Raw genomic sequence first — 230,686 nt, forward strand, 5'->3', positions numbered from 1 at the left:
CAGTCGAAGCTGAACTCGATGCCTGGGAAGCCGAGCGCGCGAACCAAACCCGTTCGCCCTGAGCTTGTCGAAGGGCGCCTTGTCACCAGCGTTTCGCTCGAGGATGGTCCCCCTTCGACAAGCTCAGGGCGAACGGTGATTGACGATGCCTAGCGCACCCCCAACACCCCCGCCTGCGCTTCCAGCTCCGCCTTTGCGCCCGGGTTCGCCTTCACTGCATCCCTCAACGCCTGTGCCGCCTTGTCGCGCTCGCCGAGCACGGTGCGGCTGCGGATCAGCATCAGCCAGCCCTCGACGTTCGACGGATCGGCCTTGAGCTTCGCCTCCAGGCTCGCGACCATGCCCTGCGCCATCTGGTCCTGCTGAGAGGGCGTCATGCCCTTGGCCGCCTCGAGCTGCTCGGCGCTCGGACCCGGCACCGTCTGCGCGGCAATACTCGGCGCGGGCTGGCGGACTGCGGCGATGCGGCTCGCGACGTCGATCTTGTGGATGCGGCCGACCTGCTCGATCGTGCGCTTCAAATCCGCCTCCCACGGCGCCCCCGGCGGCGTGTCTTCGAGCAGCGCGAGCCAGTCGGCGATCGCACCGTCGTGGTCGCCGCGCAGGTCGCGTGCGACCGCGAGGAAATAGCGCGCGCGCGGGTCCTTGGCGTCGAGCTTGATCGCGCGGTCGAAGGCGTCGAGCGCGGCAGGCGGCATCGGGTCCTGCTCGCTCGCCATCACTCGCGCCTCGCCGAGCGCCGACCAATAGCCGGGCGCCCTGGCGTCGAACTGCACCGCGCGCTCATAGGCGGCGACTGCGCCCGGATAATCGCGCTGGACGAACTTCGCTTCGCCGAGCCGCGCCCAGGCGGCGGGATCGGTCGGCGCGGCCCGGGTGCGCGCTTCGATCGCATCGACCGACTCGGCGGGCGCCGCGCTCGGCGAGGGATCGGGTCCGGGCGCCTCCTTCCCCCCGCGCATCGCCGCATAGACCAAGGACACCGCAAGGATCGCCGCCGCGCCGATCAGCGCCAGCCGGGCCGCTCCTTGCGTCTGCTTTCCGGACTCCATGGCCTCCCCCTGCCCCGCCTTATAGGTGGCGCGGCGCGCGCCGCATGATAATGTTATGCAGGTACCGGCTTGCGCAAGGGGGATGCGGGTGGCGGATCGCGTGCGGATTGCCATCGTCGGGTCCGGACCCGCGGGGCTGAGCGCCGCCGCGCGCGCCGCCGAGCTGGGGCTGTCGCACCTGCTGCTCGAGAAGACCGACCACCTCAGCGACACGATCTACAAATACCAGAAGGGCAAGCACGTCATGGCGACGCCGAGCGCGCTCGTGCTGCGCTCGGACCTCGATTTCGAGGCGGGCAAGCGCGAGGCAGTGCTGGGCACCTGGGACAGGCAGGCGGCCAAGGTCAAGGTCCGCTACCACAGCGAAGTCAGGGCGATCGAAGGCGAGCAAGGCGCCTTCGTACTGACGCTCGCCGATGGGGCGAAGATAGAGGCCGAGACGATCGTCCTCGCGATCGGCACGCAGGGCAACCCCAACCTGCTCGACGTCCCCGGGGTCGAGACCGGCAGGGTCCAGTATCAGCTCGACGATCCCGGCGACTATGTCGACGAGCACATCACCGTGATCGGCTCGGGCGACGCGGGGATCGAGAATGCGCTGGGGCTCGCCGCCGACGCCGCGCAAGGCAACATCGTCACCATCCTCAACCGCTCGGCCGATTTCGCGCGCGCCAAGTCGGCCAACGTCAAGCTGCTCCAGGAAGCCGCCGAGCGCGGGCGCGTCACCATCCGGCTCGAGACGTCCCCTGCCGAGATCCGCCCAGGCGCGCTGGTGCTCGACACGCGTGACGGGCAGGAGACCATCCGCTGCGACCGGATCATCGCGCGGATGGGCTCGGCAGCGCCGCGCAGGTTCGTCGAAGGCTGCGGCATCCGCTTCACCAGCGACGACCGCGAGGCCTTCCCGATCCTCTCGCCCACCTTCGAATCGACCAAGGCGGGCATCTTCGTGATCGGCGCGCTCGCGGGCTATCCGCTGATCAAGCATTGCATGAACCAGGGCTATGACGTCGTCGAGTTCATCAACGGCAACCGCGCGCTGAAGCCCGCCGACGAGCCGCTGCTCAAGGCCAAGTTCGCCAGGTTCAAGGCGAAGCGCAGCGTCGACCAATGGCTCGAATTGCTGCGCAGCAACGTCATGATCCTCAACGAGCTCTCGCCGCTGCAGATGCGCGAGTTCATGCTCGATTCGGAGGTGCGCTCGTACAAGCCGAACGACGTGATCTTCGAGCGCAACGACTCCGGATCGTCGCTGTTCGCGATCGCGCAGGGATCGGTGCTGGTCGAGATCGACCCCGCCGATCCGCGCGTCACCGTGCCGATCCCGCAGGGCTCGATCTTCGGTGAAGTGGGCCTGATCTCGGGCCGTCGCCGCGGCGCCACGATCCGTGCGGGCGAGAATGCCGTGATCGTCGAAGTCTCGCGCACCGCCGCGCTCAAGCTGATGGCCTCGGTCCCCGCCGCCAGGCGCGCGGTGACGCGCATCTCGGTCGAGCGCCAGCTGCTCCAGCTGTTCGGCTCGGGGCTCACCTCCGACGATCTCGCCGACGTGCTCGACACCTCCGAGATCGAGACGGTGCGCGCCGGCCAGCCGATCATCCGCGAGGGCGACGAGGGGCAGGACATCTACGTCATCCGCGTCGGATCGATGATCGTCGAGAAGCTGATCGGCGGGCGTCCGGTGTTCCTCAACTATCTCCCCGCCGGCAGCTATGTCGGCGAGATGGCGCTGATCGCCGGCGGCCGACGCACCGCGACAGTGAAGGCGGCGATCAAGTCCGAAGTCATCAAGCTGAAAGGCGAGGCATTCCGCCGGCTGCTCCGCGACCGGCCCAAGCTGCTCGACAAGCTGAATGCCGACATGGCCGACCGGCAGAATATCAACACCTTCATCGAGAGCCGCAAGGACAGCTTCTCGGGCGTGGTCGACCTCTATTCGCAAACCGCCGCCTTCCTCGTCGAAAACGGTATCGGCGAGGCGACCGACGTGCTGCTGATCGACGAGCACCTCTGCGTCGGCTGCGACAATTGCGAAAAGGCCTGCGCGGACAGCCATGACGGCCTCTCGCGGCTCGATCGCGAGGCGGGGCGCACCTATGCCCATCTCCACGTGCCGACGAGCTGCCGACACTGCGAGCATCCGCACTGCATGGCCGATTGCCCGCCCAACGCGATCCACCGCGGCCCCGACGGCGAAGTCTTCATCGACGAGAAATGCATTGGCTGCGGCAATTGCCAGCGCAACTGCCCCTATGGCGTGATCCGCATGGACTCGGTGCCGCCGAAGAAGCCGCCGCTGCTCAGCTGGCTGCTGCTCGGGCTCGGGCCGGGGCCCGGCGAGCCGGGCAAGGCGTGGAAGTACAAGGACAAGGGCGCGGAAAAGCCCAAGAAGGCGATCAAGTGCGACATGTGCGCCGGCATCAGGGGCGGTCCGGCCTGTGTCCGCGCCTGCCCCACGGGTGCGGCGATCCGCGTCGCGCCCGAGGAGTTCCTCGGCGTCTCGCGGCTCGAGCGGGACGAGCCCTGATGACCTCGCGCGCCAGGCGGATCCGGCCCGGGCGCGAGGCGGCGCTGCACGAGGGCTTCCTGCGCCACAAGCGCTACCGCTACCTCAAGCTTGCGCTGCTCGTATGCGCCGCGGCGACCGCCGGCTATGTCTTCGCCGACATCAAGCCGCGGCCCAATGGCGGGAGCTGGCTCGGCTATACGCTCGGCACGATCAGTGCCCTCTTGGTCCTCTGGCTGACCTTGCTCGGCATCCGCAAGCGCGCGATGACCAAGGGCCATTGGCGGCTGAAGGGTTGGACGAGCGCGCACGTCTACCTCGGGCTCAGCCTCATCGTGCTCGCGACGCTACACACCGGCTTTCAGTTCGGCTGGAACGTCCACACGCTCGCCTATGCGCTGATGATGCTGGTGATCGTCACCGGCATCTGGGGGATCGTCGCCTATGGCACGGTGCCCGCAAAGCTCAGCAGCAACCGCGAGGAGATGACGCAGACCCAGATGATCGAGGGCCTGCGCGCGGTCGACCGCCAGCTCCACGAAGCCGCGCAGCCGCTCGATCAGGCGCAGGCGGCGCTGGTCGAGCGCTCGCTGGCGCAGGACCCGTTCGCGGGCGGGCTGCTGCGGCGGCTCTCGGGCCGCTATCCGGGCGACGCCACCGCGCGGGCGCGGAGCCAGTTGCGCTGCGCCGCGGGCAACCCGGCGGTCGACAAGGTCGAGTCCCTCCTCGAGCGCAAGGCGGCGATGCTGGCGCGGCTGCGCGAGCACCTCCGGCTCAAGGCGATGCTCGAGGTCTGGCTCTACATCCACGTCCCCGCCACCTTCGCGCTGATCGCCGCGCTCACCGCGCACATCGTCAGCGTCTTCTTCTACTGGTGAGGCGATGGCGTTTCTGATCCGCCACATCAGCTTCACCGCCGACCATCGCGAGATCGTGCGCGAGACCCGCAACGACCGGGCGGTGCTCGGCGTCGGCCGCGCGTCGGAGAACGACATCGCGCTGCCCGACCTCAGCGTCGCGCCGCGCCACGCCGAGATCGAGAGCCGCGACGGGCGCCAGCTCAGCGTGCGCGCGACGGGGACGCTCGGCTTCGGGGTGGATGGGCGGATCACGAAGCGTGCCGAGATCGACAGCGCGCGCGGCGCCGAGCTGGCGTTCGGCGGGCATCGCATCACCGTAGGGCGCGACGACGCGGGCGACATCACCCTGGCGGTGCGCCGCGTCGACGCGATCTCCGAGGCCGAGGAGGAGCGCGAAGAGGGCCAGGCCTTCTCCTTGCGCGGCAAGCTGCCGGGCAAGCGCGGGACGGCGTGGCTGCTGCTGGTCGCAATCCTCGTCGGCTTCCTCGCGGTGCCGATCTGGGGCTTCTTCCACAAGACCGCCGACGACCAGCGCAGCATCTACTCGGCACATTGGGACCGGAGCTGGTCGAGCGGCGCGCTCTCGACCGCGCACCACAGCCTCGAGAAGAATTGCAACGCCTGCCATGTCGACGCCTTCGTCTCGGTGCGCGACGACGCCTGTATCGCCTGCCACAAGGACGTGCACGACCATGCCTCGCCCGCGCGGATCGCCGGCGCGCGCGCGGCGCCGACCGCCTGGGGCCGGTTCCTCCGCGGCGTCGCCGACGCCTTCCACAAGCCGGGGCCGGGGGCCTGCGTCGACTGCCATACCGAGCACGAGGGCGCCGGGCCGATGCCGTCGACGCGCCAGGCCTTCTGCACCGAGTGCCATGCGACGCTTGACCAAAGGCTCAAGGCCACCAGGCTGGGCAATGCCGGCGACTTCGGGACGAGCCATCCGCAGTTCCAGCCGCTGGTGAACGGCGCGCGTGTCTCGCTCGACGGGCATCCGATGGCGGCGGACGGGCTGAAGTTCTCGCACGCGCTCCACCTCTCGACCAGCGGCGGGGTGGCGCGGATGGGGCAGACGCTGCGGGGGCGCTACGCCTTCGGCACGTCGCTCGACTGCAAGGACTGCCATGTGAAGACCGCGGATGGGCTGCGCTTCGTGCCCGTCGACTTCGAGCGCAGCTGCGGCATGTGCCACAGCCTGGCCTATGACACGATCCAGGGCACCGTCCGCAAGCTGCGGCACGGCGGTGTCGCGCAGGCGATCGCCGACCTGCGCGCCTTCTACGCGACGCGGCCGGTGCCGAAGCCGATGGGGCTCGACGGCGGGCGGCGGCGGCCGGGGCTCTATGCGGAGGGCAAGCTCTACAGCGCCTATTTCGGCGCGGTCGCGCGGCGGAGCCCCGATGCGGCGATCGCCCAGCTGTTCGATGCGGGCGGCGCCTGCCAGGAATGCCACACGATCGCGCGAGGTGGACCCTATGGCTGGGAAGTCGCCAGGGTCAGCCAGCCGCCGCGCTATCTGTTCCACGGCTGGTTCGACCATGAGGCGCACAAGGGCGAGACCTGCGTCTCGTGCCACGCCGCGGGCGCCTCGGGCAGCGCGGAGGACCTGCTTCTGCCCGGAATCAAGACATGTCGCACCTGCCACGGCGGCGAAGGGTCTTCGGCGAAGGTTCCCTCGTCCTGCGCCATGTGTCACAGATACCATGGCGACGGCGGGGCTCCCTGGGCTCCGCGTCGCAGTGCGCGTGAGGACGCCATTCGCCGCGAGGGCCCCTGAGGAGAGGGCGCGGCGAGGAGGGGGAGACGGAGATGCTGATCGCCCAGATCACCGACCTGCACATCGGCTTCGACGCGGCCGACCCGAACGAATACAACAAGCAGCGGCTCGACCATGTCCTCGCCAAGATCCTGGAAGGGCCAAACAAGCCCGACCTGATGCTGGTGACCGGCGACATCACCGAGCGCGGCGACCCCGAGAGCTACAGGCGAACCAAGGAGCTGCTGGGCGCCTGCCCCTTCCCCTGGCATCCGATCCCGGGGAACCACGACGACCGCACCAATTTCTCGCGCGCCTTCCCCGACGTGCCGACGCCGGGCGGGTTCGTGCAGTACGTGCTCTACCTGGGCGCGCTGCGGCTCATCCTGCTCGACACGCTGGAGGAAGGCCGCCACGGCGGCGCCTTCTGCCAGGTGCGCGCGGCGTGGCTGAAGGCGCGGCTGGAGGAGGACCGCAAGACCCCGACGGTGCTGGTGATGCACCATCCGCCGATGGACGTGGGCATCGACTGGATGCGCACCGATCCACGCGAGCCCTGGGTCCAGCGCTTCGCCGAGGCGATCGAGGGGGCGGGCAACGTCCAGTCGATCCTGTGCGGGCATCTGCACGTGCCGATCACGGCGCCGTGGCGCGGGGTGACGGTGGCGGTCTGCCCCGCGGTGGCGCCGGGGGTGACGCTGGACCTGCGGCCGATGGACCCGGAGAAGCCCGACCTGCGACCGATGGTGGTGGCGGACATGCCGGGCTTCGGGATGCACTGGTGGAACGGCACCGAGCTGGTGAGTTTGTATAACTACGCCGAGGACCCCGTGCCGCTGGCGAAGTTCGACGGGCGGATGCAGGGGCTGGTCAAGCATCTGATGGAGGAGCGGCCTGGGGGGTGATTTTCGGCTGGGTTGTGGGGCCGAAGGTTAGGGAAAGTCAGGCCAAGAACGGGTTTTCGAGCTCGGTGCCTGGGCGCCGCCGCGTCGGGTGAAAAGTCACAAGAGTCATGACCCGTCGCCGGAAATCGGCGGCGGAAAGTCACAAGAGTCACGACCCGTCGCGACGGATCGGCGCGGACGCGGTTGGCCTCGGTTCAATCCTCCCCTGGAAGGGAAGGTGGTAAGCCGCAGGCTTGATTAGGGGGTAGCTCACCGCGAGCGAGGTCGCCCGCGGTGAGCTACCCCTCCACCAAGCTTCGCATGGTCCCCTCCCCCTCCGGGGGAGGATTTGGGAGAAGCTAGCCTAAGCGCAGCCCGGCTGCGCGGAGATGGCGGATCGACGAGGTCAAGGAGCGGGATCGGCTTGGGACCGGTCCAGCAGGGATTGCAGCAGGCGAAATCCTACATTGCAAGACAAGTGGGCGGCGCGAAGCAGAGGCCCTGCAATTCGAGCGCTGCGGCGAAGCGGGTCATGTTTCGGACGACCATTTGCCGGCGCAATAATCGGTGTAGGCGCTGTTGTAGCCTGACTGGAAGAAGGACAGCTCACGCGGGGAGATGCGCTCGCGGGCCATAACCTCGAGCAGCGCGCGCAGATTCGCGACCTCGATGGCGACGCGGGGCTGGAGTTCGGTGTACGCGATTCCGGGACCGGGCTTCCATTCGAGCGACTGGAAATAGCTGGCGATGATATGAGGTTGGAGCGTGTCGATCGTCCCGGCGGATTCGGGATAGATCAGGGTCGACCCGACCTCATTGTTGCGGGGGTCGCGGAAGAAAGCGATGGCGAACTCCGGCGTTTGCACCCGGCATTGCTCGACGCCTTCGTCCTCGATCGACCAACCCTCCGGCCAGCCGCCGAAGAGGCGCGCGATTTCCGGCTGAATCGCAGTGCTGAGGGGGATCATGCGCTGCTCCTTACGCGCGTCGGTGCCGAGAAGAGCCTCGCCGAGCTCACGCCATGTTTGAAACCCGAGAGGCATGGGAGCCAGCATGGGGCAAGCAATCCTAGGTGGGAAGCGCGGTGTAGGGATGAAATTGCGGCACGTTGACTGGGTCCGATTTTTTCTGTAATGTATATGTAGTCATGCATAAGAATCCCGGTCGATTTCCCCGATATTGGTTTCCTTGCCTTTGTCGGAATACCGCGTGGAAAGAGACCAAGGTACAAGGGTGATATTGTTAGGGCTTGGTAGTTACGTCCATAACTCGGTCACTATCGCGGGACGTGCACTGGGGAATTTTTCGATCGGTATCGGTCGGGAGGTTCCTTTGTGCATTTTGGCACTCGGACTTCTCGATCACGGAAAAGTGGCGAGAAGCGAGATGCAAGAAAAGCACGCTCCTTTAGTTCTCTTGACCTTGGCCAAGAGCGGTTCGCTCGCTTTGGGAGTCGGAGGTGCTACAGCCTTGTCCCCATGGCTGGGCGCCCTAGCGATTATTTCTGTCGTCCTGTGCAAGGCGCTCGACAAAGCTCCTGAGATCATAAGAGCTTGGAAAGATGTACCTTCGGCAGCTCCCACCGGAGCTGTGCAAGCGGTCACATTTATTTCGTCGGCCACGCAACCGCAGGCCCCCGCCACCCGTTCGGGTCCACCGCGTCGCTCACCTTGAACACCTGCCCCCGCCGGCTGAGGAACAGCCGTTCCATCTCCTCGCGATTGAACGGGCGTGAACCCAGCCGACCGAACACCGCGATCTGGCCGCCGGTCTCGTCCACTGCCCGGTCGCGGTCCAAGCCCTTGGACAGCGCCAGCGCCGGTGAGGGCGTCCTCGCCCAGGCGATGAGTTCGGGCTTCGGCGCGGGGCTGAAGCCGTAGAAATTGGGCTGGGTGTCGGGAGCGGTGAGCTGGAGGACCTTCAGGCCGTTCCGCCCGTCCGCGACATAGGCGAAGAAGCTCGCATTCGTCGCGCCGACGATCACGTCGCGCGCGTCCGTCAGCTGGCCTCCGAAGGTATAGGCGCCGTACCATTTCGGCTGGGTGGGGTTGGTGACGTTGACCACCACCAGCCCCTGCGCGCCGCCGGCGATGTAGGCGTAGGTGCGCGCGACGTAGATGCGCTTCGCATCGGGCATTGCGATCGTGCCCGAGGGGACCGCCACCGGGTTGCGGAGGTTCGTCACGTCGAAGAGCTTCACGCCCTCGGCATCGCTCACCCAGAGGTAGCGGAACTGGATCGCGCTGGCCCTCGCGTCGCGCAGGGGGCGGACGGCGGCGAGCTTCGGGTGGAGCGGGTCGTGGAGGTCGACGACCACCAGCCCCTTGTCCGCCGCGATGTACGCGATCTCGCCCGCCAGGATGATGTGGCGGGCGCCGTTCAGCACGCCGTCGGGGTTCCAGGTGACCGCGCGCTTGAGGAAGTTGTTCTGGAAGTCGCCGTCGGCCAGCGTCTCGACGTTGACGAGGATCAGGCCCTCGACCGAATCCGTCACCGCGGCATAGCTGTAGATCGGCAGGAACGGCTGTTCCTGGTTCGCCTCGCGCATCGCGGGCGTGTTGCGCAAGGGGTTGATCGTCTGGTTGGTCGGGAGCGCCATGCAGGTGGCGTTGGCGGACTTGACCTGGGTGTTCTGGCCGAGCTTCGAGAAGGGCGCGGTGATGATCGGGTCCGACACGCCCTTGTTGGCGACCGAGGCGACGTCATAGGCGCGGAAACCGCCCTTGCCTTCGGCGACATAGAGATATTCGCCGCGGAGTTGCAGGCAGTTCACCGCGTCGGCCGTGCCGTGGGTGGGATTGCGGAACTGCTCGCGCTCGCCGGTCTCGCCCGAGCGCTTGCGGCCGAAGGTCTTGCCGCGAGTCCAGTCCTTCAGCTCGCGGTGGTTCTGCTCGACGTGGAGCCGCCAGTAATCGGGATAGGCATAGCGCTGGAGATAGGAGCCGAGCACCGCCTGGGGCTCGTTCCATTCGGTGACGCGTACCGCTTCGATCCCGCCCTGCAGGCCGGTCCAGGCGTGGAGCCCGACGAAGTTCACCTGGTTTGTGCCGAGCAGGAGGAGCTGCGCCATGATCGCGTTGTTGTCGTCCTTGGCCGACAAGTGGCAGTCGGTGCAGGTCTTGGTCTCGGTGGTGCGGACGGTGTGGGGGAAGTGCGGGGCGAAGGCCTGGCTCGAGAAGCCGATCGCCGAGATGGGCGGCTGCTGGATGTAGATGCGCTCGCGGTTGGGGTTGGTCGAGGAAAGGACCAGCGCGGAGGAGCTTCGCACCGGGGCGGTCTCGTTGCCCTTGGTGGTCATGTGCTTGCCGAGCTGGAACATGTCGTCGCGCGCGACCTGCGGGTTGTAGGTCGCGAAGTTGCGCGTCTCCTCGCCCTTGAAGTGATGCGTCTCGGTCTTCCAGTTCGCTTCGATCGGGAGATGGCAGCCGCCGCAGCTGGTGGTCCAGCTGAGGTGGCAGGTGAAGCACGCCATCTCGCCGTCCTTGTGCGCGCGATCGGCTAAGGGCACGGCGGGGCCGAAGGCGAAGCTGCCGTCGTCGGCGCCGGTGCGGCTCATCAGCTTGGCGCGCGCGGCCCTGGCGTTGAAGGTCGGGCTCAGCGGATCGACCGAATCCTTCACCAGGTGGATTTCCCAGCTCAGCGAGGGATCGACGATCGAGCGCTGGATGAGCTTGCGGCGGCCGTCGGCACCTTCCACCCATTCGAAGCGGCGCTGGCCGTCGGGGTTGCGGAGCAGCTCGAGGTTCGAGCCCTGCGGCCGCGCGGCGGGGCCCGAGGTGCGCAGCGTCGGGTAAGCGTCGGCAGTGCCGTGGCAATCCTTGCACCCGATCTCGACGGCGTTGGCGACTTCGCCGTAGATGAGGCCGTTGCCGTGGCTGTCCTGCGCGAAATGGCAGTCCGCGCATTGCATGCCCTTCTCGGCATGGATGTCCATCAGGTGGACCGCCTTGCCGGGGTTGGTGCCGGGGGGCACGAACTTGCCCTCGCCTGCCTTGCGCCATTTCTCGGGATCGTCGGGCTTCACGATGTTGCCCTCGGCGTCGAGGAGGTTGCCCTCGCGGTCGCGCTTGAAGACGCCGCGAAAGTTCCAGCCGTGGCTGTGATAGTCGGCGAACTGCGTGTCCCTGAGCCCCGGGTTGAGGTCGTAGACGTTGCGGAGGAACCCGGGGTCGGACCAGTTGCCGCGCACCACCGCGCCCTCGGGGTTACGCTCCAGCGCCTCGTGCTGCTCGGCGATGGTGGGATAGCGCTGGTGCCTGGGCCACATCGCCGGCGCGTCGGACTCATAGTCCCACATCGTGTAGCCGAGGTAGGAGTTCAGGAAGATGTTGGGCTGGTGGAGGTGGCAGCTCATGCACTGGCTGGTCGGGATCGCGCGGGTGAAGGCGTGGCGGAGCGGGTGGCCGGACTCCTTCTGGCCGGGCTGGATCAGGCGGCCGTGTTCGTCGGGCTGCTGGCGCTTGGCGGCGATCGTCGGGTCGACGGTGATGCTCTGCCCGTCGCGGCCATATTGCGCGTAGATCAGGCTGTGCCGCGGCTCGCGGTCGTTGGCGTAGATGACGTGGCAGCCGGTGCAGCCCGAGCCGCGATAGTCGCCGGGCTGGTCGTTGGTGCCCATGAACCAGAGCAGCGGATCGTTGAGCCTTGTCTTGTGGATGTTGAGCACCGGGATCGCGACGCGCAGGCCCGTGCCGGGGCCGCGGTTCGACTGCTTGAGGTCGGGGCGGCCGGGCTCCTCCAGTCGCTGGATCGATCCGGTCGGGTTGGGCAGCCCCACCTCGGCGAACTGCGTGCCGTTGTTGCGCCCGCCGCGCTCGAACACGCGGAAGACGTCGGCGGGCGGCATCACTTGCCAGGTGGGGAGCGGGTAGAGCGCGGCGAGCGCGCCCCTCGCCTGCTCCGCCGGGGTGACCTTGCCCGGGGGATTGCCGGCGGAGACGATCTTCGCGGGCTCACCGTCGCGGGTATAGGCCTCGCCGAAGAGGTAGTTTTTGTACGGGACGATACCGTTGTTGTAGGCGGCCCCTCCCCAGAGCATCGCGGTGGAAGCCATCAGCGAGCGCTCGCTCGCCTCGATGATCTCGAGGTGGCAGGCGCCGCAGGAGTCGCGGACGACGCGATAGTCGCCCGGGTTCACGAAGCGGATGAACTCGGGGGCTTCCTTGTTGAGCAGCGTGTAGCTGCGCTTCGGGTTGGCGCTGTCGGGCCAGTTCCAGCTTTTCGGGTAAAGCGGGAGGATGTGCGCCTTGTCGCGCGCGGCGATGTAGCGCGGGTCCGCGAAGCCGAGATTGGGGTCGCCGCGGACGGTGGCGTCGCCGCCGTGGCAATCGGTGCAGCCGAGGCGGACCGCGGGGGTGGCGTGCATCGAGGCTTCGTCGGTGCGCGTGTGGCAGGAGAAACAGCCTTCGGACTTGGCCGCGGCCTGTGCCTCGGTCTGGCTCATCGGCGCAGGGGGGGCGGCGACATAGACGCGCGCGACGGGCTTCTCCTCGTCGCTCGCCTTGAGGATCGCGGCGGGGACGAGCACGCCGGCGAGGAGCAGCAGCGCGAGGGCGAGGAGGCGGGTCCCGAGGCGCATCAGTAGCTCAGCACCACGTTGGCGAGGACCGAGACGTAGCGGTCGTGGCGCTGGGCGTTGTCGAACAGGTCGCGGAAGCCCTCGCCCGGCTGGAGCACCGCGGCGGAGAGGCGGAACACCATGTTCTGGTTGGCGCGCGGTCGCCAGATCGCTGCGGCGGAGAGGTCCCAGCCGATGTCCTTCGGGATGCTGCCTTCGTTGCGCAGTGTCTCGAGCGTGATCGTGTTGGCGAAGGCGAGATGGTTGGCGTTGGCCGAGACACGAAGCCGGGGCGTCAGGTCGAAGTCGGCGCCGACGCCGAGCAGGAAGGTGCCGGGGTTGTTGAAATTCGACTGCCCCTCCTCCTTCGACGAGCGCAGCGAATTGAGCACGCCGTTGCGCCCCGACAGCGCGACGGCGCGGCCGCCACCGGCGAAGGGAATCGACTGGCGGATCCAATAGCTGGTGTCGGCGCCGGCGAAGACGGGGTTCTCGAAGACGGCGTCGAAGCCGGTCTCCTTGTCGTCATAGGGGTCGCCGTCGCCGGTGGCGTAGAGCGCCGAGAGGCGGACGCGGATCCAGTCGCGGTCGTAGCTCAATTCGGTCGCGCCGAAGAAGGCGCGGATGCTGGCGGGGCGGCTGGTGAAGAAGCTGTTCGAGTCGTGGCCGAGCGCGGCATAGGTCGAGGCCGTGACGTTGATCCGGCCGACATGGCCGTCGGCGTTGTAGCCGAGGTACGCGACGTCGTAATCGTGGCCGCGCAGGTCGCCGAGCAGCGCGGGACGGACGGGGAAGCCGTTGTCGTCGACACGGATGCCATTGCCTTCGCGGTTGCGGTTGAACAGCGCGATGACCTGGCTGGTGAGGCCGGGGACCAGGAAGTCCTGGCGATAGACGTTGGCGACGAAGACGAGGTCGTCGCGCGGGCTCGAGAGGACGCTGTTGAGCCCGGAGTTGGTGTCCTTCTCCAGCCGCCAGAAGACGCCGAGGTTGTACTGGACGCGATTGCCGTCGCGGTTGCCGAACAGCCTCAGCCCAAGCTGCTGGTCGTTGAACAGGAAGCCGCGGAAGTCGCTCTGGAAGGGCTGGATGCCGACGCGGATCGAGTCGAAATCGTAGCGATCCGAGACGTTGCGCAGGTGATAGTCGACGAACAGCTCCTGCACGCCGAGGAAGCTGTCGAGCCGGTGGCTGGGCTTCGAGGGCTCGACGTGGAGGACGCGACGCTCGGGGACCTGCGCGTAGTTGACGTTGAGGGCGAGCGCGATGCGATACTCGATCTCGGGCGGCTTGAACGCGGTCGAGCCCTTGAACAGCGAAGCGCCGAGGATGAAGGTCTGAGAGGCGATATAGCTCGCGTCCTTGCCGAAGACGTCGAGGCTGCCGGGGCGCCGGGTGGTCTGGACGCCGACGGGGATCGGGAAGGTCCGCGGCTCGAAGACGGTGTCCGAGACGGCGCTGGCGGAGAAGAACCAGTCGTCTCCCTTGATCGGGAGCCAGGGCACCTTGGCGCGGTCGATCGGGCGGTCGCCCTTCAGCGTGTTCTGGTGATAGGGGTCGAGCCAATTCTCCTTCACCACGCCGAGGGATTCGATCAGGCGCCAGCGGTCGGGGACGGGCACCTGGTCGGTGGGGAAAGCCTCGGGCGGCGGGGCGCGGACGGCGCCGGGGTTGTCCTGGGTGACGGCTTTAGGGAGCGGCGGGACATAGCCGGGCTTGCGGCGGCCTTCGAGGGTTTCCGACGGGTCGGTGGGGGTGTCGCGCGGGTCGGGCTTTGGAGCGGTCTGCGCGTCCTGCGAGGGGGCTTCCTGCGCCCATCCGCTCGGCATGTCCGTCACCGGCACCGGCGTGACGAGCAGCAGCGCAGGGGCGAGGTCGACGCTCACAGCCCCTCGCAGACATTGTTCGCACTGGAATCGAGGAAGGGCGCGAAGGGGCAGCTGACGTAGCGCAGCCGGGCGCTGCCGCCGCCGCTCAGGGTCACCAGGATGTTGTCGGCCCGGATCGCCGCGGGGGCGTTGCCGATGCCGCCGACCCGCACTCCGGCATTGTGGAGGCCGAGGAAGCTGATCATGTCGTCCTGGTCGATACCGTCGCCCGAGACGCCGATCCCGCCGACGAGCGTGTTGCCGCGATAGACGGGGACCGAGCCGGGGAAGATCTGGATGCCGTTCTGCAGGCGATTCCGGCCGGGCGCGGCATCGGGGATGAAGGTGCAGCGCTGCGGCGTGTCGGTGCCGCTCGCGCCGGTGACGTAGCTGAGGTGCTGGCCGAGGTTGGTGAGGATCAGCGCCGATTGCAGCCCGGTGCTGAACGGATTGAACTGCGCGATCGGTCGCGAGAAGGGCCCGTTGGGGCGGCCGACCTCGCCATCGGGGAAATAGGGGCGCGAGAGATTGCCGTTGGCGCGATCGGTGAAGGCATGGGTGCCGGTGAGCGCGGCGGGGTCGTTGAGGAAGGTCCGCGCGGCGGCGACGAAATGCTGCACGTCGGCGCTGGGATCGGCGAGCATCTGGGCGCCCGCCGCGGCGTTCGAGAAGAAGGCGGCGGTGCGCGCCTTCTGCAGCGAGACGTCGATGCCGAAGATCGGCGCGTCGGGCGAGCGGACGAGGCCCAGCACCGCGCCGTTGGTATCGACCAGGCTGATCGACACCTGGGCGCGGCTGTCGAGGGGCTGGCGGATCTGCGCGCGGGCGCGCGTCATGATCGTGAAGGCTTCCTCGAGGATCGCACGCGCCTCGGCGGCGGAGATGGCGCCCGCGCCGTCGGTGCCGGCGGTGACGGGATAGCGGTCGGCGCCCGCGCCGTTGGTGAGGACGAAGGCGTCGCGGTTCGAGAATTCGGCCGAAGTCGAGGCGCGGATGCCCGAGGCTTCGCTGCCGTATGCCGTACCCGCGGTGATCGTCGCGGCGGTATAGCCGGTGACCGCGACCGGGCTGCCCAGCGCCGGGCTGGTCGCGGCATAGGTGGCGGTGCCGGGCGTCGCGAGACCGGTGTAGGCGACGTCGGTGTAGCGGAGCTGGGTGCCGTCGACATAGATGCGGTCGGCACGGATGCTTTCGGGCGCTTCGAAGCCGCGCGTGCCGGCCAGCGCGATCGCTTCCTCGGCGCTGGCGTCGACGTCGGTCACGTCGGGGTCGAAGCCGTAGCTGCCATCGGTCATCACGCCGACGCCGCCGACCACCACCCCGTCCTTGTAGAGCGGGAAGCCGCCCGGATCGGCGGCGAGGCCGAGCGGCGAGCGCTTCGGCCCGATCAGCGCGGCCGAGCCCGCGGCGCCGAAGCGGGCGGAGAGGTCCGAGCAGGGGAGCTGGCTGAACTGGACGCCGAACAGCGGCCCGCTCTCGAGCCCGGCGGTGACCGGCGAGGGCGGGAAATGCTGCTGGACGATCATCGAGGCGGTGCGGGTCGAGAAGGCATTGCCACCCGAGGAGAGGTACGCGCCGGTGACCGCCTTGGCGATCGCGCCGGCCTCGGCGGGGATGACGAGGTTCTGCGCGTCGATGCTGGCGCCGCCCGGCGCGGGCGTGGTGCGCGCGGTGGCGGCGGCGCCGGTCATGCGGAAGACGGCGAGGATGTTGCCGACGCGGTCGCTCACCGCGATCACCGCGGGGAGCGAGCGCGCCTGCGCCTCGGCGGCGGCGTGGGCGATCACCGCCTGGACGTCGGCGACGCTGAGCGACTGCGCGGCGGGGACGGGATAATTGCCGGTCGCGGGAGTCGGCGTGGGGGTCGGCGTCGCGGCGGGCGACGGGGTGCTGACGCTGCCGCTGCCGCCGCAGGATTCGAGCAGCAGGGCCGAGACGGCGAGGAACGCGGTTACCGGGCGCCGCGTCATCTGAGCGCCCGGATGCTGCGGACCGCGCTGGCGAGCGAGGCGCGGAAGTCGGCGCCGCGATAGGCGTTGGGCTCCTTGACCGCGGCATAGGCGCGATTGATGTCGGCGCGGATGCCGGCCGCCGCGCCGATCGTGATCCGGCCCTGCTTGACCAGCGCGTTGAGCAGGGTGTCGATTGCCATCACCGCCTGCACCGAGCCTTCGTAATCGGTGAAGCGCGGTGCCGAGGCGGGGCCGGCGATGCTGTCCAGGATGCGATACGCCAGGTCGTTGCCGCCGAGCCCGGCGAGCATGCCGGCGAGGCTCTGCGAGGTCTGGGCGAGCCGGCGCGCGGCAGCCACGGCGGCGGTGCGGTCGCCGGCAAGGCCGGCGTGGAAGGCCTTCACGTCGGCGTCGAACCGCGCGGCCTGGCCGGGCACAGCGGCATGGACCGCCGCCGAGAGCAAGATCATGTTCTCGTCGTTGAACGGCGGCATGCCGAAGGGGATCGGGCGGCCGGGGTTGGTCTCGAAGGTCAGGCTGCGATCGGCCTGGTCGTAGATGCGGCGATGGCAGCTGTGGCAGTCGAAGAAGGTGAATTCGGGGAAGCTGCCCTCGGTGCCGCGGTTGCTCGCGAACAGCGTCATCGCGCGGTTGAGCGCCATCGCCTGGCCGGCGGCCCAGGTGGCGACGCTGTCGGTACGGCCCTTGCGCCCGGCATAGTCGGCATCCTCGTCCCAATGCTGCTGCATCGTCGAGAAGAGGTCGAGCTCGAAGCTGATCCGGGGGTGGCCGGCAGCCATCATCCGGTGCGTGACGAACTGACCGGCGCGGGCGCTGCCGTAGTGGCAATCGAGGCACACGCCGGCGCGGACCAGTGGTCGGTCGAGCGGCGTCATGCCATTCGCGACATTGCCCGCGTGGCTGGCGCCGACGGCATAGTGCGAAGCGATCCAGCCCGAGGCGGGGCCGTGGCACGCCTCGCAACTCACCCCGTCGCTGGTGAGGTAGCGCGCGCCCTTCCCGCCGGTGACGGGGGTCGAATGGCAGCCGAGGCAGGCGGGCGCCCGGGCGGCGTCGCCGAGGCCGAGCGTGGCGGTGATCTGCTGCGCGCGGCGGCCGGAGAGGACGGCATAGGCCCGGCTGTGCGCACCGCCGGGCGACGAAGGTTCCTGCCAGCGCATCAGCTCGTCCTGGCGGACGACGGCGCCGTCCGCCTCCATCCGGCCGTGGCAGGTGGTGCCGGCGCAGCTCGCGACGCCTTCGAAGGTCCCGCCGGCAGGCGGCGCGGCGGTGGCGCCGGTGAGCACCGCGGCGGCGGCGAGCAGGGCAAGCGAGGCCCCGAGAGCCCCGCGCATCCAAGCTGAAAATCGACCCCCTACACGCATGCCAGCGCAATCCCCTCGCTCGCGGCGTTCAATCTGCCCGAATCTGCATGCACCGAACAGGCTTAAGTTTGGTTTCAGTCCGTCGGCCTGTCCTAAAGCTGCCACTTCCGCCCGCTCCCCTCTTCGTCATCCGGCGAAAGCCGGGACCCAGGGTTGCGAAGGACGTCGCTCGCGGCCCGACGGTAAAGCTGGTCTTGTCGAGCAGCAGCACCTGCAATCGGCTGGCGCGGCCGGTAAGGATGTCGTTGCCGAGCGACACGCGCTCCTTGAGCATCGCGTGGTGGAGCGTGCGGTTGGCCTCGGTCGTCATCTTGACGTCGTTGACCACCGCGGCGTTGACCCCGACGGCCCGCACCGGCGAGCGCTGCGCCGGGGAAAGATCAGGCCGGCGGCCAGGCGCGGCGGCGTGTGAGGTCGGTCATCATTCCCTCTGGTCGATACCCACAACCGTCATCCCGGCGGAAGCCGGGACCCAGGGCCAAGCAGGACGTCGCTCGCGACCCTGGGTCCCGGCTTTCGCCGGGACGACCGCTGATGTCGGGAAGGCGCGCTTACGCCTCCGCCTTCTCGATCGCGCACTCAACCTCGAACCCGCCGCCGAAGCGCGCCACTGCGCGTTGCCCCGGGTGCATGATGTGCACGCCCGTCACCGCGCCCGAGGAGATCCACTGCCCCGGCTGGAGCGCGATCCCGCGCGCCGCCGCGAGGCCGAACAGGAAGGCGGCCGCGCCGAACGGGCCGTCGAGCATCTCGCTCGCGGGAGCGCGGCCCGCTTCCTCGCCGTCGATCAGCAGCTCCACCGTCCAGTCGATGAAGTCGCCGTTCTGCCAGTTCGGGATCGCGCGGCCGACCACCAGCCCGTGGTTGTTGCCGAAGTCCGAGATCGTCACCAGCGGCCCGTCGGCGTTGATCCCCGGATAGGGCGAGCTCGCGATCTCGATGCCGGCATGGACCGCGTCGATCAGCGCCTTGGCCTCGTGGGGCGTGTATTCGGCCTTCGCCGGATCGGGCGCGGTGCCGATGCGCAGGAGATATTCCGCCTCGGCCGCGCCGAAGCCGCCCTCGAACACCGGCATCGACAGCCCCGGGCGTGCATCGACGATGCGATCGGCGAAGATCGGCCCCGCGAGGCGATTGGTGCCCAGCTCGGCATCGAGCGGCGGGTTGATCCGGCCGACCTTCCAGCCGCCCACCGCGACCCGGCGCAGCGCGATCGCATGGTCCTGGATCGCATAGGCCTCGGCGATCGACTCGGGGCGGCGCCCCGGATAGTCGGCCAGCGCCTGGGCGTCCCGGCGCGCCGCTACGAACGCCTGCGCGATCCGTTCGCCCTCACTCATCCTCGCCTCGCCCACGCTCATTTGGCACCCGTCATTCCTCGCTGCTTATGGGAAACCGGTGTCAGTGACAAGCCATGCTTGTGTCCCGCACATTTGGCGAATGGGACAATGGGCGCTATGTCCTCATGGACATGAGCAAAGCCAGCCAGCCAACGATCAACGACGTCGCGCGCCTCGCCGGGGTCTCGAAGAAGACCGTCAGCCGGGTGATCAATGCCTCCCCGCTGCTCAACCAGGACACGCGCAAGCGAGTGGAGCAGGTCATCGCCGAACTGGGGTACATCCCCAATCCGCAGGCGCGCGCGCTGGCGCTGAGGCGCAACTTCCTGATCGGGCTGATCCACGACAACCCCAATGCGCAGATGGTGCTCAACGTGCAGCAGGGGCTGCTCGAAGTGCTGCGCGACACCGAGTTCGAGCTGATCGTCCACCCGGTCGACCGCGGCTCGCCGGCGATGCTCGAGGAGATCCGCCGCTTCCTCGAGCGGCAGCGGCCGTACGGCATCATGCTGCTGCCGCCGATCAGCGAGAATGACACGCTCGCCGCGCTCTGCCGCGAACTGGGGGTGCGCTATGTGCGGATGGGCTCGGCGCCGCTCGACGAGCCGCCCAACATGGTCGCTTCGAACGACCGCGAGGCAGTGCGCGGCGCGGTGGGACACCTCATCGAGGCGGGGCACCGTCGGATCGGGCTGATCGCAGGGCCGCACGGCTTCCGCTCGGCGATCGAGCGCCAGCACGGCTATGAGGAAGCGCTGGAAGCCGCGGGGATTCCGATCCAGCGGACGATGATCGTGCACGGCGACTATCGCTTCGAATCGGGGATGCGCGCGGCCGACCGGCTGCTCGACCATTCGCCGCGGCCGACCGCGGTCTTCTCCTCGAACGACGAGATGGCGGCGGGGGTGTTCCATGTCGCGCGCCAGCGGGGGCTTTCGGTGCCGCAGGAACTCTCGATCATCGGCTTCGACGACACGCCGATCGCCTCGCACATCTGGCCGCCGCTGACGACGGTGCGCTGGCCGATCGCGACGATGGCGCGCGCCGCGGCGCTCAAGCTGGTCGGCGAAGCGAGCGGCAAGGGCAGCAGCGACGGCGATGCCTCGCTGTTCGTCTCGACGCTGATCCGGCGGGCATCGGTGGCGGCGCCGGGGTCTTGATCTTCTTAAGCCCCTCCCCTTCAGGGGAGGGGTTGGGGGTGGGGCCTGTGAGTCTCACCGAGACCAACGTTGGCATTCGTGGACAGGCCCCACCCCAACCCCTCCCCTGAAGGGGAGGGGCTTGAGTGTGCTGCACCGCTTGACCTCGCCCTCGCCCGGTCGCATCGCGACACTGGTTGAATTCAAACCTGACACCGGTTACCCGAGCGCGACCAGATTCGGAGAGGCACATGTTCGATCGCACCTATTACGCCACGCACCCCGACATGATGGAGTGCGTCTCGAACGACGAGCTGCGCGACCGCTACCTCATCCAGGGCCTGTTTCGCACCGGCGAGTGCGTGCTCAACTACACCCATGCCGACCGGTTCGTGATCGGCGGTGTCGCGGTGGGCGCCACGCCGGTCAGGCTCCCCGACCAGGCCGAGCCGCCCTCGGCCGCGGGCCACCCTTTCCTCGAGCGCCGCGAGCTGGCGATCGTCAACGTCGGCTCGGTCGAAGGCACCGTCACCGTCGACGGCGAAGCCTTCACGCTGGGCAACAAGGACTGCCTCTACGTCACCATGGGCGCCAGGCAAGTGACCTTCGCCGGCGAAGGCGCGCGCTTCTACCTGGCGTCGTGCCCGGCGCACAAGGCGTTCACCACGAGGCTGCTCGGCATCGCCGACGCCAATGCGCTCGACCGCGGCACGCTGGCGGAATCGAACGAGCGGACGATCTTCCAGCTCGTCATCCCCGGCGTGTGCGACAGCGCGCAGCTGGTGATGGGCCTCACCGTGCTCAAGCCGGGCAGCGTGTGGAACACCATGCCCCCGCACATCCACGAGCGCCGCAGCGAGATCTATTTCTACTTCGAGCTCGACGACCTCGCCAAGGACCGCGTCTTCCACTTCATGGGCGAAGGCGAAGCGACGCGGCACATTGTGATGCAGAACGAGGAAGCCGTGATCTCGCCGCCCTGGTCGATCCACATGGGCGCGGGGACGAAGGCCTATGCGTTCATCTGGGCGATGGCCGGCGAGAACCAGGACTATACCGACATGAACGTGCTCGATATCTGCCAGCTGGCCTGACGGAGTTCCAGCATGACCAATCCCTTCGATCTCGGCGGCAAGGTCGCCGTCGTCACCGGCGCGAACACCGGCATCGGCCAGGGCATCGCGCTGGCGCTTGCCGCGGCGGGCGCGAACGTGGCAGCGGTGGGCCGCACCCCGGCGGAGGAGACCGTCGCGAAGGTCCGCGCGCTCGGGCGCAAGGCGGAGATCGTCTCGGCCGACCTGTCGACGATCGAGCCTGTGGGCCGAGTTGTGGACGAAGCTGTGGACAAGCTCGGCGGGCTGGACATCCTCGTCAACAACGCCGGGATCATCCGCCGCGCCGACAGCCTGGACTTCACCGAGGAAGATTGGGACGCGGTGGTCGACACCAATCTGAAGTCGGTGTTCTTCCTCTGCCAGGCGGCGGCGCGCCATATGGTGGGCCACGGCGGCGGCAAGATCATCAACATCGCGTCGATGCTGACCTTCCAGGGCGGCATCCGCGTGCCGAGCTACACCGCGTCCAAGTCGGGGATCGGCGGTCTCACCAAGCTGCTCGCCAACGAATGGGCGGGCAAGGGCATCAACGTCAACGCGATCGCGCCGGGCTATATCGCGACCAACAACACCGCGGCGCTCCAGGCCGACGAGACGCGCAACCGCCAGATCATGGAGCGCATCCCCGCGGGCCGCTGGGGCGATCCCGCCGACCTGGGCGGGGCCGCAGTGTTCCTCGCGTCGTCGGCGGCCGACTATGTCCAGGGGCATATTCTGGCCGTCGACGGCGGGTGGCTGGCGCGGTGACGACGACGCGGCGCGGCCTGATCGGCGGCGCCGCCGCGACGGGCGCGATGCTGCTCGCGCCGCGCGCGCTCGCGCAGGCGGCCGCGCCGGTGACGGCACCTGCCGGACGCTTCCAGGGAATTGTCGGGGCCGGGGTACGCGTGTTCCGCGGCATCCGCTATGGCATCGCCGAGCGTTTCCGCGCGCCGCAGCCGCTGCCGCCCGCAACCGAGATCGTGGCGGCGGACCGGTTCGGCCCGCCCTGCCCGCAGAACGGCAGCCGCTACGGCCTCCAGTCCGAGGACTGCCTGTTCCTCAACATCTGGACCGCCGACGCGCACCCCGCCGCGCGCAAGCCGGTGATGCTCTACATCCACGGCGGCGGCTATTCGGCCGGCAGCTCGACCGACCCCCTGTGCCACGGCCAGCACCTCGCGGCGCGCGGCGACGTGGTAGTGGTGAGCGTGAACCACCGGCTCAACGCGCTCGGCTATCTCTATCTCGCGCGCTTCGACCCGCGCTTCGCCGACAGCGGCAATGCCGGGCAGCTCGACCTCATGCTGGCGCTGCAATGGGTGAAGGCGAACATCGCGGCGTTCGGCGGCGATCCGGCGCGCGTGATGGTGTTCGGCCAGTCGGGCGGCGGGGCCAAGATCGCGACGCTGATGGGCATGCCCGCGGCCAAGGGGCTGTTCCACCGCGCCGCGACGATGAGCGGGCAGCAAGTGACTGCCTCTGGCCCGCTCCACGCGACCGAGCGGGCGCGGGCTTTCCTCGCCAGGCTGGGCGTGTCAGGGCGCAGCCTGGACGATCTCGACGGGCTGCACGTCGGCAAGCTGATGGACGCGCTCGAGGCGACCGACCCCTATCTCGGCGGCGGCGTCTACATGGGGCCGGTGCTCGACATGAAGTGGCTCACCCGCCACCCCTTCTGGCCCGACGCCAATCCGCAGGGCAACGCCATCCCGATGATGCTCGGCAACACCCACGACGAGACGCGCGCGTTCGTCCCGCCCGATTCGCCGAGGGTGCAGGGGCTGAGCTGGGATAACCTCGCCGAGCGGATGGCGCCCGAGCTGCGGATCGACGCGCTGCCGGAGTGGGTGGTGGCGGAATATCGCGCGAAGTTCCCGGCCTGGTCGCCGACCGAGGTGTTCTACGCCGCGACGACGGCGGGGCGGAGCTGGCGCGGCCAGGTGATCGAGGCCGAGGCGCGCGCGGCAGCGGGCGTGCCCGCCTGGGTCTATCAGGTGGACTTCACGTCGCGCACGGACCCGCGCCGCGGCGCCTTCCACACGATGGACATTCCGCTGGTGTTCGGCACGCTCGGCGCCGAGGGATCGCAGACCGGCACCGGCGCCGATGCCCGCGCGGCGAGCCAGGCGATGCAGGAGCGCTTCGTCGCCTTCGCCAAGACGGGCGACCCCAACCGCAAGGGGCTGGCGGCGTGGCCCAGGTACACGCTGCCCCGCCGTCCGACGATGGTGTTCGACGTGGCGAGCGGGCTGGAGGATGATCCGCGCCAGTGGCAGCGCGAACTGTTCGCAAGAATTCCCTATATCCAGCCGGGGACTTAGCCCCTGTTGCGAGCGGCTCGCGATCAATCCGTCAGTGCGGCAACCAGCGCGTGCCGGGCGAGCGGCTTCTCGAGCACGGAATAGAAGCCGGCGACGAGCGCCTGCTCGGTCAGCAATTCGCTGGGGTGGCCGGTCATCAGCACTGCCCTTCCCTGCCAGCCCGCGTCGCGCAGGGTGCGAAGCATCTCGATCCCGTCGCAGTCCTCGAGCAGATAGTCGGCGACGAGCAAGTCGACGGGGCTGAGCGCCGCGGCATCGATCGCCGACGCTGCGCGCGCATGCGCGCGCACTTCGAACCCGCTCCATTCGAGTAGAAGCTGCAGCGAGCGCCGAACGCCTTCGTCATCCTCGACCAGGAGAACGCGAAGTCCGCGCGGCGCGACTCGGGAGAACATCGCTAGGGGCTTCCGGCTCGAGACTCAGACGAGCCATTTCTGCCACTCGGGCCGGCGCCGGTCGTTACGGTATCATCCTAGGTCATGACTACGTAATCTTCCGGATGCGGCTCAATCGCCGAGCCCCGCCGCGAAGGCGATGCGCAGCGCTTCGGAGAGGCTGCGCACTCCGAGCTTGCTCATCAGGTTCGCGCGATGGACTTCGATGGTGCGCGGTGAAATACCGAGGTCATAGGCGATCGTCTTGTTGGGATGGCCGCGCGCGAGACCGCCGAGCACTTCCTGTTCGCGCTGGCTCAGCTCCTCGATCCGGACCTTCGCCTCACGCTCGGTCGCGCCGCTGTCCTCGCCGCGGCTCAGCCGCGCGAAGCCGGTGTCGATCGCCTCGAGAAGATGGCCGCGCTCGAACGGCTTCTCGAGGAAATCGACCGCGCCTGCCTTCATCGCCTGGACCGCGATGCCGATGTCGCCGTGGCCGGTGAGCACGATCACGGGGAACTTGATCTCCCGCGCGTTGAGCTCGCGTTGGACTTCGAGCCCGTCCATCTCCGGCATGCGGATGTCGAGCAGGATGCAGCCCGACGGCGCCGTCGCGACTTCGCGCAGGAATGCCACGCCGGAGGGATAGGTGCGCGTTTCGAGGCCCGCGCTCCTCAGCAGGAAACTGGTGGACTTGCGGACCGATTCCTCGTCGTCGACGACGTGGACGAGCCGTTCCTCACTCATCGATCTCTTCCTCGTTGGCGGACATGATCGTGAAATGGAAGATGGTGCCGCCGCCGTCCCTGGGCTCCGCCCAGATCCGCCCGCCATGCGCCTCGACGATCGTTCGGCAGATCGAGAGGCCCAGCCCCATCCCCTGCTCCTTGGTGCTCGCGAACGCTTCGAACAATTGCGGCGCGACCGACGGATCGATCCCGCTGCCGGTGTCCGCCACCGCGACGCGGATCATTCCGTGGGGTTCACGGAAGGTGCCGACGGTGATCTCGCGCAATTCGCGCTCGCCGATCGCTTCCACTGCGTTGCGAAGCAGATTGACCAGGACCTGTTGGATCTGGATGCGGTCAGCAACGACCGTTTCGATCGTCGGATCGATCTCGAAGATCGTGCGGACGCCTCGCTCGCGCGCGCCCATCAACCCGAGGCGGGCCGCTTCGTCGATCATCGCGGGCAGGTTCTCGACGCGCTGCTCGACTTCGCCGCGCGCGACGAAATCGCGCAGCCGGCGGACGATGTGCCCGGCGCGCAACGCTTCCTTCGCCGCTTCTTCCACCGCCTGATGCAGCATGTCGAGCGGCGGATTCTCCTCACGTTCGATCAAGTCGCGTGCCGCATTGGTATAGTTGGCGATCGCCGTCAGCGGCTGGTTGAGTTCGTGCGCCAGTGTCGATGCCATCGTCCCCATCGCGCTCACGCGCGAGACATGGATCAGCTCGGACTGGAGCTCCTGCAGCTTGAACTCGGCACGCTGCTGAGCGCTCAGGTCGCGAATGAAGCCGGTGAAGATGCGGCGGCCGCCGCTGCTCGCCTCGCCGACCGAAAGCTCCATCGGAAACTCGGTGCCGTCGCGGCGCAGCGCGACGATGACGCGGCCGATCCCGATGATCCGCCGCTCGCCGGTCTTGCGGTAGCGCGCGAGATATTGGTCGTGGCGGTCGTGATCGGGGTTGGGCATCAGCATCTTGACGTTGCGCCCGATGACATCGGCCTCCTTCCAGCCGAACAGCCGCTCGGCGGCGGCGCTGAACGACAGCATCGTTCCCGCTTCGTCGATCACCACCATCGCGCTCGGCACAGTGGCGAGGATCGAGCGGACGTGGAGCTCGCTGTGCGCCAGCGCCTGCTCGGCGGCCTTGCGCGCCGTGATGTCGACGATGCTGATCCCGAAGCCGCGCAGGCTCCGATCGGCGTTGCGGAGCGCGATCATCGTCGTCTCGGCGGCGAATTCGGAGCCGTCCTTGCGGATCCGCCACACCTCGCTGCGCTGCGGCCCGGCCTCGGCGGCGACCGCACGATCGAGCGCCGGCCGGCCCGCGATCATTTCACCGGCCGGATAGAGCCGGTCGATCGACTGCCCCATCATCTCGCCGGCGAGCCAGCCGAGCAACGTCTCCGCTCCTTCCAACCAAGCCGTGACATTGCCGTCGGCATCGATGAGGAGCACGGCCCTATCGGTCGCGCTTCGGACGAAAAGCGCCAGGTCCTCTGCGGTTACGCCGGACTCCTCGGAAGTCAACGCCCCGTCCATACGCTCCTCCGGCATAATCTACATCGAGCAGACTAAGCTCATCCCGATCCGATGAGGCGCTAGGTGAAATACCTAAGGGGGTTGAGTTGCAATCAACAAACGCATCCGACTTGAAGTGTATTATGAAAATCTCGCCGAATTCCGTTCGCCAATATCAAGTTTCGACCGGCCAATGGTGGCACCGGCATGCGCTCCCTTGGCAGAGCGAGGGACCGATTGAGATCGCCGCGACTGTCGTGGCCTACCCGGAGCGCGCGTTCGTTTCGCCCCTGCCCTTCCTACGGCTTCCCCTCGCGCATCGCCTTGTCGCGCGCGCTGAGGTTCTCCTGCACCGGCCCCTTCTGCCCCGGATAGATGCCGCTCTTCGGCTCCATCGTGTCGAGGTTCCAGTCGGCCTCGACGAAGGGCGCCGCGGTCGGGACCTGCACCGGATAGCCGCCGACCTGGCGTTCGTCGTCGATGATCTCGCCGCGACCTTCCGCGACGAAGAACAGCACGCGGATGTCGTGGTCGTCGCGGTCCCAGGGGCGCGCGCCGGCGTTCGCGAGGACATGCGTCTCGACGTCGCGGACCGGCAGCACGTCGAGCCCCGCGGGCCAGGACACCGGCTTCTTCGCTTCGATCAGCCTGGCCTGGGTCTCGCCGTAGCGGCCGAACATCGGCAGCGGCTTGCCGAAGCGGTCCACCGCGATGTTGTCCTTGCCGTAATAGAGCAGGTCGCCGTCGCCGCCGAGCGTGAGGAAGGGCAGCCCCTCGTCGGTCGAATTGCCGCCGCGGAGCACATTGCCGACCGCGGAGAGCTCGCCGGTCTCATAGGCATGGCCCACCCATTCGAGCTCCATCAAATTGTAGTGGATCGCGCGGTGGCCTGGGTCGTAGATGACATTGTTGACCACCGCGGCATGGACGCCTCCCTTCAAGAGCGGGCTGCGCTCGACATTGTGCGCATAGACGTTGCGGTAGATCAGGATGTTGGTCGCATTGTCGTGGATCAGCGAACCCTTCGAATGCTCGCCCTTGGGGTGGCTGGCGTTGGCCAGGCCCTCGGCCAGCAGATTATAGCTGAAGGTCACGTCGTGCGAGGCGTGCTGGCGCCATTCGCTCACGTCCTTGCCGTCGAAGCGCGGGCCCGAGGCGGAGAGATTCTCGTCGAGCGCCCAGGTCATCGTGCAATGGTCGACGATGACGTTGTACGCACCGACGGTGGAGAGCGCGTCGACTTCCCAGCCGCTGAAATGCGCCTGGCCGTCGACGCCGGGGCGGATGCGGATGTGGCGGATGATCACGTCGTGCGTCTTCACGTCGAAGCCGCCGCGGATGAAGGTGACGCCCGGCGACGGCGCGGTCTGGCCGGCGATGGTAAGGAAGGGTTCCCGAATCGTCAGCGTGGTGCGCTGCATGTCGATCACGCCGCCCACCTCGAAGACGATGATGCGCGGGCCCTTGGCCTCGGCGGCTTCCTTGAACGAGCCCGGGCCGTCGGCCGCGAGCGTGGTGACGCGGAGGATCCGCCCGCCGCGTCCGCCCCGGGTGACCGCGGCCCAGCCGACCGCGCCGGGAAAGGCCTTGGCGGTCGCGGGGGCAGCGTCGGTCTGCGCCGCGGCAGGCGCGAGCGAGAACAACGCAGCAGCAGCCAGCGCAGCCAGACGCGCGGCGGCAACGAGCATCAGTCTCATCCTGGAACTCCTCTCCCCGCCGCTTCTTGACACGCGCGGCGGATCATCACAATGTCCTTATGACACCGGTTACTTCAACGCGAAAGCCCGGTGTTTCGACCGTGAAAGCACGGCGAATCGAGAGAGCTGGAGAGGAGATCGCGCGAGCGTCGGGGCCCGAGGGGTCCGTCTCCTCCACAAACGCAGTGCCTGCCCGTATCGCCCTCCAAAGGAGCGAGCCGGCGGGCAGTTTGGTTACCGGTGTCAGCGGGACTGGCACGGCAATTGGGGAGGATGGAATGGGCAATTGGGATCGCGCCGGCCTGAAGACCGCGGCGCAGCTTTTCCTGGCGACCTCGTCGCTCGCGCTCGCCACAGCGGCGCAGGCGCAGGACACGCCACCAGCGGACCAGTCCGCGAGCGCCGACGAGCAGCAGGGCGACGAGATCGTCGTCACCGGCTTCCGCCAGTCGCTGGGCGCGGCGATCAACCTCAAGCGCGAATCGGTCGCGTCGGTCGACGCGATCGTTGCCGAGGACATCGCCAAATTCCCCGACCAGAACCTCGGCGAATCGCTCCAGCGCATCCCAGGAGTCTCGATCCAGCGCGACGCCGGCGAAGGCCGCGCGATCACCGTCCGCGGTCTGGGCGCGCAATTCACGCGCGTGCGGCTGAACGGGCTCGAGACCGTCGCGACCTCGACCGACGGCGCCAGCGCCAACCGCGACCGCGCGTTCGACTTCAACGTCTTCGCTTCCGAGCTCTTCTCGAGCCTGGTCGTCCACAAGACCGCCGAGGCGAGCCTCGACGAGGGTTCGCTGGGCGCGGTGGTCGACCTCAACAGCGGCAATCCGCTGGGCGGCAAGACCGGCTTCACCGCAGTCGCCTCGGCAGTCGCGAGCTACAACGACCTCTCCGAGAAGTTCGGCCCGCGCCTCGCCGGGCTGCTTTCATGGAAGTCGCCCGACGGCACCTTCGGCGTCGCGCTGTCGGCCGCCTATCAGAAGACCAACAACCTCGAGCTCGGCAACAACAGCGTGCGCTGGGCGCAGGCGCGGTTCGACTCGGTCGACGGCACGCCCTGCTTCTACAGCGCCTATGCCGGCGGCACCGCGGTGGTGAATGCCGGCGGCTTCTACCGACCGAGCGCGGCGTGCGACAAGGCGGCGCTGGCCTTCCACCCGCGCATCCCGCGCTACGGCGAGGTCCGCCATGAGCGCGAGCGCCTCGGCATCACCGGCAGCATCCAATGGGCGCCGACCGAAGCGACCAAGGTCTCGGTCGACGCGCTGTTCTCGCGGTTCAAGGAGACGCGCGAGGAGAAGTGGGGCGAGGTGCTGCTGCGTTCGAACGAGCGCTCGATCGACCTCACCAACTATGTCGTCGATTCGACCAACACGATGGTGAAGGGCACGCTCAACGACGCCTGGGTGCGCACCGAGCATTATCTGCGCAAGTCGGATACCCAATTCTACCAGATCGGCGGCAGCTGGGATCAGTCGCTGGGCGACAACTTCCGCTTCACGCTGCTGGGCGGCGTCTCCAAGTCGGATGCCGACATACCCGTAGAGACCACCTTCGTGTTCGACGACCGCGACGCGCAGAACTATCAGTTCGACTATACCGACCGGAACCACCCCAAGCTGACCTTCGGCACCAGCGTGACCGACCCGGCGAACTTCCAGCTTGCCGAGATTCGCGACCGCCCGTCGAACGTCACCAACCGATTCCGCACCGCGCAGCTGCGCACCGAATGGGACGTGGCGGACGATTTCACCGTCAAGTCGGGCGCGATGTACCGGCGCTTCAGCTTCACCTCGGTCGCCTATCTGCGCGACGCGGTTGTGTGCCCGGCGGCGGGCAAGGACGTGGTGCTCGGTACGATCACCTGCTCGGCGACCTCGCTGTTCGGCCCGACCGCGATCTACGGCTATCCGGCGACGGGGCTCTCCGAAGTGTTCAACCTGGGCGACGCGGGCCAGCCCTCGGGCACGACGACGAGCTGGCTGGTGCCCGACATCGACAAGGCCGCCGCCTATACCGGCCTCTACAACCGCACGCCGACGCTCGATGCGGGCAACAACCGCGGCGTGGTCGAGAAGGTGACCGGCGGCTATCTCCAGTTCGACTTCAAGGGCGCGATCTTCGGGCTCGACTATGCCGCCAATGCGGGCATCCGCTTCGCGCATACCGACCAGGCCTCGAGCGGCATCACCAGCGGCACCTTCGTCACGGTCAAGCGCAACTATGACGACTGGCTGCCCTCGGCAAACTTGGTGCTCTACCCGACAAAGGACTTCCTGATCCGCGCCGCGGTGGCGAAGGTGATCACCCGGCCGACGCTGGGCAACCTCACGCCCGGCGGCTCGGTCGACGGGTTCAACTACAAGGTGACCTTCGGCAATCCGTTCCTGAACCCCTATCGCGCGACCGATTTCGACCTGGCGTTCGAATGGTATTTCGCGCCGCAGTCGCTCGCCTCGGTCGCGCTGTTCAAGAAGGACGTCGCGAGCTTCCCGATCTCGGCGGTGACCAGCGGAACCTTCGCCTCGACCGGCCTGCCGCTCTCGGTGATCCCGGCGAGCTCGCCCGCCGCGACCAAGCCCGAGGGGCAGCTATGGACGATCACCGGCAACATCAACGGCGCGGGCGCCAGCCTGAAGGGCGTCGAGCTTTCGCTCCAGGCGCCGTTCCGCTTCCTGCCGGGCTTCCTCAAGAACTTCGGCGGCATCGCCAACGTCACCTTCGTCGACTCCTCGGCGCTCTATTCGCCCGCCGGGCCGACGCTCGTGACCTGCGTGCCGCCGGCCAATCCCGTGACCACGGCCTGCGCCTTCGGTCCCAATGTCGCGGTGCCGGGCGGGCGGACCGCGACGCTGTTCGGCCTCTCGAAGACAGCGTGGAACGCGACGCTCTACTATGAGGATTCGAAGTTCAGCGCGCGCACCTCGATCAGCTATCGCGGGCCGTACATCGACATGAACAGCGGCACGGGCAACGTATTCGAAGGCTATAACAGCGCGTTGAACGTCGATGCTTCGGTCCGCTACAAGGTGACGCCGTGGCTCGAGGTGTCGGTGGAAGGCGTGAACCTGACCGACGATTACCGCGATCGCTACACCGATCTCGATGCCAACCGGAATTACGAATACAACCACTTCGGCCGAACCTTCCTGTTCGGTGCCCGCGTAAAGATGTAGATTTCCCCCTGAAGTCTCTTGTGTCGCCGCGGCCGCCCTGGGTGCCGCGCCGCCGCGAGGCGGCCGCGGCAGACGGCTTGATGTTACCGGTGTCAAAGCCTCGCGCCGCCGCGCGAGCGCGGTGCGGCATGCCGAAGGGTTGGCGCTCCAGAATGTGCGCACGAACGGGAGGGTTGTGGGAGCACCGCAATCGCTCCACACACTCACCGTCATCCCAGCGGAAGCCGGGATCCGGGGTCGCAAAGGGCAGCGCCCGTAGTCCCGGGGTCCCGGCTTTCGCCGGGATGGCGACTGGGGGTGTCGGGAGAATGCGCATGACGATTGACCGCCGCACGATGCTGGGCATGGCCGCAGGCGCCGCAGCGCTTTCGGCCGACGACCGACTGGCGCAGACCGCGCCCAGGGGGGCGCTGCCTGCGGGGCAATGGGAACCCGGCGAAGTCATCCCACTTTGGCCCGGCGCCGCGCCCGGAATGCCCGCGGCGGCGCCGCCGCAGGAAATCGTCCAGCGCAGCCCCGATCCGAACTTCACCGATCGCGCGCTGGTCCATGTCGCCCAGCCGCGGCTGACCGTGTTCCGCGCCCCCGAGCCCAACGGCGCGGCGCTGCTCGCGATGCCGGGCGGCGCCTATCAACGCGTGGTGATCGACAAGGAAGGGTTCGAGATCGGCCGCTGGCTCGCGGCGCGCGGCGTGACCGTCTTCGTGCTCGCCTATCGCCTGCCAGGCGACGGCTGGGCGGCCGGCCCCGATGTCGCGCTTTCGGACGCACAACGTGCGATGCGGGTCATCCGGGACCGCGCCAGGCACTATGCGATCGATCCCCGGAGGGTCGCCGCGATGGGCTTTTCGGCAGGCGGCCACCTCTGCGCAGACCTGCTGACTCGCCACGACGCCGGCACCTACACTGCGGTCGACGCCGCCGACGGCTTCTCGGCCCGACCGCTGCTTGCTGCGCCGATCTATCCGGTGATCACGATGAGCGCGCCGTTCGCGCATATGGGATCGCGGAAGGAACTGCTCGGTGCCGCACCCTCGCCCGAACTCGAGGCAGCGCATTCGCCCGCCGCGAACGCCGCCGAGGGCGCGCCGCCGACCTTCCTCGTCCATGCCGAGGACGACGATGTCGTGCCGGTGGAGAACAGCCTGATGATGCGCGCGGCGCTGCGAGCGAAGGGCGTGCCGGTCGAGACGCACCTGTTCACCAGCGGCGGCCACGGCTTCGGCATCCGCCAGGTCGCCGGCAAGCCCGCCGAGGCGTGGCCGGAGCTGTTCCTCGCCTGGGCGAAGACTCAGGGCCTGTTCTGAAGGGCTGTTCGGAAATGCGCCTCGCGGCGCATGGCGGTGCCGCCTGGAAACTCGCTCTTTCGCGAGTTTCCAAACAGGCTCTGAGGGGCGGTACCGGGATCATTTCGCTACCTCGGAGCCTATGGCCACCCCGCCGGCGCCGGCTCGATGGAGATCCGGAATCGCTGGAGGCGCCGCATGCACAGCGCGCGAGCGGCGGTCCGCTCGCCTGTTTCGCGCCTGTCCCCTCCTCCGCGCCGCGATCGGAGCCGCGGGCGCAACGGATCCCGGGCGATCAGCGTGCAATTCCGCGGCGTACCTTCACTGGCGAATCATACTTGAGCATGGTTGCCGCTCAGCCCCTGTTCAGGCAGGGCGCGCAGAAGAGACGCTCATGAAGAACCTGCTGATTCTCCTCCCTCTCCTCCTCGGCGCCAGCGCCGCCCCCCTCGCCGCCCAAGCTCCCGCCCTGCAGGGCAACGGCTGCCAGGGCCCGCCGAGCGACGTGAAGCTCTATGTCGACGTGAAGGGGCTGCGCTCGAGCAAGGGGCTGGTCGCGGTCACCCTCTATGCCGACGACAAATCGAAGTTCCTGGTGAAGCACGGCTCGATCTATGTCGGCCGCGTCGACGCGCATGCGCCGAACACGCGCGTGTGCATGAACCTGCCCAGGACCGGCGTCTATGCGCTGGGCGTCTACCACGACGAGGACGGCGACCGGCACTTCAAGCGCAACTTCGTGGGCATGCCGGTGGAGGGCTTCGGCTTTTCGAACAATCCGGGCACCTTCTTCGGGCTGCCGCAGTTCACCGCGGTGCGGCTCAACGTGCCTCATGGCGGCTATGAGACGACGGTGAACGTCCGCTACCCGTAAACAAGGCCATTGATTCCCAGCCCGCGGGAGCAACTTCACAGGCGCTTCCGATTGACTGACTCGCGCCCGCACCGCATTGCTCAGACAAATCGCAATCGGCAGGGAGAGGAATCGTGACGCTGCAATTCGGGCACTGTCGGATGCTGGCGCTTGCCCTGCTCGGATCGAGCGCGGCCGTTCCGGCGCAGGCGCAGCTCTACAAGGATCCGCGCCAGCCGATCGAGAAGCGCGTCGAGGACCTCGTCAGCCGCATGACGCTCGAGGAGAAGGCGGCCGAGATGCAGAACGCCGCGCCCGGCATCCCGCGGCTGGGCATCCCGCCCTATGACTGGTGGAACGAAGCGCTCCACGGCATCGCGCGCGCGGGCGAGGCGACGGTCTTCCCCCAGGCGATCGCGATGGCGGCGACGTGGGACCCCGCGCTGCTGCTCGCCGAAGGCCAGGTGATCGCCGTCGAGGGCCGAGCCAAGTACAACCAGGCGCAGCGCGAGCGGAACTACGACCGCTACTACGGCCTCACCTTCTGGTCGCCCAACATCAACATCTTCCGCGATCCGCGCTGGGGGCGGGGCCAGGAGACGCTGGGCGAGGATCCCTTCCTCACCGGCACGCTGGCGACGCGCTTCATCCAGGGGATCCAGGGCGAGGACCCGCGCTATTTCCACGCCATCGCGACGCCCAAGCATTTCGCGGTCCATTCGGGCCCCGAGCCGCTGCGCCACGGGTTCAACGTCGATCCGTCCCCGCGCGACCTGTGGGAGACCTACCTCGCCGCCTTCCGCCGCACGATCACCGAGGGCAAGGCATATTCGCTGATGTGCGCCTACAACGCCGTCGACGGGAAGCCGGCGTGCGCGAACGACATGCTGCTCGGCCAGGTGCTGCGCGGCGCCTGGGGGTTCAAGGGCTTCGTCACGTCGGACTGCGGCGCGATCGACGACGTCACTTCGGGGCACAAATATAGGAAGACCAACCCCGAGGCCGCGGCGATCACGGTGAAGGCGGGGACCGACACGGGCTGCGACTTCAAGAACGAATATCTCGACCTGCCCAAGGCGGTGCAGGCGGGACTGATCGGCGAGGCCGAGATCGACGTCGCGGTGAAGCGGCTGTTCGAGGCGCGGATGCGGCTTGGGCTGTTCGATCCGCCCTCGATGGTCCCTTGGTCGAGTACGCCGATCTCCGAGAACCATTCGGCGGCGCATCGCGCGCTGGCGCTTCGGGCGGCGCGCGAGTCGATCGTGCTGCTCAAGAACGACGGCATCCTGCCGCTCGGCGCCAAGCCGGGCAGGATCGCCGTGATCGGGCCCAACGCCGCGTCGCTGATCGGGCTCGAGGGCAATTACAACGGCACGCCGGTGGGCGGGGTGCTGCCGGTCGACGGGATCGCGGCCAAGTTCGGCGCCGCGAACGTGACCTATGCGCAAGGCTCGCCCTTCACCCCCGAGCTCGCGCTGCCGGTGCCGCGCACCGCCTTCGGGCCGGGGCTGAAGACCGAATTCTTCGCCAACACGACGCTGAGCGGCAAGCCCGCCGCGGTGCGCACCTCGCGCGCGATCGACGAGAATTGGAGCGGCGTCGCGCCCGCGCCCGGGCTCGACCCCAATCGCTATTCGGTGCGCTGGAGCGGCACGATCGCGGTGCCGGCGCCGGGCGACTATGAGTTCCAGGTCGAGGGCTCGCGCTGCAATCCGAAGAGCAACACCGAAGCCTTCACGCTGCGGATCGAAGGCGCCGAGCCGTTCCGGATCGAGAACGGCTGCCGCAATCCGGATGCCGAGACGGGGCGGACGATCAAGCTCCACTTCGCCGACACGCGGCCGCGCACGATCGTGCTCGATTATGCCCATGAGGCACGCCGCAACGCGCCGCATGTCGCGCTTTCGTGGAAGGCGCCGGCAGGGGCGCTGCGCGACGAGGCGCTGACGGCGGCGAAGGACGCCGACGTGATCGTCGCCTTCGTCGGGCTCAACGCCTGGCTTGAGGGCGAGGAGATGCCGATCGACATCCCCGGCTTCCGCGGCGGCGACCGCACTGAGATCGCGCTGCCCAAGGCGCAGGCCGACCTCGTCGAAGCGCTCGAAGCGACGGGCAAGCCGGTGGTGATCGTGCTCCAGACCGGCTCGGCGATCGCGCTGGGTGAGGTGGGCGACAAGGCGCGCGCCGTGCTCGTCGGCTGGTACGGCGGCGAGGCGGGCGGGACCGCGCTCGCCGAAGTGCTGAAGGGCGAAGTGAATCCCTCGGGCCGGCTGCCGGTGACCTTCTACAAATCGGCGAAGGACCTGCCGCCGTTCGAGGACTACGCCATGGCCGGGCGGACCTATCGCTATTTCGGCGGCAACCCCGAATATGCCTTCGGCCATGGGCTGAGCTACACAAGCTTCACTTATTCGAACCTGAAGCTCGGCGCATCGACCGTGGCGGCAGGATCCGAGCTCGAAGTCAGCGTGACGGTGACCAACAGCGGCGCACAGGCGGGCGACGAGGTCGCGCAGCTGTACCTCAGCACGGCCGGCCGCGAGGGCGCGCCGATCCGCTCGTTGAAGGGCTATGATCGCGTCCACCTCGAACCGGGGAAGAGCGCGGTGGTGCGCTTCCACCTTAGTCCTCGCGACATGGCGCTCGCCGACAAGGACGGCGTGATGCGGATCGCGCCGGCGGACTATCGGCTGTGGGTCGGCGGCGGGCAGCCGGGGACGGGTGCGCCGGGCGCCGAGACCGGGTTCAGGGTGATGGGATCGATGGCGTTGCCGAAGTGACCTTCAAATCCTCCCCTTCCAGGGGAGGATTTTGGTTCAATCCAGCGCCTTGAAGCGAATCGCCACGCCGCCGCCCGGAGCCAGGTTCAGGTCCAGCGTGTCGTCGCTCGTCACCACTTGCTTGGCGATCTCGATCGCGAGCGGGCTGGTGCGGTAGTCCGCTCCCGGCGCGTCGCGGTAGATCTGCGCTTCGTAGCGCTTGCCTGGCGTCAGGAAGCCCAGCTTCTGCCTTAGGCTGCGCGCGGTCTCGTCGGTCACGCCGCCGAGGAACCAGTCCTTGCCGCCGCGCGGCTGGCGCGCGACGACGACATAGTCGCCGATCTCGGCCTGGAGCGTGACGCTGTTCTCCCAATCGGTCGGCACGTCGAGGATGAACTGGAAGGCGGGCAGGTTCGCTTCGTAATTCTCGGGCAGGTCCGCGGCCATCTGGATCGGCGAATAGAGCACGACGTAGAGCGCCAGCTGCGTCGCCAGCGTCGACTGGACGCGGCGCTCGACCCGGTCCTGGCCGTGGGCGAGGTCGAAGATGCCCGGCGTATAGTCCATCGGCCCGCCGAGCATGCGCGTGAACGGCAGGATGGTGACGTGCTCGGGCGGGTTGGTCGGGATGCCCCAGGCGTTGTATTCCTGCCCGCGCGCGCCTTCGCGACTCACCCAGTTCGGGTAAGTGCGGCGCAGGCCCGTGTCCTTGACCGGCTCGTGCGTGTCGATCGCGACATGGTTCTTGGCGGCGACCTCGACGACGCGGAGGTCGTGGCGGACCATATACTGGCCGGCAAACCATTGTTTTCCGCCCTCGGCGTCGACGATGTCGCCCGAATGCTTGACGTAGCCGGTCTTGACGACGTTGACGCCGACGCGCGCGTAGAGCTTCATCGCGTCCTCGAGCTGCGCCGAATAATTTTCGACGCCGCCGCCGGTCTCGTTGTGGCCGATCAGCTTGACGCCCCTGGCCTTGCCGTACGCCGTGATCGCATCGATGTCGAAATCGGGGTAAGGCTTGGTGAAGCTGAACTTGTCGCCATGCGCGATCCAGTCGCCGTCCCAGCCCTGGTTCCAGCCCTCCACCAGCACGCCGTCGAAGCCGTATTTGGCGGCGAAGTCCATATAGCGCTCGACGTTGCGCGTGGTGGCGCCGTGATAGCCGCCGCTGCCCCATGTGGTCTTGTTGAGGTGCATCTCCCACCACACGCCGACATACTTGCCGGGCTTGAACCAGCTCACGTCGCCGAGCTTGTTGGGCTCGTTGAGGTTGAGCTCCATCCGGCTGTCGGCAAGGCCGCCGGCGCTGTCGGTGACGAGCAGCGTGCGCCACGGGGTGGTGAAGGCGCCGGTCTTCTTCGCCAGCACGCCGTCGGGCCAGGGCATCAGCTTGGCCGAGAGCCTGCCCGCGCCGTTGCCGGCGAGCAGCATCGAGGGGAAGTCGACCAGCGCTGCCTCGTGGATCGAGAGGTAGAGGCCGTTGTCGCCCTTCAGCGTCAGCGGGGTCTCGGCCAGCGTGATGCGGCGCGCGTCGGTCTGGGTGTAGAGATATTCGTCGCGCTCCTGGCCGAGCGCTTCGTACCACCAGGCCTGGTAGGTGCCGATCGTGTGGAACTGGGTGCGGTCGTTCGTCACCGATACCGCCTGGCCGGCGGGGATGCCGGCATAGTCGTAGCGGAAGCCCAGCCCCTCGTCGAAGAGGCGGAAGGTGACGCCGACCGCCTTGTTGAGCGCGGTATCGCCGGCGAGGGTGAAGCTCAGCTCGTTGTGATGGTCGCGCACGAGGCGCTGCTCGCCCCAGGGCTGTTCCCAGCTCGCGTCGGCCGACGCGCGGCGGACATTGGCGATCGCGGTGTACCGCGCGGCGGGCTCACCCGCGAAGGTGAGGCCCATCTCCGACGGCGCGATCACGGTGATGCCCTTGCGGCGGACCTCGTAGAGCGCGCGCCCGTCCTCGACGCTCACGCACACCTCGAGCACCTTGCCCGGCGACTGCGCGCACTCGCGCGGCGCGGCGTGGGCGGCCGCCGGCAGTGCGAGCGCGGAAATCAGGGCAAGCGTACGGAGAGTCATTCGGGATACTCGCGTTTGAGGAGTCATGACTTGAGCGTCGCGATCTTGAGCTGCTGGCGCAGCATCGCGCGGAACGAAGGGCTCATCGCGCCGAGCGCGCCCTGGAGCGGCTCGGGGATATGGCCGACCGGATCGCCGCCGGTGCGGAAGACATAGGTGTCGAACATCTCGCGCCAATAGGCGCGCTCGCCGGGCGGCAGGTCCTTGAGTGCGAGCAGGGCGGTGAGGAAGCAATCGTTCGGGTTGCCGAGCCCGGCGGCGGTGTCGCCCCACCAGTAATTGACCATGGCGTTGTACGGATCGAGCGAGACGACGTGGTGCCACCAATGCTTGGGCACGAAGATCGCGTCGCCTGGATCGAGCCAGGCGGCGCGCGCGGCGGCGAAGGCACGCGCGTAGCGCGGGAAGCGGTCGAGGTCCGGGTTCTCGGGATCGACGAGCGAGAGCGGCGGCGGATTGTCGAGCGGGCCGACATAGAGGTTGCCGACCTGCTCGGGCGGGAAGAGCAGGAAGCGGCGGCGGCCCGCGATCACGCAGGCGAGATTGTGGTCGCGATCGTTGTGCGTCTGGGTGCGCACGCGGCCGCCGACCCAGAGCCGCGGGCCCACGTCGGCGGGGAGCAGCGGCATCGGGTTCTGCCGCACGAACTCGGGCATGTGCTGCGCGAGCGGGAGCATCTGGATCGCGACATAGGGCGCGCGCGGCTCGCCGATGAGGCGCTCGATCCGGTCGAGCGTGTCGGGCACGCCGGCGCGGCGCTTGGAGAAGCTGAACTCGCGCAGGTCCGCGCCATAGGCGAAGCGCCCGCCGCTGCGCGACGACGCTTCCATCACCGGGGCGGGGGCGCCGCGGTCCATCCCCTTGAGGTAGGCGTTGAGCTGGGCGGAGCCGGCGCGGCCGGCGGCCAATGCGGGCCAACGGTCGAAAGTGCCCTTCAAAATCACCGGGCTTTCGGTGGAGACCACCTTGGCGAAGTCGGCGGGCGACTGGGTCGCGATCGCGGCGACGCGCGGCAGGCTGTCGGGATCGAAGGCGCGCGCGGCGCGGCGGATGCGGACGGCCTCACCCATGCGCGCCTCCTGCGAGCCGGGCGAGATAGGCGTCGTGCGTCGGCTGGCGCAGCACCTGCTCGCGCACGAAGCCGAGCATGCGGCGGAAGGCGGCCTTCATCTCGTCGGGCGAAGTCTTGTCGATCGCCGGGAGCCAGCTCTGTGGGCTCAGGCCATGGCCGGTGAAGAGCATCCGCCAGCTGTCGGGCGCGAAGCTCTCGTCCTCCCAAGGCGCGATCTCGCCGCGCGCCGCGAACAGCGCGACGCGGTGCGCGAGATCGGGCGAGACCCGGGCGGCGCGGGCCTGCGACCAGAAAGGGCCCTCGCCATAGCGGTTGAGCGCGTAATGCGCCGACTGGAAGTCGCGGACGCGCTCGAACGCGGCGCGAGTGACGCGGTTGAACTCGTCGCGCTGCGCCGCATGGCCGCCGCGCGAGGGGAAGCGCGCGAGCAGGTTGATCAGGCCGAGCTGGATCGCATGGAGCTCGACGCCATGGACCGGGTCGAACGCGCAGGCCGCCTCGCCGAGCGCGACGCAATTGCGTGCCCAGCCGGCGGTGCGACGGCCGGGCGCGGAAGCGCGCACCGCGGCGCCGGCCAGCGGCAGCCCGCTCGCCGACGCCGCAGCCTCGAGCGCATGGTCATCCCCATGAACCGCGCTCGAAAAGGCATGGAGGACGTGGGTGCCCGCCTGGCTGGGATAGAGGCCGGTCCAGCCGGTCTCGCTCGCGCGAAGCTCGGCATAGACAGGGAGCGAGGCGAAGCGCGGCGCCATCGCGGCGAGGACGCGGTCGGCGGGGAACATGCCGCGCCAGTCCTCGACCGGCACGCCGAGCGCCTGGCCGATCAGCAGCGCCTCGGCACCGGTCGCGTCGACGAAGAGGTCAGCCTCGACGCTGCGGCCACCGTCGAGCGCGAGGGCGGCGATGTCGCCGGTCTCGGGGTGCAGCATGGCCTGCGCTTCGGTGGCGGCGAGCACCGTCGCGCCGTGGTGGAGCGCGATGTCCTTGAGCACCGCGGTGTAAGCGTGCGCGGGAAGGTGGTAGCCGTAGTCGGCGCGGCCGTAGACTTCGGTGTCGTCGTCGGGGATCAGCAGCCGGCCCTGGCGCGCGGCCGAAGCGGTGAGCGAGAAATCCTCGAGCCCGACCGCGAGGCCGTGCGCGCGCGCCTTGACCCAATAAGCGAAGAAGTCGCGGCCATCGATCTGCGCGCCCGCCGAGCCATAGGCATGGAGGAAGGCGGGCGTGCCGGCGACGGTGTCGACGAAGTTCTGGCCGAGGCTGAAGGCGCCGCCGGTCAGGCGGATCAGCGCATCCTCGTCGATGCGCAGCTGGTTGTGCAGCGCCTCGAGCGGCGGGAGCGCAGCATGGATGTCGGCGGCCGCGAGCGCCGAGGGCAGCTCGACCGCGGTGACGGTGACCCAGCTAGGTCCGAGCGCGCGCTGGAGCACGGCGGCGGAAAGCCACAGCGCCGCGTCGCGACCGAGGACCACGACACGGGTCATGCTGCACCTGCCCTGGCTGGCGTGGCCGCAGCTTCGCCGGGGCAATAGGAAGCGAGGAACTCGGCATGGCCCGAGAGGTCCTGCGCGTTGTCCGCGATCCGTTGGCGCAGATCGGCGAGGCGACGCAGCATTTCGTCCTGCGACAGCGCATTCGCGAGCGGGCTGTAGCCGCGCGGGGTTATCCCCTGCCCCAGCAGCACCGCGAGCCAGCTATCGCGCGAGAAGAGGCCGAGGCGATAGTCGGGCGCGGCGGCGGACTCCTCGAACAGCGCGATCTTGTGCCGGAGGCTGTCGGGCAGCTGCATCGTGCGGACATGGTCCCACAAAGGCTGCCCGTGCCGGCGGTTGGCGGTATAGTGGAGCACCAGGAAGTCGCGCGTGCGATCGTAATGGATCTCGAACAGCCGGTTGAACTCGGCGGCGAGCGCGGCGTCGATCCCCTGCCCCGGCGCGGGGATCAGCGCGGCGAGATCGGTGACCGCGGCCTGGATCAGGAAGATCGACGTCGATTCGAGCGGCTCGAGGAAACCGCTGGCCAAGCCTACTGCGACGACATTCCCTTCCCAGCAGCGCGCGCGGCGGCCGGCCTGGAAGCGGAGCAGCCGCGGATCGGCGAGCGGCTCGCCGTCGAGCGCGCCGAGCAGGGTCTCGCGCGCTTCGTGCTCTTCGATGAAGCGGCTCGAGAAGACATAGCCGTTGCCGGTGCGGTGCTGGAGCGGGATCCGCCAGGTCCAGCCGCCCTTCTGAGCAGTCGAGCGGGTGTAGGGCGTCAGCGGATCGGCGCTGGCGCAGGGTACGGCGAGCGCGCGGTCGCAGGGGAGCCATTCGCTCCAGTCGTACCACGGCACCTCCATCGTCTTGCCGAGGAGGAGCGAGCGGAAACCGCTGCAATCGAGGAAGAAATCGCCTTCGAGGATAGCGCCGGACTTGAGCGTGAGGCTCGCGACATGGCCGGTGCGTCCGTCGCGGGCGACGTCGACAACCTGGCCCTCGAGGCGCTTCACCCCCCGCGCGGTCGCCCAGCGGCGGAGGAAATCGGCATAGAGGCCCGCGTCGAAATGATAGGCATAGGCGAAGGTCGAGCGGATCGACCTGGCGTCCTCGGTCGGGAATTCGAAGCCGTTCGCCTGCGCGGCGGCGATCGCGAAGCTATAGTCGTGGATCGGCCCGACATCCTGGCCGGCGAGCATCGCCCGCGCCCAATGGTGCTGGAAGTCGACGCCCGCCCAGGGCTCGCCGAAGGTGCCGAAGGGGTGGATATAGCGTTCGCCGGGCTGGTCCCACCCCACGAACTCGATGCCCAGCTTGAAGCTGCCCTGGGTCTCGCGCATGAACTGCGCCTCGTCGATCCCGAGCATGTCGTTGAAGGTCTTGATGTGCGGCAGCGTCGCTTCACCGACGCCCACCGTGCCGATCTCGTCCGATTCGATCAGCGTGATCGCATAGTCGGGGCCCGCGAGCAGGTGCACGAGCCCCGCCGCCGCCATCCAGCCGGCGGTGCCGCCGCCGACGATGATGAGCCGGACGGGCTTCGCTGTCGCATCCTCTCGCATGACCGGTTCCTGCCTCCGGGAAAATTTGGCGCCGCCGCCAGGGCGGGCAGCGGCGCCAGTGGGAGGTATCAGAACTTGAAGCGCGCGCCGAAGGAGAAGCGGCGGTCCACCCGGCCCCAGTTGGAGTCCATGTAGACCGGCTTCGCGCCCGGCGTTATCGACGTGTCGCCGAAGACCTGCTGCTGGTAGACCGTGGTGGTGTTCAGCAGGTTCGAGCCTTCGATCGAGAGCTCGACCCAGTCGAACGGCGAGAAGCGGATCGACCCGTCGAGGTAGCCCGCCGCCTTCTGGAACACCGGCAGGCCGATGCAGCAATCGAGGTTGTTGGTGAGGAAGCGCGACCGCCAGTTATAGGCGAGGCGCAGCGCCACCGGGCCCTTTTCGTACAGCGCCACGGCGTTGAACGAGTGCTTCGAGATGCCCGCGAGCATGTGCGAGTCCATCACCGCGCCGCGCCCGCCCGAGACGTCGAGGCCCGCGCCGAAGCCGCCGGTTCCGCCGCCGTCGAGCGCGCCCTGCGTCACCAGGTTCGAGTTGTTGATCCCCGACTGGTCGACATAGGTGTAGTTGAGCTGCGCGCCGAGGCCAGAGAGCAGGCCCGGCAGGAAGGTGAAGAAGCCCTGGTAGGCGACTTCGAAGCCCTTCAATTCACCGCCGCCCGCGCCGTTGCGCGGACCGCGGAGCAGCACGTTCTGGGTCGAGCCGTTGTTGGTGATCGTGCGGCTGAACTCGCCATAGGCGATGCTGCCGTTCAGGTGCTTGTAGAAGAGGTCGACGCTGAACGAGCTGCCGTTGCCGAAATAATGTTCGAAGGTCAGGTCGAACTGGTCGGCGGTGATTGGCTGGAGCCCGGCATAGCCCGATTCCGCACGGAACACGAAGTTGTAGCCGGTGACGTTCGCCGCGGTGTGCGCCGCGGTCGGCGAATTATAGACGATGTAGGGCGAGTCCGGCCCGGTGTTGATCACCGGCGAGTTGATCGAGACGAAGTTGCGCAGCAGGCCGAAGTCCGGCCGCGACATCGCCCGCGAATAGCCGAAGCGGACGAAGCTCTTGTCGTCGAGCCCGAAGCGCACGTTGAAGCTCGGCAGCCATTGGGTGTGGCTGGCCTTGAACGTGTTGGGCGTGCCGCCGCCGTTCGAGAAGGCGAGGATCGCCGGGGTGAGGTAGCAGGACGGATTGACGATCGCCGTGCCCGACAGCGGCGTGCCGCACGGCGCGAGCAGCTGGAGGTTGGTCGAGGTCGGGAAGCCGATGCTGCCGTCGCTGCTGATCTCGGTCTTGATCACGCGGACGCCGGCGTTGCCGCGCACGGTGATGCCGCCGAAGATCGTCTTGTCGTCCCCGCCGAAGCGCGCCATCGCATAGGCGGCCTTGGTCCGCTCGCGAACGTGCATCACTTCGCTGGGCAGGAAGCAATCGTCGACGGTCGCGTCGCTGCGGTCGCAGACCGGTGTCCAGCCGGGCGAAATCGGCGAGTTGGTGGTCGGTCCGCTGAGCGACTGGACGAGCTTGGGGAAGTCCTGGAGCGTCGCGCGGTTGAGATAGACGAGCGGGCCGTTCGAATAGACGTTGCCGTCGAAGAAGCCGTCGCCGAGCGTGGTCGATTCCCATATGCCCGCGCCATAGCCCTTGAAGTCGGGGTGGCCGGCGGCACAGGCCGGATAAGGCGCGGGGCTGGTGTTGTCGATGTTGAAGCCCGGGCCGTTGCAGTTCCACGAGGCCGCGATCGGCGTCCAGTTGAAGGTCGAGTAGCGGACGTTCTGGCTGCGGTTGGCGTAGCGCACGCCGACCTTCAGCGAATCGAGCCAGCTGCCGTCGCCGAACTCATATTCGAGGTCGCCGCGCAGCGCGGTCTCGTGGCCGTCATTGTCCTCGACGTGCGCCTGGATGAACGGCATCCAGTAATTGTGTGGGTTGGCGAGGCCGCCGGTCGCATAGTTGACGTTTGAGCCGGGAAGCAGCTCGACCTTGGGCGTGCCGTCCTCGTTCACGCTGTACTTCATGTTCGCCATCGAGCCGGTGGCGACGAGGATGTCGTTGTTGCTCGTGCTCGCGGTGATGCGCTGGCCGTCGAGGGTGACGTGGAGCCGGTCGGTCGGGTCCCAGCGGACGTTCGCCGAAAAGTCGCGGGTCGATTCGCGATGATCGAAGTTGCGCGCCTCGTTCTGGAAATAGAGGCCGTCGCGCAGCGTCGAGCAGACGTCGGGCGCGGCGCAATTGTTGACGAAGGGCTTGCCCGGGACGGCGGAACCGGTGTTGATCGCGTCCTGGGTGCTGCTCCAGCTGCCCAGCCAGCTGCCATGGCCCTGGGTCAGCACGCCCGAGACGAGCCGGCCGTCCGAGCCGAAGACGAGCGAGCTGCCGTCGGCGGCGCCGAGGATGGTGCTGCCGCGTGGATTGAAGGCCTGCGTGCCGTAATAATTGCCGTCGAAGATCGTGTGCGACGCACGCTCGAGCCAGGCATTGTGATAGCGGGATTCGGTGTACTGGGTAGTGATCCGGAAGTTGCCCGAGTTGTTCTCATACTGGCCCGCGAGCGCGAAGCCGGTGCGGGTGCGGTCGTAATCGACCTGCGAATAGCGGATGCCGTCGGGCACATAGGCCCAGCTCGAGCCGCCGAAGGGATTGCCGGTGCACCCGATCGACCCGTCCGGCTTCACGCCGGTGACGTTGGTGCAATAGGTGTCGATCTTGTCCATGATCACGCTTTCGGTGCGCGTGACGACATGGCTGCGGGCGACGTCGGCGAGCAGGCCGAAGCGGCCGATCCCGGTCTCCCAGGTGTCGCTGATCAGGCCCGAGAATTCGCCGGTCCACTTGTCCGACCGGTCGCCGTAGGTGGCCTTGGCGACGCCGGTGACGACCAGCCCCTTGCTGTCGAACGGCAGGCGCGTGCGCAGCACGACGGTGCCGGCGATGCCGCCCTCGATCATGTCGGCGGTCTGGTTCTTGTACGCATCGACGCCGGCCATCAGCTCGGGCGAGACGTCGTTGAAGTTGAGCCCGCGGGCGCTGTCGGCCGAGAAGCTGTCGCGGCCGTTGAACTCGGTGCGGACCATGGTGAGGCCGCGGATCAGCACGCCGGCGGGCTCGCCCGACGGGTGCGTCGAATCGTCGGTCGACTGGAGGCGCGACACGGTGATGCCCGGCACGCGCTGGAGCGCGCCGGCGACCGAAGTGTCGGGGAAGGCGCCGATATCGGTCGCGGTGATCGAATCGACGATGGTGTCGGCGTTCTTCTTGATCTGCGCGGCCGACTGGAGCGCGCGGCGCACGCCGACGACGACGATGCCTTCGTCGTTGCCCGGCGCGCTGCCGTCATCGGCCTGGGCGGCCGGCGCGGGCTCGTCCTGCGCATAAGCGGCGGGCCCCCAGCCCATCATCGCCAGCGCGGCCAGCGAAACGCTCCCGCGAAGGAGCGCGCTGCGGCCGCGGCTCGAACGAATGTCCTTCATTTCCTACTCCCTGTTGTCTGCCGCTCCTGTCCCCGGAGCCGGTCGAATTCACACGCGAAGATCGCCGGGCCCCTGCGGGTCCGGACTGCCAAGAGATCAGGCTGGGTGCGGTGGTGCCGCGGCACCGGCCTTCGCGGCCGGCGCGCATGGGTTGCGCAGTGTCATCGTCCCCTCCTCCCCCAGCGCCTGGCGATGGTCCCCCCGCCGTGACGCCGATGCTGCAACCGGCCGCAAGTCCCCTGCGGCCTTGAGCGGGAATGCGCAATTTGCATCACCGCCCGTTGATTTGCGTAATTTTGCGTACACTGGGCGAGGCAGGCAAGAGGCAAAAGATTTTGCGCAGCATCGTGGTTTCGGCGCCACATGCACTTTTTCAAGCAATTGAATTATAAGCACTTAAATTTCTTGTTAGCGCTCACAGAAAATGACGAGCGTTGTCATGCCAAACAAAATCTGCTTGGAAACGGCGCGAAATACTGCAATATTTGCATGGAAATTGCGCAACTCGGGGCAGTGTTTTGCGGGAGTGGGCAGAAGAGAAATCGGCGAGTCGAGCCGGTGCGGGTCGCCGTGCCGCGGCCCTCGATTCAGCCGTGGCGCCCCGGGCTTCGCGGCAGCGTGAGCGCGAACAGCGCGGCGAGCCCGAACGACCCCGCCGACAGCGCCAGCGCGGCGATCGCGCGCCCCTCGAACCACTCGCCGACCAGTGCGCCGAGCACGGTCGCCGCGACCAGCTGGGGCAGCACCAGGAAGACATTGTGGATGCCCATGTACACGCCGGTCTTGCTCGGCGGCACGGCGCTGGAGAGCATGGCATAGGGCAAGGACAGGATCCCGGCCCAGGCGATGCCGATGCCGGCCGCCGGGAGCCACAGCAGCGCGGGGTCGCGGATCACGAGGAAGCCCGCCAGCCCGAGCCCGCCGCACGCGAGGCACAGCGCGTGCGTGACCGGCCGGCCGAGCCTGGCGGTCACCAGCGGCAGCAGCAGCGCGACCAGCGAGGCGACGCCGTTGTACCCCGCGAAGAGCACCCCCACCCAGTCGGCGGCTTCGTTGTAGCCGGGCGTGCCGGGATCGGGCGCGCCATAGTGCTGCGCGGCGACCGAGGGCGTGGTGTAGATCCACATCGCGAACAGCCCGAACCAGGTGAAGAACTGCACCACCGCGAGCCGGCGCAACAGCAACGGCATGTGGAGGATGTCCTCGACGATCTCGAACATGCCGATCGAGGCGTGGCCCGCGCGGCGCATCCACACCGCGCCGAGCTGGGCGAGCCCGAACACCGCGGCGAGCACCGCGACGACATAGGTCTCGCGCTCCCAGCCGCCGAGCCCGGCCGCGGCGGCGAGCGCGATGCCGCCGAGGATCCACAGCCAGCCCTGGCGGACGAGCTTGGCGGCGCCCTCGGCGCTGGGGATCAGGTGCGGGTCGGCGGCGGTCTGGGCGGCGCGATCGGGCCTGCGCTCGCGCGTGGTGAAGACGCTCCAGCTAACCGCCGCGACCAGGCCGATCGCGCCGATGGTGAAGGCATAGCGCACCGAATCGGGGACGACGCCGGGCCGGCCCTGCCCATCGATCCCGAACCAATGGGTGAGCATCCACGGCAAGGCCGAGGCGAACACCGCGCCCGCGCCGATGAAGAACACCTGCATCGCGAAGCCGGTGGTGCGCTGCTCCTCGGGCATGGTGTCGGCGACGAGCGCACGGAACGGCTCCATCGCGATGTTGATCGAGGCGGTGAGCAGCCAGAGCATCAGGCTGGCCAGCATCAGGCTCGGCGCGTGCGGCATCGCCCAGAGCGCGGCGCCGGCGAGCAGCGCGCCGCCGAAGAGATACGGTCGCCTACGGCCGAGCGGGGTCCAGGTGCGGTCCGAGAGATAGCCGATCACCGGCTGGACGAGCAGCCCGGCGGCGGGGCCGGCGATCCACAGGATCGCGAGCTCGTCGATGTTCGCGCCGAGCGTCTGGAAGATGCGGCTGGTGTTGCCGTTCTGCAGGCCCCAGACGATCTGCACGCCGAACAGACCGATGCACATGTTCCAGATCTGCAGGAACGACAGCCGCGGGCGTTTCGGCGCCGGCGCGGCTTCTTCCGAGTCCAACGAATTTCCCTCCCCTGGCGGCCGTGTTCGGCCCTATTCGAAGCTTGATCGCAAATGGGCACGACTGGCAACAGCAATACGACGCTCGAGGATCTGGCCCAGCTCGCCGGAGTCTCGATCTCCACTGTCTCGCGCGCGCTCAACGACCATCCGTTGATCAGCACGCGCACCAAGCAGCGCATCTGGGCGCTCGCACGCGAGCATGAATACCCCTTCCGCCACTACATGCCCTCGGCGCCGATCGGAGCGGAGGGATCGATCGCGATCGTGACCCCGCACATGCGCGGCGGGCCGCTGCCGCTCTCGCATCCCTTCTTCCTCGAGCTGCTCGCGAGCATCGGCGAGGCGGCGCGCGCGCGCGACTGCGACTTCACGGTGAGCCACACCACGCCGTCCAAATACGAGGACCTGGTGACCGCGGCGACGTCGAGCCGGGCGAGCGGGGTGATCTTCCTGGGGCAGAGCATGCTCCACGAAGCGTTCAACCGGCTGGCGGCGACCAGTGCGCGCTTCGTGGTGTGGGGCGCGCGGCTGGCGGGGCAGAAATATTGCTCGATCGGCTCGGACAACCTCCTCGGCGGGCGGCGCGCGACCGCGCATCTCGCGCGGCTGGGGCGGCGGCGCATCCTGTTCCTCGGCTCCTCGGACCCCGAGGCCGAGCAGCGGCGGCGCGGCTATTTCGAGGCGCTGAAGGAAGCGGGGATCGAAGCCGATCCCAAGCTGGTGGTGGCAGTGGACTTCGAGTTCGAGTCCGCCGAGGCCGCGGTGGGGCGGCTGCTGCGGCGCGGCGTGTCGTTCGACGGGATCGTCGCCTCGAGCGACCTTATCGCGCTGGGCGCCATCCGGGCGCTGCGCCGCGAGGGGCTGACGGTGCCGCGCGACGTCTCGGTGGTGGGCTATGACGACATGCTGCTCGCCCGCCTCTCGACGCCGACGCTGACGACGATCCGCCAGGACACGCAGGACGCAGGGCGAAAGCTGGTCGCGCGGATCCTGGACCCGAACCCCGATCATCTCTCCGAGCATTTGCCGACCGACCTGATCGTCAGGGAATCATGCGGTGCCTGAGCGCCGGCCGAAATAAAAATAGGTGGAAAAGCAAAATACCCATGCTCCGCCCGCAGTAGAAATATTGCGCGTTTCCAGATTCTTGCTTAGCCTCTCAGTCGCACGGCTTCTTCAGCCGCTGCCTTGTTGGAGGGGGAATTCGATGAAACGGTTCATCACTGGCGCGGCGATCGCCGCGCTTCTTGCCGCGCCCTTGTCCGCGCAGACTGCATCCCAAGCGGTGCAGGCGGCTGCGGTTCCGGGGGCGTCGGGGGTTGGGGCCCCGGAAGGCGAGTTGATGCTGACCAAGGGGACGCCGATCACGCTGATCGTCTCGAAGGAAGTGAACAGCAGCACCCACAAGGAAGGCGACACCTTCCCGCTCGCGGTGCGCGACGACGTGAAGATCGGCGACACGATCGTGATCCCGCGCGGCACGCCGGCGCTGGGCGAGATCACCTGGCGGACGGGCAAGGGCGCGTTCGGCAAGTCGGGCAAGATGGAATTCTCGCGGCGCTACATCGACCTGAACGGCGAGCATATCCCGGTGACCGGCGACTATCGCCAGGAAGGCGAAGGCAACACCGTTGCGACCGGCGTCGGCATCATCGCGGTCGGCGTGTTCGCCGGCTTCATCACCGGAAAGCGCGCGCGCGTTCCGATGGGCCGCGAGCTGATGTCGCAGCTGGCCCAGCCGGTGCCCTTCACCGCCGACGGGCACCTGTCGTCCTCGTTCGACTCCAAGTCGGCCGAGGCCGCTGCCGCGGCGAACACGGCCATCGGCCAGTGCCGCGCCAAGGCAGAGGCCCTGACCAAGGGCAAGCGCGAGAGCGCGCTCAAGGAATGCTACAAGAAGCGCATGGAGTGATCCGGTTCGGGGCGGCGCCTTCGCGGGTTCCGCCCCGCTTTCCGCGTCAGCTCCGGCGGAGCGACGCGCGGAAGAGCGCCGCGTCGGCGCGCGAATAATAGAGCCAGGGGTGGCCGCCGACGAGCACGATCGAGGCAGCGAACACGATGTCGGTGGCGCTGCGGTCCTCGGCGGGCGGCGGCGCGATCAGCGGCTCGATGCAGCGATCGACGACATGGGCATAATCGGCGTCGAAGGCGATCCAGCCGATCCGCCAGCGCGCGTCGTGCGTGGCGCCGTTGTAGAACATCACCGGCCGGTCCTTGTCGCTGGTGAGCAGCGGGCCGGTCGAGAGGTGCCAGGCGTCCCAGCTGTCGGGACGCGGGGCGAAGGGCTGGCGCTGGTGCGTCCAGGGGCCCGCCACGTCCTCGCCGATCGCGAGGCCGATCAGCGAGGCGTCGTTCGCGGCATATTCGTAGAACATCCGCCAGCCGCCGTCCCGGGTACGGTCGACGGTGGCTTCCTTGATGTTGCCTTCGCTCGGCGTCGAGGGCATCGCCACGCCGCGCTTGGCCAGCCGGTCCATCGACGGGCCTTCGGCATAGAGCATCTCGCCGTGCGTGCGGCCGATGTCGACGCCGGTGTAATAGACGACATAGCTGCCGTCGGGCCGCTCGACGACGGTCGGGTCCTCGCAGCCGCCGGCGTCCTCAGGCTCGGGTCCGGGGACGATCGCGGGGCGGTCCGCCGCGGTGAAGTGGCGGCCGTCGTCGCTCGTGGCGTGCCAGATCGTTCCGGTATCGCCCCACTCGCCGGGGCGCGGCACCGCGCGGACCATCATCTGGTAGCGATGGTCTTGGCCGCGCCAGACATAGGGGCTCATCAGGTCGCGCGCGGCGATCCCGGGCGGGCCGTCGAGCGTCACGGCCTCGATCGCCTCGACGTTGAAATCCAGCCGCGCCATGGTCAGGCGCCCAGCGCGGCTTCGAGGCTGAGCCCGCCGTCGATCGGCAGGATCGCACCGGTGATATAGGCCGCGGCGTCCGAGCAGAGATACACGGCGAGGTCGCCGACTTCCTCCGGCCTCCCGGCGCGACCCACGGGGATATTGCGTTCGAGACTCGCGCGATAGGCGGCGTCTTCCTGCGCGCGGCGGTTCATCGGCGTCAGGATCATGCCGGGCGCGATCGCGTTGACGGTGATGCCGAGCGGCGCGCATTCGATCGCCATCGTGCGGGTGAGGTTCTCGAGTCCCGCCTTGGCCGAGCAATAGTCGGCCCCGCCCGCACGCACCGCCTGGCCGTGGATCGAGCTGATGTTGACGATCCGCCCTGGCTGCTTCGCGTCGCGCAGCCCCCGGACGAGCGCGCGCGACGTGAGGAAGGGTCCTGTCAGGTCGGTGCGGAGCATCCGCTCCCATTGCGCGAGCGCCATGTCGGCGACGGGCACGTCGCTCATGTTGAGCCCCGCCGAATTGACCAGCAGGTTCGGCACGCCGAGCGCCGCCCGGGCGGCGGTGAAGGCGGCCTCGACCGCGGCTTCGTCGCCGACGTCAGCCTGGAGGGCGATCGCCTTCGCGCCGGCCGCCTCGACGGCCTGCTTCGTCCGACCGGCGGCGGTCTCGTCGGCGAAATAGAGCATCGCGACTGCTGCGCCCTGGCCCGCCAACGCTAGCGCGCAGGCGGCGCCGATCCCGGAATCACCACCGGTGACCAGCGCGATGCGGCCCTCAAGCAACCCGGCCATCTTCCTCTCCTTGCCTCGTTCGCGGAGGCGCAAACGAACGAAGCGCGCGAAGGACGCAAAGGACTCGCTTGTTTATAACTGACTAGTCAGTTATAAACCGCGCCATGCCCCGCGCGACTCCGCCCGACCGCCGTGACGCGATCCTTGCCGCTGCCCGCAGCGAATTCGCCGAGCGCGGGTTCGCCGCGGCGCGGATGGAGGATATCGCCCGGCGCGTCGGCATCTCCAAGGCGGCGCTCTACCTCCAGTTCGCCTCGAAGGAGGCGCTGTTCCGCGCGCTGATCGACATGCTGATCGGCGCCACCCTGCCCCAGCTCATCCCCCAGGGCTTCGGCGACATCCCCGCGCGCGCGCTGCTCACCGGGCTCGTCACCACCGCGATCACCCGGATCACCACCGGCGACATCGCCTTCGTCCCCCGGCTGATCATCGGCGAAGGGCGCAACTTCCCCGAGATCGCGCGCTATTACCACGACACCGCGGTGTCGCAGGGACTCGGGCTGATCGAACGCGTGATCCGCCACGGTGTCGCGCGCGGCGAGTTCCGCGAGGTCGATGCCAGGCACGTCGCGCGCTCGGTGATCGGCGGGGTGATCCTCGCCGCGATCTGGCGGACCGTGTTCGAACCCGTCGGCGCCGAGCCGATCGACGTCGAAGCGATGGCCGCGGCGCATCTCGACGTCCTCCTCAACGGCTTGCTCAGGCAGGAAGCGCCATGAGACCCAATCCCCGACTCCTCATCCCCGTCATCCTCGTCGTGCTCGCGTTCGCCGGCTGGTTCGGCTGGCGCGCGCTGAACCCACCCGCGCCGGAGCGCTGGCTCGGCTATGTCGAGGGCGAGACGCTCTACATCGCCGCCCCCACCGCGGGCACGCTCGCGGAGCGGCCGGTGGAGCGCGGGGCGGCGGTGAAGGCAGGGGCGCAGCTGTTCACGCTCAACACGGTGACCACCGATGCCGCCACCGCGCAGCTTGCGGCGCAGGCCGAGGCGGCACGCGCGCAGGCGGCCGACCTCACCCAGCAGCGCGAGCGGCCCGCCGAGCTCGACGTTTCGCGCGCAGCACAGGCGGCGGCGCGGGCACAGCTCGCCAAGACCGAGCGGGATTACACGCGCTATGCGGCGCTGGCGGCGCGCGGCTTCGTCTCCAAGTCGCAGCTCGATGCGGCGCGAGCCGCGCGCGACACGGCCAAGGCGCAGCTCGACCAGGCGCTGGCGCAGCAGCGCTCGGGCGAGCTCAGCGCCGGTCGCGCCGACCAGCTCCGCGCGGCGGAGGCGAACATCGCCAGCGCCGACGCCGCGCTGCGCGCCCAGCAGCGCCGCCGCGACGAGATTGCGCCGACCGCGCCCGCCAATGGCGTGATCGAGCAGACCTTCTTCAACCCCGGCGAATGGGTGCCCGCCAATGCGCCGGTGGTCGCGGTGCTGCCCGACGACAAGCGCAAGATCCGCTTCTTCGTGCCGCAGGACCGCGTCGCCAGGCTCAAGGTCGGCGGCACGATCCGCTTCGGCTGCGACGGCTGCGGCGGCATTCGCACCGCAACGATCCGCTACATCTCGCCGCGGAGCGAATTCACCCCGCCGGTGATCTATTCGGACCGGGCGCGCGAGAAGCTGGTGTTCCTCGTCGAGGCCGCCCTCCCCGCTTCCGCCGACCCGCTGCCGCTCGGGCTGCCGGTCGACGTCGAGCCGGTCCGGTGAGCACCGCGATCGACGTCGAGGGGCTCACCAAGCGCTTCGGCGGGCGCACCGTCGTCGATCATGTGGACCTGAAGGTCGAGGAAGGGCGGATCTGCGGGTTCCTCGGCCCCAACGGCTCGGGCAAGACCACCACGCTGCGGATGATCTGCGGGCTGCTGATCCCCGACGAGGGACGTGGGACCGTGCTGGGGCTCGACCTTGCCACCCAGCGCCAGGCGATCAAGCGCCAGATCGGCTATATGACGCAGAAGTTCGGGCTGTTCGGCGACCTGACGATCCGCGAGAACCTCGCTTTCGTCGCGCGCGTCTACGGGCTCGACCGGCGGACCGAGCGGGTGGACGCCGCGCTCGAGCAGCTCGGCCTGGCGACGCGCGCCAACCAGCTCGCGGGCAATCTCTCGGGCGGGTGGAAGCAACGGCTCGCGCTCGCCGCCTGCGTGCTCCACGAGCCGCGCATCCTGCTGCTCGACGAGCCGACCGCGGGCGTCGATCCCCAGGCGCGGCGCGAGTTCTGGGACCAGATCCACGCGCTCGCCAAGACCGGGATCACCGTGCTCGTCTCGACGCATTACATGGACGAAGCCGAGCGCTGCCACGAGATCGCGTACATCGCCTATGGCGTGATGCTCGCGCGCGGGACGACGCATGACGTGATCGCCGGCTCGGGCCTGCATGCGCTGCGCGGCGAAGGGCCCGGCGCCGACCGGCTCGCGGGCGAGATCGCGCACCGGCCGGGGGTGAGCAGCGCCGCGGCGTTCGGGACGACGCTGCACGTCTGCGGCACCGATCCGGCGGCGCTGCGCAAGGCGGTGGAGCCCTGGGCCGACCGCATCCGCTTCACCGAGTCCGCGCCGACGCTCGAGGACGTGTTCATCGACCTGATGGGCAAAGCCCGGGACAACAGCGTGGTGGAGGCCGTCGCATGATCGAGCGCATCCTTGCGGTGATGATCAAGGAAGTGCTCCAGATGGCGCGCGACCGGCTGACCATCGGGATGATGTTCGGCATCCCGATCGTCCAGCTCCTCCTGTTCGGCTATGCGATCAACGGCGACCCGCGGCATCTGCCGCTCGCGATCGAGATGAACGACCATTCGGCGCTCACCCGATCGGTCGACGCGGCGTTGCGCAACACGACCTATTTCGACGTCACCCAGGTGGTCGACCGCCATGACGAGGCCGACCGGCTGGTGCGCGACGGCACGGTGCAGTTCGTGGTGACGATCCCGCAGGACTTCACGCGCGACCTGGTGCGCGGCGAGCGGCCGCAGCTGCTGGTGACCGCCGACGCGACCGATCCCTCGGCGACGGGCAATGCGCTCGCGGCGATCAGCCAGGCGGTGCAGACCGGCCTCGCGCACGATTTGATCGGGCCGCTCGGCAGCCTCCAGCCGGGGCAGGCGCCGGTCGATGTCGTGCTCCACCGCAGCTACAATCCCGAGGGGATCACCAGCTACAACATTGTGCCGGGACTGCTGGGCGTGGTGCTGTCGATCACGATGGTGATGATGACCGCGATGGCGGTGACGCGCGAGACCGAGCAGGGGACGATGGAGAACCTCCTCGCGATGCCGCTCAGGCCGGTGGAGGTGATGGTCGGCAAGATCGCCCCTTACCTCTTCATCGGCTTCATCCAGACGCTGGTGATCCTGGGGTTCGCGACCTTCCTCTTCCACGTGCCCTTCGCGGGATCGCCGGTGCTCGCGATCCTGGTGACGCTGTTGTTCGCGACCGTCAGCCTCGCGCTCGGCTTCACGCTGTCGACGATCGCGCAGACCCAGCTGCAGGCGATGCAGATGAGCTTCTTCTACATGCTGCCGAGCATCCTGCTGTCGGGCTTCCTCTTCCCCTTCCGCGGCATGCCCGGCTGGGCGCAGGCGATCGGCGAGGCGATCCCGGTGACGCATTTCCTGCGGCTGATCCGGGGGATTTTGCTCAAGGGCTGGGGCGTGGCCGATTCGCTGCCGCACATGGCAGTGCTCGCGCTGATGCTGCTCGTGCTGGGGAGCGTGGCGATCCTGCGGTACCGCGATACGATCGGCTAGGAGCCTTTTCCTAAACCGTCATCCCGGCGAAAGCCGGGACCCAGGGCAGCAAAGGACATCGCTCTTGACCCTGGGTCCCGGCTTTCGCCGGGATGACGATTGAGGAGGGGCGGTTCCAACGCTTGCGGTCTGCGCCGCTCCCGGCGAAAGGCGGGGCATGTCGATGGCCACCCGCGCGACGCGCTTCCTCGAGCAGGCGAAGATCGCCTTCACCGTCCACGCCTATGCCTATGACCCCGATGCCGAGCGGATCGGGATGCAGGCGGCCGAGGCGCTGGGCGAGGCGCCGGCGCGCGTGCTCAAGACGCTGATGACGGTCGCGGGCGGCAAGCCGGCGTGCGTGATCGTGCCGTCGGACCGCGAAGTCTCGATGAAGAAGCTCGCCGCGGCGCTGGGGGTGAAGTCGGCCGAGATGATGAAGCCCGCCGATGCCGAGCGCGTAACGGGATACAAGGTCGGCGGGATCAGCCCGTTCGGGCAGATGCGCCGCGTGCCGGTGGCGATCGAGGCCGAGGCGATCGCGCACGCGCTGGTCTACATCAACGGCGGCCAGCGCGGGCTGCAGCTGCGGCTGAGCCCGCGCGATGCGGCAGAGGTGCTGGGCGCCGTGGTGGCGGGGGTTGTGGCGTGACTCTTCTTGAGCCCCTCCCCTTCACGGGAGGGGTTGGGGTGAGGCATGTCCGCGAAGACAAACGTCGGCCTCGGCGAGACGCGCAGGACCCACCCCCAGCCCGAAGTGGAGGGGCTGCGTGTGTGCCGCGAGCCGCTCGCTGTCCGAAGGACGGCTGCTGTTTTCCGCCTCGCGCGCGCGGCCGAGCAGCACCAACGACGCCGACCGGCTACGCAAATATCTCGCGCGCTTCGGGCTCGATTGGGGTGCAATTGGCGCGTCCCGGACGGCTTGAGAAATCCTTGAGAAGTCCGTGAGGACTTCGCGGCCCCGCCCGGCGATCCTCCGCACATCCAGTTAGCGGAGGCGGATCATGAAGGGGAAGGTTCTGGGGTTCACCCCCTCGACGGGCACGGGAACGATCAGCGGCGAGGACGGCGCGCGCTACGGTTTCGGCCAGGGCGAATGGCGCAGCGACAAGCCGATCGCGGCGGGGATCGCAGTGGACTTCGAGCCGCGCGGCAAGGACGCGGTCGACATCTATCCGGTCGCGGGCGCCTCGATCGACGTGGGGGCGCTGGGCGCCTCGCCCGCGGTGGCCAAGGCTAAGTCGCTGGCGATGGGGACGCTGCCCTTCCCGCTCGCGATCATCCTGCTGATCGCCTGCTTCCTGCCCGCGATCAACAGCGCCGGGATGGGCGGGCGCAGCCTCTCGCTGCTGGGGCTGTCGCCGGTGGTGAGCGAGCTGAACGAGCGCGTCCAGGGCGCCCGCGAGATGTCGGCGTCGCGCACCAAGTCGTTCGACGAGCGCGAGGCGCAGATCCAGGAAGTCATCGCCAAGTCGGGCCCGTCGACGCCGGTCGGCTTCTTCGGCTCGGGCCCGACCGCCGGCCAGGCGCTCAAGGACCTGCAGGACGAGCGCGCCAAGGCCGACGACGAACTCGCCAAGGCGACGTCGGGGGCGTTCCTGCTCGGCTTCATCTTCCTCGTCTATGCCGTGCCGGTGCTGGCGCTCGCGGTGGCGGGGCTCGCCTGGACCGGGCGGCTGGTAGCGCCGGCGGCGATCGCCGCGGGGGCGTCGGGCGTGGTCGCCTATGGGCTGCTCTGGAACGTCAGTGCGATGGGGACGAGCTACGGCGGCGTGCAGATGCTGACGCTCGGCTTCGGCGCCTGGGTGCTGCTCGGCGCGGGGATCGCGCTGATCCTCGCGGGGCTCGGCAAGATCCGCAACCCGCTCGCCAGCGCCTGACAGGAGACAGACCGATGCGCCGATTGATCCTGCTCGCCCTGCTCGCCTTCCCGACGGCGTGCGGTGCCCAGACCGCCCCCACGCTCACCCCGATGACCAGGCCGCAGTATCTCGCCGAGTGCGGGGCGCGGCAGAAGCGCGCCGGCGTGGAAGCGAAGTTCATCGCATCCACCTGCGCGCAGGAATTCGCCACCGCCACCGCGACGCTGCCGCTGGCCCGCGCCATCGTAAGGATCGCGCGGACCCCGCCCGCGCAGCTCCAGAGCCAGGCGCAGCTCAAGGCGATCATGCCCAGCATCGCCTGGACCAGGCCGGTCAAGCAGGCACCCCCGATCACGGTGGTGTTCCAGGGCAGCTACGCCAAGGATCTCGCGTTCAGCGCGATGGGCGCGGGCAAGGTCCAGACGATCGCCTGGAACTGGTCCGAGGAGACGGCGACGCTCCCCTATGACGTTCCCGGCGCGCTGCGGCTGCTCGGCGCGAAGGTCACCGCCTATGCGTGCAGCACCGGCGGCGGCGCCTATGGCGACGAGCGCGGGACCGACTATCGCGTCGAAGTGCCCGGCGCGGCGCCGCTCCACTTGTCGATCGGCGGGCGCGACGCCGCGATGGGCGGGCAATGGGGCTTCTGGGGCATCACGATCGAGCCCGGCGCGCCGGTGCCCGGCTATGCCGCACTCGTCGCCAGGGCCCGCGCCGGCGCGGACGGCGACGGCGAGAGCTGGTCGCCCTGCACCGAATGACTTCGCATCTCCCGATCCCGAAAGGCCATGCCATGACCCTCATGCGATCCTCCTGCGCCATCCTCCTCGCCTGGCTCGCGGCCGCCTCGCCCGCGCTTGCCGACTGCGTCCCCACCACGCGCGCGCCAATCTGTGCCGACGACACCGGCGCGCGCCAGATCACCGTGCGCATGCTGATGCCGCGCGCCGACCGGATGTGCGTGCTGCTCGAGAGCAAGGCGCCAAGCGGGCCCTGGGTGCAGACCAACCTCTCGTCGCAATATCCGCTGCTCACCACCACGAGCTACGCCGCCGAGAAGGGCCCCTACAACTATCGCTTCTCGCTGTTCCTGGTCGACCGGACCAACAGCTGCGACCGTTCGAAGCCCGTGCCCGGCGGCGGCGCGGCGTCGGTGGTCAAGAAATAGGTCTGACGTTCCGCTGCCAATCGGCGAAATGCCAAGGCTAAAATCTCGCGAGGCCGCTTGCGTGCCAGCCCGGTGCCGTTCATGCTCAATCCCACGGGTCGACGCCCTGATGCAGCTTTCCGATAGGGCGCGGTTGTCGAGGGGTGGGCATGAGCGCAACGACGGCGGGAAGCCGGCGACGGCGGCGGCGTTGGCGGTTCGCGACGGCAGCCTTCGATGAGGGCAGCTGGGCGCTGGAAGTCGGCGGCACCGCGGTCTCGATCGAGACCAAGCCGCTCGAACTGCTCCACGAACTGCTGCTGCGCGCCGGCGAGGTCGTCACCAAGAGCGAGCTGCTCGACGCGGTGTGGCCGGGCATCGTCGTGGTCGAGGCGTCGCTGCCCACCGCCATCTCCAAGCTTCGCCGCGCGCTTGGCGACGGCGACGGCAAGATCGTCGAGACGGTGCCGCGGATCGGCTATCGGCTGGCCGCGCCGGTTTCGGTCGAGACGCTCGCCGGGCCGCTGATGCCGCGCTTCTCCTTCCAGGCCGGCGAGGAAGTGCCGGGGCGGCCGCAATGGCGGCTGCTCGAGTCGCTCGGCGACACCGGCGCCGACGACGTGTGGCGCGCGGTGCACGAGAAGACCGGCGCGCGGCGCATCTTCAAGTTCGCCGACGCGCCCGATCGGCTACGCGGACTGAAGCGCGAAGCGGCGATCGCGCGGCTGCTGATGGCGTCGCTCGCCGAGGACGGGCCCTATGTCCCGCTGCTCGAATGGAATTTCGCTACCTCGCCCTATTGGCTGGAGAGCGTCGACGGCGGCGCGAGCCTGGTCGACTGGGCGGCAGCGAAGGGCGGGCTCGCGGCGATCCCGCTCGCGCAGCGGCTGGAGGTGGCGCGACTGGTCGCGCGCGCGCTCGAGACCGTCCATGGCGTGGGCGTGCTCCACAAGGACCTCAAGCCCGCCAACATCCTGATCGAGGAGCGCGACGGCGCACCACGGATCCGCCTCGCCGACTTCGGCAGCGGCGTGGTGATGGACGACGACCTGCTCGCCGCGCACGCGATCACGCCGTTCCTTGACGGCGAGAAGGACCAGGGCAGCCGCTCGGGCACGCTGCTCTATCGCGCGCCCGAGCTGGTCGGCGATGCGGTGCCGACCGCCAGGTCCGACATCTTCGCGCTCGGGCTGATCCTCTACCAGCTCGCCGCGGGCGATTTCGGGCGGAACCTCGCGCCCGGCTGGGAAGCCGCGATCGGCGATCCGCTGCTCGAGGCCGATATCGCCGAGGCGGCGGCGGGCGATCCCGAGCAGCGGCTGGGCGCAGCCTCGCTGCTCGCCGACCGGCTCGACCGGCTCGAGCAGCGCCGCGCGGCGCTGCTCGAAGCGACCGAGCGCGACGCCCAGCTCGCTGCGCTCAAGCGCGAGGAGGAGCGGCGCGCGCAGCGTCGACCCTGGGTTCGCGCGGCGGCGGCGGCGGCGATCGTCGGGCTCGTCGGAACCTCGGGCTTCGCGCTCGTGGCGAACCGGCAGCGGCAGGAGGCGCAGCGCCAGGGGCGGATCGCCGAGGCGAGCTACGGCTTCCTTGCGGACGACCTGCTCGGCCGCACCGATCCCACCAGGAGCCAGTCGGCCGCCGAGACGCTCGCCGATGCCGCCAAGCGCGCAGGCGCCGAGATCGACCGGCGCTTCGCTGCCGACCCGCTGGTCGCGGCGCGGCTGCACGCGACGCTCGCCCGCGCCTTCCAGGAGCGCAGCGACTTCCCGGCGATGCGCAGCGAGTTCGACGCCGCCGAGCGCAACTTCCGCCGCGCGGGCGCGCAGAACGGCGAGGACGCCACGGTCGCCCGGCTCACCCGCGCGCAGGCCGAGGCGATGTCGGGGCAGAAGGACGGGCTCGACGCGGCGCAGGCGATCATCGCGGCCGAGCGCAAGCGGCTCGGGCCCGCGGCGGACACCGGCCCGATCGGCTTCGCGCTCGCCCGGGCCGAGGGGATCGCGGGCTTCTTCGGCGACCTCAAGGTGGCCGACGCGGCGTTCACCCGCGCGATCGGCTATGCCAAGGCACACCCCGATGCGGTGAGCCAGCGCGATTCGCTGCGGCTGCGCTCGACGCATGCGCTGGTGCTGATGCGGCTCGGCCAGGGCGAGCAGGCCGAGCGCGAGATGCGCCCGGTGGTGGCGGAAGCGACCGCGGCATTCGGCCCAGACCATCCCGACACGCTCAATGCCCGCCAGGTGCTCCTGAACGCGCTGATGCTCCAGCACCGCGACGCCGAAGTGATCAAGGGCGTGACCGAGCTGCTGCCCTTGTTCGACAAGCGCTACGGCCCCGACCACCGGCTGACGCTGGCGCTGCACTCGACGCGCGGCGACATGCTCGCCGAGCTCGGCCGCTACCGCGAAGCGGCGGAGGATTCGCGGCGCGTGTGGCAAGGCGCGAGCAAGACCTCGGGCGCGGAATCGCACCAGGCACTGGTCGGGCACATCGACCTGGGGATGGACGAGTGCCGCGGCGGCGAGCTGGCGGCAGGCTTGGCCGACGTGCGCGCAGGGTTGCGCGATACCGAGGCCGCGTTCGGGAGCGATTACCCGCTCACCCATGCTGCGCGCTATTACGCCGCCGAGTGCCTGGTCGAGAACCAGCGGTTCGACGAAGCGGCGGCACTGGCGGCGACGGTCGATCCGGCGCTGGTCGGGCAGCTGGTCGGCGATCCGGAGTGGCACGCCGAGCTCGATGCGGTGAAGGCGGAGATCGCGCTGGCGCACGGCGACAAGGCAGCGGCGCGCAAGCTCTACGCCGCGCTGGCGCCGAATACTGCGGGGCTGGATGCCGCGAGCTACGAGCGGCGGCGGCTGGCGCGGATCGCGGCGGCTTTGGGACGGTAACGCTCACCCGATCAATATTTCAATCCTCCCCTGGAAGGGGAGGTGGCAGCCCGAAGGGCTGACGGAGGGTAGCTCTCCATGGGCTTTGAAGCTCGTGGAGAGCTACCCCTCCACCACTCGCTTCGCGAGCGGTCCCCCTCCCCCTGCGGGGGAGGATTTGCATGCTTCGCCGCAGCACAACTCCGTCGTCCCAATCAAATACTGACTTACTCGGCAGTCAGTATTGACACCAACCGTCAGCCAAGCGAATATCCAACCCGTTCGCGGGACAGCGCCACCAAGGCGCGGCAGCGACAAAGGAGGGGATATGAACCGCTTAGCCTATACATCGTCGCTGATCGCGCTGGTCGCCGCCGCGACGCCCGCCGCTGCCTTCGCCAGCACCGCCGCGGCCGATTCGGCCAATCCGCCCGCCGCCGCCAAGCCCGCGCAGGACGATCAGTCCGCCGCCGAGCCGGCCGACCAGAACGAGATCGTCGTCACCGCGACTCGCCGCGCCGAGCGCATCCAGGACGTGCCGCTCAGCATCACCGCCTTCACCCAGAAGGAACTGACCCAGCAGGGCATCGTCGGCTTCGAGGGCGTCACGCGCCAGACGCCGGGCGTGGTGCTCAACCAGGCGAGCGACAACAACGCCCGCATCACTGCGCGCGGCGTCTCGACCAACGGCTGGGGCGCAGGCCTCCAGACCACCACGACGATCTACATCGACGAACTGCCGATCAGCACGATCGGCAACACGGTGACGCTCAACCCCAATCTCTACGACGTCGAGCGCGTCGAGTTCCTGCGCGGGCCGCAGGGCACGCTGTTCGGCTCGGGCTCGCTCTCGGGCGCGCTACGGATCATCACCAAGAGCCCCAACCTCAAGGAAGTCGAGGCCTCGGGCCTCGTCGACCTCGGCTGGACGCCCGACGGCGACGGCATCCGCCAGCGCTACAATGCGATGGTCAACGTGCCGATGGTCAGCGACACGCTCGGCCTGCGCGTCGTCGGCTTCTACCGCAACGAGGACGGCTTCGTCGACAATCTCGGCACCCACAAGAAGAACGCCAACAAGCTGGTCGACTGGGGCGGCCGCGCGACGCTGCTGTGGAAGCCGACCGACCGGCTGAGCATCCGCCTGCTCGGCTCGTACGAGAACAGCGAACCCCGCGACTCGGCGCTGACCTCGCCCAACCTCGGCGACCGCAAGCGCTATTCGACGATCCCCGATCTCTACACGTCGGACACCCAGATCTACAACGGCACGATCGACTATGACTTCGGCGGCGCCAAGCTGACGAGCTCGACCACCTATTCGATCGCCACCGGCGATTTCGACGTCGATCTGGCGGGCACCTTTGCGTCCGCCACGGTGCCGATCCAGAACGCGATCCCGTTCATCCTCGACGACGACTACAACCAGAAGACCTTCGTCCAGGAGACGCGCCTGACCTCCGGCGGCGGCGGCAAGTTCGACTGGGTGATCGGCGGCTTCTACATGCACCGCAACCTCGACCTCAACGGCCGCGACCTCTCCAACCAGGCCTATCTCGATTCGATCCACGTCACCGGCCTGACCGGCGCGTCCTTCGCCGAGTTCGGCAGCATCTCGAAGACCTATGAGCTCGCGGGCTATGGCGAGCTGACCTGGCACATGACCGACACGCTCTCGGCCACGGGCGGGCTGCGCTACGGCAAGTACGGCGGCACGGTGCTCACCAAGCCGGGCTTCAACACCGCCTATTTCACTTACGCGGTGGTCGGCTATCCGTGGTATAATGTTCTCTACGGCTTGCCCACGGCGATCCAGAAGGTGCCCAACGGCGCCGCGACCACGCGCTATCCCTCGGCATCCAAGGCGTCGTGGAAGGCCAGCCTCGCCTATCGCCCGAGCCGCGACCTCACCACCTACGCCACAGTGTCGACCGGCTATCGCACGCCCGTCTACAATGCGCGCGCGGGCACCAAGAGCACCGTCGATCCCACCGACTTGGTGATCCCGCCCGGCGCGGGCTCGGACAACCTCACCAACTATGAGGTCGGCCTCAAGGGCCGCTTCATGGGGGGCAAGCTGACGATGAACCTCGCCGCCTATTACATCGACTGGCGCAACATCCAGGTGCAGGCCAACCGCCAGTCGGACTCGGTGCAGTTCTCGACCAACGTCGGCCGCGCGGCGAGCAAGGGGATCGAGGCGGAGATCGCCTTCTTCCCGACCAAGGGGCTGATGTTCGGGCTCAACGGCTCGCTCAACGACGCCAAGGTGACCGAGCTGACCACGCAGGAAGCGACGATCTCGGGCGCGGTGAAGGATGCCCGCCTCGCCTCGCCGCACGTCCAGGGCTCGTTCTACGGCATGTACAACTATCCGCTGGGCGGCAGCACCAAGGGCTTCACCAGCTTCCAGATCCAGTATGTCGGGTCCTTCCCCAACGGCTTCCCCAACGTGCCCGGCAAGGCCAACACGCCGAGCCCGCTCTACGGCCACACCGACAACTATGCCTTCGTCAACATCCAGAGCGGCTTCACCATCGGCCAGGTGACGACGACCTTCTACGTCGAGAACCTCGGCAACAGCCGGGCGACGACGTACATCCACCCCGAAGCATTCGTGTACAGCCGCTATGCGATCCTGCGGCCGCGCACCTTCGGTGTGCGAGTCAACTTCGGCCTGTGAAGGACGCGGCGCCGATCGCGTTTCCCGGTCCGGCGGGGCGGCGCCGGCGGCATCGAGCGATCGATGCCGCCGGCCTGTGCCGCGTTGACGGCCCTCTCGCGGCGCGGCACGCTGAAACCCTATGACCAGCAACATCCAGACCCGGCTGAAACCGCCGCCGAGCCGCGGCCGCGACCACAAGGCGCGCGTCCGCGAGGCGTCGATCGAACGCATCCTCGACGCGGCCGAACAATTGTTCGCCGAGTTCGGCTATCATGGCATCACGCTGAAGGACGTGGCGGCAAAGGTAGGCGTGAGCTCGACGCTGATCCACTATCACTTCAACGGCAAGGAAAGCCTGTTCGAGGCAGTCTGGGCGCGCAAGGCACCGGTCTCGGCACGCAACCGCCTCGAGGCCATGCGCCGCTATGCCGCCGAAGTGGGCGACGCGGTAACCGTGGAGGGCGCACTCCACGCCTGGATCGACGCCGACTTGAACGTGCAGATCGAGGACACCGACCAGTGGATCGCCTTCGGCAAGATCAGCGCGCAGGCGAACAGCGCCGCGGGCTGGGGCGCCGAGAAGATGACCAAATATTTCAACCCCGTCGTCCTCGCGCTGATCGACCTGCTCAAGAAGGCGATGCCCGAGTGCGACGAGGAGACGATCTTCTGGGGCTATCACTTCGTCTCGGGGGCGATGACCCACAATATGGCGCGCACCGGCCGTCTCGACGAATTGTCGCACGGCCTCTGCTCGTCGGACGATTTCGTCTCGATCCGCAGGCACATGGCGACCTTCATGGCGGCGGGGTTCGAGGCGATCCGCGTGGCTTCGGTCGCGAAGAAGTAAGGGGCGTAGCGCGATCATGACCTTTGTTTCGCCGATCGGCGCGATGCAGCCCTATGCGCTGACGCTCGACCAGTTCATCGACCATGCCGCCAAGTGGCACGGGCGGACCGAAGTCGTGACCGGTGGCGCCGAAGGGGCCGTCTCGCGGATCGGCTATGCCGCGCTGCGGGCGCGCAGCAAGCGGCTGTCGGGCGCGCTGCAGGCGCTCGGGCTGGCGCCCGGCGACAATCTCGCGATCATGGCCTGGAACAGCCAGGCGCACATGGAATGCTGGTATGGCGCCGTGGGGATCGGCGTGGTCTGCCACACGCTCAACCCGCGGCTGACGATCGAGCATCTCACCAGCATGATCGCGCAGGCGGCCAACCCGGTGCTCGCGATCAGCCCCGACCTCGCGCCGATCGCCGAGCAACTGGTGCCGCGCTGCCCGACGCTGCGCGCGCTGGTCGTGCTCGACGAGCCAGGCGCCGACTGCCCGCTGCCCGACTGCGGCGTGCCGGTGTGGCGCTATGGCGAGCTGCTCGAGACCCTGGGCGAAGACGCCGACTGGGGCGGGTTCGACGAGGAGACGCCGGCCGGACTGTGCTTCACCTCGGGCACCACCGGGCTGCCCAAGGGGGTGAGCTACACGCACCGCTCCAACTATCTCCACACCATCCACCAGCTCCAGGCGGATGCGAGCGGGCTTTCGGCGAGCGATTCGCTGCTCGTCGCGGTGCCGATGTTCCACGCCAACGGCTGGGGCTTCCCCTTCTCGGGCCCCGCAGTGGGCGCCAAGCTGGTGTTCCCCGGTCGCCACCAGGACGGCGCGAGCCTCGAGCGGCTGATCAACGCCGAGGGCGTCACCGTCGCCGCGGGCGTGCCGACGGTGTGGCTGGGCCTCGTTGACCACCTCGACCGCACCGGCGGCGACGTGCCGTCGCTCGAGCGCGTCATGCTCGGCGGCTCCTCGGTGCCGCAGGCGCTGATGGACCGGCTCGAGGCGCGGCTCGGCGTGACCGTCCAGACGAGCTGGGGAATGACCGAGCTTTCGCCGCTCGGCACCACCACGCCGGCGACCGCGCCGGTGCGCAGCGCCGCCAAGTCGGGCCGCCCGCCGATCGGCGTCGACTTGCTGCTGCGCGACGCCGAGGGCATCGACCTCCCCGAGCAGCACGGGTGCGAAGGCCGGCTGTTCGTGCGCGGCGCGAGCGTGATCGACCGTTATTTCGGCCACGAAGACCTCGCGACCGACGCACAGGGCTGGTTCGATACCGGCGACCTCGCGGTGATCGACGAGGCGGGCAACATCAGCATCACCGGCCGCGCCAAGGACCTGATCAAGTCGGGCGGCGAGTGGATCAACCCCGGCGAGATCGAAGCGATCGTCGGCGCGCTGCCGGACGTTGCCCAGGTCGCGGTGATCGGGCGCGCGCATGCCAAATGGGGCGAGCGGCCGATCCTGGTGGTCGAACCGCGCAAGGGCGCCGAGCTTTCCGACGAGACGCTGCTCGAAGCGCTGCGCGCGCGGGTAGCGAGTTGGTGGCTGCCCGATGCGATCGTGCGCGTGGCGGCGATGCCGCTCGCGATGACGGGCAAGATCGACAAGATGCGGCTGCGGGCCGAACATGGCTGAGGGCGTGCTGGGCAAGCTGTTCGACCTCACCGGCCGGGTGGCGATCGTCACCGGCGGCTCGCGCGGGCTGGGGTTGCAGATCGCGACTGCGCTCGCCGAATATGGTGCGACGCTCGCGCTGGTCGCGCGCAAGCAGGCCGATCTCGATGCCGCCGTGGCGCAGTTCGGCGGCAAGGCGACCGGCTTCGCGGCGGACCTCGGCACACCCGAGGCGGCAGCAGAACTCACCGCGCGCGTGCTCGACCGGTTCGGGCGGATCGACATACTGGTCAACAACGCCGGCGCGGTGTGGGGCGCCCCCGCCGAGGACTATCCGATCGAAGGCTGGAACAAGGTCATCGACCTCAACGTCACCGGCCTCTTCCTGCTCACCCAGGCGGTGGCGCGAACGGCCTTCCTGCCGCGGGGCAAGGGCGCGGTGGTCAACGTCGCCTCGATCGAGGGGCTGCTCGGCCACCACCCCGACCGGCTCGGCACCATCGCCTACAACACCGCCAAGGGCGCAGTGATCAACATGACCCGCGCGCTTGCGGCCGAATGGGGGCCGCGCAACATCCGCGTCAACGCGCTCGCCCCCGGCTTCTTCCCGTCGAAGATGACCGCCGCGACGCTCGACGCGCACGGCGCCGAGATGCTGCGCCAGACGCCGCTCGGCAAGCTCGGCGGCGAGACCGACCTGATGGGCGCCGCGCTGCTGCTTGCCTCGGACGCCGGCGGGCATATCACCGGCCAGACCCTCGTCGTCGACGGCGGCGCGACCATCATCTGAGAGCTTTCGCATGACCAGCCTGCTGCTCGACCGCCGCGACGTCGATTTCCTGCTCCATGACTGGCTCAAGGCCGAAGCGCTGGTCGATCGCGAGACGGTCGACGCGCTGCTCGACCTCTCGGAGAAGCTCGCCGCCGAGCAGTTCCTGACGCACTATAAGCGGAGCGACGCCGAGGAGCCTCGGCTCGACGAGGGCGGCCAGGTCCGCATCTGCCCGGCGCTCGGCGAGGCGCTCGGCCATTATGCCGAGGCCGGGCTGTTCGCGGCGGGCTTCGAGGAGGAACTGGGCGGGCTCGGCCTGCCCTATCTCGCCTGCGCCGCTTCCTTCGCCTTCTTCGCCGCGGCGAACGTCGCGACCGCGGCCTATCCGATGCTCACCGTCGCCAATGCGCGGCTGATCGCGACCTTCGGCACGCCTGCGCAGGTCGACGCCTTCGCGCGGCCCGCGATCGAGGGGCGCTGGTTCGGGACGATGTGCCTCTCCGAGCCGCAGGCCGGTTCCAGCCTCGCCGACGTCCGCACCCGCGCCACCCCCGACGGCAGCGACGCGCTCGGCAACCGCTACCGGCTGGTCGGCAACAAGATGTGGATCTCCGGCGGCGACCAGGACGTCAGCGAGAACATCGTCCACCTCGTGCTCGCCAAGGTGCCGGGTGCGGACGGAATGCTGCCCGAGGGAACGGCGGGGATCTCGCTGTTCATCGTGCCCAAGATCCTGCCTGACGGGTCGCGGAATGACGTGAGCGTCGCGGGGCTCAACCACAAGATGGGCTATCGCGGCACCGCCAATTGCCTGCTCAACCTCGGCGAGGCGGACGGCGCGATCGGCTGGATCGTCGGCGAGGCGGGCGACGGGCTCCGCCAGATGTTCCAGATGATGAACGAGGCGCGGATCGGCGTGGGCATGGGCGCGGCGGCGCTCGGCTATCGCAGCTACCTGCTCTCGGCGCGCTATGCCCGCGAGCGGCTGCAGGGCCGCGAGCCCGGCCGGCGCACCGGACCGCCGGTCGCGATCGTCGAGCACCCCGACGTGCGGCGGATGCTGCTCCAGCAGAAGGCCTATGTCGAAGGCGCGCTCGCGCTGTGCCTCTATTGCGCACGGCTGGTCGACACCGCCGAGATCAGCGCCGACGATGCCGCGCTGCTCGGGCTGCTCACCCCCGTCGCCAAGACATGGCCCTCGGAACATGGCCTCGCCGCGAACGACATCGCGATCCAGATCCACGGCGGCTATGGCTATACCCGCGACTTCGACGTCGAGCAGCTGTGGCGAGACAACCGGCTCAACCCGATCCACGAAGGTACCACCGGCATCCAGGCGATGGACCTGGTCGGGCGCAAGATCGTGGCGGACGGATCGGGACTGACGGTGCTGGGGCTGCGGATGCTCAAGACCGCCGAGGCGGCGCGCGGCGTGCCGGGGCTCGAGGCGCATGCGGCGGCGCTGTCCGCGGCATGGCGCGGGGTGACCGACACGATCGACGCGCTGCGGGCGGCGGACCGGGGGCATGTGCTCGACAATGCGACGCCCTTCCTCCACGCGTTCGGCCACGTCGTGCTGGCGTGGCTGTGGCTCGACCAGGCGCTTGCGGTGACGGGCGACGGCGACTTCGCCGAGGGCAAGCGCCGCGCGTGCCGCTTCTTCTTCGAATGCGAGCTGCCTCGGGTGGCGCCGCTGCTGGCGTTCGTGGCGTCGGGGAGCGATGTCGCGGCCGGGGCGCCGGCGGGGATTTTCTGACTGGAGCCTCATCCCGGCGAAAACCGGCATGACGGTTCAAGAGCGAAGGCGGAAGCAGGTCCAGGCCGGCGCTCGATAAGGGTCGCGAGATCGTCGCCGACCAGGCCTGCGCTTCAGCGCCCGCGCCGGCGGGGATGGCCGGTGGCGACGCCGTTCGAGAGCCGCGCGACCCAGGGATACCGCGCCGCCATCGCTTCGGTATAGCCGAGGTTGAAGACCGTCGGGCTCTTCGCGGGCCGCTCGGCGCGGGTGTAGAGCGTGCCGAACAGCCGGTCCCAGGCGAAGTTGGTGATGCCGAAATTGCCGTCCTCGTCGTGGAAATGATGCTCCATGTGGCGCGCCTTCATCACCGCGAGCCACCTCGCCCGCGGCTTGTAGGCCAGATGCTGGACGCAGTGCGCGAACTCGTAGAAGCAGGTGCAGAGCAAGCCGGTGGCGAAGCCCGCCGCGGCGCCGCCCACCCCGCCGATCGCATAGCCGGGGAGCGCGGTCACCAGCAGCAGCGTCGGCAGCGTGGTGTGGAGCGCGCCGAACAGCACTTCGAGGTGGTTGGGATCCCGGTGGTGGTCGTAGTGGATCCGCTTCCACACACCGGCGAGCGCCGGGACCTTGAACATCCAATGGCAGTGCAGCAGCCAGCGGTGGAGCCCATACCAGATCAGCGGATAGGCCAGGAGCACCAGCACGATGCTCGCCACCGTCGGCAGCGGCGCGGCCGGATGCCAGGCGTAGAGCGCGATCGAGAGCCCGGTCAGCGCGAGATAGGCGAGGATCGCGTGGTGCTGGACATAGGCCGCGACCAGCTCGCGGAAGGTCATCCGGTCGAGATGGTGCGAGCGTCTCCAGAAGCGCTTCGCCATGTCCGCGGCCATCTCGTCACCTCGTTCGATCTTTCCGGAGCCGCGACTAGCATCACGGCGGGCGGCAGGGTTTGACGGCCGTCAATGCGCCGCCACGCGGCGTCGGCCAGGAGTCGCTTCCGAAGGAGAGCCCGAGTGAGCGAACCCCGTTGGTCCGACGATGCCGTGGTCGTGCCGTTCGCGCGGCGCTGGTGGATGATCGACGAGATCGAGCTGGTGCCGCTGGTCGCCGAACAGGCGCAGCTCGCGATCCTGTGCGACGCGCTCGAGGCCTGCGCCGACGCCTTGCCCGCCGCGCCCGAGGAAGCGGTGGCGGCGCGGCTCTGCGCGAGGCTCGACCAGGTCGCGGCGCGCGGCGAGACGGGCGCGGTCGAAGCGCTCGCCGCGCGGCTCGACACGATCTGCGGTGACCCGCTCGCGCTGGCGATGCTCGATCGCTGCGGCCCCTGCCGCATGGCCGATGCCGTCCACGCGCAGGACTTGGCGGCGATGCTCCGCGCAGGGACCAACGCGGGCATCTCGCCCGACGCGCTCGCCTATATGCTGCGCTGCTTCTTCACCGGCTGCCGCCGTACCATGGACCTCGAGCTGCTCGCGCTGCTCGCGCTCGCCCGCAACCGGCTGACCGCCGAGGCGCGGATGCTGCTGAGCGGCGCGCTTGCTCGCCGCGCGGCCTAGCCGGCCTCGGCGCGGACGGCGAGGCCGGTCCGGTCGGCGATCGTCACCGCGCGGCCGCCGGGAAGCCCGATCACGCCGGCGTTGCGCAGCTTGGTCATCTGGCGGCTCACCGTCTCGATCGTGAGGCCGAGCACATCGGCGATCTGGCCTCGGTTGAGCGGCAGGTCGAAGGTCAGCGGCCCGTCGGGCGTCGCACGGCACCCGCTCGATCCGGCGCGTGACGCCATGTCGAGCAGGAAGCCGGCGATCTTCTCCTCGGCCGACTTGCGCGCCAGCGTGAGCATCCGGCCGCGGGCTTCGTTCAGTGCCAGCAGCGTGCGCTGGAGCAGGAGATGCTCCATCCGCGCATGATCCTCGAGCACGCGCTCGAACGCCTTGCGCGGAAAGACGCAGAGCTCGGCGTCGGTGAGCGCAGTGATCGTGAAGTCGGCCTGGTCGGCATAGAGCTGGCCGACGAAATCGGCCGGATAGAGCAGCCCGACGATCTGCTCGCGTCCGTCGGCGGTCGACGCGACGAGCTTGAGCACGCCCGAGAGGAGGTTGGCGCAGATCACGCTTTCGTCGCCCGCCCAGATCACGCTCTCCCCGCGCGCGACGCGGCGGCGCTGGCCCAGCGTGTTGAGCGCGGACAGCTCGCGATCGTCCAGGCTGCCGCACAGGGCCTGGTCGCGGACCGCGCAATCGGCACAGATGTCCATCAGGGCCATGCCGGTTTCATAGGTCTTGCGCGGCGGCTTGTCGCCTCCGGAAAAGGGACGAATTGTCCTAGCCCAAGGTATTGGCCGAGGGCGATGGTCAGCCCTCGGCTTCGTCCTCGATCGGCAAGTGGAACTCGTGCCAGATGCCGTTGAGGATGCCGAAGCCGACCGCGAGGCCGAGGCCGAGGACCCAGGTGAAATACCACATGGCGAAAGCTCCTCAGTAGAAGTCGGGGTTGGTGCGGACGTCCTCGCTGGTCACGCGGCCGAACATCACCCTGTAGGCCCAGGCGGTGTAGGCAAGCACGATCGGCAGGAAGACCACGGTGACGAACAGCATGATGCCCAGCGTCATGCGCGTGGACGAGGCGTTCCACACCGTCAGGCTCGAATGCGCGTCGATGCTCGACGGCAGGATATAGGGGAACATCGAGCAGCCGACGGTGGCGATGATCCCCAGCGCCGACGCCGAGGAGCCGGCGAAGGCGAGCGGTTCCGAATTGCCGCGGATGCCGACGATCGCGAGCAGCGCGCCCGCGAAGCCGAGGACCGGCGCGGCGACCATCCAGGGGTAACGGCCATAGTTGGCGAGCCACGCGCCCGACACCGCTTCGCTCGTGGTGCGCAGCGGGTTCGACGGGCCGAACGGATCGACCTCGCCGACGACGTGATAGCCGAGCCCGCCATAAGCGACGAACAGGAAGCCGATCGCGAACAGCGCCACCGAAGCGATCGCCGCGATGCTGCCGAACGCCTTGGCGCGCGCCTTCACCGGGCCGTCCTCGATCTTGATCGCGAGCCACGCCGAGCCGTGGAGCACGAGCATCGCCAGCGAGAGCAGCCCGCAGAGCAAGGTAAAGGGCGTGAACAGGCCGAGGAAGCTGCCCTCGTAGAAGGCGCGAAGGTCGCCATCGAGCCGGAAGGGCGCGCCCTGGAGGACGTTGCCCACCGCGACGCCGAACACCAGCGCGGGCACGAAGCCGCCGACGAACAATGCCCAGTCCCAGCGCTTGCGCCATCTGGGGTCGGGCTTCTTCGAACGGTATTTGAATCCGACCGGCCTGAGGATCAGCGCCGCGAGCACGACGAACATCGCGAGGTAGAAGCCCGAGAAGCTCACCGCATAGACGAACGGCCAGGCCGCGAAGATCGCGCCGCCGCCGAGGATGAACCACACCTGGTTGCCTTCCCAGGTCGGCCCGACCGAGTTGATCACCATCCGGCGCTCGGCATCGTCGCGCGCGACCCAGGGGAGCAGCGCGGCGACGCCGAGGTCGAACCCGTCGGTGAGCGCGAAGCCGATGAGCAGCACGCCCAGCAGCACCCACCAGATGACGCGCAGCGTCTCATAGTCGAACATGATCGTTTCCTTCCTGAAGCTCAGGCGGTGGCGGGAATGGCGGCGGGGATCGGGCCCGGCGCGGGTCGATCATCCTCGCGGTCCTCCGGCCCGTGCCGGATCGCCGCGAGGATCAGCCGCACCTCGATCACCGCCAGCCCGCCGTAGAGCGCGGTGAATCCCGCGATCGTCGTCCACAGCGCCGCGGGGCTGAGCGAGCTGTTGGCGAGGAAGGTCGGCAGCACGCCTTCGATCGCCCAGGGCTGGCGCCCCATCTCGGCGACGACCCAGCCGAGCTCGGCCGCGATCCACGGCAGCGGAATCGCCGCCACCGCGAGCCGCAGGAACCAGCGCGAGGTCAGGTGCCGGCGCAACGAGCAGAGCAGGAAGGCGGTCGCGAACAGCGCGATCATCGCGAAGCCGACGCCGGCCATGAAGCGGAAGCTCCAGAACATCAGCGGGACGCTCGGCACCGTGTCCCAGGCTGCGGCGCTGATCTGCTGCGGCGTCGCCTCGCGCGGATCGGCGAGCTGGCGCTTGAGCAGCAGCGCATAGCCGAGGTCGCGCTTGTGCGCTTCGAACTTCGCGCGCGCGGCCAGGTCGTTCGGGTTGGCCTTGAGCGTCTGCACCGCATCATAGGCGAGGATGCCCGAGGCGATCCGCTCCTGTGCGCGCAGCACCAGCTCGGACATGCCGGTGACTTCCTTGTCGAGGCTGCGCGTCGCGATCAGGCCGAGCACCCAGGGTACGTCGACGGCGTAATGGGTGGTCTTCGCTTCGGTGTCGGGGATGCCGATCAGCGTGATGCCGGCGGGCGCGGGGGCGGTGTGCCACATCGCCTCGATCGCAGCGAGCTTCATCTTCTGGTTGTCGGTGAGCGCATAGCCGCTCTCGTCGCCGAGCACGACGACCGATAGCGACGAGGCGAGCCCGAACGCCGCCGCGACCGTGAGCGAGCGCCGCGCGACGGGGACGAACCGGCCCTTGAGCAGCCAGAAGGCCGAGACGCCGAGCACCAGCACCGACGCGATGACATAGCCCGCGCTCACCGTGTGGACGAACTTGGCCTGGGCGATCGGGTTGAACAGCACCGCGCCGAAGTCGCTCACTTCCATCCGCATCGTGTCCGGATTGAAGGTGGCGCCGACAGGGTTCTGCATCCAGCCGTTGGCGATCAGGATCCAGAGCGCCGAGAGGTTGGTGCCCAGCGCCACCAGGAAGGTGACCGCGAGGTGGCCGAGCTTCGACAGCCTGTCCCAGCCGAAGAACATGATCCCGACCATCGTCGCTTCGAGGAAGAAGGCCATCAGCCCCTCGATCGCGAGCGGGGCGCCGAAGATGTCGCCGACATAGTGCGAGAAATAGGACCAGTTGGTGCCGAACTGGAATTCCATGGTGAGGCCGGTCGCGACCCCGAGCACGAAGTTGATCCCGAAGATCTTGCCCCAGAAGCGCGTCGCCGTGCGCCACACCGGGCGATCGGTCATGACATAGACCGATTCCATGATGACGAGCATGAACGACAGGCCGAGCGTGAGCGGCACGAACAGGAAGTGGTAGAGCGCCGTCAGCGCGAATTGCAGCCGCGACAGATCGGTGACCATCAGGTCCATCGGTTTTCTCCTCCGCGAGGCCGAAAAGGCCCGCCGGCGGAGATGCGGATAGGGTCGCGGCGCAAGCGGAACATTGACCGCGGTCAAAGACGGCGCCGCCGCGGCGGGCGACGGCAGGGCATGGCGACAGTGCTCCACGACCCGGTTCACGACAAGGCTTTCGCGCGCGAACGGACGCGCTGGCTCAGGGCGCATGCCGCGCGGACGCGGGCGTCGGCCGGGCTGCTGTTGTTGGATTCGGCGGCGGCGATCGGCTTCGCGGGCGGGATCGCAGGAGCGGTGGTCGCCGCGCCCGCCGGCTGGGCGGCGGCGCTGCCCTGGGCGATGATCGCCACGTTCTCGGGACTGGCTCGGGGGCTGTTCGCGATGCTCTCGCTGCGCGCCGGCGCGGCGGGCGCGGAGGCGGCCAAGCTGCGGCTTCGCCGGCGCGTGGTCGACGCGGCGCTGCACCGGTCGCCGGGCGCGAGGGCAACGGTCGGCACGCTGATGACCGCAGCGGTCGACGAAGTCGAGGCACTCGATGGCTATGTCGCGCGCTTCCTGCCCGCGCGGCAGGCGGCCACGGTGGCGCCGATGCTCGTGCTCGGCGTGACTGCGCTGGCGAGCCCGGTCGCGGCGGGCATATTGGTGGCGACGCTGATCCCCTTCGTCGTCGCGATGGCGTTGGCGGGCGGCGCGGCTGCGGACGAATCGCGGCGCCAGTTCATCGCGCGCGCACGGCTCTCGGGCCGCTTCGCCGACCGGGTCCGCGCGCTGCCGGTGGTGCTCGCCTTCCGCGCGGCGGGCCGCGAGGCGGCGGCGCTGGGCGCGGCAGCCGACGAGCTCGCCCGGCGGACGATGTGCGTGCTGCGCGTCGCGTTCCTTTCCTCGGGTGCGCTCGAATTCTTCGCGGCGCTCTCGGTCGCGCTTGTCGCGGTCTATTGCGGGTTCAACCTGCTCGGGCTGCTCCCCTTCCCCGTCCCCGAGAAGCTCGACCTGGCGCGCGCCTTCTTCGTCCTCGCGCTCGCACCGGAATTCTATGGGCCGCTGCGCCGCCTCGCCGCAGCCTATCACGACAAGCAGGCGGCCGAGACCGCGGCCGACCGTCTGATGGCGCTGCCCGAGCCAGCAGCGGCGCCGCCCGGCACCCCGGCCGACTTGCCCGCGATCGTCTTCAGCGACGTGACGATCCGCTACCCCGGCGAGGAGCGCGACGCAGTCTCGGGCGTATCCTTCGCCGTCGCGCCGGGCGAGACGGTCGCGCTGCTCGGGCCTTCGGGCAGCGGCAAGTCGAGCCTGCTCCACCTGCTCCTCGGTCTCGCGCCCTTGAGCAGTGGGTCGGTAAGCGTCGGCAACGTCGCCGCGATCGCGGCCTGGGCGGGGCAGCAACCGCTGATCGTCGCCGGCACGATCCGCGACAACCTCCTGCTCGCTCGCACCGAAGCGAGTGCGGACGAACTGGCGACAGCGATCGAAGCCGCCGGCCTGGCGCCGATGCTCGCCAACCGCCCGCTCGGCCTCGACAGCCCGATCGACGCGCGCGGCAGCGGGCTCTCGGGCGGCGAGCGGCGACGGATCGCGCTCGCCCGCGCGCTGCTCAAGCCCGCCCCGCTCCTCCTCCTCGACGAGCCCACGGCGCACCTCGACCACGCCAGCGAGACTGCGCTGATCGCGACGATCGCCGCCGCACGCCGCGGCCGCACCGTGCTGATCGCGACGCACAGCGAACGGCTCGCGGCCATCGCAGACCATGTCGTGCGGCTGGGGGGCGGGCGATGAGCATTGAATCGCTCATTGCCGCCGAGCGCCGCGCCCAGCGCCGGCTGCTCGCAAGGGCCGCACTGCTGGCGGCGCTGGTCGGCGCGGCTTCGGTGACGCTGCTCGGGCTCTCGGGCTGGTTCATCACCGCCGCCGCGATCGCCGGCGCGGCGGGTCCGGTGGCGGCGCAGGCGTTCAATTACATGCTCCCCTCGGCCGGGATCCGGCTGCTCGCGATCGTCCGCACCGGCGCACGCTACGGCGAGCGGCTCGCGAGCCATGAGGCGGCGTTCGGCGCGCTCGCCCGCATCCGTCCGGCGCTGTTCCGCGCGCTCGCCGCCGCTCCGGTGGAGCGCGCGCTCGCGCTCGGCACCGGCGAAGCGACCGCGCGGCTGGTGAGCGACGTCGACGCGGTCGAGACGCGCTTCGTCCGCCTCTCCGCGCCCTTTGGTGTCGCGGCGGCGCTGGCGTCGGGGCTGAGCCTGACGATCCTCGGCGGGACCGGTGCGGCGGCGGCCACGCTCGCCTGCGCCGGCCTGACGATGCACTTGGCCGACCGCCTCTCGCGCCGCGTCGAAGCCCCCGGTCGCGCAGTGCAAAGAGCCGTGGGTGAATTGCGCGAGGAATTCGCGATGCTCGTCGACGCCGCGCCCGAGCTACGTTGCTTCGGGCTCGAGGCCTGGGCCGCCGAACGGATCGATACCCGCAGCCGCGCGCTCGGCCGGGCGCAGCGACGCCAGGCGCAGGCGGCGGGCTGGTTCGAGCTGCTCCAGGCGAGCGCGATCGGCATCGCCGCCGCGGCCGCGCTGCTGCTCTCGCTCCACGCCGGCGCGCCGGTCGCCGCGCTGGCGGCGCTGGCCGCGGCGATGACGCTCGACAGCCTCGCGCCGCTGCTCCGCGCGATGATCGAGCGCGGGCGGCTCCGCGAGGCACAGGCGCGGCTCGACGAAGTGCTGGAAGTCGGAGCACCGCCCCCGGCCGTCACGCCGATACTCGACCTGCACCTCATGCCCGGCGAGCGCATCGCCATCGTCGGCCCCTCGGGGATCGGCAAGACGACGCTCGTCGAAACGCTGATCGGCCTGCGCGGTCGGGTGCCCGATCGCCAGCGCGAGCGCTTCGCCTGGGCGCCGCAGGACGCCGCGCTGCTTGCCGGTACGGTGCGCGAGAACCTCCTGCTCGCCGCTCCCGACGCCGGCGACGTGACGCTCTGGGCCACGCTCCACGACGCCGCGCTCGACGAACGCATCCGCGCGCTCGGCGGGCTCGACGCCTGGGTCGGCGAGAACGGCACGCGGCTTTCGGGCGGCGAGCGGCGGCGGCTGTCGCTCGCGCGAGCTTATAGCGCGAGCGCGCCCTGGCTGCTGCTCGACGAGCCCAGCGAAGGCCTCGACGCCGCCACCGAAGCGCTTGTCGCCGAGAGGCTTCAGGCGAGGCTCGACCGGACCGGCCAGAGCCTGATCCTCGTCAGCCACCGCCCGGCGATGGTCGCGATCTGCCCGCGCATCCTCGACCTCGCTGCCGGCACCCCGGCGCTCGCCGCCTAGCCGGCGATCCGCGCCAGCGCCCCGCGGTCGAGCAACCGCACGCGCCGCCCGCCGGGGAGCGCGATCAGCCCGGCGCGCTTCATCGCGGTCATCTGGCGGCTGACCGTCTCGATCGTCAGCCCGAGCACTTCGCCGATCGCGGCGCGGCCCATCGGCAGCAGATACTCCCCGCCTCCACCCACGCGCCGCTCCATGTCGAGCAGGAAGGCGGCGACCTTCTCGGGCGCCTGGCGGCGGCCGAGCATCAGCATCCATTTGTGCGTCTCGGCGAGGGTCGCCAGCGCGCGGCGGAGCAGCAGGCGCAGTGCCGCGGGATGGCGGTCCAGCACGTCCTCGAGCGCCCTGCGCGGATAGACGCAGAGGTCGACCGGCGAGAGCGCCACCACCGTGTCGGTCGCCTGGTCGACGAACAGCTCGCCGACGAGGTCGCCGGGGAAGAGTAGCCCGACGATCTGGGTGCGCCCCTCCGGATCGTCGCGCACCACCTTGAGCACGCCCGAGACGAGGTTGGCGCAGATCGCGGCGGGATCGCCGGCGGAGATCACCACCTGGCCCTCGGGCAGCGTTCGCCGCCGCCCGATCGCGTGGAGCTCGCCCAGCTCGGCATCCGCGAGGGTCGAACAGACCGAGGTGCCGCGCGCGGCGCAGGCGGCGCAACGATCGGGCGGGCAGCCGTCGTTTGCGGGATCATACCGCATGGCTGAACCGCGCCGCGCTCTCGCCGCGATAGGCGTCGAGCGTCGCGGCGATCGCACGGGCGTAGGGCAGGGCGCCCTCCGCGAGCGTGACGCGCGTGCCTTGCCAGGCGATCAGCCCTCGCGTTTCGAACGGCATCAGCCGCGCGCGGACGCAGCCCAGCCCCGCGAGATCGGCGCTACCCTGGCAAAGGATCGCTTCGATCGCGCGGCCGCGGCGGCGATCCTCGGCGGTGCGGTGCAGGCCCCGGGCCGTCGCGAAGCGGCCGCTGCCGATCGCGAGGTGATAGCGTCCGGTGTTCTTCTCGTTCTGGAGCAACCGGTCGGGAAAGGCGCTGATCGCACTGGCACCTAGGCCGATCAGCGCCTCGGCGGGGTCCTCGGTGAAGCCCTGGAAGTTGCGCCGGAGCCTCCCCTGCGCGAGCGCGTCCTCGGGCAGCGCGAAATGATCGAAGCCGATCGCGCGATAACCCGCGCCGGTGAGGAAGCGATGCGCGAGCACGGCCTGGGCGAAGCGCGCCCCGGCATCGGGCAGCGCGCTCGCGTCGATGCGGCGCTGACGGGCGATCAGCTGGGGCACATGCGCATAGCCGAACACCGCGAGCCGATCGGGCTCCATCGCGAGCGCAGTATCGAGCGTCGCGGCGAGGCTGGCGTCTGACTGCCCGGGCAGGCCGTACATCAGGTCGAAGTTGACCGAGTCCACGCCCGCGCCGCGCAGCAGCTCGACCGTGCGGCGGATGTCGTCCTCGGGCTGGACGCGGCCGATCGCGGCCTGGATCGTCGGATCGAGGGTCTGGACACCGAGGCTCACCCGCGAGGCACCGGTGTCGGCGAGCGCCTTCGCCCAGTCCGCATCGAATCCGCGCGGATCGACTTCGACCGACAGCACCGGATCGGCGCAACGGAAGCGCGTCACCACCCGCTCGACCAGCCGGACGAAGGCCGCGGGCGCGATCGCATTGGGGCTGCCGCCGCCGAAGGCGATCCGCCCGACCCGGCCGCGCCCGCCGAGCCGATCGGCGACCAGCACGATCTCCTCGTGCAGCCGCTCGAGATAGGCGGTGAGCCGCGCGCCGCGGTTGGCGGCGCCGGTGTTGCAGCCGCAATACCAGCAGATCTCGTGGCAATAGGGGATGTGGAGGTAGAGCGAGACCGGCTCCTCCGCGCCGACCCGGTCGAGCGCTGCCGCCATGTCGTCGCTGCCCACCGCGTCCCCGAACTCGGCGGCGGTGGGATAACTGGTGTAGCGCGGCACCGGGCGCGCGAGTAGGTCGGCATGGTAGGTCCACATGGGTGTCGGCTTGGCGCCACCCGCCGCGCAACGCCTTGATCCTCGTCAAAACCGCCCTTGGCCGCGGTCAATGTTCCGGGGCGCCACCGCGCCTAGGCCGCTTGCAGACAAGCAAGGAGCAAGACGATGAAAGCGATGACGATGCGCGGGCTCGCGCTGGCCGGCCTGGCGCTGGGCGCGGCGACGCCGGCGCTGGCGCAGGACGGGAAGACCGGCATAGAGGCCGGCGACGTGCTGCTGCGCGTGCGGACGATCGTGGTCGCGCCCAACGAGAAATCGGGCAGCGTCCTCCCCGCCTTCCCGGGCGAGAAGGTGAAGATCAGCGACAGCGTCATGCCCGAGGTCGACGTCACCTATATGGCGACCGACCATATCGGCTTCGAGCTGATCGCCTCGACCACAAAGCACAAGGCGTCGGGCGAGACGGGCACCACCGGTTCGATCGGCCGCCTCGCGACCACCTGGGTGCTGCCGCCGACGCTGACCGCGCAATATCACTTCATGCCCAAGGCGAAGGTGCGCCCCTATGTCGGCGCGGGGCTCAACTACACGATCTTCTGGAACGAGACGCCGTCGAAGGGCCTCGAGGCCGCGGTGGGACCGACCAGGGTGCGGATGCGCGACAGCTTCGGCTGGGCGGCGCAGGCCGGCGTCGACATCGACCTGACGCCGCGCGTCTTCCTCAACCTGGACGTGAAGTACATCGACATCGACACGACCGCGCGGCTGAGCACTACTGCGGCAGGGGTGCAGAAGGTCGACATCAGGATCGACCCGCTGGTGTTCGGCGTCGGGGTCGGGATCCGGCTCTGAGGCTCAGGATTCGGGTGGCGGCGCGTCGCCGGACCAGCGGGCGGACTCAGCCTGTTTCCAGGCGCGGTGGAGCTCGCCGTGCGGCGCGTCGAGGCGGAGACCCGTCATCGCTGCCTGCCAGCCATCGGCCGCGGTCATCACCTTGGCGGTGCCCGGGCTCGGCGAGAGGTCCTCGCTCCAGCTCGCGATCGCGCCGGCGTTGAGCAACGCGAGCGCCGCCGTGGCGAGCCCGATCACGCCCGTGGTCCAGCGCATGGCGCTCGCGCCGCCGTCGGGATCGGCGGGGAGCTCGGTCGGGAAGTCTTCAGCGTCAATCATCGTGGAAGCTCCGGATCTAGAAGCGGAAGTAAATGAAGGGCGCGACGCCTTCGTAGCGCATCGCGTCAACCACCAGCATCAGCACCGCCAGCCCCGCCGCGACCAGCGGCACCGGGAGCAGGCGGATGCGCTCGGCAGCGGCGCGCATCGCGTCGCGGGGCAGCGCGTGCATCGCGAGGCCGAGGACGATCAGCGCGAGCACCAGCGGCGTCACCGTGGTCAGCCCGTCGCTCGCCGGGACGACGATCCCGCCGAGATAGGCGAGCGCATCGCCAAAGCTCGCCGCGCGGAAGAAGATCCAGCCGAGCACCACGACATGGAAGGTCAGCACGATCGCCGCCCAGCGTGGCAGCACGAGGCGCTGCGTCCAGGCCCCGCGCGCCCAGGCGCGCTCGACCGCCAGCGCCGCGCCGTGCAGCCCGCCCCAGATCACGAAGGTCCAGGCCGCACCGTGCCACAGCCCGCCGAGCAGCATCGTCAGGAACAGGTTGCGGTAGACGCGGAAGCGGCCGCCGCGGTTGCCGCCCAGCGCATCGATGTAGAGATAGTCGCGCAGCCAGCGTGACAGGCTGATGTGCCAGCGCCGCCAGAACTCCTGGAGCGATGCCGAGCGGTACGGCCGGTCGAAGTTGCGCGGGAAGCGATAGCCGAGCAGCGCGGCAATGCCGATCGCCATGTCCGAATAGGCCGAGAAGTCGCAGTAGATCTGCACCGCATAGCCATAGGCGGCGAGGACGAGGTCGAGCGACGAATGGCCCGCCGGCGCCTGGAACACCGGATCGACGAACTGCGTCGCGAGCTCGGAAGCGATCACCGCCTTCTTGAACAGGCCCCAGACGATCAGCAGCAGCCCCATCGACACCATGCCGCGGTTGAGCCTGGGCGTCGCCTGGAGCTGCGGCACGAGATCGGCCGAGCGCACGATCGGCCCGGCGACGAGGTGCGGGAAGAAGGACATGAGCAGCAGGAGGTCGAGCATCGAGGCGGGTGCGACGCGGCGCTTCGACACGTCGACGAGGTAGCTGATTCCCTGGAAGGTGAAGAAGGAGACGCCGACCGGCAGGATCACCTGCATCAGCGCGGGATCCTGACGCAGGCCCGCGAGCGCCATCAGGCTGATCGCCTGATCGGCGAAGAAGTCGAAATATTTGAAGAAGCCGAGCACGAGCAGGTTGAGCGTCACCCCGGCGATCACCAGCCAGCGCGCGTTCGCCCGCCCCGCGACGAGTCGGGCGACGCCCCAGTTCATCAGTGCCGAAAGGATCAGCAGCGGCACGAACCGCCAGTCCCAGGCGCCGTAGAACACCCAGCTCGCGACGAGCAGGAGGAGCTTGCGCCATTCGTTCGAGCGGACCGACCAGACCGCGCAGAAGACGGCGAGGAAGAAGAGCCCGAAGGTGAGCGTGGGGAACAGCATCTATCGCTCCGCAGCCGCGCGGTTGAGGTCGTCCTGGAGGAAGCGCGCGATCAGCGCGCCGCCGCCGTTGCGGAAATGGACATGGTCGGCGCGCATCAGCGTCGCGTCGGTCCAGCGTACCGCGCTGCACCGGCCGCCCATCCGCTGCTGCCAGTCCCACCAGGCAAGATCGAGGTCGCCGGCCACCTTGCGCTGGATGGCGCGCACCAGCGCCAGCGCGGGCGGCGCGAACAGCGGGGGTCCACCGCTCTTCGCGCCAGGGCAGCCGGCGACCTCTCCCCCTCCGGCGACGCGCAGAACGGGAGCACTGCGCAAGGCCGGATTGCCGCTCAGCGCATCCGGAGGGCCGAGCAGCAGCAGGGGTACGCCCGGCGCGAGCCGCTGCAGCCGCGCGATCTGCGCGCGGAGCACCGTCTCGTAGCTTTCGCCGTCGAGGCTCGGGCCGAAGCCTTCGTTGGTGCCGAAGGCGACGACGATCAGGGCGGGCGCATAGGCGCGCAACTCCTCGGCGATCACCGCGTCGTCGGTGCGGCCGAAATGCTGGAGCTGCGAGCCGACCACGCCGAGGTTGGAGAGCGCGACTCCGCCCTCGTCGTCGAAGGTCGCCCAGGACGTGATCGTCACCGGGCGGTCCGAGGCAGCGAGCGTGACGCTGGTCTGGGGCGCAAGCGTGCGGATCGTCTCGCAACGCGGGACCTGCGTGGGCGTCTCGAAGATCAGCTGCTGCCAGCTGCCGTCGCTCATCCGCACGTCGAGCAGGCCGGCGGTGGGTCCGGCGATCGCGCAGACGACGAAGCGGTTGAAGCGGTGTCCCGTGTCGGTCACCAGCCCCATGGTGGCGCCCGGGACGGCCGAGGTCAGCGAATAGCTCGACAGGCCGAGCGGCGGGTGGAACGCCGACCAGCCTTTGCCGAAGGTCGAGGAGACCTGCCAGCCCGGCGACATCGCGGTGGTGACGCCGATCGTCAGATAGCCGTCATAGGGCCGCCCGGGCGGCAGCACGCCGCGCCCGCCGTCGCCCGCTTGCGCCTGGAGCAGCTGGCGCCACGCGGCGCTGGTGACGTCCCCCGCAGTGTGGCTGTCGCCGATCTGGAGGATGTGGACCGGCGGCGTGCCCAGCTCGTGCTTCGCCGCTTCGAGCCGGGCGAAATAGGGCGCGAGCGTATCGAAGTTGCAGACCGGCCCGATGCAGGGCGCGGCCTCGGCGGCGGCAGGCGCGAGCACTGCCGCCGCGGCGAGAAGGACGGCCTTCATCGACCGGTCCCGACGGGGTCGCCCGCCGTCTCCCCCTCGAGCTTGCGCGCCGCTTCGACCGACTTGCGGATCCGCTCGCTCAGGTCGCGCGTGATCCATTTATAGCCGGTCATCGACATGTGGATGCCGTCGCCCGCCCGCACCAGGGTGCGCTCGCCGGTGACGCTGTCGTCGAGATAGGCGGCGTATTCGCCCTTGGCGTCCGAGGCGACCGGACGGCTGTCGATGAACGGCACGCCGAGCGCGGCCATGCGCTGCGCGTAGAATTGGTTGATCGCGCCGACATCACGGTCGAGCCCGGCGTCGCGCATCCGCGGCAGCCCGACCCAATAGACCATCGCCTGGTGCGCGCGCATAAGCTTGACGAAGCGGTCGAGCCGCTCGCCAATCTGCGCGCGCCACTTGTCGCTCATCAGCGGGGCATATTCGCCCTTGTCGGTGATGATCCCCTGCGCGTCGTTGGCGCCGAACGAGATCACCGCGATGTCGACCGGATCGGGGCCTAGCTGCTCGCCGGCCTTGGTCTCCAGATTCAAGCGCTTGTAGCGCGTGAAGCCGGTCGCGGGCTGGCTGAACTTGAGGACCTCGTAGCCGGCCTTCTTCGTCAGCTGCTGCTCGAGCGCCCAGGCGACCCCGTCGCCGAAGCTGTCGCCGAACACCGCGACGCGGACGGGCGCGCCGTGCTTGAGCGTCTTGAGCAACTGCGTCGGCGCGGAGGCCGCGCAGGTCGGCGCTTCGGCGGCCTTGACCGGCAATGGTGCGATCGCCGGCAGCGCCGCGCCCGGGGTTTCGACGAAGCTGTATCCGATCGCCGCCCCCGCGCCGACACCGAGCAACAGGACCGCAGCGCGGTCCAGGAGAAGAAATGAAGTCTGCATGTTCGGACCCGTTCTTTCGAGAACCTGCCGATCGTGCCGCAGCGGAACATGTTGCGCGAACGTGATCTTCTTGAAACTTTTTCCCCTATCCTCACGGCCGATGCTTCCAGTACGGATATGTCGGGCCATGTGGGCCTATGGAGGGGTCACTGCGCGACCATGGGCAACATTGGGGGCGACATTGCGGGCCAGCATGACGTAGGCGAACGCATCCGCGAAGGCATGGCGCGGCGACGAATGTCGCGGCTCCAGCTGGCCGATGCGGCGAAGCTGAGCGTGTCGACGCTCGAAAAGGGCCTGTCCGGCGAACGCCCCTTCACCCTGGCCACGCTGATCCGGATCGAGGACGCGCTCGGCGTCCGGCTGCGCAGCGCCGCCGCCCCCGCCGCCTCGCCGCAGGCCGCCGCCGATCTCGGCGCCTATCGCCGCGAGGGTGTCGACTGGCTGATCGGCTCGTACCTGACGCTGCGCCCGAGCTTCGAGACGCCGGGCGCGGTCTACGCCTATCTCACCGAGATTTTCTGGAACGACGACGCCGGCCACCTCGGCTTCAGCGAGAAGGCGCGGCTCGACGCGCAGTTCGCGCAGAAGGGCGCGGTGTCGATGCCCTACCAGTCCGGCCACATCTATCTCGTCACCAACGAGCACGGCCAATACCGGCTGATGACGCTCGGGCGCCCCTCGATCGCCGGCAACATGTATGGCCTGCTGACCACGTTGCGCTCGGCGCGGGGCGGCCGGCTGACGCCGGTGGCGGCGCCAGTGGCGCTGCTGAAATGGGATGCGGCGCGGCGCGGCGAGCCTGCGCTCGGGCTGGTCGCGGAAGGCCATGCCGCCTTCGCCGACTATCGCCGCGAAGTCGACCGCGTGTGTGACGAGGAGTTCAGCGCACTCATCGCCTGAGCGCCAGGCCCGGGTCCCGCAGGCGCAACCGGAGTATCAGCGGATGCCCCCTCCCCGAGCGCGAGCAGACGGGCGACCCGGGCGAGGGGAAGTGGAGATCCTCGGCGACGAGATGGGCTCGCGGCTCTGGCCAGAGGGCGGTGCCCGTTCGGCAATTGATGACGCACCCGAGCTCAGCATGACGCGCCGGCTCGACTTCGGCGCGGCAGGAATGCCCGCTCCGGCTACCGGTCCCCAGGCCCCAGCTTCTCGGCGAAGAACGCCTTCACCCGCGCGGCGAAATCCTCGATGTTCGCCGGGCTGGTGAGGCCATGACCCTCGCCCCAGTAGCGGACATAGTCGACGTCCTTGTGCTGGATATAGAGCGCGGTGAACAGCTCGTCGAACTGGTTCATCGGGAAGTTCGCGTCGAGGTCCGACTGCACCATCAGCAGCGGCGTGGTGATCTTCGCCGAGTTGAAATAGCTGCTGCTGCGGACGTACCAGTCGGGGTCTTCCCAGGGCACCGAATGCGCGGCGAGGGCATTGTTGGGGTACCACATCCGCCGACCGTCGGACCAGATCGTCTTGAGGATGCCGCGCACCGGGCCGAAGCTCGCGAAATCGCTGGCATAGTCGCTCGCCGACCAGCCCGCGACCGCGGCCTTGTAGCGTCCGCTTTCGGTGAGCGTCTTGAGCACGCTGAACCCGCCCTGGCTGATCCCGAAGAGCCCGACGCGGCTGGCGTCGCCAAGCCCCTCCTTGCCCGCCTCGTCGACCGCGACGTCGATCAGCTTGCTGAACCCGGCGAGCGCCTCGTCATGCGTGCTGACCAGTTCGGCGGGCGCGGCGGGGAACACGACGGTATAGCCCAGGCCCGCGAGGAACTCGGGCGAATAGACCTCCGGCACGCCCAGCGCCGTGGTGAAGGACGGCCCGCCCGGCGCGCCCATGCTGCAGCCGCCCCGGACCAGCGGATAGAGGTAGACGACGATCGGCCGCTTCGAGAGGTCCTTCGCCGCCGGATCGGTGGTCACGCAGGCCTGGAGGTCGTGGCCATCCAGCTTGTAGCGGATCTGCTGGCTCTTCGGCCAGCCGACCCCGGACAGGAAGGTGTTGAGCCGCAGGAACGGCGGCTGCTTGGCCCCGCCCTCGAGCCGCGACAGCGCGACGCCGTCGCCGTCGCCGCGGATCACCACCGCCGGCCCGCCCGAAGCGGCGACGACGCGCTCCTCCATCGGCACGACGCCGAGCGATGTGAAAGCGCCGCCGTCGAGGTCGAGATAGCCGTACTCCCGGGTCATGCCCGTCATGCGCTGGACGAGCGCGAGCCCGGCCTTGTCGGGCGATCCGGCGACGTCGCCGCCGTGCTGGCTGGGTGCCAGCAGAGGCGGCGTACCGCCGTGGCGGAGCGGCTGGGCGGCGATCACCATCGCGGCGCCGGGCGTGAGGTTCACCGGATCGGCGTCAGGCGAGAGCCGCCAGACCTTGCCGTCGGCGACGACGTAGAGCGCCTTGGGCGTGAAGGCGATCGGCATCGGCGACATCGTCTTGAGGTCGCCCGAGATCGTCCTCGGCGCGGCGCCCGGCTTGAGCAGCACCCAGCGGATCTTGACCGGTGCGGGCGGGGCATAGGGGCCCGCGGCGACGATCGCCGCAACGTCGTGCACCGGCGCCTCGACTTCGATCGGCACGGCGATCCCGCCCGCGAGCGGGATCGGCGCATAGGCCTTCTTCTCCTCACCCGAGCCCGGCGTATAGAAATAGATCCAGCCGGCGAGATTCTGGCCCTGCGCATCGATCGGCTCGGCCGCCGCGGTGCCGGGCGTGTAGCGGTAATAGCTGCCGTGCTCCCAGCCCTGGCCGGGCTTGCGTGCGTAGAAATAAAGCTGGTCCTGCGCGGCGTCCCAGATCACCGTCTCGGGCAGCACGTCGCAATCGGCGCAGGGGAGCCAGCTCTTGCCCGCCTGCGGACCGCTCACCCCGGCGACCATCAGGTCGCGCTGGCCGACGACGGGGCGGAACTCGCTCGTCGAATTCGCGGGCAGGCCGCCGCGGCGCATGCCGGCGACGAAGCTGCGGCTGGGTGCCGCGCGGAGGTTGAGCAGCAGCCCCTCGCTCGCGACGCTCCCGCGACCCGTTCGCGCGTCGGCGACGACGAGTTGGCCCGGCTTGGGCGTCGCGGGCTCGGCGGCCGGTCGGCTGCGCAGCACGTCGGCCGTGGTGCGCTTGCCCTCGAACGCCGCGCTCCACTCGCGGCGCAGCGTATCGGCGGCGGCGGGGCGGAGGCGCGCGACGATCACCGGGTCGCGGTCCGCCGGCGCGACGCTATAGGCCAGCGTGTCGTCGGAGAGCCAGGTGACGCCGGCATCCTCGAAATCGCCATAGGGGGCATATTGCAGCGGGGTGAGCCTGCCGGTCGCGACATCGACCACGGCCGCGGTGGGCGTCCCCTCCATCGCGGTGATCCGCACCACCAGCCGCCCGCCCGACGGTGCGACGCCGATGATCTCATAGCCGCGCTTCGGATCGGGCCTGAACAGCGGCCGCGGCGCCTTCGCTCCGGGATCGAGCACCATCACCCGCGCGCCGGCGCGGGCGTCGTCGATCCCATAGCCGATGCGCTCGCGATACGGCGGCAGCTGCTCGAACACGAACCGGCCGCCGGGCAGCGACACGACCTCGCCGATGCTCTCGAGCTGCATCCGCTGCGCGACGGTGAGCTGGGGCTTGGGCGGGCCAGCAGGCGTCGGCGCGGGAGCGGGCGGCGCCGTGGGTGTCTGGGCTTGGGCCGCGCCGGCGAGAGTCAGCGCGAGGGCGGCGCCTGCGGCAAGGCCGAGGCGAGCAACGGTAACGCGAGCCATGATGATCACCACCCCTTGGTCAGGCTGAGCCGGATGAAGCGGCCGCGCAGGTCGTAGTTCTGCGGGTCGTAGCCATATAGCGTGTTGTCGACGAACGGCGGCTGCCGGTCGAAGAGGTTCTGGACGTTGAGGTTCAGCCGCGTGTGGCCGAGCAGGCCGGTATCGGCGAAGGCATAGCCGAGGTTCAGGTCGAACGAGGCGTAGCTCTTGATCGGCACCGACGGCGCGACGCGATTGTCGTGCGACTTGCTGATGTAATCCATGAACAGCGTCGCGTTGAACCCGCCGATCGACCAGCCCGCCGAGGAGCGGACCTTGAGGTGCGGCACGTTGCCGGCGGTGTTGACATAGTCGCGCTGGCCCGCGGGCACGTCGAACAGATAGCGGAACACATAGGTGGCGTCGGTGCCGAGCTCGGCATGGCCCGGCCCCAGCGCGAAGCCGTAGGAGGCGCTCAGGTCGATGCCATTGGTGTTGAGCTTGGCGACGTTGCGCGTGCGCGCGTCGATCAGGATCGTCACGGGCACCGACGTGCAGCCGCCCGGCAGGCCGGTAGCGTTGCCGCCGAACGTCGTCGACGCGCAGAGCGCCGCCTGCTGCGCCGCGGTCAGCGAACGGTTGACGATGCCGAGGAAGGTCGGGTCGGACAGGCTCGCAGGCGTGAACTGCGGCACCAGGATGCGGTCCGAATAGGCGATGTCGTAATAGGAGACGCCGAGGCGCAGCCCGGGCACGCTCGGCGGCGTCCAGTCCGCGCCGAAGCTCAGCGTGCGGGCGTGCTCCTCCTTGAGCTGGTCGTTGCCGCCGTTGAGGATCATCACGTTCGACCGCATCGTCGGCGAGAGCGGATCGGCGACCTGGTAGAGGAAGCTGTTCTGCTGCCCGGCGAGGTCGGTCGGGCTCGGCGCGCGATAGGAGCGCGAGGCGCTGCCGCGGAGCTTGAGGCCGTCGACCGGCACCCAGCTGATCCCGGCGCGCGGCACGACGACCTGGCCGAAGTCCGAATAATCCTCGCCGCGCACCGCGAAGCCGAGCTCGAGGCGGCGCAGCCCCGGCCTGGCGTTGGATGCGCCGAAGATCGGGACGACGAGCTCGGCGAACGCCGCATTGATGGTGCGGTCGTACGCCGAGCCGAAGGTCGAGCTGTACGCCGCATAATGGACGAAGTTCGACGAGCCAGCGCCCGCGAGCTTGATCTCGCGGCGCTCGACACCCAGTGCGACCCGAATGTCTCCCCCCGGCAGCGCGAACAACGGTCCGTCGGCGCTCAGCCGATAGATCCATTGCTCGCCCTTGAGGTCGTAGAGGTTGATGAGGCTGTTCTTCAGATAGTCGAGGATCGCCTGCGAATTGCCCGCGGGCGTCGAGAAGGGATTGAACGCCGTCGCGGTCGTCGCGCTCGCTCCCGCGGTCGCCAACGAGATCGGATCGACATAGCCGGTCCACTGGTGGACCTTCTCCTGGCCGTAGGAGATCGCCGCAGTGATCGACCAATTTGCCCCCGGCTTGGCGATCAGCGACAGGCCGCCGCCGAAGCTGTCGGTGGTGATCCGCTGGAGCGTCGGGCCGACGATGTCGTTGGTGTCGACCTGCACCGTCACCGGCGCGCCGTTGCCCAGCGGATTGAGGTAATAGGGATTGAAGCTGTAGATCGCGACCGAGTTGCTGAACGGCGACAGGTCGCGTTCGTTGATCGTGCGCGACCAGCTGGCGTCGGCCTCGATCTTGAAGATCGACCCGATCTCCTGGTCCGCCAGCGCGACGACATTGGTGCGGCGCACGCGCGGATAGATCCAGATATCGTCGGGCGAGCAGAGGTTCTGCCCCGCGGTCGGCGTCGCCGTGCCGTTGAGCGCGAAATTCTGGCCGCCGACCTGGAGCGTGCCGGGCGTGCAGGTCATGGTGCGGCGATCGGCGCCGCCGTAGCGCCGGAAGTCGAGGTTGAACGCCGGACGGTCGATCGCCTCGAGCGGCGCCTGGCGGTAATGTTCGGCCGTCACCAGGAGGCCGCCGGTGCTCCAGCGCTTGCCGAGCGTCTGGCCGAGCACCAACTCAGTCAACCCGCCCTTGGTCACCGTGCCGAAGCTCGCGCGCGATTCGGCGCCGTCGAAATCCTTGCGCAGCACGAAGTTGACCACGCCGCCGATCGCGTCGGAGCCGTAGAGCGCCGAAGCGCCGTCGGGCAGCACTTCGACGCGCTCGATCGCCGAGATCGGCAGGTTCGAGACGTCGGCATAGGCGCCGGCGATCCCGCTCGGCGCGAGGCGGCGGCCGTTGACCAGCGTCAGCGTCGCGCCGGCCCCTGCCCCGCGCAGGTTGAAGGCGGTGCCGCCGTTGGCATTGGTGCTCGACGCCGTATCGCCCAGCCCCGCGCCGGCGGGCAGCACGCCGGTGTCGTTCGAGACGCCGCCCGCGAAATTCTGCGGCATCGCGCGGACGATCTCGAGCGCGGTCGAATGGCCGTTGCGCTCGATCGCCTTGCGGTCGATCACGATCACCTGGCTGCCCACCGGCTCCTGGCCGTGGATGTTGGTGCCGGTGACGACGATGTCCTGGTCGGGACCCTCCGCGGGCGCCTCCTCGGCATCGGCGGTCTGCGGCGCGTTGCGCACCACCGCGATCGCGCCCGAGGTATCGGTGCGCGCGGAGAAGCCGGTGCCCGCCAGGATCGCCGATAGTGCAGCATCGGCATCGAGATTGCCGGCTGCCCCCGGCGAGCGCACGCCGCGCACTTCGTCGACCTTGTAGATGACCTGCCGCCCCGATTGGCGTGCATAGGCGTCGAGCGCGCGCTTGAGGTCCCCCGCCGCGATCTCCCAATGCCGTGACTGCGCAAACGCCTGCGCCGGCACGACCACCGCCGCGACACACACGCTTGCGAACAGGATCGACCCGTATCTTCCCGCCATCGTCTTTCCCCCGACCCGAGCGCTTTTCGCGCATTCCCTGGATTGGAGGACAAGCAAGCGTCACAATCCCGTAACGCGATCAGCTCGAAATGACGATTTCGTCCTGCCGAACCGTCATCCGCAGGCCATAGGCGTCCTTGAGCAGCCGCGCGAAGGCATCGACGTTGCTCGCCTGGAAGGCGCCGCCGATGCGGATCGAGGCGACGGCGGGGTCATCGATCACCAGCCGGCGATGGTTGTAGCGGTTGAACTCGGCCGCGGCTTCGGAGAGCGGCGTCTGGTCGAACGCGAGCATGCCGTCACGCCAAGCGAGCGCATCCTCGACGCGCTCGACCGACTGCGCCGCGACCAGCGTCGAGACGCCGCGGATGATCACGCGATCGCCCTTGGTGGCGGTGGCTGAAGCGGCGGCGCCGCCGCGCAGCGCGTCCTCGATTCGGACGCTGCCTTCGAGCACCGAGACGCTGACCGTGTCGCCGTCGCAGCGCACCGAGAATTTGGTGCCGAGCGCGGTGATCGTCCGCGAGCCAGCGTGGACGATGAAGGCCTCGCCCCGGCGCAGCGCGACTTCGAAATAGGCCTCGCCGCGATCGAGCCAGACTTCGCGCCGCGCGGCGCCGACTGCCGAGCGCACCTCGGTCGCGGTGTTCAGCTCGATCCGGCTGCCGTCGGCCAACGCGACGAGCTGGTGCCCGCCCACCGGCGTGTGGAAACGCGCGATCGGAACCGTCTGCGGGCGCATCAGCCACAGCGCCGAGCCGACCAGCGCGACGAGCAGCGACGCCGCCAGTGCAGCGAGCGCGATCCGTGCGGGCCGGCGCGATGCCGGTGGCGCAGCGACCGGCTCCACGGGGCCGAGCGCGCCGATGCGGTCGGCCATGCGCCAGCCGTGCTCGAGCCGCCAATAGGCGGCCTTGTGCGCGAGCGACGCCTCCATCCAGGCGCCGAACGCCGCTTCGTCGGTCGCGCTCCACGCCGCCTCCTCGCGGCGGCCCAGCCACTCGGCAGCGGCCTGTTCGACGGTGTCGGCCCGGCTCATGCGCCGCGCTTTCGCGACGATCGCTCGGCGAGGCTGGCGCGGTCGACCTTGCCGGTGCCGCCCAGCATGAAATCGGCGAGCGCGCGCATGCCGAGCGTCATCTGCTTCTCGACCGTGTCGATCCCCACGCCGAGCCGATCCGAGACTTCGCGGGTCGAGAGTCCCTCGAGCTTGCGCAACCGGACGACTTCGCGGCAGCGCGGCGGCAGCCGGTCGAGCCCGGCCTGGGCGCGGCGCAGCTCGTCACGAGCCTGGAGCTGGCGCTCTGGCGCGAGCGCGTCCATCGGCACCCCCGCCTCCTCGAGATCGGCGACGAGCTGGAACGACACGATCTGCGCGCGCTTGGCGCAGTTGATCAGGTGATTGCGCGCGACGGTGAACACAAAGGCTCCCGTATGCTGCGGCAGCCCCTCGCGGGCGCCGGCCAGCGCGCGTTCGTAGATATCCTGCCTCAAATCCGCGACATCGGCCTCCTCGCGCCAGTTGCGGCGGATGAACGATGTCAGCGACGGCTCGAGCGGGAGAACCTCCCCGCAGAACCAGTCCCTGAGCGTCGCGTCATTCACCATGATCCGGGGTATCCCTCCGGGCATATTTCCACGACCCAGGACAAGCGGCGCCGCGGAACCCGTAACGTGTCGCGGATGAAAGGCTCTGGCGAGGCCTTTGTAAACGAGCGACCCGGCCTCGCCGCCAAGGGCGCAGCGGCGGCGATCCCGCCCGAAGTGATCGCCCGGCTCGGGCAGCGCCACACCGACGCTCGTACGATGCCGAATAGCTGATCGCGTGATACCTTGCGATCGCTCGCGCACGGGCTAGGCCATCGGACCGGCGAATGTATCGCCGGGCTGCGCGAAGGTGGACGATGGCAAGAGTCGGTGGGTCGGTCGAGGGCGGCTTTCGGTTCCGATTCCGCGGGCCGCGGCGTTTTCTCCTCGCGCTGGCGCTCGCCTTCACCGCCGCGTCGGGCGCATCGGCGGGCGACAGGGTGGCGCCTCCCAAGGCGGCCGCGGACGTGATCCTCACCAACGCACGCGTCTACACGGTGGAGGAGGCCCAGCCCTGGGCCGAGGCCGTCGCAATCAAGGACGGCAAGATCCTGGCGGTGGGCTCGGCCAGGCAGGTCGCCCGCACCAAGGGCGCGCGGACCCGGGTGATCGACCTCGGCGGGCGGATGCTGATGCCGGCGTTCGGCGACGCGCACGCCCATCCGATGTTCGGCGGACTGACCCAGGCGCGCTGCCCGATCGTCGAGGGCAAGACCCCCGCGCAATATCAGGCGATGATCGCCGCCTGCGTCGCGAAGAAGCCGGGAACCGAGACGGTCTACGGCGTCGGCTGGGCGCAGACCAACTTCCCCGGCATCTCGCCTCGCAAGGAGACGCTCGACGCGATCAGCCGCGACCGGCCGATCCTCTTCGGCTCGTTCGACGGCCATGCGATGTGGGCCAACTCCAAGGCGCTCGAGCTCGCCGGCATCACCAAGGACACGCCCGACCCGCCGGGCGGACGGATCGGCCGCGATCCGCAGACCGGCGAGCCGAACGGAGCGCTGTGGGAATTCAGCGCGATGGCGCTGGTCGACAAGCTCGTGCCCCCGCCCACCGAGGCCGAGCTCGAGGCGTCGATCGTCTATGTCACCAGGCGTTTCAACAGCCTGGGCATCACCAACTGGCACGACGCGGGCGTCGAATACGCCGACGACGGCAGCAGCCCGATGGTCGAGGCCTATCGCTCGGTGCGCGACCGCGGCGTCCTCACGGCACATGTCGTGATCGATCTCAAATGGCAGAACGAGCGCGGGCTCGAGCAGATTCCCGGCATCCTGCGCGCCGCCGAACGGGCACGGAGCTATGGTCTCAACGCGCGCAGCGTCAAATTCTACCTCGACGGCGTGCTTCCTCAGCACACCGCGCTGATGATCGAACCCTATGACGGCACCGCCGACCGCGGCAAACCCGGCATCCCGGCCGAGGTACTGAGTGCAGCGATGGTCGCGCTCGACGCCGAGGGCTTCCAGGGGCATGTCCACGCCGAGGGCGACGGCGCAGTGCGCGAGAGCCTCGATGCGTTCGAGGCCGCGCGCAAGGCCAATGGCGACCGCGGCAACCGCCCGATGATCTCGCACATGAACGTGATCGACCCCGCAGACCAGCCGCGCTTCGGCAAGCTCGGCGTCTATGCGGTGTTCCAGCCCTATTGGGCGAGCAACTATGACGACATGGACCTGCAGAAGCAGGCGATCGGGCCGCGGCGCGCGGGGTTCATCTATCCGACCGCGAACGTGGTGCGCGCCGGCGGCAAGATGGCCTATGGTTCGGACTGGCCGGTCGATTCCGCCAACCCGCTGGACGGGCTCCAGGTCGCGCTGACGCGGACCAACCCACTCGAACCCGCACGTGGCCCGCTGCTGGCCGACCAGGCCGTGACGCTCGCGGAAGCGATCCGGTCGTACACGCTCCACGTCGCCGAGGTAAATCACCTCGACAAGGAGACCGGCTCGATCGCGCCAGGCAAGGACGCCGACCTGATCGTCCTCGACCGCAACCTCTTCGAGATCCCGGCAACCGAAATCTCCAAGGCCAAGGTGGTGCTCACGCTGTTCGCCGGGAAGCCGGTGTTCGGCGGCGTGGGTTCGCTCAGCGCCGAATAGCGCGACGCGCGTCGTTCACGCCGCCAGCCCCCAGGCGCGGAGCAGCGCGTCGTTGCCGGGCTCGCGGCCGCGGAAGGCCGTGAAGCTCTCGATCGCCGGCCGGCTCGCGCCGCGCGCCAGCACCTGCTCGCGGAACCGCCCGCCGAGCGCAGCCATGTCGGCGCCCGGCTCGGCGAAGGGCTCGAAGGCGTCGGCGGAAAGCCGCTCGGCCCACAGGTAGGAATAATAGCCCGCGCCATAGGCGCCCGCGAAAATGTGCGCGAAGCTGTGGATCGGGCGCGCCGAGGCGGGTCGCGGCATCAGCGAGACCTGGCGCTCGACTTGCGCGAGGACCGCCGCCGGATCGGGATGCGCGGCGGTAAGGTGGAGGCGCAGGTCGACGAGGCCGAGCTCGACCTGGTCGGTCAGCGCGAGCGCACCGAGGAAGCGCCGCGCGCCGATCATCCGCGCGATCGTCGCTTCGTCGAGCGGCAGCCCGGTCTCGGCATGCGCGGAGACGATGCGGAGGATCGCCGGCTCCCAGGCGAAATTCTCCATGAACTGGCTGGGCAGCTCGACCGCGTCCCACTCGACCCCGGCGATGCCGCCGATCGAGGGCAACTCGACCTCGGTCAGCACGTGATGGAGGCAATGGCCCATCTCGTGGAACAGCGTGATCATGTCGCCGTGCGAGACATAAGCGTCGGCGCCATCCGCGCCGCGCGCGAAGTTGCAGTTGAGGAAGGCGATCGGCAGCTGGCCGCCGCTACCCGCCGCAGTGGGGCTCAGCCGCGAGCGGCAGACGTCCATCCAGGCGCCGCCCTGCTTGCCGGCGCGCGCGAAGAAGTCGCAGTAGATGCCGGCGAAGGGCACGCCGCTCCGCCGCAGCGAATAGTAGCGAACGTCGGGATGCCAGGCGTCGACCTGCGCCTCCTCGGCGAATTCGACGCCGTAGAGGTCGGCGACCAGCCCGAACAGCCCGGCGAGCACGCGCGGGAGCGGCAGGTGGCGCTTGATCTCGGTCTCGTCGAGCGCGTGGTTCGCGAGGCGCAGCTTCTCGGCGACATAGCCGGTGTCCCACGGCTCGAGCGTCGCGATGCCGAGCGTCGCGGCGAAGACGCGCAGCGACGCGAGCTCGGCCTCGGCGCGCGGGCGGGCGCGGCGGGCGAGGTCGAGGAGGAAGGCCTCCACCTGCCCGGCGCTGTCGGCCATCTTCACGGCGAGCGAGCTTTCGACCGGGTTCGCGAAGCCGAGCAGCTCGGCGGCTTCCTGGCGAAGCCGGAGGATCGCGTCGATGCGCGGGCCATTGTCGAACTTGCCGCCGTCGGGCCCCGCATCCGAGGCGCGGGTCTGGAAGGCGGTGTGGACCTCGTGGCGTAGCGCGCGGTCGTCGGCATAGCGCATCACCGCGCGGACGCTCGGGCCGTGGAGGTCGACCAGCCAGCCCTCGAGCCCGCGCGCCGCCGCGTTGCGGGCGAGCATCGCGCGATCCTCGGCGGGGATGCCGGCGAGGCGGGCCTCGTCGGCGATCGGGAGCGTCCAGCTCTGCGTCGCATCCATCAGCGCATTGCCATAGCCGGTCGAAAGCTCGCCGAGCTCGATGCAGATCTCGGCGAACCGCGCGCGCGGCGCCGGTGCGAGCGCGACGCCCGACAGCTCCATCCCGCGCAACGCCTGGTCGAGCGCGCGCACCTGCACCGCGTCGAGGCCGGTACGGTCGATCGCGCGGAAGGCGTGGTAAAGCGCCTCGTCCTGGCCGACCGAGGTTTCATAGGCGATCAGCTTCGCTTCGGCTTCGCCATGCGCGGCGGCGAGCTCGGGCGTGCGCGCGACCGCGGCCAGATGCGAGACGATCCGCCACATCCGCCCGAGCCGGACGTCGGCACGCTCCTTGGCGGCATAGACCGCCTCGAACCCCGAGCCGGCGAGGATCGCGGCCATCGCATCGGCATGCGCGCGGATCGCTTCTTCGACCGCGGGGCAGACGTGTTCGGGACGGACGGCGCTGAAGCGGGGCAACGGCTCGTCGTGCAACAGGGGATTGGTCATTACGGGGTCCATCATTGGCAGGTGGCGGGCGCGGGTAGCTGCCGCGCCAGCCGGATCAGTTCGTCGAGCAGCCGGGCATGCGCGCTGGTGATCGCGCCATGGATGCGGGCGCGGTCGGCCTCCATCCGCGCGGCGAGCCCCGGCGACCCTGCATCGAGGCGGCGCGCCAGCTCGGGCTCGACCGGGAGATCGAGGCGCAGCTCGACTCCGCCCGCCTCGAGCGCGGCCTGGACGACCTGCTGCTCCTCCTGAGTCAAAGGGTCCGGGCCCGGCGCCTGCGCCATGCACCAGCCGACCCAGCCATCGAGCGCATCCCGCAGCACCGAGCGCGCCTCGGTGGGATCCCAGGCCATCGCCTCGACCATCGTCGCGGCGGCAGCCTCGGCGGGCGCCCGCGCTTCGGCCGTCGCGGCCATCGCACGCTTGCGCAGCGCCCGCCAAGCCTCGCGCGGCGGCGAAGCGCCGGCGAGCGCGGCAGCCTGCGCCTCGCGGACTTCGGCTGCGACCGAGCTCGCCCCGGCGACCTGGTCGAGCATCCACAACAAGGCGTTCGCAACGAGCGGCGTGGCGTCGGCGCCCGGCGGCACCGCCAGAAGGAAGGCTTCGAGCCCGCCCGCGCCGCCGCTCGCGTTGATCGAGAGCAGCTCGACCGGAAGCGCCAGCCCGGCGGGCAGGCCGAGCGCGTCGGTCCAGCCGGCAGGGTCCTCGCTCGCGAGCAGGCAGCCGAGCGGCGAGCCGGCCGTGCCGTCCCACAGCAAGGGCTTGGTCTTTACCGCGTCGCGCGCGGCAGCGGCGCGCAGCCGCATCAGCGCCGCGTCGCGCACCAGCGGATCGCCCTGGAAGGCTCTGAGGCTCATACCGCCTCGCCCTCGACGAAGGCACTCACCCGCGTCCGCGACAGCGCGCCGACCAGCCGACCGGTCTCGGCGCCGTCGGCGAAGCGGACCAGCGCCGGAATGCCGCGCACTCCGAAGCGCTCGGCGAGCGCGGGCTCGGCGTCGATGTCGACCTTCACGATCTCGGCTTCGCCGGCATAGTCGGCGCTCAGCTCGTCGAGCAAAGGCGCGAGCTGGCGGCACGGCGCGCACCAGGGCGCCCAGAAGTCGACGATCACGGGCAGGTCCGCGCGCAGGACGTCGTCGTCGAAGCTGGCGGTGGTCACCGCCTTCAACTCGCTCATGATTGGTTTCCCTTGGGTTCTAGGCCCCGGCCCCGACGGGTTCGGCGCAGGACGGCGCCGACCCGCCGAGGTCGAGCAGTTTGGTGTGGAATTTCTCGAGCTGCGGCCGGTGCGCGACGCTGACGATCGCCGAGCCGGGCAGCCATTCGATCAGGCTGGTGTAGAGGTCGTGCTCCAATCCACTGTCGAGCGCGCTGGTCGCTTCGTCGAGGAACAGGAAGTCGGGCTTCACGAGCAGCGCGCGCGCCATCGACAGCCGCTGCTGCTCGCCGGGCGAGAGGATCCGCTTCCAATCCTCCTCGTCGTCGAGCCTTTGAACGAGGCCCGGCAGCCTTACCTCGCAGAGCACGCGCGCTAGCTGCGCCACGTGATAGGCGTCCGCCGGCGCCGGATAGGCGAGCGCGGCAGCGAGCGTGCCCGCCGGCACATAAGCGTTCTGCGGCAGGAACATCGCGCTCCCCGCGGGCCGCACGATCGTCCCCGAGCCATAGGGCCAGAGCTCGGCCATGGCGCGCATCAGCGTGCTCTTGCCGATCCCCGAGCGGCCCCTGACCAGCAGCCGGTCGCCGCGCGCGATGTCGAGCGACGGCAGGCGGAGCAGCGGCGCGCCATCGGGCAGGCTCAGCGCGAGCTCGCGCGCGGCGAGCGCCTCGCCCTCGCGCCGATACGCGATGCCCGAGGGATGCGGCTCGTCGAGCGCCGCCTCGAGCCGTCGCAGCCGCTCGACGTTGGCGCGCCAGTCGGCGATCTCGCCATAGCTCTGGACGAACCAGGTGATCTGCAACCCGAAAGTGCCGAAGGTCGCGTTCAACTCCATCAGCTTGCCGAGCGCGACCTTGCCCGCGAAATAGGAAGGCGCGGTGATGAACAAGGGCAGCATCTGGGCGCACCAGGTCGCCACATTCTGCAGCACCATCAGCCGGAAGGAGCGGACGATCAGGCTGCCCCAGTTGCGCCGCACGAGGTCGAACTGGCCGTCGAGCCGGCGGCGCTCGTCCGCCTCGCCGCCGTAGAAGGCGATCTGCTCGGCGGCATCGCGCACGCGCACCATACCGAGGCGGAACTCTGCCTCGTAGCGCTGCTGGCGGATGTTGTAGCGCGAGAGCGAACGGCCGATGAAGTGGATCACCACCGAGGTGACGAGCGCGTAGACGATCGCGGTCCAGAAGAGCGTGTGCGGGATCGCGATCGTGAGCCCTGCAATCACGAAGGGCACGGTCTCGCTGCCGGTCCACAGCACCGTGCCGAGCGTGAGCAAGGTGCCGAGCACCTGCGCGCCGCTGCTCAGCAGGCTGAGCGTCGAGCGCGCGGCGAGCATCGTGTCCTCCTGGACGCGCTGCTCGAGGTTCTCGATCGATCCGCCCGCCTCGATCAGGTAATAGCGCCGTCGGGCGAACCAGCGGTCGAGGTAGCCGGCGGTCAGCCGCCCGCGCCAGCGGATCTCGATCGCCTGGCGGACGAAGCCGTTGAGCGCCATCCCGCCCATCATCATCACCATCGCACACAGGCTCATCAGCGCCGCGCGATAGAAGCCCGCGGCCTGATAGCCGGCGAGGCTGGACGTGACTCCGGCCTGCGCCATGATCGAGAGCTGGGTCGCCGCCACCGCGCCGACGAGCACGCCGCCCAGCGCGAGCGTCAGCAGCCAGGCGACCGGCCAGTCGGCCGACAGCCAATAGCGCGCCATCAAGCTGCCGGCGAAACGGAAGTCGTCGAAGAGGCCGTAGCGGGGCAAGTGCCCGGCCTCCCCCGACGGGGCTCGATCCGGCATCACCAGGCCTTGGTGAGACGGAGCGAGACCGTGCGGCCCACCGCCGAAGCGTTGGTGGGATCATAGCCGTTGTCGAACACATTCGCGTTGGCATCGACGCGCAGCCGCGGCGGGTCGGCGTCGGCGAGGTTGAGCACCGCCACCGTCGCGCGCAGGCCCGAGAGCAGCCCGGACTCGCGCCCGAAGCCGAAGTCGTAGCTTACCGCGAGGTCGCCGGTCAGCCAGGCGGGGACGCGGCCTTCGGGGATCACCAGCGTATCGCGATAACTGCCCACATAATGGAACATCGCCGTCACGCTCGCGCCGCCCTTCGCCCAGCCGAGATTGGCGTTGGCGCGGAAGTCGGCGGGCTGGAACTCGGTGTCGTCGAGCTTGACATAGCGCGAGCCGGCGTCGGGCTGCTGCTTGAGCGTGAAGATCCAATTGCCTTCGAGCCCCGCGCTGATCGTGCCGAACGGCCGATCGAGGACATAGCCGAGCGCGAACTCGAGCCCCGAGGTCTTCATCCGCGCGATATTGTGGAGCCGATAGTCGAAATAGGCCTGGGTATCGGCCTGGACGAGGCCGTTGGTGCTCTCGACCCGGCCGGTGGCGAAGGCCGCCGCGACCAGCGCCGGGTCGGCGGGATAGCTCAGGAACGAGCCGACCGCGCCCGGATCGTAGAAGACGAAGGGCGCGCCGCCCACCACCGGCGGGCGGGCGATGCGATCGCGATAGTCGATCGAGAAATAGCTGGCAGAGGCGCTGAGGCCCTTCATCGCGCTCGGCTTGAACTCGAAGCCCGCAGTGAAGGCAGTCGAATGCTCGGGGCTGAGCGACGGGTTGGAGCCGTTGACGTAGAGCGTGTTGATGAACCCGCCCGACGGCTCGGGAAAGGGGGTGAGCTGGTAGCTCATGCCCCCGGGGTCGAGCTCGGAGAGCAGCGCCGGGCGGAACGAGCGGCCCCAGGTCGCGCGCAGATCGAAGCCCTCGACCGGGCCCCAGAGCACCCCCACCTTGGGTGAGGTCGCGCCGCCGACGTCGCTGTAATGGTCGTAGCGGATCGCGCCGGAGACGATGAGCCGCCTCAGGCCGGGCATGCCGTTGGCGGTATCGACCAGCGGCACGTTCACTTCGCCGAACAGCCCGTCGACGTCGCGCGACGAGGAGGAGTGCGTGTCGGTCGTGCCGGTGGCGGTGTAGAGCGAGGTGTAGGATTCGCGCCGCGCCTCATAGCCGAACGCGCTGCGCACCCAGCCGCCGGGCAGCTCGAACAGGTCGGCCTTCACGCGCACCTCGCCTTCCAGCAGTCGCGTACGGCTCCAGCCGGTCGTGCTCATCGGGATCTGGTCGTAGACGTTCGCCGATTGCTGCTCGGCCTGGCCGTAGCTTCCCGACAGCTCGACCTCGAAGTGCGGGGTCAGCGCGAAGCGCGCGCCGCCGACGCCGCTGTAGCTGTCCTGCGTGCCGTGGAAGGTGTTGGTGAGGAAGGTGAACAGGCTCATATGATCGAGGTAGCGCTGGTGGTTCCAGGACCCCTGCGCGAACAGCGTCAGCACCGGCCCGACCTGCTGCTCTGCATTGCCGAACGCCGACTGGCGGCGGATCTCGGGGCTCAGCCCATAGGGCAGCGGGTAGGTTGACGGCGGCACGAAGTCGCGCTGGCTCGCGTAGATCGGGCGCGCGTCATAATAGTCGCCGACGATCATCGCATGGCCGGTCGACCAGCTCTTGCCGAGCAGCTGAGACGCGCCGACCTCGCGCCCGCCGCCGCGCGTGGGCACGTTGGCATAGACCGAGGTCTCGGCGCCGTCGTATTTGTCGCGCAGCACGATGTTGACCACGCCGGCGACCGCATCCGACCCGTAGATCGCCGAGGCACCGTCGGTCACCACGTCGATCCGCTCGACCGCGGCGAGGGGGATCGCAGTGATATCGACGAACCCGCCCTGCGACCCGCCCGGCGCGACACGGCGGCCGTTGACCAGCGTCAGCGTCGATCCCGTGCCGAGCCCGCGCAGGTTGATGCCGGTGCCGTATGCGTCGTTGTCCGACGTGCCCGAGGTACCGAGCGCCGCGGTCTCACGGTTGGTCGAGTTGAAGCTCTGCGGCAGGTTACGCGCGAACTGCTCGACGGTGACGTTGCCCGCGCCTTCGATCTGCTCGCGGCGGTAGGTGCGCGACGGCGACGTCACTTCGGCGCCGCGGATGTTGGTGCCGGTGACGATAAGCTCATCCTCGGCGGTGGCGGTGGTTTCGGGGCGCTCCTCGCGGCCGCCGTCAGTGGCGGCCGCGTCGATAGGGACGACGCTGTAGGTCTGCGCCCCCGTGACCCTGAAGGTGAGCCCGGTGCCGGCGAGCAGCGCGGCGAGCGCGCGATCGGCGCTCATCTTGCCGCGCACCGCATTGGTGCGCTTGTCGTGGGTGTCGCGCCGCGCCGCGAGGATCTGGATGCCGGCCTGACGCGCGAGCGCGGCAATGCCGGTGGTGGCCGATTGCGCGGGGACGTCGAAGCTGCGTTCCTGCGCCGCCGCTGGTGCGGCGACTACCGTCGTCGCCACTGCCGCCGCTGCCCACCACCCGATCGCGAGACTCTTTGTCATGCCGCTTCCCCCGAAGCCTGCGGACGCGCTCTGCGCCGCTCCCGATCCTAAAGAGATGCGGCCGCGGGCTTTCCTTTGGTGCGTTGCAAAAAAATTGTCATCAACGACCGATCACGATGCGGTTCGGGTCGGAGAGGTCGACCGGCGTGGCGAAGGTGCCGTGCACCGCCTGGGCGAATTCGACCGGATCGTCGGTGCGGAACGTCCCGTCGAGCTGCTCGGCGAGCAGCACGGGATCGCGCACCACGATCTGGCGCGCATTGTAGCGGTTGAACTCGGCGACCGCGCTGGCGAGCGAGCGGCCGTCGAGCGCGATCTCGCCGCTGCGCCAGGCGAGCACGCGGTCGATCGCGGCACTGTCGTGCGCGAGCGGCTGCGCGGTCGCATCGTCGGCGACGTGCAGCCCCGCGCCTGCCGAGACCGGATGCGCCGCGCCGCCGCCGATCGTGGTCACTTCGACCGTGCCTTCGGTCACATAGATGTCCGCACCACCCTCGCGCCGGCGGACCGAGAAGGCCGTGCCCGTCGCGCGCACGCGCACCGCGCCGGCCTCGACCACAAAGGGCCGCTCGGCATCCTTGGCAACCTGGAACCAGGCCTCGCCTTCCGCGAGGACGATGCGGCGAAGCTTGTCCGTCGCTGCGACTTCGATGCGGCTCGAGGTGTTGATCGCGGCGAGCGAGCCGTCGGGCAGCGGCACGCGGCGGATCTCGCCGAGCTTGGTCGCATAATCGGTGCCCGGGGGAAGCAGCATCACCGCCGCGATCGATGCCGCGAGAGCCCCGCCGCCGACCAGCAACCGGCGCCGGGTGAGCAGGTCGCGGATCGGGCGGGGATCGGCCTCGTCTTCGGGCGCCTGCTCCGTCGCCGCGCCGCCGAGCCACTCCCAGGCCGCCTGCGCCTGGAGCAGTGCGCCCGCGTGGCGCGGATCGCCCGCGAGCCAGCGCGCGAGCTCGGCCTCGCGCTCGGCGTTCCAGCCCTCACCGTCGATCTGCGCGGCCCAGCGCGCGGCGGCATCCTCGATCCTGGCGGCGCTCTCGGCCATCATCCGCCCTCCTGCCGGCGCGCGGGGCGAGGCGCGGCCAGTCGTTCGCTCGCCGCATCCTGGTCGCGCATCGCGCGCTGCACCGCGCGGATGCCCTGGTGGACCTGGTTCTCGACCACGCTCTCGGTCACGCCGAGCCGCGTTGCGATCTCGCGCTGCGAGAGTCCCTCGATCTTGCGCATCTCGACGATCCGGCGGCAGCGCTCGGGCAGCGCCGCGATCAGCTCGCGCACGCGGGCATATTCCATCCGCCCGCCAGCCTCGCGCTCGGGGGTGAGCGCCTGGTCGTCGGCATAGGATTCGATTTCGGCGATCGTCTCGATGGGAACCACCTTCTCGCGCTTCAGCCGGCGCACCAGCAGGTTGCGCACGACCGAGAAGAAATAGGCATGCGGCCGCTTGATGTGCGCGACCGAATCGAGCGCGACCAGCCGCGAATAGGCCTCCTGAATCACGTCGTCGATTTCCTCGGGCGCGACGCGGGCGCGGGCGAGCCGGGCACGAATCACGGGCTCGTGCGGCAGCACGTTCGCCGCCACCCATTGCGCCATGAATTGCCGCCGTTGGTCGATCACTACATCCGGTCACTCTTCGCGCGTGGCTTCCACCGCCATAGAGCATCGGCGCGGAGATTTCCTTCGGACCCTCGCGAAATTTTTCCGGTTCGGGCGCCGACGCGTCTCGATGCTGAGCGTGCAACGCCGAGTCGCTGAGGGGCCGAGGGTCGAAAAGTCACAAGAGTCACGACCCGTCGCGGCGATTCCGGTGCCTGGTCCCTGCCAGGTTCAAAGAGCGGCCGGACTTTGCCAGCCGCGCCAGCCAAGCAGGCGAATTCCTACATAGCAAGCCACGTCGCCCGAGCTGTCGGCGCGGCCTAGACTCGAGTTCGATCAGGTTGAAGCGCTGGAGCATTCAAGCCCCTCCCCTTCAGGGGAGGGGTTGGGGGTGGGGCATGTCCACAAGTACGTCGGTCTCTGTGAGACGCACAGGCCCCACCCCAACCCCTCCCCTGAAGGGGAGGGGCTTAAGAAGCGTGCGAACCTGATTGGGCTCGAGGCTAGCGGACGGGCTGCAGCCCGCTCTCGACCATCGCCCCGCGCGCCGCGCCGGAGCGCAGGAAGGCGATCAGCCGGGTGCCCGCCTCCGGCTGCGTCGAATAGGCGACGAGCCCTGCCGAGAAGCGCGTCGTCTTCTGGATTTCCTCAGGCAACAACCCGACGATCCGGATGCCGGCGATCGGCTTCAATTCGCTCAGCTGCTGGAAGCCGAGCTCGGCCTCGCCGCGCGCGACGATGAGGCCGACCGGAGTCGCCTCGATCATCCGCGCCTTGCCTGCCATCGCTTCGGCGATCCCGAGCTTCGCGAACAGCTGGGTCGAGACATAGACTCCGCTCGCGCTGTCCGAATAGGCGACCGACTTCGCCGAGAGCAATGTCGCGCGCAGTGCCGGCACGGTCGCGATGCCGGGCACGGGCGTCCCGGCCTTCACCGCCAGCGCGATCTTCGAGAGGACGAGGTCCTGCTCGCTGCCCGGCGCCACCTTGCCGGCCTTGGCCAGCCGGTCGAGCGCCTCGCGCGCGAGGATCACGACGTCCGCCGCCTCGCCGCGCTCGAGCCGCTGGGGGATCGCCGTCGGGCTCGCCCCCATCGACGGCCCGCCGACGATCACCAGGTGAACGCCGCTCCGCCGCTCGTAGATCGGCGCGAGCCTGCGCAGCGCCGGCTCGAACGCGCCCGAGACCAGCACCGTCAGCTGCGGCTTTGGTTTCGGCTGGGCCGGCGCAGACACGGGATGCGCGCATCCCCCCAGCCCCGGCGCAGCGAGCAGCAGCAGCGCCGCGCGCGCCGCGAGCCCGAGCAGCGCACGGCGGCGAAGCGGCTCGGTCACATCTCGAACCGGATGCCCGCGCGGAACGTGCGGCCGAGCGTATCGTAGAGCGTCGGGTTCGCCGCATAGGCGAAGAAGCCGCCGCCCGCCGCGTCGCGCGGGACGATCGCCGGATCCTTGTTGGCGAGGTTCTTGACGTTGAAGAACGCCTGCACCCGCGTGCCGCCGCCGAGCCTGAACTTATAGACCAGGCTGAGATCGACGTAGAAGGCGCCGGGCAGATAGTTCGAGCTGATCGTGGGGTGCGCGACGCTGGTCGCCGGGCAGTTCGACGTGCACTCGATGTACATGTTGTCGATCGTGCCCGAGCTGACCCCGCGCCCGGCCAGCGTCACGCCGATGCTGTCGGTCGAATAGTTGAGGTTGACCGTGTAGCGCCAGTTGGGCGGGCCGGCGTCGCCGTTGCTGCCGACGGTGTCGGTGGGCGGAGAGATGCCGTTGTTGGTGTAGTTCTTGAGATAGTGCGTCGCGAGCGCGCGGATCGAGACCTTGCCCGGCGCGCCGGCGAAGATGCTGTCGAGCGGGCGGACGTAGCTCGCCTCGAAGTCGATCCCGCGCGCGGTCTGCGAGACGAGGTTGAACGGCTGGCGCAGGATCTGGGTGAAGATCGGCTGGCCGCCCGAGTTCGTGCCGCGGGTGATCGCGGCACAGGCGGTCGTATTGCCGGCGAAGCAATAGTCGACGGTCTCCTGCGGCGTGATCGATCCGATCGCGTCCTTGATGTCGATGTTGTAGTAATCGACTGAAGCGTTGAAGCCGGGGATGAAGCTCGGCTGGAGCACCACGCCCAGGCCGAGCGTGTCGGCGATTTCGGGCGTGAGGTTGGGGTTGCCGATCTTGAGCCCGGTATAGGCCGTCACTGCATTGCCGCGGGTCGGGTCGCGAACCGTGCTGCTGTTCGCGACGCCCGCGGTGTAGAGATCGGAGAGGTTGGGCGCGCGGATGTCGCGCGAGCGCGTCGCGCGGAAGCGGATGTCGGGGACCGGCTCCCAGGTGCCGCCGGCCTTCCAGGTCGTGACATAGCCCGAGGTGCTGTAGTCGGTCCCGCGCACCGCGCCGTTGAACTCGAGCGAATGCGCGAAGGGCAGGTCCTTGGCGAGCGGCACCACGACTTCGAGGAAGGCTTCCTTGACGTCGTAGGCGCCCTTGCTGACCAGGAAGTTGCCGTTGCGCCAGCCCGAGCTGTAGATCGGGTCGACGACCCCATCCACCGTCTCGCGCCGCCATTCGGCGCCGGTCGCGATCGAGACCGGGCCCGCCCAGGTCGAGAAGGGCTCGCCGGTGATGCTGAACGACGCGACGTCCTGTGTGTAGGTCTCGTCGCGGTGCGGGGCGCCGATGACATAGGCGATGGCGGCCGGCGAAGCGACGCCGGTGCCGAAGATGTTGAGCGGAACGCAGCCGTTGGTCGGCGCAGTGAGTGTCGAGCGGCAGACGATCTGGCCGTTCGAGTACACCGCGTCGATCGCATTGGCGAAGCGCGTGTTGTTGGTAATCGCGGGGAGCGTCTGCGACGAATCCGTCGTCCCGCGCTGGTAATAGGCATTCCACGCCCAGGGCGACCCGAAGAGCTGGACATGGCCCTCGCCCCCGACGACGTAGCGCTGGACGGTGCGCTCATTGTCGGTGCCGCGGGCGGGGAGGTCGGTGATCATCTTGCCGTAGCTGAACGACGCGATGTGGAGCAGCGCCGCCTGGTCGCGGATGGCCTGCGGCAGGAAGGCGTTGTCCGCTTTGATCGTCAAGTCGCCGAGGTGATATTGCTCGGACGAGCTGTTGATCACATGGTCGCGGTTCCACGATCCCTGGACATAGAGGTTGATGTCGTCGGTGACGTCGAAGCTGACGCGGCCGAACAGGCCCTTGCGGTCCTCGGGCGAGTCGAGCGTCACGGTCTCGTTGAGCTGGTTCGCCTGCCAGTTGCCGCCGATCGTCCAGGGGTCCTTGGTCGCGCTGCCGTAGACGAAGTTGTAGCTGCTGCCCCCGGGCCCGAAGGCAGTGCCGCGCAGCGTGGTGCTGGTGATGATGCCGCCCGCGGTCGCGGTGTCGATCTGGACGCCCGAGGCCACCAGCCGCTCGGGCTGGCCGTTGCCTGCGACATAGGCCGGGTTGGTGTCGACGATGAAGGTGCCGGTCTTGTTCCACTTGCGGTCGCCGGTGCCGTAGATGCCGTCGACATGCGCGAGTTCGCCGCTGACCAGCACATGGCCGCGCCCGCCCGCGAAGCCGAAGCCGCCCGCCAGTGAGACGTTCCACGAGCGATCGTCGCCATAAGTGGTGACGCCGCCGCCGACCTCGCCCTTCAGGCCGGTGAACTTCTTGTCGAGGATGAAGTTGACCACGCCCGACAGCGCATCCGAGCCATAGGCCGCCGAGGCGCCGCCGGTGACGACTTCGACGCGCTCGATCAGCGCCTGCGGGAATGTGTTGATGTCGACCACGCCGGTAAGGCTCGACGAGACCGAGCGCTGCCCGTCGAGCAGCACCAGCGTGCGCGACGCGCCGAGGTTGCGCAGGTTGAGCGCGTTGAGGCCGGCCAGACCGCTCGAGATCGCCGAGTTGGAGTTGGCCGGGGTGGCGCTGCCCGAGAGCTGGGGCAGCGCGTTGACGAAGTCGGCGGCGTTGGTCGAGGTCGAGGCCTGGATCTGCTCGGCACCCACCACGGTCAGCGGCGTCGGCGCCTGATAGCCGTCGCGCTGGACGCGCGTGCCGGTGACGGTGATCTCCTGGCCCGCAGTCTCGTCGGTTTGTGACGTATCGTCCTGGGCGTGGGCCGGCCCGCAGGCCAGCGCGGCGATCAGCGCGGCGGCGCTGGCCATGGCGGCGGCGCGGCGAACCGCCGGGCGGCGGCGGTCGAGGCGATCGTTGAGCAACAACATCTTGCTTCCCCCTTCTCTTCGAAGGTGTCTCCCGAGTGCGGGAGCCCTTCCCTGTGTGCGACCCGAACGGGCACCGGCTTTCGGAGCGGAAAGCCGGCCGCGCGATCGTTCCATTCTGGCGTTATCTTTGCCCGCCTTTTTCCGTGATCCTCGCTCCCCGGCGGACGTGTATCCTGGTGTCAGCCCGGCGCGGGTGCGGCCGAACCGCGCTGCAGCAACGGCCGCAGCGTCCGCATGTCACGGCGGTTCTCGAGATCGAGAAGTGCTGCGACCAGTGCGCGGCTGCGCGCTTCGCCCAGCACCGGCGCGATCAGCGCATGGCTCTTCGCCACCACTTGCTCGCGCGTCATCGGATTGGCCGGCGTGCCGGGCATGAAGCCGATCTGCTCGGACAGCTGGGTGCCGTCGTCGAGCGTCAGCGTGATCGTCACCGGATGCGCCGGATCGAGCCGGACCCTGGCGGCGAGCGCGTTGACCCGCGGGTCCTTCATCCGCGCATCGTCGTGGGCCGAGGCGAAGGTCACCGTCCCGTCGACGAGCATCAGCGCGACGAGGTGCTGGACCGAGATCGACGGCATGCCGCGGTCGTCGACCACCGAGCCGGGCTTCAGCCGCAGCACGATCTCGCGCACGCGCTTGGGATCGACCGGCCGGCGCTTGAGCAACGTCTCGAGCGCTTCGAGGAAGGGCTGGGCCGGGAAGCCCGCGGTCCATTTCTTGATGCTGGTGCGCGTGATCTCGAAGCGCTTGCCGAGTTCCTCGGCGAGGATCTCGCCCTTGCCCGCGATGCCGTTGGCGAGCAGGAAATTGCCATCGCCGGCGAGGAAATCCTCGACCGCGGTCCAGCCGCCCTTGACGAGCAGCGCGGCGGTGACGCCGTTGCGCGCGGGGGCGCCGCCGAACACGAAGCCCTTCATGATATGGTCCTGGTCGCGGTACCAGTCGCGCATCCCCGCCGCCTGCTGCGCGCAATATTCGAGGAGGTAGCGCATCTGCCGCGGATCGAGCCCCGCCGCGCCCGCCGCCGCCGCGCCTGCGCCGAAGGTGCCGCACATCTGGTGCGTGCTGCGGTTGCGGAACGCCGGCTCGGGGCGAAGCAGGTCGAGCATCCGCCCGCCGACGTCATAGCCGAGCGCGACCGCGCGGATGAAGCGCGCGCCGCTGGTGGCGAACTGCTCGGCCGCCGCGAACGCCGCGGGCACGACGCCGCAGCCGGGATGCCAGCCGACCGAGCGCCAGCGGCCGTTGTCGTCGGGATCGATCCGCGCGAGCGAATCGTCGGTCTCGTCCGAATGCGCGAGCGTGCCGTTGACCAGCGCCGCTTCGATCGCGCCGCAGCGCAAGGCAGTCGTCGCGATCGTCGCCACCGGTGCGCCGCCATAGCTGCGCGCGAAGCCGAGCGCGGCGCGGCCCGGCGGCAGCGTGCTGCCCGAGACGATCGCGGCGAAGGTGTCGAGGATATGGTGCTTGGCGCGCTCCTGAACCTCCGCGGGCAGCGGCCGGTCGCGTGCTTCGCTCATGTAGCTGCTGAGCGCGAGCGTGACCGGGCTGAGCGGCTCGGCATCCTCGGCGCGTGCCGCGCGGGCGGCGAGCCCGGCGGCGGCGAGCCCGCCCGCGAGCCGGAGCAGCGTCCGCCGCGTCGGCAGCGCGACGGGGCGCCGGTCCGCGACCCTGCCTCCCTGCCCTGCTGCGCCGAACGCCACTGCCGCGTCTCCCACCCTTGTCATCCGATCGTCATCCTATCGGGCTCCCGCCCAAGTCCTGCATATCAACGCTTCCGGCACCTATAGCTCGGGGCTATGGGCCGGTGGCTCGATCGCGCCTTCCCAGCGCGCGACCACTGCGGCGACCGCGAGGTTCGCGCTCGCGCTCGGCACGGTGCGCGTCATGTCGAGCAGCCGGTCGAACGGCAGGATGAACCCGACGATCAGCGCGGTCTGCTCGGGCGCCACCCCGGCCGCGGCGAGCACCGCGGCGAGCATGAACAGCGAGGCCGAGGGGATCGGCGCGGTCCCGAACGCAGCGAGCACCGCAGTGAGCAGCACGATGCCGAGCGTATCGACCTGGAGCGGGACGCCGAAGACCTGCAGCCCGAAGACGCTGAGCAGCCCAACGTACATCGCGGTGCCGTCCTTGCCGATGCTCGCGCCGAGCGGCAGCACCACCGAGGCGACCGGTCGGGCGATGCCGAGATTGTCCTGCGCGACGCGCATCGCCACGGGCAGCGTCGCCGAGCTCGACGCTGTCGAGAAGGCGACGACCAGCGCGTCGACGATGCCGCGGAAGAAACGATGCACCGGCACGCGCGCGACCAGCCCGACGAGCAGGCTGTGCACCAGCAGCATCTGGACCAGCGAGCCCAGCACGACGCACAGCGCCAGCGTGCCGATGCTCCCGAACACCGCGAGGCCGTTGGCGGCGACGGCATTGGCGACGAGCGCGAGCACGCCGAAGGGCGTGAATTCCATTGCGAAGCGCACGATGTGGAGCAGCACCGCCGAAGCCGAGGAGAGCAGCGCCGCGAAGGGTGCGCCCGCCTCGCCCGCCGCGACGGTGCCCGCGCCGACCAGGATCGCGGCGAAGAGGATCGCGAGCATGTCGCCCTTGGCGAGCGCGTCGAACAGGTTGAGCGGGACGATGCCGACCAGCTGCTCGTAGACCGTCCTGGCGGGTCCGAGCGCGTGCGGCGCGGCGCCGCCGAGGCTGGCGTGCGCGCCGGGCTGGAGGAGCAGGCCGACCGCAATGCCGACCGAGACCGCGATCACCGTGGTCGCGACGAACAGCAGCACCGCGCGCCCGCCGATCGAGCCGAGCCGGCGCGGGTCGGCGAGCGAGGCCACGCCTGCCGCGACGGTGACGAGCACGATCGGCACCACCAGCATCCGGATCAGCCGGACGAAGATCTCGCCGAGGAAGGCGATCCACGGTGCTGCGGCGGGGACGAGCAGCCCGAGCGCGACGCCGAGCACCAGTCCCGCGAGGACGCGCTGCCACAGCGCGATCCCGAACCACCCGCGCAGCAGCGTCATCGTTCCTCCCGTCGCTTCACGCGCGACCACCACCCCAGAGCGCCGGCGCGGGCGGGGCCAGCAGGCCGTCGCTGCGCATCACGACGCCATCGTCACGATCCTGGCGCAGCCAGAGCGGACCATCAAGGTCGACGAAATCGGCGAGCGCCGCGATCCGGAACGCCGGCGCGATCGCCAGCGAGGTGCAGACCATGCAGCCGAGCATCACCCCGAAGCCGCGCGCCCGCGCCGCCTCGACGAGCCTTTGCGCCTCGGTGAGCCCGCCGGTCTTGTCGAGCTTGACGTTGACCACCGAATAGCGGCCCGCGAGCCGGTCGAGATCGGCGCCGGTGTGGCAGGATTCGTCGGCGCAGAGCGGCACCTGGAAGCTCAGCCCCTCGAGCGCGGCGTCCTCGCCCGCCGGCAGCGGCTGCTCGACGAAAGTGATGCGCAGCGCGCGGAGCAGCGGCTGGAGCTGCCGGAGGTCGTCGAGCGACCAGCCCTCGTTGGCGTCGGCGATCAGCGTGACGCCAGGCGCCGCGGCGCGGATCGCCTGGAGGCAGTCGCCCGGCTCGCGCGCGTCGAGCTTGGCCTTGAGCAGCCGCGCCCCGCCCGCCATCGCACGCGCCGCGGCCGCCGCCATCTCGGCGGGCCGGTCGAGGCTGATCGTCACGGCGGTGACCACCGGCGCGGGCGGCTCGGGGAAGGCGCCGGCGAGACTCGCTTCGAGGTCCCAGAGCGAGCAGTCGATCGCGTTGCGCGCGGCACCGGGCGGGAGCAGCCCGAGCAGGTCCTCGCGCGAGGCGCCCGCCTGGACCGCGCCGGTCACGCCCTGGATCTGCGCGATCACGCTCTCCGGATCCTCGCCGTAGCGGGCATAGGGCACCGATTCGCCGCGCCCCAGCGCATCGCCCTGGCGTAGCGCGACGGTGACCACGTCCGCCGCGGTCTTGATCCCGCGCGAGATGCGGAACGGGGTGGCGAGCGGCCAGCGCTCTACACGAGCGTGCAGGGTTCGAAACATTGCAGCAGTCGGTCGGCGATGCGGTCGACGCCGCTCACCATGGGGTCTTGGCAGGGCAGGCCGAGCTCGGCCTCGATCGCCTCGCACGCGCGCCATGCCGCCTCGGAGTCGAGCCGCGAGCCGTTGACCGCGACGCCCACCGCGACGACCTCGGGATTGGTCAGCCGCGCGGCGGTGAGGTTCGCCTCGATGCATGCGGCGAGGTCGGGCAGCGGCCGCCCGGGGATGCCGCGGATATGCTCGCGGCCGATCTCGTGGCAGAGCACGATCGCATCGGGCTGGGCGCCGTGGAGCAGCCCGAGCGACACGCCGGCGTACGAGGGGTGGTAGAGCGAGCCCTGCCCCTCGATCAGGTCCCAGCCGCCGTCGCGGCGCGCAGGCGAGATCGCTTCGGTCGCGCCCGAGATGAAGTCGGCGACCACGGCGTCGATCGCGATGCCCGACTGAGCGATGAGGATGCCGGTCTGCCCGGTCGCGCGGAAATCGGCGTCGACGCCGCGGGCGCGCAGCTCGCGCTCGAGCGCCAGCGTGGTGTACATCTTGCCGACCGAGCAATCGGTGCCGACGGTGAGCAGCCGCAGCCCCTCGCGCCGCCGGCCGTTGCCGACCGCGAGGTCGCGCGGGGGCTCGCGGACGTCGAACAGCCGGCGGCCTTCCTCGCGCGCCACTGCGACGATCTCGGCGCAGCCGTTCAGCCGGTCGTGCAGCCCCGAGGCGACGTCGAGCCCGGCGCGCAGCGCTTCGATCACATGCGCGATCGCCTCGGCGCCCATCAGCCCGCCGGCATTGGCGACGCCGAGGATCATCGTGCGCGCGCCCATCGCCGCGGCTTCGGCGAAGCCCAGCCGGGGCAGCCCCAGGCTGAGCGTGCCGCCCTCGGCGCGATATTCGCCGACGCAGAGTTCCGGCCGCCACACCGCGAGCCCGCGCGAGGTCTTCACCGACAGCGGATCGGTGGCATGGCCGAGATAGAGAAGATAGGGACCCGAAATGTTCATCGCTTTGCCTTGGGCTTGTGCCTTGGATCGGCCTCACGAGCCGTCCGCGCGATGATGGCAGCTTGGCCGCCGCTGCCCAGATTCAGAGAAGGACGAACGTCATAGCCGAGGGTTATAGGCCTCCGCTGGCCAGCGTCTTCTCGACCATCGCGACGAAATCGCGCGCGAGCCGCGACAAGGGCCGGCTCACCAGATGGGTGCAGAACACCTCGAACCGCGCGCCGCCGACGAGCGGGCGGAAGTCGAGGTCGGGCCCGGCATTGGCGCGCGCGGTGAACTCGTCGACGATCGCGAATCCCGCGCCGCGGCGGACCAGCGCGGCGGCGACATAATAGGTCTGCACCGAGATCGCCGGCACGCCGGGCTGCTCCTCGCTCACCTCATTGTTGAACAGCGTGCCGAGCAGCCCCGAATCGGTGAGCCGGATCAGGTCGCGGTGCCTGAACATGTCGAGCGACACCCGCGGCGGCGCATCGGGGAACTCCTCGCGGCGGTACAACATCACCAGCTCGCCCGAACCGATCGAGACGCCGCCGAGCTGCGGGTGGTGCGGCGCGTCGTAGATGATCGCGAGGTCGCTGTTGCGCTCGTAGAGTGCGCGCAGCACGTCCTCGCGGTGGAGCGTGCGGATCTCGAACGAGACGTCGGGCCGCACCGCGCGGAAGGCGGCGACCGCGGCGGGCGCGACATCGAGCCCGAGCGAGGGCAGCACCGCGAGCCGCAGATAGCCTTCACCGCCGCGCCGCAGGTTCTTGGTCGTCTCCTGGAGCGACTGGACGCGGGCGTAGAGCTCGCGCGCCTCGTGGAACAGCGCATGCGCTTCCTCGGTCGCGACCAGCCGGCCCTTCACCACGCGGAACAGCGGGAAGCCGATCCGGCTCTCGGCATGGCGCAGCACCTTGCTCACCGACGGCTGCGAGACGTTGAGCGCGCGCGCCGCCGCCGAGACCGAGCCCGACTGATAGACGGCGTGGAAGACTTCGATGTGGCGGAGGTTCATCATGATACGCGACCTGCAGGGTTTTGAAGGAGCGTATCGGCCACCGGGCGGGCCCGCAAGCCGGTCATGCCCTCCGGTTATGGGACAGCGAACCCTCTGAAAGGGCGCACCGATTGACGCCGCGGCCGGCTGCGCGCCAGTCTGGACCCTGGCCGCAGATGCGCGGCCGGGGAGGACAGTCGAATGCGGATGCGGCCTGGCGTTTCGAGGCGGTTGTTCGCCGCCGGGGCGATGCTTTTCGCGCTCGCCGCCGCCCCGGCGCCCGAGGCGCCGGCGCATTACGACGTGCTGATCCGCGGCGGCACCGTGTTCGACGGCACCGGCAGCCCGGGCCGCAAGGCCGATGTCGCGATCGACGGCGACCGGATCGTCAAGGTCGGCGACGTGCCCAAGGGCGCGACCGCCGGCACGGTGATCGACGCGACCGGCAAGATCGTCTCGCCCGGCTTCATCGACGTCCACAGCCATGCCTCGCCCGGCATCGAGACGCCCGAGCTCGCCGCCGCGCTGCCGATCCTCTACCAGGGTATCGCCACCGTCGTGATCAACCCCGACGGCAAGGGCCCCGCCGACCTCGCGCCGCAGTTCGAGCGGATCCGCGCGCTGACGCCGGGGGTGAACCTCGTGCCGATGATCGGGCACAATGCGGTGCGCGAAGCCGTGATGGGCCTCGCCAACCGCGACCCCAGCCCCGAGGAGCTCGCGCGGATGGAGGGGCTCGTCGCCAGGGCGATGGACCTCGGCGCCTTCGGCCTGTCGAGCGGGCCCTTCTACGTCCCCGGCAAATATTCGAAGACCCCCGAGCTGGTCGCGCTCGCCCGCGTCGCCGCGCGCTATCCCGGCGCGGTCCATTCCAGCCACATCCGCGACGAGGCGAGCTACGACGTCGGCGTGCTCGCCGCGATCGCCGAGCTGATCCAGGTCTCGCGCGAGACCGGCATCCGCGGCGTGGTGACGCATATGAAGATGCTCGGGCCCAGCGTCTGGGGCAAGTCGGGCGAAGCGATCCGGATGATCGAGGCCGCGCGCGCCGAGGGACTGTCGATCTGGGCCGATCAATATCCCTACACCGCCTCGGGCTCGAACCTCGCCGCGGCGCTGACGCCGGACTGGGCACAGGAAGGCGGCCCCGCCGCGCTCGCCGAGCGGCTGCGCGACCCGGCGCAGCGCGCGCGCATCCGCGACGCGATGGCGGCGAGCCTGGTGCTGCGCGGCGGCGCCGCGACGATCCAGATCCGCGACTATCCCACCGACCGGAGCCTCGAGGGCAAGCGTCTCGACGCGATCGCCGCCGCGCAGGGCCTCGATCCGCGCGACATGGCGATCGAGATGCTGATCAAGGGCGGCGCCAAGACCGTGTCGTTCAACATGAGCGACGACGATGTCGACGCGATCATGCGCCAGCCCTGGACGATGACGAGCACCGATGGCGCGCTGGTCCGCTTCGGCGAAGGCTCGGAGCATCCGCGCGCCTATGGCGCCTTCCCGCGCAAGATCCGCGCCTATGTGCTCGATCGCCCGGTGCTGCCGATGGCGCAGGCGATCCATTCGATGACCGGCCTGCCCGCGCAGGTCTTTGGCATCGTCGATCGCGGCGTGCTCAAGCCCGGCGCGTTCGCCGACGTGCTGGTCTTCGATCCCAGGACGATCCGCGACACCGCCACCTATGAGCAGCCACACGCCTATGCCCAGGGCGTGGTGGCCTTCTTCATCAACGGCCGCGCCGCGGTGCTGGCCGGCAAGGCCACGCCCGGGCGCTTCGGACGGCTGCTGCTCCGCCCGCGCTGAGCCGTCCCCTTCTCGACTCGCTTCGACGACCGGCCATCGCCGGCGAAAGGACCCGCATTGCCATGACCAGCCCAGCCTCAACCCGGCGCAAGGCGTTCAGGAACGTCCTCATCGTCTCGAGCGGCAACTTCCTCGAAATGTATGATTTCATGGTCTTCGGCTATTACGCCAAGGCGATCGGCCAGACCTTCTTTCCGACCCAGAACGAGCTCGCCTCGCTGATGCTCGCGCTGATGACCTTCGGCGCGGGCTTCCTGATGCGCCCGGTCGGCGCGCTGGTGCTCGGCGCCTATATCGACCGCAACGGGCGGCGGCAGGGGCTGCTGCTCACGCTCGCGCTGATGGGCCTGGGCACGCTCTCGATCGCGCTGATGCCGGGCTACGCCGAGATCGGGCTGCTCGCGCCGCTGCTGATCCTGGCGAGCCGGCTGGTCCAGGGCTTCTCGGCCGGCGTCGAGGTCGGCGGCGTCTCGGTCTATCTCGCCGAGATCGCCACGCCCGGGCGGCGCGGCTTCACTGTCGCCTGGCAATCGGCGAGCCAGCAGGTCGCGGTGGTGTTCGCTGCCTTCGTCGGCATGTTGCTCAACCTCTGGCTGAGCCCCGCCGACATCGCCGGGAACGGCTGGCGCATCCCCTTCGTCATCGGCTCGCTGATGGTGCCGTTCCTGTTCCTGATCCGCCGGCTGCTCGAGGAATCGCCGGGCTTCGACGCCACCCAGCCGCGCCCCGGCTTCGGCGCGCTGTTCGGCAGCATCGGCGCGAACCTGGCGATCGTGCTCGCCGGCATGTTCACCGCGGTGATGACCACCGTCTTCTTCTACATGATCACCGCCTATACCCCCACCTATGGCAACAGCGTGCTCAAGCTGAGCGCCGCCGGCGCGATGCTGGTCACGCTCTGCGTCGGCGCGGCGAACTTCGCGCTGCTGCCGGCGATGGGCGCGCTCTCGGACCGGATCGGGCGGCGGCCGCTGCTGATCGGCGCGGCGCTCGCGGCGATCCTCACCGGCTACCCCGCGATGCTGTGGCTGGTCTCGGCGCCGTCGCTCGAGCGGCTGCTGGCGGTCGAGCTGTGGCTCGCGCTGGTCTACGCGACCTACAATGGCGCGATGATCGTCCACCTGACCGAGATCATGCCCCGGCGCGTGCGCACGACGGGCTTCTCGATCGCCTATAGCGGCGCGACCGCGGTGTTCGGCGGCTTCACGCCCGCCCTGGCCACCTGGCTGATCGCCGCCACCGGCGACAAGGCGATCCCCGGCGCCTGGCTGAGCGTCGCCGCCGCCATCAGCCTCGCCGCGGTGCTGCTCACGCGCAAGGGAGACGCCTGATGCTCGTCCGCACGCTCGCCGCCTGCCTGCTGCTCGCCACCCCCGCCGCGGCGCAGGATGCCCGGAGCTTCGGCGGCCCGATGCCGCCGCGCGACCAGCGCGTCGAGCTCGGCATGAAGATCCGCGAGCGCTTCACCGTCGTCGCGGTGGGCGACATGATCCAGATGGCGCCCTTCGCGCAGAGCGACGATCCCGACATCGCCTATCTCGTCAAGCTGATGCGCGACGCCGACCTGACGCTCGCCAACAACGAGAATTTCATCGTCGACCACGACAGCTACCGCGGCCCGATCGGCCACCAGCGCGCGCCCGCGACGATCGCCGACGATTGGGCGCGGATGGGCATCGACATGGTCACCAAGGCCAACAACCACGCCTTCGACGGCGGCGAGCCCGGCCTCTGGGCCGATTTCCGCGAGCTCGCCCGCGTCGGCATCGTCCATACCGGTGCCGACTACAACCTCACCGAAGCGCGGATGACGCGGAGCTTTGCCACCCCCAAGGGCAGCGCCGGGCTGATCGGCGTCTATGCGGCGAGCGAGAGCACCAGCCGCATGTCGGGCATCGCGACGGGCGACCCAATTTATGTCGACGCGGCCCAGCTCGCCCAGCTGCGCGCGATGCGCGATGCGATCGTCGCGCGCCGCGGCGAGACGCCCAACCCGATCGACGTGCCCCACGACCTCGCCAATGAGGTGACGGTGTTCGGCACCGCCTTCCGCCTGCGCGGCGGCGGCGAGGGCTTTGCCGGCGAGCATCCCTTCAGCGCCAGGCAGACCCGCGCCAAGGCCGCGCGCGGCGAGATCACTTCGCGCACCAACGACCTCGACCTCGTCACCTACAACGGCGTCACCGCGGCGCAGCTCGCCCAGCTCCGCGCGATTGCCGGCGTTCCCGGCACCGGCGACACACTCGAGGCCTTCGGCACGCGCTTCAAGGTGACGCCGGGGCCCGGCGAATATGATTATGCGATGAAGCCCCAGCCGCTGCGCGACATCCTGCGCGAAGTGCGCACCGGCAAGCAGTTCAACGACTTCCTCGCGGTCACCGCGCATTGGCACCAGAACCGCTTCGCCTTCCAGCGCTATTCGGACGATCACTACCCGCCCACCTTCGAGATCGAGTTCGCGCATGCCGCGATCGACCAGGGCGCCGACCTGTTCTTCGCGCACGGCATGCACACGCTGAAGGGTGTCGAGATCTACAAGGGCAAGCCGATCTTCTACGGCCTCTCGAACTTCGTCTTCCAGTCGCAGCAGCTGCGAACCTGGGCCGACGAAGGCGAGCTGCCCCCGGCGTCGCCGGACGGCCCGATCGTCGGCGAGGGTGAAACCAACGAGCGCGCCTGGAGCCGCCTCCAGCAGCCCGACAACCTCGTCGCGCTGCTCACCCGGAGCCGCTACGAGAAGGGCCGGCTGGCCCAAGTCCGCCTCTATCCGGTGGAACTGGGCCCGATCGAGCGCCCCGGCTCGCAGCTCGGCACCCCGCGCCGGCCGTCACCCGCGGCGGCACGGCGGATCCTCGAACAAGTGATCGATTATTCGCGCCCGTTCGGGACGAAGATCCGGATCGAGGGCGGCGTCGGCGTGATCGATATCGGGGCCGGCGGCACGGACTGAACGCGATCGGGGCCCTCGCCCGTTTGTGGAGGGTTGGCCACGGCTCACGAGCGCCGGCCGTCCGCGCGCATCCGAGTTCGGCCCCTTCCAGAAGTTCTTCCGCGATCGCGCCCCCGATGCTGGTCGTCCGGGGCAAGAACGACACGATCTTCCCCGCGGGCGGCACCCGAGTCCTTTTGGCGAAGATCGAAGATGAATCGCCTGTCTTGGCGGTCTTCCCCAAGAAAACTCGTTCCATTTTCGTGTAGAAAGCCGTCAGATCCGCTAAACGATCTCCCAATTCCGCCGATCTCCTTCCGAACGCGCTCGTTCTCCAACGATTGCGGGACCTTTGGGGAGAAGGCCGATGGTTGCGATCTTTACCGGTGCCGGCAGCGGCTTCGAGCGGGGATCCGGCAATGTGCTGGGAAGCTCGGGCCTGCTGGGTTCGGCGGCGATCGGACGATCCGGCGAGCAGGTCGCGTTCAATGCCGCCACCGGCAACCTGCTGATCGCTCGCCAGGACGAGATGCTGGTGGGTCGCGGCCCCGACGCGGTGATCGGCCGGACCTACAACAGCCTCGGCAACCTGACCGACGACAACGGCGACAATTGGCGGATGAGCACCGATCGCCGAATCTTCGGATTGACCGGCACGGCCAACGCCACGGGCAGCACGATCAAGCGGCGCTCCGGGGACGGCAGCGAGATCACCTACAGCTGGAACGGCTCGGCCTATGTCGCGACCGACGGCGCCGGTGTTTACGACACGCTCACCTACAACAGCGGCACCAACGTCTGGACCTGGACCGACGGCGACACGCGGTGGACCGAGACCTATGCCGTGTCGACGCTTGCGAACGAATGGCGGATCACCGCTCAGGCCGACACCAGCGGCAACGCCGAAGCCTTCACTTATTATTCGGGCACCAACAATCTCTACCGCGTCACCACCGCCGACGGGGCCTATACGCAATATAACTGGTCCGGCAGCAACATCACCGAAGTCGTCACCGGCTATACCGACCTGGCCACCAACACGGCGAAGACGCTGACGCGCACGCGCTACGGCTATGACGCGTCGAACCGGCTCACCATGGTCACGACCGACCTGACGCCGGGCGACAACAGCGTCGGCGACGGCGCGGTGTTCACCACGACCTACACCTATGTCGGCACGACAAAGCTGGTCGCATCGATCAGCCAGTCGGACGGCAGCTATCTCGCGATCGCCTACGACGGGTCGAACCGCGTCAGCACCCTGACGCAGACCGCGAGCACAGGCGTGACGCGCACCACGACGATCGGCTACGGCACCGGCTCGACGACGGTCACCGACGCCACCGGCCAGGTCACGACGCTCGAATACAATGCCGACGGATCGCTGAAGAAGGTCTCGGCGCCGCCCGCAGTGACCGGGGCGTCCGCGCAAGTCGTGCAATATGGCTACAACGCCAACGGCGACCTGACGACGGTCACCGATGCGCTGGGCAAGATCACGACGTTCGGCAGCTTCAGCAACGGGCTGTGGGAGACGTCGACCGACCCCAACGGCAATGTCGTCACGCGCACGCACGACGCCAGCGGCAACCTGCTGACGGAGACGCGGACCGGGTCCGATGCCGCTTCGTCGGCCGTCCAGCACACCGACCGCTACCTTTACGATGGCTCGAACCGGCTGATCTGGACGGTGAGCGCGCAGGGCTGGGTCACGCGCTACACCTATGACGGCTATGGGCGGCTGGCGACAAAGACCCAATATCCCGCCTATGTCTACGACGTATCGGCGCTTTCCCCCACCACGCTCGTCACGTCGACGCAGCTGACCAGCTGGGCCGCCGGCCTCGCCGACAAGACGAGCTGGGCAGTCGAGGACTATAGCTACGACGCTCGCGGCGGACTCACGCAAGTGCGCACCTACGCGGCGGCCGACACTTCGGGCAACGCCGCCGCCGCAACGGGCTATGCCCAGGTCGCCACCGTCTACGACCAGGCCGGGCACATGCTCAGCCGCAAGCTCGCCGCCGACAACAGCGAGGTCTTCGTCTATGACGGGCTCGGCAGGCTGACGGCCTCGACCGACACCAATGGCGCGACCACCAGTTTCGTCTTCGTCGATTCGACGGCGGACAATTCGACCAAGACCATCGTCACGCTCGCCAACGGCTATGTGCAGACCTCGACCTTCAACAAGGCAGGCGATCTCGTTTCGCTCGTCGCTTCGGGCAGCTACGTCACGGGCGGGACCACCAGCTTCCAATATGACGCGCTGGGCCGCGCCCGCGTCGCCACCGATGCTGTGGGCAACAAGTCCTATACCCTTTACGACAAGGCCGGGCGCCGCACGGCGGACATCGATTCCTACGGCTATGTCACCGAATACCGCTACGACGCGGACAATCGCGTGGCCGCGACCGTGCGCTGGACCAACGCGATCAGTGCCGCCAATCTGACGACGCTCGCCAATCCGGCGAACACGCTGGAGATCGCTTCGATCCGGCCGGCCGCCAACGCCGCCGACATTTGGTCATGGTCCGTCTACGACAACGGCGGCCGGCTGATCGAGAGCATCGCGGGCGACGGTTCGGTCCGCCGCTTCGACTATGACGGCTCGGACCAGCTGGTGAAGACCACGGCGTTCGTCAACAAGCTGAGCGCCGGCCAGCTCTCGACGATCCAGGCGACACCGCCGGCCACGCTGCTGCTGCCGACCGCCGACGCCGCCGATGCAGTGGCGCGCAACTTCTATTCGCCGAGCGGCAAGCTGTGGGCGACGCTCGATGCCGAAGGCTATATGACGCGCTACGGCTATGATTCCGCCGGGCGGCTGGCGCAGAAGCGAACCTATACCAACGCCACCGGGGCGTCCGTGCGGGCCAGCGGGACGATGGCCGACCTGATCGCGAGCATCCCGTCGCCGACTGACTTCGCGATGACGATGTCGGTCTACGACGGCGAAGGCCAGCTGCGCTACGAGATCGACGAACTCTTCCACGTCACCGAATATGTCTACAACGACGGAGTCTCCACCTCGAGCGAGCGCGGGGCCGCGCGTACCGTGATCCGATATGCCGGCTCGATCGCGATGCCCGGCGCGCTTACCCTGTCGGCGCTGCAATCCGCGCTTTCGACCGCGGGATTGGCGGGGAACGCGAACAACCGCATCAGCTACGCCACCTATGACGCCGCGGGCCGCCTCGCCTATTCGATCGACGCGACGGGCGCGGTCACCGGCTACGGCTATGACTCGCTCGGGCGGCTGATCAAGACCACCCAATTCGCGACGACGCGCGCCACCACCTCGCTGCCCGGCAATGCGACGATGGTGAGCTGGGCTGCCGCCAATCCCAACGCCAAGGACCGCGTTACGCGCAGCTATTACGATGCGCGCGGCGAACAGACCTTCGCGATCGATGCCGAAGGCTATGTCACCCGCAACTATTATAATGCGCTGGGCCAGCTGACCGAGACGCGGCGTTTCGACACGGCCGTTTCGGCGACCGACGCCTGGACGATCGACACCGTCGCCGCGAACGCCGGGGGCACCTATGCAAGCACCACCTCCACCTACGACGCGCTCGGCCGCGTCGCGACGGTGCGGGACGGCGAGAACCACGGCCACGACTACAGCTATTACGGCAACGGCACGCTCGCCTGGGATATCGAAATGGCGGGCGCGGCCGAGGAGAGTCGGACCAACTTCGCCTATGATGCCAGCGGGCGGCTGACCGATCGGATCGACGGCTGGGTCTCGGGCGGCGCCAATCCGTCGACGCACTATACGTACAACGGCCGCGGCGACGCGGTCACCGTCACCGATCCCAATGGTCATTCGACCGCGCGCACGTTCGACAGGCTCGGCCAGCTGCTGAGCGAGACCGACGCGATCGGCGGCGTGACCAGCTATCAATATGACGCCTTCGGCAACGCCGTGAAGGTGACCGACGCGCGCGGCAATTCGAGCTACCGCTACTACGACAAGCTGGGCCGGGCGGTCGCCAGCCGCGACGCCGAAAATTACGTCGCCGAGATCGCCTATACGGTCTTCGGCGAGATGCTGAGCACGACGCAGCACAGCGTGCGCACCACCAGTGCCGTCACGATCGGCGGCGCGGCGCCGAGCTGGACGTGGGACACGAGCGGCGGCGCCGACGCGCCGGCGACGACCAGCTTCGAATATGACCGGCTCGGCCGGGTTACCAAGTCGACCGATGCGCTCGGCAACTACGAACAATATACGCTCGACGCGTTCGGCAACCGCACGACGGTGCGCAACAAGCTCGGCGCGATCACCACCAACCTCTTCGACCGACGCGGGCTGCTCACCAGCGAGAGCACGGCGGTCAGCGGCGACTATGGCACCGGCGGCGGCGGCGTCTCGAGCACGACGATCGTCAACACATACGCCTATGACGCGCGCGGCAATATGAAGCAGCGCGTGGAGGGTTCCGGCACCTCGGTGGCGCGGACGACGCTCTTCTTCTACGACAAGGCCAACCGCCTGATCGAGCAGCGCGGCATGGCCGTGGCGGTCGGCTATGCCGGCGCTTCGGCGACGCCGAGCACCTTCTTCACTTATGACGGCCGCGGCAACTTGATCAAGAAGGTCGATCCCGCGGGCGCGGCGACCTTCGCCTACTACGACCGGCTCGATCGGAAGATCGCCGAGATCGATGCGCTGGGCACCTATTCCACCTTCGCTTACGACGCGGTCGGCAACCTCACCGCGACGCGACTCTATGCGACGCAAGTGGCGCTGCCGGGCACCCCGGGCGGCAACCCGCCCGCGACGCCGAGCGGCGGCTATCGCGAGACGACCTACACCTACGACAATGCCGACCGGCTGCGGACCAGCAATGTCGCGGGCCAGCTCGTGGGCAGCTGGAACGGATCGAGCTACGTCACTGCGACGACCACGCTGACGACCACATACGACTATGACGGCAACGGGAACGCCATCAAGACGACCGGGCCCGACGGTTCGGCCGTGTTCGCCTATTACGACAAGCTCGGCCGCAAGACGTCGCAGATCGACGCCGAGCTATATCGCACCGACTGGAGCTACGACGCCAACGGCAATGCCCTGTCCGAGCGCCGCTATTCGACGCGCGCGGTAGGAACGCCGACCACCGCGGCCCCCCTGTCGGTCGGCACGACGAGCGACGACCGCGTCACCACATTCACCTATGACAAGCTGGGGCGCCGCCTCACCGAGACGCGCACCGGCGTGGTCGCCTGGACGCTGAACACGACGAACGGCCTGCTGAGCGCCGCCGCGACCAGCGCGACCGTCACCTATACCTACAACGCGCTCGGCAAAGTCGCGAGCAAGGCGGAAGCGACCGGCGACCTCACCAACTACACCTATGACAATGCCGGCAGGCTCGTCGTCGAGACTCGCGCCTCGCTCGTCGACTGGACGGGCGCCACGGTGCGTCCCACCGTCCGCTATTATTACAACAGCCTCGGCGACCTGACGTCGACGCGCCAGGGCCGGGAGGCCTTTGCGAGCGACGACCGGATCACGACCAACAGCTACGGCACCGGGGGGCGGCTGGAGAGCACCACCGACGCCAACAGCAACGTCCGGCAATATGTCTACGACATCGCCGGTCGCGTGATCGGTACCCGCTATCAGCGCGACGCGGGCAGCGCGGGCCTTGTCCAGGAAGGCATTTCGACCGGTTATGATGCCCTCGGCCGGGTCGTGCGGCAGGGCGTCAACACCGTCTCGGGCACGACTTGGACCGAGGTGAGCTTCACGCAGACTGCCTATAACGCGTTCGGCGAAGTCTCGCAGCGCGGCACCAACGGGCTCTGGCAGGAGCAGAACAGCTACGACGGCGTCGGGCGCCTGATCCGCAGCAATGCCGGAGACGGCGTGTGGCGCCTGTTCATCTATGACGCCGTCGGCCATGTGACGATGGCGATCGAGAGCGAGGGCATGGACCTCTCGACCATGTCGCAGGCCACCGCGCTGGGCTACGCCTACAGCGATACGGTCAATGCGACGATCACGGTCTATGACAAGCGCGGCCAGGCCACCAAGACGATCCAGACCCAACGCGAACTGAGCGTCGGGGGAACGCGGCAGAACCTGACGACCGAGGTCGGCTATAACGCGTTCGGCGAGATCGCCTGGGAAAAGGACGCGCTGCTCAACCAGACCGACTATGGATACAACACCATGGGTCGCCGGATCCAGGTGCAGCACCCGACCGTGACCTCGGTGAGCGAAACCGGCGTTTCCACCAGCCTCCGCCCGACCGAGCGCTATTATTATGATCTCTCCGGCCGCCTCGTCGGATCGGAAGATGCGAACAGCGTGGCCGCTTCGGCCGGCCGGATCACCACGCGACGGCTGCTCGGCGGAACGGGCTATGGCGACAGCGAAGGCATGGTGGTGAAGGAATGGCACCTCGACGGCGGCGCGCCGACGCAGGGGTTCGACGTCTTCGGCGATCTCATCCGGCAGACCGACGAACTCGGCCGCATCACCCAGATGAGCTACGACAAGCTCAGCCAGGTGCTCACCGTCGCGCGACCGGTCGGGCTCAGCGATTCCTACGCCTATGACATTCTCGGCCAGCGCACCGGCCATTGGAACAATGTCGTCGGCTATTCCGGCCGCGAGATCACCGAATATGACGTGATGGGGCGGATCACGCGTCAGGTCGCCTATGGCGGCGACATCACCACCACCAGCTACAGCTGGCTCGGCTCGCTTCGTGCCACCGGCTTCGTGCGCACCGACGAGTCCGCGACCGGCGGCTGGCAGGAGACCACCACCTACGCCAACGGCAAGACGATCGTCGAGACGGCCGACCTGTTCGGCCATGTGACGACGCACGTCGACATGGGCGCGCATGGCTCGACCTTCGGCTACGATCGTGCGGGACGGGTCACCAGCCGCACCGTCGGCGGCGTCACGACCAACTACGACTATCTCAACAGCGGCCAGCTCGGCCAAATGAGCATCGGAGTCGATACTTCGGCCTCGCAGGTCGCCTTCACGCTCGACAAGACCGTCTACAGCTATGACAAGACCGGCAACCGGCTGACCGAGCAATATTCGACGACCACGGGGCAGTGGGTCGAATACGGCCATACCGAATACGACTATTATTACGGCTACGACCAATGGGTGGTCGACGGATATAATTACGAAGTCTCCACGAACGTCATCACCGCGTCGACGGCGACCTATGACGCGCTCAACCGGCTGAGCAGTTGGTCGGCCACGGCGACCTCCGCCACGCCTGCGGCGACAACGGCCTATTATTACGACGCCAATTCGAACATCCGGCGGTCCGTCGCGACGTTCCGGCCGCTCGACCAGAACGGCACGGCCGCCCCGAGCGCGGCCACGCAGGACTATTGGTACAAGTTCGATCTGATGAACCGGGTGGTGACGGGCAAGGGCATCCTCTCCGGCGGGGCGATCCTGCGCGGCACCGAGGGTGTCGACCTGATGTACAACGCCGCGGGCGAACGGACGCGGGCGACGAGCACCACCACCGCGTACGGCGACGTCTATGTCGAGGTCTACGATCCCGGCATGTACGGCGGCTGGGGCGGCTACACCTACACCTATGTCAGCATCGCCTATGACGCCGAGGTTCGCGAGGACTATACCTATTGGGCGGACGGCCAGCTGAAGGACGTCCGTATCGCGCAAAGCGGCTACACCGACAACGGCGACGGTACGCTGACGGTCACGGCGCCGCCCGCGACTGGCGCACGCAAGGCGAACTATTGGTATGACTCGCAGGGCCGGCTCGAGCGCCAGATCGACTGGAATACCGATCCCGACTACGACACCAACGCGCTCAATGTCGCGACCTACGACCGGCTGCTCCAGTACAACGCCAAGGGACAGGTGACGTTCGAGGAAGTGTTCCAGCGCGCGGGCAGCACGACGCGCGTCACGGATACCTACAACGACTATGGCTCGGGCACCGCCTATGCGCTCGGCGCGCTGGTCTCGAGCACCACCAACAGCTGGTATACGGGCGCGCCGTTCACCACCTCGGGCGTGACCAACAGCTATGGCTGGTACGACGGAGCCGTGATCGCTTCGACGACGATGACGGGCACCAGCACGGGCACCACCAGCTACAACTACAATGCGATGGGCCAGCTGACGACCGCCTCCATCGCGGACGGCCGGTCGCGCACCGTCTATTACACCAACGACATGAACGGCCAGACGATCCGGCGCGACGAATATGACGGCATCTGGAACCAGGGCGATCCGCACGAGGTCTGGTACCGCTTCGCCGGACGCGAGATGGGCTATACCGGCAACAACGGCACGCTCGAGACCAATTATGCGACATCGGTCGCGAACCGGCCGATCAGTCCGGGCAATGGCGCCTTCCGCGGCGGATCGACCTGGGGCGCCGCCTATGGCGACTTCGACCAATTCTACAATCCGATAACCACTTACAGCCAGGGCGCGTCGGGCGGCGTCTACACCGTGAAGGGCGGCGAGACGCTCGCCGCGATCGCCGCGCAATTCTGGGGCGACAGCTCGCTCTGGTACCTGATCGCCGAAGCCAACGGTCTCTCGGCGGGCTCGGTGCTCGCCTCGGGCCAGATGCTGCGGATCCCGCCGGGCGTCCAGCGTTCGGCCTATAACGCCTCGACCTTCACACCCTACGATCCTGCCGCTGCGATGGGCGACACCAGCCCCACCGCGCCCGCGCCGCAGACGCCGGCTGGCAAGGCCAAGAAGAACAAGTGCGGCGTCTTCGGGATGATCCTGCTCGCCGTGGTGGCGATCGCCGTGACGGCGTGGGTCGGGCCGGAGGCGATCAGCTTCTTCCAGGGTGCGTTCAGCGGACTTGGCGCGGGCGCGGCTGCCGTCGCGGGCGCGGTGGTCGGCGGCGCCGTCGCGGGCGCGGCGGGCTCGATCGCGTCGCAGGTGGTCGGCTTGGCCACGGGCATCCAGGATAAGTTCAGCTGGAAGAGCGTGGGCCTGGCGGCATTGGGCGGCGCCGTCGGCGGCGCACTCAAGGGCGTCGATGTCTTCAAGGGGCTCGGCAAGCTGACCACCTTCGCCAACGACGTGGCCCGCGGTGCGCTCAGCAGCGCGATCACGCAGGGGATCGGCGTCGCGACCGGGCTGCAGGACAAGTTCAGCTGGGCGGGTGTCGCAGCCGCGGGGGTCGGCGCGGGGATCGGCGGCGCGGTCGGGCGCACGCTCCATTACGACGCGGACCTCAAGGGTTTCGACCTGGACAATTCGCTGAAGGGCGCCGTCACCGGCATGGCATCGGATATCGCCGACGCGGCGACGCGCTCGCTCATCGACGGCAGCGACTTCGGCGACAACGTCCTGGCCGGATTGCCCGATGTCGTCGCGCAATTCGCCTATTCGCTCGGAAAGGGTGCGATCGATCAACGGGCGATCGATCGCCAGGCGGACGAGGTCGTTGCGACACTGCCCGGGGGAGGCACGGCGGAAGATCGGAAGCGCATCCTCGATGCGCTCGCGCATGGCCAGAGCGTGGACCAGGTGAAGCGCGACGTGCTTTCCCGGGATCCGAACGAGATCGTCGTCACGGGCTTTCGTTCCCGGTCCCTGAACTTCCTGCCGTCCCGCCCGCGCGGATCCCTGACGATCACGCCGGCGGTAGACATCATTTATCCGAACGCCTTCTCTGTCACCGGCGGTCGCATCGACCCGTCGCTGTTCGTGGGGCTGACGTTCGATCCCTCGCAGTTCCCGGAGCTGCAACCCGATCTGGTCGGCATCAAGTTCGTCACCGATACGCAGCTAGGCGACGACGCTCATTACATGCTTACGGTCACCGCCAACGGCCTGGGCCCTCCCTGGTTCGCCAACCTTGCCAACGCTCCGGACGGCACGAAATTCTATCAGAACGGCCATAGCTATGTCCGGGGGCGGCCGGACCTGGGGAATACGGCGAGCCGCTTCATCTGGGAACTGAAGCCCGCAGGTCAGGAATTGGCCGCGCTGAGCGAGGTGTGGGACTATTCGCTCTCGACCAAGAGTTTCTTCAGCTTCGATCCGCCCACCTATGTTCCCGGCAAGGTCGCGCCTTCGTTCTTCAAGGGCAACAAGCTTACGCTGCCGGGGGCCTATGGCTGGATCGACTACACCTTCTGGCAAAGCGGCGTCATCACCTATCGCTATCAATTGATGGAGGAATATGTCAGGGTTCCCTCCATATTCAATCTACCGTTACCCATTCCGGGCATCGTACCTGGGGGCGCTCCGATCCCAGTGATTCCCTAGCCCGATGAGAACATCGAATGATACGGTTTCGCCAATCCTTCTTCGACGATTGGCCCGGGTTCGGCGTGATCGGCGACGCGCTGTGCCAGGCCGGCTACGGCGTCCATCGCGTCTACCAAAAGTCGCTTGTCGAATTCTGCGCTGATTTTGAGGTTGATTGCTCCCTCGAAACCTATTGGTCCGAGGTTTCGAAGGAATTCATTTCCTCCGGTGGATTCGCCTCCGATCGCAGGGATCGTGGCGCAGCGCGCTTCGATCGGTCGCGTTATCGATCGCTCTTGCTGGACGCTTGTGAGAGGGTCTCCGCCGAGGAGCCGCGCGACAGCTATTTTCTGCCCAGCGCGCATCCGTGCATGGATGCGATCCTGTCCGATCTGGAATCGGGCGGCGCGCTTTCCCTGAAACTCAGAAGGGCGATCTCGATCCGGGTCGACGAGGAGATGGAGCGATTTGGCATCGCCAGAGGCTCGCTGCCGACCCCGGGCCAAGCGAAGAAAGCGTTCCTGGAGGCCGGCAAGTCGAATGGATTCGACCTCCTCTCCGTCTCTTATCTCGACAGCGACCGGGCCGAGAAGGCGATTGGACTGCGCAGCTACGGCGATTTCATCCTATACGGTTCGCTGGCGCTCATGCAGGTGCCTCGCGATCGAATGCCCGGCGTGTTCAGCATCGTCTGGCACCTGGGCCGAACGGTCCCGGATCCGTATCACGACCTGTCGCTCGGCGACCTGAGCTTCGTGATGCCGGGCGTCGATTACTACGCCAGAAATTTGCGCGATGCCGGGCAGATGGAGTTGGGGCTTTCGGCAATTCTCTCATGCGCGATCGCCTTGGCGCAATCGCTCGAAGGTGGGATTGTTTGAGCTACCCCCCCTTCCAGCACTCGCTGATCAACTACGACCACGTTCGCGAGCCTCCTCGCAAACGCCCACATGCAAGCCGTCTCGGGATGCACGTCGAATCCTAGAAGGAAAGTGGGTGGTGCCGCTTGCGTGACTCGAACACGCGACCCCCGCATTACGAATGCGATGCTCTACCGGCTGAGCTAAAGCGGCCCTGCGGCACGCGAGGTGCCGCTCAGAGGCGGGCCGCTTACCAGCAAGGTTCGGGGGTTGCAAGGCACTCCGGATCGGCCAGCCGCCATCGACGGTGATAAGGGCGCACCCGCATCCCGCCTTTACGCTGCGTTTACCATGGAGCGTGCAAAAGAGCGCGAACAGGGAAGGGGCCGGTTGCCCCAACGGAGCGTTCGCATGGATATGTCGCGCGGCATCAACGACTCGTCCAGCCTCGATCACGAGGTGGAAGACGAGGCAGTCTCGGACCGCCCGCTCGATATCGGCAACGACGAGCGGCGCATGCACGTGCGCGCCTACAACCACTGGGTCTCGCTGCTCGGCGGGCGCGCCTACCCCTCGATCGAGGACCTCGATCCCGAGAATATCGCCGATTTCGGCCAGAATTCGGTGCTGCTCGACTTCACCAACGGCATCGAGGATCCGGTGATCCGCTTCCTCGGCCGCTCGCTGCGCGAGGAATGCGGCGTCGACGCCTCGACGATCCGCGTCGCCGAAGTGCCCAGCCGCTCGCTGCTCTCGCGCCTCACCGACCACTATCTCCAGATCATCGCGAATCGCGCGCCGATCGGGTTCGAGGCCGAGTTCGTCGGCACACGCGGGCACAACACGCTCTATCGCGGCATCCTGATGCCGTTCTCGTCCGACGAGGACACGATCGACTTCATCTATGGCGTGATCAACTGGAAGGAGCTGGTCGACGCCGAGACGCAGGCGCGGCTCAACGCCGAGATCGAGGAAGCGCGCCGCACCGCGCCGACGCCCTCGCTCGCTCCGGTCTGGGCCGACGGCCCGAGCGCGGGCTTCGCCGATGCGGCGCTCGACACCGGCACCGAGCTTCTCCCGGCCCCGCTCCCCGTCGACGCGACGCTGGCCGACCGGCTGGCCGCCGCGCGCGACTCGGCGGCGCAAGCGAGCGCCACCGACACGCGCAGCCGCTCGGCGCTCTACCGCGCCCTCGCCCGCGCCTATGATTTCGCGATCGCCGCCGAGGACGATGCCGAGGGCTTCGCCGAACTGCTCGAGCTCAATGGCCTGCGCGCCCAGGCGCGCGCGCCGATGACGCCGTGCGTCAAGCTCGTCTTCGGCGCCGGCTACGACAAGACGCGAGTCACCGAATTCGCCGCGGTGCTGACCCATGCCCAGCGCAACGCCGTGCCCGAGGGCGGGCTCGACGGCTGGCTCGAAGTCGCCGAGGGTGGGATCAAGGGCGTCGTCGCCGCCGAGCGCGCGCTCAGGCGCCCCGCGCCGGCGCAGGACATCTTCGCCCGCGCCGCCGAGGAGCTGCGCAGCCGCCCCCCGCTCGCGCATGTGCCGATCGAGGCGGGTGCGAACGAGTTCGTCGTGCTGATCGCGCGCGCCGGCGAAGGCGGGCTCGACATCGTCGCAGCGGTGGACAGCGATGCGGCGCTGACCGAGCGGGTGGTGAAGAAGGCCGCGGCCTGAGGGCAGACTGACGGCCGTCACCCCGGCGAAAGCCGGGACCCAGGGCCAAGAGCGACATTCTTTGCAACCCTGGGTCCCGGCCTTCGCCGGGATGACGGTTGATGGGTCGTCGGAACCGACCCTGGCGCCTACACTAGTCACAAATGATACCACAACGGCCTTGAGGTCGTAACGGCGCGGGCGCATAGGGCCGCGATGCCCAAGATCACAAAGGCGCTGACCGAAGCGCTTGAAGCGCGGCTCCTCGAAGGAGCCCTCCCGGGAGAAGTCGAAGGGTTCGGGGAGGCCGATCGCGCCACCGCCGCGTCCTTCGTCGCCGAAACCGCGGCACACCGCGAGCCGGGCGCGCCGCGCGTCGCACTCGAAACCTACACCGAGGATGGACGCCGCTCGATGCGGCTCGCGGCGATCAACGCCGATATGCCGTTCCTCGTCGATTCGATCTCGGCGGCGATCGCCACGTTCGACATCGCGATCCACCGCATCATCCACCCGGTGATCCAGGTCGAACGCGACGAGAAGGGCCACCTCTCAGGCGTCGGCAGCGGCAAGCCCGAATCGATGGTCTATATCGAGATGGACCGCGCCGATGCGCGCGTGCGCCGCGCGCTGGTCGCCGAGCTCGAACGCTCGCTCGAGCAGGTCTATGCCGCGGTCGAGGACTGGCGCGCGCTCCAGGCGGCGATGGCGCGCGACGCCGATGCGCTGGGCACGTCCGAAGGCGCCGCGCTGCTGCGCTGGTTCCTCGAAGGCGCGATGACCCTGCTTTCGCACGAGAGCTGGCGGCCGAAGGACGGCGCGAGCGACCCGCTCGGCCTCGCGCGCTACACGCTCTCGACGCCGATCCTCGCCGATGCATCGCGCGAGCTCGCGATCAGGCATTTCCGCGAAGGCGGCGAGGCACCGCTGCTGCTCAAGTCCAACTGCATCTCGCCGGTGCACCGCCGCGTGCCGCTCGACATCGTCGTCGCACCGATCGTGGTCGGCGCCGAAGTCGTCGGCCTCTCGATCCACGCCGGCCTCTGGACCAGCGCCGCGATGTTCTCGCCGCCCGAGGACGTGCCGCTGCTCCGCCAGCGGCTGAAGGCGCTCGAGGCCAAGTTCGGCTTCGATCCCAAGGGCCATACCGGCAAGGCGATGGCGCATGCGCTGACCGCGCTGCCGCACGACCAGACCACCGCGCTCGACCCCGAGTCGCTCGAGCGGCTCGTGCTGACCGCCATGTCGGTCGCAGATCGGCCGCGGCCCAAGCTGGTGCTGGTGCGCAGCCCCCTGGGGCGCCACCTCTTCGCCTTCGTCTGGCTGCCGCGCGACGACCTCACCACCGGCCGCCGCGTCGCGATCGGCGAGATGCTCGCCGACGCCGCCAGGGCGCGGCTGATCAACTGGTCGATCAGCCTCGAGGATGGCGTGGTCGCGCTGCTCCGCTACACGCTCGACCTGCGCGGCGGCGGCGAGCTGCCCGATCCCGGCACGCTCGACCAGCGCCTCAAGCAGATGCTGCGCGGCTGGGAGCCGGCGATCGAAGCCGCGCTCGCCGACGAGGCGGGGATGCGCGCCGCGCGGCTGACGCTGCGCTATGCCCATCGCTTCCCGCCTGCCTACCGCGCGCTCAACAACGCGACCGAGGCGGCGCGCGACATCCTGCGCATCGCCACGCTCAAATCGCCCGGCGACCGCGCGGTGCGGATCTGCTCGCGCGACGCGCACGAAGGCATCTACCACGCCAAGCTCTATCGCATGGGCGGCGCGCTGGCGCTGTCGGATGCCGTGCCGGTGTTCGAGAATTTCGGCTTCCGCGTGATCGACGAAGTGCCGACCGAGCTGACCGGCGGCGACGGCATCTTCGTCCATGACTTCGAAGTCACGCTGATCGGCGGCGGCGGCGGCGTTCTCCACGAGGACCCCGGCCTGGTCGAGGAAGCGATCACCGCGGTGCTCGAGGGCCGCGCCGAGAACGACGCATTCAACCGGCTGATCGTCGAGGCGGGGATGCGCCCGCGCTCGGTGGTGCTGTTCCGCGCCTGGTTCCGCTACCTGCGCCAGGCCGGGCTGAGCTACGGCCTGGCGACCGTCGTCGATGCGCTGCGGCGCGCCCCGGCGGTGGCCGCGGCGTTGATCCAGCGCTTCGAGGCGGCGCATGACCCGAAGCGCGCGGGCAAGGACGCGCTTACCGTCGACGGTGCCTCGGAGGCGATCGAGACCGGCCTGCTCAAGGTCGCGGCGATCGACGACGACCGCATCCTGCGCGCGATGCGCGGCGTGGTGACCGCGACGCTGCGCACCAACGCCTTCACCGGCACGGGCGACGAAGCGCTGGCGTTCAAGCTCGACAGCGCGCTGGTCCCGGGCCTGCCGCGGCCGCTGCCGTGGCGCGAGATCTGGGTCTATTCCCCCCGCGTCGAGGGCATCCACCTGCGCGCCGGCCCGGTGGCGCGCGGCGGGCTGCGCTGGTCCGACCGGCGCGACGACTTCCGCACCGAGATCCTCGGGCTGATGAAGGCGCAGCGCGTCAAGAACGCGGTGATCGTGCCGACCGGCGCCAAGGGCGGCTTCTATCCCAAGCAGCTCCCCAACCCCGCGCAGGACCGCGACGCCTGGTTCGCCGAAGGGACCGAGAGCTACCGCGTCTTCATCCGCGCCCTGCTGTCGATCACCGACAACATCGTCGCGGGCAAGGTCGTCCATCCGCAGGGCGTCGCGATCCTCGACGGCGAGGACCCCTATTTCGTCGTTGCCGCCGACAAGGGCACCGCGACCTTCTCCGACGTCGCCAACGCGATCGCGGTCGACCACGACTTCTGGCTGGGCGACGCCTTCGCCTCCGGCGGCTCGCACGGCTACGACCACAAGGCGATGGGCATCACCGCCAAGGGCGCGTGGATCAGCGTCAAGCGCCACTTCCTCGAGATGGGCGTCGACGTCCAGACCGACACGATCCGCATCGCCGGCTGCGGCGACATGTCGGGCGACGTGTTCGGCAACGGCCTGCTCGAATCGAAGGCGGTCCAGCTCGTCGCGGCGTTCGACCATCGCCATATCTTCCTCGACCCCAACCCCGATCCAGCGAAGAGCTGGGACGAGCGCAAGCGGATGTTCGGCCTGCCGCGCTCGAGCTGGGCGGATTACGACCCCGCGCTGATCTCGCCCGGCGGCGGCGTGTTCGCGCGCACCGAGAAGATGATCCCGCTGAGCCCCGAGGTTCGCGCGATGCTCGGCACCGAGGCGAAGGAGCTCGATCCCACCTCGCTGATCACGCTGATCCTCAAGGCCGAGGTGGACCTGATCTGGTTCGGCGGCATCGGCACCTATGTGAAGGCCGCCGCGCAGAGCCATGTCGACGTCGGCGATCCGGCGAACGATCGCCTCCGCGTCGATGCCGAGGACGTCCGCGCCAAGGCGATCGGCGAAGGCGCCAACCTGGGCGTGACCCAAGCGGCGCGCATCGCCTTCTCGGAGCGGGGCGGACGGATCAACACCGACTTCATCGACAATTCGGCGGGCGTCGATTGCTCGGACAACGAGGTCAACATCAAGATCGCGCTCAACCGCGAAGTGATCGAGGGCCGGCTCGACTTCGAGGACCGCAACAAGCTGCTCGTCTCGATGACCGACGACGTCGCGCACATCGTGCTCGAGGACAATCGTCTCCAGACGCTTGCGCTCTCCTTCATGGAGAATGACGGCCCGGTCGCACTGCCGAGCTATGTCCGCGTGATCGAGATCCTCGAGGGCGGCGGCCGGCTCGACCGCGCGGTCGAGGGCCTGGGCCCGAACGAGGAGCTGCTGCGGCGGGCGCAGGACGGGCATGGCCTCACCCGGCCCGAGCTCGCGGTGCTGCTCGCCAGCGCCAAGCTCGCGCTCCAGGACGCGATCGAGCACAGCCCGCTCGGCCGGGACAAGGCGCTCGAGGACTATCTGTTCGAGGCTTTCCCCCCGGCGATGCGCAAGACATATGCAGCCGCGATCGAGGAACATCGCCTGCGCGGCGAGATCGTCGCGACCAAGCTCGCCAATCGCGTGGTCAACCGGCTCGGCGTGCTCCACCCCTTCGAGCTCGCCGAAGAGGAAGGCGCAGCGATGGGGGACATCGCGGCGATGTTCGTCGTCACCGAGGACCTGTTCGGGCTCGAGCCGCTGTGGGAGGAGATCGAGCAGGCGCCGATCAGCGAGACCGCGCGCATCGCGCTGCTCGACGAAGTCGCGGTCGCCGCACGCACGCACGTCGCCGACCTGCTGCGCGTCTGCCGTCCGGGCGCGAGCCCGGCGCAAGTGATCGAGCGGCTTCGCCCGCGCGTCGGCAATCTCGCGCGCGAAGCCAAGAAGCTGCTGCTCGAGGAAGTCCAGGCGCAGAGCGGGCGGATCGCGGCGCGGCTTCAGGCGGCGGGCGCGCCGGCCGATCTCGCCGGCCGCGTGGTGCGGCTGTTCGAGCTCGACGGCGCGGTGGGCCTCGCCGACCTCGGCGAGCGCCGCAGCATCGACGAGACCGATCTCGCGCGCGCCTTCACCAAGCTCGGCCATGCGCTGGGGCTCGACTGGGCGCAGTCGACCGCGGCGCGGATCACGACGGGCGACGTGTGGGAGCGGCTGCTGATCGCGGGCCTCGCGCGCGACTTCCAGCAGCTGCGCTTCGATTTCCTCACGCGGATCAAGGGCGACGATCCCCAGGCGGGGGTCGATGCCTGGCTCGATGAGAACCGCAATCGAGTGGCGCAATTCGCTCAGCTGGTCGCGCGCGCGCGGGCTGCGGCGACGCCCAATGCGGCGATGCTTGCGCAGATCGCGGGCCAGGCGAGGGTGCTGCTGGGCCGCGAATAATCAATCACGCCAATCGCACTTTGGGGCGGCCTGATTCGATTGCAATTGCGAATCGTTTGCGATACCGCTTCGGCTCGTACTTAGCCTTCGAGACCGCTCCATTCCCATGCACGGCACCCCGCCTCCGGCGACCAAGAAGCGCAGCCGGAAGAGCTTCTGGCTGAAGCAGCTCCACACCTGGCATTGGATGAGCTCGGCGATCAGCCTGATCGGGCTGATGCTGTTCGCGGTCACCGGCTTCACGCTGAACCATGCCGCCGACATCGAGGCGGCGCCCACGACGGTCGACGCCAAGGCGCAGCTTCCCGCGCCGCTCGCCGCGCAAGTGAAGCCCGACGACAGGCCCGACAGCAAGAAACCGATCCCGCCCGCGGTGGCGCAGTGGATCACCGGCCAGGTCAAGCTCGACGCGAGCGGCACCGCCGAGTGGAGCGCCGACGAAATCTACCTCGCCAGGCCGCGCCCCGGCGGCGACGCCTGGATCTCGATCGACCGCGCGAGCGGCGAAGTGACCAGCGAGACCAGCTCGCGCGGCTGGATCGCCTATCTCAACGACCTCCACAAGGGCCGCAACGCCGGGCCGGTATGGAAGTGGTTCCTCGACATCTTCGTGCTCGCCTGCATCATCTTCTCGCTTACGGGGCTCGTGCTGCTGTGGATGCATTCGAAGCACCGCAGGAGCACCTGGCCGCTCGTCGGCCTGGGGCTGCTGATCCCGGCGCTGATCGCCATTTTCCTGATCCACTAAGAGAAGGCTCGCCCCATGGAGTTTCGCCTCACCGGACTGACGATTGCCGCGATCGGCGGCGGGCTGATCCCCGCGGCCGCGAGTGCGCAGACGATCGATCTCACCGTCTCGCTGCCGCAGCTCAGCGTCGCCGAATACCACCGGCCCTATGTGGCGGTGTGGATCGAGAAGGAAGGCGCCGCCCCGCGCACGCTCTCGGTCTGGTACGACGTCAACAAGCGCAACAACGCCGGCACCCGCTGGCTGCGCGACGTGCGGATGTGGTGGCGCGCGACGGGCCGCGCGGGGACCTACCCCGCCGACGGCATCTCGAGCGCGACGCGCGCACCGGGCACGCACAAGCTGAGCTTCACCGCCGGCCGCGGCGGCATGCCCGCGCTGACCCCGGGCAGCTACACCCTCGTGATCGAGGCCGCGCGCGAATCGGGCGGCCGCGAAGTCGTCCGCCTGCCCTTCGCCTGGAACGGCAGCAAGGCCGTCTCGGCAAGCGCCAAGGGCCAGTCCGAACTCGGCGCGGTCACCCTGAACGCGCACCGCTGAGGAGAGCCGCCATGCACGCCTTCCGCAAGCCGCTCGCATCGATCGTCGCGATCGCCGCGCTGCTGGTGCCCCAGCTCGCCGCCGCCGCGCCGCGCGCCTGGATGCTGCCTTCCGAAACCCAGTTCGTCGGCAACGGCGACGAGTGGCTGACGGTCGACGCGGCGATCTCGACCGACCTCTATTATTACGACCACCCCGCCCAGCCCTGGACTCCGGTCGCCTATGCACCCGACGGGACCGAGCTGGCGGTCGAGAATGTCGGCAAGGGCAAGCTGCGGCTGACCTTCGACCTCCACCTCACCCAGCGCGGCACCTACAAGCTCGCGATCGTCTCGGACGGGGTGATGGGCAGCTACATGCTGGGCGGCGAGCGCAAGATGCTGCCGCGCGGCACGACGACGGCGACGCTGGCGCAGGCGATCCCGGCCGGCGCGACCGAGGTGTGGACCGCCGAGAACAACAGCCGGATCGAGACCTTCGTCACGGCAGGCCAGCCGACCACCGCGGTGTTCAAGCCGGTGGGCAAGGGCATCGAGATGGTGCCCGTCACGCATCCCAACGACCTGGCGGTGGGCGAATCGGCGACCTTCCAGTTCCTGCTCGACGGCAAGCCGGCGGCGGGCCTCGCGGTCACCGCGGTGAACGGTGGCGTGCGCTACAGCGACGGGCTGAAGCAGCTAAGCCTGACCACCGACGCCGAAGGCAAGGTGACGATCAAATGGCCCGAGCCGGGCATGTGGTGGGTGAGCGCGAGCATGGGCTCGCCGCGCAGTGAGGGCGGTCCCGGAGGGCCGGGCGGCCCCGGTGGTCCCGGCCGCCCCGAGGGCGCCGGCAGTCCCGGCGGCCCCGGCCCGCAGGGCGCCACGCCCCGGCCCGAAGGTGCAGGCCCCGGCGGCCCCGGCGAGGGCGGCTTCCGCCCGATTGGCCCGCCGCAGCGCCGCTCGAGCTATGCGATGACCGTCGAGGTGATCGGCTGACGCGCACCGCGATACCGCTCGACCTCGATCGCGCGGCGTTCGATCGGCGCCGCGCGGATGCGCTCGTGGCGAGCCTCTCGGGACAGACGATGGGCACCAGCTGGTCGGTGCGCGCGGTGGGCGCGCCCGACGGGCTGGCTTCGCGCATCCAGGCGGTGCTCGACCGCATCGTCGCCGAGATGAGCCATTGGGAGCCGGGATCGGACCTCGGCCGCTTCAACCGCAGCGAGCCCGGGCGCTGGCAGCCGCTGCCGCCGGGCTTCGCGAAGGTGCTCGCCGCGGCGCTCGACGTCGCCGAGCGGAGCGGCGGGGCGTTCGATCCGGCGATGGGGCGGCTGGTGGACCTCTGGGGCTTCGGCCCGCCTGGGCCGCGCATGGACCTCCCCTCGCCCGCCGAGATCGAAGACGCGCTTGCGGTGTCGGGCCGCGCCCGGATCGAGCTCGACGACCGCCGGGCACGCCGGAGCGCACCGGCGCAGCTCGACCTCTCCGGGATCGCCAAGGGCCACGCCGTCGACGTGGTGGCCGAATTGCTGCGCAGCATCGGCGTGGCCGATTGCCTCGTCGAAGTCGGCGGCGAGCTGCGCGGCGAGGGGATCAAGCCCGACGGCCAGCCCTGGTGGGTCGACCTCGCGGCGGTGCCGGGAAGCCGGATGCTGCCGTTGCGCGTCGCGCTCCACGGGCTCTCGGTCGCCACCTCGGGGGATTATCTGCGCGCCTTTCGGCATGGCGGCCGGCGCTACGCCCACACGCTCGACCCGCGTACCGGCGCGCCGGTGACCAACGGGGTCGCTTCGGTGAGCGTGCTGCACCCATGCTGCATGCTCGCCGACGCCTGGGCGACCGCGCTCACGGTGCTGGGGCGTGAAGGGATGGCGCTCGCCGGAGCCGAGGGGCTGGCGGCGCACATGGTGCTGCGCGCGGGAGAGGGGTTCGAGGAAATCCTGTCGCCCGGATTGGCCGCGATGCTGGCGGACTGATTGCCTCCCCTCCCAGGACGATCTTGGTGTGGTATATAGATAACACAGTTTACACCGTTGACACCAACTATGTCGAAAAATCCCGTCCGGGATAAACGGATGCGCGCCGGCTTCTGGATGAGCGCTGGTGTGGATCGACGATGCGAAAGAGCAGCAGCCAGGCTCGCGCCTCAATTCCTATTTTGCAACCCGTCGAGAGGCGCGTCGACATTCGGCCGTACGGCGTGGTCAGGCATCCGCCCAGCGGCGCAGAAGGTTGTGGTACACTCCCGTCAGCTCGACCACCGAGCGATCGCCCTGCCCCAGCTGGCCGACGAGCCGCTGCACGGCCTGGTCGAGATCGAACAGCATCCGCCGCGCGCCGTCGTCGCGGACCATCGACTGGATCCAGAAGAAGCTCGCCACGCGGCACCCGCGCGTCACCGGCGCGACGCGATGGAGGCTCGACGAAGGATAGAGGATCGCATGCCCTGCGGGCAGCTTGACCGATTGCGCGCCGAACTGGCCTTCGATCAGCAGCTCGCCGCCGTCATAGGCCTCGGGATCCTCGAGGAAGACCGTCATCGACAGATCGCTGCGGATGCGGAATTCGCTGCCGCGCTGGATGCGCACGGCATTGTCGACATGCGTATCGAACGCCTGGCCGCCGGCATAGCGATTGAACAGCGGCGGGAAGATCTTGAGCGGCAGCGCCGCCGCGACGAACAACGGCGATCGGCCCAGTGCCTCGAGCACCCGGGCGCCGGCCTCGCGCGCGGCGGGGCTCGCCTCGGTCAGCTGTTCGTTGCGCTTGGCGAGCGCCGCCTGGGGCCCCGAGGTGACGTTGCCGTCCACCCATTCGCCCGCGTCGAGGATGCCGCGCAGCCGCGCCACGTCGGCCGGATCGAGGAGGTTGGGGATCGGAAGCAGCATCGCCCGGCCATAATGTGCGGCGGCCGGCCCGGCAACGCGCGCCCGAAGGAACGCCGCGCCGCGCCGGCCGCCGCCACGATCAGAAACTGTAGGTCAGCGAGAGCACCGCCGAGCGACCGTCGCCCGGCGTCGCCCAGCCGTTGTTGCGGATTCGCGTGTAATATTCCGCGTCGGTGAGGTTCTTCACGTTGAGCTGCGCGCTGAGGTTGTGATTGAACTCATAGGCGACATAGGCGCTGTGCACCCAATAGGCCTCCGAGCGCAGCACGGTGGGCGCGGCGAGCGTCGGCGTGCCGAAGGCGAAGCTGCCCTGGTAGCTCACGCCATAGCCGACCGAGAGGCCGAACGGCAGCTTGTACACCGTGAACAGGCTGCCCGAATGGCGCGGCGTGTTGGTCAGCTCGGCGCCCTTGCCCGGATCGGGCACCGCGCCACTGTTGGCGCAGCCGGTGGCACCGGGGTGGCCGATGCAGAAGTCCGAGACCGACTGGAGCAGCTTGCCGTCGAGATAGGTGTAGTTGGCCGTCACCGACCAGCGCGAGCTGATCTTGCCCACCGCGCCCAGGGAGATGCCGTCGACGCGCGAATGGCCGTCGAGCACCTGGTCGGGGATCTGCGGGTCGTTCGACGCGACCTTGTACTTGTCGCGGTCGTTGCGGAAGAACGCCGCGGTGAGCAGCACCCCGCCATGGAACAGCTCGGCCTTGGCGCCGATCTCGTAATTCTTCGCCGATTCGGGCTCGACGTTGCACGTCGCCGCCGCGCACGAACCGTTGACCGACGTCTTCGAAGGCGTCTTCGAATTGCCGTACGCCACATAGAGGCTCACCGGCTCGACCGGCTTGTAGACCAGGCCCAGGCGATAGGAGAACAGATTCGCGCTGTTCTCGAAGCGCTGGCCGGTGGTCACCTGGCCGAGCGTCGCGGCAGCGGTCGAGACCGTGTCGGCACGGTAGAAGCCGCTGTTGTGTTCCCAGCGCGCGCCGAGGTTGAGCTCGAGCTTCTTGTGGAGCGACAGCGTGTCGAAGGCATAGAAGGCCACGTCGCTCAGCTCGCCGGTCTGGCGTGCGCTCTCGATGAAATTGAGCGGGCCGGTGTAGACGTTGCTGCCGTAGACGCGCGCCAGCCCGGTGGTGGCCGCGGGGCCCTGAACCACTTCATTCGGGTTCGCCATGTTGATCAGCGGCGAATAGTTGAACGCTGCGGTGCCGTTGGCGTTGCGCAGCACGTTGCCGGTCGAGAGGAAGTATTTCTCCCAGCTGTAGGACGCGCCGATCACCAGCGTATGCTCGATCCCGCCGGTGTCGAACACCGCGCGCAGGTCGGTCTGGTTGTACATCAGCTGGTTGTCGGAGTCGCGGGTGTTGCCGCGCGGGCCGCTCGCCAGGAAATAGCCGGCCGGGATGGTGAGCGTGCCGCCGGGGATGCTGGCGTTGCCGATCGTCTGCGCGGCGATCGTCGCGGTGCAGGCGGCGCCGGTGGGCGTGACGCCGGTCGCGAGGCACCACGTACCCTGGGGCGGATCGACGATCGAGAGCTGCCTGACGTCCTGCCAGCGGGTCAGGTTGCGGATCGAGACCTTGTCCGAGAAGTCGTGCTCGAAGATCGCGGTCGCCTGATCGAAGTTGATCTCCTGGGTGTCGACGTTGCGATAGCCGAAATAGTCGCTGCGATCGACGCCGGGCAGCGGCCCGTCGTTGGTCGCGGTCATGTAATAAGGGACGCCGTACTGCGGGATGTTGGCGTCTTCCTGGTGCTGGTACTTCAGCGTCAGGCGCGTCGGGCTGTTGATCCCCAGCGTGATCGCGGGCGCGACGCCCCAGCGCTTGTAGTCCTCGACGTCGCGGCCGGGGACGTCGTTGTGGTGGTACATCGCATTGAGCCGCACGCCGATGAAGTCGTTCACCCGCCGGTTCGCGTCGATCGTGCCGCGGTAATAATTGTCGGTGCCGACGCCGCCGGTCGCGATCACGCGGTCGCTGCCGGTCGGGTTCTTGGTGACGATGTTGATCGACCCGCCGACCGAGCCCGAGCCGCCGTACACCGAATTGGCGCCGTTCACGATTTCGACCTGCTCGAGGTTGTACGGATCGGTGCGGCTGTACTGGGCGCTGTCGCGCACGCCGTCGACAGTGATGTCCGAATTGGCCGAATAGCCGCGCAGCGTGATCGAATCGCCATAGCCGCCGCCGCCCTCGCCGGCGCCGAAGGTGATGCCCGGCGCGGTCGACAGCACGTCGCGCAGCGTGAGCAGGTTCTGCTGCTCGATCGTCTCGCGCGTGATCACCGTAACGGTCTGCGGCGTGTCGCGCACCGAGCGGGTCGCCTTGGGGCTTTCCTGCCGGGTTTCATAGGGCTGGCCCTCGACGACGATCTGGCCGCTCTGCGCATCCTGGTCGTCGGTCGGATTGGGCGCGTCGGCCGAGGGCCCGCCGGGTCCGTCGGCCGCGAGCGCGGGGGCGCTCGTCAGGAAGCCGACGCAGGCGAGCGCCAGGAACGCGGGATTGGCGGATGAACTGGTCACGATGGCCCCTTGCTCTTTCTTCGTTTCGTTGACGCATCCGCTATTGAGAGTCGTTCTCAAAGTCAACGCTAATGCGAGTTGCTCGCAACTTTGTCGCGGAATGTCGCAAGGAGCTGCGCACGCGTGCAACGGAATCGGCCGGGGTTGTCGAGGCGATTCAGCCCCGGGCGCTGGCCTCGGCGCGCGCCATCAGCCAGCTGCGAAGCGCGCTGGCGAGGTTGGGGGGATCAGCCGCCTGGATGCGCGCATGGTCGATCGCGGCGATCAGCGCGTTGAGCGGCAGCGAGCGCTCGCCTGCCGCCGCTTCGAGCGCTTCCCAGAAGACAGGCTCGAGGCTGATCGAGGTCGCATGGCCGGCGATCGTCGCCGATCGCTTGACGGGCCCGACGAACCCGCCCGGCGGCGGATCGACGGTCATTCCGCGTCGAACAGCCCGGCAAGCTGCTCGATCATCGTGCCGGCGAGCTGCTCGGCATCCATGATCGTCACCGCGCGCTGGTAATAGCGCGTCACGTCATGGCCGATGCCGATCGCGACGAGCTCGACCGGCGAACGGCCCTCGATCCAGCCGATCACCTGGCGCAGGTGCCGCTCGAGGTAGCTGCCCGAATTGACCGACAGCGTCGAATCGTCGACCGGTGCGCCGTCCGAGATCACCATCAGGATCTTGCGCTCCTCGGGTCGCGCGATGATCCGCTCATGCGCCCAGAGCAGCGCCTCGCCGTCGATATTCTCCTTGAGCAGCCCCTCGCGCATCATCAGCCCGAGCGAGCGCTTGGCGCGGCGCCACGGCTCGTCGGCCTGTTTGTAGACGATGTGGCGGATGTCGTTGAGCCGGCCGGGCTGCGGCGGGCGGCCGTCGGCGAGCCATTTCTCGCGCGACTGGCCGCCCTTCCAGGCGCGGGTGGTGAAACCGAGGATCTCGGTCTTCACCCCGCAGCGCTCGAGCGTGCGCGCGAGGATGTCGGCGCTGATCGCCGCGATCGAGATCGGGCGGCCGCGCATCGATCCCGAATTGTCGATGAGCAGCGTCACCACCGTGTCGCGGAAATCGGTGTCGCGCTCGATCTTGTAGCTGAGCGACAGCATCGGATTGACCACGATCCGCGCGAGCCGCGCGGCGTCGAGGATGCCTTCCTCCTGGTCGAAGTCCCAGCTGCGGTTCTGTTGCGCCATCAGCCGGCGCTGGAGCCGGTTGGCGAGCTTGGTCACGACGCCCTGGAGATGCGCGAGTTGCTGGTCGAGATAGGAGCGGAGGCGATCGAGCTCCTCGGCGTCGCAGAGGTCGGTGGCCAGCACGACCTCGTCGAACTGGCGCGTGTAGGGCTTGTACTCGAACTGCGGCGGCAAGTCGCTCCACGGGCGGTTGGGGCGCGTGGGCAGCATGCCCTCGTCGCCTTCGTCGCCGGGCTCGCCGTCGCCGTCCTCCATCGCGTCGGAGCGTTCCTGCTCGCCCTGCTCCGCCTCGCCGTCCTCACGCTGCTCGCCGCGCGCCTCGGTCTGGCCCTCGCCGCTGTCCGACTGGCTCTCGCCCTCCTCCTCGCCGGGCTCGTCCTGCTCGTCGGCGCCTTCGTCCTCGCCGCCGTCGTCGTCGCTCTCGTCGGGGATCATCTCGCCCTCGGTGAGCTCGAGATCCTGGAGCAGCTTGGTGGCGAGGCCCTGGAAGGCAGCCTGGTCGTCGATCGCGAGCGCGAGCGCGTCGAGGTCGCCGCCCGCCTTCTCCTCGATCCAGTCGGCGACGAGCGCGAGGCCGAGCGCCGCGCTGGACGGCGCGGGCCGGCCGGTCAGCCGCTCGCGCACCATCAGCGCGATCGCGGTGGAGAGCGGTACTTCGTCGCGATTGCGCGCGCGCGCGATCGGGTCCGAGCGGAGCTTCAGCTCGAGCGCATGGTCGAGGTTGGCGGCGATGCCGGCATAGCCCTTCGACCCTAGCGCCTCGACCCGCGCGCCCTCGACCGAGTCGAACACCGCGCGCGCGACCGGCTCCTTGGGCGCGCCGCGGGCGTGGAGCCCGGCGTCGTGGTGGCGCATGCGCAGCGCGAAGCCGTCGGCGAAGCCGCGCGCCTCGGCGACCTGCTCGGGCGGCAGCGCGCGGCTGGGCATCGGCACCTTGATGCTCTTGCCGCTCTGGTGCGGCGCATCGGCGGTGAACGCCAGTTCGGCCTCGGCGACGCCGCTCAGCGCGCGCGCGGTTCCGCCGAGCACGTTGCGCAAGCGTTCGAGGGGAGAGTCGGTGGCCATGCCCGCCTATTGGGGACCGTGGGCTGCAAGATCAACTCGGTTCGTGGGGGGAAGAGAGCAAGGCGACAGGGCTATTCCAGTTCGTCACCCCGGCCCTGTGCCGGGGCCCACCCAGTCGCGCGGACTGCCATGGGGCCTCCTGTCCAGCCCTCGCCTCCCCGTGGGCCCCGGCACAAGGCCGGGGTGACGGTTGGGATTGGAGACACCGTCGCAACTTAGGCCTTGCTTAACGCGCTCGTGGCAAAAGCGCGGCATCCGCCACGACTGCGCCGAGCTGACCATGGCCGTCCTGCTGATCCAGCATCCTGTCCGCTTCCCCGTCGCCGCGGTGCGCCGCGCGCTGACCCGCTATTACCCTTCGCTCGCCTGGCGCGCCGGCGACGAGGACCATGGCGGCAACGACGATGTCGCGAGCTTCCTGAGGCCCCACACGATCCTCGGCCGCGGTGCGAACGACATGGTGATGCTCTGCGTCACGCTGCACGAGGCGCCCTATCGCCCCGCCAACGGCCACCAGCCGCCCGCGCACGCGATGCATCTCACGATCAGCCGCCCCTCGCTCGACGACGAGAATGACGCGCGCGGGATCGCGCTGATCGCCGCCACCGCGATCGCGGTCGAGGAAGACGAGCGCGCCTGGCTGCAGCTGGCACCCGGCGAGACCTGGCTCGACCCCACCGACATGCGCTCGCTCGCCAAGATGCTCGAAGGCGATCCGGCGCTGCGCCAGCGCGGCCAGGTCGGACGGCCCGAGGCATTGGACGGCGGCGAGGCACCCGTGCCTGCGCCCGCCCCCGCTCCGGAGGCCGAGCAGCCGCCCGTCGAGGCGAAGGCGCCCGCCAGCCGGCTCGGCAGCTTCACCCTGCTCCACGACGGCAATCTGTTCATCGACTGGGACAAGATCGAGCAGGCGATGAACGCGATCGATCCGGGCGGAAACTGGTCGGGCGTGGTGATCCCGCAGGGGATGGGCTTCTGCCAGGGCCGCGCCAAGATCATGCTGATCGCCTCGCCGATCCCCTGCGAGCCCCAGGCGATCGCCAATTGCTACCAGCGCAGCCATTGGTTCGCCGAGGCCGACAAGGCGCGCGTGGCGCGGCACCGCGGCTATGTCACCGTGCTGGTCGATGCGCCCGACGACTATCAGGCGCGGGCGCAGACCGCCAAGGCGGCGACCATCCTCGTCGGCATCATCGCGCTGCTGCCCCAGGTCGCGGCGGTGATGAACGACATGGTCTCGACGATCTTCTCGCCCGAGAGGACCAAGCAGCTCGTCTCGATCCTCCATCACGACGAAGTGCCGATCCAGCTGTGGACCTGGGTGGCGCCCAATTCGCTCAGCGACGGCGACGTCTCGCTGACCACCGGCGGGCTCGAGCCGTTCCTCGGCTATGAGGTCGAGGTGTGGAACGCGCCGCACCCGCTCGCGCTGGTCGATGCGCGCGTGGTCGAGCTGCTGCGCTACCTGCTGATCAATGGCCCGGTGATCGCGCATGGCGACACGATCGGGACGAGCGAGGAAGACCAGTCGATCCGCTGCTTCTTCGGCCCCAGCCGGGCCGATCGCACGACGCCGGTGAAGGCGATGTTCGTCGAGTTCGACATCGACCGGCCCGACCGGCCGCGCAAGGATATGCCCCTGCCCCCGACGCTGCGCCCCGATGCGCCCGCCGGCGCTTCGCCGCCGACGCCCGCGCGGCCCGGCGGTGCACCGCTGCCCGCGCGCCGGCCGGCGACCTTCGGCCGCAAGGGACTCTAGCGGGCAGCGGTCCCGAGAGGGGCGATTCCAGCACGACCGACGCCCGCGGCAAGTTCGCCCGTGGGTTCGCGCGCGCGCCGATGGCACAGAATGTGTCAAAAACTCCTTGACACTTTTTGTGCCATGACTAAACGGCCCTCATCCGCCCCAAGGCCGGTCTTCGCCCGCAAATCAATGATTTGCGGAACGGCGTCGCTCGTCCCGGGCTCAAAAGGGAGACGAACCATGAAACGACTGACCACTGTTCTCGCGTGCCTGGCCTCGAGCCTCGCCCTTGCCCCCTCGGCCAAGGCGGCGACCACCCTCTACGGCGACCATATCGAGGCGAGCTGGGCGCTGCCCACGCCGACCACGCCGTTCGCCGGCTTCCATTTCCAGAACGGCGCGTCGCGCTATTCCTTCTACGCCGGCGCGGGTGCCGAGGCGGTGGGCGCGCTGAACTCGATCGCCGGCATCGTGATCGATTTCACGAAGAACGGGCTCAACATCACCTTCACCAACCCCGGCTCGCTCTCGGTCAACAGCTTCAACGGCCTGGTCTTCCGCCAGCTCGACGGCGACAGCTTCGCGGCGATCGCCTCGGTCACCGGGCTCGCCGGCGACCGCGTCACCAGCACGGGCGACAAGCTGACGGTCAACCTCAGCGGCATCAAGCCGACCGCGGGGCAGACCTATTCGATCCAGTTCCAGGGCGCGGTGCCCGAGCCGGCGACCTGGGCGATGATGCTCCTGGGTTTCGGCGGGGTCGGCCTGGCGATGCGGCGCCGCCGCGTCGCGACGCCGGCGCTCGTGCACGCCTGACGGCGATCGACGTGACGGCCCCAACGCCCGGCCCGTCACGTGGGCAGCGCGCCAAGCCCCCGGCGCGCTGCCCCTCGCCGCCTCGCTCCGGTTGCCAGCCCCGGCCCGCCGCCTATGCTGCGCGGACGAGGAGGCGGGGCAATGAGACGATATGACTGGGCCGGCTTCGGCCGGATGACTCACGGCGAATATCGCGCCAATCTCAATGGGCTGGGCATCTTCTTCGGCGCGGTGCTGGGCTTCGTGATGGCCGGCACCGAGACGCTGGCGCCGCTCGACTATGCGCTGACGCTGTCGATGTCCGCGGCCGCCGTGATCTGCATCCTCTACATCAGCGCGAGCCCGCGGCGGATCGCCTACACGCTTGTCGCGATCTTCGTCATCGCGATGCTGCCGACGGCGCTGCACCAGCTGCTCAGCAAGGGCGCGCAGATCCCGCCCAACCTCCAGCCGACGCTCGCGGTGTGGCTGGGGATCACCGTGCTGGTCGAATTCGCGCCGCGGGAGCGGCCCGCCGCCGGCGAACCGGCGGAGGCGGCCGACGGAGATTAGGCCTTGGAGACCACGCTCTCGGGCAGGTCCTTGCCGAACACGCGCTGATAATATTCGGCGACCTGCGCGCGCTCGGCCTCGTCGCACTTGTTGAGGAACGAGAGGCGGAAGGCGAAGCCGACGTCCTTGAAGATCTCGGTGTTCTGCGCCCAGGTGATCACCGTGCGCGGGCTCATCACCGTCGAGATGTCGCCGTTGATGAAGCCCTTGCGGGTGAGATCGGCGACGCGGACCATGTTCTCGACGATCTCCTTGCCGCCGGGATGGTCGTACTCGCCCGACTTGGCGAGGACGATCTGCGCCTCGACCGCGGCGGGGAGGTAGTTGAGCGTCACCACGATGTTCCAGCGGTCCATCTGGCCCTGGTTGATCTGCTGGGTGCCGTGATAGAGGCCGCTGGTGTCGCCCAGGCCGACGGTGTTGGCGGTGGCGAACAGGCGGAACCAGGGGTTCGGGCGGATCACGCGGTTCTGGTCGAGCAGCGTCAGCTTGCCCTCGGTCTCGAGCACGCGCTGGATCACGAACATCACGTCGGGGCGGCCGGCGTCATATTCGTCGAAGACGAGCGCGGTCGGCGTCTGCAGCGCCCAGGGGAGCAGGCCCTCGCGGAATTCGGTGACCTGCTGGCCGTCCCTGAGCACGATCGCGTCGCGGCCGATCAGGTCGATGCGGCTGATGTGCGCGTCGAGGTTGATGCGGATGCACGGCCAGTTGAGCCGCGCCGCCACCTGCTCGATGTGCGTCGACTTGCCGGTGCCGTGATAGCCCTGGATCATCACGCGCCGGTTGTGCGCGAAGCCGGCGAGGATCGCGAGCGTGGTGTCCGGATCGAAGACATAGGCCGGATCGAGATCGGGCACGCGCTCGTCGGCCTCGCTGAACGCGGGGACTTCCATGTCGCTGTCGATGCCGAACAGGTCGCGCACCTTCACCGCGCGGTCGGGCGCGTCGAGGATCGTGGTTTCCCGGCTGTCGGGCTGGGTGTTGGGAATGTCGGTCATGTCTTGAGTCCTGATCTCAAGGTGCGACTAGAGGCTTGTGTGCGCTGCCGCAACGCCAAAGGCTTTCCCTCCACCCGGATTCATGAGACGATGACGTCATGACGCCGCAAGGCGCGGATATGCACGAATCGGGGGATGACGATGCGTAGAGCGGTTGTTCTGGCGGGGCTATGCCTGATGCTGGGGGGGTGTCCTGCCCCCCGCGATATCACCAACAACAGCATCCAGCCGCTGCCCACCACCACGCCGACGCCGATCCCGTGGCTGTCGCTCGACCCGGTTTGCACCGGCTCGATCACCCGCGCCGAATGGCTGGTGTGCGACAATCCGCAGCTCAACGCGCTCCACCGCCGCCTCGCGCAGCAATGGGCGACCGCGCGCCAATATGCTTCGGACGAGAAGTACGGCGTGCTCGAGGACCAGCTCTATGCGCTGCTGAGCGAGCGGGACCAATGCCAGGATGTACTGTGCGTCGCGACCGCCTATCGCCGCTATCTCGACGGTCCGCCGCCGGTGGTGCGGCCGACGCCGAACAAGCCGAAGCCCAAGCCGGGCAAGCCGCCCAAGCACGGCCATTGGAAGCCGCGGCCGGGCGGCCCGAGCGGACCCGGCTGGCCGCCGCCGGGCCGCGACGGCGACGGGCCGAGCTGCGTCGCGACCGCGGGATCGCAGGAAGCGCTGCGGCTGGCGCGGCAATGCGCGCGGGTGAACCCGAGCAACGGTTGGGGCTGCTCGCCGCAGCGCAGCTGCGGGTCCTTGAAGCGCAACGTGGTGAAGGGCTGCAACGAGACCTACCGCAAGCCCGAGTTCTGCCCGAAGATCTGAGGGATTGCCTTCGGGCGCCCCCTCTCGATCGTCATCCCGGCGAAAGCCGGGACCCAAGGTTACGAAGGACGTCGCCCGCGGCCCCGGGTCCCGGCTTTCGCCGGGATGACGGTGGTCGGATCACCCCATCTTCGGGGGCAGCACGAAGAAGCTCGGGAAGCGCTCGGCCAGCGTGCGGTCGCCGGTGATCGCCAGCGCCCCCGCCGCTTCGGCATCGGCCAGCGGCCGGCCCCCGTACACCACCGAGGCCAGCGTCATCGGATCGGTCTCGACCAGCAGCGCGACATCCTCCGGCTCGCCGCGGCGGACCGAGAAGCGGCCATGGTCGAGGTGCGCCACGAACCGGTCCTCGCCGAAACGGAAGCCGACCCGCGCGTCGACGTCGGCGCTGCGCTCGGCGGAGATCATCGTGCGGAACGACATCATGATCGACACCGCCGACAGCGGCAGCGTGGGATCGTGGAGCACGCTCTTCGCCGCCCAGCGGCCGAGCTCCATGATCGCGGTCTCGGCGTCATAGCCCCAGGCCGTCAGCTCATAGACCTGGACCGACGCGGGCGGCGCGAGCCTGCGGCGCACGAGCACGCCCGCGGCCTCGAGCCCGTCGAGCCGCTGGGTGAGGATGTTGGCGCTGATTCCGCCCAGGCTCGCCTTCAGCTCGCCGAACCGACGCGCGCCGTACATGAGCTCGCGAACGATCAGCAGCGACCAGCGTTCTCCCACCAGCTCGAGCGCAAGCGCGGTCCCGCACGCATCGTCGTACCAGCGCTTGCCGAGAGCGGGTTTGCTAGTCACTTTTTCTAACTCCACAGTTGCTTTCGATAACTCGGAAGTCCATCAGGATCAAGCAAGCGATTCGCGGGTGCCGCAAAGCCCCGCTTTGCACGCAGGAGAGACACCATGGCCGATTCAATCGCGCTGCCTTCGTCCGAGGAACTCGCCCGGCGGAACGAGGTTCGCTGGGCCGGCGAGAGCGCCGACTATCGCACGGCACGGACCGCGCTGCTCGCCGAAGAGATCGAACTCCGCCGCCAGATCGAGCGCGTCGCCGAGCAGCGCCGCGCGCTGCCGCCCGGCCCCGAGGTCCGCGGCGACTATCGCTTCGAGAGCCCCGACGGCGCCGTGACGCTCGCCGAGCTGTTCGGCGACAAGCAGACCCTGGCGGTCTACGTCTACATGTTCGGCCCGCAGCGCGCACGGCCCTGCCCGATGTGCACCTCGCTGCTCTCGGCCTGGGACGGCGAGACGCCCGACATCCAGCAGCGCATCGCCTTCGCGGTGGTCGCGCGCTCGCCGATCGGGCGGCTCACCGCCTTCGCGCACGAGCGCGGCTGGCAGCACCTCCCGCTCCATTCCGACAGCCAGGGCGACTTCAGCCGCGACTTCCACGCCTATGACGAGGACGGCAACGACATCCCCCAGTTCCTCGTCTTCACGCGGCGCGACGGGACGATCCGGCTGTTCTGGGCGGGCGAGATGGGCGGCGAAACCGCCGATCCGGGCCAGGATCCGCGCGGCGCGCCCGATCTGATGCCCCTTTGGACGATTCTCGACTCGACTCCGGAAGGGCGCGGCGCCGATTGGTATCCCTCGCTCGACTACGGCCCCAAGATTCCCGCGACCACAGGAGAGTGACCATGCCCCAGATGATCTTCGTCAACCTGCCCGTCGCCGACGTCGCCAAGGCGACCGCCTTCTACGAGGCGATCGGCTGCACCAAGGATCCGCGCTTCAGCAACGAGATGGCCTCGTCGATGCAGCTCTCGGACACGATCGTGTTCATGCTGCTCGGCCACGAGTTCTTCCAGAGCTTCACGCCGAAGCGGATCGCGAATGCGCACGAAGTCAGCGAGGCGCTGATCTGCATCTCGCGCGACAGCCGCGAGGCCGTCGACGCGATCGTCGACCAGGCGGTGGCGGCGGGCGGCAAGGCCGATGTCGGCCCCAAGCAGGACATGGGCTTCATGTACGGCCGCACGTTCGAGGACCTCGACGGGCATATCTTCGAGCCGATGTTCATGGACGTCGAGGCCGCGATGCAGGCGTTCGGCGAGGGCGCCCACGCCTGACCCCATCCCCCGCGACAGGAGACCGGCCATGCAGAAGATCACTCCCGTCCTCTGGTTCGACATGAAGGCCGAGGAAGCCGCCGAATTCTACACGAGCCTGCTGCCCGACAGCCATGTCGACCGGGTCGTCCCCGCGCCTTCGGACAATCCGAGCGGGAAGAAGGGCTATCCGATGCTCGTCGAGTTCACGCTGATGGGCACCAAATATGCAGGGCTCAACGGCGGGCCCTATTTCACGCCGAACGAGGCGGTCTCGTTCCAGATCCTCACCGAGGACCAGGCCGAGACCGACAGGCTGTGGAACGCGATCCTGGCGAAGGGCGGCTCCGAGGGGCCGTGCGGCTGGATCAAGGACCCCTGGGGCTTCTCGTGGCAGATCACGCCGCGCCGGCTGATCGAGCTCACGCTCGAAGGCGGCGAGCGCGGCGAGCGGGCGGCCAAGGCGATGCTCGAGATGAGAAAGATCGACATCGCCGCGCTGGAGGCGGCCGCCGACGCCGAGCCGGCCGATGCCTGAACGAACAGCGTTGCATCAAGGAGAGGGACGATGAGCTACGTCGATGGATGGGTCGTGCCCGTGCCGCATGACAAGCGCGAGGCCTATCGCGAAATGGCGGTGAAGGGCGCCGAGGTGTTCAAGGACCACGGCGCGACGCATATCGTCGAATGCTGGGGCAACGACTTGCCCCGCGGCAAGACCACCGATTTCTTCATGGCGGTGAAGGCCGAGGAGAATGAGAACGTCGTCTTCTCGTGGATCGTCTGGCCTTCGAAGGAATCGCGCGACGCGGGCTGGGCCAAGGTGATGCAGGACGAGCGGATGAAGCCCGAGGACGGCATGCCGTTCGACGGCAAGCGGATGTTCTGGGGCGGGTTCGAAGTCATCCTCGACAGCAACGACTGAGCCGCGACCCAGGGAGGGAGAGAGACGATGAGCAACCGGCATGGCACGCCGATCTGGTACGAGCTGTTCGCCACGAGCGGCGAGGACGCGGGAGCTTTCTACGGCAAGGTCGTCGGCTGGCGCGTCGAGCAATCGGCGACGCCCGGAGTCGACTATCGCATGCTGATGACGGGCGATCGCGGCACCGGCGGCATCCTGCAGCTGACCGACGACATGACCGCCGCGGGGGCACGCCCGGCGTGGTTCGGCTATATCGGCGTCGACGACGTCGATGCCGCCGCGGAGAAGGTCAAGGCGCTGGGCGGCGAGGTGCACGTGCCGCCCACCGACATCCCGGGCGTCGGCCGCTTCGCCTTCTGCGTCGATCCGCAGGGCGTGATGTTCTACGTGATGCGCGGGTCCAGCGACCAGAACAGCCAGGCCTATGACCGCGGCCTGGTCGGCGCCTGCGGCTGGAACGAGCTCTACGCCGCCGATCCCGCCGCGGCCTTCGACTTCTACGGCCAGATGTTCGGCTGGGAGAAGGTGGGCGAGATGGACATGGGGCCGATGGGCACCTACGACTTCATCGGCCACGCCGGGGACCAGATCGGCGCGATCATGCGCAACCCGCCGCAGAGCCCGATGCCGCACTGGAACTATTATTTCCGTGTCGAGAGCATCGATGCAGCCAGGGCGGTGGTCGAGGCCGAGGGCGGCACGATCGCGATGGGCCCGCACCAGGTGCCGACGGGGGACTATGTCATCGGCGGGTTCGATCCGCAGGGAGCGAACTTCTGCCTGGTGGGAGGCAAGTGATGCACGAAGACGGTCATGAGCTCGCCGTCGAGCGGCTGATGGACGTACCGCGCGAAGCGGTATGGCGGGCTTATACCCAGCACCTCCCCGAATGGTTCTGCCCCAGGCCCTGGACCACCGAAATCGTCGAGGTCGACCTGCGCCCCGGCGGCCGCTCGGCGCTGATCCTGCGGGGTCCCAACGGCGAGGGCGGCGACGTGCTCGAGGGCGTCTATCTCGACGTGGTGCCGGGCGAGAAAGTGGTGTTCACCGATGCCTTTTCGGTGGGCTGGGTGCCCAAGAAGCCGTTCATGCTCGGCTTCTTCACCTTCGCCGACGCCGGCGACGGCAAGACCCTCTACCGCGCGGGCGCGCGGCACTGGGACGCGGAGACGAAAGCCCAGCACGAAACGATGGGCTTCATGGACGGCTGGGCGAAGGTGGCCGAGCAGTTGGAGGAGGTGGCAAAGGGATTGGCGGCACCCGGGCGGGACTGACTCCAAATCCTCCCTTGGACGGGAGGATTTGAAGAAGTCAGAACACCGGCAGATTCGGATCGTTGTCGTCGACGATCGGCGTGTGGATGCCGCACTCGGTCTTTTCCCAGCCGCGCCAGCGACCCGCGCGCGGGTCCTCGCCGGGCTTGACCATGCTGGTGCACGGCGAGCAGCCGATCGAGAGATAGCCTTGGGCTTCCAGGGGGTGCCGCGGCAGGTCGTAGCGGGCGAAATAGGCGTCGAGGTCGTCCTTGGTCCAATTGGCCAGCGGATTGACCTTCAGCCGCCCGAGCGCGTCCGAATTGTCGATCTCGAAGCGCGGCAGCGCCTGGCGCGTGTTCGCCTGGAACGCCTTGCGGCCGGTGATGCTCGCATCGAAATGGCGCATCGCCTTCTCAAGCGGGATCACCTTGCGGATCTCGCAGCAGCCGTCGGGATCGTAGGACCAGCGCAGCTCGGTCGCGTCGCGCTTCGCCAGCGCCTCGGGATCGGGGGTGAGGTTGCGGAAGTCCCTGAGGCCGAGCCGGCCCACCAGCTGGTCGCGATAGGCCAGCGTTTCGGGGAAATGCTTGCCGGTTTCGAGGAAGAGCACCGGCACCGACGGATCGACGCTCGCGACGAGATGGAGCAGCACCGCGGACTCCGCCCCGAACGACGAGACGAGCGCGACGTCGCCGAGCATGTGCTCGCCGAGCAAGGTGCGCAGCATCTCCTGCGTGTCGATGCCGCGGAACAGCTGGTTGAGCCGCAGCGCCTCGGCAGCGGTGAAGCGCGGATCGATGTCGAGCCGATCGACCTCGCGGTCGAGCCGGGCAGTGGTCTTAGCCATGGCGGAGTTTCCACACGGGCACGGCCGCGTCGGCGGCGCCCTGGTAATGATGCTCGTAGCGCGCTAGGCTCGCGGCGAGCACGGCCTCGTCGACGGGCGCCTCGGGCGCGAAGCTGTCGAAGCCGCAGCGGCGCATCAGCGGGATCTGGTCGACGAGCACGTCGCCCTGCGCACGCAGCTCGCCGGCATAGCCCGCCTCGCGCAGGATCCGCGCAGTCGAATAGCCGCGGCCGTCGCGGAACTTGGGGAAGCTCACCTCGACCAGCGCGATGCGATCGAGATGCGGCAAGAGCAGCCGCGCATCCTCGCCGGACTCGATCCGCACGGCAGTCGCGTTCGACTGGCCGAGGAAGGCGTCGAGCGTCACCGCGGGCTCGTCGTGCACATCGTCGGTGCGGTAGCGCAGCTCAGCCATAGATCGCTTCCTTGAACGGAGCCATGCCGATGCGGCGATAGGTGTCGAGGAAGCGTTCCCCGTCCTCGCGCTCGCGCAGGTACACGTCGGTGGCCTTCTCGACCGCGTCGACGATCCCGTCCTCGGAGAAGCCGGGGCCGGTGATCGTGCCGAGGCTGACGTCCTCCGCGCCCGAGCCGCCGAGGAGGAGCTGGTAATTCTCCGTCCCCTTCCGGTCGACGCCGAGGATGCCGATGTGGCCGGCGTGGTGATGGCCGCAGGCATTGATGCAGCCGCTGATCTTGAGCTTCAGTTCGCCCAGTTCGCGCTGGCGGCCGATGTCGGCGAAGCGCGTCGCGATCTTCTGCGCGACCGGGATCGAGCGGGCGTTCGCGAGGCTGCAATAGTCGAGCCCCGGGCAGGCGATGATATCGCTGATCAGGTCGAGATTGGGCTCGGCGAGCCCGGCTTCGACCAGCGCCTGCCAGAGCGCGGGGAGATCGGCCTTGCGGACGTGCGGCAGGACGATGTTCTGGGCGTGCGTGACGCGCAGCTCGTCGAAGCTGTAGCGTTCGGCAAGGTCGGCCATCACGTCGATCTGGTCGGCGGTCGCGTCGCCGGGGATCCCGCCGACGGGCTTGAGGCTGATCGTGACGATCGCATAGCCCGGCCGCTTGTGCGCGGCGACATTCTGGTCGAGCCAGACCGCGAAATCAGGGTCGCTACGGTCGATCGCATCGCTCGCCGCCGGGTCGAAGGCGGGTGGGGCGAAATAGGCGGCGATGCGGTCCAGCTCGGCCTGGGGCGGGTCGATGCCCAGCTTCTTGACCTCGGCGAACTCGGCCTCGACCTCGTCGCGGTACTGGTCGGCGCCGATCTCATGGACGAGGATCTTGATCCGCGCCTTGTAGATATTGTCGCGCCGGCCGTAGCGATTGTAGACGCGCAGGCACGCCTCGAGGTAGCTCAGGAAATCGTCAAAGGGCACGAACTCCTTGATCAGCGGCGCGATCATCGGGGTGCGGCCCATGCCGCCGCCGACATAGACCGCGGCGCCCAGCTCGCCGGCTTCGCTCTCGACGATCTGGAGGCCGATGTCGTGCAGCCGCATCGCCGCGCGATCCTCGTCGGCGGCGATCACTGCGATCTTGAACTTGCGCGGCAGGTAGCTGAACTCGGGGTGGAAGGTGCTCCACTGACGCAGCAGCTCGGCCCAGGGGCGCGGATCGGCGACTTCGTCGGCGGCGGCGCCGGCGAACTGGTCCGAGCTGATGTTGCGGATGCAATTGCCGCTGGTCTGGATCGCATGCATCTCGACCGTCGCGAGATCGGCGAGGATGTCGGGCGCGTCCGCCAGCTTGATCCAGTTGTACTGGATGTTCTGGCGCGTGGTGAAGTGGCCGTAGCCGCGGTCGTACTTCCGCGCGATGTGGCCGAGCATGCGCATCTGGCGGCCGTCGAGCGTGCCATAGGGCACCGCGACGCGCAGCATATAGGCGTGGAGCTGCAGGTAGAGCCCGTTCATCAGCCGCAGCGGCTTGAACTGGTCCTCGGTGATCTGGCCCGCGAGGCGGCGCTGGACCTGGTCGCGGAATTCCTCGACGCGCGATGCGACGATGGAATGGTCGTATTCGTCGTATTTGTACATGTCAGATCACCCATGAGCCGGCATCGGGGTCGGCGGGCTTGAGCGTCAGGTCCGGGCGCACGGTGGGGCCGAGCGCGCGGATGCGGTCCTTGATGTGCGCGGGGCGCGGACCCTCGGGCGTGGCCGTCGCGTCGATGACATAGGGGGCGTTGACGCGGCGCGCGCCCTCCTCGGCATGCGCGATCGCTTCGCCCTGCTCGCCGACGTCGGCGGCGTCCTCGACGTGGCGCGACCAGCCCTCGCCGGTCCACCAGGTGACGTCGCCCGTGGCGAGGTCGTTGCCGGTCAGCAGCTTCACGACATCACCTCCACGGCCTGCGCCCAGCGCGCGAGCTTATCCTCGGCATCGGCGAGCTGGACGACGTCGCCGACGACGATCACCGCGGGGCTGAGCACCTTCTCGCGCGCGACCATCGGGCCGAGGTCGGCGAGCAGCGTGCGCAGCGCACGATGGCCCTCGAGCGTGCCGCGCTCGAGCACCGCGACGGGCATGTCGGGCGCGACCCCCTCGCCCATCAGCTTCTCCGAGATCGCGTCGGCCGTCGCGACGCCCATGTAAATGACGAGCGTGCGGCCCTTGCCGGCGAGGCCCGACCAGTTCTGCTCGGTGAGGCCCTTGCACTGGCCCGCGACGAAGCTGACCGCGCTCGAATGGTCGCGGTGGGTGAGCGGCAGCATCGCCTCGGCCGCGCAGCCGAGCGCCGCCGAGACGCCGGGGATGACTTCGACGGGCAGGCCGGCTTCGCGCACGGCTTCGACTTCCTCGCCGCCGCGACCGAAGATGAAGGGGTCGCCGCCCTTCAGCCGCACGACGATCGCGCCGGTCTTCACATGCGCGACGATGAGCGCGTTGATCGCGTCCTGCGGGAGCGTGTGCTTCGAGCGCTGCTTGGCGACCGAGATGCGATGCGCTTGCGGGGCGAGGCCGAGCACGCGCGGATCGACGAGGCCGTCGTGGACGAGGACGTCGGCCACGCGCAGCGCCTCGACCGCGCGCACCGTGAGCAGGCCGGGATCGCCCGGACCCGCCCCGACCAAGATCACGCGCCCGCGCGCAGTGGGATCGAGTAGGCTTGCCATGGCGGTGGATGTGGGCCTGTGGGCGGCGCGGGGCAACCGAGGAAGCGTTGGGCGGAGGGTAGCGAATCTATCGGCGGCGTGTTGTCGGGGTTGAACCGAAAGCCGTCATCCCGGCGGAAGCCGGGACCCAGGATTACAAAGGACATCGCTCGTGGCCCTGGGTCCCCGCTTTCGCCGGGATGACGATTTAGGGGAGCTCACTGCCCCGACAGCACCCCGTCGTACCAACCGTCGAGATCACGCTTCATCACGCCCAGCGCATCGGGGTTCAGATACACCATGTGCCCCGACTCATAATATCTGAACGACACGTTCGGCCGCAGCTTGGGGTCCAGCCCCATGTGCGCGACGTCGAACTCGGTCGAGAAGAACGGTGTCGCCAGGTCGTAATAGCCGTTGAGGAACAGCACCTTGAGGTGCGGATTGATCCGCATCGTATAGGCGAGGTCCACCGCGGTGTTGGGGGTCAGCTGCGTTCCGCTGCCATCGGGCGCGCGGTGCTTCCATTCCCAGTTCCAGCCCTCGCCGCGCGCCGAGAGGAGGTAGGGCAGCTCGGTCTTCACGCCCAACGTGCCCTTGGCGTAGCTCATGAAGCTCGCGACATAGGCGCCGGTGATCGCAGTCGAGGCGGGATCGTCGTCGGGATCGGCGGCGTTGAGGTCCTCGGGGATCAGCGTGTAGCGCGCGTCGAGGCGGCCGACCGACAGATGCCGGTCGCGCAGCAGCTCGGTCATGAAGCGGCCGAGCTCGACGCGCAGGTCCGCGCGCAGGATGTAATCGGTGCCAAGCCCGATATAGGCCGACATCTGCTTCGCCACCGCTTCCTTCTCGGCCGCCGGGATCGTGTCGCCCTTGGCGAGCGCGGCGGCATAGGGCCCGGCGGCGAAGGCGCGGACTTCCTTCAGGAAATCGTCGAGGCTCGCGGGGCGGTTGGCGACCTTGTTGTGGTACCAGGCGGTCGCGGCATAGCCGGGGAAGAGGCCGAGGTAATTGGCGTCATAGCCCGGCTGGCGCACGCCATAGTTCATGATCGTCGAGAGCAGGATGATGCCGTTGAGGCTCAAGCCGCGATCTTCCAGCAGCGCCGCCACCGCGGGCGAGCGCAGCGTGCCGTAGCTCTCGCCGAACAGGAACTTGGGCGAGCTCCAGCGCGCGTTCCTGGTGACGTAGCGCTCGATCGCGCGGGCGAAGGCGTCGGCGTCCGAATCGACGCCCCAGAAGTCCTTGCCCGTCTTGGTGCCGAGCGGCCGCGACCAGCCCGCGCCGATCGCGTCGATGAAGACGAGGTCGGTCTTGTCGATCAGCGAATTGGGGTTGGGGCCGAAGCCATAGGGCGCGGGGCGGATCGCCTCGGGACTGGTGGTCGCGACGCGCACCGGGCCGAAGCTGCCCATGTGCAGCCAGATCGTCGCCGAGCCGGGGCCGCCGTTGTAGAAGAAGGTGACCGGGCGCGAGCCTGGCGCGGCGCCGTCGCGGGTATAGGCCGTGTAGAAGACCGAAGCGATCGGCTTGCCGTCGTTGTCGCGGATGGTGAGCGTGCCGGCGGTCGCAGTATAGGCGATGCGCGCCGCGCCGACGGTGACCGCGCCATGGCTGACCGACTCGGCTTCCTCGACCGGCGGCTTGGCCCAGGCCTTTTCGGCGTCGGCGGCCATCTCATCCTTGTGGAGCGTGAGCGGCTTGTCCTGGGCGAAGGCGGGCGTCGAGGCGAGCAATAGCAGGGCCGCGATCGTGTGGCGCATGTGATTTCCCCTTTCGGGGCGGGGTTTGAGCACAGCCGTTACGGGTGCGGCAAGCCGCGGGGTCAGTCGGCTGGGACGTGCTGCTGCCAGGCGGGGGTGGATTGGGGCGCGGAATCGATGGGCGACTCGCGGAAGCGCCACGGCAGCGTCAGCCATTCGGCGACGTTCGCGGGCTGGGCCATGTCGGCGAGGCCGACGTCGGGCCATTCGGCCTCCTGGGGGCGGTGCGCGGTGCCGAACAGCTGATCCCAGAGCGTGGTGAAGGCGCCGAAGTTCCGGTCGAAATGCCGCTCCTCCAGCGAATGGTGGATGCGGTGGAAGCGGTTGTCGACGAAGAAGGCGGCGAGCGAGCCGAAGTGCAGCCGCGTCGGCGAGTGGATGAAGGCGGCCTGCATGCGGATCAACACCACCATCGCGGGCGCGGCATAGGCGCCGGTGTCGCCCAGGATCAGGCTCGCCGGGATCATGTAGAGCAAGGACTGGAAGATCGATTCGCTGAGATGGTGGTAGGCGTTGACCGCCGAGAGATCGCGGATCGAATGGTGGACCGCGTGGAAGCGCCAGAGGAACCGGTGCTGCGCGCGGTGGAACCAGTAGAAGAAGAAGTCGGCGAGCATCGCCCCGGCGATCGGCGCGAGGATGAGGCCGAGCCACCCCGCCCAGCCGAAGTCGAGCGGGAGGACGATCAGCGGAGGCACGCCGATCCACGCCCAGCCGGTGCGGAAGGCGGCGTAGACCACGCCGGTGACGGGGATCCACAGCGTCCAGAAGAACAGCCCCCAGGCGCGCGCCGCGATCGGCTGGCGGCCGCGCGGCAGGAGCAGCTCGATCGCGGTCATGAAGGCGAAGGAGAAGGCCCAGCCGGTGAGGGCTGCAGGGTAGTTTTCCCAGAGCTGCTGGAAGGCGTTCATGCCGGGGAATGTGGCATGGCGATGGGTTAGGAAGCGTTAAGGGGAGCGCCGGGAAGCTTCATCCCGCGCCGTAGACTCCTAAAAGGCGGCCTGTCCTCTCACGCTCCAGAAATGAGCTCTCAGGGATAGCCAACACCTTGGCGGCTAGCGACCCATTTGTTGCCGCTCCATGGCCGCGGCCACCCCTCCCGAAACCGGCCCGGCAACTTTCCTGGTCCGCGGCGCATGATGCGGGGAGTGGCGAGGGTCGTGGATCGGATGCTTGGCTACCGTTGACCGCGGGATAGCTGGATCGCCGCGTCGGTCAGACTTCAGACCGTCGCGGTATCGGCCCTCATTTCTTAACCACGGGCGTGATTTCCAGCCCCTCCGGCTCGATGATATTCACGCCCGAGAAGACGAACATCCCTCCACGGAATTCGACCAGTTTGTAATCGTTGTAACTGCCCAGATCGAATCCCCGCCACTTCAAAGGTTTGCCCATGAACGGGAGCAAACCGTTGGTGTCGAGCTTGGCCTCGTCGTTCCGGGGAAAAGGCTGCGAACGATCGAGCAGCATCACGTTGACGGCGGTGTCGAGCTCGGCGGTCAGGACTTCCTTCAGACGGGCGCCGTTATTTTCGGTCAGGCTCGCCAGCGGCAGCGCCTTACCCTCGCAACAGAAATATTTGATCGTCTTGCCCGAGTCGCCGCCGGTCGCGACCTTCGTCTTCAGCACGATATAGGGGCGAACATTATCGGTCTTCTTGACGAACGTGAGCACGACATACGGCGTTACCGTCATCGTGCTGCCACCCGGTTGGGGGGTGAGCGTGAAGGCCGTCCGGAATTTGTCGCCGGCCATGACCGTGTTGGTCATGTCGATCGCCTTCGCCCGGACGTCGAAGCGCAGGTCATCCTCGACATTGCGGACCTTGCCCGTGCCGGTATCGGCGTTGATCGAACTCTGTACCAGCAGGCCAACCACGCCGAACAGCATCCCGATCCCGCCGCCGCCCTGATATCCCGAGACAACGACGTCGCTGTCGGGGATTCGGTGGACGCCCATGGGAAGATCGCTCATCCCGTTCGCGCCCTTTTCCGAAAAGACGATGGCCGTCGGGCCGGTCGAAGGTGCTGGAGCTGCGCCAGCCGGTCCTTGCGGAGCAGCCGTTTGCGCCATCAATGCAGGCGCGCTCACGACGATCGCGAGCAAGACGATACGCTTCATCTTGTGTTCCCCCTGGCCCCTGGCTCGAGATGCCGTCCCCGGTTTTGCTCGGCCACCGCATCGACTGTTAGCCCGTGACCTCAGCAAAAAACAACCTCAGACATTCGGCGCTTGCGCCGACGACGGTCGTTCCTGGGTCCTTCAACCGAGCCCTCCCCCGCTTTTTGCGGGAGAGGGTTTGAGAGACTAAGATTGGTCTGCCGCCAAAACCTTCGCATGCGCCGCGATCACGGCCTTGGTCGTCTCGTCGCTGTCGAACACGCCGTACCAGCCCTGCGGCTCGTGCGGGGGGTCGCCCATATAGGCGTTGTCGCCGTTGCGGTAGTGATGGTCGCCGTGCACGGCTCGTGCGGAGCCGTTCCAGGCCCAGAAGTTCGAGCCCTGCACCGGCCCGCCCGCCGCCAGGCTGGTCTCCACCGCGTCGTAGATCAGCCGGTAATAGGCGTCCTTGAAATGCGTGCTCGACACCGGGTCGTAGCCGCCGCCGTCGCGCGGATAGCCGAATTCCTCGAACACCAGCGGCTTGCCCAGCCTGGTCGCCAGCGCAATGTGCTGGACGAGATACTCGTGCACCTTCGCCAGGCCCGCCTCGTTGGTCGCGGCGAGGTTCTTCGAATCGACCCAGCCCCAGTTGAGCGGCCAGACGTGCGCGGTGCAGTAATCCACTTCGGGAAAGCCGTGCGCGGCGAGATAGATGTCGGTACTCTCGAGGCTGCCCTTCAGCCCCTCGCTGCCGGTGCAGACGAGATGGTTGGGATCGGTCTTCCGGATCAGCTGCGCCGTCGCGCGGACCCAGGCGTAATAAGCCGGGAGCAGCGGCGCCGCGCTGGTCGGGTCGCCGCCGGGGCGCGGCTCGTTGGCGAGCTGCCAGGCCATGATCGCCGGGTCGTCGCGATAGGCGATCCCGGAGAGCGAGTTGGTGCGGCCGACCATCGCGCGCACCCAATCGTGATAGAGCCCCACCGCCTGGGCGTTGGCGTAGAATTTGGCGGTGGCGTTGGGGAATTCGGGCCAGGGGTGCGCGGGATCGCCCATGTCGATGTAGCGCCCGCCGTCGACATAGCTGAGATAGGTCATCATGCCCCCCGACCATTCCCAGAAATTGGTCAGGTAGAGCACCGCCTTCATCCCCCGCTCGCGCATCGCATCGAGGCAAGTGTCGAGGCCGGTCAGCAGCGCGGGGTTCCAGGCATTGCCGGGCCCGCGGAAGCCGGGGCGGATCGAGTTTTTGAGCGGCCCCTCCTCGGCGGCGGCGAGGATGCGGAGGTTGGTGACGCCGAGCGCGAGCAGCGCGTCCAATTCGCGCTTCAGCCGGTCGCGGTCGCCGTAATCGGCCTGCGCGCCGAGCCAGGCGCCGTACCACATGTTCGCGCCCGCGAAGCGATAGGGCTTGCCGTCGAGCGTGAAGCGCGTGCCCTCGCGCTTGACGAAGGGCCCGGGCTTGGCCGGGGCCGCCGCAAGCGCTGTCAGCGCGGCAAGCCCTGCCGCGAGTGCGGCGCCGCTGCCGATCGCCTGCCTGCGCGTGACCATATCCTCTCCCCCCCTGATCCGTCCTCGTTGGCGCGGAGCATAGCCGCCCGCGCGGGCAAGGGAAGGCGCCGCCGGATGCCGGGGGGCGGGTTATCCGGCGGCGCCCCTCGTCGGAGCCTAGTCGAAAAGCTCCTCGAGGAAGGACTTGCGGCGCTTGTGACCGCGATGGTCATGACCGTAATGGGCCGGCGCGGCTTGACGGGGGTCATAGGCATGCGCGGGCGCGGGCTGCGGCGGCGGGGGTGCCGCCGCGGTGCTCCGCTCGATGATCTTGTCGAGCTCGCCGCGATCGAGCCACACGCCGCGGCACTCGGGGCAATGGTCGATCTCGATCCCCTGGCGCTCGACCGGCACCAGCCGCTCGCCGTCGACGGGACAGGTGAAGCGCGTCACCATCATTCCTCCCGCTGGCCGAACAGCCCCAGCAGCAGCTGGAACATGTTGATCAGGTTGAGGTACAGCGACAGCGCGCCCATCACCGCGAGCTTCTCGCCCCCTGCACCTGGCGCCTGGCTGCCGGCGTAATAGCGGTACTCGCTCTTCAGCCGCTGCGTGTCCCAGGCGGTGAGGCCGGCGAACACGCCGACGCCGAGGATCGAGAAGAGGATCTGCAGCGTCGACGAGCCGAGGAAGAGGTTGATGAGGCTCATCACCATCACCGCGATCAGCCCCATCAGCAGGAACGAGCCGAGCCCGCTCAGGTCCTTGCCGGTGGTATAGCCCCACAGGCTCAGCCCCAGGAACATCGCCGAGGCGGCGAAGAAGGCAGTGGCGATGCTCGCGCCGGTGAAGACGAGGAAGATGCTCGCCATCGACACGCCCATCACCGCGGCGAAGACGAAGAAGGTCGTCCGCGCGGTCGCGGTGGTCATCCGGTCGATGCGGAACTGGAAGAAGAAGATGAAGGCCAGCGGCGCCAGCATCGCCACCCATTTGAGCGGAGTGCCGAAGATCAGCGCGACGAGCGGCGGCGACGAGGCGATGCCCATCGCGACCAGCGCGGTGATCGCCAGGCCGATCCCCATGTTGCGGTAGATGCCGAGCATGTGGCGGCGCAGACCCTCGTCATAGCGGGCCGCTTCCGCCGTCCGGCGCGGGAAGTTGGTGATGTTGTCCATGAAACTACTCCTCGGGGGTCAGGCGCGCGCGGGGCTGCGTTTGGGGCGGGCGCGGCGCAGCACCGTTCGCGCGGCGCGGCGCATCTCGGCGGCATCGGGGAAATGGCGGAACAGCCGGTCCTTGACGGCCAGCCGCTCCTTCTTCAGCCGCGCGAGCCGCAGGCTGTCGGGAACGCGCCGCGCGAGTTCGCGCCGAATCTCGCGGTTGAGAAGGCGGTGCGCGGCGATCAGCCGCTCGATCAACTCAGTCACTAGCCACTCCATCGATAATGCATCGATCGAGCTTCGCGTCGGTGGAGGGAGTTTGGGGGCTTCGAAATGGCCGCCGAACCTGCACCGAGCTTGCTCGATGCGGTCCGACATCACGGGGTTTCCGAGGAAACCGCCGCCAGAGGGGCCCGGTCCGCTCCTATGTTGTAGGGGCTGGCGGCGCCGGTTTCAAGAGCGCGAACGTGCGCGAGCCATCCGGGCGACGCGCCGCTTGTCGCGGAACATCTTCGTGTCGGCGGCGGCGATCAGCGCCGCGGCGGTGAGGTCGGTGTCGGGCTGGACGGTGATCCGCCCGAAGCTCGCCGAGAGGTGCCAGCCCGGCGCGACTTCGATCCGGCGCAGTGCGGCGCGCAGGCGGCGGACCATCGCGGTGCCGGTATCGACCCCCGAGCCGGGCAGGGCGATCACGAACTCGTCGCCGCCGACGCGCGCGACGCGGCCCCAGGAGCCGACCGTCCGCGCGAGTGCATTGGCCGCGAGCGTCAGGCAGGCGTCGCCGCGGGCGTGGCCGTGGCGGTCGTTGACCTGCTTGAACGCGTCGAAATCGACATAGACGAGCGTGAAGGGCTGCTCGGTCTGCGCGCAGCGGACGAGGTCGCGCTGGAGACTCTCGAGCAGGCCGCGGCGGTTCAGCAGCCCGGTGAGCGGGTCGCGCGACGCTTCGGCGCGGGCGCGGCGGACGTCGGAGATGTCCTCGATCACCGAGACGAAGAAGTCGGGCTCGCCGCGGGTGTCGCGGATCAGCGCGACGGTGAGGTTCACCCAGGTCGCGCTGCCGTCGGGGAGGAGGTAGCGCTTCTCCATCCGGTAGCGCTCGGACTTGCCCGAGAGCAGCCGGCGGACGTGGACGAGGTCCTCGTCGAGATCGTCGGGATGGGTGATCGCCTGGAAGCCGCCGGCGACGAGGTCGGCACGGGTGCGCCCGCAGATCGCCGCGAACCGCTCGTTGACCGCGAGGAAGGTGCCGTCGGGCGCGACATGCGCGATGCCCACGGGCGCTGCGGAGAAGGTCGCGTCGAGCCGGCGCTTCTCGCGCTGCCACTGCGCCTCGGCCTCGCGCAGCGCGAGCCGGTCGACCGCGGCGGCGGCGAGCCAGGTCAGCGCGACCAGCGCGAACTGGTCGGGCGCGGCCATTTCGGCGTCGACCGCAAGCCACAGCGCGATCGTGCCGACGCGGCCCTGGCCCGAGCGGATCGGGAGCTCGACGACGGCGCCCGAATCGAGCGGGCTGCTCTCGGCGTGGCGTGCGGCGCGGCGCTCGATCCGCCTGGCGCCGCGCGGTCGGAGCGTGACGAGGGCGTGGTCGGCGGCGTCGATCAGCGCGAGCGCATCCTGCGCGACGGCGAGCGCGATGTCCTGCGGCTCATAGTCGCCGAGCGCGATCAGGCGCTGGGTATGCCGCATCCCCTGGCGCGGTGGGGGAAGCCCGAAGTCGATACGCAACGGGACGGCAGGCTCGTACATGTGCGGAGTCGTAGCGCGGCGAATGTTAAGCCCGCGTTGATCCGGGGGTTCGGATGGTGTGCAATCCGCTGCGATTTCCCACCCCGCCACGCAAGGCGGGTTTTGGCACCCCAATGACCGTCATCCCGGCGAAAGCCGGGACCCAGGGTTACAGAGGACATCGCTCGCGGCCCTGGGTCCCGGCTTTCGCCAGGATGACGGTTGAGGGCCCAAGGCCGTTCGATGATTCGAGTTCAGGGTGACGAAGAAAAGGTGGAATCAACGCCCGCCCGACACATCCAGGAACGTCCCCGTCACATAGCTCGCGCCGTCGAGCGCCCAGAGGATCGCGTCGGCGACTTCCTCGGGCTGCCCGGTACGGCCGAGCGAGGCGGTGTGGGCGAAGTGCTTCGCGCGATCGGCATAGCCGCCGCTCGCATGGATGTCGGTCTCGATGATGCCGGGGCGGATGCCGATCACGCGGATGCCGCGCGGCCCCAGCTCCTTGGCGAGGCCGAGCACCAGCGTGTCGACCCCGCCCTTCGCCATCGCATAGTCGACATATTCGCCCGGCGACCCCAGCCGCGCCGCCATCGACGAGACGAGCACCAGCGCTCCCCCCTCGGGAAGCCGCCGCGCCGCTTCGCGCGCCGTGAGCGCGGCGCCGAGCAGGTTCACATCGAGGCTGTGCCTGAGCCGCGCAACGTCCATCTCGGCGAGCGGCAGCGGCCTGGGCGCGAGCCCGCCGGCATTCGCCACCACCGCGTCGATCCGCCCGAACCGCGCCTCGGCGGCATCGAACAGCGCGAGTTGATCGGCCTCCTCGGCGACGTCGCAGCGGACCGCTTCGGCCGTCCCGCCGCTCGCGCGAATCTCGGCGACCACGGCTTCGGCCGCAGCAGGATCCGACACATAGCTCAGCATCACCGCCCAGCCGCGCTTCGCCGCTCCGAGCGCGGTCGCCCGCCCGATCCCGCGCCCGCCGCCGGTGATCACAAGCGACTTCATGCCCTCACGCGTCGCGCAGGCCGAGACCGATCGAGGCGCGCGCCTGCTCGGCTTCCGACGAGACGACCGGATAGGCGCAATAGTCCGCGGCGTAATAGGCGCTGGGGCGGTGGTTGCCCGACCAGCCGACCCCGCCGAACGGCGCCGAGGAGGAAGCGCCGTTGGTCGGCCGGTTCCAGTTGACGATGCCCGCGCGGATCGTCGCCCAGAACTGGTCGTAGAGCTTGGGATCCTGGCTCACCAGGCTCGCCGAGAGGCCGTAGCGCGTGTTGTTCGCCTCGGCGAGCGCGGCCTCGTAGGTCTCGGCGCGGAACACCTGGAGAATGGGGCCGAACAGCTCGACGTCGGGAGTCTCGCGCGCCTCGGTCATGTCGATCACGCCGGGGGTGAGGAACGGCCGCCCCTCGATCGGGCGCGACATGTGGCGGAGCGGCCGGCCGCCCATTGTCGAGAGCGCGAGGAAGCTCTCGGTGAGCATGTCGGCGGTGTCGTTGTCGATCACCGGGCCCATGAACGGCGCAGGGTCGGCGTGCGGCTCGCCGATGATGAGGCGGCCGATCAGCTTGTTCAATTCGCCCATCAGCGGCTCGTAGAGCTTCGCATCGACGATCAGCCGGCGTGCGGCGGTGCAGCGCTGGCCGGCGGTGGTGAAGGCCGACTGCACCACCAGCACCGCGGCGGAATAGAGGTCGGGGGTGTTCCACACCACGATCGGGTTGTTGCCCCCCATCTCGAGCGCGAGGATCTTCTCGGGCCTGGTCGCGAACATCCGGTTGAGCGCGATGCCGGTGTTGGCCGAGCCGGTGAACAGCAACCCGTCGATGTCGGGATGGCCCGCCAGCGCCTTGCCCTCGTCGGGCCCGCCGACGAGCAGGCGGATGCAGCCCTCGGGCACGCCCGCGGCATGGAAGCAATCGACCAGGAAGGCACCCGAGGCCGGGGTCTTCTCCGAGGGCTTGAACACCACCGCATTGCCCGCGAGCAGCGCGGGGACGATGTGGCCGTTGGGCAGGTGCGCGGGGAAGTTGTACGGCCCCAGCACCGCGAGCACGCCGTGCGGCTTGTGGCGCAGCGCAAGGCGCGCGTTCATCGGCGCGTCGACGCGCTGCTGGCCGGTGCGCTGGCCATAAGCGGCGATCGAGATCTCGACCTTGCCGATCACCGTCTCGACTTCGCTGCGCGCTTCCCAGATCGGCTTGCCGGTCTCGCGCGCGAGCAGGTCGGTGAAGGCGTCGGCCTTCTGCCGCACCACGTTCGCGAAGCGGCGCAGCGCCTCGATCCGATAGGTGTGCGGGCGCGCGGCCCATTCGGCCCAGCTGCGCCGCGCGTGCGCGACTTCGGCGTCGGCGTCGCCCGCCTTCTGCCGCCAGAGGACGGCCCCGGTCGCGGGTTCGGTGGAGATGATTTCCTGGGTGGGCATTCGGTCTGGTTTTATCGTGATCCCGATGGGGTCAGCCGCTTTTGCACGAATTCGCCACGCGTTTCCACCTGTGGTCGATTTACATCGATAAGTTGGATCAAGTTCACTTCTCTCTATCTCGTCATCCCGGCGAAAGCCGGGACCCAGGGCAGCAGGCCGTGTCGCTCGTGGCCCTGGGTCCCGGCTTTCGCCGGGATGACGGCCGGAGGCTTCTAAGCGAAGGCGGGCGAGGACTTGAGTTGCTGATAGGCCTCGATCGTGCGCTGGAGCGCGGCTTCGTGGGTGCGGTCGCCGCCGTTGCGGTCGGGGTGGTAGCGGCGGACGAGCTCCGAATAGCGGCGGCGCAGCGCCATCCGGTCGGCGTCGAGATCGAGCTCGAGCGTGCGCAGCGCCTCGCGGTCCTTGCCCGAGAGCGGCTTTCCGTCCTTGCGCTCGGCGAGCGGCCGCATCCGGTCGCGGAAGCGCGCGCCGATCGCGTCGAGCGGGTCGGAGAAATCGCCCCAGCGGGGAGGACGGTCGGCACCGCCGGTCGCGGTGAAGGCGCGCGTCTCGCTCTCCCAGCCGGCGAAGGGGCGCTGGGCGGCGTGGATCTCGTCGGGGGTCATCCCCGCGAAGAAGTTGTAGCCCGCGTTGAACGCGCGGACATGGTCGAGGCACAGCCAGCGATAGCCGCCGGGACCGTCGCTGCCGTTGCCAGGGCCGGCGAGCGGCGCGCGGAACTCGCCGGGCGCGTCGCAGCCGGGCTCGGCGCACAGCCGTCCGTTCGATTCCACGCGGCCGTGGAAACGCACATTGGGTCGGTCCTTCTTGGGCTGGCTCGCCGCCACATTGACTCCTTTGGGGTAATTACGCCGTCGCGCAACGCGTCTATATAGGCGCGATGCAAGCCCCCGCCACTGCCCCGGTCGCGAGCGAGATCGCAACCCGCCTCGCCGCCGCGCTCGACCCGTCGCACCTCGAAGTCATCAACGATTCGGCGCAGCACGCCGGGCATAGGGGCGACGACGGAACCGGCGAATCGCACTTCACCGTGATCGTCGAGAGCGCGGCGTTCGAAGGCCAGTCGCGCGTGGCGCGGCAGCGGATGGTCAACCACGCGCTCGCCGACCTGCTCGCCGAGCGCATCCACGCGCTCGCGATCCGCGCGCGGGCGCCGGGAGAGGCGTGATGGCGTACGAGCTCTGGTATTGGACGGGGATCCAGGGCCGGGGCGAGTTCGTGCGGCTGCCGATGGAAGCCGCGGGCATCGCCTATGTCGAGCCGCCGCGCGAAGCGACGAGCGACGGCGACGATGCGCTCATCGCCGACATGGCCGCGCGCGGGCAGGACGCGCCCTTCGCGCCCCCCTATCTCGTCGCCAACGGCGCAGTGATCGCGCAGGTCGCGCTGATCCTCGACTATCTTGGCGCGCGCCACGACATCGCGCCGTCGGACCCCGCCGAGCGGCGGCGGCTCCACCAGGTCCAGCTGACGATCAGCGACCTGATCGCCGAAGTGCACCAGGTCCATCATCCGGTGGGCATGGACCTCTATTACACCGACCAGAAGCCCGAGGCGGCGCGCTTCGCCAGGGAATTCCGCGAGCAGCGGATGCCCAAGTTCCTTGGCTGGCTCGAGGCCGCGGTGCTCGGCGACTGGGTGGCGGGCGATCGCTGGAGCTATGCCGATACGTCGATCTTCCAGCTGGTCGAGGGGCTGCGCTACATGTTCCCGCGGCGGATGGCGACGCTCGAGCCAGATCACCCCAAGCTGGCCGCGATCCGCGACCGCGTCGTCCAGCTGCCCGGCATCCGCGCCTATCTGGACAGCGGCCGCCGGCTCGCGTTCAACACCAACGGCATCTTCCGCCATTATCCCGAGCTCGACGCCGAATGACGCTCACCGAGACCGATCTCGCCCAGCGCCCCGCCGCGCGCATCCTGCTGCTCGACGGGCTGGGGCGGCTGCTGCTGTTCCGCTTCACCCCCGCCGACCGGCCGCCCTTCTGGGCGACGCCCGGCGGCGCGATCGATCCGGGCGAAAGCTACGCCGAGGCCGCGCGGCGCGAGCTCTATGAGGAGACCGGCCTCACGCTCGAGTGCGGCGAGGAGGTCCACCGGAGCATCGTCCAGTTCACCACGCTCGAGAACGTCCGCGTCCACGCCGACGAGCGCTATTTCCTCGTCCGCGCCGAGGCGGAGACCATCGCGATCGATCCGGCCAACCATACCGAGCTCGAGCAGCGGCTGATGCGCAGCTGGCACTGGTTCACGCGCGACGAGCTGGCCGACTGGCCCGAGACCATCTTCCCCGAAGACATCGTCCAGATCCTGGAGGCAGTGGCATGACCGACGTGACCGACGAGCTGGTGATCCAGACCATCCTGCCGACCACGCACGACCTGGGCGGGTTCAAGGTGCACCGCACGCTCCCCTCGCGCCCGCGGACGATGGTGGGGCCGTTCATCTTCTTCGACCAGATGGGCCCGGCGCATCTGGAGGTCGGCACGGGCATCGACGTGCGCCCGCATCCGCACATCAACCTCGCGACGGTGACCTATCTCTTCGCCGGGGCGATCGACCATCGCGATTCGATCGGCACCTTCGCGACGATCGAGCCGGGCGCGGTCAACCTGATGACCGCGGGCAACGGCATCGTCCATTCGGAACGCTCGCCCGCCGGCGAGCGCGCCAGGGGGCCCGAGCTCTCGGGCATCCAGACCTGGATCGCGCTGCCCGAACGCAACGAGGAGATGGACCCGGCGTTCGAGCATGTCGGCGCGCAGGACCTGCCGGTGGTCGAGGCGTCCGGCGTGCGGGCGCGGGTGATCATGGGCTCGCTCTGGGGCGCGACGGCGCCGACCACGACCTATGCCGGCACGATCTACGCCGACATCGAGCTGGGCGCGGGCGGCAAGGTGCCGATCGAATCGGACGCCGACGAGCGCGCGGTGTACCTCGCCTATGGCGACGCGACGCTCGACGGGATGCCGATGGCGCCGCAGACGCTCTACATCCTGCGCCCGGGCATCGCGACACAGGTGACCAGCGCCGGCGGCGGTCGCGTGATGCTGTGCGGCGGCGAGGCGTTCCTCACCCCGCGCTTCGTCTGGTGGAACTTCGTCTCGTCGGACCGCGAGCGGATCAACCAGGCCAAGGCCGACTGGACCGCAGGCAATTTCCCGAAGGTGCCCGGCGACGACAAGGAATTCATCCCGATCCCCGAGGTGCCCCGGACGGTGAGCTATCCGTGACCTAAAAAGCCCCTCCCCTTCAGGGGAGGGGTTGGGGGTGGGGCCTGTGGGTCTCACCGAGACCAGCGTTGGTATTCGTGGACACGCCCCACCCCAACCCCTCCCCTGAAGGGGAGGGGCTAAAGAAGGAGAGGATATGGACCGCTTTCCCCTGACCCGGGTCGCGCTGCCCACCGGCGTGGAGCTCGACGTCGTCATCGCCGGCTCGCCCGCGAACCCGCCGCTGGTCTTCCTCCACGGCTTCCCCGAATCGCATCGCACCTGGCGCTTCCAGATCGAGGAATTCGCCCGCGACCATTATGTCGTGGTGCCCGACCAGCGCGGCTTCGCGAACTCGTCGCGGCCCGAGGGGGTGGCGAACTACACCCCCGACAAGCCGGTGGGCGACCTGCTCGCGCTCGCCGACCATCTCGGCATCGGCGACTTCACCCTGGTCGGGCATGACTGGGGCGGTGCGATCGCCTGGATGGCGGCGCTGCAGAACCCGGGGCGGATCAAGCGGCTGATCATCGTCAACGCACCACATCCGCTCGTCTTCCAGAAGACGCTGCTCGACGATCCCGAGCAGCGCAAGTCGAGCCAGTACATCCGCCGCTTCCGCGACACGACGATCGACCAGGGCCTCGTCGGCGCGGGGCTCGAGCGCTTCTTCGCGAGCAACTTCACCCAGCATCTGGTCGGCGCGGTCGCGGGCGAGGAAAAGGCGATCTACATGGAGCAATGGGGCCATCCCGGCGCGATGACCTCGATGCTCAACTGGTACCGCGCCTCGACGATCGTCGTGCCCGACGCCGAGGGCCATGTGGAACGCCCCGCCTGGATCGACGCGCCCTTCCCGCCGGTGACGCAGCCGACGCTGGTGATCTGGGGGATGCGCGACAAGGCACTGCTGCCGGTGCAGCTGGAGGGGCTCGACAAGCTCGTGCCCGACCTGACGATCGTGAAGATCGAGGACGGCGGCCATTTCGTGCCGTGGGAGAAGCCCGAGGCGGTCAATGCGGCGATGCGGGCGTGGTTGGCGGCGCGGGAAGGGACGGCCTAGCGCCGCGCCCTTTTAAGCCGTCATCCCGGCGAAAGCAGGGACCCAGGGTTGCAGAGGATTGCTGGGTGAACAGCGCCCCGCGCTGTTCAGGCCATGCTGGGAGCATGGCCGACCCGGCAATCGCTCGTGGCCCTGGGTCCCGGCTTTCGCCGGGATGACGACTGAGTATCGGAGCAGATCAGCGCCCCGCCCACTCCACCCACGCCCCATGCGCGTGCGCGGTGCCGAGCAGGTGCGGCGCGCCGTCGCCCGGCCAGTGGCGGACGACCAGCTCGTGGCGGAAGTTGTTGCGGTTGGCTTCGAGCATGATCCAGGCGAGAGGCCGCTCCGGAGTCGCGGCGGCGCCGGCCGCTTCCATCGCCGCGGTGACGCGCGCCTGGCTGGCGGCGGGGACATATTGCCAGACGATCGAGTGCATCAGCACGCGCGTCGTGCCCTCTGCCTGGGGCCGGGCGAGTTCGGCCTCGACGAAGTCGGCGGCGTCGGCCTTCACCAGCAGGGGCGCACGCTCCGACGCCAGCCGCGCCGCCGCTTCCAGCCGCTGGAAGCGCTGCGTCGCCTCGGGCCAGACATAGGCCCTGAGGCGCGCCAGCCGCTTGGGATCGGTCAGGTCGATCGGCTCGACGTCGCAGCCGCGCAAGCCCGCGAAGCCCCAGCCCGCCGGCACCGCGGGCGGCGGACTGCCGCGCCATTCGGGCTCGAGCAGCATCGGCGACTCGGCCGGCCCGACCTCGACGCCGCCGAGCCGGTAGCGATAGCGGTCGATCATCAGGTTGATCCCCGCGCTCGACCCGATCTCCAGGCAATCCCAGCGCGGCGGCAGGCCCTTCGCCGCCAGCCACAGCATCGCGGCGACGTAATTGGCCGAACGCCCCGCCTCGTTGGTCTGCGGTGGCCCGTCGAGCCAGGGGAGCAGCGCGGCATCGTGCGCGGCGATCGCTTCGGCGACCAGCGCGTCCGCCTGCGCCATCGCCTCGGGCTCGCCGCGGTAGAGCGGCTCGAGCGCCGGCGCCTCGCCTCGCTGGACCAGCGCGTGCATCCCGCCCGCCGCGCGCAGCGGCAACGCGTCGGCGAGCGGCGCCCCCCACCATTCGCGGATCCGCCGGAGAAATTCGCCCGGTCCGTCGAGCCCGGCGAGCACCCCGCCGACCACCGCCGCGGTCACCGGCGCGCCGTTGGCGAGGCAATAGCCGACCTGATTCTGGAATGCGCTTCTGACTTCGGCTTCGCTCATCTGTCCCACCTCCGCTCGCGCGGCGTGTTGCGCCTGCGGGTCCCCGCAAGTAAAGCCCCCCGCCGATGGCCGAACCGCTGATCCTCGCCGTGCCCAAGGGGCGCATCCTCGAAGAGGCGCTGCCTTTGCTCGCGCGCGTCGGAATCGTGCCCGAGCCCGCCTTCGCCGACGAAGGCAGCCGCGCGCTGCGCTTCACCACCGACAATCCGGCGATCGACCTGATCCGCGTGCGCGCCTTCGACGTCGCGACCTTCGTCGCGCATGGCGCCGCGCAGCTCGGCATCGTCGGCTCGGACGTGCTCGCCGAGTTCGACTATTCGGAGCTCTACGCGCCGGTCGACCTGGGCATCGGCCATTGCCGCCTGTCGGTCGCCGAGCCCGCCGACATGGCGGCGCAGGACGATCCGCGCGGCTGGAGCCACGTCCGCATCGCGACGAAGTATCCGCACGTCACGCGCCGCCATTTCGAGGCGCGCGGGGTGCAGGCGGAGTGCGTCAAATTGAACGGCGCGATGGAGCTGGCGCCGGTGCTGGGCCTGGCGCCGCGGATCGTCGACTTGGTCTCCTCGGGGCGGACGCTCAAGGAGAACGGCCTGGTCGAGGTCGAAGTCATCTCGCAGGTGACCTCGCGGCTCGTCGTCAATCGCGCGGCCTTCAAGACGCGGCCCGAGGTCGTGCCCCTGGTCGACGCCTTCCGCCGCGCGGTGGAAAGGGTGCCGGCATGATCCGCCTCGACGCCTCGACCCCCGACTTCGGCCCGGCCTTCGACGCGCTGGTCAATGCGCGGCGCGAAGCCGACGAGGATGTCGCGCGCGACGTCGCCGCGATCATCTCGCGCGTCCGCAACGAAGGCGACACGGCGCTGCGCGACCTGACCAAGCGCTTCGATGGCCACGACCTCGACGGCACCGGCTGGCGGATCGACCGCACCGAGACGCTCGCGGCGTTCGAGAGCCTCGACTCGAAGCTGCGCGACGCGCTCGAGCTCGCGGCCGAGCGGATCGCGGCCTATCATGTGAAACAGAAGCCCGAGGACAGCGAGGCGATCGACGACGCCGGCGTCCGCCTCGGCGCGCGCTGGCGGGCGGTGGAGGCGGCAGGCGTCTACGTCCCCGGCGGGCGCGCCGCCTATCCGAGCTCGGTGCTGATGAACGCGATCCCCGCCAAGGCCGCGGGGGTCGAGCGGCTGGTGATGGTTACGCCCACACCCAGGGGCGAGACCAACCCGCTCGTCCTCGCCGCCGCGCACATCGGCGGCGTCGACGAGATCTGGCGGATCGGCGGCGCGCAGGCGATCGCCGCGCTCGCTTACGGCACGTCGAGCATCGCACCGGTCGACGTGATTACCGGCCCGGGCAACGCCTGGGTCGCCGAGGCCAAGCGCCAGCTCTACGGCGTGGTCGGCATCGACATGGTCGCGGGGCCGAGCGAGATCGTCGTCGTCGCCGATCGCCACAACGACCCGGACTGGATCGCCGCCGACCTGCTGAGTCAGGCCGAGCACGACCCGACCAGCCAGTCGATCCTGTTCACCGACGATGCGGACTTTGCCGACGCGGTGGCCGACGCGGTCGAGCGCCAGCTCGGCGAGCTCGCAACGCAGGCGACCGCGCGCGCGAGCTGGGAGGCGAACGGTGCGATCGTCCTCGTGCCGACGCTCGACGCGGCGCTGCCCCTGGTCGACCGGCTCGCGCCCGAGCATCTCGAGCTGGCGTGCGAGCGTGCCGAGGGACTGTTCGAGCGCGTCCGCCATGCTGGATCCATATTCATCGGCCGGCATACCCCCGAAGCGATCGGCGACTATGTCGCAGGGCCGAACCACGTCCTCCCCACCGGCCGCCGCGCGCGCTTCGCCTCGGGGCTGTCGGTGCTCGACTTCATGAAGCGCACCAGCTTCCTGAGCCTCGACTCGGCCAGCCTGGCGGCGATCGGCCCCGCCGCAGTGGCGCTTGCCGAGGCCGAGGGGCTGCCGGCGCATGCGAAGTCGGTCGCGATCCGTTTGAACCGCTAAATCCGGTCCGCCCTTCGACAGCCCGGGGCGGACGGTCTAACAAGAGAAAACCATGCCCAGCCCCCATGCCCGTTCCCGTTCTAAGGCCCGTGCCGCGTCGCGTCTCGCGGCGGTACAGGCGCTCTACCAGCAGGAGATGGAGGGCACGCCGATCCTGGTGCTGCTCACCGAATTCCACCAGCACCGCCTGGGCGCGACGATCGAGGACGTCGAATATGCCGACGCCGACGCCGCCTTCTTCGACGACGTCGTGAAAGGCGTCGACGCGCGCCGCAGCGAGATCGACGCGCTGATCGCCTCGAAGCTTTCGGCCGAATGGACGATCGAGCGGCTCGACCGCCCGATGCGCCAGATCCTGCGCGCCGGTACCTACGAGCTGCTCGCCCGCGTCGACGTGCCGGTGGGCGCGGTGATCAGCGAGTATCTCGACGTCACCGACGCTTTCTACGACCGGCGCGAGAAGGGGTTCGTCAACGGGCTGCTGGATGCGGTGGCGAAGCAGGTTCGTGACAAATAACGACAAGCTGCTATCGTCGCGGGGTTAGCCCAAGTCGGAGTATCTCATGCCCGACCCAAGCCCCCAACTAGAAGCGGCGAAGCGTCAAGAAGTACCGGCTCAAGCCCCCCGCGCCGCTCCGAAGGCGAGTTGGAAGATTTTTCCTCTTCGATCCGCGCGCGTCGCGCCACCCCCGAGCCTCGCTCAAGAGGCAGAGGCGCTGATTGCGCAGGGAGACCCCGATTCCGTGGAGCGACGTGCCGCCAGGCTCGATCTTGTCGACAGTAAGCTGGACTATCTCCGTTACGCCCGTCAGTGCCGAGCCACCCACAAGACGGCGGAAGAAATCGCAAAATTCGGCAGCGGATCGCTGTTCGGCGCGACGGCCCTCCTGCTCTTGACCACATCCGCCGCGCCGCTTGTCGCCGGAACGGCCGGCCTCACGTTGCTATTGTTTCTGGGGGGCACTACAATAGCGAGCATGTTTGACCGAAAGTCCGCTCAATGGGAGCATAAGGCTGCGCGGATCGACGCAGTGCTCGCCGAAGCGGATCGGTAGGAGTTTAGCCGTGGCGAATACCATTTTCATTGTGGCGGTGTGCGTAACGGTCGCGAGCTTCGCCGTGCTGGGCGCTCTGTATCTCAATTTGAAGCGCCTCGAACCGAAGGGTGCTGGCGAACGTTGAACGTGAGCCGGAAGCACTAAGCCACTGACTGAAGCCGAATTCATCGCCGCCCTACGCACGCTCCCCTTGGCCCTTGGAGCGGCGGAGTTGCAGGACGACGCCGCCACCCTCGCCCTCGGCGGCGAGACGCTGATCCTCACCCACGACATGATCGCCGAGGGGGTGCATTACTTCCCCGGCACCGATCCCGCCGACATCGCCTGGAAGCTCGTCGCGGTGAATCTCTCCGATCTGGCGTCGAAAGGCGCCGCGCCGCTCGGCGTGCTGATCGGGGCGAGCCTTACCGAAGGCGCCGAGCGCTTCGTCGAGGGGCTGCGCGACGTGCTCACGCGCTTCGAGGTGGCGCTGCTCGGCGGGGACACGATCAAGCCCGCGGGCCCCGCCGCCTTCGGCTGTACCGCGATCGGGCGCGCGACCGGTCCCGTGCCGGTGCGCGGCGGCGCGAAGCCGGGCGATATGCTGTGGGTCTGCGGGACGATCGGCGCAGCGATGCTCGGCTTCGAGGCGGCGAAGCGCGGCGAGCGCGACGAGACCTATCTCCGCCCGACGCCACTGCTCGCGGAGGGCCAGGCGCTCGCCGCGCACGTCCATGCGATGATGGACGTGTCCGACGGCCTGCTCCTCGACGCGCGCCGCATGGCCGAGGCGAGCGGCTGCACCGCCGCGATCGAGCTCGGCGCCATCCCCTTCCCCGCCGCTCTGCCCGCCGACCGCCGTCTCGCCGCGGCGAGCTGGGGCGACGACTATGCGCTGCTCTTCGCCTCACCGCCCGGCTTCGCGCCGCCGGTCGCCGCCGCGCGGATCGGTACGATGCTCCCCGCCGGCCCGGCGCCGCTGCTCGTCGATGGCGTTCCCCCCGCGGGCCCGCTGGGCTATCGGCACGGCTGAGAGCCGGGTGCTTGCGCTGTTGTGCAGCCCCTCTATACCCTCCCCACCGAAAACATTCGGGACGCCGCCGAAAGAGCGGAGATCCAATCAGATTACCTAGGGGAAGGGTTCAACACATGCCGATAGTCTATATCGCCATAGCGTGCGGCATCGTCGCCGTGCTCTACGGCGTAATGACCAGCCTGCAGGTCCTGAAAGCGCCGGCTGGAAACGAGAAGATGCAAAGCATCGCCGCCGCCATCCAGGAAGGCGCCAAGGCCTATCTCGGCCGCCAGTACCGCACCATCGCCATCGTCGGCATCGTCGTCGCGGTCATCCTGTTCTTCACGCTCGGACTGCTCTCCACCGTCGCCTTCCTGATCGGCGCGGTGCTGTCGGGCGTCGCGGGCTATGTCGGCATGAACATCTCGGTGCGCGCCAACGTCCGCACCGCCGAGGCTGCGCGCGGATCGCTCCAGGGCGGCCTCACCCTCGCCTTCCGCTCGGGCGCCGTCACCGGCATGCTCGTGGCGGGCCTGGGGCTGCTCTCGATCGCGCTGCTCTTCTGGTTCCTCGTCGGCTTCCGCGGCCTGGCCCCCAACGACCATGAGGTCCCGGCGGCGCTCATGGCGCTTGCCTTCGGCGCCTCGCTGATCTCGATCTTCGCTCGCCTCGGTGGCGGTATCTTCACCAAGGCCGCCGACGTCGGCGCCGACCTGGTCGGCAAGGTCGAGGCCGGCATCCCCGAGGACGATCCTCGCAACCCCGCCGTGATCGCCGACAACGTCGGCGACAATGTCGGCGATTGCGCCGGCATGGCAGCCGATCTGTTCGAGACCTATGTCGTGACGCTGGGCATCACGATGGCGTCGATCGCGCTGTCGGTGAAGGGCGTGAGCAGCGAAACGATGCTGCATCTGATGGCGTTGCCGCTGCTCGTCGGCGGCGTGTGCGTGATCACCTCGATCATCGGCACCTACTTCGTGCGGCTGGGCAAGAGCCAGTCGATCATGGGCGCGCTCTACAAGGGCTTCATCGTCACCGCGGTGCTCTCGGTCCCGGCGATCTGGTGGGCGACGAGCTACGCGCTCGGCGACCTCTCCGCCACGATCGGCGGCACGCCGGCCGCGGTCGACACCGCGCTGACGCCCGAGGCGCAGATCGGCATGGCGGCGGCGGTTGGTCCGGCCTTCACCGGCTGGCAGCTGTTCGCCTGCATGATGATCGGCCTGGTCGTCACCGGGCTCTTGGTCTGGATCACCGAATATTACACAGGCACGCAATATCGCCCGGTCAAGTCGATCGCCAAGGCCTCGGTCACCGGGCACGGCACCAACGTCATCCAGGGCCTGGCGATCAGCCTCGAGTCGACCGCGCTGCCGACGCTGGTGATCGTGGTCGCGGTGATCGCGACCTACCTCATCGCCGGGATCATCGGCATCGCCTTCGCCGCCACCTCGCTGCTCGCGCTCGCGGGCATGGTCGTCGCGCTCGACGCCTATGGCCCGGTGACCGACAATGCCGGCGGCATCGCCGAGATGGCGGGGCTGGAGGACGAGGTCCGCAAGAAGACCGACGCGCTCGACGCGGTGGGCAACACCACCAAGGCCGTCACCAAGGGCTATGCCATCGGCTCGGCCGCGCTCGCCGCGCTCGTTCTGTTCGGCGCCTATACGACCGACCTGAAGAAGTACTTCCCCGACGCCGGCAACGACGCGGGCCTCTTCAGCCTGTCGAGCCCCTATGTCGTCGTGGGCCTCCTCCTCGGCGCGCTGCTGCCCTATCTGTTCGGCGCCTTCGGCATGACCGCCGTGGGCCGTGCGGCGGGGGCAGTGGTCGAGGACGTCCGTAACCAGTTCCGGAACAACCCCGGCATCATGGAAGGCACCAGCAAGCCTGACTATGGCCACACCGTGGACATCGTCACCAAGGCGGCGATCAAGGAGATGATCGTCCCTTCGCTGCTGCCGGTGCTGGCGCCGATCGTGGTCTATTTCGCGATCTCGTTCGTCGCCGCAACCTTCGCGCCGGCGGACATCGGCCATTACACCTCGCCGGAAGCCTATGGCCAGGCGCAGGGCTTCGCCGCGGTCGGCGCGCTGCTGCTCGGCGTGATCGTCTCGGGGCTGTTCGTCGCCATCTCGATGACCTCGGGCGGCGGCGCCTGGGACAATGCCAAGAAGTATATCGAGGACGGCAACTTCGGCGGCAAGGGCTCGGAAGCCCATAAGGCCGCGGTCACCGGCGACACGGTGGGCGACCCGTACAAGGATACGGCGGGCCCGGCGGTGAACCCGATGATCAAGATCACCAACATCGTCGCGCTGCTGCTGCTTGCAGCGCTCGCCGCGAACGCGGCGGGCTGACCGCCGGCCGCCTCGCGCGGAACCAGGGCCGCCGCTCTCCCCCCGGGGAGGGCGGCGGTCTCTTATTGAGGGGGTCCGGTTTGAATAAACCGTCATCCCGGCGAAAGCCGGGACCCAGGGCCGCGAGCGATGTCCTCTGCAACCCTGGGTCCCGGCTTCGCCGGGATGACGATTCTGGATCGGATCGCGCCCGGTCCGGTGGCTACTTCTTCTTCCCCACCACCAGCCGGCCGATCAGCCGCGCGTCCTGGCCGCGGCCCTTGTCGCCGTCGGTGAGCTCGATGTCGACGCTCTCCTCGCGCTCGGTCGGGCGGCCGAAGTCGCGGATGAGGTGCGCAGTGATCACCGAGGGGCCGTTGGGGTTGATCGCGTCGAGGCGATAGACGTCGGCCTGGACGACATAGGTCCCGTCGGGCGCGCGACGGAGGAGATATTCCTCCGGGCCATAGCCGTCGGTCATGTCGTCGGAGAGGTGGCCGCCGATCGCGGTGCGCTGGTTCGAATAGATCGCGCGCTCGCCGTTGGGCTCGTCGACCCACAGGTCGAGGTCGGTCGCATCGGTGTCCCAGTCGACCACGACGCGCAGGTCCACGTCGAGCTTGCGCACCAGCCGCGGGTCGAGCTCCGCCTTGCCGCCGAGCGCGATCAGCCTGGGAATCAGCGTGTTCACTTCCATCAGCGACACCATCTCGACGCCGTCCCAGGCATCGTCCCAGGGCGTCATGATCACTTCGGTGAGCAGCTTGACCGCGCGTTCAAGGTCCGCGCGCGCCGTCGCGGGGCGCAGCGCCGCGCGCCGGGCGAGTGCCAGTGCGAGCAGCCGCCTTGGCTGGGGCCGCTCGCTCTCCAGCGCCGCGAGCCGCTCGCGCAGCTCGATCGCATGGTCGAGGTCGCCATAGCGTTCGAGCCGCGCGGCGACGATGGCGATCGTCTCGCTGTTCGCCACCGGCAGGTCGAGCGCGCTCAGCAGCATCTCGCGCGCCGCTTCGGGCTTGCCGTGGCGCCGCAGCCATTCGGCGGTGTCGAAATAAAAGGCGGGCGCGGCGCCCTGCTTCTCCTCGACTTCGACGAAACGCTTGTCGAAGGTGGCCGGGGCGGCGTCGAACGCCTTCAGATACTCGCGCGTCGGTTGCCAGGCCTCGAGCTCGATGGTGGCGGACGGATCGCTGTCCGGCAGCTTGCCGACGTCCTCCGCATCGATCGACGTCACGGCGTTCGCGACCATGCTCACCTGCGGCGCGGCGCGCACGCCGGTGACCACCACTTCGGCCTCGCCCCCGTCCTGATCGGGCGCGGGTTCGGCTGTCGGCATGGGGGTGGGCTCGGGCGCGGGCGGCGGCACGACGGTCGCCGGGGGCGGCGGCGAGGGTGCAGGCGCTTCCTTGGGCTTCTTCGGTCTCGCATCGGGGTCGAAGCGCGTCTCCCACCATTTGACCTGCTCCGCCCAGCGCTCCGCGACCACGCCCAGCCGCTCGGCCTTGGCCTCGGCCTTCTCGTCGTCCGCGCCCTTGCGCATCTCGCGCCATTCGGCGAGCTGCTCCTCGGGATAGTCCTTGGGCGGATCGACGTCGGCGCGCGCGTAGTCCGAAGGCGTCTCGAGCACCACGAACGACAGATCGGGGCTGGCGACGCCGTAGCGCCGGCTGAGCGCGACATAATCGGCGCGCTGCACCGTCGGATCGAGGCCGGTGAGCGTATCCGAAGCGAGCAGCACACCTTCGCCGTCGAACGCCACCGCGATCTCGGGCACCGCCAGCGTCACGTCGCGGCCGCCGACATGCACGGTCACGCCGCCGCTCGCCGGTGCTCGCGCGACAACCATCCAGCGCCCCGAACGGCCTTCGAGCGCAGTATAGGGGAGCGCCTGGCCCGCCGCGTCGAACACGCCGGTGACGCCGCTGTCACGCGCGGCCAGCGCCTTCTCGATCGCGGAAGCATCGCTGCCGAGCGCGAAGGCGCGGCCGCCGTGGCGCTTGGCGAGGTTGCGCAGCCAGGCGAGGTCCGCGACCGGCGCGCTCGTCACGGCGTCGAGCCGGCAACGCGCGCGCAACGTGAAGCCGCGGTCGAGTTGCGGCCGTCCGCCGGAGAAGAGCAGGCAGCGGTCCGCCGCCGCGCGATCCTCGCCCAGCGCCGCATAGCTGGTCGCGCCGCGATACTGGACCTTCTCGAGCAGCGCGATCGCGACGTCGGCACTGCCGACGCGGCTGCGCTGCGCCCCATTGCTGTTGAAGGTCACCACTTCGATGCTTCTGGGCGCGAGCGCCGCCAGCGTGTGGCGGAGCAGCGCCAGCTCGGCCGCGTGCCGCGCATCGCGTCGCGCGCGCGACCGGTCCCAGTAGATGCGCACGCTCTCGACCGGCGCCGGCGCGCCCGCGGGGCCGGTGTCGCCGCTCAGCTGTACCGAGCGCTCGCCATAGCCGTTGCGGCTGAGCAGGGCCGCGAAGGGCTGGCGCGCGATGGTGAGCGCGCCGACAAGCGCCGTCCTGCCCTCGCCGCGCGCGACGAGGTCCTGCCCTTCGCGCACCATCGGCGCGACGCCGCGACCCGGCCAGGCGAGCGCCGGCTCGGGCAGGTCGCCGCTCGCGCGCACGGTGATCGACCAGCCTTCGGACGGCGCGCCGAGATCGAGCGGCAGCCGGTAGATCTCGTCCGAGGCCGAAGGCGCGAGCAGCGGCGCGACGAAGCGGATGCGGATCGTCCGCCCCTTGTCGGGCAGGATCGGGAAGACCCTGGTGCGGAACTCGCCGCCCGCGGTCACTTCGGCCATGCCCGGATCGACCTTCTGGCGGACGCGCTCCTCATAGACCGCCTTGGCCTTGGGCTGGTCGACGAGCACGCCGTCGACCAAGCGCCCGTCGATATCGAGCGCATAGCCCGTCACCACTGCGCCTTCGGGCAGGCGCAGGCGGAAGTCGCCCTGGAGCCGGTCCTCGCCGGGGTTGAGGAAGCTCGCCGTCACCACCGTCTCGGCGATGCCGCCGCGCACCGCCACCGCGACGTCGAGCCGGCGGAGCTTGAGCTCGGCCGCATGCTGCTCGTCGTCGACGCCGCCCACCTGCGCGGTGAGGCCGGGATTGGCGCCGCCCTGGGCGAAGGCGGCAGCCGGCGCGAGCGCAAGCGCGGCGGTAGCCAGAAGCCAGCATGCCTTCATGTGATCCTCCCCTCGGACACCCCTTGCCGACGGAGGCTATGCCCATCATATGACAATCACAACAGGCACTTGGCGGCCGACTTCGTCGCGCCTTCCCTTTTGGCGCGCGCCGAGCTAAAGCCTCGCGCCACCGCCAGCCCACCGATTGAGGTTCATTTGGCCAAAGAAGAACTGCTTGAAATGCGCGGACAGGTTGTGGAGCTTCTCCCCAACGCGATGTTCCGCGTCCGGCTCGAGAACGACCATGAGATTCTCGGCCACACCGCCGGCAAGATGCGCAAGAACCGCATCCGCGTGCTCGTCGGCGACGAAGTGCTCGTCGAGCTCACGCCCTACGACCTGACCAAGGGCCGCATCACCTACCGCTTCAAGTGACGGAACGGGCCCTGCGGCTCGTCCTCGCCTCGACCTCGCCGCGCCGCCGCGAGCTGCTCGCGCGGATCGGGGCCGTGCCCGATCGCATCGCCGCGCCCGATGTCGACGAGGATGTCCTCCCCGGCGAGCTGCCGCGCGCCTATGTGCTGCGCGTCGCCATCGCCAAGGCGCAGGCGGTGGCGCGCGAAGCCGACGAGATCGTCCTCGCTGGCGACACCACCATCGCGGTCGGCCGCCGCATCCTCGCCAAGCCCGAGGACGAGGCCGACCTGCGCCGGATGCTCGGCCTGCTCTCGGGCCGGCGCCACCATTGCCTCTCGGCGATCTGCCTGGTCGGGCTCGACGGCAAGCCGCGCACGCGGCTCTCGGACACGATCGTCACCTTCAAGCGGCTGACCGAGCAGGAGATCGACTGGTACGTCGCCAGCGGCGAGGGCATGGGCAAGGCGGGCGGCTATGCGATCCAGGGCCGCGCCGAGGCGTTCGTGCGCGCGCTCTCGGGCAGCCATTCGGGCGTGGTCGGCCTGCCGGTGTTCGAGACGCGCGCGCTGCTCGAATCGGCGGGCTATCGGCTTGGCTGAGTGGCTCTACGAGGCCGGGATCGGCGAGGCGCGCGCCGCGCTGGTCGAGCATGGCCGAATCCTCGAGGCGCGGATCGAGCTGCCGGGGCTGCGCGCGGGGAGCGTGATCGCGGGCCGGCTGCGGCCTGAGCGGCGGGTCGAACTGGACGGCGGCGGCGAGGCGCTGCTCGATGCAGCGCCCAGGGGGCTGAGCGAAGGCCGACCGATCACGGTGCGGATCACCCGCGAGGCGATCCCCGAGCCCGGCCGCGCCAAGCTCGCCAAGGCCGTCGCGACCGACGAGCCCCCTGCCCCCGGCCCCGACCTGCTCGAACGCATCCGCGCGAGCGGGCTCCCCGTCCGCCAGTTGCGCGCCTATGAGCCGGATGCGCTGGAGCACGCCGGCTGGTCCGAAGTGCTCGAGGAAGCGCTGACCGGCGAGATCGCCTTCCCCGGCGGCGCGCTGCGCATGGCGGTGACGCCGGCGATGACCTTGTTCGACGTCGATGGCAGCCTCGACGCGCAAGCGCTCGCGCTCGCCGCCGCGCCCGCGGTCGCCCGGGCGATCATCCGCCACGATGTCGCCGGATCGATCGGGATCGACTTCCCGACCCTCCCCGACAAGGCGGCGCGGGGCGCCGTCGCCGAAGCGCTCGACGCGGCGCTGCCCAAGCCCTTCGAGCGGACCGCGGTCAACGGCTTCGGCTTCCTCCAGATCATCCGGCCGCGCCTCAGGCCCTCGCTCCCCGAGCTGCTGCGCGCCGACCCGCCGGGCGCCGCAGCGCGTGCCGAGCTTCGCCGGATCGAGCGCCTTCCCCCGCCGTGGACGGCACCCCATATCGTGCCGGCGGCCATTCACCGTCGGATGGCCGCCCATCCCGGATGGCGCGAGGAACTGACACGCCGGATGGGCGCGGCAATTCGGATCGAGCCCGACGAGAGAGACGCATGAACCGCAACACCTGCCCGCTCTGCGCCAAGCCGAGCAGCGCGGCCCACGCCCCCTTCTGCAGCCGCGGCTGCAAGGATCGCGACCTGCTGCAATGGCTGGGCGAAGGCTATCGCATCCCTGGCGAACCGGTGGACCCGGAAGCGCAAAGCAGGCTGGACAGCGCCGATTCGCGCGACTAAGAGGCGCGCTCCCCGGGGCCTCCGGGGCCATGCCCGGGTAGCTCAGTTGGTAGAGCATGCGACTGAAAATCGCAGTGTCGGCGGTTCGACTCCGTCCCCGGGCACCACTTTTCCGGTAGATACAGAGACGCACCAGGATAGCCGGGAGTGAGCGCGCTTTGTCGCGCCTTCTGCGTGACTTACGACTGGCATGAAAGGGCATCGAGCGAAACTCGCGAGGTGCTTTGCCGGAAATCTACAGTCGGCAATTCCTCTTTGGGGCAAGGCGGCGATGTGGGTCTATTTTAATCCTTCAACCAGTCAGCTGTGATCTCACCCTTATGCCCCTCCGGCGCCAGCGCGGCGCGAAGGGCTTCCAACAGAGGCGGCAGCGCCTGCGTGAAGGCGTAGGGCGGGTTGACGATGAAAAGACCCGCGCCGTTGTAGATACCGGACTGAACGCCATCATACAGCCAATGCTCCACATCCATGAATTTGGGGATACCGAGCTTGCGTAACTGCTCTTTCCACCGCCAATGCGTGGTGCGGTCTTTCAGCGGATACCAGATCACCGTCACGCCATGCGCCCATTTGCGGTAAGCGGCCGCGAGGCTGGCTGTGATACGGGCGCGTTCGTCTGTCTGCTCGTACGGCGGATCGACCACCACCACGCCGCGCCCGGTGCGGGTGGGGAGCATCGCCAGCCAAAGCTCGTAGGCGTCGCGCTCATGCACGGCAGCGGGTGTGCCGCGCATCGCGCCGCGCAGGGCGCTGGCGTCCTCGGGATGTTTTTCATTGAGGATCAGGAAGTCCTGCGGGCGCAGAAGCTGCGCCAGAATGCGCGGTGAGCCGGGGTAGAGGTGCGGCTCGGTCCCGATATTCACCGCCTGGACAGCGGCGCGGTAGTCGTTCAGCAACGGGTTCGGGTCGGCAAAGGCCCGCAGCACACCCTCCTTGGCCTCGCCGGTGCGTTGGGCCCGATCGCCGTCAAGGTCGTAGAGCCCGCAACCGGAATGGGTGTCGATCAGGGTCAGCGCGCCCTGTTTGAGCTGCAAGGCCCGGACGAGGGCGATCAGGAGGCTATGCTTCACGACATCGGCGCTGTTGCCGGCATGGAAGGAATGGCGATAATTCATTGGAATCCAAAACCCTGCCGATTGGCCTTTGTACGAGCCGCCAGGCGAGGAAGCCGAGCGCGAGACGATTGAAGCAACCAATCCGAAAGCTCGTATGCGCCAGGCGGAAAGCTTCAAAGCCCCTCTGTGCGAAGCCCCAAATCCACTTTAGCGGTCGGCGGCAACTGACGGCAGGTACGGCTTTGATCCGCAATCCCGCCAACCGGTTCACCTTCATCCGCCATACGTGCCACTGGTAATCTCGCCCACTGAGAACGCCTCGAACTGGCCCGGCGCGATCCCGGCGACAGACCAGTCGCCGATTGACCAGCGCACCAGCCTTAGGGTGGGCAACCCGACCGCCGCCGTCATTCGGCGCACTTGCCGGTTGCGCCCTTCGCGGATGGCGATTTTAAGCCAGCTGTCGAGGATGGCCTTGCGCTGGCGTATCGGCGGATCGCGCGGCCACAGGTCCGGCTCGTCGATGCGAGCAACATCGGCAGGCAGGGTCATGCCATCCTTGAGCCGGACGCCCTGTCGCAAGCGCTCAAGTTCCAGCTCCTGCGGATCGCCTTCGACCTGCACAAGGTAGGTCTTGGGCAACTTGAAGCGTGGATCCGAAATTCGCGCCTGCAGCCGCCCATCATCGCATAACAGCAGGAGGCCCTCGCTGTCCCGATCGAGCCTCCCGGCGGGATAGACGCCCTTCACCGTAATGAAATCCGACAATGTCGACCGAAGTGTTGGCGATCCGCGGTCGGTGAATTGCGACAAGACCCCAAAGGGTTTGTTGAACAGTAGCAGCCGGGCCATCCCGGGTTCATATCGTTCGGTTGCGGCTATGTCTTCAGGCCCATGCCGCCGCCGGATTGGCTGCGCCCGCTGGACTCACCCGAGAGGTGTCGGTCGGCTTTCCGGTTTTCTCAGCTAGGGCCGTTCAGCTCTCGGCCCACGCGCCATCAGGCTGGTTCGGTAAAAGCTGCTCCGTCGGTTGCCGAGGCCGGGTTTCGGGTTCCGCAAGATGCGCACCTTCGAGGTCAGCGCCGCCCGCGTGCTTTCGAGACGATCTCCAACGCAGTTGCCGTCTCGACGATACGTACGGGGTAGATCTCGGCGATCGTTCGCGCGAAGCGTCTGGCGTCGTCGACATGGAATGCCCCGCTCACGCGGATTCCCGCGACCTCGGGGTCACGGACCAGCAGCGGCTTGCCGTGCGAATGCCGATTGAGCTCCGCCGCCGCGTCGCCGAGCGGCGTGTCGTGGAAGCTGACCATGCCCTGCTGCCAATCTTCCGCACCCACTCGGTCGGCGCGCGTCACGGTGACGCCCGCCGGCCCCGCATCGAGCCGCTGGCCCGCGCCCAGTTCGACGATAGCATCCGCTCCACCGGTCCCGGTGGCGACCCGCACGCGCCCCTCGACCAGGATCACGCGAAGCGCAGAACCTCGCACCCGCACCTCGAACTGCGTGCCGAGCGCGGTCACGCTGCGCTTCGCGTTCTCGACGACGAACGGTCGGCCCGGGTCGTGCGCGACGCGGAAGAAGGCCTGGCCGCGCAGAAGCTCGATGCGGCGATGCGCCTGGTCGTAATCAAGGGCCAGGGCCGTGTCGGCGTCGAGCGTGACCGTGCTTCCGTCGGCGAGCTTGACCGTCCGCTGCTCGCTCTGCGTCGAGAGGATCGTCCTCGTGCCCGGCGGGTTCGCGGCGATGCGGGTCGGCGCGCCGCCGAGCCCGAACTGCGAGCCGAGGCCGCTCGCCAACAGCATCACGCCGGCAATCACAACGAACGCAATCGAGGCGGCCGCGGCGACCCGCCACTGCGGCCAGCCCCAGCGCAATGGGTCGTCCGCCTGCTTCAGCGCCTCGATATCGGCTTCGTCGGCGCCGGCCAGATCCACCCAAGTGGCGCAGGCGCGCGCCCAGGCCAATCCGTGCGCGGGATCCGCGTCGAGCCATTGCAGGAAGACCCGCTCGTCGTCGGGATCGTCGACGGCGTCCTGGCGGACGAGCCACAGCGCAGCGGCATCGTCCGGCGACATCGCCAGCACTTGCTCCAGCGTCAGGACGGAGCGGAGCATCTATTCGGCCTCCCGCATCGCCGCAAGGAGCCGCTCGGTGGCGCGCAACATATGCTTTTCGACCGCGCTCACCGAAATGCCGAACGCCGCGGCGATCTCGCGATAGGCCTGGCCCTCGAGGCGCCGCATCGCGAAGATCGAGCGTGTCCGCTCGGGCAGCGCCTGGAGGGCGGCCAGCGCGACATGCAGGCTTTGTCGCTTCTCGAGGATATGGGCAGCATCGAAATCGACATCGGCGTGCGCCTCATTGTCGAACGGGACATGATCCTCGGCGTGCCGGACGGTCTGGCGGCGATGCCGGTCCATGGCCACGCTCGCGGCGGTCTGGAAAAGATAGCCGCCGAGATTGGCGACGCCCTCCTCGCTCTGACGGACGGCGAGGCGCAGGAAGACCTCCTGGACCAGATCCTCGATTTCGTTGGCGTTCGAGGTCTTGCGCCGGAAATAGTGAAGCAATGCGGGCCGGAACTGCGCCGCCTGTTGCAGCAATGCGCTATCGCCACCATCCCCGGGCCCTCGCATGGCGGCACGATGCCGGATCGCCCCCATCCCGTCGAGCACAAAGGGTCGCCCTGCCTCTTGCGCCATTCGCGGATTGCACCGTCCTCGACCATGTCCCTACCGGGCAAGACGCAGCGATCGAGCCGATCCACACGCGAAGTTTCCTTTCGAATCGAGGCCTTGCCCGCTGCCTGTTTCGCTGGTGAGGCTTTGCCCAAAGGCTGCGTCTTGATTGTCGAGGGGCCGGTTCAGTCACCGGTTTGCGGAAAGGACGTCTGTCATGCTCGAAAAGCAGGAACAGAATTTCGGCGTCGATCTGCCGAACCCTGCATCCGATACCCTGCTGCAGCTCCGCCTCGCCGACAGGGAATCCGTCACCGAGGCGCGCGCGGTCCGATTCGGTCGCTTCACCGTCTACCCGGGCGCAAGGCTGCTGCTGCGCGACGGGGAGCCGGTCTGTATCGGCGGGCGGGCCTTCGATCTGCTCGTCATCCTCCTGCGTTCGCGCGGGCAGGTCGTGACCAAGCAGGAGATCACCCGGCACGTCTGGCCGGCGACCTTCGTCGAAGAGAGCAATCTCCGCTTCCAGGTCGGGTGCCTGCGCCGGGCGCTGGGCCGCGACGGGCATTTGATCAAATCGATCGCCGGCCGCGGCTATCTGCTCGCCGCCGATCATAGGGAGTGCGAGCCCGTGGATCCGCACGGCACCTTCGACGATGGTCCCCAGGACGAACTTCTCGAAGGATTCCTGCGGACCGCGGCGATGCTGGTTTCCAGCTATGGTTCGCTCGACGCCTTTCTGGGCGCCCTCGCCGCGCACCGCCGCTAGCCGGCCGGCTCCGCTGCGGGAGCCGGCCCGACCTTCTCAATCCCCGCTCGCGGCGCGCTCGATCATCCTTGCGACGATGTCGGGATGCGAGATCATCACGACATGCGATGCGCCCGGGACTTCGATCGCCTCGCGCGCATGGGCACGTTTCGCCATGAACGCATGCAGCTTGGCCGGGATGTTGCGGTCGAGCTCGCCCCAGACGAACCAGGAGGGCAGCGTGTGCCAGGATTGCACCTCCGCCGGCTCGCCCAGCGCGGTGTCGGAGACCGGCCGCTGCGTCGCGGCCATCCGGATCGCCTCGACCTCCGGCACGTCGGCGGCGAACTGCTTCCAGTAGCGCGCCTGCAGGATGTAGAGGTCGGCGCCGCCGCCCTGGAGCGGAACAGGCGGCGCGAGCGCGGCGCCGAGCGTGCCGGTCGGGAACTGGGCGCCGAGGCTCGCGGCGCTCTCGCCTACGTCCGGGGCAACGCCCGCGACGAAGACCAGCGCCCTGACGTTGGGGCGCTTGGCCGCGGCGACCGAGATCACTTCGCCGCCATAGGAATGGCCGACCAGCACGACCGGCCCGGGCAGGCTCGCAACCAGGCTGGCGACATAGGCGGCGTCGCCCTTGAGCGTGCGCAGCGGCACCGCTGCGGCGATCACCGGATAGCCGTCCGCGCGCAGCATCCCGATCACGCCGTTCCAGCTCGAGGATTCGGCGAAGGCGCCATGCACGAGGACGATCGTGGGCTTGGCGGCCTCGGGGGCATCGGTCTGGGCGGCTGCCGGACCGGCGAGGGCCAGTGCGGCCGCCGCTACGGTGACGATGGGTTTGCGCATCGGGCGATTCCTTCCGTTTGGGGGACTTCGCGCCGTCGATGCGCTCGCCCGATCGCAGCTGTCGCGTGAGATGTGAGGAGTAATTGGCAGGCGTGGCCATCGGCCACTCGCCTTCTCACCACCCCTCACGGCAACTCGCTCCAAGCGGATCGGCGCCCGGCATAGACCGGCCCACGCGGCGGCGAAGCGACGCTGCCACGAGCGCAGCCAAGCCAGCAAGGAGGCCGGAATGTCCGGAAATGCATCATGTCATCTCGCGACATCGCGCCGCCGGGTGCTGGTCGGAGCGAGCGGTCTAGCGGCCGTCTCCGCGCTGAATCTCGCCGGAGCCGCCCTCGCCGGCGGACCCGGCCTCCCTTCTCCATCTCCTGCGAAGGATCCCTTCATGAGCACGATCAAGACAAGCGACGGCGCCGAGATTTTCTACAAGGATTGGGGCGAAGGGCCTGTCGTGGCCTTCTCGCACGGCTGGCCGCTCAACGCCGATACCTGGGAGGACCAGCTTCTCTTCCTCGCCTCGCGCGGCTTCCGGGTGATCGCCCATGACCGCCGCGGCCATGGCCGATCGAGCCAGACCTGGAACGGCAACGACATGGACACCTATGCCGACGACCTGGCCGCGCTGGTCCGCACGCTCGACCTGCACGACGTGACGCACGTCGGCCATTCGACCGGCGGCGGCGAAGTCGCGCGCTATATCGGCCGGCACGGCACGGCGCGCGTGAAGAAGGCGGTGCTGGTCTCCGCGGTGCCGCCGACGATGCTCAAGACGGCCGCCAATCCCGGCGGGCTGCCGATCGAAGCGTTCGACGCGCTCCGCCAGGGCGTGGCGAGCGACCGATCGCAATTCTACCGCGACCTGAGCATCCCCTTCTACGGCGCGAACCGTCCGGGCTCGACCGTCTCGCAAGGCGTGCGCGACGCCTTCTGGCTCCATTGCATGATGTGCGGGATCAAGGCGTCGTACGACTGCATCAAGCAGTTCTCGGAGACCGTTTTCACCGAGGATCTGAAGCGCTTCGACGTGCCGACGCTGCTCATCCACGGCAGCGACGACCAGATCGTGCCCTATCCGGACTCGGCGCCGCTCTCGGCCAAGCTCATCAAGGGCGCCGTCCTCAAGACCTATGACGGGGCGCCCCACGGCTTGCCCGCGACGCACCGCGACCGGTTCAACGCCGACCTGCTCGACTTCCTCAAGGCCTGACGCGGCTCTGCAACGCCTCGCCCTCTCCCAGTTGCAGGCGCCCGCCTCGTCAGGCCGGCGGCCGGAGTCCGCCCCCCCAAACTCCGGCCGCCGCCCCTTGTTTCACAGCCCCACGGAGGCGGAGCAGCCGCGCTCCGCAACCAAGGTATCGCCATGACCATCCCGTCCGCCTTCCGCTCGCTGGCGCTGGCCACGACCCTGTTCGCCGGACCGCCGGCCCTCGCGCAGGCCGCGCCCGACACGCCCTTCGCGACGATCAACGCCGCCGCGGCGGCCAGCCCGATCACCGTCACCCGGCTGCGCGGCAACATCGCCATGCTCGATGGGTCGGGCGGCAACATCACCGCCTTTGCGAGCCCCGATGGAATCTTCCTGGTCGACACCGGGATCGCGGTGTCGCGCGGGAAGATCCTGAAGGCGCTGGCCTCGCTCGGGCCCGGACGCATCAGGATGGCCGTCGACACGCACTGGCACTGGGACCATGCCGACGGCAATGGCTGGGTCCGCGCGGCGGGCGCCAGCGTCATCGCCGATGCCAGGGCCTATCAGCGGCTGACCCAGGCCCTCCGCGTGGTCGAATGGAAGCACACCTTCACGCCCAAGCTGCCGGCCGAGCTGCCGGACCTGGTGATCTCGGGCGACACGACATTGCATGTCGGCGGCGAGACGATCCTGATCCGCCATTATCAGTCGGGCCATACCGACGGCGACCTCTCGGTCTATTTCGAGGGCGCGGACGTTCTCTCGGTCGGCGACACCTTCTGGAACGGACAATATCCGTTCATCGACTATGCGACCGGTGGGAGCATCGACGGCGCGATCGCCGCTGCCAATGCCAATATCGCCATGTCGACGGACAAGACGATCATCGTGCCCGGCCACGGTCCCGTCGGTGACCGGGCGTCTCAGATCGCGTTCCGCGACATGCTGGTGGCGATCCGCGATCGCATCGCCGCGCTGAAGAGCAAGGGGATGACGATCGACGAGGTCGAGGCCGCCAGGCCGACCGCGGACTTCGACGCCGTCTGGGGCCGCTCGATCATCGACGGCTCGCTGTTCACCGCGCTGGTCTATCGCGGCGTCTGAGGTCCGGGAGAATTTTCATGAGAACCGTCCTCGTCCCGCTCGCAGGAGCCCTGTTCGCCATGTCCACACCGGCCCTCGCCCAGACCGCCGAGGAGGTCCTCGGACCGGCTGCGGTCCTTCCGCTGGCCGGGCAGCAGCCTGCGCCACGGCTCTTCGCCGATCCGCCGCGGCCCGAAGCGCTCGCGCGCGGGCTGGTGGTCATCCAGTACCGCGCGGAGAATCTGCGGATCGTGCCCGTGTACGGACCCAATGCGCTCGACGTGACTCCGCGCATCGGCCATGTCCATGTCACGCTCGACGACGCGCCCTGGCACTGGGTCGACGCCAGCGGCGAGCCGATCATCCTCCAATATCTGCCGGCCGGGCCGCACACGCTGCTGATCGAGCTGGTCGACGCCAACCACAAGCCGTTCGACCGGGCGGTGATTTCCTTCGTGGTGCCGCCGAGGCCGCCGGCGCATTGAAAGGCGCCGGCGATCAGATCTGGGCGACGCCGCCGTCGGCGAACAGCTCGCTGCCGTTGACGAAGCTGCTGTCGTCCGACGCCAGGAACAGCGCGGCGCCCGCGATTTCGGCGGGATCACCCAGCCGCCCGAGCGGCACCGCGGCGCGGGTCAGCGCCTGCATCCGGCGGTTCTCCTCCTCGGAGGTCGCGAGGCCGTGCCAGCCCGGCGTCGCCGTAGGCCCGGGGGCGAGGACGTTGACGCGAATGCCGCGCGGCGCGAGCTCGAGGATCCAGGTCCGCGCGAAGTTGCGGATCGCCGCCTTGCTCGCGCTGTAGACGCTGAACGCCGGCGTGCCCTTGAGCGCGGCGGTCGAGCCGGTCAGGATGATCGAGCCGCCGTCGCGTATCAGCGGCAGCGCCTCCTGGACGGTGAACAGCGTGCCCTTCACATTGGTGTCGAAGGTGCGCGCATAATGGTCCTCGGTGATCTGGCCGAGCGGCACGAACGCGCCGCCGCCGGCGTTCGCGAAGAGGATGTCGATCGTGCCTGCCTGCTCGCCGATCAGCGTGAACAGCCTGCGCAGATCGGTGAGGTTCGAGACGTCGCCGCGGACGCCCGTCGCGCGCTTGCCGACGCTGGCCACCGCCGCGTCGAGCTCGGCCTGGCGGCGCCCGGTCATGAAGACGCGAGCCCCCTCGCTGGCGAAGCGCCGTGCGCTCGCGAGTCCGATACCGCTGTTCGCGCCGGTGATGACGGCGACCTTTCCTTCCAATCGTCCCATGACGAAGATCCTTTCCGGTGGAGAACGCTCCGACGATGTGCGTCGGCCTTGATCCGGGATCGAACCAGTTGCGGTGTGGAAGCGCGAGATTTCGAGAGGAGGCGGCCCGGGGCACGGTGCAAGCGAGCGCTTCGAGTCGTGTCGGCGACAGGGGCCGACAATAGGCAAGCAACGGAAATCCGGCCGATAGAAACGGTGTAATCGGCTTCCGAAAAACTCCATAATGGAGCCTATGGGGGCACGACGCATCGCCTTGGTCCTGGCGTTGTTTGCCGGCTGCGGGCTGAGCGCGACCTTCGCGTCGGCTCGGTCGCCGCCCCGGCAATCCGTGGCGCTCGATCTTCCGAGCACCTCGCTGTCCAGCGCGCTTGCGGCGCTGGCCCGCCGATTTCGCGTCGACCTGCTGGTCGATCAAAACCTCACTCGCGGCCGCATGTCGGTCGCCGTACGCGGCCGGTTCTCGATCGACGAGGCGCTGCGACGCATGCTCTGGGGCAGTGGGCTCGGTTTCCGGCGCACGTCGGACGGCGTGATCGTCCTCTATGCGGTTCCGACGGACGAGCCCGACGACCCAGGAGCGGTGGCCGAGATCCTCGTGGTCGGGCGCAGGACGCAGAACGCCGATATCCGGCGCACCCAGAACGATATCCAGCCCTATCGCGTCCTCGCCCGGCGCGAGATTTCCGATGCCCATCGCGACGACGTCGATGGCTTGCTTCGATCGCGCGAGACCCAGAACGCGCAGATCGCGTCCGCCAGCCAGGATCCGATCGGGCGAAGCGGATCCAACCAGTCCGAGATCAGTCTTCGCGGGCTCGGCTCGGCACAAACCTTGATCCTGGTCGATGGCCGCCGGCTTCCGGGCCTCCCGACCCTGTCGACGAGCTTCCAGCAGCCCGACGTCAACGGCATCCCGCTCGGTGCGATCGAGCGTATCGAAACGCTGCCCTCCACCGCAGGCGGAATCTATGGCCCGGGCGCCACGGGCGGCGTCGTCAACATCGTGCTTCGCCGGGACTATCATGGGGCGGAGCTGAAACTCGCCTCGGGCATCACCGGACGAGGCGATGCCGGTCGCCTGCGGCTCGAGGGGCGGATCGGCTTCACCTCCGGCGACGGCAGGACCGATGCCATGGTCTTCGCCGGCTATTCGCTGGGCGACGCGCTGCTCGCCGGCGACCGCGTCTTTCTGCAAGACGCGCGGGCGCGCGCGCTGTCCAATTCCCCCAGCGCCTATCTCGCGAGATATCCGGTGGGGAACGGGATCAATGTCTTCAGCGCGAGCGGCAATCTCGTCCTCGATCCAAGCCTCGGCGGCGCCTCTCTGGGGTCGACCGTCACGTCGCTGCCGCTGAGCGGTGGCGGCGCCCCCGCGCTGATCGCCAATGCCGGCAAGATCGTCACCACGCTTCCCGACGATACGAGCGGCGCCAGGGCCGACCTTCTCGCGCGGCCGACCATCTACTCCGGGATCCTGAATGTCCGCCACCGGTTCGGCACGTCGTTCGAGGCGTTCGCCGACCTGCTGTACATGCGGAACGAGGGCCGGAGCGTGGCCAGGCTGGTCCAGTTGGCCACGCCGATCGACGCCGACGCCCCCGGCAATCCGTTCGGCCAGCCCATCATCCTGAGCTATCCGCTGCCGGGCGCGACCGAACGGAACAGGACCGTGATTTCGACGCTGCGGGCGACGGGCGGCGTGTTGGTCGACGTATCGCACAAGTGGCGCGCCAGCCTCGATTACAGCTGGGCGGTCGCCTCCTATGATATGCGCGCGAACCTGGTCCGCCCGAGTTCCGATTTCTCCGCGGCGCTTGGTTCCGGCCAACCGGGGTCCGGCGGCCTCCCCGCGCTCGACCCGTTGGGAGACCCGGCCGGCTTCCTCACGGCGCTCCCGTCCTCTCTGGTGAGCACGACCATTTCGCTTCACCGCGTCAACCGCGCTTCGGAAGCCGCACTGCGCCTTGCCGGCCCCGTGGCCCGGCTACCCGGCGGCCCTTTGACGGTGACGCTGCTCGGAAGCCTGCGACGCGAAGACGTCCCAAGCGCGCCGACCCGCGTCTCCTCGCCCGGATTGATGTTCGCGACCGCGCCTGCCGCAGGGTTCGGGCAATCGACCCGATCGGGATATGCCGAGTTGCGCGCACCGCTGCTCCCTTCGGACGCCAGGCTCGCTTTCCTGCGCGGACTCGAGTTTCAACTGGCGGTCCGATTCGATGCGCAGAAGACGGTCGTCCCGGCCAATTTGAACGGGGCTTCCCAGGCGGACGACGGGACAACGGCGCTGCGCCGGAACGCTGCCGTCTACACCGCGGGTCTGCGCTTCCGGCCCCGGCCGTGGATGATGCTGCGCGCGAGCATCGCGACCGGCCGGTTGCCGCCGTCCGTCGACCAGGTCGGCTTCTCGAGCAACACGATCGGCGGATATGACGCGTTCGGGATCGGCGATCCCAAGCGCAGCGGCCGATTGATCGGCACCGAGGGTGATTTCACCTATCTGGCCGGCGGATCGCCGGCGTTGCGGTCGGAGCGCGCCCGCAGCCTGTCCGTTGGCATCGTTCTCAATCCCGATGCCCGCCGCGCGCCGCGTGTCTCGCTCGACGCGACCCACATCGACAAGCATGGCGAGATCAGCACGGTCTATTCCAGCAACCCTGGCTATTTCGTCGCCCACGAAGCGCTCTACCCCGGCCGCATCCAGCGCGCGCCATTGACGGCGAGCGACAGGGCGGCGGGCTTCGCGGCCGGCAGGATCATCGGCATCGATACGCGCGCGCTCAACGGCGGGCGGACCATGGTGGACGCGCTCGACCTGCAAGTCGACTGGCAGCTTTCGACCGACATCGGCACGTTCAGCGTTGGAACCAAGGTCACCTGGGAGCCCGGGCTGAGGCGGCGCAAGGCCGCGGATCTCCCGCTCGTCAACCTCGTGGACTTCGCGGACGGTCCCCTCGCCTGGCGGGGCAGCGCGGGTTTGGGATGGGCGAACGGCCCCTTCTCCCTGGGTCTGTTCGGGCAATATTTCGGTTCATACCGGGTCGCGAATTCGACCTTCAACGCCACTGCCCGCAATCCGCAGGTGGTCGCGTACCAGGGGGCGTCGGCCATTCCGGCCCAGACCTATCTGGATTTCAGCGCGAGCCGCCGCTTCGTCGTCGGGCGCGGGGCAGGACCTGTGCGCTCCATCGAGGTCAGCTTCGGGATCCTGAACCTCTTCGATCACCAGCCGCCGATCGTCGCAAACCCCGATGCTCAGGGATACAGCACCTATGGCGACCCGCGCGGCCGGCGGTTTGAATTGGCGGCCGTGGCTGGCTTCTAGGCGGTTTCCGCATCGTCACTTCCACTGCTCCCCGGGGCGCAGCGCCGCGCGCCCCGGGCGTACATCCTATCCGGCGGACGCATTCGAGGACGGGGCGCTGGCCGGAGGCGTTGCATTTTGCTCTCCGAGCGGGTCGGGCCCGCCGCAGTCGGGCCGCGGATGCCGGGCGCCGTCACGGTCCGGTCCGCCGGGCGGCGGCGGCAGCGGGGCGTCGGGATGCGGCCGTTGCGGACCGCTCGGTCCATGCAGCGGTCCGCCCGCCGGGCCGACCGCGCTCACTCGCCCGTCCGATCCGACCAGATAGGACGCGTGGAGCTGGCCATTCTCGAAGCGCCCCTGCACGGTGAGATCCTGGCCCACACCCGGCCTGGCGTCGGCCCCGGGGCCGGAATCCACCATGGTCCGCCCGGTCGCGTCCTGGATGACGAAGCGATCGCCATAGACTTCGACGACTCGGCCCCGCACCGTCACGATGCCGCTGCCGGCCGAGAGTTTGGCGATCGCGGTGTTCGCGGTCGGCGCCATTTCCGCCGTGGGCCGGGTCATCGAGACAGCGCCCGCGCCACCGGCGGCGCCCAGGACCAGCAGCGCCGCCGCGCCCAAGCCAAGCCCGGCGCGGCGCGAGAGCCCCGGCGACTTGTCCTTTACGTCCGTCATCGTCTTCTCCTTCTCTGTCGATGGAGAAGCTTCTACCCAGGCATGGCCGGCCCCCCGCTGAACCCCAGCGTTCAGGTTCGGTTTAGGGGCGAGGGGTAGCCAGCCGCATGCGCATCCTGCTCGTGGAAGACGATCCCGATCTGGGGCCCGCGATCGCGCGAGCGCTGCGGCACGAGCATTGCGCGGTCGACCTGATCGCGGACGGAGTCGACGCCGGGCATCTGGGCGACACCGAGCATTATGACGCGGCGGTGCTCGACCTCGGCCTGCCCGGAAAGGATGGCGTAACGGTGCTGCGCGAATGGCGCGCGGCGGGGCGGGTGCTGCCAGTGCTCGTCCTGACGGCGCGCGACGCATGGTCCGACAAGGTCGCCGGCTTCAAGGCAGGCGCAGACGATTTCCTGACCAAGCCGTTCCGGATCGAGGAGCTGACGATGCGCCTTCGCGCGCTGGTCCGCCGTTCCGCGGGCCATGCCGCGACGCGCATCGAATGCGGTCCGCTGGCGTTCGAGACGCAGACCGGGCAGTTCGAGCTCGACGGCCTCCCGCTGCGGCTGACGGCGCTGGAATGGCGGGTGCTTTCGGCGCTGATGCTGGCGAAGGGGATCGTCATCGAGCGCCTCGACCTGCTCGAGCGCGTCTATGAAGGCGACACCGATACGGATTCCAACAGCCTGGAGGTGATCGTCGGGCGCCTTCGCAAGAAGATCGGCGCACGGCTCATCCAGACGGTGCGCGGCCGCGGCTATATGCTGGGCGACGGGCCGTCATGAAATTGCTCCCGAGTTCCATCCAGGCTCGGATGCTGGTGCTTGCCGGGGTTTGCACCCTGGTCGCGCTGGCATTGGCGGGCCTGTTGATCGCGGGCGTGCTCGCGCGGCTGGTCACCCAGGGCATCGACCGGCGCCTCGATGCCGAGCTGGCGCTGGTCGCGAGCACGGTCGGCGATGACGGGACGATCGATCGTCCGAGGCTGGCCAGGCTGCAGGCGGCGCTGGAGGCGGGGCCGGGCTGGCGGTGGCGGATCCAGACGCCGACGGAGAGGTTCGGGTCGGACGACATGCCGGCCGCAGGCCCCGAGCCGGCCCGCCCCGACCACGGGCCGGGCCCGAGGCCGGACGCCGGACCGGATCGCGTGCGGCCGATCGACGGGCACGATCGTACGGGCGAGCGGATGCACGCGCGTCAGCTCCGCGTCCGGACTGGCGCCGGTCCCGTCCTGCTCACCGCCGCCGCCCCGAGCGACGTGATCGAACGGCCGGTACGCGACACGCTGGTCCCGCTCCTGGTGACGCTGGCCGCGCTTGGCCTCCTGCTCGGCGCCGCGGCGCTGATCCAGATCCGGCTGGGCTTGCGTCCGGTGCGGCGGCTGCGCGACGCGGTCGAGGCGATCCGCGCCGGGCGAGCACACGGCGTCGATGCCGGGCAACCCGCGGAATTGCGTCCGCTCGCCGAGGAACTGAACGCGCTGGTCCGCGACAACGACGCCGCGCTTGCTGCTGCGCGAAGCTCGGCCGCAAACCTGGCGCATGCGCTGAAGACGCCGGTCGCCACGCTGGCGCTGGAATTGCGCGGCGATCCACGCGAAAAGCTGGTCGACCGGATCGACGCGACGATCCGCCACCATCTGGCGCGTGCGCGCCTCGCCGCGATATCGACGCGCGCGACCACTCGGCTGGATGCCGCGCTCGAGCCGTTGGTGCAGGTCATCGCCCGCATCCATGCCGGTCGCGGGATCGGGATCGACGCGGACATCGCGCCTGATCTTGCGGTCGCGATCGACCCTGCGGATTTCGACGAGATGCTCGGCAATCTTCTCGACAATGCGATGCGCCATGCGCGCTCCCGAACCACCGTTCGCGCGGCCTCGGAGGGCAGGACGGTGCGCATCACGGTGACGGACGACGGCCCGGGCATCGCCGCTGCGGATCGCGCGCGGGCCACCGAGGCCGGGGTGCGGCTGGATGAGCGCAGCGACGGCCATGGCTTTGGCCTTGCGATCGCGCGCGAGCTCGCGAACCTGCACGGCGGTGCGCTCGTGCTCGAAGACGCGCCCGGCGGAGGGCTCGCAGCGTCCGTGACGCTGCCGCGCCTGAACATCGTCTAGCCGCTCGATCATCCGGGCGCTGGCAGCGATCGACCCGTCGCGCCAATCGCCCGCCGGTTGCCCGGGCCGGGTTCCGGATCACCCGGAACGGCGACGCTTCGACCCCGAATTTCGCGCGCTCATGTGCCGGATAGCTCCCGAGGCCCAAAAGGAGCGTGGCCTGAGCAACCAACTTGATCGGCGCCGGCTCTTGCGCGAGCGCTCGGAAGTTCGGATCAGCGTCACCGGAGTTACCCGCGCATGATCCTCTCCCACCGGCACCGGCTCGTCTTCATCAAGGGCGTGAAGGTCGCCTCCACCAGCGTGGAGGTGGCGCTCTCGCAGCTGTGCGGCCCGCTGGATATCGTGACCGCCATGTTTCCCGCGGACGAGCGCCTGCGGCTCGGGACCGCCGGCGAAGCGCGCAACTATTCCTGGAGCCGATGGATCGAACGCCGCTACCTCCGCCGGGTCCGCGATCTGCCGATCGAGCGGTACGGCAGCCTGAGGCCGCCCCGATCGCGCTTCTACCCGCATATGCCGCTGTCCGAAGTGCTCGAGCTCGAGCCGCAGGCCGGCGGCTATGAGGTGCTGTACGTCACGCGCTCTCCCTATTCGAAGGTGCTGTCCCAGGCGAATTGGGAGCGAGGCTCCAAGGACTATCGTATCGGGACGGCGCTTCCCCGCACCTCGGAGGGCCTGGCGGAGGCAGTCGATACCCGGATCGCCGACGGCAGCATCCTCTTCGCCAACAACATCGGCAAATACCGCCATCCGGACGGATCGATCCGCGGGACGGCGCTCCGGTTCGAGCATCTGCGGCACGACCTGGCCGAGTTCCTCCGCGCGCGCGGCCTGCCCGAGGTTTCGCTGCCGCATACGCGCGAGGGAATCGGGTCCGAAGCGCTCGACCCCATGGCCGTCCTGCGGCGCGACCAGATCGAGTACATCAATCGCGCTTTCGCAGAGGAGTTCGAGGCTTTCGGCCACCCCATGCTTGCGCCTGGCTGATCGGAATTCCAAAGGTGATCCGCACTTGGCGCGGCAGTCTCGCCGTGCCATCGCCGCCCGCTGAACCTGCTTCGTCGAAGGGCCAAGACCATGCCGTCCCGGGCTGTCGTGTACGTCGTATGGGGTGCCGCGGACTATGCGCGTGAAGCCTTGGACTCCGCGCGCTCGGTACGCGCGCACATGCCGGATATTCCGATCTATCTCAAAGTCGCCGAGCGGAAGCTCCTGGAAGGTCTGGACACCTCCGCATTCGAGCGCGTCGAGATCGTCGAGGACGCGCCTGCCGGCCCGATCGTCAAGGCGCTGTTCCTCGACGGCCTGGTGGAAGACCAGCTGCTCTATCTCGATGTGGACACGCGGATCTGCGACGATCTGGCGCCGGCCTTCGCGCTGCTCGACCGGTTCGATGTCGCGGCGGCCCACGCGCCGATCCGGACCTGCGTGCCGGGAGAGATGCCCGATATCCCGGCCGCGTTCACCGAATTGAACGGCGGCGTGATCTTCGTGCGCAACACGCCCGCGGTACGCGCGGCGCTGTCCGAGTGGCGTCGTTTGTACGATGAGCTCAGGCCGCTTTCGCGTCAGGACCAGCCGTCGCTGCGCAAGGCGCTATGGCAAAGCGACCTGTCGATCTACGTCATGCCGCCCGAATGGAATGCGCGCCTCGTCTTTCCGATCTACCTCGCCGAGCCGGTGCGCATCCTCCATTCGCGTTTCCCTGACATGCCGGCCGCGGAGCGCAAGGCCAACCGCGATACCGGCCAGCGCATCTTCCATCCGCCCGCCTTTCTTCCGTTCGGCCAGGGGCTGAAATGGCGGATCATCCGCTTCGTCGTACGGCATCGGCTGACCGGACTGCGCAAGTTCTGGCCCCGCCGCCGCGAGGCCAGCTGAGCGTTGCTGCCCTTTTTCAGATGCCCGCAAGACCCGCGTCGCGGGACCGGATCTGCTCGGGCAGCGAGCCGTTGTCGAATTCATAGCCCAGCACGGCAATGTCCTCGCGATAGGCCGAAGCGACCCTGGCGATCATGTCCGGCGTATAGCCGAGACGATAGTCGCCATTTTCCCCCGGCGTCCGATTGTGGTGGAGCAGGCGGTCGGCGCGATTGAGCCGGACCCGGACATGGTCGAAATCGCGGTCGAGAGTCTCGAAGAATCCGACGAAATCGAGCGGGATGGTTCCGTCGGACCCGGTGATGAATTCCAGCTGCGGAACGAAATGGTTGAGCCGCATGACCCGCGGATCGCCAACGCCATCGAGAACGAACGCCTCGAAGGTGTCGAACGACGCAAGAAGCTTCGCCGCTTCCCGGTCGCGCGCATCGAACCCGCCCGCCTTGAGGAAATGGAACGCCGAAAACAGCCGGCTCCACGGATTGCGCACGACGGTGAACTTGAAGAAATCGGCGAAGTCGGCCGCCGAGTAGCGCAGCTCATATTCCGTTATCCTGGTATGCCCTCCGCCCAAACCGCCATAGAGCGCCCGGCTGATCGAAACCCCGCCGGTCTTCGGAATATGAACGAAGATCGATCGTGTCTCGCGGAAGGGGCGCAGCGAATAGTCGCCGTCCAGCGCAGGACGCCCGACTCCCACCCCTGAGCGAACGATGCGGCGCACCCGCTGCTCGGCGCGATGGAGGTTGAAGCGCAAGCGCTGATACGTCGTGACCATCCAGCCAGCCTATGCAGTCCGCATTGCCCGCGCCACCCCTGCGCCCGGCAGGGGAATGCGCGAACGTTCATATTGCGGGTGTCGCCGGGAATGGAATTGCTATAGCGCCCCGGCCCAGCCATGAACTCCTTGCGCGTTCCTCTCCCGCTGCGACCCCATGGGCGGTCGCGGGCCTGCAGCCTCCGCGTGCACACGGTCGAGCGCTCACCGATCGAACGCGATCTGCCGACGCTGGCGGCGCAAACCGCCGTTTCCGGCAATTGACGGGCATTCCACGGTGAGCCGCGAACAGACTCTGAGTGTGGTCATGCCGGTGTTCAATGCCGGCCCGTTCCTGCCGATCGCGATCGAGAGCATCCTCAACCAGACCTACGGCGCGTTCGAATTCATCATCTACGATGACTGCTCGACCGACGGCTCCTACGAAACCGCGTTGCGCTACGCGGACAACGACGCTCGAATTCGCGTGCTGCGCGGCAATGCGCGATTGGGGCCGGCAGGCAGTTCGAAGGCGGCCGCCATGGCGGCGACCACGCCCCTCGTCGCCCGGATGGACGCCGATGACGTCGCCCGGCCCGATCGGCTGGAGCTTCAGTTGCGCGCGATGCTCCACGTCCCCGACGCCGCGGTCATCGGTTCGCTTTATATCTTCATCGATGAATCCGGCGGCCTGTTGCGCGCAAGCAGCCGCGCGCAACTTCTTGGCGGACGTCCGTCGCCGGTTCACCCGTCGCTGATGTACCGCCGGCAGACGATGGAAGACGCGGGTGGCTATCTCGACAACACCGATCTGGTCGAAGACACGGACTTGCTGCGGCGATTGAGCAGCCGGGGCACGCTGCTGATGGTGCCGCAACCGCTGATCGAAATCCGCATGGTCGGGCAGAGCGCGCGTTCGAAGGAAGACATGATCAGCATCGAGACCAGGATGCAGCGTTGGTACGGCGGCGGCCGCCCGTCCGATCGGAAGCGCGAGATCGACCCGGAAATCTATCACACGATCGCGCTTCTCAGCATCTATCGCGGGACCTTTCCCGGCGTGATGCTCCGCGCGATCGCCCGAATGCGGCTCAAGCCGTTCGGCGCCGCCATGAAGGCGCTGCTTCTGCTGGCGCTCGGCTCGGTCAGCCCCGCTTTCGCCCGTCGGTGCAGCCATTTCTGGGCGATGGCGGGCGACCGGATCGCGGCACCGCGCATTCCGAGCGACCATTTGTTCGCCTGGAACGAGGGCCGTGGCCGAGATCTGGGACCCGGCTTTCTCGACACCCCGTTGCCGGACAACTAACGGGGCGAGCCAGTGCGGCTTTCCGATATTGCGGGTGTCGCTGGAAACCGAACTGCTGTATCGTTCCCGTAAAGTCATGAAATCAGTGAGCGATCACCTTGCCTTGCGGCGAATCCCGGCTGTCGCGGGCCTGCAGCATCCTGCGGCATTCGTACGCGCGAGCCTCGGCGCGATCGGCCCTGACCGCAAATTGCTCCTGTTCGCGGTCATTCTCGCGTCGATCTCGGGCGCCTGCCAGACGGTGTTGCTGCCCCTGCTGGCGCTGATCGGCATCGCGTTGTCGAGTTTGACGCCACCGCCACACCTGGCCTGGCTCAACTGGATCCCCCGGGACGCGACGATCATGTCGCTGATCGGGGTGTCGGGGATATTGGTGTTCGCCGTGATGATCATCGCGGTGCCGCTGGCGCGGCTCCACGCGTCGATCGGTGCCCGGGCGGTCGCGAGAGCGCGAGAACGGCTCCTCGTCGCCTTCCTCAATTCGACCTCCGCCTATCGCCGAACGCTCGACGAAGGCAATCTCCAGCGGCTGATCGGCGAATATTGCCAGTATCTGTCGAACACGGTTCTGTCTTTCACGACATTTTGCGTCTCCGGCGTCACGCTTTCCGTCCTGGTGATCGTTCCGCTGTGCGTGAATCCCAAGGTGGGTAGCGTCGAGCTCCTGATGATTCTCGCCAGCGTCATGTTTTACGCGACGGTCGCCAAGCGCGTTCGCCAGCATTCGATCGAACGGACGGCGATCAACCGCGGCCTCTCGACGCTGACGGCGCAGGTCTCCCGGATCGCCGACGAGATCGAGACCTTCGACGTCGGGCGGACCGTCTCGCATCAACTCAATCACCGCGTGCGCGGTGCGGCAGACTCGCTCCGTCAGATCATATTCTATGATTCGCTGCTGCCGACCGTCTTCCAGTTCGGCGCGCTCGGAATGATCCTCGCCGTAATCGCGTCGGTAATCACCATCGTTCCGGGACAGCATCCCGGAATCGCCGCGGTGGCGCTCCTGCTGCTTCGCGTCCTCATCTATGGCCGCCAGATGCTGGCGAGCTTGCAGCAGGGCGGCACCATTTCGCCGTATATCGAGAAGATCGAGGCCGAAATCGCTGCCATGGAAGCGAATCGCCACTCGCGGCTCGGCGATCAGGTGCATGTCTTTGACGGGCTGCGGCTGCGCGACGTTTCCTTCGCCTACCGGCCCGACCAGGCCGTGCTGCGCACCTTCTCGCTCGATGTCGCGCCGGGTGAGGCGATCGCCGTCGTCGGGTCCTCGGGCGGCGGCAAGAGCACATTGTGTGCGTTGTTGCTTGGCCTGCAACCGCCAAGTTCGGGTTCGATCACCAGCAACGGCGTCGCCGTGACCGACATCCCCGCCGACGCCTGGGCGAGAACGGCCGCCTATGTTCCGCAGGACTGCAAGCTGATCGCAGCCAGCATCGCGGACAATATCCGCTTTTACCGGGATGACCGCAGCGATCTCGACGTCGAGGCCGCCGCTCGCGCCGCGCACCTCCACGACGAGATCCTGTCGCTGCCGGATGGGTATCGGACGCTGGTCGGGCCCGGTGCGCAGGAATTGTCCGGCGGACAACGCCAGCGTCTCGCGATCGCCCGCGCGCTGCTCGATCGGCCCAAGCTGCTGGTTCTGGACGAGCCGTCGAGCGCACTCGATCGGCATTCGGAGGCGATGATCGGAAAGACCCTCGTCGAACTGAAGGGCGAGACCACGCTGATCCTCACCACCCATCGCCATCGCACCTTGCGGATCTGCGATCGCGTTCTGACCCTGGAAAACGGCATCGTCAGCGAAGTGGAGGCAGGCGCTTTACGCTCGGGCGCTTTGTGAAGGCGATGCTGCTTCCGCCCCGGCGGATCGGCAATCCCGGTGACGCGTTCCGGCGTATCGCGCCGTTCGTCGCATTGATCGACTGATCGCGGCTCACGCGGGAATCGGCACCACCCGCACCAGCTCGATCGCTTCCGCCTTGCCGCCGAAGTCGATGCGCTCGCCTTCCTCGGCGCCGATCAGCGCATGCGCGAGCGGGGCGGCGAAGGCGAGACGGTCGGCGGCGGGGTCGGCTTCGTCATGGCCGACGATGTCGATGGTGCGCTCGCGCCCCGCCAGGCGAAACGTCACGCGCGTGCCGATCGCGGCGACGCCCTCCTCGGGCTCGGGCGCGAGCTGCGCGGTGGCGCGGCGCGTGGCCCAGTAACGCTGCTCGCGGCGCAGCTGCTTGAGCGCTTCCTCGTCGGCCTCGCCGGCGATCGCTGCTTCGAGCCCGGCGACCCTGGCCTCGATCAGCGCCAGCCCGCGCGGGGTGACGATGTTCGGGCCCGGCGGCAGGGGCAGCTCGAAGCGCGGCTCGAGATGTTCCTCGTCGCTCTCGCGGCGGAAGGCGACGCTCATCCCGCGGGCATTTCTTCGAGCGCGGAGGAGACCTTCCACAGGTCGATCCCGCCCTCGGCGGCGTGCGCGTCGATCGCCGCTAGTTCGTCGGCGCCGAAGTCGAGGTTCTTCACGGCATCCAGCGAATCGTCGAGCTGCGCCACCGTGCGCGCGCCGATCAGCGCCGAGGTGACGCCCGGATTGCGCAGCACCCAGGCGATCGCCATCTGCGCGAGCGTCTGGCCGCGGCCCTTGGCGATCGCGTCGAGCGCGCGGATGCGGGCGATGTTCTCGTCGGAAAGCATGCGCTGGCCGAGCGAGCCGCCCTTGGCCGCGCGCGCGTCGCCGGGCACGCCGCCGAGATATTTCGACGTCAGCATCCCCTGCGCGAGCGGCGAGAAGGCGATGCAGCCCACCCCGAGCTCGTCCAGCGTGCCGAGCAGGCCCTGCTCGATCCAGCGGTTGAGCATCGAATAGCTCGGCTGGTGGATCAGCAGCGGCACCTTGTGCTCGGCGAGGATCGCGGCCGCACGGCGCGTGAGCTCGGGCGAATAGGAGGAGATGCCGACATAGAGCGCCTTGCCCTGGCGGTGGATCTGCGCGAGCGCGCCCATCGTCTCCTCGAGCGGGGTCCTGGGATCGACGCGGTGCGAGTAGAAGATGTCGACATAGTCGAGCCCCATGCGCTTGAGGCTCTGGTCGCACGAGGCGATGAGGTATTTCTTGCTGCCGCCGACGTCTCCATAGGGACCTGCCCACATGTCCCAGCCCGCCTTGGTCGAGATCACCAGCTCGTCGCGGTGGCTGGCGAAGTCGGTCGCCATCACGCGGCCGAAATTCTCCTCGGCCGAGCCATAGGGCGGGCCATAATTGTTCGCGAGGTCGAAGTGGGTGACGCCGCGGTCGAACGCGCGGCGCAGCATCGCGCGGCCGGTCTCGAACACGTCCGCCCCGCCGAAATTCTGCCAGAGGCCGAGGCTGATCGCCGGCAGCACGAGCCCGCTCCGCCCGCAGCGGCGATAGGGCATGCGGCCATCGTAGCGCTGGGCGTCGGCGATATAGGGCTGGGGATAGGGCATGCGCGGCTCCGGCTGGCGTGCGTTGTCGGGGCACGCCGCTTAGCAGCGCGAGGCTAGACCGTGAAGCTCTCGCCGCAGCCGCAGGCGCCCTTGGCGTTGGGATTTTCGAAGACGAAGCCCGCGGCGAAATCGTCCTCCACCCAGTCCATCGTCGAGCCGACGAGGTAGAGCACCGAGGCGCCGTCGACGAAGAAGGCGCCCGCCGGCGTGTCGATCCGCTCGTCGAAGGGCTTGGCCTCGGTGACGTAATCGACCGAATAGGCGAGCCCCGAACAGCCGCGCCGCGGGGTGGAGAGCTTGACGCCGATCGCGCCATCGGGCGCCTTGGCCATCAGCTCGGCGATGCGGCCCACCGCGCGCTCGGTGAGCTGGACCGCGGCGGGGCGGGGACGGAGCTTGGTCTCGGTCATCACAGCATCCCCAGTTCGAGCTTGGCTTCGTCGGACATCTTCTGCGGGTCCCAGGGCGGGTCCCAGACCAGGTTGACCTCGGCGGTGCCGACGCCGGGCACCGAGCCGACGCGCAGCTCGACTTCGCCGGGCATCGATTCGGCGACCGGGCAATGCGGCGTGGTGAGCGTCATCGTCACCGCGACATGGCCGTCGTCGGTCACATCGACGCCGTAGATCAGCCCGAGGTCGTAGATGTTCACCGGGATCTCGGGGTCGTAGATCTCCTTGAGCGCCTCGATCACCGCGTCGTAGATCGCGCCGCCGGGCTCGCCCGCGGCCACCGCTGCGGGCTTCTGCGACAGGAAACCCTCGAGATAGTCGCGCTTGCGCTCGAAGCTCTCGCGCGGGGTCCCGGCGGTGGCCGCCAGCGTGTCGAGCGCGCTCTCGACGCGCGCCTTGGGCGGCGGCGCGACGCTCTCGACTTCCTCGACTTCGATCTTCCGTTCTTCTTCCATGTCCACGCTCACCCGAAGATCCGCGTCACGCGTTCGACGCCCTTCACCAGCGCCGCGATGTCGCGCGGCCCATTATAGACGCCGAAGCTTGCGCGCGCCGTCGCGGGGACGCCGAGCGCCTCCATCAGCGGCTGTGCGCAATGATGACCCGCCCGGATCGCCACATTGCCCTCGTCCAAGATGGTGGCGACGTCGTGCGGATGCACCCCCTCCACCGCGAAACTGACGATGCCCGCGCTGTCCTCGGGGCCGAAGAGGCGCACGCTGTTGAGCGCGGAGAGCGCGTCGCGCGCCTCGCGGACCAGCGCGGCTTCGTGCGCATGGATGCGGTCGAGCCCGATGCCCTCGACATAGTCGATCGCGGCGTGGAGCCCGATCACGCCGCTGATGTGCGGCGTGCCCGCCTCGAAGCGCGTCGGCACGGGGGCGTAGGTGGTCCTGGCGAAGGTGACCTTGTCGATCATCGACCCGCCGCCCTGGTAGGGCGGCATCGCGTCGAGCAGCGCGTGGCGGCCCCAGAGCACGCCGATGCCGGTCGGACCGTAGAGCTTGTGGCCCGAGAAGGCGTAGAAGTCGCAGCCGAGCGCGGCGACGTCGACCGTCATCCGCGGCACTGCCTGGCAGCCGTCGACCAGCAGCCTGGCGCCGACGGCATGCGCGAGGTCGGCGGCGCGGCGGACGTCGAGCACCGAGCCGAGCACGTTCGACACCTGGCCGAGCGCGACGAGCTTGTGCCGCTCGGTGAGCATCGCGGCCATCGCGTCGAGGTCGATCTTCTGGTCCGCGGTGAGCGGGATCACATCGATCCCGACCCCGATGCGCTCGGCGACGAGCTGCCACGGGACGATGTTCGAATGATGCTCGAGCAGCGACAGCAGGATGCGGTCGCCGGGCTTCAGCTGGGTGCCCACCCAGCTCTGCGCCACGAGGTTGATCGCCTCGGTCGCGCCGCGGACGAAGACGATCTCCTGCGCGCGGGCACCCAGGAACCTCGCCACCCGCTCGCGCGCGGCCTCATAGGCATAGGTCATGTCCGCCGAGCGCTTGTACACGCCGCGGTGGACGGTCGCGTAATCGGGGCCATAGGCGCGCGCGATCGCGTCGATCACCGCCTGGGGCTTCTGCGCGGTGGCGGCGGAGTCGAGATACGACCAGCCGGGTGTGATGCCGGGGAAGTCGGCGGCGAAGTCGAGCGCCTGGGGGTCGAGAACCATGTTCACAGCGCCATCTCCAGCCAGCGGTCGGCATCCGCCGCGAATGCCTCGCGTACCGCTTCCTCGCCGATCCGCGCCAGCGCGTCGCCGACGAAGGCGTGCGTCATCAGCGCCTTCGCCCGCGCCTCGTCGATCCCGCGGCTGGCGAGGTAGAAGAGCGCCATCGCGTCGAGCTCGCCCACCGCGGCGCCGTGCGCGCATTTCACGTCGTCGGCGAAGATCTCGAGCTCTGGCTTGAGGTTCACGATCGCGCCGCGATTGAGCAGCAGCCCGCGCAGCGACTGTTCGCCGTCGGTCTGCTGCGCGCCGCGCGCGACTTCGACCCGCGCCGCGACGCTCGCCGCCGACTCGTCCTTGGCGACCGCGCGCCACAGCTGGCGGCTGGTGCCCTCGACCTGTTCGTGGCGCACCGAAACCGCTGCTTCCTGCTTCTGCGCGCCCGAAGTGAGCAGCGCGCCGCCCATCTCGGCGAAGCCGCCCTTGCCGGTGATCGTGACCGCGCCGTCCACGCGGCTGCTCATCGCGCCCGCGCCGAGCACCATCGTGACGAGGCTCGCCGCTTCGCCGACCTCGGCCTCGTCGCGCAGCGACACGAAGCCCTCGGCCTGGAGCAGCCGCACCGATCGCATCAGCCGCGCGCCGCGCCCGAGGCTGATCCGGGTCAGCCGATTGGCCCAGCCGACGCCGGCATAGGTCTCGACCAGCGAGGCGACCGCATCCTCGGCGAGCACGATCCGCGCGGGCAGATGGCTCTCGCCGCCGCTGCCGAGGTGGACGATCTGGATGTTGGTGACCGCGGCCTCGGCAGGCAAGTCGATCGCCCAGCCCTCGCCTTCGGTCAATGCGCCGAGCGGATGCGTGCTGCCGAGCGCCAGCCGCGATACGGTCACTCGCCCGGGCAGGCTGTGCGCGGGCTCGAACGCGCCGTCGACGAAGCAGAGCCGCGGGCCGTCGAGGTCGAGGAACAGGTCCTCGGGATCGATCCCAGTGGGCCGCGGCTCCGTCTCGGCGGCAGCGCGCAATGCCTTGAGGTCGGCCCAGCGCCATGCCTCGTCCCGGACGGAAGGCAGTTCCAGCGTGGTCACAGGCGTCCACCCTTCGCGCCTTCGCGCCTTCGCGTGAACCAAAATGAATCACGCGAAGGCGCGAAGGCGCGAAGCGATTGAAAGACGCCTGCGGCGCGAAACGCGTTCATGCCGCGACTGCCCCATAGCCTTCGCGCTCGAGCTCGAGCGCCAGCTCGGGCCCGCCCGAGCGGACGATCCGGCCCTCGGCGAGAACGTGGACGAAGTCGGGCTGCACATAGTCGAGCAGCCGCTGGTAGTGGGTGATCAGCAGCACCGCCTTGTCGGGCGCGCGCATGATGCGGTTGATCCCCTCGCCCACTGCCTTGAGCGCATCGATGTCGAGGCCGGAGTCGGTCTCGTCGAGGATCGCGAGCTTCGGCGCGAGGATGCCCATCTGCACCATCTCGCTGCGCTTCTTCTCGCCGCCCGAAAAGCCGACGTTGACCGGGCGCTTGAGCATCTCGGCATCCATGCCGAGCGCCGCCGCCTGCGCGCGGGCGAGCTTGATGAAGTCCGCGCCCGAGAGCGGCGCCTCGCCGCGCGCGCGGCGCTGCGAATTGAGCGCCTCGCGCAGGAACTGGAGCGACGAGATGCCGGGGATCTCGACCGGGTACTGGAACCCCAGGAACAGCCCCGCCGCGGCGCGCTCGTGCGGCGCCAGTTCGAGCAGGTCGGCGCCATCGAAGCTCACCGAGCCTTCGGTCACTTCGTAACCGGGCCGTCCGCCGAGCACATAGCCGAGCGTCGACTTGCCCGCGCCATTGGGTCCCATGATCGCATGGACCTCGCCGGCGTTCACCTCGAGCGACAGCCCCTTGAGGATCGGCTTGTCGGCGACGGTGGCGTGGAGGTTATTGATGCTCAGCATTGCGTATTTCCAAGTGTTTCCCAGGTCTCATCACCTGCAAGCCCCTCCCCTTCAGGGGAGGGGTTGGGGTGGGGCCTCTCCCAGCGGTCTGCCGCTTCGGCGAGAGCCACACCGATCACATGGGCGACCCCATCCAAGTTCGTCATCACGTCGTGATTGGTGACCCGCACGACGCGAAACCCATGTCGGGCGAGAATGTCGTCGCGCAGTCGATCCTTCGCTTCGTCGTGCGTGTCACCATCGACTTCGATGATCAGCGCTTTCTGCGGGCACAGGAAATCGGCGATGAAGCGCCCGATCACCGACTGACGGCGAAACTTGTGTCCGCCGAACTGGCTGCCGGACAAGATTCCCCACACACGCCTTTCCGGCTCGGTGGGATTCTTGCGCATCTCAGCCGCGCGCCTGTTCAACAGCGCAATGTATTCCGCTGAGAGGCCCCACCCCCGACCCCTCCCCTGAAGGGGAGGGGAGTTCAGGCGTCGATCATCATCCGAAGGCGTGAGCATCACCCCACGCTCCCCTCGAGCGAGATCCCCAGCAGCTTCTGCGCTTCCACCGCGAACTCCATCGGCAGTTGCTGCAGCACTTCCTTGGCGAACCCGTTGACGATCAGCGCCACCGCCGCTTCCTGGTCCAGCCCGCGCTGCATCGCGTAGAACAGCTGGTCGTCGCTGATCTTCGAGGTGGTCGCCTCATGCTCGATCTGCGCCGAGGGGTTCTTCACTTCGATGTACGGCACCGTGTGCGCGCCGCACCGGTCGCCCAGCAGCAGCGAATCGCACTGGGTGAAGTTGCGGACATTCTCCGCGCCCGCCTGCACCAGCACGCGGCCCCGGTAGGTGTTGTTCGACCGCCCCGCCGAAATCCCCTTCGAGACGATCGTCGAGCGGGTGTTCCTGCCGAGGTGCAGCATCTTGGTGCCGGTATCGGCCTGCTGCATCCCGTTGGTGACCGCGACCGAATAGAATTCGCCCACCGAGCCGTCGCCCTGGAGGATGCAGCTCGGATATTTCCAGGTGATCGCGCTGCCGGTCTCGACCTGGGTCCAGCTCACCTTCGAGTTGCGGCCGGCGCACAGCGCGCGCTTGGTGACGAAGTTGAAGATGCCGCCCACGCCGTTCTCGTCGCCGGGGTACCAGTTCTGCACCGTCGAATATTTGATCTCGGCATCGTCGAGCGCGACGAGTTCGACCACCGCGGCGTGGAGCTGGTTCTCGTCGCGCATCGGCGCGGTGCAGCCTTCGAGGTAGCTGACGTACGCGCCCTTGTCGGCGACGATCAGCGTGCGCTCGAACTGCCCGGTGTTCTCGGCGTTGATCCGGAAATAGGTGCTGAGCTCCATCGGGCAGCGCACGCCTTCGGGGATGTAGACGAAGGTGCCGTCGGAGAAGACCGCCGTGTTGAGCGCCGAGAAGAAATTGTCGCGCACCGGCACGACCTTGCCGAGCCAGCGCTTCACCAGCTCGGGGTATTCGCGGATCGCCTCGCTGATCGAGCGGAAGATGACGCCCGCCTCCTCCAGCTCCTTGCGGAAGGTGGTCGCGACCGAGACGCTGTCGAACACCGCGTCGACCGCCACCTTGCGCGCGCCCTCGACGCCCGCGAGCACCTTCTGCTCCTCGATCGGGATGCCGAGCTTCTGATAGGTCCTCAGGATCTCGGGATCGAGCTCGTCGAGGCTGGCCAGCGTCGGCTTCTTCTTGGGCTCGGCGTAATAATAGGCGTCCTGATAGTCGATCTCGGGGATCGCCAGCTTGGCCCATTCGGGCAGTTCCATCTCGAGCCACGCGCGATAGGCCTTCAAGCGCCAGTCGAGCATCCACTCGGGCTCGCCCTTCTTGGCCGAGATGTAGCGGATCGTGTCCTCGCTCAGCCCCTTGGGCGCGAACACCTGCTCGACGTCCGAGGCGAAGCCCCATTCATATTTCTTGTTGGCGGCGGCGAGCGCCTCGGCGTTCTTGGTGGCCATCTACGCGGCTCCTTCCGCAACCAGTTCAGGGCGCGCCAGGCTGGCGAGCGTCACCCCCGCCAGCGCACCGCGGACCGCGGTGTTCACCGCGCCCATCTGCGGCTTCAAGCGGCAGGCGTCCTCGACGCAGCAATCATGCTTCCCGCCGTCGACGCAGGCAGTGAGCGCGATCGGCCCCTCGATCGCCTCGACGATGTCGGCGAGGCTGATCGTCGCGGGCGGGCGCGCCAGCCGGAATCCGCCGCCGGTGCCGCGCGCGCTCTCGATCAGCCCTGCGGCGGAGAGCTTGCTCACCAGCTTCTGCACCGTTGGCAGCGGCAGCCCGGTCTCCTCGGCGAGCAGCGTCGCGTTCAGCCGCCCGCTCACGCCGCAATGGCGCGCCGCGGCCGACATCATCACGACGGCATAGTCGGCAAGGCTAGAGAGACGCACGCGCGGGAAAGCTCCAATCGGACAAAACCGTTCCGATTGGCCATGTGGTCGCTTCAACGCATCGCGTCAACTGATTCGGGGATCACTTCGGGCAGGAAATGGAACGTCTCGTTATCGAGCGTCACGGCGAGCACCGGATCGATGCCTTCCTTCAGCGTTGTCGGGGTATGCCCGGTGAAGTGCTTGATCTCCTTGATCATGTGCGGCTGGTCGGCGAAGGGCGCCGCGGCGTCCTTGGGATCGCCGCCCTGGTAGATCACCATCGCCGCACGGATCGCGCGGAACTTGCGCTCGAGATGCTTGGGCGGCCCGCCGAAATATTCGTTGCACAGCCGCGCCGCCTGGCGCTCGCTCATGCCCGCGCGGGCATAGAGGCCCTCGATCCCCGGCTCGCCCGAAGCCGCCCATTCGCGCACCGCGAGCACCAGCGCGACATGGTTGCGCGGCACCGGCGTGCGCCGCGCGAGCAGGAAGGGAACGACCACCGCCGCCATCGCCTCGAGGCTGTCCAGCGCGCGCAGCTGCTCGAGCAGGTCGGTCACCTCGGCGCCGAACACCTCGCGCGCGTCGAGGATGCAGTTGCTCACCTTGTTCGCCGGGATGCCGATCAGCGACTTCCAGCCGAGCGCGCGCAGCGAGACGCCGAAGCATTCGAACGGTCCGTCGATGTGATAGGCGGCCGCCGCGCCGCACGGACCGTTGACCATCACCGCCAGGCTCGTCTCGCGATGCCCGTCGGGGAAGACCCGATGGCCCGAGCCGCGCAGCATGAAGCGAACCTGGCCGATATCGACGCGATCGACGCCGTCGATCTCGTGCCCCGGATGCCTGAACAGATAGAAGCTCTCGACGAGCGGGAGAAGCTCGCCGTCTGCCGGCAAAAATTCGATCGTAGGCTGAGGCGTCCCCACGCCCTCGCCGTCATCACGCCCCACGCGAACCCCCAACCAACAACCCAACAGGTTCGCGATTCACTATAACGCGACCGGCCGGTTCGTAAAGTTGACGTAGACGGCAAAAAGGGGCCCGACCCCCGAGGGGGTCGGGCCGAAGAGAAAGGGTCCCCCGCGTCGGAGAGAGCCCTTCGGGTCGCATCCTCTCTGTAGGCCTCCTCCACGGGGCGGGTCTTGGACGGATTCGCCATCTTTCTTTGACGTTAGCGGCGGGTGATGCGAAGGAGCCGACGCATGAGCTACCCGCTGAAAACCGCGGTTTTCCGCCTGAATCCCGAGGATGCGCACCGCGCCGCGATCGCCGCGCTCCGGCTTTGGGGTGCGCTCGACGCGCTGATCGATTCCAAAATGGACCAATTAAATGGCGTATCGATCGCCGGGCTGTCCTTCCCGAATCGCGTCGGAGTCGCGGCGGGGCTCGACAAGAACGCCGAGGCGATCCCCGGGCTGTTCGCGCTCGGTTTCGGCGCGGTCGAAGTGGGAACGCTCACACCGCGCCCGCAGCCGGGCAACCCGCGCCCCAGGCTCTTCCGGCTGACCGAGGACCAGGCGGTGATCAACCGCATGGGCTTCAACAACCAGGGCATCGACGCGGCGCTGGCACGCGTGACGAAGCTCGGGCGCCGCAAGGGCGTGCTCGGCATCAACGTCGGCGCGAACAAGGACAGCGACGACCGCGTCGCGGACTATGCGCTGGGCGTCGGCAAGGCCGCGCCGCTCGCGGACTATGTTACGATCAACGTCAGCTCGCCCAACACGCCCGGCCTGCGCGACCTGCAGAGCCGGCCGGCGCTCGACGAGCTGCTCGCCGCATCCGACACGGCACGCGTGCTGGCGGACGGGACGCGGCGGCCGCTGTTCCTCAAGATCGCCCCCGACCTCGACCGCGCCGGTGTCGAAGGCGCGATCGCGGCGGCGGTGGATCATCATGTCGACGCGCTGATCGTCTCGAACACGACGATCTCGCGCCCGCCGTTGAGCTCGCGCTTCGCGGGCGAGGCGGGCGGGCTATCGGGCGCACCGCTGGCGCCGCTCGCACGCGCCAAGCTGGCCGAGGCGGTCGAGATCGCCGCGGGAGCGCTCCCGCTGATCTCCGCGGGCGGGATCGACGGCGTCGACGAAGCGAAACGCCGGATCGACGCGGGCGCGGCGCTGGTGCAGGTCTACAGCGCCCTGGTGTTCAAGGGGCCGGGGCTGGCGCGAGCGATCGCGAGGGGCGTCTAGCGGGCCGGCATCGGCCGGGACCGCGCCGTATCGGCCTCTATCCCGAGCACCGCCGGCTCGATTCGCACGCGCCATATTCCTACTTGGCGCGCACCATGGCATGACGCGGCTGCGGGGAGGGAGACGATGGCCGAAGCGGCGATCGAAGTGCGTGGGCTCACCAAGGCCTATGGCAGGCTGCAGGCGGTGGCAGGGGTCGACCTGACCGTCGGCCGCGGCGAGATCTTCGCGCTGCTGGGACCCAATGGCGCGGGCAAGACCACCACGGTCGAGATCCTCGAAGGCTTCGGCAAGCGCGACGGCGGCGAGGTGCGCGTGCTGGGCGAGGACCCGGCGAAGCACCGCGCGAGCCTCAAGACGCGGATCGGCATCGTGCCCCAGGAGACCGCGGCCGATCCCTTCCTCACCGTGCGCGAGCTGGTGAAGATGATCGCCGGCACCTACCCCAGGCCGCTGCTGCCCGACGAAGCGATCGAGCTCGTCGGGCTGGGCGACAAGCGCGACACGCGCGCCGCGCGGCTCTCGGGCGGGCAGCAGCGCCGATTGGACGTCGCGCTCGCACTGGTCGGCGACCCGGAGCTGCTGTTCCTCGACGAGCCGACCACCGGCTTCGATCCCGATGCGCGGCGCGAGGCCTGGGCGATGCTCAAGGGGCTCAAGGCGCTGGGCAAGACCGTGCTGCTCACCACCCATTATATGGAGGAGGCGCAGCAGCTCGCCGACCGCGTCGCGGTGATCGCGGGTGGGCGGATCATCGCCGAGGGCACGCCGGCGACGCTGGGGATCGAGGGCGGCGCGACCAGCCGCATCCGCTTCCGCTCCCCCCCGGGGGCGCGGCCACCGGTCGAGGGCACGACGAGCGAGGACGGGCTGGTGACGGTCGATGCCGAGGATCCGGTGCCGCTGCTCAACCGGCTGACGAGCTGGGCAATATCGAACAACGTCGCGCTCGCCGACCTCGAAGTCGCGCGGCCGAGCCTCGAGGAACGCTATCTCGAGCTGGTCGAGCGCGATCGTGCCGGCCCCGGCGGGGAGGCCAGGTGATGCGCGCGCCGGGCCTGATCGCGCACCATCTGCGCTACATCAACCTGAGCTTCTGGCGGAACCCGAGCGCGGCCTTCTTCGGCATCGTCTTCCCGCTGATGGTGCTGCTGATCAACAGCACGATGTTCGGCAATGCGCCGGTCACCATCCATGGCGTGACCACGACGGTCGCGAGCTTCTACGTCGCGGGCATGTCGGTGTTCGCGGTGGCGATGACCTGCTTCACCAACCTCGCGACGGCGGTGCTGTTCGACCGCGACATGGGCCGGCTGAAGCGTATCCGCGCCACCCCCACCCCCGTCCTCGCCTATGTCGTCGCGCGGCTGACCTTCGCGATGTTCGCGGGGCTGCTCGCGACGATGCTCTGCGTCGGCGCGGGGGCGGCGCTGTTCGGCGTGCGGATCGCGCCGATGGCGCTCGTCGAGTTCGCCGGCGTCGTGCTGTTCGGCGGCGCGTGCTTCGCGGCGCTGTCGCTTGCGGTGGTGGGGCTGGTCGCCAATGCCCAGGCGGGGCCGGCGGTGCTCAACGCGATGACCTTTCCCGTGCTCTTCGTCTCGAACGTTTTCTACCCGATCGACCGGCTGCCCCCCTGGCTGCTGACGATCACCAACGCGCTGCCGGTGCGCCCGCTCGCCAATGCCGCGACCGCGTCCTTCTTCGGCACGCCGGTGGCGATGCGCGACCTGATGGTGCTCGGCGCCTGGGGCCTGGGCGGCGCGCTGGTCGCGGCGGCGAAGTTCAACTGGCAGCCGCGGCGGTAGGTCGTATCGACCTTCAGCCTTCTTGCTCCCCTGACGGGTTGCAAAATAGGAATTGAGGCGCGAGCCTGGCCACCGCTCTTTCGCATCGTCGATCCCTGTCCGCGCTCCTTTCGGGCGGTCACGCGTTCACTGACGCCGAACCGCATTTTTCCGGATGATTGGTGTCAACCGTGTAAACTGTATTGCATCAATAATACACTAGGACATCGCGGCCGGGCTTCGCCAGACCCCCGGAGGACGTATCGGCTCGAAAATCTCCCTCTCCCCTTTCGGGGAGAGGGTCGGGAAAGCAGGGGGGCGGTTGCTTCCCGGAAACGGGTTCAGGCGTCGCTGCCGATCCAGTCGGCGAGGCGGTCGATCGGCAGCGGCAGGTCGAACTCCAGCCCTACGCGGCCGTCGCGGCACCAGCGCACGCGCGCCGGCGCGGTCGGCAGGCCGGGGATGAACAACGCCACCTCGGCGTCGTTGGCGAGCTTGAGCCCGGTCTCGACGCAGGCGCCGTTCGGGGAGATGTCGCGCAGCGTCACGTCGCACTCGGCGGTCTCGGTGCAGAGCCGCGCGGGTCGCGTGAGCCGCACCCGCGGCGTGCGCGCGGCGCGGCGATAGGGGCCGTCGGCCCGCCCGCCTCGGAGTGCGGCGATCACGTCGATCGACTTGGCGAAGGCGACGCCGGCGAGGTCCTCGGTCGTCCAGATCACTCGCGCCTCGACCGGGCAATCGGGCGTGACTTCGACCGCGACCGGGTCGCCTACCGCGAGCGGCTGATACACCTTGAGCATCGCGCCCGCGCTCGAGATGTTGCGAATCATGCAGAGCCGCTGGTCGTCGCCGACCACCAGCTTGCCGACGCGCAGCAGCGTCGTTCGCCGCATCTCGCTGCGCCGCTCGGGCGGCAGCGGCACCGCGGCATCCAGCGAGACCGATGTCAGTTCGTTGGCGTCGAAATTGTCCATGGGCCCCCTCCGCCCGTTCGCGGGACCGGCGCCTGCCGGCCACCGCCCAACCGAAGCTTCGCGCAGCGGGACTGCCAATTGCTGAACGGGATAAGTTGCCGCGCGGTTAGGGCTATTACGCCACAGTCGTCACCCCGGCGAAAGCCGGGGCCCAGGGCAGCAGAGGACGTCGCTCGTGACCCTGGGTCCCGGCTTTCGCCGGGGTGACGGCTTGGAGACGATCAGGGGAACTCAGCCGTCCCCGACGCGCTCGATGTCCGCCCCGACGCCCTGCAGCTTCTCCTCGAGCCGCTCATAGCCGCGGTCGAGGTGGTAGACGCGGTTGACCTGCGTCTCGCCTTCCGCCGCCAGCCCCGCGAGGATCAGGCTCATCGAGGCGCGCAGGTCGGTCGCCATCACCGGCGCGCCGACCAGCCTGTCGACCCCGCGTACCACCGCCGAGCGGCCGGTCACGGTGATGTCCGCGCCCATCCGCGCCAGCTCGGGCACGTGCATGTAGCGGTTCTCGAAGATCGTCTCGGTGAGCACGCTCGCGCCCTCGGCCTTGCAGAGCATCGCCATGAACTGCGCCTGCATGTCGGTCGCGAAGCCCGGGAAGGGCGCGGTCGACAGCGTCAGCGGGCGAATGCCGTTCGACGCCTCGATGCGGATCGCGTCGCGCGTCTCCTCCACCGTCACCCCCGCCTCGACCAGCGCGTCGAGCGTCGCGCGCATGTCGCCCGCCGCGGCGCCGACCAGGTCGAGGCTGCCGCCGGTGATCGCCGCGGCGCAGGCGTAGCTTCCCGCCTCGATGCGATCGGGCATCACTCGATAGGTCGCGCCGTGCAGCCGGTCGCGGCCCTCGATCTCCAGCGTCTCGGTGCCGATGCCGTGGATCGAGGCGCCCATCGCGACGAGGCAGTTGCACAGGTCGACGATCTCGGGCTCGCGCGCGGCATTCTCGAGGATCGTGCTTCCCTTGGCCAGGGCCGCCGCCATCACCGCATTCTCGGTCGCGCCGACCGACACGACGGGGAAGCGGAACTTGCCGCCGGGCAGCCGTCCACCGGGAGCAGTCGCCTTCACATAGCCTGCGGCGAGCTCGATCTCCGCGCCCATCGCTTCGAGCGCCTTGAGGTGGAGGTCGATCGGACGATTGCCGATCGCGCAGCCGCCGGGGAGCGAGACGGTCGCCTCGCCGCCGCGCCCGACCAGCGGACCGAGCACGAGGATCGACGCGCGCATCTTGCGGACGATGTCGTACGGCGCCTCGGTCGACGTCAGCTTGCCGGCGCGGATCGTCATCACCCGGCCGAAGTCCTCGGGCCGCGAGCCTTCGATCTGCGTCGAGGCGCCGAGCTGGTTGAGCAGATGGCCGAAGCTGTCGACGTCGGCGAGGCGCGGCAGGTTGCGCAGTGTCAGCGGCTCGTCGGTGAGCAAGGCGCAGGGCATCAGCGTCAGTGCTGCGTTCTTGGCCCCGGAAATGGCGATGCGGCCGGAGAGACGGTTTCCGCCGCGAATAAGAATACGGTCCATTCGCTTCGCTCTAGGAGCGCGCCCGTCGCTCCGCAATGGGCGGAAACATGCGAGGGAACGACGGGCGGGTCAGCGTCGTTACTCAATCGAAATACCGATGGGGCCGGGGGCGGGTCGAGCAAGCGCTGTCCCCTGGGCGGGGCCTGCCTTGATCGACTTTAATGCACTGATTCCACGCGACTGCTTTGCAGAGCGCGTGGGGGAGAAGCGAACGCGTGTCCGGTAGTTGTTTTGCCGATATCTTGGGCGAGCTTGTCGAGCTGACGCCCGGCGAGGTCGCCGCACTGGAAAAACTCGAGGAACGTCCAAGACATGTACGTCGTGGCGCGATCCTTCAGCGTGAAAACGAAAACGGCAACGAGCTGTTCATCATGCGCAAGGGCCTGATGATGAGCTACGTCCTGCTGGACGACGGCAGCCGCCAGATCCTTCGATTTCATTTCGCAGGCGATCTATTGGGGCTCTCCGGCGCCATCTACCATGAATCCCCCGAGAGCCTTTGCGCGCTATCGGATTGCGTGGTCTGCCCTTTCGACCGCAGCCTGCTGTCCGACTTGATGGCCGAGCATCCGCGGCTCGCCTCGCTGATCCTGGTCTATTCGCAGATCGAACGCGTCGCGCTGACGGACCGGCTCGCCGCATTGGGCCGCACCTCGGCCAAGCAGCGCATCGCCGCGCTGCTGCTCGAGCTCAGGAACCGCATCCGCGCGACCGACAAGAGCGTCGAGAAGGTGTTCGCGCTGGGGCTGACGCAGGAGGAGATCGGCGACGCGACCGGGCTGACCTCGGTCCACGTCAACCGCATGCTCCGCCAGCTCGAGGAAGAGCGGCTGATCGCGCGCGAAGGCGGTCGCGTGACGCTGCTGGACGAGCGCGCGCTGGCGCGGGCGGCGAATTATGTGAACCGCTACCAGGCGCTCGACCTGGGCTGGCTGCCGGGGCCGTCTTAACCGCTCACGGTTCCCGCACTCTCAGCCGTCATCCCGCCGAAAGCCGGGACCCAGGGCCACGAGCGATGTCCTCTGCAACCCTGGGTCCCGGCTTTCACCGGGATGACGGTTTTCGGATTGCTGGACAGACCCCCAAAACGAGTGGAGCCGGGCTGCTGCGATGATCGCGCTGCCCGGCTCCGTTCCCGCTCAACCCCCCGGTATCAGGGAACGACGCGCTGGTAACATGCCGGACACATCCGAATTACCGGGGAAATATACAGGCTTGACGAACGCAGTTCAGGCCTTTTCGAGCGTGCACTGCAGCGGATGCTGATTCTGCCGGGCGAAGTCGATCACCTGCGACACCTTGGTCTCGGCGACTTCGTAGCTGAACACCCCGCATACCCCGACGCCGCGCTGGTGGACGTGGAGCATCACCTGCGTCGCTTCCTCGACGGTCATGCGGAAGAAGCGCTGGAGCACCAGCACGACGAACTCCATCGGCGTGTAGTCGTCGTTGAGCATCAGCACGCGATAGGGAGTCGGCTTCTTGGTGCGCGTGCGGGTCCGCGTCGCCAGGCCGACCTGGGGATCATCGGTATCGTCACGTCCGTCATCTTCGGACATGGTAATCGGGACAAGAGCTTCGGCCATCGCCGCCAAAAATATGTCGCCCCTGCCAGCGAGGCAAGGCCGGGATAAGCCCTTAACCCTGGTTTTCGAGAGTTTGGCCCGCGGCAAGGCCCCGTCGCCCAAAACAAAAGGAGCGGCCAGTTGCCCGGCCGCCCCTCCCGTTACGCATGCACGATGCCGTTACGCGGCGATCTTCGCCTTCTCGGCCGCGACCGCGACGCGGTTCGACAGCGGCTGGGCGGCGTCGCCCGCGAGCTTGATCAGCGCCTCGGTGTTCTTCGAAGCCTCGGCGACGGCCGAGTCGAACGAGGTGCGGAAATAGTCGCTCTGGAGCTTGAAGAACTCGGTCGGCGACTTGACCGCGGCGAGGTTCTTCAGCGCGGCGGTCGCGCTCTCGAACGACTTGCGGCTGTACTCGGCGGCATCCTGGCCGAACGACTCGAGGCCCTTGGCCGTGATCTTGCCCGATTCGACGAACGCCTCGAGGTTGCCCTTGGCGAACTCATTGGCTTCCTCGACCAGCTTGGTCGACTTTTCGACCGCCGCCTTGGCGCGATCGTTGAACTCGGTGAAGAAGGCCTGCGCCTTCGCCATGTTGGTCTCGATGGTTTCCATGACTTTGCTTTCCTTGACTGCTTCGATCGCGACGGCCCCTGCCGCAACGACCGGTTCAACGACGATTTCCTCCACCGTCTCGACGATCGGCTCGACAGCGATCGGCTCGGCGGCTGCTTCAACGGCCTCGACTGTCTCCTCGGCCTGCGCGTCCACCGTCTCGACGGTTTCGGCGACGACCGGCTCCGCAGCTTCGGCGACTTCGATCACGCTCGGCGTTTCAACTTCCTGCGGCGCTGCTTCGGCGGCCGGGACCGGCTCGGACGCGGGCGGGATCACGATCTCCGCTTCGACGACCGGCGCGGGCTTCTCAGCCGCTGCGGCAGCAACCTTCGCCTTCGGCGCGGGCCGGGACCCCGCCTTGGGCTTGGGAGCGTTGGACTTGCCCGCGTCCTTCGGACCCTTGCTTGCCATGTGGCTCACCTCAAATACGAGTTGCTGCGCCGCAGCATGTACGCCTTTGGCAACCGAAAATCAAGCCCATTATTGTGCAGTGCAACATAAAAGGATTTACACGCCGAATCATCGTGTTAGCAATGCTATGCTGCGCGTGAATTACCCCGTTTCGGGTAGGAGTTGCAGCCGCAGCAGAGCAGTTGCATCATCGCATCCGCACATAGTCGCCGGGCGCGTCGGCGACACGCTTCAGCTTCCCGCGGCCGGGCACGCGTGCGCCCTTGGCCGGTACCTGCTTCGAGTCGAGCCGGCGAAGCCATTCGATCCAGTCGGGCCACCAGCTGCCCTTCGTCTCGTGCGCGCCCGCGACGAACTCGGCGAGCGACCTGGGGTGCTCGTCGTTGGTCCAGTACTGATATTTGCCCGCAGCCGGCGGGTTGATCACGCCGGCGATGTGCCCCGAGCCGGCGAGCACGAAGCGGATCGGACCCTGGAGATGGTCGGTGAGCTTCCACACACTCGCCGCCGGCGCGATGTGATCCTCGCGACCGGCCTGGATATAGGCGGGCGTCGCGATCCGCCCGAGGTCCACCGGGGTGCCGCCGATCGCGATCGAGCCGGGCTGGACCAGCCGGTTGTCGCGATAGAGATCGGTCAGATAGCTGAGGTGCCAGGCGGCCGGCAGGTTGGTGACGTCCGAATTCCAGTGGAGCAGGTCGAACGGCACATAGTCCTTGCCGAGCAGATAGTTGTTGGTGACGTAGTTCCAGATCAGGTCGCGCCCGCGCAGCAGGTTGAAGGTCGCGGCCATGTAGCGTCCGTCGAGGAAGCCTTCGCCGCCGAGGCTGCGGATCAGCGCGAGCTGCTCGTCATCGACGAACAGGTGCAGGTCGCCGGCCTCGGAGAAATCGACTTGCGCGGTGAAGAAGGTCGCGCTCTCGACCTTCGCCGCCTCGCCCCGCGCGGCGAGCACCGCCAGCGTCGCGGCGAGCGTGGTGCCGGCGACGCAATAGCCGATCGCATGCACGCCCCCGACCTTGAGCAGGTCGCGCACCGTGTCGATCGCGTCGATCTGGCCGCGCTCGACATAATCGTCCCAGACGATCCCCTTCATCGATGCGTCGGCCGAGCGCCACGACACGACGAAGACGCTGAGCCCCTGGTCGACCGCCCATTTGATGAAGCTCTTCTCGGGGGAGAGATCGAGGATGTAGAAGCGGTTGATCCAGGGCGGGAAGATGATCAGCGGCGTCTTGAACACACTCTCGGTGGTCGGCGCATAATGGATCAGCTCGTAGAGCTCGGTGCGCTTGATCACCTTGCCGGGGGTGGTGGCGATGTTGCGACCGAGCTCGAACGCCTCGGCGTCGGTCTGGGTCAGCTGCCCCTTCTCCATGTCGGCGAGCATGTGCTGCAGGCCCTTGAGGAGGTTCTCGCCCTTCGTCTCGACCGTCTTGGCGATGACCTCGGGGTTGGTGACCGGGAAGTTGGTGGGGCTCATCGCGTCGATGAAGCCCTTGGTTGCGAAGCGCAGCTGGTCGCGGTGCTTGGGATCGACGCCGGCTAGCGTGTCGATGCCCTTGAGCATGGTGTCGGCGATCAGGAAATAGGACTGGCGGAGGAAGTCGAACACCGGATCCTCGCGCCATTCGGGCGCCTTGAAGCGCTTGTCGGCGGCCTGTTCGGGAGTCTCCTTGAAGGGCTGGGCGTGCTCGGGGTCGAGGAAGCGCTGCCAGAGCTGCATCGTGTCGGCCCAGAAGCCGGCGCTGGCGCGCACCGCCGCGGTCGGGTCGAGCAGCGCGCCGAAGGGCGGAGCGGCGGGGGCGAACTCCCGCACGTCCATGCCGTGCTCGAGCATCATCTGCTGCGCGCGGCCGAGCACCCAGGTCCAGTGCTGCAGGTCTTCGAGGCTGGGTGGTGAAGGCATCGGGGGGGCAGTTTCGGCCATCGGGCGTTCCGCTCTCTTGGATTTGTGCACGCCTTAGCGTGCTTTGTGCATCTCGTCATTCCCGCGGGCACCGGAATGGCGTATCAACCGTTTCGCACCGAGTTGGGTGCCGTCTTCCACCAACAGCAGAGGATAAGATGTCCGACGATTTCTACCGCATCAAGCGACTGCCGCCCTATGTCATCGCCGAAGTCAACGGCATGCGGGCAGCGGCGCGTGCGGCAGGCGAGGACATCATCGATCTCGGCATGGGCAACCCGGACCTGCCGCCGCCCCAGCATGTGATCGACAAGCTCTGCGAGGTCGCGCAGAAGCCCGATGCGCACGGCTATTCGCAGTCGAAGGGGATTCCGGGCCTGCGCCGTGCCCAGGCGAACTACTACGCGCGCCGCTTCGGGGTCGAGGTCGATCCCGAGACCGAAGTCGTGGTGACGATGGGCTCGAAGGAGGGCCTCGCCAGCCTCGCCACCGCGATCACCGCGCCGGGCGACGTGGTGCTCGCGCCCAACCCGAGCTATCCGATCCACACCTTCGGCTTCATCCTCGCGGGCGCGACGATCCGCGCAGTGCCGACCACAGCGAACGAAGCTTATTTCGAGAGCCTCGAGCGCGCGATGAACTTCACCGTGCCGCGGCCCTCGGTGCTGGTGGTCAACTATCCGTCGAACCCCACCGCCGAGACCGTCGACCTCGCCTTCTACGAGCGGCTGGTCGCCTGGGCGCGCGAGAACCAGGTGTGGATCCTCTCCGACCTCGCCTATTCGGAGCTCTATTTCGACGGCAACCCGACGCCCTCGATCCTCCAGGTGAAGGGTGCGAAGGACGTCGCGGTCGAGTTCACCTCGCTGTCGAAGACCTATTCGATGGCGGGCTGGCGGATGGGCTTCGCGGTGGGCAACCAGAAGCTGATCGCGGCGATGACGCGGGTGAAGTCGTACCTCGATTACGGCGCCTTCACCCCGATCCAGGCGGCGGCGTGCGCGGCGCTCAACGGGCCGCAGGACATCGTCGAGAAGAACCGCCAGCTCTACCACAAGCGCCGCGACGTGCTGGTCGAGAGCTTCGGCCGCGCGGGGTGGGAAATCCCCTCCCCGCCCGCCTCGATGTTCGCCTGGGCACGGCTGCCGCCGGCACTGGCGCATCTGGGCAGCCTCGAGTTCTCCAAGCAGCTGCTCACCCATGCCAAGGTCGCGGTGGCGCCGGGCGTCGGCTATGGCGAGAACGGTGAAGGCTATGTCCGCATCGCGATGGTCGAGAACGAGCAGCGCCTGCGCCAGGCGGCGCGGAACGTGCGGAAATACCTCCAGTCGATGGGGGTGAACACGCCCTCGGCGAAGGCGGGGTGAGATTGATCTTCGCGTGATTTCATGCCAAGAAAATCGCGGCGAAAGACATTTCTCCTTGTTGTGGGCTCTCGTCGTGTCAGCGGCGAGGGCCCAAATCGTTTGGGAGCCGAGTGTCAGCCCGGCTCCCGCCCGATGCGCTACTTGCGGCGAGCCGTATCGACGACCTTGAGAATCAAGGTCGCAAAAGCGGACATCGCCAAAAGCAATGCGCACAATTCAGCGATAGACATTCCTTTTCTCGCTGTTGCAGCGGCGGGATTGCCGCCGCCTCCTTCCTAGGGACCGCATTCCATCAAAACGGACAGAGATACGTCCACGCCGGATGCATCTCCCAGGCATTGCGCATCGCCCTCCACCCCGTCATGAGCGGCGCCATGTCCCGTCCCGGCTTCGCCTTCTCCACGCGCTTCCGCGTCCGCTATTCCGAGATCGACGGGCAGAAGATCGTCTTCAATTCGCGCTATCTCGAATATGCCGACGTCGCGATCACCGAGTTCTGGCGCTGGGCGGACCTCGGCGAGATCGGGCCCGACTGGCTGGACGCCGAGTTCAACGTCGTCCGCTCCACGATCGAATATAAGAAGCCGCTCCGCCTCGACGACATGATCGAGGCCTTCGTCCGCATCGAGCGGGTCGGCACCTCGAGCATGGCGCACCGGATCGACCTCTGCCACGCCGGGACGGGCGAACTCCACGCCACGGTCGAGATCGTCAGCGTCCATGTCGACCTCGCCGCGCGCAAGTCGGCGCCGATCCCGGAGAACGTGCGCGGACGACTGGAGGCGCTCGCCGCCGCGGCGACCTGAAGGCTCAGTGCTTGACGGTCAGCCGGCGGACGATCTGCTTGCCCTGGACGAGCGGCGTGGGCTTGCACCTGGCCGGATCGGGTACGCTGGCCTCGACGCAATAGTCGGTGCCTTCGCCCACGCTGCTCACGCTCGCGGTGCCGCCCGCCGACGCCTGGGCACGGAAGGCCTGGCCGTCGGCGAGGAACACTGCGTGGCAGGTCCCGCTGCCCGAGGTGCGGCAGCTCAACAGCAGCTCGCCCTTGGCGAAGTCGGCGTCGATCTCGGCATCGATACTGCGGTCAGGCTTGCCGCAGCCGCTCAGCAGCAGCCCCGCAGCCAATAGTCCAACGCTCCACCGCATCCGCGCCGCCTTTCGTGTAGCGACGCTCTAACACACCCGGACGCGGCGCCAAGCCTCATGTGCGGTGCGGGGACTCATACACCATCGCGCTCATGTCGTTGCCCTCGGGATCGACGAAGCGGGTGAGCACGCCCACGCCGGGGATCGCAGCCTTGTCCATCGTGATTCGCCCGCCATGCGCGAGCACGGCGGCGCCGACCGCATCCAGATCGTCGACCGCGAAGGTGCAGTCGAGCCCGTTCAGCCCGCTGCCGGTCCGCGGCTCGTGGCGCTCGTGCATCAGCCCCTGGACGCCCGGTGAGTCCGGCGTGCCGGTGTGGATCAGATAGAAGCCCGGCGGCCCCCAAGGCTCGAAGACCCAGCCGAACACCGCTTCGTAGAAGGTCCGCGCGCGATCGAGATCGTCGACATGGATGGCGAAGGCAGCGAGATTGGCGGGCATCGGCGTCTCCTCTGCGCGCCATCCTCATCGCGGCGGCATCGGGCCGCAATCCCGCCATTCCGGCGTTCCATGTCGGCATTCCGTCACGCCTTCCTGCCGAGTAGACCCGCCACGATGCAGAAACCCCGCACTGCCGCCGACGAACCCTATCTCGTCGTGCGCAGCTCCGCTTCCGACCTCGCGCCCGGCCAGGTGATCGGCGAGCACGCCCATCGCTGGCATCAGCTCGTCCATGCCGCGCGCGGCGTACTGATGGTGTGGACCGAGCGCGGCTCCTGGGTGGTGCCGTCGAGCTGGGCGGTGTGGGTGCCCGCGGGCGTCAGGCATCGCATCCGCGCCGCGCAGGCAAGCGCGATCCGCACGCTCTATGTCGCGCCCAATTGCTTCCCCGACCTCCCCGAGGCGTGCAGCGCGATCACCGTCTCGCCGCTGCTGCGCGAGCTGGTCCTGCGCGTCGTCGCCGACGGCATGCTCGACCGGCGCGACAATGTGGAGAGCGCCACCGCGATCCTGCTGCTCGACGAGATCAAGCGCTCGCCCGTCCCGCCCTTCGGCCTGCCCGAGCCCGACTCCGCCGCCACGCACCGCGCCGTCGAACGGCTGTTCGCCGGCGAAGGCGAGCGCACCATCGCGACGATCGCGCGCGAGGCGGGGCTCTCCCCGCGCACGCTCGAGCGCCGCTTCCGCGCCGAGACCGGGATGAGCCTCGGCCGCTGGCGCCGCCAGGGCGCGCTGCTCGCGGCGATCGAGCGGCTCGCCGCCGGCGCCAGCGTGAAACAGGCCGCCGCCGCGGCGGGCTATGCGACGCCGAGCGCCTTCGTCGCGGCGTTCCGCGCCACGTTCGGCGAGACGCCGGGGCGCTATTTCGACAGCGCCCGCGACGGCTAACGACTCGAAAAGTCACAAGAGTCGCGACCCGTCGCCGAAAACCGGAAGCCCGGGGGACCCAGATCCTCAAAGAGCGGCCGGATCGCCCGGCGCCCGGAGCCAACCACGCGAAATCCTACTTTGCAACCCCGCCGCTCAGGCAGCCGCGGACGGCGCCTCTTCCCCGCCAAGCGCATAGGTTTCGCCCCAGAGCCGAAGCGCCTTGATCACCGGCTCGAGCGTGCGGCCGAGGTCGGTCAGGTCATATTCGACCCGCGGCGGCACCTCGGCATAGACGGTGCGCCGGATCAGCCCGTCGGCCTCGAGCTCGCGAAGCTGATTGGTGAGCATCCGCTGGGTGACGTTGGGCATGCGCCGGCGGAAGCTCGAGAAGCGCATCATTCCTTCGAACAGATGATGGAGGATCACGCCCTTCCACTTGCCGTCGATCAGCGCGAGCGTCGCCTCCACCGAACAGCCCGGGCTGCAATGGAGCTGGTGCCGGCGAGCCGCCATGCCGATGGTATCCTTTTCGACACTATATGCACAAAAGGTGCGTTCTTGCGCCAGGCGAAGATAGGGCACAGATCAGCACCACGCAATTCCAGGCAGGAGAACCACCCCCATGCGTGCTGTAGCCTTCCGCGGACCGCTTCCCCATGACGGGCCCCGCGAGCTCGAGGACATCACTCTCCCCACTCCCGAACCCGGCCCGCGCGACCTGCTCGTGAAGATCGAGGCAGTGTCGGTGAACCCGGTCGACACCAAGGTGCGCCGCCGCCGCGAGGTCGCCGAGGGCGGCTGGCTGGTCCCCGGCTATGACGCCGCGGGCTCCGTCGTCGCGGTGGGGAGCGAGGTGACGCTGTTCCGGCCGGGCGACGCAGTGTTCTACGCCGGCTCGATCGTGCGCCAGGGCACCGATGCGGAATATCACCTCGTCGACGAGCGGGTCGTCGGCCGCAAGCCGGCTTCGCTCGGCTGGGCCGAGGCGGCGGCGGTGCCGCTGACTGCGATCACGGCGTGGGAAGTGCTGTTCGATCGGCTCGACGTGACGCGACCGGTGCCGGGCGCGGCGCCCGCGATCCTGATCGTCGGCGGCGCGGGTGGGGTGGGATCGATCGCGATCCAGCTCGCGCGGCAGCTGACCGGCCTCACCGTGACCGCCACTGCCTCGCGCCCCGAGACCGAAGCGTTCGCGCGCGAGCTGGGCGCGCATCATGTGATCGACCACGGCAAGCCGATGGCGCCGCAGGTCGAGGCGCTGGGGATCGGCGCGCCGGGGCTGGTGTTCGTGATGACG

191 protein-coding genes and 2 tRNA genes (2 of these 193 cut by a window edge) are annotated in these 230,686 nt (G+C 68.8%); 92 read left to right on the forward strand and 101 right to left on the reverse strand.

Annotation, left to right across the window (positions count from 1 at the left end; all coding sequences use genetic code 11):
• On the forward strand, positions 1-62 hold the 3' end of the coding sequence (locus J7495_RS10040; RefSeq protein WP_294056355.1) for a hypothetical protein. Its footprint begins 118 nt before the window's first position; only the last 62 of its 180 coding nucleotides appear in the window; the start codon falls outside the window, past its left edge; it ends in the stop codon at positions 60-62.
• Positions 63-149: 87 nt separating this feature from the next.
• Here the strand turns inward: J7495_RS10040 and J7495_RS10045 are convergent, their stop codons facing one another.
• Positions 150-1,052: a tetratricopeptide repeat protein gene (locus J7495_RS10045; RefSeq protein ID WP_294056356.1), complete on the reverse strand. Its 903-nt coding sequence runs from the start codon at positions 1,050-1,052 to the stop codon at positions 150-152.
• Between the two features lie 82 nt (positions 1,053-1,134).
• Here J7495_RS10045 and J7495_RS10050 point away from each other — a divergent pair, with 82 nt between their 5' ends.
• The 4 genes from J7495_RS10050 to J7495_RS10065 are packed head-to-tail and all read left to right on the forward strand — an operon-like array spanning position 1,135 to position 7,076.
• Positions 1,135-3,579: a cyclic nucleotide-binding domain-containing protein gene (locus tag J7495_RS10050; RefSeq protein WP_294056357.1), complete on the forward strand. Its 2,445-nt coding sequence runs from the start codon at positions 1,135-1,137 to the stop codon at positions 3,577-3,579.
• Positions 3,579-4,436: a hypothetical protein gene (locus tag J7495_RS10055; protein ID WP_294056358.1), complete on the forward strand. Its 858-nt coding sequence runs from the start codon at positions 3,579-3,581 to the stop codon at positions 4,434-4,436. Before J7495_RS10050 ends, J7495_RS10055 begins: the two co-directional genes overlap by 1 nt.
• A 4-nt stretch (positions 4,437-4,440) precedes the next feature.
• Positions 4,441-6,192, forward strand: a complete 1,752-nt coding sequence (locus tag J7495_RS10060; protein WP_294056359.1) for a cytochrome c3 family protein — start codon at positions 4,441-4,443, stop codon at positions 6,190-6,192.
• Positions 6,193-6,224: 32 nt separating this feature from the next.
• Entirely contained in the window at positions 6,225-7,076 is an 852-nt protein-coding gene (locus J7495_RS10065; protein WP_294056360.1) for a phosphodiesterase, read from the forward strand.
• 509 nt (positions 7,077-7,585) lie between these two features.
• Here the strand turns inward: J7495_RS10065 and J7495_RS10070 are convergent.
• The 7 genes from J7495_RS10070 to J7495_RS10100 all read right to left on the reverse strand — a co-directional run bounded on the left by J7495_RS10070 (position 7,586) and on the right by J7495_RS10100 (position 19,157).
• Positions 7,586-8,023, reverse strand: a complete 438-nt coding sequence (locus tag J7495_RS10070; protein WP_294056361.1) for a hypothetical protein — start codon at positions 8,021-8,023, stop codon at positions 7,586-7,588.
• A gap of 638 nt (positions 8,024-8,661) precedes the next feature.
• Positions 8,662-12,633: a hypothetical protein gene (locus tag J7495_RS10075; RefSeq protein WP_294056362.1), complete on the reverse strand. Its 3,972-nt coding sequence runs from the start codon at positions 12,631-12,633 to the stop codon at positions 8,662-8,664.
• Entirely contained in the window at positions 12,633-14,498 is a 1,866-nt protein-coding gene (locus tag J7495_RS10080) for a hypothetical protein (RefSeq protein WP_294056363.1), read from the reverse strand. Before J7495_RS10080 ends, J7495_RS10075 begins: the two co-directional genes overlap by 1 nt.
• A complete protein-coding gene (locus tag J7495_RS10085) occupies positions 14,495-16,450 on the reverse strand; it encodes a heme-binding protein (RefSeq protein ID WP_294056364.1) in 1,956 nt (651 codons plus the stop codon). The genes J7495_RS10080 and J7495_RS10085 overlap by 4 nt, the downstream gene beginning before the upstream one ends.
• A complete protein-coding gene (locus J7495_RS10090) occupies positions 16,447-17,787 on the reverse strand; it encodes a multiheme c-type cytochrome (protein ID WP_294056365.1) in 1,341 nt (446 codons plus the stop codon). Before J7495_RS10090 ends, J7495_RS10085 begins: the two co-directional genes overlap by 4 nt.
• Before the next feature lie 58 nt (positions 17,788-17,845).
• Positions 17,846-18,172, reverse strand: coding sequence for a hypothetical protein (locus J7495_RS10095; RefSeq protein ID WP_294056366.1), 327 nt, complete (start codon positions 18,170-18,172; stop codon positions 17,846-17,848).
• Positions 18,173-18,368: 196 nt separating this feature from the next.
• Positions 18,369-19,157, reverse strand: coding sequence for a 2-keto-4-pentenoate hydratase (locus J7495_RS10100; RefSeq protein WP_294056367.1), 789 nt, complete (start codon positions 19,155-19,157; stop codon positions 18,369-18,371).
• 131 nt (positions 19,158-19,288) lie between these two features.
• Here J7495_RS10100 and J7495_RS10105 point away from each other — a divergent pair, with 131 nt between their 5' ends.
• The 4 genes from J7495_RS10105 to J7495_RS10120 all read left to right on the forward strand — a co-directional run bounded on the left by J7495_RS10105 (position 19,289) and on the right by J7495_RS10120 (position 23,714).
• The gene (locus tag J7495_RS10105; RefSeq protein ID WP_294056368.1) at positions 19,289-20,317 is read left to right on the forward strand and encodes a LacI family DNA-binding transcriptional regulator; all 1,029 of its coding nucleotides are present in this window, start codon (positions 19,289-19,291) and stop codon (positions 20,315-20,317) included.
• Between the two features lie 230 nt (positions 20,318-20,547).
• Positions 20,548-21,390: a 5-dehydro-4-deoxy-D-glucuronate isomerase gene (kduI, locus tag J7495_RS10110; protein ID WP_294056369.1), complete on the forward strand. Its 843-nt coding sequence runs from the start codon at positions 20,548-20,550 to the stop codon at positions 21,388-21,390.
• Positions 21,391-21,402: 12 nt separating this feature from the next.
• Positions 21,403-22,158, forward strand: coding sequence for a 2-dehydro-3-deoxy-D-gluconate 5-dehydrogenase KduD (kduD, locus tag J7495_RS10115; RefSeq protein ID WP_294056370.1), 756 nt, complete (start codon positions 21,403-21,405; stop codon positions 22,156-22,158).
• Positions 22,143-23,714, forward strand: coding sequence for a carboxylesterase/lipase family protein (locus tag J7495_RS10120; protein WP_294056371.1), 1,572 nt, complete (start codon positions 22,143-22,145; stop codon positions 23,712-23,714). The genes kduD and J7495_RS10120 overlap by 16 nt, the downstream gene beginning before the upstream one ends.
• A 23-nt stretch (positions 23,715-23,737) precedes the next feature.
• On the opposite strand, the gene J7495_RS10125 is transcribed toward J7495_RS10120, so the two are convergent.
• The 4 genes from J7495_RS10125 to J7495_RS10140 all read right to left on the reverse strand — a co-directional run bounded on the left by J7495_RS10125 (position 23,738) and on the right by J7495_RS10140 (position 28,033).
• Complete coding sequence (locus J7495_RS10125) at positions 23,738-24,109, reverse strand: response regulator (protein WP_294056372.1); 372 nt, start codon at positions 24,107-24,109, stop codon at positions 23,738-23,740.
• 111 nt (positions 24,110-24,220) lie between these two features.
• Positions 24,221-24,835, reverse strand: a complete 615-nt coding sequence (locus tag J7495_RS10130; protein ID WP_294056373.1) for a response regulator — start codon at positions 24,833-24,835, stop codon at positions 24,221-24,223.
• Positions 24,828-26,273, reverse strand: coding sequence for a PAS domain S-box protein (locus J7495_RS10135; protein WP_366810995.1), 1,446 nt, complete (start codon positions 26,271-26,273; stop codon positions 24,828-24,830). The genes J7495_RS10130 and J7495_RS10135 overlap by 8 nt, the downstream gene beginning before the upstream one ends.
• A 362-nt stretch (positions 26,274-26,635) precedes the next feature.
• A complete protein-coding gene (locus tag J7495_RS10140) occupies positions 26,636-28,033 on the reverse strand; it encodes a pectate lyase (protein WP_294056375.1) in 1,398 nt (465 codons plus the stop codon).
• 278 nt (positions 28,034-28,311) lie between these two features.
• Here J7495_RS10140 and J7495_RS10145 point away from each other — a divergent pair, with 278 nt between their 5' ends.
• The 4 genes from J7495_RS10145 to J7495_RS10160 all read left to right on the forward strand — a co-directional run bounded on the left by J7495_RS10145 (position 28,312) and on the right by J7495_RS10160 (position 36,131).
• Complete coding sequence (locus tag J7495_RS10145) at positions 28,312-31,212, forward strand: TonB-dependent receptor (protein ID WP_294056376.1); 2,901 nt, start codon at positions 28,312-28,314, stop codon at positions 31,210-31,212.
• A 314-nt stretch (positions 31,213-31,526) separates the two neighbouring features.
• On the forward strand, positions 31,527-32,519 hold the full coding sequence (locus J7495_RS10150) for an alpha/beta hydrolase (RefSeq protein WP_294056377.1): 993 nt from the start codon (positions 31,527-31,529) through the stop codon (positions 32,517-32,519).
• Positions 32,520-32,892: 373 nt separating this feature from the next.
• Entirely contained in the window at positions 32,893-33,372 is a 480-nt protein-coding gene (locus J7495_RS10155) for a DUF2141 domain-containing protein (RefSeq protein WP_294056378.1), read from the forward strand.
• Between the two features lie 113 nt (positions 33,373-33,485).
• Positions 33,486-36,131 (forward strand): glycoside hydrolase family 3 C-terminal domain-containing protein, encoded by a 2,646-nt coding sequence (locus J7495_RS10160; RefSeq protein ID WP_366810998.1) that lies wholly within the window; start codon positions 33,486-33,488, stop codon positions 36,129-36,131.
• 36 nt (positions 36,132-36,167) lie between these two features.
• Here J7495_RS10160 and J7495_RS10165 read toward each other — a convergent pair whose 3' ends face one another.
• From J7495_RS10165 to J7495_RS10190, 6 genes are all read right to left on the reverse strand, one after another.
• Positions 36,168-38,186, reverse strand: a complete 2,019-nt coding sequence (locus tag J7495_RS10165; protein ID WP_294056379.1) for a glycoside hydrolase family 97 protein — start codon at positions 38,184-38,186, stop codon at positions 36,168-36,170.
• A 23-nt stretch (positions 38,187-38,209) separates the two neighbouring features.
• The gene (locus J7495_RS10170) at positions 38,210-39,256 is read right to left on the reverse strand and encodes a cupin-like domain-containing protein (RefSeq protein ID WP_294056380.1); all 1,047 of its coding nucleotides are present in this window, start codon (positions 39,254-39,256) and stop codon (positions 38,210-38,212) included.
• The gene (locus J7495_RS10175) at positions 39,249-40,739 is read right to left on the reverse strand and encodes a tryptophan 7-halogenase (protein WP_294056381.1); all 1,491 of its coding nucleotides are present in this window, start codon (positions 40,737-40,739) and stop codon (positions 39,249-39,251) included. The genes J7495_RS10170 and J7495_RS10175 overlap by 8 nt, the downstream gene beginning before the upstream one ends.
• Positions 40,736-42,292 carry a tryptophan halogenase family protein gene (locus J7495_RS10180; RefSeq protein ID WP_294056382.1) on the reverse strand — a complete coding sequence of 519 codons (1,557 nt, stop codon included), beginning with the start codon at positions 42,290-42,292 and terminating at the stop codon, positions 40,736-40,738. The genes J7495_RS10175 and J7495_RS10180 overlap by 4 nt, the downstream gene beginning before the upstream one ends.
• Positions 42,293-42,360: 68 nt before the next feature.
• Entirely contained in the window at positions 42,361-45,750 is a 3,390-nt protein-coding gene (locus J7495_RS10185) for a TonB-dependent receptor (protein WP_294056383.1), read from the reverse strand.
• A 587-nt stretch (positions 45,751-46,337) separates the two neighbouring features.
• Positions 46,338-47,852 (reverse strand): MFS transporter, encoded by a 1,515-nt coding sequence (locus tag J7495_RS10190; RefSeq protein ID WP_294056384.1) that lies wholly within the window; start codon positions 47,850-47,852, stop codon positions 46,338-46,340.
• Between the two features lie 54 nt (positions 47,853-47,906).
• Between J7495_RS10190 and J7495_RS10195 the strand changes: the two genes are divergently transcribed.
• Both J7495_RS10195 and J7495_RS10200 read left to right on the forward strand, forming a co-directional pair.
• Positions 47,907-48,920 carry a LacI family DNA-binding transcriptional regulator gene (locus J7495_RS10195; RefSeq protein WP_294056385.1) on the forward strand — a complete coding sequence of 338 codons (1,014 nt, stop codon included), beginning with the start codon at positions 47,907-47,909 and terminating at the stop codon, positions 48,918-48,920.
• A 277-nt stretch (positions 48,921-49,197) separates the two neighbouring features.
• Entirely contained in the window at positions 49,198-49,767 is a 570-nt protein-coding gene (locus J7495_RS10200) for a hypothetical protein (RefSeq protein WP_294056386.1), read from the forward strand.
• A 46-nt stretch (positions 49,768-49,813) separates the two neighbouring features.
• Here the strand turns inward: J7495_RS10200 and J7495_RS10205 are convergent, their stop codons facing one another.
• Entirely contained in the window at positions 49,814-50,710 is an 897-nt protein-coding gene (locus tag J7495_RS10205; protein ID WP_294056387.1) for a glycosidase, read from the reverse strand.
• A 2-nt stretch (positions 50,711-50,712) separates the two neighbouring features.
• Positions 50,713-51,492: an SDR family NAD(P)-dependent oxidoreductase gene (fabG, locus tag J7495_RS10210; protein ID WP_294056388.1), complete on the reverse strand. Its 780-nt coding sequence runs from the start codon at positions 51,490-51,492 to the stop codon at positions 50,713-50,715.
• Between the two features lie 104 nt (positions 51,493-51,596).
• Between fabG and J7495_RS10215 the strand changes: the two genes are divergently transcribed.
• The 14 genes from J7495_RS10215 (at position 51,597) to J7495_RS10280 (ending at position 68,730) form a co-directional block, all read left to right on the forward strand.
• Positions 51,597-52,211: a TetR/AcrR family transcriptional regulator gene (locus J7495_RS10215; protein ID WP_294056389.1), complete on the forward strand. Its 615-nt coding sequence runs from the start codon at positions 51,597-51,599 to the stop codon at positions 52,209-52,211.
• Positions 52,208-53,191 (forward strand): HlyD family efflux transporter periplasmic adaptor subunit, encoded by a 984-nt coding sequence (locus J7495_RS10220; protein WP_294056390.1) that lies wholly within the window; start codon positions 52,208-52,210, stop codon positions 53,189-53,191. Before J7495_RS10215 ends, J7495_RS10220 begins: the two co-directional genes overlap by 4 nt.
• Positions 53,188-54,117, forward strand: a complete 930-nt coding sequence (locus J7495_RS10225; protein WP_294056391.1) for an ABC transporter ATP-binding protein — start codon at positions 53,188-53,190, stop codon at positions 54,115-54,117. The genes J7495_RS10220 and J7495_RS10225 overlap by 4 nt, the downstream gene beginning before the upstream one ends.
• Positions 54,114-55,235 carry an ABC transporter permease gene (locus tag J7495_RS10230; protein WP_294056392.1) on the forward strand — a complete coding sequence of 374 codons (1,122 nt, stop codon included), beginning with the start codon at positions 54,114-54,116 and terminating at the stop codon, positions 55,233-55,235. Before J7495_RS10225 ends, J7495_RS10230 begins: the two co-directional genes overlap by 4 nt.
• Before the next feature lie 157 nt (positions 55,236-55,392).
• Positions 55,393-55,866, forward strand: a complete 474-nt coding sequence (gene ybaK, locus J7495_RS10235; RefSeq protein WP_294056393.1) for a Cys-tRNA(Pro) deacylase — start codon at positions 55,393-55,395, stop codon at positions 55,864-55,866.
• Positions 55,867-56,218: 352 nt separating this feature from the next.
• Positions 56,219-57,094 (forward strand): hypothetical protein, encoded by an 876-nt coding sequence (locus tag J7495_RS10240; protein WP_294056394.1) that lies wholly within the window; start codon positions 56,219-56,221, stop codon positions 57,092-57,094.
• A 14-nt stretch (positions 57,095-57,108) separates the two neighbouring features.
• Positions 57,109-57,837, forward strand: coding sequence for a hypothetical protein (locus tag J7495_RS10245; RefSeq protein WP_294056395.1), 729 nt, complete (start codon positions 57,109-57,111; stop codon positions 57,835-57,837).
• 32 nt (positions 57,838-57,869) lie between these two features.
• Positions 57,870-58,244 (forward strand): hypothetical protein, encoded by a 375-nt coding sequence (locus J7495_RS10250; protein WP_294056396.1) that lies wholly within the window; start codon positions 57,870-57,872, stop codon positions 58,242-58,244.
• A 149-nt stretch (positions 58,245-58,393) separates the two neighbouring features.
• Complete coding sequence (locus tag J7495_RS10255) at positions 58,394-61,114, forward strand: winged helix-turn-helix domain-containing protein (RefSeq protein WP_294056397.1); 2,721 nt, start codon at positions 58,394-58,396, stop codon at positions 61,112-61,114.
• Positions 61,115-61,421: 307 nt separating this feature from the next.
• Entirely contained in the window at positions 61,422-63,776 is a 2,355-nt protein-coding gene (locus J7495_RS10260; protein WP_294056398.1) for a TonB-dependent receptor, read from the forward strand.
• Between the two features lie 121 nt (positions 63,777-63,897).
• Positions 63,898-64,608: a TetR/AcrR family transcriptional regulator gene (locus J7495_RS10265; RefSeq protein WP_294056399.1), complete on the forward strand. Its 711-nt coding sequence runs from the start codon at positions 63,898-63,900 to the stop codon at positions 64,606-64,608.
• A 16-nt stretch (positions 64,609-64,624) separates the two neighbouring features.
• Positions 64,625-66,223 carry an AMP-binding protein gene (locus tag J7495_RS10270; RefSeq protein WP_294056400.1) on the forward strand — a complete coding sequence of 533 codons (1,599 nt, stop codon included), beginning with the start codon at positions 64,625-64,627 and terminating at the stop codon, positions 66,221-66,223.
• The gene (locus J7495_RS10275) at positions 66,216-66,992 is read left to right on the forward strand and encodes an SDR family oxidoreductase (RefSeq protein WP_294056401.1); all 777 of its coding nucleotides are present in this window, start codon (positions 66,216-66,218) and stop codon (positions 66,990-66,992) included. The genes J7495_RS10270 and J7495_RS10275 overlap by 8 nt, the downstream gene beginning before the upstream one ends.
• A 10-nt stretch (positions 66,993-67,002) precedes the next feature.
• A complete protein-coding gene (locus tag J7495_RS10280) occupies positions 67,003-68,730 on the forward strand; it encodes an acyl-CoA dehydrogenase (RefSeq protein WP_294056402.1) in 1,728 nt (575 codons plus the stop codon).
• A gap of 113 nt (positions 68,731-68,843) precedes the next feature.
• Here J7495_RS10280 and J7495_RS10285 read toward each other — a convergent pair whose 3' ends face one another.
• Positions 68,844-69,602 carry a sterol desaturase family protein gene (locus J7495_RS10285; RefSeq protein WP_294056403.1) on the reverse strand — a complete coding sequence of 253 codons (759 nt, stop codon included), beginning with the start codon at positions 69,600-69,602 and terminating at the stop codon, positions 68,844-68,846.
• A 123-nt stretch (positions 69,603-69,725) separates the two neighbouring features.
• Between J7495_RS10285 and J7495_RS10290 the strand changes: the two genes are divergently transcribed.
• Positions 69,726-70,268 carry a hypothetical protein gene (locus J7495_RS10290; protein WP_294056404.1) on the forward strand — a complete coding sequence of 181 codons (543 nt, stop codon included), beginning with the start codon at positions 69,726-69,728 and terminating at the stop codon, positions 70,266-70,268.
• On the opposite strand, the gene J7495_RS10295 is transcribed toward J7495_RS10290, so the two are convergent.
• The 4 genes from J7495_RS10295 to J7495_RS10310 all read right to left on the reverse strand — a co-directional run bounded on the left by J7495_RS10295 (position 70,265) and on the right by J7495_RS10310 (position 73,918).
• Positions 70,265-70,975: a Crp/Fnr family transcriptional regulator gene (locus J7495_RS10295; RefSeq protein WP_294056405.1), complete on the reverse strand. Its 711-nt coding sequence runs from the start codon at positions 70,973-70,975 to the stop codon at positions 70,265-70,267. The two genes, J7495_RS10290 and J7495_RS10295, sit on opposite strands and share 4 nt — an antisense overlap.
• 88 nt (positions 70,976-71,063) lie before the next feature.
• Positions 71,064-71,174 (reverse strand): cytochrome bd-I oxidase subunit CydX, encoded by a 111-nt coding sequence (gene cydX / locus J7495_RS10300; RefSeq protein WP_294056406.1) that lies wholly within the window; start codon positions 71,172-71,174, stop codon positions 71,064-71,066.
• Between the two features lie 12 nt (positions 71,175-71,186).
• Positions 71,187-72,326, reverse strand: a complete 1,140-nt coding sequence (cydB, locus tag J7495_RS10305; protein WP_294056407.1) for a cytochrome d ubiquinol oxidase subunit II — start codon at positions 72,324-72,326, stop codon at positions 71,187-71,189.
• Between the two features lie 20 nt (positions 72,327-72,346).
• Positions 72,347-73,918 (reverse strand): cytochrome ubiquinol oxidase subunit I, encoded by a 1,572-nt coding sequence (locus J7495_RS10310; RefSeq protein ID WP_294056408.1) that lies wholly within the window; start codon positions 73,916-73,918, stop codon positions 72,347-72,349.
• A gap of 120 nt (positions 73,919-74,038) precedes the next feature.
• Between J7495_RS10310 and cydD the strand changes: the two genes are divergently transcribed.
• Positions 74,039-75,676: a thiol reductant ABC exporter subunit CydD gene (gene cydD / locus J7495_RS10315; RefSeq protein ID WP_294056409.1), complete on the forward strand. Its 1,638-nt coding sequence runs from the start codon at positions 74,039-74,041 to the stop codon at positions 75,674-75,676.
• The gene (locus J7495_RS10320; protein ID WP_294056410.1) at positions 75,673-77,202 is read left to right on the forward strand and encodes an ATP-binding cassette domain-containing protein; all 1,530 of its coding nucleotides are present in this window, start codon (positions 75,673-75,675) and stop codon (positions 77,200-77,202) included. The genes cydD and J7495_RS10320 overlap by 4 nt, the downstream gene beginning before the upstream one ends.
• Here the strand turns inward: J7495_RS10320 and J7495_RS10325 are convergent.
• Positions 77,199-77,900 carry a Crp/Fnr family transcriptional regulator gene (locus tag J7495_RS10325; protein WP_294056411.1) on the reverse strand — a complete coding sequence of 234 codons (702 nt, stop codon included), beginning with the start codon at positions 77,898-77,900 and terminating at the stop codon, positions 77,199-77,201. The two genes, J7495_RS10320 and J7495_RS10325, sit on opposite strands and share 4 nt — an antisense overlap.
• Entirely contained in the window at positions 77,890-79,191 is a 1,302-nt protein-coding gene (gene hemN / locus J7495_RS10330; protein ID WP_294056412.1) for an oxygen-independent coproporphyrinogen III oxidase, read from the reverse strand. Before hemN ends, J7495_RS10325 begins: the two co-directional genes overlap by 11 nt.
• A gap of 126 nt (positions 79,192-79,317) precedes the next feature.
• Between hemN and J7495_RS10335 the strand changes: the two genes are divergently transcribed.
• Complete coding sequence (locus J7495_RS10335; RefSeq protein ID WP_294056413.1) at positions 79,318-80,004, forward strand: OmpW family outer membrane protein; 687 nt, start codon at positions 79,318-79,320, stop codon at positions 80,002-80,004.
• Between the two features lie 3 nt (positions 80,005-80,007).
• On the opposite strand, the gene J7495_RS10340 is transcribed toward J7495_RS10335, so the two are convergent.
• Genes J7495_RS10340 through J7495_RS10355 form a run of 4 tightly spaced genes read right to left on the reverse strand, consistent with a single transcriptional unit; the run spans position 80,008 to position 83,871 of the window.
• The gene (locus J7495_RS10340) at positions 80,008-80,322 is read right to left on the reverse strand and encodes a hypothetical protein (protein WP_294056414.1); all 315 of its coding nucleotides are present in this window, start codon (positions 80,320-80,322) and stop codon (positions 80,008-80,010) included.
• A gap of 16 nt (positions 80,323-80,338) precedes the next feature.
• On the reverse strand, positions 80,339-81,739 hold the full coding sequence (locus J7495_RS10345) for an MBOAT family protein (RefSeq protein ID WP_294056415.1): 1,401 nt from the start codon (positions 81,737-81,739) through the stop codon (positions 80,339-80,341).
• The gene (locus J7495_RS10350; RefSeq protein WP_294056416.1) at positions 81,740-82,993 is read right to left on the reverse strand and encodes an SGNH/GDSL hydrolase family protein; all 1,254 of its coding nucleotides are present in this window, start codon (positions 82,991-82,993) and stop codon (positions 81,740-81,742) included.
• A complete protein-coding gene (locus J7495_RS10355; protein ID WP_294056417.1) occupies positions 82,990-83,871 on the reverse strand; it encodes a DUF459 domain-containing protein in 882 nt (293 codons plus the stop codon). The genes J7495_RS10350 and J7495_RS10355 overlap by 4 nt, the downstream gene beginning before the upstream one ends.
• Positions 83,872-84,030: 159 nt before the next feature.
• On the opposite strand from J7495_RS10355, the gene J7495_RS10360 reads away from it, so the two are divergent.
• Positions 84,031-84,774, forward strand: a complete 744-nt coding sequence (locus J7495_RS10360; protein WP_294056418.1) for a helix-turn-helix transcriptional regulator — start codon at positions 84,031-84,033, stop codon at positions 84,772-84,774.
• Between the two features lie 224 nt (positions 84,775-84,998).
• Here the strand turns inward: J7495_RS10360 and J7495_RS10365 are convergent, their stop codons facing one another.
• The 4 genes from J7495_RS10365 to J7495_RS10380 all read right to left on the reverse strand — a co-directional run bounded on the left by J7495_RS10365 (position 84,999) and on the right by J7495_RS10380 (position 92,134).
• Entirely contained in the window at positions 84,999-87,617 is a 2,619-nt protein-coding gene (locus J7495_RS10365) for a prolyl oligopeptidase family serine peptidase (RefSeq protein WP_294056419.1), read from the reverse strand.
• Between the two features lie 5 nt (positions 87,618-87,622).
• A complete protein-coding gene (locus J7495_RS10370) occupies positions 87,623-90,526 on the reverse strand; it encodes a TonB-dependent receptor (RefSeq protein ID WP_294056420.1) in 2,904 nt (967 codons plus the stop codon).
• A 79-nt stretch (positions 90,527-90,605) separates the two neighbouring features.
• On the reverse strand, positions 90,606-91,565 hold the full coding sequence (locus J7495_RS10375; protein WP_294056421.1) for a FecR domain-containing protein: 960 nt from the start codon (positions 91,563-91,565) through the stop codon (positions 90,606-90,608).
• Complete coding sequence (locus J7495_RS10380; RefSeq protein ID WP_294056422.1) at positions 91,562-92,134, reverse strand: RNA polymerase sigma factor; 573 nt, start codon at positions 92,132-92,134, stop codon at positions 91,562-91,564. The genes J7495_RS10375 and J7495_RS10380 overlap by 4 nt, the downstream gene beginning before the upstream one ends.
• A gap of 75 nt (positions 92,135-92,209) precedes the next feature.
• On the opposite strand from J7495_RS10380, the gene J7495_RS10385 reads away from it, so the two are divergent.
• Together J7495_RS10385 and J7495_RS10390 are read left to right on the forward strand one after the other, a co-directional pair.
• The gene (locus J7495_RS10385; protein ID WP_294056423.1) at positions 92,210-92,347 is read left to right on the forward strand and encodes a hypothetical protein; all 138 of its coding nucleotides are present in this window, start codon (positions 92,210-92,212) and stop codon (positions 92,345-92,347) included.
• An 83-nt stretch (positions 92,348-92,430) separates the two neighbouring features.
• Positions 92,431-94,218, forward strand: coding sequence for an amidohydrolase (locus J7495_RS10390; protein WP_294056424.1), 1,788 nt, complete (start codon positions 92,431-92,433; stop codon positions 94,216-94,218).
• A gap of 15 nt (positions 94,219-94,233) precedes the next feature.
• Here the strand turns inward: J7495_RS10390 and J7495_RS10395 are convergent, their stop codons facing one another.
• The 14 genes from J7495_RS10395 to J7495_RS10460 form a co-directional block, all read right to left on the reverse strand.
• The gene (locus tag J7495_RS10395) at positions 94,234-96,246 is read right to left on the reverse strand and encodes a M3 family metallopeptidase (protein WP_294056425.1); all 2,013 of its coding nucleotides are present in this window, start codon (positions 96,244-96,246) and stop codon (positions 94,234-94,236) included.
• Between the two features lie 11 nt (positions 96,247-96,257).
• Positions 96,258-97,103 (reverse strand): hypothetical protein, encoded by an 846-nt coding sequence (locus tag J7495_RS10400; RefSeq protein WP_294056426.1) that lies wholly within the window; start codon positions 97,101-97,103, stop codon positions 96,258-96,260.
• Positions 97,100-97,426, reverse strand: coding sequence for a thioredoxin (gene trxA, locus J7495_RS10405; protein WP_294056427.1), 327 nt, complete (start codon positions 97,424-97,426; stop codon positions 97,100-97,102). The genes J7495_RS10400 and trxA overlap by 4 nt, the downstream gene beginning before the upstream one ends.
• 19 nt (positions 97,427-97,445) lie before the next feature.
• Positions 97,446-99,161, reverse strand: a complete 1,716-nt coding sequence (locus J7495_RS10410) for an ABC transporter ATP-binding protein/permease (protein WP_294056428.1) — start codon at positions 99,159-99,161, stop codon at positions 97,446-97,448.
• 35 nt (positions 99,162-99,196) lie between these two features.
• Positions 99,197-101,779: a TonB-dependent receptor gene (locus J7495_RS10415; protein ID WP_294056429.1), complete on the reverse strand. Its 2,583-nt coding sequence runs from the start codon at positions 101,777-101,779 to the stop codon at positions 99,197-99,199.
• 100 nt (positions 101,780-101,879) lie between these two features.
• Positions 101,880-102,827 (reverse strand): FecR domain-containing protein, encoded by a 948-nt coding sequence (locus J7495_RS10420; RefSeq protein ID WP_294056430.1) that lies wholly within the window; start codon positions 102,825-102,827, stop codon positions 101,880-101,882.
• Entirely contained in the window at positions 102,824-103,399 is a 576-nt protein-coding gene (locus J7495_RS10425; RefSeq protein WP_294056431.1) for a sigma-70 family RNA polymerase sigma factor, read from the reverse strand. The genes J7495_RS10420 and J7495_RS10425 overlap by 4 nt, the downstream gene beginning before the upstream one ends.
• Positions 103,400-103,881: 482 nt before the next feature.
• Positions 103,882-104,712 (reverse strand): substrate-binding domain-containing protein, encoded by an 831-nt coding sequence (locus tag J7495_RS10430; RefSeq protein WP_294056432.1) that lies wholly within the window; start codon positions 104,710-104,712, stop codon positions 103,882-103,884.
• Positions 104,709-107,591, reverse strand: a complete 2,883-nt coding sequence (locus J7495_RS10435) for a TonB-dependent receptor (protein ID WP_294056433.1) — start codon at positions 107,589-107,591, stop codon at positions 104,709-104,711. The genes J7495_RS10430 and J7495_RS10435 overlap by 4 nt, the downstream gene beginning before the upstream one ends.
• Positions 107,592-107,770: 179 nt before the next feature.
• Entirely contained in the window at positions 107,771-109,318 is a 1,548-nt protein-coding gene (locus tag J7495_RS10440; RefSeq protein ID WP_294056434.1) for an MmgE/PrpD family protein, read from the reverse strand.
• A 57-nt stretch (positions 109,319-109,375) separates the two neighbouring features.
• A complete protein-coding gene (locus J7495_RS10445) occupies positions 109,376-110,620 on the reverse strand; it encodes a dicarboxylate/amino acid:cation symporter (RefSeq protein WP_294056435.1) in 1,245 nt (414 codons plus the stop codon).
• A 16-nt stretch (positions 110,621-110,636) separates the two neighbouring features.
• Positions 110,637-111,623 carry an N-acetyl-D-Glu racemase DgcA gene (dgcA, locus tag J7495_RS10450; RefSeq protein ID WP_294056436.1) on the reverse strand — a complete coding sequence of 329 codons (987 nt, stop codon included), beginning with the start codon at positions 111,621-111,623 and terminating at the stop codon, positions 110,637-110,639.
• Positions 111,596-112,621 (reverse strand): N-acetyltransferase DgcN, encoded by a 1,026-nt coding sequence (gene dgcN / locus J7495_RS10455; protein ID WP_294056437.1) that lies wholly within the window; start codon positions 112,619-112,621, stop codon positions 111,596-111,598. The genes dgcA and dgcN overlap by 28 nt, the downstream gene beginning before the upstream one ends.
• A gap of 112 nt (positions 112,622-112,733) precedes the next feature.
• Positions 112,734-113,624 (reverse strand): LysR family transcriptional regulator, encoded by an 891-nt coding sequence (locus J7495_RS10460; protein WP_294056438.1) that lies wholly within the window; start codon positions 113,622-113,624, stop codon positions 112,734-112,736.
• Positions 113,625-113,852: 228 nt separating this feature from the next.
• On the opposite strand from J7495_RS10460, the gene J7495_RS10465 reads away from it, so the two are divergent.
• From J7495_RS10465 to J7495_RS10485, 5 genes are all read left to right on the forward strand, one after another.
• Positions 113,853-115,409, forward strand: a complete 1,557-nt coding sequence (locus tag J7495_RS10465; protein ID WP_294056439.1) for an amidohydrolase family protein — start codon at positions 113,853-113,855, stop codon at positions 115,407-115,409.
• A 62-nt stretch (positions 115,410-115,471) separates the two neighbouring features.
• On the forward strand, positions 115,472-116,740 hold the full coding sequence (gene tcuC, locus J7495_RS10470) for a tricarballylate/proton symporter TcuC (protein WP_294056440.1): 1,269 nt from the start codon (positions 115,472-115,474) through the stop codon (positions 116,738-116,740).
• A complete protein-coding gene (locus J7495_RS10475; RefSeq protein WP_294056441.1) occupies positions 116,740-118,359 on the forward strand; it encodes a CapA family protein in 1,620 nt (539 codons plus the stop codon). Before tcuC ends, J7495_RS10475 begins: the two co-directional genes overlap by 1 nt.
• A 346-nt stretch (positions 118,360-118,705) precedes the next feature.
• Positions 118,706-128,602: a LysM peptidoglycan-binding domain-containing protein gene (locus J7495_RS10480; RefSeq protein WP_294056442.1), complete on the forward strand. Its 9,897-nt coding sequence runs from the start codon at positions 118,706-118,708 to the stop codon at positions 128,600-128,602.
• Positions 128,603-128,619: 17 nt separating this feature from the next.
• Positions 128,620-129,465: a hypothetical protein gene (locus J7495_RS10485; RefSeq protein ID WP_294056443.1), complete on the forward strand. Its 846-nt coding sequence runs from the start codon at positions 128,620-128,622 to the stop codon at positions 129,463-129,465.
• A 116-nt stretch (positions 129,466-129,581) separates the two neighbouring features.
• Here J7495_RS10485 and J7495_RS10490 read toward each other — a convergent pair.
• Positions 129,582-129,657, reverse strand: a tRNA-Thr gene (locus J7495_RS10490).
• A gap of 198 nt (positions 129,658-129,855) precedes the next feature.
• Between J7495_RS10490 and J7495_RS10495 the strand changes: the two genes are divergently transcribed.
• The 6 genes from J7495_RS10495 (at position 129,856) to J7495_RS10520 (ending at position 139,187) form a co-directional block, all read left to right on the forward strand.
• Positions 129,856-131,124, forward strand: coding sequence for a hypothetical protein (locus tag J7495_RS10495; RefSeq protein WP_294056444.1), 1,269 nt, complete (start codon positions 129,856-129,858; stop codon positions 131,122-131,124).
• Between the two features lie 195 nt (positions 131,125-131,319).
• Positions 131,320-135,942, forward strand: a complete 4,623-nt coding sequence (locus J7495_RS10500; RefSeq protein WP_294056445.1) for an NAD-glutamate dehydrogenase domain-containing protein — start codon at positions 131,320-131,322, stop codon at positions 135,940-135,942.
• 106 nt (positions 135,943-136,048) lie between these two features.
• Positions 136,049-136,690 (forward strand): PepSY-associated TM helix domain-containing protein, encoded by a 642-nt coding sequence (locus tag J7495_RS10505; RefSeq protein WP_294056446.1) that lies wholly within the window; start codon positions 136,049-136,051, stop codon positions 136,688-136,690.
• A 15-nt stretch (positions 136,691-136,705) separates the two neighbouring features.
• Entirely contained in the window at positions 136,706-137,230 is a 525-nt protein-coding gene (locus J7495_RS10510; RefSeq protein ID WP_294056447.1) for a DUF2271 domain-containing protein, read from the forward strand.
• Between the two features lie 11 nt (positions 137,231-137,241).
• Positions 137,242-138,207, forward strand: a complete 966-nt coding sequence (locus tag J7495_RS10515) for a DUF4198 domain-containing protein (protein ID WP_294056448.1) — start codon at positions 137,242-137,244, stop codon at positions 138,205-138,207.
• An 89-nt stretch (positions 138,208-138,296) separates the two neighbouring features.
• On the forward strand, positions 138,297-139,187 hold the full coding sequence (locus J7495_RS10520) for an FAD:protein FMN transferase (RefSeq protein ID WP_294056545.1): 891 nt from the start codon (positions 138,297-138,299) through the stop codon (positions 139,185-139,187).
• 228 nt (positions 139,188-139,415) lie between these two features.
• Here J7495_RS10520 and J7495_RS10525 read toward each other — a convergent pair whose 3' ends face one another.
• The 4 genes from J7495_RS10525 to cobT form a co-directional block, all read right to left on the reverse strand.
• A complete protein-coding gene (locus J7495_RS10525) occupies positions 139,416-140,099 on the reverse strand; it encodes a Fe2+-dependent dioxygenase (protein WP_294056449.1) in 684 nt (227 codons plus the stop codon).
• Positions 140,100-140,178: 79 nt separating this feature from the next.
• Entirely contained in the window at positions 140,179-142,623 is a 2,445-nt protein-coding gene (locus J7495_RS10530; RefSeq protein WP_294056450.1) for a TonB-dependent receptor, read from the reverse strand.
• Positions 142,624-142,780: 157 nt separating this feature from the next.
• Positions 142,781-143,041, reverse strand: coding sequence for a ribbon-helix-helix domain-containing protein (locus J7495_RS10535; RefSeq protein ID WP_294056451.1), 261 nt, complete (start codon positions 143,039-143,041; stop codon positions 142,781-142,783).
• On the reverse strand, positions 143,038-144,864 hold the full coding sequence (gene cobT, locus J7495_RS10540; protein WP_294056452.1) for a cobaltochelatase subunit CobT: 1,827 nt from the start codon (positions 144,862-144,864) through the stop codon (positions 143,038-143,040). Before cobT ends, J7495_RS10535 begins: the two co-directional genes overlap by 4 nt.
• Positions 144,865-145,144: 280 nt before the next feature.
• On the opposite strand from cobT, the gene J7495_RS10545 reads away from it, so the two are divergent.
• The 3 genes from J7495_RS10545 (at position 145,145) to J7495_RS10555 (ending at position 147,976) form a co-directional block, all read left to right on the forward strand.
• On the forward strand, positions 145,145-146,623 hold the full coding sequence (locus J7495_RS10545) for a DUF4261 domain-containing protein (RefSeq protein ID WP_294056453.1): 1,479 nt from the start codon (positions 145,145-145,147) through the stop codon (positions 146,621-146,623).
• A 225-nt stretch (positions 146,624-146,848) separates the two neighbouring features.
• The gene (locus tag J7495_RS10550; RefSeq protein WP_294056454.1) at positions 146,849-147,424 is read left to right on the forward strand and encodes a PEPxxWA-CTERM sorting domain-containing protein; all 576 of its coding nucleotides are present in this window, start codon (positions 146,849-146,851) and stop codon (positions 147,422-147,424) included.
• Between the two features lie 141 nt (positions 147,425-147,565).
• Positions 147,566-147,976 carry a hypothetical protein gene (locus J7495_RS10555; protein ID WP_294056455.1) on the forward strand — a complete coding sequence of 137 codons (411 nt, stop codon included), beginning with the start codon at positions 147,566-147,568 and terminating at the stop codon, positions 147,974-147,976.
• Here J7495_RS10555 and cobS read toward each other — a convergent pair.
• Entirely contained in the window at positions 147,973-148,977 is a 1,005-nt protein-coding gene (gene cobS / locus J7495_RS10560) for a cobaltochelatase subunit CobS (protein ID WP_294056456.1), read from the reverse strand. The genes J7495_RS10555 and cobS overlap by 4 nt on opposite strands.
• Before the next feature lie 177 nt (positions 148,978-149,154).
• Between cobS and J7495_RS10565 the strand changes: the two genes are divergently transcribed.
• Complete coding sequence (locus J7495_RS10565; RefSeq protein ID WP_294056457.1) at positions 149,155-149,802, forward strand: hypothetical protein; 648 nt, start codon at positions 149,155-149,157, stop codon at positions 149,800-149,802.
• Between the two features lie 120 nt (positions 149,803-149,922).
• On the opposite strand, the gene J7495_RS10570 is transcribed toward J7495_RS10565, so the two are convergent.
• Positions 149,923-150,597: a helix-turn-helix domain-containing protein gene (locus J7495_RS10570; RefSeq protein WP_294056458.1), complete on the reverse strand. Its 675-nt coding sequence runs from the start codon at positions 150,595-150,597 to the stop codon at positions 149,923-149,925.
• Between the two features lie 105 nt (positions 150,598-150,702).
• On the opposite strand from J7495_RS10570, the gene J7495_RS10575 reads away from it, so the two are divergent.
• From J7495_RS10575 to J7495_RS10600, 6 genes are read left to right on the forward strand one after another with little or no spacing between them, the layout of a single operon-like run.
• Complete coding sequence (locus tag J7495_RS10575; protein WP_294056459.1) at positions 150,703-151,437, forward strand: DUF899 family protein; 735 nt, start codon at positions 150,703-150,705, stop codon at positions 151,435-151,437.
• Positions 151,438-151,439: 2 nt separating this feature from the next.
• Entirely contained in the window at positions 151,440-151,871 is a 432-nt protein-coding gene (locus J7495_RS10580) for a VOC family protein (RefSeq protein WP_294056460.1), read from the forward strand.
• 28 nt (positions 151,872-151,899) lie between these two features.
• Positions 151,900-152,388, forward strand: coding sequence for a VOC family protein (locus J7495_RS10585; RefSeq protein ID WP_294056461.1), 489 nt, complete (start codon positions 151,900-151,902; stop codon positions 152,386-152,388).
• 30 nt (positions 152,389-152,418) lie between these two features.
• The gene (locus tag J7495_RS10590) at positions 152,419-152,775 is read left to right on the forward strand and encodes a DUF1428 domain-containing protein (protein WP_294056462.1); all 357 of its coding nucleotides are present in this window, start codon (positions 152,419-152,421) and stop codon (positions 152,773-152,775) included.
• A gap of 27 nt (positions 152,776-152,802) precedes the next feature.
• Positions 152,803-153,573, forward strand: coding sequence for a VOC family protein (locus J7495_RS10595; RefSeq protein WP_294056463.1), 771 nt, complete (start codon positions 152,803-152,805; stop codon positions 153,571-153,573).
• Positions 153,573-154,049 (forward strand): SRPBCC domain-containing protein, encoded by a 477-nt coding sequence (locus J7495_RS10600; RefSeq protein ID WP_294056464.1) that lies wholly within the window; start codon positions 153,573-153,575, stop codon positions 154,047-154,049. Before J7495_RS10595 ends, J7495_RS10600 begins: the two co-directional genes overlap by 1 nt.
• Positions 154,050-154,086: 37 nt before the next feature.
• On the opposite strand, the gene J7495_RS10605 is transcribed toward J7495_RS10600, so the two are convergent.
• The 16 genes from J7495_RS10605 to J7495_RS10680 form a co-directional block, all read right to left on the reverse strand.
• Entirely contained in the window at positions 154,087-154,878 is a 792-nt protein-coding gene (locus tag J7495_RS10605) for a phosphoadenylyl-sulfate reductase (RefSeq protein WP_294056465.1), read from the reverse strand.
• Positions 154,871-155,293 carry a DUF934 domain-containing protein gene (locus J7495_RS10610; protein WP_294056466.1) on the reverse strand — a complete coding sequence of 141 codons (423 nt, stop codon included), beginning with the start codon at positions 155,291-155,293 and terminating at the stop codon, positions 154,871-154,873. The genes J7495_RS10605 and J7495_RS10610 overlap by 8 nt, the downstream gene beginning before the upstream one ends.
• The gene (locus J7495_RS10615; RefSeq protein ID WP_294056467.1) at positions 155,286-156,920 is read right to left on the reverse strand and encodes a nitrite/sulfite reductase; all 1,635 of its coding nucleotides are present in this window, start codon (positions 156,918-156,920) and stop codon (positions 155,286-155,288) included. Before J7495_RS10615 ends, J7495_RS10610 begins: the two co-directional genes overlap by 8 nt.
• Before the next feature lies 1 nt (position 156,921).
• Entirely contained in the window at positions 156,922-157,218 is a 297-nt protein-coding gene (locus tag J7495_RS10620; RefSeq protein WP_294056468.1) for a DUF2849 domain-containing protein, read from the reverse strand.
• A complete protein-coding gene (gene cobA / locus J7495_RS10625; RefSeq protein WP_294056469.1) occupies positions 157,215-158,000 on the reverse strand; it encodes a uroporphyrinogen-III C-methyltransferase in 786 nt (261 codons plus the stop codon). The genes J7495_RS10620 and cobA overlap by 4 nt, the downstream gene beginning before the upstream one ends.
• Positions 158,001-158,197: 197 nt before the next feature.
• On the reverse strand, positions 158,198-159,742 hold the full coding sequence (locus J7495_RS10630; protein WP_294056470.1) for a peptidase S10: 1,545 nt from the start codon (positions 159,740-159,742) through the stop codon (positions 158,198-158,200).
• A gap of 62 nt (positions 159,743-159,804) precedes the next feature.
• Positions 159,805-160,653: a sterol desaturase family protein gene (locus tag J7495_RS10635; RefSeq protein ID WP_294056471.1), complete on the reverse strand. Its 849-nt coding sequence runs from the start codon at positions 160,651-160,653 to the stop codon at positions 159,805-159,807.
• A 334-nt stretch (positions 160,654-160,987) separates the two neighbouring features.
• Positions 160,988-161,863, reverse strand: coding sequence for a hypothetical protein (locus J7495_RS10640; RefSeq protein ID WP_294056472.1), 876 nt, complete (start codon positions 161,861-161,863; stop codon positions 160,988-160,990).
• A 186-nt stretch (positions 161,864-162,049) separates the two neighbouring features.
• Positions 162,050-163,393 carry a cellulase family glycosylhydrolase gene (locus tag J7495_RS10645; protein WP_294056473.1) on the reverse strand — a complete coding sequence of 448 codons (1,344 nt, stop codon included), beginning with the start codon at positions 163,391-163,393 and terminating at the stop codon, positions 162,050-162,052.
• Between the two features lie 117 nt (positions 163,394-163,510).
• Entirely contained in the window at positions 163,511-163,792 is a 282-nt protein-coding gene (locus J7495_RS10650; protein ID WP_294056474.1) for a zf-TFIIB domain-containing protein, read from the reverse strand.
• Positions 163,789-164,511, reverse strand: coding sequence for a Bax inhibitor-1/YccA family protein (locus tag J7495_RS10655; RefSeq protein WP_294056475.1), 723 nt, complete (start codon positions 164,509-164,511; stop codon positions 163,789-163,791). Before J7495_RS10655 ends, J7495_RS10650 begins: the two co-directional genes overlap by 4 nt.
• 18 nt (positions 164,512-164,529) lie before the next feature.
• Positions 164,530-164,763: a YdcH family protein gene (locus J7495_RS10660; protein ID WP_294056476.1), complete on the reverse strand. Its 234-nt coding sequence runs from the start codon at positions 164,761-164,763 to the stop codon at positions 164,530-164,532.
• A 186-nt stretch (positions 164,764-164,949) separates the two neighbouring features.
• Entirely contained in the window at positions 164,950-166,245 is a 1,296-nt protein-coding gene (locus tag J7495_RS10665) for a sensor domain-containing diguanylate cyclase (protein WP_294056477.1), read from the reverse strand.
• A 258-nt stretch (positions 166,246-166,503) separates the two neighbouring features.
• A complete protein-coding gene (locus tag J7495_RS10670; protein ID WP_294056478.1) occupies positions 166,504-167,232 on the reverse strand; it encodes an SDR family oxidoreductase in 729 nt (242 codons plus the stop codon).
• A 4-nt stretch (positions 167,233-167,236) separates the two neighbouring features.
• The gene (gene astD, locus J7495_RS10675; RefSeq protein ID WP_294056479.1) at positions 167,237-168,652 is read right to left on the reverse strand and encodes a succinylglutamate-semialdehyde dehydrogenase; all 1,416 of its coding nucleotides are present in this window, start codon (positions 168,650-168,652) and stop codon (positions 167,237-167,239) included.
• A 212-nt stretch (positions 168,653-168,864) separates the two neighbouring features.
• On the reverse strand, positions 168,865-169,479 hold the full coding sequence (locus J7495_RS10680) for a J domain-containing protein (protein WP_294056480.1): 615 nt from the start codon (positions 169,477-169,479) through the stop codon (positions 168,865-168,867).
• 53 nt (positions 169,480-169,532) lie between these two features.
• On the opposite strand from J7495_RS10680, the gene J7495_RS10685 reads away from it, so the two are divergent.
• The 5 genes from J7495_RS10685 (at position 169,533) to J7495_RS10705 (ending at position 172,926) form a co-directional block, all read left to right on the forward strand.
• Positions 169,533-169,820: a BolA family protein gene (locus J7495_RS10685; protein WP_294056481.1), complete on the forward strand. Its 288-nt coding sequence runs from the start codon at positions 169,533-169,535 to the stop codon at positions 169,818-169,820.
• A complete protein-coding gene (locus J7495_RS10690) occupies positions 169,820-170,527 on the forward strand; it encodes a glutathione S-transferase (protein WP_294056482.1) in 708 nt (235 codons plus the stop codon). The genes J7495_RS10685 and J7495_RS10690 overlap by 1 nt, the downstream gene beginning before the upstream one ends.
• Positions 170,524-170,979 (forward strand): NUDIX domain-containing protein, encoded by a 456-nt coding sequence (locus J7495_RS10695; RefSeq protein WP_294056483.1) that lies wholly within the window; start codon positions 170,524-170,526, stop codon positions 170,977-170,979. Before J7495_RS10690 ends, J7495_RS10695 begins: the two co-directional genes overlap by 4 nt.
• Positions 170,976-171,884, forward strand: a complete 909-nt coding sequence (locus J7495_RS10700) for a pirin family protein (protein WP_294056484.1) — start codon at positions 170,976-170,978, stop codon at positions 171,882-171,884. The genes J7495_RS10695 and J7495_RS10700 overlap by 4 nt, the downstream gene beginning before the upstream one ends.
• 136 nt (positions 171,885-172,020) lie before the next feature.
• On the forward strand, positions 172,021-172,926 hold the full coding sequence (locus J7495_RS10705) for an alpha/beta hydrolase (RefSeq protein WP_294056485.1): 906 nt from the start codon (positions 172,021-172,023) through the stop codon (positions 172,924-172,926).
• A gap of 178 nt (positions 172,927-173,104) precedes the next feature.
• Here J7495_RS10705 and J7495_RS10710 read toward each other — a convergent pair whose 3' ends face one another.
• Entirely contained in the window at positions 173,105-174,160 is a 1,056-nt protein-coding gene (locus J7495_RS10710; RefSeq protein WP_294056486.1) for a DUF2332 domain-containing protein, read from the reverse strand.
• 65 nt (positions 174,161-174,225) lie between these two features.
• Here J7495_RS10710 and hisG point away from each other — a divergent pair, with 65 nt between their 5' ends.
• From hisG to J7495_RS10740, 6 genes are all read left to right on the forward strand, one after another.
• Positions 174,226-174,885, forward strand: a complete 660-nt coding sequence (gene hisG / locus J7495_RS10715; RefSeq protein WP_294056487.1) for an ATP phosphoribosyltransferase — start codon at positions 174,226-174,228, stop codon at positions 174,883-174,885.
• Positions 174,882-176,171 (forward strand): histidinol dehydrogenase, encoded by a 1,290-nt coding sequence (gene hisD, locus J7495_RS10720; protein WP_294056488.1) that lies wholly within the window; start codon positions 174,882-174,884, stop codon positions 176,169-176,171. Before hisG ends, hisD begins: the two co-directional genes overlap by 4 nt.
• Before the next feature lie 52 nt (positions 176,172-176,223).
• Complete coding sequence (gene nusB / locus J7495_RS10725; protein ID WP_294056489.1) at positions 176,224-176,688, forward strand: transcription antitermination factor NusB; 465 nt, start codon at positions 176,224-176,226, stop codon at positions 176,686-176,688.
• A gap of 226 nt (positions 176,689-176,914) precedes the next feature.
• Positions 176,915-177,226, forward strand: a complete 312-nt coding sequence (locus J7495_RS10730; protein ID WP_294056490.1) for a hypothetical protein — start codon at positions 176,915-176,917, stop codon at positions 177,224-177,226.
• Positions 177,227-177,440: 214 nt separating this feature from the next.
• Complete coding sequence (gene thiL, locus J7495_RS10735) at positions 177,441-178,241, forward strand: thiamine-phosphate kinase (protein WP_294056491.1); 801 nt, start codon at positions 177,441-177,443, stop codon at positions 178,239-178,241.
• A 116-nt stretch (positions 178,242-178,357) separates the two neighbouring features.
• Positions 178,358-180,586: a sodium-translocating pyrophosphatase gene (locus tag J7495_RS10740; RefSeq protein ID WP_294056492.1), complete on the forward strand. Its 2,229-nt coding sequence runs from the start codon at positions 178,358-178,360 to the stop codon at positions 180,584-180,586.
• A 202-nt stretch (positions 180,587-180,788) separates the two neighbouring features.
• Here the strand turns inward: J7495_RS10740 and J7495_RS10745 are convergent, their stop codons facing one another.
• Positions 180,789-183,737 carry a VIT domain-containing protein gene (locus tag J7495_RS10745; protein WP_294056493.1) on the reverse strand — a complete coding sequence of 983 codons (2,949 nt, stop codon included), beginning with the start codon at positions 183,735-183,737 and terminating at the stop codon, positions 180,789-180,791.
• A 156-nt stretch (positions 183,738-183,893) separates the two neighbouring features.
• Between J7495_RS10745 and infA the strand changes: the two genes are divergently transcribed.
• From infA to J7495_RS10770, 5 genes are all read left to right on the forward strand, one after another.
• A complete protein-coding gene (gene infA, locus J7495_RS10750) occupies positions 183,894-184,112 on the forward strand; it encodes a translation initiation factor IF-1 (RefSeq protein ID WP_003049127.1) in 219 nt (72 codons plus the stop codon).
• 11 nt (positions 184,113-184,123) lie between these two features.
• Positions 184,124-184,693, forward strand: a complete 570-nt coding sequence (locus J7495_RS10755; protein WP_294056546.1) for a nucleoside triphosphate pyrophosphatase — start codon at positions 184,124-184,126, stop codon at positions 184,691-184,693.
• A complete protein-coding gene (locus tag J7495_RS10760; RefSeq protein ID WP_294056494.1) occupies positions 184,686-185,624 on the forward strand; it encodes a ribonuclease in 939 nt (312 codons plus the stop codon). The genes J7495_RS10755 and J7495_RS10760 overlap by 8 nt, the downstream gene beginning before the upstream one ends.
• A complete protein-coding gene (gene yacG, locus J7495_RS10765) occupies positions 185,621-185,803 on the forward strand; it encodes a DNA gyrase inhibitor YacG (RefSeq protein WP_294056495.1) in 183 nt (60 codons plus the stop codon). Before J7495_RS10760 ends, yacG begins: the two co-directional genes overlap by 4 nt.
• Before the next feature lie 31 nt (positions 185,804-185,834).
• A tRNA-Phe gene (locus tag J7495_RS10770) sits at positions 185,835-185,910 on the forward strand.
• Positions 185,911-186,087: 177 nt separating this feature from the next.
• Here the strand turns inward: J7495_RS10770 and rlmJ are convergent.
• From rlmJ to J7495_RS10790, 4 genes are all read right to left on the reverse strand, one after another.
• Positions 186,088-186,918: a 23S rRNA (adenine(2030)-N(6))-methyltransferase RlmJ gene (gene rlmJ, locus J7495_RS10775; RefSeq protein WP_294056496.1), complete on the reverse strand. Its 831-nt coding sequence runs from the start codon at positions 186,916-186,918 to the stop codon at positions 186,088-186,090.
• 213 nt (positions 186,919-187,131) lie between these two features.
• Positions 187,132-187,710, reverse strand: a complete 579-nt coding sequence (locus J7495_RS10780; protein ID WP_294056497.1) for a pseudouridine synthase — start codon at positions 187,708-187,710, stop codon at positions 187,132-187,134.
• A 224-nt stretch (positions 187,711-187,934) separates the two neighbouring features.
• Positions 187,935-188,975 carry a FecR domain-containing protein gene (locus J7495_RS10785; RefSeq protein ID WP_294056498.1) on the reverse strand — a complete coding sequence of 347 codons (1,041 nt, stop codon included), beginning with the start codon at positions 188,973-188,975 and terminating at the stop codon, positions 187,935-187,937.
• Entirely contained in the window at positions 188,976-189,536 is a 561-nt protein-coding gene (locus J7495_RS10790) for an RNA polymerase sigma factor (RefSeq protein WP_294056499.1), read from the reverse strand.
• Positions 189,537-189,756: 220 nt separating this feature from the next.
• Here J7495_RS10790 and J7495_RS10795 point away from each other — a divergent pair, with 220 nt between their 5' ends.
• A complete protein-coding gene (locus tag J7495_RS10795; RefSeq protein WP_294056500.1) occupies positions 189,757-190,305 on the forward strand; it encodes a winged helix-turn-helix domain-containing protein in 549 nt (182 codons plus the stop codon).
• Between the two features lie 36 nt (positions 190,306-190,341).
• Here J7495_RS10795 and J7495_RS10800 read toward each other — a convergent pair whose 3' ends face one another.
• Entirely contained in the window at positions 190,342-191,130 is a 789-nt protein-coding gene (locus tag J7495_RS10800; protein ID WP_294056501.1) for an alpha/beta hydrolase, read from the reverse strand.
• Between the two features lie 385 nt (positions 191,131-191,515).
• On the opposite strand from J7495_RS10800, the gene J7495_RS10805 reads away from it, so the two are divergent.
• The 3 genes from J7495_RS10805 (at position 191,516) to J7495_RS10815 (ending at position 193,887) form a co-directional block, all read left to right on the forward strand.
• Positions 191,516-192,337 (forward strand): alpha/beta hydrolase, encoded by an 822-nt coding sequence (locus J7495_RS10805; RefSeq protein ID WP_294056502.1) that lies wholly within the window; start codon positions 191,516-191,518, stop codon positions 192,335-192,337.
• A 153-nt stretch (positions 192,338-192,490) separates the two neighbouring features.
• Positions 192,491-193,423, forward strand: coding sequence for an MBL fold metallo-hydrolase (locus J7495_RS10810; RefSeq protein WP_294056503.1), 933 nt, complete (start codon positions 192,491-192,493; stop codon positions 193,421-193,423).
• A gap of 59 nt (positions 193,424-193,482) precedes the next feature.
• Positions 193,483-193,887 carry a DUF6130 family protein gene (locus J7495_RS10815; RefSeq protein WP_294056504.1) on the forward strand — a complete coding sequence of 135 codons (405 nt, stop codon included), beginning with the start codon at positions 193,483-193,485 and terminating at the stop codon, positions 193,885-193,887.
• A gap of 13 nt (positions 193,888-193,900) precedes the next feature.
• On the opposite strand, the gene J7495_RS10820 is transcribed toward J7495_RS10815, so the two are convergent.
• A complete protein-coding gene (locus tag J7495_RS10820; RefSeq protein ID WP_294056505.1) occupies positions 193,901-194,650 on the reverse strand; it encodes a glucose 1-dehydrogenase in 750 nt (249 codons plus the stop codon).
• 232 nt (positions 194,651-194,882) lie between these two features.
• Here J7495_RS10820 and J7495_RS10825 point away from each other — a divergent pair, with 232 nt between their 5' ends.
• Positions 194,883-197,972 carry a TonB-dependent receptor gene (locus J7495_RS10825; RefSeq protein WP_294056506.1) on the forward strand — a complete coding sequence of 1,030 codons (3,090 nt, stop codon included), beginning with the start codon at positions 194,883-194,885 and terminating at the stop codon, positions 197,970-197,972.
• Positions 197,973-198,038: 66 nt separating this feature from the next.
• Here the strand turns inward: J7495_RS10825 and J7495_RS10830 are convergent, their stop codons facing one another.
• A complete protein-coding gene (locus J7495_RS10830) occupies positions 198,039-198,629 on the reverse strand; it encodes a hypothetical protein (protein ID WP_294056507.1) in 591 nt (196 codons plus the stop codon).
• Positions 198,630-198,736: 107 nt separating this feature from the next.
• Between J7495_RS10830 and J7495_RS10835 the strand changes: the two genes are divergently transcribed.
• The 4 genes from J7495_RS10835 (at position 198,737) to J7495_RS10850 (ending at position 202,620) form a co-directional block, all read left to right on the forward strand.
• A complete protein-coding gene (locus J7495_RS10835; RefSeq protein ID WP_294056508.1) occupies positions 198,737-199,402 on the forward strand; it encodes a response regulator transcription factor in 666 nt (221 codons plus the stop codon).
• A complete protein-coding gene (locus J7495_RS10840; protein ID WP_294056509.1) occupies positions 199,399-200,736 on the forward strand; it encodes a HAMP domain-containing sensor histidine kinase in 1,338 nt (445 codons plus the stop codon). Before J7495_RS10835 ends, J7495_RS10840 begins: the two co-directional genes overlap by 4 nt.
• 240 nt (positions 200,737-200,976) lie before the next feature.
• Positions 200,977-201,726 (forward strand): hypothetical protein, encoded by a 750-nt coding sequence (locus tag J7495_RS10845; protein ID WP_294056510.1) that lies wholly within the window; start codon positions 200,977-200,979, stop codon positions 201,724-201,726.
• 108 nt (positions 201,727-201,834) lie between these two features.
• Positions 201,835-202,620, forward strand: a complete 786-nt coding sequence (locus tag J7495_RS10850; protein WP_294056511.1) for a putative nucleotide-diphospho-sugar transferase — start codon at positions 201,835-201,837, stop codon at positions 202,618-202,620.
• Between the two features lie 16 nt (positions 202,621-202,636).
• Here the strand turns inward: J7495_RS10850 and J7495_RS10855 are convergent, their stop codons facing one another.
• Entirely contained in the window at positions 202,637-203,398 is a 762-nt protein-coding gene (locus J7495_RS10855) for a sulfotransferase family 2 domain-containing protein (RefSeq protein ID WP_294056512.1), read from the reverse strand.
• A 277-nt stretch (positions 203,399-203,675) separates the two neighbouring features.
• Here J7495_RS10855 and J7495_RS10860 point away from each other — a divergent pair, with 277 nt between their 5' ends.
• Entirely contained in the window at positions 203,676-204,683 is a 1,008-nt protein-coding gene (locus tag J7495_RS10860) for a glycosyltransferase family 2 protein (protein WP_294056513.1), read from the forward strand.
• On the forward strand, positions 204,631-206,529 hold the full coding sequence (locus tag J7495_RS10865) for an ABC transporter ATP-binding protein (RefSeq protein ID WP_294056514.1): 1,899 nt from the start codon (positions 204,631-204,633) through the stop codon (positions 206,527-206,529). Before J7495_RS10860 ends, J7495_RS10865 begins: the two co-directional genes overlap by 53 nt.
• A gap of 93 nt (positions 206,530-206,622) precedes the next feature.
• On the opposite strand, the gene J7495_RS10870 is transcribed toward J7495_RS10865, so the two are convergent.
• The 11 genes from J7495_RS10870 to J7495_RS10920 form a co-directional block, all read right to left on the reverse strand.
• On the reverse strand, positions 206,623-207,090 hold the full coding sequence (locus J7495_RS10870) for a GreA/GreB family elongation factor (RefSeq protein WP_294056515.1): 468 nt from the start codon (positions 207,088-207,090) through the stop codon (positions 206,623-206,625).
• On the reverse strand, positions 207,087-208,148 hold the full coding sequence (gene mgrA, locus J7495_RS10875) for an L-glyceraldehyde 3-phosphate reductase (protein ID WP_294056516.1): 1,062 nt from the start codon (positions 208,146-208,148) through the stop codon (positions 207,087-207,089). The genes J7495_RS10870 and mgrA overlap by 4 nt, the downstream gene beginning before the upstream one ends.
• A 53-nt stretch (positions 208,149-208,201) precedes the next feature.
• Positions 208,202-208,558 (reverse strand): iron-sulfur cluster assembly accessory protein, encoded by a 357-nt coding sequence (locus J7495_RS10880; protein ID WP_294056517.1) that lies wholly within the window; start codon positions 208,556-208,558, stop codon positions 208,202-208,204.
• On the reverse strand, positions 208,558-209,055 hold the full coding sequence (locus tag J7495_RS10885; RefSeq protein ID WP_294056518.1) for an SUF system Fe-S cluster assembly protein: 498 nt from the start codon (positions 209,053-209,055) through the stop codon (positions 208,558-208,560). The genes J7495_RS10880 and J7495_RS10885 overlap by 1 nt, the downstream gene beginning before the upstream one ends.
• A gap of 8 nt (positions 209,056-209,063) precedes the next feature.
• Positions 209,064-210,269, reverse strand: a complete 1,206-nt coding sequence (locus J7495_RS10890) for a cysteine desulfurase (protein WP_294056519.1) — start codon at positions 210,267-210,269, stop codon at positions 209,064-209,066.
• 2 nt (positions 210,270-210,271) lie between these two features.
• Positions 210,272-211,354, reverse strand: coding sequence for a SufD family Fe-S cluster assembly protein (locus J7495_RS10895; RefSeq protein ID WP_294056520.1), 1,083 nt, complete (start codon positions 211,352-211,354; stop codon positions 210,272-210,274).
• 106 nt (positions 211,355-211,460) lie between these two features.
• Positions 211,461-212,204, reverse strand: a complete 744-nt coding sequence (sufC, locus tag J7495_RS10900; protein WP_294056521.1) for a Fe-S cluster assembly ATPase SufC — start codon at positions 212,202-212,204, stop codon at positions 211,461-211,463.
• On the reverse strand, positions 212,198-212,596 hold the full coding sequence (locus J7495_RS10905) for an endonuclease domain-containing protein (protein WP_294056522.1): 399 nt from the start codon (positions 212,594-212,596) through the stop codon (positions 212,198-212,200). Before J7495_RS10905 ends, sufC begins: the two co-directional genes overlap by 7 nt.
• Before the next feature lie 116 nt (positions 212,597-212,712).
• Positions 212,713-214,176 (reverse strand): Fe-S cluster assembly protein SufB, encoded by a 1,464-nt coding sequence (gene sufB / locus J7495_RS10910; RefSeq protein WP_294056523.1) that lies wholly within the window; start codon positions 214,174-214,176, stop codon positions 212,713-212,715.
• Entirely contained in the window at positions 214,177-214,608 is a 432-nt protein-coding gene (locus J7495_RS10915) for an Rrf2 family transcriptional regulator (protein ID WP_294056524.1), read from the reverse strand.
• A gap of 53 nt (positions 214,609-214,661) precedes the next feature.
• On the reverse strand, positions 214,662-215,489 hold the full coding sequence (locus J7495_RS10920) for a helix-turn-helix domain-containing protein (RefSeq protein WP_294056525.1): 828 nt from the start codon (positions 215,487-215,489) through the stop codon (positions 214,662-214,664).
• A gap of 306 nt (positions 215,490-215,795) precedes the next feature.
• Between J7495_RS10920 and J7495_RS10925 the strand changes: the two genes are divergently transcribed.
• From J7495_RS10925 to J7495_RS10935, 3 genes are all read left to right on the forward strand, one after another.
• Complete coding sequence (locus J7495_RS10925; RefSeq protein ID WP_294056526.1) at positions 215,796-216,785, forward strand: quinone-dependent dihydroorotate dehydrogenase; 990 nt, start codon at positions 215,796-215,798, stop codon at positions 216,783-216,785.
• A 126-nt stretch (positions 216,786-216,911) separates the two neighbouring features.
• Positions 216,912-217,829, forward strand: a complete 918-nt coding sequence (locus tag J7495_RS10930; RefSeq protein WP_294056527.1) for an ABC transporter ATP-binding protein — start codon at positions 216,912-216,914, stop codon at positions 217,827-217,829.
• A complete protein-coding gene (locus J7495_RS10935; protein ID WP_294056528.1) occupies positions 217,829-218,590 on the forward strand; it encodes an ABC transporter permease in 762 nt (253 codons plus the stop codon). The genes J7495_RS10930 and J7495_RS10935 overlap by 1 nt, the downstream gene beginning before the upstream one ends.
• A gap of 320 nt (positions 218,591-218,910) precedes the next feature.
• On the opposite strand, the gene J7495_RS10940 is transcribed toward J7495_RS10935, so the two are convergent.
• Positions 218,911-219,543: a PilZ domain-containing protein gene (locus J7495_RS10940; protein ID WP_294056529.1), complete on the reverse strand. Its 633-nt coding sequence runs from the start codon at positions 219,541-219,543 to the stop codon at positions 218,911-218,913.
• 231 nt (positions 219,544-219,774) lie between these two features.
• Positions 219,775-221,058 (reverse strand): UDP-N-acetylglucosamine 1-carboxyvinyltransferase, encoded by a 1,284-nt coding sequence (murA, locus tag J7495_RS10945; protein ID WP_294056530.1) that lies wholly within the window; start codon positions 221,056-221,058, stop codon positions 219,775-219,777.
• Positions 221,059-221,300: 242 nt separating this feature from the next.
• Here murA and J7495_RS10950 point away from each other — a divergent pair, with 242 nt between their 5' ends.
• Complete coding sequence (locus J7495_RS10950) at positions 221,301-222,008, forward strand: Crp/Fnr family transcriptional regulator (protein WP_294056547.1); 708 nt, start codon at positions 221,301-221,303, stop codon at positions 222,006-222,008.
• A gap of 279 nt (positions 222,009-222,287) precedes the next feature.
• Here the strand turns inward: J7495_RS10950 and clpS are convergent, their stop codons facing one another.
• The 3 genes from clpS to phaC all read right to left on the reverse strand — a co-directional run bounded on the left by clpS (position 222,288) and on the right by phaC (position 225,582).
• On the reverse strand, positions 222,288-222,617 hold the full coding sequence (gene clpS / locus J7495_RS10955) for an ATP-dependent Clp protease adapter ClpS (RefSeq protein ID WP_294056548.1): 330 nt from the start codon (positions 222,615-222,617) through the stop codon (positions 222,288-222,290).
• Between the two features lie 186 nt (positions 222,618-222,803).
• Entirely contained in the window at positions 222,804-223,652 is an 849-nt protein-coding gene (gene phaP, locus J7495_RS10960) for a phasin family protein (RefSeq protein WP_294056531.1), read from the reverse strand.
• Positions 223,653-223,839: 187 nt separating this feature from the next.
• Positions 223,840-225,582, reverse strand: coding sequence for a class I poly(R)-hydroxyalkanoic acid synthase (gene phaC / locus J7495_RS10965; RefSeq protein WP_294056532.1), 1,743 nt, complete (start codon positions 225,580-225,582; stop codon positions 223,840-223,842).
• A gap of 137 nt (positions 225,583-225,719) precedes the next feature.
• Between phaC and J7495_RS10970 the strand changes: the two genes are divergently transcribed.
• Together J7495_RS10970 and J7495_RS10975 are read left to right on the forward strand one after the other, a co-directional pair.
• The gene (locus J7495_RS10970; RefSeq protein WP_294056533.1) at positions 225,720-226,928 is read left to right on the forward strand and encodes an LL-diaminopimelate aminotransferase; all 1,209 of its coding nucleotides are present in this window, start codon (positions 225,720-225,722) and stop codon (positions 226,926-226,928) included.
• A 374-nt stretch (positions 226,929-227,302) separates the two neighbouring features.
• A complete protein-coding gene (locus J7495_RS10975) occupies positions 227,303-227,734 on the forward strand; it encodes a thioesterase family protein (protein ID WP_294056534.1) in 432 nt (143 codons plus the stop codon).
• A 4-nt stretch (positions 227,735-227,738) separates the two neighbouring features.
• Here J7495_RS10975 and J7495_RS10980 read toward each other — a convergent pair whose 3' ends face one another.
• The gene (locus J7495_RS10980) at positions 227,739-228,077 is read right to left on the reverse strand and encodes a hypothetical protein (RefSeq protein ID WP_294056535.1); all 339 of its coding nucleotides are present in this window, start codon (positions 228,075-228,077) and stop codon (positions 227,739-227,741) included.
• A gap of 55 nt (positions 228,078-228,132) precedes the next feature.
• On the reverse strand, positions 228,133-228,519 hold the full coding sequence (locus J7495_RS10985) for a VOC family protein (protein WP_294056536.1): 387 nt from the start codon (positions 228,517-228,519) through the stop codon (positions 228,133-228,135).
• A 114-nt stretch (positions 228,520-228,633) separates the two neighbouring features.
• Between J7495_RS10985 and J7495_RS10990 the strand changes: the two genes are divergently transcribed.
• Positions 228,634-229,407: a helix-turn-helix transcriptional regulator gene (locus tag J7495_RS10990; protein ID WP_294056537.1), complete on the forward strand. Its 774-nt coding sequence runs from the start codon at positions 228,634-228,636 to the stop codon at positions 229,405-229,407.
• Positions 229,408-229,542: 135 nt separating this feature from the next.
• Here J7495_RS10990 and J7495_RS10995 read toward each other — a convergent pair whose 3' ends face one another.
• Positions 229,543-229,902 carry a helix-turn-helix domain-containing protein gene (locus J7495_RS10995; protein WP_294056538.1) on the reverse strand — a complete coding sequence of 120 codons (360 nt, stop codon included), beginning with the start codon at positions 229,900-229,902 and terminating at the stop codon, positions 229,543-229,545.
• Positions 229,903-230,011: 109 nt separating this feature from the next.
• Between J7495_RS10995 and J7495_RS11000 the strand changes: the two genes are divergently transcribed.
• Positions 230,012-230,686, forward strand: the 5' portion of a protein-coding gene (locus J7495_RS11000) for a zinc-binding alcohol dehydrogenase family protein (RefSeq protein ID WP_294056539.1). Its footprint extends 345 nt past the window's final position; 675 of the gene's 1,020 nt are visible here — the first part of the coding sequence; its start codon is at positions 230,012-230,014; its stop codon lies off the right edge, out of view.

Origin of the sequence: Sphingomonas sp., assembly GCF_017745215.1 — a bacterium.
GTDB lineage: Bacteria > Pseudomonadota > Alphaproteobacteria > Sphingomonadales > Sphingomonadaceae > Sphingomonas.

Bases quoted from the DNA above. Each gene is read 5' to 3' on its own strand.
- J7495_RS10780 (WP_294056497.1), bottom strand. From the start codon at position 187,710: ATGGCCCGGCTGCTACTGTTCAACAAACCCTTTGGGGTCTTGTCGCAA.
- J7495_RS10275 (WP_294056401.1), top strand. From the start codon at position 66,216: ATGGCTGAGGGCGTGCTGGGCAAGCTGTTCGACCTCACCGGCCGGGTG.
- fabG (WP_294056388.1), bottom strand. From the start codon at position 51,492: ATGGCCGGGTTGCTTGAGGGCCGCATCGCGCTGGTCACCGGTGGTGAT.
- J7495_RS10515 (WP_294056448.1), top strand. From the start codon at position 137,242: ATGCACGCCTTCCGCAAGCCGCTCGCATCGATCGTCGCGATCGCCGCG.
- J7495_RS10555 (WP_294056455.1), top strand. From the start codon at position 147,566: ATGAGACGATATGACTGGGCCGGCTTCGGCCGGATGACTCACGGCGAA.
- murA (WP_294056530.1), bottom strand. From the start codon at position 221,058: ATGGACCGTATTCTTATTCGCGGCGGAAACCGTCTCTCCGGCCGCATC.
- phaC (WP_294056532.1), bottom strand. From the start codon at position 225,582: ATGGCCGAAACTGCCCCCCCGATGCCTTCACCACCCAGCCTCGAAGAC.
- J7495_RS10495 (WP_294056444.1), top strand. From the start codon at position 129,856: ATGGATATGTCGCGCGGCATCAACGACTCGTCCAGCCTCGATCACGAG.
- J7495_RS10435 (WP_294056433.1), bottom strand. From the start codon at position 107,591: ATGTTGTTGCTCAACGATCGCCTCGACCGCCGCCGCCCGGCGGTTCGC.
- J7495_RS10815 (WP_294056504.1), top strand. From the start codon at position 193,483: ATGTCCACACCGGCCCTCGCCCAGACCGCCGAGGAGGTCCTCGGACCG.
- hisD (WP_294056488.1), top strand. From the start codon at position 174,882: ATGATCCGCCTCGACGCCTCGACCCCCGACTTCGGCCCGGCCTTCGAC.
- J7495_RS10690 (WP_294056482.1), top strand. From the start codon at position 169,820: ATGGCGTACGAGCTCTGGTATTGGACGGGGATCCAGGGCCGGGGCGAG.
- J7495_RS10600 (WP_294056464.1), top strand. From the start codon at position 153,573: ATGCACGAAGACGGTCATGAGCTCGCCGTCGAGCGGCTGATGGACGTA.
- J7495_RS10640 (WP_294056472.1), bottom strand. From the start codon at position 161,863: ATGAAGCGTATCGTCTTGCTCGCGATCGTCGTGAGCGCGCCTGCATTG.
- J7495_RS10705 (WP_294056485.1), top strand. From the start codon at position 172,021: ATGGACCGCTTTCCCCTGACCCGGGTCGCGCTGCCCACCGGCGTGGAG.
- J7495_RS10970 (WP_294056533.1), top strand. From the start codon at position 225,720: ATGTCCGACGATTTCTACCGCATCAAGCGACTGCCGCCCTATGTCATC.
- J7495_RS10045 (WP_294056356.1), bottom strand. From the start codon at position 1,052: ATGGAGTCCGGAAAGCAGACGCAAGGAGCGGCCCGGCTGGCGCTGATC.
- J7495_RS10650 (WP_294056474.1), bottom strand. From the start codon at position 163,792: ATGATGGTGACGCGCTTCACCTGTCCCGTCGACGGCGAGCGGCTGGTG.
- J7495_RS10360 (WP_294056418.1), top strand. From the start codon at position 84,031: ATGGGCAACATTGGGGGCGACATTGCGGGCCAGCATGACGTAGGCGAA.
- J7495_RS10075 (WP_294056362.1), bottom strand. From the start codon at position 12,633: ATGCGCCTCGGGACCCGCCTCCTCGCCCTCGCGCTGCTGCTCCTCGCC.
- J7495_RS10580 (WP_294056460.1), top strand. From the start codon at position 151,440: ATGCCCCAGATGATCTTCGTCAACCTGCCCGTCGCCGACGTCGCCAAG.
- J7495_RS10695 (WP_294056483.1), top strand. From the start codon at position 170,524: ATGACGCTCACCGAGACCGATCTCGCCCAGCGCCCCGCCGCGCGCATC.
- J7495_RS10520 (WP_294056545.1), top strand. From the start codon at position 138,297: ATGGGCACCAGCTGGTCGGTGCGCGCGGTGGGCGCGCCCGACGGGCTG.
- J7495_RS10585 (WP_294056461.1), top strand. From the start codon at position 151,900: ATGCAGAAGATCACTCCCGTCCTCTGGTTCGACATGAAGGCCGAGGAA.
- J7495_RS10535 (WP_294056451.1), bottom strand. From the start codon at position 143,041: ATGACCGTCGATCCGCCGCCGGGCGGGTTCGTCGGGCCCGTCAAGCGA.
- J7495_RS10870 (WP_294056515.1), bottom strand. From the start codon at position 207,090: ATGAGCGTCGCCTTCCGCCGCGAGAGCGACGAGGAACATCTCGAGCCG.
- J7495_RS10545 (WP_294056453.1), top strand. From the start codon at position 145,145: ATGGCCGTCCTGCTGATCCAGCATCCTGTCCGCTTCCCCGTCGCCGCG.
- cobT (WP_294056452.1), bottom strand. From the start codon at position 144,864: ATGGCCACCGACTCTCCCCTCGAACGCTTGCGCAACGTGCTCGGCGGA.
- J7495_RS10355 (WP_294056417.1), bottom strand. From the start codon at position 83,871: ATGCAGACTTCATTTCTTCTCCTGGACCGCGCTGCGGTCCTGTTGCTC.
- J7495_RS10975 (WP_294056534.1), top strand. From the start codon at position 227,303: ATGTCCCGTCCCGGCTTCGCCTTCTCCACGCGCTTCCGCGTCCGCTAT.
- cydB (WP_294056407.1), bottom strand. From the start codon at position 72,326: ATGTTCGACTATGAGACGCTGCGCGTCATCTGGTGGGTGCTGCTGGGC.
- J7495_RS10465 (WP_294056439.1), top strand. From the start codon at position 113,853: ATGCTTTTCGCGCTCGCCGCCGCCCCGGCGCCCGAGGCGCCGGCGCAT.
- J7495_RS10270 (WP_294056400.1), top strand. From the start codon at position 64,625: ATGACCTTTGTTTCGCCGATCGGCGCGATGCAGCCCTATGCGCTGACG.
- J7495_RS10825 (WP_294056506.1), top strand. From the start codon at position 194,883: ATGGGGGCACGACGCATCGCCTTGGTCCTGGCGTTGTTTGCCGGCTGC.
- J7495_RS10985 (WP_294056536.1), bottom strand. From the start codon at position 228,519: ATGCCCGCCAATCTCGCTGCCTTCGCCATCCATGTCGACGATCTCGAT.
- J7495_RS10130 (WP_294056373.1), bottom strand. From the start codon at position 24,835: ATGAGTGAGGAACGGCTCGTCCACGTCGTCGACGACGAGGAATCGGTC.
- J7495_RS10445 (WP_294056435.1), bottom strand. From the start codon at position 110,620: ATGACGCTGCTGCGCGGGTGGTTCGGGATCGCGCTGTGGCAGCGCGTC.
- J7495_RS10145 (WP_294056376.1), top strand. From the start codon at position 28,312: ATGGGCAATTGGGATCGCGCCGGCCTGAAGACCGCGGCGCAGCTTTTC.
- cydD (WP_294056409.1), top strand. From the start codon at position 74,039: ATGGCGACAGTGCTCCACGACCCGGTTCACGACAAGGCTTTCGCGCGC.
- J7495_RS10220 (WP_294056390.1), top strand. From the start codon at position 52,208: ATGAGACCCAATCCCCGACTCCTCATCCCCGTCATCCTCGTCGTGCTC.
- J7495_RS10995 (WP_294056538.1), bottom strand. From the start codon at position 229,902: ATGGCGGCTCGCCGGCACCAGCTCCATTGCAGCCCGGGCTGTTCGGTG.
- J7495_RS10065 (WP_294056360.1), top strand. From the start codon at position 6,225: ATGCTGATCGCCCAGATCACCGACCTGCACATCGGCTTCGACGCGGCC.
- ybaK (WP_294056393.1), top strand. From the start codon at position 55,393: ATGTCGATGGCCACCCGCGCGACGCGCTTCCTCGAGCAGGCGAAGATC.
- J7495_RS10100 (WP_294056367.1), bottom strand. From the start codon at position 19,157: ATGAGTGAGGGCGAACGGATCGCGCAGGCGTTCGTAGCGGCGCGCCGG.
- J7495_RS10795 (WP_294056500.1), top strand. From the start codon at position 189,757: ATGCTCGAAAAGCAGGAACAGAATTTCGGCGTCGATCTGCCGAACCCT.
- J7495_RS10935 (WP_294056528.1), top strand. From the start codon at position 217,829: ATGCGCGCGCCGGGCCTGATCGCGCACCATCTGCGCTACATCAACCTG.
- J7495_RS10180 (WP_294056382.1), bottom strand. From the start codon at position 42,292: ATGCGAGAGGATGCGACAGCGAAGCCCGTCCGGCTCATCATCGTCGGC.
- J7495_RS10345 (WP_294056415.1), bottom strand. From the start codon at position 81,739: ATGCTGTTCCCCACGCTCACCTTCGGGCTCTTCTTCCTCGCCGTCTTC.
- J7495_RS10635 (WP_294056471.1), bottom strand. From the start codon at position 160,653: ATGAACGCCTTCCAGCAGCTCTGGGAAAACTACCCTGCAGCCCTCACC.
- J7495_RS10070 (WP_294056361.1), bottom strand. From the start codon at position 8,023: ATGATCCCCCTCAGCACTGCGATTCAGCCGGAAATCGCGCGCCTCTTC.
- J7495_RS10460 (WP_294056438.1), bottom strand. From the start codon at position 113,624: ATGATGAACCTCCGCCACATCGAAGTCTTCCACGCCGTCTATCAGTCG.
- kduI (WP_294056369.1), top strand. From the start codon at position 20,548: ATGTTCGATCGCACCTATTACGCCACGCACCCCGACATGATGGAGTGC.
- J7495_RS10155 (WP_294056378.1), top strand. From the start codon at position 32,893: ATGAAGAACCTGCTGATTCTCCTCCCTCTCCTCCTCGGCGCCAGCGCC.
- J7495_RS10060 (WP_294056359.1), top strand. From the start codon at position 4,441: ATGGCGTTTCTGATCCGCCACATCAGCTTCACCGCCGACCATCGCGAG.
- J7495_RS10885 (WP_294056518.1), bottom strand. From the start codon at position 209,055: ATGGAAGAAGAACGGAAGATCGAAGTCGAGGAAGTCGAGAGCGTCGCG.
- J7495_RS10085 (WP_294056364.1), bottom strand. From the start codon at position 16,450: ATGACGCGGCGCCCGGTAACCGCGTTCCTCGCCGTCTCGGCCCTGCTG.
- dgcN (WP_294056437.1), bottom strand. From the start codon at position 112,621: ATGAACATTTCGGGTCCCTATCTTCTCTATCTCGGCCATGCCACCGAT.
- J7495_RS10880 (WP_294056517.1), bottom strand. From the start codon at position 208,558: ATGACCGAGACCAAGCTCCGTCCCCGCCCCGCCGCGGTCCAGCTCACC.
- J7495_RS10710 (WP_294056486.1), bottom strand. From the start codon at position 174,160: ATGAGCGAAGCCGAAGTCAGAAGCGCATTCCAGAATCAGGTCGGCTAT.
- J7495_RS10785 (WP_294056498.1), bottom strand. From the start codon at position 188,975: ATGCTCCGCTCCGTCCTGACGCTGGAGCAAGTGCTGGCGATGTCGCCG.
- J7495_RS10440 (WP_294056434.1), bottom strand. From the start codon at position 109,318: ATGACAAGGGTGGGAGACGCGGCAGTGGCGTTCGGCGCAGCAGGGCAG.
- J7495_RS10090 (WP_294056365.1), bottom strand. From the start codon at position 17,787: ATGCGCGGGGCTCTCGGGGCCTCGCTTGCCCTGCTCGCCGCCGCCGCG.
- J7495_RS10240 (WP_294056394.1), top strand. From the start codon at position 56,219: ATGAAGGGGAAGGTTCTGGGGTTCACCCCCTCGACGGGCACGGGAACG.
- J7495_RS10140 (WP_294056375.1), bottom strand. From the start codon at position 28,033: ATGAGACTGATGCTCGTTGCCGCCGCGCGTCTGGCTGCGCTGGCTGCT.
- J7495_RS10390 (WP_294056424.1), top strand. From the start codon at position 92,431: ATGGCAAGAGTCGGTGGGTCGGTCGAGGGCGGCTTTCGGTTCCGATTC.
- J7495_RS10150 (WP_294056377.1), top strand. From the start codon at position 31,527: ATGACGATTGACCGCCGCACGATGCTGGGCATGGCCGCAGGCGCCGCA.
- J7495_RS10665 (WP_294056477.1), bottom strand. From the start codon at position 166,245: ATGTACGAGCCTGCCGTCCCGTTGCGTATCGACTTCGGGCTTCCCCCA.
- J7495_RS10810 (WP_294056503.1), top strand. From the start codon at position 192,491: ATGACCATCCCGTCCGCCTTCCGCTCGCTGGCGCTGGCCACGACCCTG.
- J7495_RS10485 (WP_294056443.1), top strand. From the start codon at position 128,620: ATGATACGGTTTCGCCAATCCTTCTTCGACGATTGGCCCGGGTTCGGC.
- J7495_RS10175 (WP_294056381.1), bottom strand. From the start codon at position 40,739: ATGACCCGTGTCGTGGTCCTCGGTCGCGACGCGGCGCTGTGGCTTTCC.
- hemN (WP_294056412.1), bottom strand. From the start codon at position 79,191: ATGTGGACCTACCATGCCGACCTACTCGCGCGCCCGGTGCCGCGCTAC.
- J7495_RS10480 (WP_294056442.1), top strand. From the start codon at position 118,706: ATGGTTGCGATCTTTACCGGTGCCGGCAGCGGCTTCGAGCGGGGATCC.
- J7495_RS10940 (WP_294056529.1), bottom strand. From the start codon at position 219,543: ATGGACAATTTCGACGCCAACGAACTGACATCGGTCTCGCTGGATGCC.
- yacG (WP_294056495.1), top strand. From the start codon at position 185,621: ATGAACCGCAACACCTGCCCGCTCTGCGCCAAGCCGAGCAGCGCGGCC.
- J7495_RS10250 (WP_294056396.1), top strand. From the start codon at position 57,870: ATGACCCTCATGCGATCCTCCTGCGCCATCCTCCTCGCCTGGCTCGCG.
- tcuC (WP_294056440.1), top strand. From the start codon at position 115,472: ATGACCAGCCCAGCCTCAACCCGGCGCAAGGCGTTCAGGAACGTCCTC.
- J7495_RS10105 (WP_294056368.1), top strand. From the start codon at position 19,289: ATGAGCAAAGCCAGCCAGCCAACGATCAACGACGTCGCGCGCCTCGCC.
- J7495_RS10630 (WP_294056470.1), bottom strand. From the start codon at position 159,742: ATGCGCCACACGATCGCGGCCCTGCTATTGCTCGCCTCGACGCCCGCC.
- J7495_RS10500 (WP_294056445.1), top strand. From the start codon at position 131,320: ATGCCCAAGATCACAAAGGCGCTGACCGAAGCGCTTGAAGCGCGGCTC.
- J7495_RS10385 (WP_294056423.1), top strand. From the start codon at position 92,210: ATGAAAGGCTCTGGCGAGGCCTTTGTAAACGAGCGACCCGGCCTCGCC.
- nusB (WP_294056489.1), top strand. From the start codon at position 176,224: ATGCCCAGCCCCCATGCCCGTTCCCGTTCTAAGGCCCGTGCCGCGTCG.
- J7495_RS10685 (WP_294056481.1), top strand. From the start codon at position 169,533: ATGCAAGCCCCCGCCACTGCCCCGGTCGCGAGCGAGATCGCAACCCGC.
- J7495_RS10835 (WP_294056508.1), top strand. From the start codon at position 198,737: ATGCGCATCCTGCTCGTGGAAGACGATCCCGATCTGGGGCCCGCGATC.
- J7495_RS10980 (WP_294056535.1), bottom strand. From the start codon at position 228,077: ATGCGGTGGAGCGTTGGACTATTGGCTGCGGGGCTGCTGCTGAGCGGC.
- J7495_RS10805 (WP_294056502.1), top strand. From the start codon at position 191,516: ATGAGCACGATCAAGACAAGCGACGGCGCCGAGATTTTCTACAAGGAT.
- J7495_RS10395 (WP_294056425.1), bottom strand. From the start codon at position 96,246: ATGACCAATCCCCTGTTGCACGACGAGCCGTTGCCCCGCTTCAGCGCC.
- J7495_RS10605 (WP_294056465.1), bottom strand. From the start codon at position 154,878: ATGGCTAAGACCACTGCCCGGCTCGACCGCGAGGTCGATCGGCTCGAC.
- mgrA (WP_294056516.1), bottom strand. From the start codon at position 208,148: ATGCCCTATCCCCAGCCCTATATCGCCGACGCCCAGCGCTACGATGGC.
- J7495_RS10055 (WP_294056358.1), top strand. From the start codon at position 3,579: ATGACCTCGCGCGCCAGGCGGATCCGGCCCGGGCGCGAGGCGGCGCTG.
- J7495_RS10820 (WP_294056505.1), bottom strand. From the start codon at position 194,650: ATGGGACGATTGGAAGGAAAGGTCGCCGTCATCACCGGCGCGAACAGC.
- J7495_RS10215 (WP_294056389.1), top strand. From the start codon at position 51,597: ATGCCCCGCGCGACTCCGCCCGACCGCCGTGACGCGATCCTTGCCGCT.
- J7495_RS10380 (WP_294056422.1), bottom strand. From the start codon at position 92,134: ATGGTGAATGACGCGACGCTCAGGGACTGGTTCTGCGGGGAGGTTCTC.
- rlmJ (WP_294056496.1), bottom strand. From the start codon at position 186,918: ATGAATTATCGCCATTCCTTCCATGCCGGCAACAGCGCCGATGTCGTG.
- J7495_RS10990 (WP_294056537.1), top strand. From the start codon at position 228,634: ATGCAGAAACCCCGCACTGCCGCCGACGAACCCTATCTCGTCGTGCGC.
- J7495_RS10335 (WP_294056413.1), top strand. From the start codon at position 79,318: ATGAAAGCGATGACGATGCGCGGGCTCGCGCTGGCCGGCCTGGCGCTG.
- J7495_RS10370 (WP_294056420.1), bottom strand. From the start codon at position 90,526: ATGGCGGGAAGATACGGGTCGATCCTGTTCGCAAGCGTGTGTGTCGCG.
- J7495_RS10170 (WP_294056380.1), bottom strand. From the start codon at position 39,256: ATGGGTGAGGCCGTCCGCATCCGCCGCGCCGCGCGCGCCTTCGATCCC.
- J7495_RS10840 (WP_294056509.1), top strand. From the start codon at position 199,399: ATGAAATTGCTCCCGAGTTCCATCCAGGCTCGGATGCTGGTGCTTGCC.
- J7495_RS10845 (WP_294056510.1), top strand. From the start codon at position 200,977: ATGATCCTCTCCCACCGGCACCGGCTCGTCTTCATCAAGGGCGTGAAG.
- J7495_RS10925 (WP_294056526.1), top strand. From the start codon at position 215,796: ATGAGCTACCCGCTGAAAACCGCGGTTTTCCGCCTGAATCCCGAGGAT.
- J7495_RS10670 (WP_294056478.1), bottom strand. From the start codon at position 167,232: ATGAAGTCGCTTGTGATCACCGGCGGCGGGCGCGGGATCGGGCGGGCG.
- J7495_RS10930 (WP_294056527.1), top strand. From the start codon at position 216,912: ATGGCCGAAGCGGCGATCGAAGTGCGTGGGCTCACCAAGGCCTATGGC.
- J7495_RS10165 (WP_294056379.1), bottom strand. From the start codon at position 38,186: ATGACTCTCCGTACGCTTGCCCTGATTTCCGCGCTCGCACTGCCGGCG.
- J7495_RS10800 (WP_294056501.1), bottom strand. From the start codon at position 191,130: ATGCGCAAACCCATCGTCACCGTAGCGGCGGCCGCACTGGCCCTCGCC.
- dgcA (WP_294056436.1), bottom strand. From the start codon at position 111,623: ATGTTTCGAACCCTGCACGCTCGTGTAGAGCGCTGGCCGCTCGCCACC.
- J7495_RS10320 (WP_294056410.1), top strand. From the start codon at position 75,673: ATGAGCATTGAATCGCTCATTGCCGCCGAGCGCCGCGCCCAGCGCCGG.
- J7495_RS10050 (WP_294056357.1), top strand. From the start codon at position 1,135: ATGCGGGTGGCGGATCGCGTGCGGATTGCCATCGTCGGGTCCGGACCC.
- sufB (WP_294056523.1), bottom strand. From the start codon at position 214,176: ATGGCCACCAAGAACGCCGAGGCGCTCGCCGCCGCCAACAAGAAATAT.
- J7495_RS10550 (WP_294056454.1), top strand. From the start codon at position 146,849: ATGAAACGACTGACCACTGTTCTCGCGTGCCTGGCCTCGAGCCTCGCC.
- J7495_RS10340 (WP_294056414.1), bottom strand. From the start codon at position 80,322: ATGATTGACGCTGAAGACTTCCCGACCGAGCTCCCCGCCGATCCCGAC.
- J7495_RS10615 (WP_294056467.1), bottom strand. From the start codon at position 156,920: ATGTACAAATACGACGAATACGACCATTCCATCGTCGCATCGCGCGTC.
- cobS (WP_294056456.1), bottom strand. From the start codon at position 148,977: ATGACCGACATTCCCAACACCCAGCCCGACAGCCGGGAAACCACGATC.
- J7495_RS10365 (WP_294056419.1), bottom strand. From the start codon at position 87,617: ATGGCTCGCGTTACCGTTGCTCGCCTCGGCCTTGCCGCAGGCGCCGCC.
- J7495_RS10610 (WP_294056466.1), bottom strand. From the start codon at position 155,293: ATGGCTGAGCTGCGCTACCGCACCGACGATGTGCACGACGAGCCCGCG.
- J7495_RS10260 (WP_294056398.1), top strand. From the start codon at position 61,422: ATGAACCGCTTAGCCTATACATCGTCGCTGATCGCGCTGGTCGCCGCC.
- phaP (WP_294056531.1), bottom strand. From the start codon at position 223,652: ATGGCAAGCAAGGGTCCGAAGGACGCGGGCAAGTCCAACGCTCCCAAG.
- J7495_RS10525 (WP_294056449.1), bottom strand. From the start codon at position 140,099: ATGCTGCTTCCGATCCCCAACCTCCTCGATCCGGCCGACGTGGCGCGG.
- J7495_RS10595 (WP_294056463.1), top strand. From the start codon at position 152,803: ATGAGCAACCGGCATGGCACGCCGATCTGGTACGAGCTGTTCGCCACG.
- J7495_RS10265 (WP_294056399.1), top strand. From the start codon at position 63,898: ATGACCAGCAACATCCAGACCCGGCTGAAACCGCCGCCGAGCCGCGGC.
- cobA (WP_294056469.1), bottom strand. From the start codon at position 158,000: ATGGCAAGCCTACTCGATCCCACTGCGCGCGGGCGCGTGATCTTGGTC.
- J7495_RS10575 (WP_294056459.1), top strand. From the start codon at position 150,703: ATGGCCGATTCAATCGCGCTGCCTTCGTCCGAGGAACTCGCCCGGCGG.
- J7495_RS10475 (WP_294056441.1), top strand. From the start codon at position 116,740: ATGCTCGTCCGCACGCTCGCCGCCTGCCTGCTGCTCGCCACCCCCGCC.
- cydX (WP_294056406.1), bottom strand. From the start codon at position 71,174: ATGTGGTATTTCACCTGGGTCCTCGGCCTCGGCCTCGCGGTCGGCTTC.
- J7495_RS10905 (WP_294056522.1), bottom strand. From the start codon at position 212,596: ATGCGCAAGAATCCCACCGAGCCGGAAAGGCGTGTGTGGGGAATCTTG.
- J7495_RS10400 (WP_294056426.1), bottom strand. From the start codon at position 97,103: ATGAGCCTCAGAGCCTTCCAGGGCGATCCGCTGGTGCGCGACGCGGCG.
- J7495_RS10310 (WP_294056408.1), bottom strand. From the start codon at position 73,918: ATGGACCTGATGGTCACCGATCTGTCGCGGCTGCAATTCGCGCTGACG.
- J7495_RS10415 (WP_294056429.1), bottom strand. From the start codon at position 101,779: ATGACAAAGAGTCTCGCGATCGGGTGGTGGGCAGCGGCGGCAGTGGCG.
- J7495_RS10655 (WP_294056475.1), bottom strand. From the start codon at position 164,511: ATGGACAACATCACCAACTTCCCGCGCCGGACGGCGGAAGCGGCCCGC.
- trxA (WP_294056427.1), bottom strand. From the start codon at position 97,426: ATGAGCGAGTTGAAGGCGGTGACCACCGCCAGCTTCGACGACGACGTC.
- J7495_RS10280 (WP_294056402.1), top strand. From the start codon at position 67,003: ATGACCAGCCTGCTGCTCGACCGCCGCGACGTCGATTTCCTGCTCCAT.
- J7495_RS10505 (WP_294056446.1), top strand. From the start codon at position 136,049: ATGCACGGCACCCCGCCTCCGGCGACCAAGAAGCGCAGCCGGAAGAGC.
- J7495_RS10245 (WP_294056395.1), top strand. From the start codon at position 57,109: ATGCGCCGATTGATCCTGCTCGCCCTGCTCGCCTTCCCGACGGCGTGC.
- J7495_RS10255 (WP_294056397.1), top strand. From the start codon at position 58,394: ATGAGCGCAACGACGGCGGGAAGCCGGCGACGGCGGCGGCGTTGGCGG.
- J7495_RS10565 (WP_294056457.1), top strand. From the start codon at position 149,155: ATGCTGGGGGGGTGTCCTGCCCCCCGCGATATCACCAACAACAGCATC.
- J7495_RS10205 (WP_294056387.1), bottom strand. From the start codon at position 50,710: ATGGCGCGGCTGGATTTCAACGTCGAGGCGATCGAGGCCGTGACGCTC.
- J7495_RS10745 (WP_294056493.1), bottom strand. From the start codon at position 183,737: ATGAAGGCATGCTGGCTTCTGGCTACCGCCGCGCTTGCGCTCGCGCCG.
- J7495_RS10590 (WP_294056462.1), top strand. From the start codon at position 152,419: ATGAGCTACGTCGATGGATGGGTCGTGCCCGTGCCGCATGACAAGCGC.
- hisG (WP_294056487.1), top strand. From the start codon at position 174,226: ATGGCCGAACCGCTGATCCTCGCCGTGCCCAAGGGGCGCATCCTCGAA.
- J7495_RS10350 (WP_294056416.1), bottom strand. From the start codon at position 82,993: ATGAAGGCCGTCCTTCTCGCCGCGGCGGCAGTGCTCGCGCCTGCCGCC.
- J7495_RS10890 (WP_294056519.1), bottom strand. From the start codon at position 210,269: ATGGTTCTCGACCCCCAGGCGCTCGACTTCGCCGCCGACTTCCCCGGC.
- J7495_RS10295 (WP_294056405.1), bottom strand. From the start codon at position 70,975: ATGGCCCTGATGGACATCTGTGCCGATTGCGCGGTCCGCGACCAGGCC.
- J7495_RS10510 (WP_294056447.1), top strand. From the start codon at position 136,706: ATGGAGTTTCGCCTCACCGGACTGACGATTGCCGCGATCGGCGGCGGG.
- J7495_RS10230 (WP_294056392.1), top strand. From the start codon at position 54,114: ATGATCGAGCGCATCCTTGCGGTGATGATCAAGGAAGTGCTCCAGATG.
- J7495_RS10855 (WP_294056512.1), bottom strand. From the start codon at position 203,398: ATGGTCACGACGTATCAGCGCTTGCGCTTCAACCTCCATCGCGCCGAG.
- kduD (WP_294056370.1), top strand. From the start codon at position 21,403: ATGACCAATCCCTTCGATCTCGGCGGCAAGGTCGCCGTCGTCACCGGC.
- J7495_RS10645 (WP_294056473.1), bottom strand. From the start codon at position 163,393: ATGGTCACGCGCAGGCAGGCGATCGGCAGCGGCGCCGCACTCGCGGCA.
- J7495_RS10830 (WP_294056507.1), bottom strand. From the start codon at position 198,629: ATGACGGACGTAAAGGACAAGTCGCCGGGGCTCTCGCGCCGCGCCGGG.
- J7495_RS10185 (WP_294056383.1), bottom strand. From the start codon at position 45,750: ATGAAGGACATTCGTTCGAGCCGCGGCCGCAGCGCGCTCCTTCGCGGG.
- J7495_RS10700 (WP_294056484.1), top strand. From the start codon at position 170,976: ATGACCGACGTGACCGACGAGCTGGTGATCCAGACCATCCTGCCGACC.
- sufC (WP_294056521.1), bottom strand. From the start codon at position 212,204: ATGCTGAGCATCAATAACCTCCACGCCACCGTCGCCGACAAGCCGATC.
- J7495_RS10125 (WP_294056372.1), bottom strand. From the start codon at position 24,109: ATGTTCTCCCGAGTCGCGCCGCGCGGACTTCGCGTTCTCCTGGTCGAG.
- J7495_RS10195 (WP_294056385.1), top strand. From the start codon at position 47,907: ATGGGCACGACTGGCAACAGCAATACGACGCTCGAGGATCTGGCCCAG.
- J7495_RS10740 (WP_294056492.1), top strand. From the start codon at position 178,358: ATGCCGATAGTCTATATCGCCATAGCGTGCGGCATCGTCGCCGTGCTC.
- J7495_RS10285 (WP_294056403.1), bottom strand. From the start codon at position 69,602: ATGGCCGCGGACATGGCGAAGCGCTTCTGGAGACGCTCGCACCATCTC.
- astD (WP_294056479.1), bottom strand. From the start codon at position 168,652: ATGCCCACCCAGGAAATCATCTCCACCGAACCCGCGACCGGGGCCGTC.
- J7495_RS10375 (WP_294056421.1), bottom strand. From the start codon at position 91,565: ATGAGCCGGGCCGACACCGTCGAACAGGCCGCTGCCGAGTGGCTGGGC.
- J7495_RS10420 (WP_294056430.1), bottom strand. From the start codon at position 102,827: ATGATGGCCGAGAGCGCCGCCAGGATCGAGGATGCCGCCGCGCGCTGG.
- J7495_RS10325 (WP_294056411.1), bottom strand. From the start codon at position 77,900: ATGCGGTATGATCCCGCAAACGACGGCTGCCCGCCCGATCGTTGCGCC.
- clpS (WP_294056548.1), bottom strand. From the start codon at position 222,617: ATGTCCGAAGATGACGGACGTGACGATACCGATGATCCCCAGGTCGGC.
- J7495_RS10200 (WP_294056386.1), top strand. From the start codon at position 49,198: ATGCTGACCAAGGGGACGCCGATCACGCTGATCGTCTCGAAGGAAGTG.